The organism is Brucella sp. NBRC 12953 (genome assembly GCF_040369775.1).
GTDB lineage: Bacteria > Pseudomonadota > Alphaproteobacteria > Rhizobiales > Rhizobiaceae > Brucella > Brucella pseudogrignonensis.
Genome location: NZ_BAABSV010000002.1, coordinates 1 through 230,686 on the forward strand (window position 1 = coordinate 1; position 230,686 = coordinate 230,686).

Here is a 230,686-nt window from a genome sequence, read left to right on the forward strand (position 1 = left end):
AACCGCTTCGATTGGTCAGTCTTCGTTCCAGGACGGTTCGGCTCATCGCTTCGGTGATGCATCGCCTTCGAGCTTCCAGAACTAAGCCCAGCTTACCAAACCGCGTTTCAATCTGACTACATCAGATTAACGCATACGAGTTATCTCCCCGGTGGATGGCATTGGTGCCACCCCGGTGCCCCGGAAGCACTGATGCCATCCAAAGGGCGATGAAGAAGGAATAGAAAAATGAAAAAGTTTGCTCTTGCTGCCGTAGCCGTTGCTCTTAGCGCCGGTGCAGCTTTCGCTGAAAACCCACATGTTGGTGAACCTGCCGATCTTTATGCAAATGACCGCACGCCAGTTGCAACACAGCAGGTTGATAATACTGCAACCGCTTCTATCGGTCAGACGACCACATATCAGGACGGCTCTGCTCATCGCTTTGGCGACGCATCGCCTTCAAGCTATCAGAACTAATATCGGCGCTAGCCGGTAGAATACAAAAAGGCGAAGCCCTCAGGCTCCGCCTTTTGTTGTTTCTGGTGGTAAAATCTGATGCGGAAGCCGGATTGGCTTGAGTTGTTTCAAGACAGCGCCTGGAACGCCTCCATCTCCGATTAAGGGTCGAATTGTTACGACGGGCGCCAGAAGCCCATTATCGAGTGAAGGTTTCGCGCCCAAAAGCTTACCCATCAGGCCTAAATCCTGAGGCGATGAAAACCGCGCAGGCGATTGGCTCATTTCCATATGCCGACGCACCGCGTCTTCCCAACCGTCTGCAAGAATAGCACCCGGTTTCAGCAACAAAAGCCAGTCCGTTCGCAGATCATCAAAAGCCGACTGCAAATCCGTTTCGTCGTAAAGTGAGCAACCTGCCCCCTCTGCAACCAACCTTGTCTCGTCAGTGGACGCCCTATCCACAACGACAACACGACGCAATAGCCCTTCCACAACTGCCGGCACCAGTGCTGACAGTGTTTGAGCCAGAAGCCCCTCAGAATTTCGCGTGAAAATCAGAACTGATAACATGCTTTCTTTTATATCAAGACCGCGTGATCGAAAAGCTTTTGGATTATATGTTCTTGATTTGTTCCAATCATTGGATTACGAATAGATTCTGAAACGAGAGAGTCGGTTATGGAAATTATCCAGCAGGCAGACAAGGCAGCATTCGGAACAGGACGGGCGGAACATGCCAACGCGCTTGTCAGTGAAGCAGGCCTGCGCATTGACCACTCGCGACGTCGTGGGCGCGGTGCAGGCATCAATCCTACCGGCCGATTCGAACCAACCACACGACACGAATTTGATGATGGCTGGGAGACACTTGAAGACCTGCCGCCTTTCAAGACGGATGTTCAGGTTGAGAAGCCCCGCACCATCATCACGCGCAATGATTCACCAGATATCAGCTTCGACCGTTCGATTAATCCATATCGCGGTTGCGAGCATGGTTGCATTTACTGTTTTGCGCGGCCAACACATAGCTATATGGGGCTTTCAGCCGGACTTGATTTCGAGGCGCGCCTGTTCGCCAAACCGGATGCACCACGCCTGCTGGAGCGCGAACTGGCAAAACCCGGCTATCAGGCCAAGACCATAGCAATTGGCACCAATACTGATCCCTATCAGCCCATCGAGAAAAAATGGCGCGTAATGCGCGAGATTCTTGAAGTGCTGGAGGCTGCCAATCATCCTGTCGGCATCGTCACCAAGTCAGCTCTGGTCGTGCGGGATATTGATATCCTGTCTCGCATGGCTGAAAAAGGGCTGGCCAAGGTAGCGCTTTCAGTCACCACGCTTGATGCCAATCTTGCGCGCACAATGGAGCCCCGCGCATCAACGCCAACTTTGCGCCTGCAGGCCATTCGCAAGCTCGCCGATGCCGGCATTCCGTCGAATGTGATGATGGGACCGATCATACCCGGCATCAACGATCATGAGATTGAGCGTATTCTGGATGCAGCTTACGCACAGGGCGCACGCGAAGCAGGCTATGTACTGCTCCGTTTACCGCTTGAAGTAGCCCCTTTGTTCAAAGACTGGCTGCTGCGCAATTATCCTGATCGCTATCGCCATGTCATGTCGCTTGTGCGCTCCATGCGTGACGGGAAAGACTACGATGCCGAATGGGGCAAACGTATGCGTGGAACAGGCCCTTATGCTTGGCAGATTGGTCGCCGCTTCGAGATTGCTGCACGCAAGCTCGGCTTCAATTCAAAGCGTATTCCCCTGCGCACGGATCTGTTTGAGCCTGTTGAGAAGGGTGGCAAACAGCTTTCGCTTTTTTAAGCGGCGCTACTTCTGGATATCGGCGTTTCCATCATCAAAGTGAGGTGAGAGAGCCCTGTATCTCATTGGCTTTAAGTGTGCATGAGTTGTCAGTTGTGAGTTTGATCCCCGTCTGGTTTTTTCAGGCGGAAGGCCCCTGCTTTTACGCCACTATCCTCGGCAGGGACCTTGCGGAGAATCAGAAGCAATGCGAGCATTGCCGCCAAATGAAACGCTTGAGTTCTGATTCTCCGCTCCTCTTTGAAATCCCGCTTGCCCCCGACTTCTCCGAAGAGAGAAGGCATATGTCGCGAGGGCTTCGCCATATTGCAGGCATTGATGAAGCTGGCCGCGGCCCACTCGCCGGTCCGGTCGTTGCGGCGACGGTGGTGCTTGATCCGAATGACCTGCCAGAAGGGCTAGATGATTCAAAGCGGTTGAAAGCCGCCAAGCGCGATGCGCTTTACGAAATCATCCTCGCCAAAGCACTGACCGTTTCTGTTGCAAGCCTTAGTGCGCGAAGCATAGACGCCAGTGACATTCGCAAAGCAGCGCTGGAAGCCATGCGTCGTTCATTGATGGGGCTGACACTCAGCCCGGATCATGCCTTGATTGACGGACGCGATGTACCGCCCGGTTTGCCCTGCGCCGGTTCTGCATTGGTGAAAGGCGATCAACGTTCTATCTCAATTGCGGCCGCATCCATCGTTGCGAAAGTTACGCGTGACCGAATGATGATCCGTGCCGGTCTAGCCCATCCACCATACGGTCTCGAGGTACACGCTGGTTACGGTACGGCCAAGCATCGAGCGGCTATTGAGACAGATGGGCCGGTGCCCGGCATCCACCGCTATACCTTCGCGCCGATCAAAGGGCGCTATAGCGTCTAAATCATAGATCAATGAAAGACTTAAACCGTCGCCAGTTTGGCTGCAAAGCCAAAAAGCAGAGCCGCAAAGCCCCAACGCTGAATAGATTGTATGACCGGATATCGCTTGAACAGGTTGCCGAGTGACGATCCTGCGAAGGCATAGATCGTATCGAACGACAGCCCGACGATGGTCATTATCCCACCCAGAAATGCAAACTGCATCATGATACTGCCTCTGTCTGGATGCACGAACTGCGGCAATAGAACAGAGCAGAAAAGCAAAGCTTTCGGGTTCAGCAGATTGGTGAGTAAACCCTTACGGGCGGACGCCAAATAAGAGCGTCGTTCGATGCCGTTGGTTGCTGTATCAAGGGACGCCAATGGGTGACGCAAGATGCCGATCGCAATCCAGACCAGATAACAGGCACTCACGATCCGCACGAATTGAAACGCGATTGGAAATGCGTGCAGGAGAGCGGCCAACCCAAATGCAGCGAGCAAGACGTGGCAAGCACGGGCCGTTGCAAGCCCTGCGGCAGCAGCTAGTGCATGGCCTCTGCCCTGCGCAGCTCCCGTCTGTAGAAGCAGAATCATGTCCGGCCCAGGAAGAAGAAATGCAGCCACCAGTGCGCTTGCAAATAACCACGTCTCGCTCATCAATATCGCCTCGAACAGCTAAAATCCACGCAGCTGCCATCGGGTTGGCTCATTGCATATGATGAATGAGCTACAGCTGATAGAGCTTTCCGAAGCTAACTCGTAAGTGCAGTCCGTGTCCTTGCGTTTTATGGTGCGGAGTGGATCGAAGTTGATATAATCTGCCAATATGACTTTTCAAAATGGTGGCTTATGCCAAAATTAAAACTAGACGCAACGGACCGTAAGATACTCGCTGCACTGCAAGACGATGCGCGTCTCTCAAACGTTCAGCTTGCCGATAAAATAGGGCTGTCCCCTTCCCCATGTTTGCGACGAGTCAAACTCCTCGAAAAAGCTGGCGTCATTCAAGGCTACCACGCGGCACTCGACCGCAATGCCGTAGGACTGGGACTGACTGTCTTTGTTGGCATCCGTGTAGAGCGCCATCATGAGGAAACAGCAACAGCATTCCGTACGTCAGTGCAGAACCTGCCTGAAGTCTTTTCCTGCCATCTTGTATCGGGAGAATCCGACTTCCTGTTGCAAGTCGTCGTGGCTGACCTCGCAGCCTATGAACGCTTTCTAACCGGCACTTTATTGCGCCTTCCAGGCGTTATAGATATCCGTAGCAATTTCGCGATCCAGACGGTCAAAGCGCAAGGGGAACTGGCGCTCAGCCAAATCGCTGAACCGGACGCGGATTAAGAACTGCTTCCTTGAAACAGAAGACAGAACAGCAAAAAAACGCCGCCCTTTTGAGGCGGCGTTTCTTAAAACTATCAGATTGCCGAACTTAGTTCAGGTTGGTCTTAACCTGACCGAGTGCATCCTTGAACAAGGTGCCTGCAACCTTTGCGTCGACCTTGTCGGCAACGATCTTGCCAGCAGCGGCTACTGCCAGATCAACAGCAGAAGCGCGGACTGCATTGATTGCATCGGTTTCAGCAGTTGCAATCTTCTGCTCAGCAAGCTTGTTGCGGCGAACAACATATTCTTCGGTCGCACGCTTGGCATCTTCAAGAAGAGCCTTGGCTTCGCGTTCAGCGGCGGCAACGATGTCGCCAGCTTCTTTTTCCGCTTCCTTGCGCTTGCGGTGATATTCAGCAAGAAGCTGTTGTGCTTCTTCGCGCAGGGTGCGGGCTTCTTCCAGTTCCTTCTTGATATTCTCGGCACGTTCATCAAGCGAACGACCGATCATACCTGGAACCTTCATGTAAACAATCAGAGCAATGAAGAGAAGAAGAGCAATAAATGCCCAAAATGTTGAATCCATTTTCGTCTCCTCAGGCGTTTGCGGTTTTGACTGCTGCTGTTACGTCAGCCTTGTCGGCCTTGGTACCCAGGAGCTGTTCAACAATCGCAGACGTGGTTTCTTCAGCGATCGTACCGACATCGCTCATGGCCTTGGCCTTGATTGCGGCGATACGTTCTTCAGCTTCTGCCAGCTTGCTTTCAAGAGCAGCTTCCGCAGTCGCACGTTCTGCGTCTGCTTCGCCTTTGCCTTTTTCGCGAGCAGCTTCGGCAATCGAAGCAGCCTTGGTGCGGGCAGCGGCTAGTTCCTGCTCATAGGCAGCAATAGCGTTGTCTGCATCCTGCTTGAGGCGTGCAGCCTGCTCGAGATCCTGCGCGATACGGTCACGACGGTTTTCAATCACGCCACCGATGCGCGGGAGAACCACACGCGACAGGAACAGATAGAAAAGGCCGAAAGTGATCGCCAGCCACAGAAGCTGCGATGCATAATGGGTGGAATCGAACGGCGGGAATACGCCGCTGCCGTGTCCGGCATCGTGCGCGACCCCGGTTTCGGTGTGCACAGCATCGGCTGCGCCGTGCTCGCCAGCAGCTGGTGCCGGTTGCGATTCGGTGGCGGTTTGGGCAAACGCCGTGGACACGAACATCCAGATTTCCCCTTTAATCCAGCATATTCTTTTCCAGAGAATAACTCTGGAAGTTCTGGAATATGCTCACTCAGACTTCATATGAAAAGGCCAGCCGCGCTGCATTTCAAGATACAGATCGCGGCAGGCCAGTTTCTTGCGACTGTTGATTAAACAGCGAAGAGGAGCAGAAGCGCGATGAGCAGCGAGAAGATGCCCAGAGCTTCCGTCACAGCGAAACCAAACACGAGACGGCCGAACTGGCTGTCAGCAGCGGATGGGTTACGCAGAGCGCCCGAGAGATAGCTACCGAAAATGTTGCCGAGGCCGAGAGCCGTACCGGCCATACCGAAACAGGCGAGACCGGCGCCGATGTACTTTGCTGCTTCCGCTTCCATGTTAAAGCTCCTTCTGGATTGCAAATTAGTGCGGATTTCTGTTCTGGCGGAAACCCGCCGGCGAGAACCTTAGTGACCCGGATGTACTGCGTCGTTGATGTACATGCAGGTAAGAACGGTGAAGACGTAGGCCTGGAGGAATGCAACCAGGAACTCAAGCGCGGTGATCGCGACCGTCATGATGAGAGGCAGGATAGCGCCGCCAACACCCAGTGCACCAAGCGAGCTCAGCGAGACAACGAAGCCTGCGAAAACCTTGAGCGTGATGTGGCCTGCCAGCATGTTCGCGAAAAGACGAACCGAGAGGCTGATTGGGCGCGAGAGGAACGAAATGATTTCAATGGCAACAACCAGCGGCACGATGATGCCCGGAACGCCGCTTGGTACGAACAGCTTGAGGAAGCCGAGACCATGCTTATAGAAACCGTAGATGATGACTGTACCGATAACCAGCAGAGAAAGAGCGAAGGTTACGATGATCTGGCTTGTGACCGTGTAGAAATAAGGGAACAGGCCGATGAAGTTTGCGACGAGCACGAACATGAACAGCGAGAAAACAAAGGGGAAGAACTTCATGCCCTTTGAGCCAGCTGAATCTCTCAAGCTGGATGCCACAAATTCATACGCCATTTCCGAAACCGACTGAAGGCGGCTTGGAACCAGACCACGGCTCGACGATGTGAAGTAGAGGAAGCCTGATGCGAGCACCACAGTTGCGACCATGAAAGCCGAAACATTGGTAAACGACAGGTCCAAACCACCGACGTCGATAGGAATCAACCGGGAAACCTGGAACTGATGGATCGGATCGTTGGCCAACTTAACCTCGTCTGTCGTTCCTGCCCTAAGGCGTTTCAGTCTCGGGCGAACCGCCCGCTTTGTCTCAAATGTCTATACGCGAACATTTTCGTGATGTCCGCGAAGACTTATTCCTTATCGCTCTTTTCCACGCTAGACTTAATGTTGCCTTGATCGGCGACATAACCTGCGGAACGGAGCACGTTGAGGGTGCCTGCACCGAAGCCTAGAAGGAGAAATACGATTAACCCCCATGGCGACGTGCCCGCGTAGCGATCAAGAGCCCAACCAATTACCGCACCAACCACGATACCAGCGATAAATTCACTGGAGAGTTTCATGGCCTGCGCGACGGAACTGGACGTTTCCGACCGCTCATCCTCGGAAGCTGGTGCCTTGAGCACACCTTTTTTGGCCAATTCGACCTCAAGGCGATTCAAACGCTGATCCAGCCCCCCAGAAACAGTTTTGCCGTCCACATTCTTGCTTTGACCGGGTGTTTTTCCCGGCTCAGTGCCGCTCGTCATTGGCAGCTCCTTTTTGCAAGAAATGCGGGCGCTACAAGCCCATTTCCAAGTTGCGCGCAACATATTGACACACCGCCCGCTAGTCAAGGCAGTCAAGCAGTTGCTTCAGAAGGTTTTTTCTCTTGGAAATACAATAATTTAGCTATTGGTGCGACTCATTTTCCGATCAAAGTCGGAGAACAGGCAGCAATTCGGCCTCAAAATTGGAATCGAATTGGGCGAAAGTCAGCACATAGATTCATCATTGTGCACGCGTTTCAAGCGACCCTTCAGACAAATAAATGTGTCCGAAAGTGATCGCACCCATGCTGTCGGTTATCAGCTCCAACCGCCGCCATAGGTGCGATAGAACACATGAAGGCCAATCTTGGTCATCTTCTTCATGGTCGGCGCCCAGAATGGGCTGACATAGGTTGCATGATAATGGGTGGATGAACCAACTTCCGGCAACCAGATCTGGCCTGCCGTCACAGTCTTTGCCACCTGCTGTGCAAGACGCCATTGCGGAATTTCCGTGACGCGATGCTTCTGACCGTCACAGGCGAAGGAAAACTGACAGGCATTGAGCCAGTTCCGGTTTTGATAGACAACGCCGCAGATCGTGCCGGGATAAGCAGGATTACGCACACGATTGAGCACTACCTGAGCAACAGCCACCTGCCCTTTGACGTTTTCCCCGCGTGCTTCGTAGTAAACCGCTTCGGCGAGGCACTTCTGCTCTTTGGTTCCAAATGATTCTGCTGGCAGAGGCGTTGCAGCCCATGCATGATCCTGATCGCTGATTGGCGGCACGAAGCGGCCTGCATCGGCTTCCGGTGTCAGAATGCTCTCGAAGGGAGAGGTTTTGCCATAGTCAGGCTTAGAAGGCGCATAGCCCAACGCGAGAACGTCGGGCTGATCATTGTTGATTAGCTTTGCCAGTTGCACCGGCATGTCCGGTTTGGGCTTGGGCGGTTTGACCGCATGAAACGCCATTGCGATTTCGACCTCCTTGCCCTCAACACTGGACTTGGAGAAAGCCATACGCGCATCAATCTTCTCACGAGGGGCAGTAATCATGCTGATCTTCTCAAACATGCTACCTGCATTGAAAGTCCGCGCTGGAGCTTTCGGCTTCACAGAGACAAGACGACCGGTCTTATCGGAACGGTTGATGCGGTTTTCATCGGGATTGGGATCGTCAACACCCAGCTTGGCAGTCTTCTTGCCACCCGAAAGCGCTACGCGACCAATACCCGGAACTTCGATACCGCTGCTGGCGATGCTGCCAGTGACGGTCGTGGCATCGACAAACGGCATTTCTGCCTGATGGAGCGATCCGACGGGAGCTTTGGCAACAAACGCGGTCCAGCGATGACCGGCTACATCAGCCGTCGGAACAAGGCTGGCCATATCCTGAAAGGCGATTGCGTTGGAATTGAAGAGATAGGTAATTGCCGCCAGAACCAGCGGCACGAGACGATGCGGCTTATGCAGAACCTGACGCGGTTTTGCGCGTACGGCGTAATAGCGACCATCCTCCGGGCAATAGCCCGTGACCGGATAGTGCCATACCGGCTCGGCTACGGCCTTCGACCGGCCAAACAGCGCTCGTATGGAACCAAAACGCACCGCAAACTCCACTCGCAACGATTACTTAACTATAGCGAATAATGGAGTATTAACCTTGATGGATCGTTAACGCGTCTTTGTTTACCCTTTGAAAAGATTGATTAATTTTGAATTAACAGCATTGAATGGCTGTTTGTTTTCATTTGCTTTTTTAGCCTTCTCAATAGCAAATATGTGCAGGGTGAAACGCCTGCGCTTTAACTCGGATGCAGAAGGAATTTTGAATAATGGGCAAAAAGCGATCGAAAGTTCTTATATTGGCGCTGGCAGCCCTCACCTTTGCGGCTCCAATAGTGAATGCTCAGACGCCAGACCGTACAATCATTCTCGCTGATACGGTGAAGTTAACGCGTTGGGCTGACATTCATCAGGTGCCTGACCCGGCACACAATGACCCTTACTATCATCTGGAAGTGTTCGAGCATAAGAAAGGGGCTAAGCCCTGGGTGTTCAAACGGCTCGCTCACCATATGGTCATTACGCCCGACGCACTCGATAAGAGTCGCACTCAGAAGCAAGCCAAAACCTATGCCTATAAGGACGTGGAGTTTTGGATCACGTACAAGCATTGGCGCGACAATCCAGAAAGTCGCGCCCAGACACCTGTTTGTGAGACAACAATCATTGACTGCCTGCGAAACTAACCTGAGTTATTCATAGGCTGAATCGAAGAAGGCCTTCTCAAGCTCTACGGCGCGCTGAAAAAAGCTACGGCATTCTGCTTCCGTCTGAGGCCCAACTCGATCAAGCTCTGATCTCAGAAAAGCAACAAAATCTGAAAAATAAGGGTTGTCGTGTAAAACAATCCACTCAGAGAAAACAAAACTTTCGGGTAGGTTCTTGGGAGCCTTTTGCGCCCAATCGAGATAAAGCCATTCTGCAACCGTCAGAACGGAGAGACAGGCGGCATACGAACCCGAAGTCGCAGCTTCCAGCATTAATGCTTTAAAGGCTGCGGTTGGTTCCGCGTCTGGTGCATCATAACGTTCAACATGGCTTACATCGAGCGCAGCAAAAGCGCGTTCAAAATAAGAATTTTCGTCATTACTGATCATGCCGATGAAGCGCCCAAGTGTCAGCTTGGCATCCATATTATCGCAATTGACGAGTACGCCACCCAGAAGCGACAGGAAGCAATCGATAAAGCGATGATCCTGAACGAGATAGCGCTTCATAACTTCCTGCGGAACAGAGCCATCAAACACTTCCTGCACCAAACGGTGTTGAACGGCCTCGGACCAGAATGGCTCAGCGCTTTTGCGCAAATTTTCGGAAAATCGTTCCGATGTTTGTTCAGCGATTATCGACATAAGTGGGCCTTGGCTCCGCATTCTTGAGGACTTCAAGTAAGCTTAGCCGCCCATCCCGATCATCACAATGCGAAGCGGCGAGACTTGTGCTTTTAAAAGACATCTGGAAAAACGGTCTTGAACAGGCCACAGAGCAGAAATAAGCGGGCAATATGATCAAGAAAATCCTCTTCGCTGTCGTTGTCATCGCTGTTGCTTTTTTTGGCTATACAAAGGTAATGGCGCGCATTGGTTCTGGCGAACCACCGCAGCCTGCTCCCGCCGAACAACAAGCCGATGCCATAGAGGTCAATAAAGGCGAACGCCGGATGACCCTGCTTCGGGATGGCACCGTGATTGGCACATATCGCATTGCGCTTGGTGGGAATGGCGATGGCGGACACAAGGCGCGCGAAGGTGATCAGAAGACGCCGGAAGGCAGCTACGTCATCGACTGGCGCAATCCGCGCTCAATGGCACATCTGAGCTTGCATGTTTCCTATCCGAATGCAGCAGATCAGAACGCCGCCGATGCGGCCGGTTATTCGCCCGGCGGCAATATCATGATCCATGGCTTGCCCAATGGTTGGGGCTTGCTGGCACCGGTGCATCACCTTTGGGACTGGACGGATGGCTGCATCGGCGTGACCAATGCTGAAATGCGCGAAATCTGGTCGAAGGTGCCAAATGGCACCCCCATTACCATCATTCCCTAAGCGGCTTTAACAGCCCAACGTTCAATATCCGCACTCTGGCCAATAAGAGCGAGACCATTGGCTATCGAATCAAACTGGTTCGAGCTTGTCACCATCGCGTCGGGGAAACGCTTCTCAAACGCGGCACGGATCGCGGGCACAAAGGAAGTTCCACCCGTCAGGAACACGCGGTCGATACCGTCAAACGTCAGGCCTGCATTCTCCACAGCCTGTTCGACCGACTGCTCGATATTCGCCACATCATCGGCGATCCAATTATCGAAGTCGTTGCGGGTAATGTCTGAGCGGATCTCGAAATCGTCCGCCTTGAAGTGAAGCTCGGAAATTCTTTCCGATGACAAACGGACTTTGAGATTTGAGACCGCGCGATAGATCTCATAACCATAATCATTTTCGATCAGGTGAATGAAATGTTCGAGCGGCTCCGGATCGACAGCATTCTTGGCAAGATCGGTCAGCGCGCGAATGGTTGCGGGCGAATTCATCAGGAACAACGTGTTCCAGCGAGCGAAATTTGCATAATAATGCTTGGGCACCGGCAAGCGCTTGCCGAAGGATTTATATTCACCGTTCTTGCCAAGCAGCGGCGATACCGCATTGTCGATGATGCGATAATCGAACGTATCGCCCGCAATGCCGAGACCCGTCTGGCTCAGTGGCGTGAAACTCAGCCCATCCGCGCCCACTTCGAACCGCACAATGGAGAAGTCGCTCGTGCCACCACCAAAGTCAGCAACGAGAACAGTCGATTCGGCTTTCAGTTCCTGTGCGTAGAAATATGCAGCTGCCACCGGCTCATAGACATAATGAATATCTGTAAAGCCAAAAGCGCGGAACGCTTTTTCATAACGCTGCATGGCCAGCTCTTCGTCCGGCGTTGCCCCCGCAAAGATGACGGGGCGTCCAATGACAACACGATTGCCCTTCGGAGGCAGGCGATCCCCGAGGCGGGCAGCAACTGATTCCAGAAACGTCTCAAGAATATCTTCAAACTTGAAGCGCTTGCCGAAGACCGGTGTGTCGGTGAAAGATTTTTGAGCCGCAAACGTCTTGAAAGACTGCAGCATACGGGTCGAATGCGGCGCATTCACAAATGCATCCATCGCCCACGGTCCGCTTTCCGACGTGCGTTCGCCGGTTTCCCGATCCTGCCAGAAACACAGGATCGAGCGATAACCGGTGATATCGACGCCATCTTTCGGCACACTCAGCACTGCAGTCGAACCATCGGACGATGCAAGCGACAAAACAGTGTTTGTCGTGCCGAAGTCGATGCCCAGTGTGACGCCGTCAAACTGGCTCTGGTTCACTGTCGTCATGATCTGCCTCTGATGGTGGGGATTTTCAGGAGGCGGCGGATTAGCAGACCAAGGATGCAGACTCAACCCTTGATGCAAAGATCAGGCTGCGTCCACTTCGACAGTCACATGAGACAATCCATGGATATGACCAAGGCGTTCCTTATAAACAGACGGCAACTTGGGGCTATGCGAGGCAATCGCAACAATCGCCGCATGATGTCCCGGACCGATCTGCCAGATATGCAGATCGGTGATGTGATCCCCCGAGCGCTCAAGGTGGTTCGTGATTTCGTTCTTGAGGCGCGCCGCTTCTGGAACAGCATCAAGCAGAACCTGACCGGAATCACGGATCAGCCCCCACGACCAGCGCGCAATCACCAGCGCCCCAACAACACCCATCAATGGATCGGCCCAGAGCCAGCCATAGCTTTTGCCAACCAGAAGTGCGGCAATCGCAAGCACAGAGGTCAGCGCGTCAGCTAAAACGTGCAGATAGGCCGCCCGGAGATTGTTATCCCGCACCTTCTCATGCGTATGACCTGTTTCATCATTATGGTCATGGTCATGGTCATGTTCGTGATGATGGCTGTGCCCATGGTGGTGGCCGTGATCGTCTTTCAGCAGCCATGCACTGACGAGATTGACGACTAGTCCCACCACGGCAACTGCAATTGCCTGATTAAAGCTGATCTCAATCGGGTTTGTCAGGCGAAGGAAGCTCTCCCACCCAATCAACAAGGCAATCAGGGCCAGCACTACGGCGCTAGCAAAACCAGCGAGATCGCCCAGCTTTCCGGTACCGAAACTGAAACGCGGATCATGCGCGTGACGTCGTGAATAGGAATAGGCGAGCGCGGTAATCAGCATGGCGCCTGCATGGGTGGACATATGCCAGCCGTCAGCCACGAGAGCCATGGAACCATAAATCGAGCCCGCAATGATTTCGACGACCATCATGGTCGCAGTCAGAGCAATAACAAGCCAGACCTTGCGTTCGTTTCGATGATGGTCTTCGCCGAGAAAGACGTGTTCATGCGACGCCGATGAATTATGAACTGAATAATGTGCGTGGTGATGGTTCCCAGCCATGGGACGCTCCTTACTATTTCATATAGGCGCGGATGACCTCGATCATCTCGTCACCACCCTTTCGACGTTCACCAGCGTCGTCGATTTCGACAACATGTTCACGCAGATGATCCTCCATCACCTCCGCTGTTAGTCCGGTCAGCGCTCCGCGCGCTGATGCAAGCTGCCGCAACACTTCGGCACAGGCTGCTTCCGAAGCCAGTGCGCGCTCAACGCCTTCGAGCTGCCCCTTGATGCGGCGAACGCGGGCAATGAGCTTTTCCTTCTGGTGGATGGTGTGCGACATGAGAACCTGCTGCTGAAATATAGTATAGGGGACTATACTACAGATTCTATCATTGAGGAAGCCTACCTGCTGTAACACTTGTGGGAGGGGACTTTTGAAAGCTCGCATCGCGCTTCCATTCGCACTATCTATCCGCACATACAGCGGTTCCAGTTAGAAATGAATCGTTGGAACCACTGTAACTATTTGTTTTTACGCATTATCCGACGCAAAACCGCTTCGCACTTTTGCTGGAAATGCTATAATTCGCCGTAAAACGCATCGCATATAAAATGACTGGAGAGCCTATGTCCCGCTTTGAAGGAACCACCGCTGTTGTAACAGGTGCTGCCCGCGGCCTTGGCGCAGCGCTCGCCTTCTCACTGGCCGAAGCCGGATGCAATGTCGTGCTTTGCGGACGCAGTCTGAAAGCTCTCGAAGAGACTGCCGATAAGATTACAAAACATACCGGACGCAGAGTTGATACCGTGCAGGTTGATCTCGCCGATATGGCGAGCGTTACGGCTGCCATCGACGCCATTAAAGCGAGCCATCCTACAATCGACATTCTCGTAAACAACGGCGCGATGTGGCTTGAAGACAGACAGGAAGACTATTCAGAGGCAGAAGTTGCAGGCGTCATCAATGCCGCTGTCACAGGAACATTCCTGTTCACACAAGGGCTTCTGCCTGCACTCAATAATTCAAACAGCCCGGATATCATAACAATCGGCTCGATCAGTGGTTTGCCCAACGCGCCGTTACAGACTGTTTCGGTGCCTTTCTATGCCGCAAAGCGCGCGCAGGCCGCACTCGCGGATGGCCTACGGCAAAAGCTTGCGGGAACACCTGTCCGTTCCATCGTCGTTCATCCACCATATCTCGAAGACGCTTCGCCACTGGATAATAGTTGGGAAGCTTCGGCCAATCGGCAGAAAGGTCAAGCGGCCACCAGTCGCGATATCGTCGAATCCGTGCTCTTTGCCCTCACCCGCCCACGTCATGTAACATTATCGATCACTGTCGATGCTGATGAAGGTGGCGTGTTTGGTTAAGACCCATCATACGGCGCGCGATGCTTTTCAGCTTCGGCGCGATCAGACAACGGGGCTTGAAGCTTTGGGTGCACGGTTTCATAGCCATGCCTATGACATGCATTTCCATGATGAATGGCTGGTGGGCGTGACGCATTATGGTGTGCAGGATTTTTTCTGTCGCGGACAGCGACGTCAAAGTACCACTGGCAAGATTATGCTCATTGAGCCGGGCGAATTGCATGATGGGCAGGCTATTCAGGACGATGGCTTTGCCTATTCCATGCTTTATCTGCCGCAATCGCTGATTAGACAGGAAATGGGTGGCAACGATGCTGCAATCGGGTTTCGCAGCACATTAACCGACGACCCTCAACTGGCGCAGGCAGTGGTGCGAACCACAAGTCTGATTATTGAAGCCGCACCACGACTGTCGGTTGAGGAAAGCCGCGACCAAATCATTGCACTTCTTTGCAGGCACCTCGGACGAGCAGAGCCTAAGCCTGACATCATCGCATCCGATATTTCTGCTCGCGCGATGGACTATCTCCGCGCACATTTTGAAGAAGATATCGGACTTGAGCAATTGGTCGAAGTCGTCGGCGCTACCGATCGATTCTCCCTTTCGCGCAGTTTTCGACGCCGCTACGGAACCTCGCTGCACGCCTATCTGGTGCAATTGCGGCTCGCTGCTGCACGTCGGTTATTGCGTGAGCAGGAAACGCCTGCACAGGCCGCCATGCTGAGTGGCTTTGCCGATCAAAGCCATATGGGCCGATGGTTTCGACGCGCTTATGGGCTAACGCCGGCACAATATCGTCGTGGGCGCACAAACGTTCCAGATTTGCCGCGTTAGCTACGCTACCTGCTCCATTTTGAGCGCGCATCTTTTCCGAAAACAATTTCACACTTTTCGGGATGCGTCTTTTAAAGGGAGCATCCCATGATTTTCGATACAAAAATTGCCATTCTGGTGCAAAGCGATCTGCAAATGTGGCAGAAACTCAATGTCACGGCTTTTCTGGCCTCTGGTATTGCCGGTGCAGTTCCAAATGGCATCGGCGAGCCTTATGTGGATGCGCTCGGGCGGGAACATGCCCGTCTGTTCAGTCAGCCGGTGGTCGTTTTCTCGGCATCACTCGAAATTCTTCAACGCGCATGGCAGCAATCCCTGCAACGGGATTTAACGCGTGCAGCCTATGTCCGTGCGATGTTTGCAACCGGCCACGATGCTGCCAATCGCGAAGTCTTCCGTGCCGAAAATGCCGATACACCGGATCTGGTAGGTCTCGCTCTTCATGGCCCCAAGAAAGACATCGACAAAGCGATCAAGGGCGCACAGTTGCATCCCTGATAGAGTAGATTATTGAGGCCGCAGGAAACGTGTGATCATCGTGGTCAACAGCTTGCGGCTCTCCTCAAAGCTCACATCCGGCACCATCAATGGCAGCATGGGTGCTGCATCCAGCACCGCAATTAGCATCGCACTCGTATGCCCTACATCCAGCGATGGATCGACTTCACCGCGAGCCTGCCCTGCTTTCAAGGTATCAGTCAGCATTCTGCGAATGCTGGCCGTATTGTTGCGCAGAATTTCCCTGATACGCTCGCTTCGGCCCGCCTCAGACAACAGCTCGAACAGAATGCGGCAATGATCGACCTCACCCCAACCGCTCATGCCCCAGAGTTCTGACAGCAACACGGTGGCAGTGTCTTGCCCTTCCGGGTGGCTTGCAAAATCTCCATGCAACTTACGCAGATATTCATCTGCCATTTGCTCCACGATTTCCTCCTTACTGGAGAAGTAGTGGTAGAGATGGCCGGGGCTGATTTCTGCCTCCTTGCAGATTTTTGCAATGGACGCACCCTGCAACCCTTCGCGCAGAAAACAGCGATGTGCAGCTTCCAGAATTTCCAGCCGCTTTTCTTCGTGCTTTTCAGGATTGACGGTGCGAACCATTCATATCTCCATAAATAGATCAATCATTCTAATTACGCTTGACACCAGGTCGAACATAAATAGAGTGACGACTCTAATATATCATTCTGCCTCGGCAGATGCACCTAAAACAGCAGTACAGACGAAATGTCACGCCCGAAAATACCAGTTCGGGCGACGGGTTTTGTCGCGCCCAATCTGAGAATTCGCAACATGACTATCCGCTCCGTCTTCACCACTGGCCTTGCTTTTTTGCTGGCTGCATTTTTTGTGTTCGGCGCTTATGGCAATTTTTTGCTTTCACCCCAGAACGCGGCCTCCTATGCCCGCTGGGGCTATCCGGACTGGTTTCACTATATAACCGCTACTCTGGAACTGGCGGCCGCAGCATTGTTGATCAACCCAGCCACACGAAAACTGGGTGCTGCAATAGGCAGTTTTGTCATGGCAGCAGCCAGTCTCACGACGCTTTTTCATGCCGAATACGACCAGGCGATTGCACCTCTGATCGTGCTCACCGTGTCATTGCTGACGCTCGTTCTGTCTCAGGGCGTACACCCAGAAAACTAACTCAAGCTCTACACTATGGAGAACTAAAATGACTGGACTCTCACATGAGGCCGGGAGCCTCGACGCGTCTTCAGCCAACTGGGCTGATCTGTTTTCAGGTCGGCATCTGGCCGTTGTTTCCGTCATGGCGGGTGGCATTCTGCTCTATGCAATGAATCTTTATTTCACGGCAGCGCTGATGCCTTCCATTGTTATGGATATTGGTGGGCAAAATTATTATGCGTGGGTCACAACTGCCTTCGTCATTGCAGCCATTGTTGCATCGCTTTTCGTAAGTCGTGTACTTGACTGGAAGGGTGCCGCATCTGCCTATGTTATCGCCTTCACGATCTTTGCTCTCGGAGCGATTGGTGCTGCGATCAGCCCTACAATGGAATTGCTGATTGCGGCCCGCGTTGTTCAGGGGCTGGGCGGTGGTCTGCTCGCTGGTCTCGGCTATGCTGTGATCCGGTCTGCCCTTCCTGAAAAGCTCTGGGCGCGTGCGACAGGTGTTGTTTCCGCAATGTGGGGGCTTGGCACGCTGTTCGGCCCGTCATTGGGTGGCTTGTTTGCAGAATTTGGTTTGTGGCGATGGGCCTATGCCGCACTGGCAGCGGCCGCACTTCTGCTGGCCATCATTGCCCGTGGCTCCTTCAAACAGTCAAAGGCCAGCGGCTATCGCGCGCCCGTGCCATTTGCTTCACTTATCCCTCTGTTGCTGGCAATTATCGCAATTAGCATCAGCTCTATTCTGCCAATCGGCTTACCAACATTGATTGCTGTCGGCATCGGCATTCTTTTGCTTATCGTCTTCGTATCGATTGAACGCGGTGCCACAAACACCATCCTCCCGCGCATAACCTATCTGCCGGGCAATTCGTTGAAATGGACTTACCTGACCGTCGCAGCATTGAGCGCTGGCGTCATGCTCGAAAACTTTATCCCCTTGTTCAGCCAGCAACTCGCCGGTCTCAGCCCTCTATTGGCAGGGCTATTGGGTGCCGTTCTGTCACTCGCCTGGGTGATCGCACAGCTTTTTGCCGTATCGATCAATTCAGAAGTGACCCGCCGCCGTGCCATTCGTCTCGGACCTTTGCTGTTGGCAGTTGGCCTTATCACCTACAGCCTGCTCCTCATCGATCATGCATCCACGGCGACAGTGCTGCTATGGACGATAGCGCTCGGCGTGGCCGGTCTCGGAATTGGCATCTCCTGGCCACTGCTCGGCGTTGCAGCCATGAGCAGTACCAACGACCCCGCCGAAGGCGGCAAGGCAGCAGCGGCGATTACCACCACGCAGCTCATCGCCTTCTCGATCACATCGGCAATTGCCGGAACTTTAATGAGTGCAGGCGATGGGACACCGCTTAATGCCGCAACCAATGTTTCACTTGGCATTGCGATTCTATGCATGCTTGGCATCGCATCAGCAGGGCTTGCTACACGTAAGCGCAGCTAAAATAAAAGCCCGGTTTTGCGACCGGGCTTTTGCTTATCTCTTCTTCTTTGCGCGACCGGCAAACGGATTTTCCGATGTTGTCAGTGACAAGCGGATCGGCACGCCGGGCATTTCGAATGTCTCACGCAAGCCGTTCACCAGATAGCGCACATAGGATTGTGGCATTGCATCCGGGCGCGAGCAATTCACAACGAAGCCCGGCGGGCGGGTCTTCACCTGCGTCATATACTTGACCTTCAGGCGACGACCAGAAACAGCCGGAGGTGGCTGATGCGCAATAACGCCCGCAAGCCAGCGATTGAGGCGACCTGTCGAAATACGACGGTTCCAGATTTCGTGGGTAGCGACAAGGTTTTCCATAAGCTTGTCGAGGCCCTGACCGCGTTCACCGGAAATCGGCACAGCGCGAATACCACGCACCTGCGGCAGCAGACGCGCAGTCTTTTCGTAAAGATCAGCCAGAACCATCTGGCGGTCTTCGATCAAATCCCACTTGTTAAACGCGATGATAGGCGCGCGGCCTTCGCGGATAATAAGATCGGCGATCTGCAGATCCTGCTTTTCAAACGGGATCGTCGCATCGAGAACGATGATAACCACTTCGGCAAAGCGAATAGCGCGCAGGCCATCGGCAACGGAAAGCTTTTCAAGCTTTTCCTGAACACGCGATTTGCGGCGCAAACCAGCCGTGTCGTAAAGCTTGATCTTACGGCCACGCCATTCCCAATCAACCGAAATGGAATCGCGCGTGATGCCAGCTTCCGGACCGGTCAGAAGACGGTCTTCGCCGAGCATCGTGTTGATCATCGTGGACTTGCCCGCATTCGGACGTCCGACAATGGCAATGCGCAGAGGCTTGGTAGCGTCGTAAGCCGGAATTTCTTCTTCATCCGGGTCTTCAATATCGTCGCCGATCAGCTCGCCAACAGCCTTTGGTGTAAAGACTTCGTCAGCAGCTTCCTCTTCCTTCTCATCGGCAAAGACGCGTTCTTCACCCAGAAGTTCGACGATAGCATCGCGAAGGTCAGGCATACCCTGACCATGTTCAGCAGAAATCGGGCACGGCTCACCAAGACCAAGCTGGAAAGCATCATAAAGACCCGACTGCGCGCCGCGAGCTTCCGACTTGTTGGCAACCAGAACGACCGGACGGCCTGAACGACGTACAACTTCAGCGAAAATCGCATCGGTTGGTGTAATGCCAGCTTTAGCATCGATCACAAACAGGATCGCGTCGGCTTCCTGAATGGCCGCTTCGGTCTGCGCGCGCATACGCGCTTCCAGACTGTCGTTTGCAGCTTCTTCAAGGCCAGCCGTATCGATCACCTGAAACTTCAGATCGTAAAGCTTTGCATCATGGATGCGCCGGTCGCGCGTAACGCCCGGCAAGTCATCGACCAGCGCCAGCTTGCGGCCGACGAGGCGATTAAACAGTGTGGACTTGCCGACATTGGGACGCCCGACGATGGCGAGAGTGAAACCCATAGGTTCGTATTACTCCGAAGATAAACGCGGATTAGCCCTGTTGAGCTTCTGGCACAGTAACGCCAGCGCCGCGCATGAGATCAAGCATTGTATTGGCGCGCTGGCGGATATTTGCCGGCGCCAGATTGTCATTGGCAATCTGCTGATAAAGCTTGGCAGCATCGTCGAAACGCTCTGCCTTCCAAGCAGCAAGGCCCAGCGCTTCACGCGCGCCGGAACGCATTGGATTGCCATCTGCCGAAAGCGTTTCAACGCGCTTTGCGACATCATCATAAGAACCAGAATCAACGAGCAGATAGGCTGCGCGCAAGCGAGCGACATCGCGCATCGGTGACGGCACTGCATTATCTGCAGCGACCGCGTCAAATGCGGCAACCGCTGCAGCCGCGTCACCCTTTGCAGCCTGAACAGAGGCCGCACGCATACGTGCCAGAACCGGATAAGAACCGTAACCGGTCTTTTCCAGATCATCGAGCGCTGCAATGGCTTCATCGTTCTTCCCGGAAGCGGCGAGATCAAGTGCTGCCAGGAACTTGTCACCGGAAGCAGAAGCTTTGCTATCGGTCCAGTGCTGATAACCAACCCAGGCAGCGGTGCCGATAACAACCGCAACCGCACCGCCGATCAGCAGTGGGCCGAAGTTTTTCCAAACCTGTTTTGCCCGTTCCGAACGGAGTTCCTCGTTTACCTCGCGAATGAAACTGTCGTCTGCCATGGACCTGCCGTTTTTATTGGAGTGCAGCACTTGTGGAGCCGCGCTCGAAAATTCGTTGATCTTAATTTGTATGTTCTGGCGCTTTTAGTCGGAATTCGCGCCATATGTAAGACCTGTGATAGAAACAATATGCATTTCTGTCTGAGCTTCGCCATATTTTGTGACTAACAGGCAACTTTTCCAGTCAGATTGCGTTCATTCCCCCATGCGCCTCATCACTCCCGCCGTGCTTATTGCTTCCGCACTTGCTGCAAGCCCCACAATCGCCCAGACAACGAAGCCGCAATATGTGCTGATTTCGTTTGATGGCGCGCATGATAACAAGCTCTGGACACGCTCGCGGGAACTGGCGAAAAACAACAACGCGCATTTCACCTATTTTCTCTCCTGCGTCTTCCTGATGACCAAGAAAGACCGGCGCGACTATCAGCCCCCACATAAACGTGCTGGTGCATCCAATGTCGGCTTTGCACTCAGTCACGATGAGGTTGTGGCTCGTCTTGGCAATATCTGGCAGGCGCATCTTGAGGGCAACGAAATCGCAAGTCACGGCTGCGGACACTTTGACGGCACCGACTGGTCAACCGCTGACTGGGACAAGGAAATCAAGGAATTCCGTCGCATTACTGCCGATGCTTACAAGAATAACGGCATTGAAGGCGAGCCCGAGGGCTGGCAGGAGCTAGCCCGCAATGGCATAAACGGCTTCCGCGCACCCTATCTTGCCGCATCCAAGCCAGTTCAGGATGCATTGAAAGCCAATGGTTTTCGCTATCAGGCATCGTCCATCACCCGCGGACCAGAGTTGCCGCAGATAACCGGACAGTTCGCGTCTTTTGGCTTGCCGCTGATCCCGGAGGGACCATCGCAGCGGCTTATTGTTGGCATGGATTACAATCTCTACGTCCGCCATTCCAAGGGCAAGGAAGCACCCGCCCAATCAGCCGAATTTGAAGACCGCGCCTATAAGGCTTTCCGCACGGCATTCGACAAGCAATATGATGGTGAACGCATTCCTCTACAGCTCGGCTTTCATTTCGTACTGATGAATGATGGCGCCTACTGGCGGGCCATGGAACGTCTCGTTTCTGAGGTCTGCAACAAGCCGGATGTAAAATGCACGACCTATAATGACTATCTCAACAGCATCGATATGCCTAACAACCACGCTGTTCAAAACAGATCATAGAACGACTTTTTGCTGTCGACCTCATGCCGACAGCCCCAGATTTTCCTGATCCAGAACAGGTAGCGGACCGCCATCGATAGCAGCTTCAAAGCTGCGCAGACGCTTATAGATCGATAGAAGCTCAATAATCGTCGTCCATGAATTGACGAGATACTGGAAAGAGCCGCGCACCTGATCAAATACATTGGAAATCTGGCTCATCAAACCGAGCGTCAGCTTACCTGCAACAATTGACGGTATTAACAGCAGAAGCGGAAAAATATTGTCCGCCTGCAGATAGAAAATACGCGCCACGTTGAAATAGACATAGTGGAAATAAAGCCGGAAATAGTTGTGGCGAACGTTTGTGAAAAGCTCGCGCATTGTAACAGGCTCAGCGCGATCGGCATGATCTTCGCCATAAACCAGTTCCTTACGATAGGCTGCTTCTACCCGCTGATTGTTGAACTCCAGCCCGGGTAACTTGATACCAACAAGCGCGAGAAAGCCGGTTCCAAAGATTGCCCAAACGATTGCGGCCCAGACCAGCGCATGAGGAATTACGCCAACTATTGGAAGTTCGCTGACCTTTTCGGAGAAAGTGAACAGCACCGGCAAGAAGGCAATCAGCGTCATGATCGACTTTACAAGGCTGACGCCGAGCTGTTCCAGCGTGGAAGAAAAGCGCATCGTATCTTCCTGCACACGCTGCGCAGCACCTTCGATGTGGCGCAGCTTCTGCCAGTGAAGCATGTAATAATCATTCATAGCGGTTCGCCAGCGGAAGATATAATGGCTGACAAAGAACAAGCTGACCACGCCGACTGTTATGGCAAGAAAAGCGATCCCGGCGAAATCCACTGCACCCCAATAGAAATCCGCAGCGGAAACGGCGCCAGGTGTGCTCAATCCTTTCTGCACCATATCGTAGAAAGGTCCATACCAGGCATTGATCGCGACACTGACCTGAACGCCGAAATAGGTCGTAAACAGGATCAATGCTGAACCAAGGACAGACCAGCGCTGCCAGCGATGCGGTGAGAATGCGCTCCAGAAAGCGTAGAACGCAAACACAGCAACTGCGAAATAAATGTAGAACCACAAAAATGGTGCGGACCAGAAGACACTCGCGCCGATGATTGGCGCCGCATCTGTTGCTGCAGGCGGCAGGCCTATGAATCGTCCAAGATTGCTTCCCCCATCATACCAGCCAATCACAGCCAGAAGTGTCCAGAGAAGTGCCGACGAAAAAAACAGTTTGGGGCGCGGAAAAAACGATACGAACATCGGGGGAAATCCAAAAATGCAATTCTGCATTTATGAAATGCCTGTCCCCCATTCTTTACCAGTTAAATTTTTGTAAGGTTTCCGGTTACTTGGCAGCCTTGCCCGCAGCAAGCCCTATGACAGCCGTGACAATCAATGCAAAAGCGGCGATCAGACTTGGCAGGGTAAACGAGCCGGAATGTTGCGCCATGAAGCCTGCAACCAGTGGCCCTGCAATCTGGCCTAAACTGAAGCAGACTGTCATGCGCCCCAGCGCGCGCTTTGGCGAATGCGGTGCAAGAACGCGCGCAGCCTGAAGACCGAAGGCGGTCAGCGCCATAAACGTCAAACCCAGCAATGCACCACCAATCAGCGGGCCAAAAGGTGCAGGCAACACCACACTTGCGGCAACGCCAATCGCTTCCAATACGGCAGTGAGTGCAAAGGCGGAGAACAACCCGAACTTTCTGATGGCAGGCGACAAAAGCCAGATTGACGGCGCCGCACATAACCCGGTTATGACCCAGACCGCCGCTTCCATCAGCGGCCCGCCGTCATTGGAACGTACGATGGCAATGATGAATGTCGCCGTAATCACATAGCCAAAGCCGAAAATGCCATAGGCCAGTGCAATTGCGTTGAAAGCGAAGCTGTTTGGCAATGCGGGCTCACGCTTCCCATTCGTGCCGCCAACCGGCCCTTCCTTCACGAGATAGGCCACAAAAACGGCCATGATCACGCTCAAAACAGCAGCGCCAATCCAGTCTGCTTTCCAGCCGAGACCTGACAGTCGAATGACCGCCACCAGGACCGCAGACAGTGCAATGCCTGCCCCAACACCGCCGAAGTGCAATGCACCGAGCCCTGCCCGCTCTGCAGCCGTAATATGGCTCAGCACGATTGCAGTTGCGAGGATCATGGTGACAGCACTGATAAAACCTGCCGCAAAGCGAATGATTGAGAACAGCCATACACCATCGACCACCGCCATGAGCGCGCAAAGCACGGCACTGATAATCAGCCCCACAAGCACGCTCAAGCGTTCAATCCCCGCAGACCAGCCATAGCCACCAACAACTGCCCCAAGCAGATAGCCAACATAGTTGGCCGATGCGATGAACCCCGCATCAGCGGCATTAAAGCCCACATCCGACATCATGCCGGGTAGGATTGGCGTATAAATGAAGCGACCAATACCCATCGCCGTAATCATGGCGAGGAAACCGCCAAAGGCATAACGGAGTGCAATCTGGTGCGGATAGGTCTGGGGGAGTGTCTTATTCATGGCGGGGAAAATACGCTTCGCGCGAACGCATACAATTGAATTTTTCTGATGGGATCAATCACTCGAATTCAGTTCAACTTTCCGGCATTTGAACCCGCTTCAATCTGGTTGGATTATGGCTAAATGCGGAAGTCATACCGTTGGCACATCTGCATTTGGCTTTGGCATCCGTACAGGCACACTGTCAGGCTGGGCCGAATGCAGAAAATGTAACAGCGTTTCATTCACGGACTGCAGGCGGAAAGCCGTATCACGCCAGCTGAAATCAATATCCTGCGGCACCGGAGGCAAGCGTTCCGGCGTCTCGCCTTCATCCAGATTGCAATTATGGATGACCGATTGCAATGACTGTGCAATCCATTCCGGCGGCGAGGCTTCCTTTTTACGCAGAGCATTGCCGAGTGCTTCACCAAACAACAGTGCCGATGCATAAAGCCGGATGCCACGACGATCATAGCGGCCTGCCATTTCACTGACTTCGCGCGCGACGAGCCTTCCACGCAACGACCAGCGCGCATTGGATCGCGCGAGCGCTATGCCATCACCCAGCGCATTGACCGCGCGTTGTGCTTGCGTGAACTGGTTGATGGCGCTTTGTGCGTGAACAACATCCTGTTTTTCAAGTGCAATCGCGGACTGTTTCAGGCCTTTCAGGATATTGTCGACCAGACCACGCACAGCCCTGTCGATGAGCCTTACCGGATCGGGTGTCGCCAGTATCTGACTGAAAAGGAGCCCGACACCCGCACCCACGAGAACATCGATGAGGCGCGTCATACCGGCAACCTGCGGCCCCATAGCCAGAACCAGAATTGCGGAAACGCCCGACTGAATGGCGATTGCCGGAGCCAGACCAAAGGTTGTTGCAAGCACCATGGCAATGCAGGTGACAACGCTCATATGCAGGACCGGGATTGTTTCCGGAAGTAGCAGGGAAAGCTCGCCAACCACAACGCCGGTTGTCACGCCGGTAATGACGCCAATCGCTTGTTTTCCGTGATTGGGGAGATTGGGCGCAAGGCAGATAACGGCCGTAACCATTGCGAAAACGGGGCGCGGCTGACCAAGCATCCACTGACAGATAAGCCAAGCCACCGCGCCACCAATAGAGGCAATCAGCGCATCGCGCCAACTGACCGACCATTGCTGAAGAACCTTGTCTATCCGCTTATGCATGGATTGAGTGCCCTGCTAACTGTCAGTTTGAACCAGTCAATCTATGGCAACGACAGCAATGCTCAAGCTTGGAAAAACGTCTGGTATTGATCGGGCTTGAAGCCGACGGTCAACTTTCCATCTTTTTCGAGAACGGGACGTTTGACCATGGAAGGCTGCGCCAGCATCAGAGCCCGGGCCTTTTCAGCGTCAACATTCTGACGCTCTTCTTCAGGCAGTTTGCGGAAGGTTGTGCCCGCACGATTGAGCAGCTTTTCCCACTCTATGTCCTTGAGAAAGCGGTCGATTGTTGCAGCGTCCAAGCCTTCCTTCTTGTAATCGTGAAAGGCATAATCAATGCCATGATCGTCAAGCCAGCTGCGTGCCTTCTTCATGGTGTCACAGGCTTTGATACCGTATATGGTCACGCTCATTTCCGACTCCTTTGATCTTGTGCTGCGATCAGAAGCCATCAACTGAAACGTTGCAACCCCTTATCGTGCATCGTGAAATATAATGCCCAGCGTATGACGCTTGCCGGAGCGCAAACGACTGACGCCGTGCCGCATTTTCGCCTTATAATCGCCACGCGTACCACAAATTGGCCTGTCGTTTACCGCAAAAATCACAGCATCTCCCCGCCTTAAAGGCACAACTTCGGCCCTACTTTGCATACGCGGACGCTGTTCTGTGAGCACAAATTCACCGCCCGTAAAATCCTCGCCCGGCTGCGACAACAGCACGGCCACCTGAAGCGGAAAAGCCAGATCGCCGTAAAGATCCTGATGCAGGCAATTATAATCACCCTCGACATATTGCAGGATCAGTGGCGTCGGGCGCGTTTGCCCGGCAGCGTGACACATTGCGAGATACTCATCATGGTTCGATGGATATTCCATCCCGCTTCTCAGACGTTCGCTCCAGCGATTGGCTATCGGACTTAACCGTCCATACAATTCATTGCGGGATGCCCCGATGACTTCAGGCAGCGGGTTGGCGAAATACTTGTACTCACCACGCCCAAAACCATGTCTTGCCATTGAAATCGTCGAGCGAAAGGCGTCAGACGCGTCATAAAGACTGACGATCTCACTGCATTGATCTTTGGAAAAGAGCTGGTCCAATGTTGCGGTGCCGAACTGATCCAGCTCATCTGCAATTTTCTGCCAGTCGTAAGAGGCCAGTTTCTCCTTCATGACTGGCGCTCTCTTTCGATCAGATCCCGCTTGCGTTCAACGCCCCAGCGATAACCGGACAAGCCACCATCATTGCGCACAACGCGATGGCAGGGAACTGCAACAGCAATCTTGTTGGCACCACATGCTTGCGCCACAGCTCTGGTGGATTTTGGCAAACCAATCCTCTCGGCGAGTTCGCTATAGCTTACAGTTTTGCCAAGCGGGATTTCGCGCAAGGCTTGCCAGACACGCTGCTGGAAAGCGGTGCCTCTCAAATCAAGCGGCAGATCGAATCCGATGCCTGGGTTTTCAACAAAGCCGATCACCTGAGCAATGTGATCCTCGAAGTCGCGATCAGCACCGACGAGCTGCGCTTTCGGAAACCGCTTTTCCAGATCGATAATCAGCTCCTGCGGATCATCGCCCATCAGAATGGCGCAGACCCCCTTGCCGCTCTCCGCTACCAGAACGGCGCCAAGTGTGGATTGTCCGATGGCAAAGCGGATGGTTTCGTTTTCACCGCCAGATTTAAAAGCCTTTGGCTTCATGCCGAGTATCTTATCTGAGGCTTCATAGAAGCGGCTGGAAGAATTGTAACCCGCTTCGTAGATTGCATCCGTCACGCGGCTATCACTGGATTTAAGGGCGGCGCGCATTTTCTCTGCACGATGCGCATCAGCATAGGCTTTAGGCGTGAGACCTGTGAAGCTTTTGAAAATGCGATGGAAATGCGCGGGACTTGCCCCTGCGGCTCGCGCAATGTCTTCCAGTGCAGGAACTTCATCGGCATTCTCGATGAAGCGGCAAGCGGCGGAAACCATATCGGCATAGCGCGCACTGTTTTGCGCATCAAGCGTTACATCGACATGCGGCTTGCACCGCATACAAGGGCGAAAGCCAGCCCGCTCTGCATCTTCGGCAACCATAAAGAACTGAACATTTTCGCGTTTACCACGCCGCGATGGACATGATGGACGGCAATAAACGCCCGTCGTGCGTACAGCGTAAACGAATTCGCCATCTGATGCCTTGTCGCGCGCCAGCACTTTTAGCCAGCGGCTTTCATCAGTGTCATTGTTGCTTGTCAGCGTGCGTGTCATCAGGTTCATGTCCGTTATCCTTCTTACTATGAAGGAAAGCTAACGCTTAACAAGACTGACAACACTCCGCTGCTTGCTTTCAAATTTTGCGACCGCTTTAAGCCTTCCGCGCTTCCTTGATCGCGTCGATCAGGCTCCGCTCGTTCATCACGCCTCCGTAAAGCCGGGTGCCGATAACGAAGGACGGCGTACCGCCAAAATTGAACGCTTCGCCCTGCTCCATGTTGCGCGCAAGAATGCCGTCGATCCGCGCAGCATCCACCTTGTAATCGGCCTCAAGCTTCTTCGGATCAAGGCCACCCTTCTTCAAGGCCGCATCGGTCTGGTCTTTGGTCAGACGACCGGGCGTCAGCATCATGGCTTCCATAGCCTTGACATAATTTCCCGACTTTTCTGCCGCCAGCACCAGACGCGCCGGATAGGCCGAATTGTCACCAAAAATGATCCAGTCTTTGAGCACCAGACGCACATTGCCGTCTTTCTCGACAACGCTCATCAGCTCAGCATGGCCCTTTTTGCAGTAAGGGCACTGATAGTCGAAATATTCAACAATGGTGACGTTGCCGTTAGGATTACCAAGGACCGGGATTTCCTTGTCATAAAGGACATCGGCCACTGTCGGCACACGCTGGGCGAAGCTCTCGCCGCCAGAAATGGCAATCGTTGCGGCACCGGCTACAGTTGTAGCGAGCATCTGGCGGCGGTTCATCATCAGCTTTCTCCTTGTGCAGATTGAGTCTTGCTCAGGACCACAACGCGGCTTCCACTGGATACGCGTTTATGAAGATCGAGAATGTCCTGATTGAAAAGACGGATACAGCCCGACGAAGCAGCCTTGCCGATTGACCAGGGTTCGTTGGTGCCATGGATGCGATAAAGCGTGTCCTTGCCATCGCGATAAAGATAGAGCGCACGCGCGCCGAGCGGATTGCGAATGCCGCCTTCCAGACCATTGGCGTATTTCGCATAATGATCAGGATTGCGCTTGATCATATTCTGCGTTGGTGTCCAGCGTGGCCATTGCGCCTTGTAAGCAACCTGCGCCTCGCCGCTGAAGGTCAGGCCAGCACGACCCACGCCAACGGAATAGCGCATGGCCTTGCCACCGGGCTGCACCAGATAAAGATAGCGCGTATAGGGATCGACAATGATTGTGCCGACCGGGTGGCTGGTCTGATAATTTACCTGCTTGCGAAGATTGCGTTCGGCAATTTTACTGAGATCGAGTGCTGCAATGTGATTGCCGCCGTCGGTGACAGCACCGTACATCACTTCATATTCGCTCTTTGCCGTCTGAACTTCCGGCTCCGGTAGAGGCTCAACGACAGGTGCAACAGCCACTGGCTCAGGTGCGACGACCGCTGGTTCGGGCATGTTAACAACGACAGGCCTGTCGGATGTCGTAGTACAGGCCGCAACTGCCAAAGGCATAAGGCCAATCAATATCAGCCGCGCCAGAGACGGCGCTGCCTTTGCAATTTGATTATATGTCGTCAATTTCCCCAACCCCAATGTCCCCGAGCCATGATCAATCCTAAAAGCCTTGCTTCTGGCCGGCGTTAATGAGTCCGACCGAACGTTCAATTGTTGCCGACGAAACGTCGCCAACCAAGCGTGTACCTTCAGGTTCCTTGCTGGCATTGTTAAAGAAAACCATGGTCGGCGGGCCTGCAACTTTGAGCTTTGCCATGAGATCGGCATTGCCCGCATTCAGGTCCGAGACATCGGCCTTGATAAGCTGATATCCGCCCAGCGCTTTCTTCACGCCTGCATCCGGCAGGACGCGCCGCTCCACAGTGGAACAGCTGACGCACCAATCTGCCGTGAAATAGACCAGCGTCGGCTGATCGCCGCGCGCCGCATCCAGCTTTTCCTGAAGGGCAGAAACCGATTCGACCGGCGCGAATCGCAGCTCGGCCAAATTATGGTTAACGTCACGGTTAACCAATGCCGCCAGCGGTTGCAATGGATCACGACCACCCGAAGCAACGCCGAGCATCAGAATAACGCCATAAACGAAGGCGGCAGTACCAATCGTGCGCGCAACCACGCTGCGATCCGGGATTTTGAGGAAAGCGAAGCTCGCCACACCAAACAGCAGCAAAGCCCATAAAACCATATCCACGCCCGATGGCAGCAAGGGTGCAGCCATGAAAATCGCGGTTGCGAGAAAACCAAAGCCGAATACCTGCTTGACCGCCTCCATCCACGCGCCTGCACGCGGCAAGGTGCCAGCACCGAGCGTCGCAAAAGCAATCAACGGCAGACCTTTACCGATGCCAAGCGCGAAGAGCGCGCTGGCTCCGAGTGCTACGTTGGCTGTCTGTGCGATATAGAGCAGCGCACCAGCAAGAGGTGCAGTCACACATGGCCCGACAATCAGCACCGAGGAAAAGCCGAGGATTGCAGCAGAGCGCTTGGAACCGGTGCGTTGGCCGGTTTTAGCCGAGATTGCACTGACCCATGAGGATGGGAGCTGTAGCTGGAACAGGCCGAACATCGACAGAGCAAGCAATGTGAAGATGCCAGCCAGTGCAAGCGCCATCCATTTGGATTGCAGCACCATTTGCAAATTCTGGGCTGACCAGCCAGCAATTGCACCGACGACAGCAAACCCGAGTGCGAGGCTGAACACATAAGTACTGGAAAGCACGAAGCCGCGTTTCGCCGTCAGTTTTTCGCCTTCCCGCGCCAGCGTTCCTGCGACAATCGGATAGATTGGAAACACGCAAGGTGTGAAGGCCAGCAGCACACCGAAAGCAAGGAAAGCTGCAATCACCAGTGCCGAACCGCCCTGATCGAGAAGATTTTCGATCATGCCTTTTTCGGGGGCGAGCGCGAAAGCTTTGCTCTCAGCCGCAGGAGCTGATGCGGCGGTGAACACGGAGCCGTTCGTAAACGCTTTGCCCATCTGAGAGCTGACGGCGAGCGTTATCGGATCAATTGTGCGGGTTTCAGGACGATAGCAGATACCGTCTTCCTGACACCCCTGATAGGTCAGCTGAATGGGTTCGCTACCCGCCGGAACACTGGCACTTGCTCGCGTGTAATAAACTTCTAGCCGTCCGAAATTCGGATCATCCTTGGCGATACCCGGTTGCGTATCAACGGTGAGCGCTGCGCCTTTCGCATCTTTGGCTTCGATATGATCGCGATAGAGATAATAGCCGTCGGAAATCTGCCAGTTAAGCAGGAGCTGGTTGTCGCCATCCTTCACAACACTTAGACGAAAAGCATCATCGACCGGCAGCGGGTTTGCAGCCAGCGCAGGTGAAAGAGCAAACATAAGAAAAGCAGCAAGTATCGCGAAAAAGCGCATTCGGGTTATTCCGGGTAATTTGATTCGTGCAAAATAGTTTAGGTTGTAAAAAGCAAATGCTGTCGTCACCTTAAGGCAGCCTTAAGCTGGCAAAGCGAGAAGCCGCTTACAGATGAAACAAGGCGGAAACAGGAAGACACATGCGCATTCTGGTGGTTGAAGACGATACAATCCTGCTCGACGGGCTTTCCGTGGGGCTGGGATTAGCCGGATTCACCGTGGATGCCGTTGCAAACTGTGGAGATGCCGAGGCCGCCCTTGCTGCCCAGAATTACAACGCGGTTGTGCTTGATCTCATGCTGCCGGATGGCTCCGGTCTCGACATTCTGAAATCCATGCGACAAGCCCGCGATGATACGCCAGTTCTGTTGCTGACCGCGCGCGATCAGGTACCGGAACGTATCGCAGGACTTGATGCCGGGGCTGACGATTATGTTGGCAAGCCGTTTGATCTCCATGAGCTCGCAGCGCGTGTGCGTGCCATTGCTCGGCGCGGCACAGGGCGCGCAAGTAGCACGCTTGAATGGCAGGGCGTGGAGCTTGATCCGGCTGAAATGTCGGTGCAGTTCAAGGGCGAGCCGCTCCGCCTGACCCGCCGTGAGTTTTCGATATTGCGTAGCTTAATGGAACGTCCAACGGCGACAATCTCCAAGTCATCGCTTGAAGAAGCGCTTTATGGCTGGCAGGAAGAAGTCGAAAGCAACGCGGTCGAGGTGCATATCCATCATCTGCGATCCAAGCTTGGTTCAGGCTTCATCGAGACAGTGCGCGGTGTCGGCTACCGGCTTGCGAGGGAGCAGGCATGAACTCCATTCGCAGTCGCCTGACTGGTATATTGATCGGCATCACCTGTCTTGTCTGGTTGTTCGCCGTTATCTGGATTCATGTGAGTACCCAATCGCGACTTGAAAAAGTGCTGGATGCGCGCCTCATGGAAGCGGCTCGTATGGTCAATTCGCTTTTGATCGAGCGGCGCGTTGAGGTTAATCCCGATGGCGACGGCGGACAGCTTTCACTCAAGCCGATGGATGATTTTCCCCATTATGATCGCCAGCTTTTCTGCCAGATCTGGGCAATCGACGGCAGACTTGTTGGACGGTCCGAAAGCGCACCGGGTGAACGCCTGACCGATGTGGCCAATGGCTTTTCAGATACAGTTGTTGCTGGGGACCGCTGGCGGGTGTTTGCGGTTGAAAATACAAAGCTCGGGCTGCGTGTGATGGTGGGCGACAGCCTATCAGTGCGAGAGCGGCTTGTGCAAAACGTGGTGACGGGTGTGGTGCTGCCTGCCCTGCTCCTGCTTCCAATTCTTGCTATCCTGATCTGGCTTTGCGTCCGTCGCGGGCTTGATCCGTTGAGCAGTCTCGCCGGCACTTTATCCAAACGCGACGCGCGAGATTTGCGCCCGCTTTCAGAAGAGAAGTTGCCGTCCGAAATCAGCCCGGTGGTCTCGGCTTTGAATGATCTGTTCCATCGTGTGGAAGAAGCCCGCGAACGCGAGCGCAATTTTGCAATCTTTGCAGCGCACGAATTGAAGACGCCGCTTGCGGGCCTCAAGACACAGGCACAGATCGCCGAGGGTGCCAAAGACGACGCCATGCGCCTCAATGCAGTACGCCAAATTGCATCGGGTGTTGATCGCACTAGCCGTCTCGTCAATCAGCTGCTGGACCTTGCAGCCCTTGAGACTGGTGATGAAATGGAGCCACCATCGCCGGAGCCAGCCTGTCAGCTGCTTGTTTCGATCTCGACCGACATGCGTATGCTTGCCGCACATCGGGGCGTGAAGATCGAGCTGCCCGGCAATCTGCCGCTTGTGACGATGCAATATCCGCATCTCTTCACGCTTGCCATGCGCAACCTGATCGAGAATGCCGTCAATCATTCGCCTCAAGGCGGGTCTGTGCGATGCAGTCTCGAAAAGGCCGATGATCAGGTCATCTTCACTGTCGAGGATGATGGCCCCGGCATTCCGCCGGAAGACATGGCTTATGTGACCGAGCGCTTTTATCGCGGTGCCAATAGAAGCGAAAATGGCAGCGGCCTGGGTCTGGCCATCGTGAAGATGGCGGCAACGCGTATGGGCGGTGAAGTGCAGCTTCATAATCGTTCTGAAGGTGGATTGCGCGCCCTCCTCATCATCCCAGCTCAGGCTGCGACATAAATTCCTGCCTGTGTAGGTTGACGGGGCAGGCTTTCGGCGTATTATGCAACTGCAAATCACTTGCAATTAAGGTCAGAATATTCATTCAGATTTCAGACATAGCTTTTGATTAAAGAAGCCGAGACTGTTCATGCTGTTTAATCCTCGATCTGGGCCTAAAGCCGCGCAGCTCTTGCCAGAAACCGTCCCTCGTTCTGACAAGGAATGGGCCAAGCAGCAGACAACAGCAGTCAAAGCGATTTTAAGACGGGCCGGGTTACGCCCGACCCGTCAGCGTATTGCGTTAGGATGTATGCTTTTCACTGAGAAACACCGGCACGTGACCCCGGATATGCTGAATGAAGAAGCATTACTGCTAGGCGAAAAGCTATCCGTTGCAACGGTTTACAACACGCTCAATCAATTTTCCGATGCGGGCCTTATCCGCAAGATAAGCTTGCATGGCGAACGTACCTATTTCGATACGGATACTGGCGACCACGCACATTTCTACATCCACGACGAAGACCAGATCATCGACATTGCAACAGACGATATCGGCATTGGCCCGCTGCCCGCTCCGCCTGCTGGCTACAAGATCAGCAAAGTGGACGTTCTGATCCATCTGGTGCCGGAAACTGACATCGCCTGATTTCCCGGAAAACTCCCAATTCGTCTCAGGTCCGATTAGAGCTCTTTGATTTAGATCAATGACACCCTCTCGTAGAGAGCCGATAGAAAGGCATCGCTATAGCTGTCGTTACTCAGACAGCTTCTGACTTGCGCTGCGAGGGGATTAAATGAACTACGCCGCTGGAACAGTCCTGTCTGGTCTGGGAGCACTTTTTGCTGTGCTTCTGGCCGGATTTTCTCATGATGAGTTGTTCAGAACCCATATGTGGATTCTGTTCGCTACACTCGCCATCTTCACCATCTTGCTGATGCGCAATGCCGATTACGGCCTTGCGCCAAAGAAGGTCGATCAGTCCACTTACATGGACGGACCGATCCGCTACGGCGTGATCGCAACGGTCTTCTGGGGTGTGGTTGGCTTTCTGGTCGGTGTGGTTATCGCAGCCCAGCTTGCCTTCCCCGATCTCAACTTTGAACCCTATCTGAACTTCGGTCGTCTGCGCCCGCTGCACACTTCAGCGGTTGTTTTTGCATTCGGCGGCAATATCCTGATCGCTTCGTCGTTCTATGTCGTGCAGCGCACCTGTCGCGCGCGCCTGATCGGTGGCGATCTGGCCTGGTTCGTGTTCTGGGGATATCAGCTTTTCATCGTGATGGCTGCAACCGGCTATCTGCTTGGGATTACCCAAAGCCGCGAATATGCTGAACCGGAATGGTATGTCGATATCTGGCTCACCATCGTCTGGGTCGCCTATCTCATCGTCTTCCTCGGCACGGTATTGAAGCGCAAAGAGCCGCATATCTATGTGGCAAACTGGTTCTACCTGTCCTTCATCATCACAATCGCCATGTTGCACATCATCAACAATCTGGCGATCCCGGTATCGTTCCTCGGCGTGAAGAGCTATTCGGCTTTCGCAGGCGTGCAGGATGCCGTGACCCAGTGGTGGTATGGACATAATGCGGTTGCGTTCTTCCTGACCGTGCCATTCCTTGCGATGATGTATTACTTCGTGCCCAAGCAGGCAGAGCGTCCGGTTTATTCCTACCGCCTGTCGATCGTGCACTTCTGGTCGATCATCTTCCTCTACATCTGGGCTGGCCCACACCATCTTCATTATACCGCTGTTCCCGATTGGGCACAGACGCTCGGCATGGTGTTCTCGATCATGCTCTGGATGCCTTCGTGGGGTGGCATGATCAACGGTCTGATGACGCTTTCTGGCGCATGGGACAAGGTTCGTACCGATCCAATCATCCGTCTGATGGTTGCAGCTATTGCCTTCTACGGCATGGCGACCTTTGAAGGTCCGATGCTGTCGATCAAGGCAGTCAACTCGCTCTCCCACTACACTGACTGGACCATTGGTCACGTTCATGCGGGTGCGCTGGGCTGGAACGGCATGATTACCTTTGCGGCCGTTTACTACCTCACACCGAAGCTGTGGGACCGTGAACGCCTCTACTCGATCCGCATGGTCAACTGGCACTTCTGGCTCGCAACACTTGGCATCGTGCTCTACGCCGCCGCCATGTGGGTTGCAGGTATCCAGCAGGGTCTGATGTGGCGCGAATACGACGACCAGGGTTTCCTCGTCTATTCCTTCGCCGAAACCGTGCTCGCCATGTTCCCTTACTACGTGATCCGTACTGCAGGCGGTCTGCTTTACCTCGCCGGTGGACTGGTCATGGCATGGAACGTCTACCAGACCATTCGCGGCAACCTGCGCAAAGAAGCCCCTATGGGCGGTGCCCGGCCTGCTGCTGGCGCCACAATGCAGCCAGCCGAATAAGGAGTGTGATTTATGTCTATCCTCAAAAAACACTCCAAGCTGGAGAGAAATGCAACGCTGCTGCTGATTGCTTCGCTTGCCGTGGTAACGGTCGGTGGCATCATTGAAATCGCACCGCTGTTCTATCTCGAAAATACCATCGAGAAAGTGGAAGGCATGCGTCCCTATTCACCGTTGGAACTCGCGGGCCGCGACATCTATGTGCGTGAAGGCTGCTACCTCTGCCACAGCCAGATGATCCGTCCGTTCCGCGATGAAGTGGAGCGCTACGGCCATTACTCTCTGGCGGCAGAATCCATGTACGACCATTCGTTCCAGTGGGGCTCAAAACGCACAGGGCCTGACCTTGCGCGCGTTGGCGGTCGTTATTCCAATGAATGGCATGTACAGCACCTCATCCGCCCGCGTGACGTGGTGCCGGAATCGGTCATGCCAAGCTATGCCTTCCTGAAGGACCGTCCGCTTGATGCCAACAATATTGCAGCCAATCTGAAGGCCAATGTGGCGGTCGGCGTTCCTTACACGCAGGAGATGGTCGACAACGCACTCGCTGACCTTCAGGCACAGGCCGATCCAAACGCCGATACGTCCGGCATCGAGGGTCGTTATCCCAAGGCACGCCTTGGCGATTTTGACGGCAATCCGCAGGTCATTTCGGAGATGGACGCGCTGATCGCCTATCTGCAGATGCTCGGCACCCTCGTTGACTTCTCGACCTACGATCAGTCCCCCAAAGCAAGATAAAGCGGAGATTTAGCGATGGATTACAATACCCTACGCACTTTCGCCGATAGCTGGGGCCTGCTTGCCATGGCTCTCTTCTTTGTCTTTGTCATTCTTTTTGCCTTCCGTCCGGGAAGCAAAAAGAAGGCTGATGAAGCGAAAGAAATTCCATTCAAGGACGAGAAAAATGACTGACAAACAGATTGATGAAGTCAGTGGCGTTGAGACCACCGGCCATGAATGGGACGGCATCAGGGAACTCGACAATCCAATGCCGCGCTGGTGGCTGTGGACCTTCTATGCAACGATTGTCTGGGCTCTTGCCTATGTGATCGCCTATCCGGCATGGCCGCTGATTTCCAACTCAACGGCTGGTTTGATCGGTTGGTCGAGCCGCGGCGATTTCTGGAAAGAAAATGCAGAGATTGCTGCCGGTCGTCAGGGTATCATCGACCAGATCAAGGCCAAGGATGTGCATGAGATTCTGGCTGATGAAAATCTGCGCCAATATGCGATTGCAGGCGGCGCTGCAGCGTTCCGCGTCAATTGCGTACAGTGCCATGGCTCTGGTGCGCAGGGAGCACCCGGCTATCCGAACCTGAACGATGACGATTGGCTGTGGGGCGGCTCGGTTGACGACATTCTGACGACCATTCGTCATGGTGTTCGCTCGCCTGACGACAGTGAAACCCGTGTTTCCGAGATGCCTGCTTTTGCTGATGTTCTCGAACCACAGCAGGTGCGTGAAGTGGCAGCCTATGTGGTCAGCCTTTCCGGTACACCCCATGATCCCGCTATGATTCCAGAAGGCCAGAAGGTCTTCAGCGAAAACTGTGCGGTCTGTCATGGCGGCGATGCCAAGGGTATGCGCGAGTTCGGCGCACCAAACCTCACCGACGCGATCTGGTTCTATGGTTCTGGTGAAGACGCCATTGCCCGCCAGGTCTCTCATCCAAAGCATGGCGTAATGCCTGCCTGGGAAGCGCGCCTTGGTGATGCGACGGTTAAACAGCTCGCAATCTTCGTCCACTCGCTTGGTGGTGGCGAATAACACACAAGCACACCCCGAAAAGTCGGAACCGGTTTTCGGGATGTGCGTGAATAAAAGTAACTGGCCCCGCTTAGACGGAAAAGCAGGGCCAGCCGAACTGGAAATGCATCAGAACGGACGGCGAATAACCACCCCGCTCTCAATCATTGCAAGCGTGATATGACCGGCAAGCCAGCTTCTGTCTGTCCGGCACCATGCTTCAGGAGCAAGGCAAATGTCAGATGATGTCGAACGGATAGACGTTCAGGCAGTCAATTCCCCCAAGATCCGCCAGTCGCTTTATGCGGCGCGGGTGAAGATATTTCCGAAGCGCGTCCAGGGTCAGTTCCGGCGCTTCAAGTGGCTCGTCATGCTCATCACATTGGGGATCTACTATCTGACGCCTTGGTTGCGCTGGGATCGCGGGCCTTATGCGCCGGATCAGGCGGTCTTGATAGATCTTGCCAACCGCCGTTTCTATTTCTTCTTCATCGAAATCTGGCCACAGGAATTCTACTACGTGGCGGGCCTGCTTATCATGGCGGGCCTTGGCCTGTTTCTTGTAACCTCTGTCGCGGGTCGCGCATGGTGCGGCTATACCTGCCCACAGACCGTCTGGGTTGATCTTTATCTTGTTGTCGAGCGCGCCATCGAAGGCGACCGCAATGCACGCATGAAGCTCGACAAGGCTCCATGGAGCTTCGACAAGGTCTGGAAGCGCGTGACCAAACACGCGGTCTGGCTGCTGATCGGCGTTCTGACGGGTGGTGCGTGGATCTTCTATTTTGCCGATGCGCCAACGCTGCTGATGGATTTTGTGACGGGCCATGCCGCGCCCGTCGCCTATATGACCGTCGCGATCCTGACCGCTACAACTTATATTTTCGGCGGTCTGATGCGCGAGCAGGTCTGCACCTATATGTGCCCCTGGCCACGTATTCAGGCAGCAATGCTCGATGAGAATTCGCTCACCGTCACCTATAATGACTGGCGCGGCGAACCGCGTTCACGCCATTCCAAGAAGGCAATTGCCGCGGGCGAAACCGTTGGCGATTGCGTGGATTGCAACGCCTGCGTTGCGGCCTGCCCTATGGGTATCGATATTCGCGACGGGCAACAGCTTGAATGCATCACCTGTGCGCTTTGCATTGATGCCTGCGACAGTGTGATGGACAAGGTTGGCAAGGAACGCGGCCTCATCTCCTATGCGACGCTTGCCGATTACAATTTCAATATGGCGCTTGCCACCAATGATGGCACTGCAACCATTGACCCTGCCCGCGTCTACAAAGCACCGAATACGTTCTCGGATAAGGTCCAGAAGCTTTCCTGGAAGAAAGTGCTGCGCCCGCGCAGTATCTTCTATTTCATTGTCTGGGCGCTGATCGGCCTGACGCTGGTGATTTCGCTTTCCATGCGTCAGCGGATCGGCATCAATGTGCTGCACGACCGGACGCCACAATATGTGTTGTTGTCCGATGGTTCGATCCGCAACGGTTACACGGTCAAGCTGCTTAACATGATCCCGGTTCCGCGTACTTTCCGGCTTTCGATCGAAGGTTTGCCGGGGGCGGAAATTACGGTTCAGGACGAGACACCCGATGCCGATGGCAATTACGATATTCCGGTCGAACCGGATCGCCTGAAAACTCTGCGCGTTTTCGTGACCATGCCGCATAGCGCAATCACCGAGAACCGCAAGGACTACGAAATCGAAGTGCGTGATGCGGACGGCGCAGAACACGCGCGCTACAAAGCAACCTTCATGGCTCCGGAGGGCAGATAATGTCAGTGAAAACGAAGACTTCAGGCGCATTCACCGGTTGGCACATGCTGGGTATCATGGTTGCATTCTTCGGCGTCATTATCGCCGTCAACATCACGATGGCTTACAAGGCCGTCAGCAGCTGGAGCGGGCTTGTCGTCAAGAACACCTATGTCGCAAGTCAGGAGTTCAACGATAAAGCCGAAACCGGCAAAGAACAGGCGGCGCTTCAATGGCAGTCACAGCCGACCTTCGCGGAAGGTGTATTTACATGGCGCCTGACCGACCGTGAAGGCAAGGCCATTACTTTGACCGGCGGCACCGTCGATTTCAAACGCCCGGTCGGCGATGTGCATGACACCAAAGTCTCGCTCACTGTTGCGGAAGAAGGTGTTCTGACAGCACCGCTTGAGCTTGGTGAAGGCGCGTGGATCATGGAAGTCAATGCCGACGCCAGTAAAGATTACGGCCTCGACGACCCTTATCGCCACATCATCCGTGTTCTGGTGAAGGACGGGAGGATCTTATGAGTTGCTGCGTTGAAAATGCACAGATAGCCACCGTCATTCAGGCCGTTTCGCCGGATGAAATGCAGGTTGCAAGTCGTGCGCTCGGCGATGGTTTGCGCCAGCTCGATCTCTCGGTTCCCGGTGTTCACTGCGGCCTTTGCATCAAGACAATCGAAGATGCGCTCGGCAAAATCAGCGGTGTTGCCTATGTCCGCGTCAACCTGACAGCGCGTCGCGTCACCATTCGCTGGAAGGATGGTGAAACTCCGCCTGATGTTGTCGATCCGCTGCGCCGTCTCGGTTATGAAGCGCATATTTTCGATATGGTGCAGGACAAAGATCCGACCTTCACGCGGCTGTTGATCGCGCTTGGTGTTGCAGCCTTTGCATCGAGCAATGTGATGCTGTTGTCGGTTGCGGTCTGGTCGGGTGCGGATGCTGCCACCCGCGATATGTTTCATTGGATTTCCGGTCTGATCGCCCTGCCGACCCTGATTTATTCGGGCCGGATTTTCTATGTTTCCGCCTGGAATGCGCTGCGCACCCGTCGCGTGAACATGGATGTGCCGATTGCGCTCGCCATTTCGCTTGCCTTCGGCATGAGCGTTTATGAGACGATGAACCATGGCCAGCACGCCTATTTCGACGCTTCTGTCTCGCTGTTGTTCTTCCTGCTGATTGGCCGCACGCTCGATTATCTGATGCGCGCACGCGCACGCTCCGCCGTGCGTGGTTTGGCACAATTAAGCCCGCGTGGTGCCGTGGTGATCGGCGACAATGACGAGCGCAACTATCTGCCGGTCAATGAAATCCGTCCCGGAATGCGGATCATCCTTGCCGCAGGCGAACGTGTGCCTGTGGACGCAAAAGTCGAAGACGGTCGTTCAGAGCTTGATTGCGCGATTGCATCAGGCGAAAGCGATGCGGTTCCAGTCGGTCCCGGCTCGGATATTCGTGCAGGAACCATGAACCTCTCCGCCCCGCTCGTCATTCGCGCAACCGCTGAAGCCAAGGATTCGTTTCTTGCTGAAATGGTGCGTCTGATGGACGTTGCCGAAGGCGGTCGCGCTTTTTATCGCCGTCTGGCTGACCGGGCCTCGGAACTTTATGTGCCGATGGTGCATACGATTGCCTTTGCAGCCTTTGTCGGTTGGATGATCTATACCGGCGGCGACTGGTATCGCTCGATATATATTGCGATCTGCACGCTCATCATCACCTGCCCCTGTGCACTGGCGCTTGCGGTGCCAATCGTTCAGGTGGTGGCAGCCCGTCGCCTGTTTGAAAACGGCATTATGATCAAGGACGGCTCTGCCATGGAGCGTATGGCCGAGATCGATACGGCTGTATTCGACAAGACCGGTACGCTGACACTTGGTCAGCCCCGCCTGATCGATCTTGATGCAATCAACCCGAACAATCTCGAGATCGCGTCTGAGCTTTCTCTTTATTCGCGCCATCCGCTTTCGCGAGCGCTTGCACTGTTTTCAGGCGCAAAGCCAATGACTGCCTTCACCCGAATTGAGGAAATTCCGGGTGCTGGCATTGAAGCCGAGCTGAACGGCACGATCTATCGACTTGGCAAGCGCGAATGGGCGGACAGCGATGCCAATGCTGCTGCCTCCGATGGTCCTGAAACTTGCCTATCAATCGATGGCAAGCTGGTTCAAACTTTCCGCTTTGAAGATCAGCCGCGCGAGGATGCAGCGAGCGCCATCGGCGCGCTGAAACGCAATGGTTTGAAGCTGGAAATCATTTCCGGCGACAAACAGCCCGCAGTGCAAAAGCTTGCCGGTTATCTTGGTGTCGATACTTATCGCGGTGAAGTGCTGCCTGCGGACAAGTCACAGCTTGTGCAGGAACTGACCAGCAATGGTCGTAAAGTACTGATGGTCGGCGACGGGTTGAATGACGCTCCTGCCCTTGTTGCGGCCCATGTTTCCATGGCGCCGGCAACCGCTGCCGATATTGGCCGTAACGCTGCCGACTTCGTATTCCTGCGCGAAAGCCTCGCTGCCGTGCCGCTGGCTTTTGCCGTGTCAAAAGAAGCAGGCCGGTTAATAAGCCAGAACTTCGCACTTTCCATCGGCTATAATATCATTGCTGTGCCGATTGCGATTTTTGGTTATGTGACACCATTGGTGGCTGCACTTTCGATGTCGCTGTCCTCTATTGTGGTTGTCAGCAACGCCATGCGGCTAAGGGCAGGAAAACAAAAACAGCAGGCGCAAACCACTGTCGCACCTGCTGTTGTTCTCAAGGAAGCGCACAAATGAGCGGACTGCTTTTCCTTATTCCTATTGCGCTTGGCCTGGGTGTTCTGGGCCTTGCAGGCTTTCTATGGTCATTGAAAAACGGCCAGTATGACGACCTCGACGGCGCCGCCAACCGCATTTTGATCGATGATGACCGCTTTCCCGCAAAGAAGGATGATTCGTTATAACAGAATCCCGATTACGGATTCTGAGTCGTTATAACTTAACGCCCCCTCCCCCTTTTGCTTGAGCGCTAGCCCGTTATCAGAATAGCGCGGAGATCATTGACATTGGTGCCGGTTGGCCCCGGCACGAACAGATCACCGATAGCGTCAAATGCGCTCCATGCATCATTGGCGTTGAGCCGTGCAGCGCCATCTTCGCCAGCCTTTTGCAGCCGCGAAACCGTTGTCCCATCCGCAAAGGCACCTGCATTGTCTTCCGAACCATCGATGCCATCCGTATCCGCAGCCAGTGCGTGAATATTCCCATAGCCATCAATATCAAGCGCGAAAGCCAGCAGAAACTCGCTGTTGCGACCACCCTTGCCGCCTTTGGCGCGGATGGTTACGGTGGTCTCACCACCGGAAAGCAGCACAATCGGTTTTTTGAACGGGCGATCACGATCCGCCACTTCGCGCGCGATTGCTGCATGAACATGTGCCACTTCGCGTGCTTCACCTTCCATTGAATCGGACAGGATCACCGCCTCGACCCCATGACGCTCAGCTTCCTTTACGGCTGCTTCCAGCGAAACAGCTGCGGATGCAATCACCCGCACTTCGTTATCGCCAAAGATTTTATCATCAGGCTTCGGTGCATGAGCCTTCTCGCTTTTGATATGCGCGAGCACCGCATCGGGAAGTTCAAGCTTGTAACGTTCGATGATTTTGAGCGCGTCATCGCGAGATGTTGCATCAGGCACCGTCGGGCCTGAAGCGACAAAAGCAGGATTGTCGCCGGGAATATCGGAAACCACCAGCGAGAAGACTTTTGCCGGATGTGCGTGCGCTGCCAGCCTCCCGCCTTTAATGGTCGACAGGTGTTTTCGCACCGCATTCATGGCCGAGATTGGCGCACCAGAGGCGAGCAACGCTTTGTTGACCGCAATTTCGTCGGCAAGCGTCAGACCTTCAGGCGGCGATGGCAGCAAAGCAGAACCACCACCAGAAATAAGCGCCACAACAAGATCATCTTCGGTGAGGTTGGACACAGCATCGAACAGCCGTTTTGAGGCCGCAAGCCCGGCATCATCAGGCACCGGGTGCGATGCCTCAATGATCTCGATGGTCTTGCAAGGCGCGCCATAGCCGTAGCGCGTGACGACGATGCCTTCGATTGGTGCGTCCTCGCCCTCATGCCGCTCTGCCCATGCGCGTTCGAAAGCGGCTGCCATCTGTGCCGACCCTTTGCCTGCACCAATCACAATCGTCCGGCCTTTGGGCTTGGCAGGCAGATTGGCGCGGATCACCAGTTCAGGATCAGCCGCCGCAACCGCTGCATCGAACAGACTGGTCAGAAACTTCTTCGGATCGGTGATAGCAGTCATGAGATTCCCGACATTGATTATTGTTTTTAGAGCGCATCCCGAAAAGTGTGAAACGGTTTTCGGACAAGATGCGCGTAAGAAAGCGATAATCAGCACTATTTCGTGCTGCGCATATAAAAGCAATGGAGCCGGCCATCTCCCTCCAGATAACCAGCTCCACCCTCTCCCCTCCAGAGAAATCAAACTTGGGGACTAGGCAACATCATGGTTCGCCATGCGCTCCAGCGCGCGCACCAGTCCCGAATGATCGAGACCATCATCGCCGTGTGCTGCACAGGAATTGAACAATTCCTGAGCGGTTGCGGTGTTAGGAAGCGAAACGCCGAGAGCCTTTGCGCCCTGCAATGCAAGGTTCAAATCCTTCTGGTGCAGCGAAATTCGGAAACCCGGATCGAATGTGCGCTTGATCATGCGTTCGCCATGCACCTCCAGAATGCGCGATGACGCGAACCCTCCCATCAGTGCTTCGCGCACCTTGGCTGGATCAGCCCCCGCTTTGGACGCGAAGACCAGCGCTTCGGCTACGGCTTCAATATTAAGCGCGACAATAATCTGATTGGCGACCTTGGTTGTCTGGCCGTCGCCGCAATCACCAACAAGCGTGATGTTTTTGCCCATGAGTTTCAGCAGTGGCAGCGCCTTGTCAAAAGCATCCTGCGCACCGCCTGCCATGATGGAAAGGCTGGCATTTTTCGCACCAACCTCGCCGCCAGACACAGGCGCATCGATATATTCGGCACCGGTTGCGCGGACTTTCTTTGCAAACTCCTTGGTTTCAATCGGCGAAATCGAACTCATATCGATCAGCGTCTTGCCTTTGCCCAAACCTTCGGCAACACCATTTTCACTGAACAGAACGTCCGCTACCTGCGGCGTATCTGGCAGCATGAGAATGATTGTCTCGCATTCGGCTGCGACTGCCTTTGGCGTTTCAAGAACGCCCAGCCCTGCATCGAGCAAATCCTTGTGCGGCGGTTGCGTGTGCTTTGAAGTAAAGAGCTGATGGCCTGCATTTTGCAAATGCTGCGCCATTGGCTTGCCCATGATGCCAAGCCCGATAAAACCAATATTTGTCATAACCGTTCCCCCTATGCGGTAAGCCGTTCGGCTTCATCCTGTTTGAACCAGCCAAGTCCTTCCTCGGTGGTGGTCTTTGGCTTATATTCGCAACCGATCCAGCCCTTGTAGCCAGCATTTTTCAACGCTTCGAACACATATGGATAGTTGATTTCGCCGGTGCCCGGTTCGTTGCGGCCCGGATTATCGGCTAGTTGAACGTGGGCAATCAGCGGCTTGTAGCGTTCATAAGTGGCAATCAGTTCGCCGCGCGTGCGCTGCTGGTGATAAAGATCATATTGAATGAACAGATTGTTGCTGCCCACCTCATCGATGATCGACACTGCCTGTTCGACCGTATTGAGATAAAAGCCCGGAATATCATAGTGATTGATCGGTTCGATCAGCAGGCGAATGCCGTGCTTGCCAAGTTCCTTTGCAGCAAGCCTGAGATTGCTGACGAAGGTTGCGCGTAACACATCCGGGTCAACGCCTTGAGGGGCAATGCCTGCAAGGCAATTGACCTGCGAACAGTTAAGCGCTGTCGCATAGTCAATCGCGTCGGCGACGCCGCGGCGGAATTCATCGATACGATCCGGCAGAACCGCGATACCGCGCTCGCCCCCACCCCAGTTGCCCGCAGGCAGATTGTGCAACACCTGTGCCAGATTGTGCTTGGCGAGTGCGGCTTTCAGCTCATGGCGATTGAAGTCATAGGGGAAGAGATATTCCACCCCTGTGAAACCGGCTTTGGCGGCCAGAGCGAAGCGATCCATAAACGGCACTTCGTTGAAAAGCATGGTGAGATTGGCTGCAAATCTTGGCATTTCCGCCTCCTCTATTTTTCTACGCAATTGCAAACGGAAAACCGCTTCACAGTTTTCCTGCAATTGCTCATTTTTAATCCAGCAGCATGGCAATCGCCGTTGGCGCATCTTCGCCACGCTCGGCCAGTTCTTCGAACTCGACCACCTGATCGATATCGGCGCCCATGGAAATATTGGTGACACGCTCAAGGATGAACTCGAGAACGACCGGCACCTGATGCTCTTCCATCAGCGCCTTTGCCTGTTCGAACCCTTCCGCGAACTGGTTCGGGCTTCGAACGCGGATCGCCTTACAGCCGAGGCCTTCGGCAACCGCTACATGATCGACGCCGTAACCCTTTTCCGCATCACCCGATGCATTGATGTTATCGAAGGCAAGACTGACCTCGAAATCCATATTAAAGCCGCGCTGCGCCTGACGGATCAGGCCGAGATAGGAATTGTTCACGACGACATGAATGTAAGGCAGCTTGTGCTGTGCGCCGACCGCCAGTTCCTCAATCATAAACTGGAAATCATAATCGCCAGACAGGGCAACAATCGGACGATCAGGGTCGGCCGCGCGAACCCCGAGTGCTGCCGGCAATGTCCAGCCCAATGGGCCTGCCTGCCCGCAATTGATCCAGTTGCGTGGACGATAAACATGCAGGAACTGCGCACCGGCAATCTGGCTCAGACCAATGGTCGTGACATAACAAGTGTCGCGGCCAAATGCCTTGTTCATTTCCTCATAAACGCGTTGGGGCTTCAATGGTGTCTGATCGAAATGCGTCTTGCGCAACATGGTTTTCTTGCGCTCACCACATTCCTGCGCCCAGCCTGACCAGTCACGCAGTTTGCCTGCAGACTTCCATTCGGTGGCGACATCCAGCAACAGTTTCAGGGCTTTGCCAGCATCCGAAACAATCCCGAAATCCGGTGCGAAAACGCGGCCGATCTGGGTTGGTTCGATGTCGACATGGATAAATTTGCGATCCTTTTTATAGGTATCGACATTGCCGGTATGACGGTTTGCCCAGCGGTTTCCGATGCCGATCACCATGTCGGAGGCCAGTAGCGTTGCATTGCCATAACGATGCGAGGTTTGAAGGCCACACATGCCCGCCATCAGGCGGTGGTCATCAGGGATGACGCCCCAGCCCATCAGGGTCGGGATAACCGGAATGCCGGTGATCTCAGCAAATTCAACCAGAAGATCGGAAGCATCGGCGTTGATGATGCCGCCGCCTGCAACGATTAACGGATGTTCCGCGTCGTTCAACATCGCGATGGCCTTTTCGGCCTGTGCGCGGGTGGCCGAGGGCTTATATGCTTCCATCGGCTGATAGGTATCGATGTCAAACTCGATTTCGGCGAGCTGGACATCGATCGGCAGATCGATCAACACCGGGCCGGGGCGACCCGACTTCATGATATGAAAGGCCTTCTGGAAAACAAAAGGCACCAGTGCTGGCTCCATGACCGTGACCGCCCATTTGGTAACGGGGGCCGCAATCTTGGCAATATCGACTGCCTGAAAGTCCTCTTTGTCGAGACGCGCGCGGGGGGCTTGGCCTGTAACGCAGAGGATTGGAATTGAATCGGCAGAGGCCGAATAAAGGCCGGTAATCATGTCTGTACCAGCCGGGCCGGACGTTCCGATGCACAGGCCAATATTGCCATGCTTTGCGCGGGTGTAGCCTTCCGCCATGTGCGAAGCACCTTCAACGTGTCGCGCAAGAATGTGACGGATGGAACCCCGTGCCTTCATGGCCGAATAAAATGGGTTGATCGCAGCGCCCGGCACACCGAATGCGCAATTGATCCCTTCTTTTTCCAGCACAAGTACGGCTGCATCGACTGCACGCATTCTGGCCATGTTAATCTCCTCCAGCGGAAAGCTAATCCATAATTAAAAGCTATATCCAAAAAATGGAAATGCATACCATTAGATGGAAATAAAGATTTTCAACGGAATGGAGATAATCGCCGCGCACTTCCCGAGATTACGATCATGGGGTAGTGATGAAAGAACAGGGAATCGGAGGCGGCACATGGAACAGGCAAAAGCAAAGCGTGGCCGCAAGGCAGCGGAGAATGCCGCGCCCTCGTCCGTTCAGGTTTTAGATCGCAGTCTCAAGCTTCTGGCGCTCATTGCCGAGAATGACGGCTCGACATTAACCGACCTCGCCGATGCCAGTGGCATGGCTCCTTCTACCGTTCATCGGCTTCTCTCATCGCTCGCCAATCACGGCATGGTTTCGCATGATGTAGAAACCGGCGACTGGACCATTGGCGTCAAGGCTTTCGAGATTGGCAACGCTTTTCGCCGCTTCCGCAAGCTCGGCACGCTGGCGCGGCCCTATCTTAAATCATTGATGGAAACGAGCGGCGAAACCGCAAATATCGGCATTGAGGACGGCGGTGACGTCGTGTTCATTTCACAGATTGAAAGCCACGCGCCGATGCGCGCCTTCTTCCGTCCGGGTCGTCGCGGTCCAATCCACGCCTCGGGCATCGGCAAGGCAGTACTGTCCACATGGTCGGACACGGAAATCGCGCGCACGCTCTCTGGCAGAACGCTTGAACATTTCACGCAGCGCACACTCGACACCTTACCGGCATTGCTGAAAGACATTCAGGCAACCCGCACGCGCGGCTGGTCGATTGACGACGAAGAACATACGCTCGGCATGTGCTGCATAGCGGCGCCCATTTTCAACGAATATGGCGAAGCGATTGCTGGCATTTCTGTCTCCGGACCTGCGGTGCGCCTGCCCCGACAAAAGCTTGACGAACTCGGTCCACTGATCCGCTCGACAGCCGATGAGCTGACCCGCACCATGGGTGGCAAGCGACCGGAAGAGTTGTAAAAGCAGAAGAACCCGCAGCAGATTTCTCCGCTGCGGGCCCTCCCTCTCCCTCCTCCAGAGATTCTTTAAGAAAGCTCAGCCTTCAACGGCTTACCCGCCACATAGGTTTCGACAATTGCGCGATCATCGCCAACCGTTTGCAACAGGAATAACTCCTGCTCAAGCGTAGCCCCTGCGGCCATGCGCAGGCGCATCGGCGATGTCGCGGCAGAATCCAGCACCACAATATCGGCTTCCGTGCCCTCGTCGAGCGTGCCGATCTTGTCTTCCATCGACAGCGCGCGGGCGTTGCCGAGTGTCATCATGTAGAATGACTGGAAAGGGTTGAGGCGGCTTCCACGCAATTGCAGCACCTTGTAGCCCTCATCCATCGTGCGCAGCATCGAAAAACTGGTGCCGCCGCCAACATCAGTAGCAACTGACATACGCACGCCCGATGCTTTCAGGCGGTCGCGATCGAAAAGCCCGGAACCCAGAAACAGGTTCGACGTCGGGCAGAAAACGGCAATCGAGCCGGTCTCTGCCATCACCTTCACTTCGCGTTCTTCAAGATGGATGGAATGGCCCAACAAGGTCTTGCTGCCCAGCAAACCATAATGCTCATAAATGCCGAGATAATCGGGCGCATCCGGGTAAAGCGATTTTGTGAACTCAATCTCTTCGTGGTTTTCCGAAAGATGTGTCTGGATGAAGCATTCAGGATGCTCGCGTGCCAGAACCTGGCTGGCTTCCAGCTGCTCAGGCGTTGACGTGATCGCAAAACGCGGCGTGATCACATAATCAAGTCGATCTTTGCCATGCCAGCGGGCGATCAGCTGCTTGCTGTCATCATATCCCGATTGAGCCGTATCACAGAGTGCTGGCGGCGCATTGCGATCCATCATCACCTTACCGCCAAGCATACGCATATTGCGATGCTGCGACGCGCGGAAATAGGCATCGACGCTCTGCGGGTGTACCGAGCAATAAGCGACGGCGGTGGTGGTGCCATGGCGGATCAATTCGTCCAAAAAGCGCTCAGCGATAAATTCTGCGTGCTGCTCATCGGCGAATTTCTGCTCTGCGACGAATGTATAGGTGTTGAGCCACTCGAGAAGATTGGCCGCATAGGACGCGACAACCTGCGTCTGCGGATAATGGATGTGAGTATCGATGAAACCCGGCAGAATAAGATGCGGGCGATGGTCTGCCACTTTCACATCGTGGCCCACTTCAGCGCTGACATCGGCATAGTCGCCCAGGCGCGCAATGCGGCCATTTTCGACAAGCACGGCACCGTCTTCGATATATCGATAGGATTGAGCATCATCCAGACTCTGCGGTTCTTCACGAAAAGTCAGCACGCGGCCACGGATGAGAAGTTTGGTCATTGTTATTTTGCTCCAGAAGTCGCGGATTCATACCAGGAAGCCAGCAGCTTGCGCTCCTCATTGCTTACCCCGGTGACATTGGCAGGCGGCATGGCATGGGAACGACCAGCCTGCAAATAGATTTCGCGCGCATGGGCCGCGATATCTTTATCTGTTTCAAGAACCACACCTTTTGGCGGCACGATGATGCCTTCCCAACCTGGCTCTTTGGCGTGGCACATCGCACAACGTCCCAGAACAGTATCCCGCACTTTTTCAAAGTGCGGGTCTGAGATGAAAGTCTGCTGTAGCGATGAAACCTTTTGTTCTTCCGGCTCTCCGGTCAGAATTTTCGGCACGGTCGACAGCCACATGATGATGATGAACAGGATAACCGTCACCAGCCATGTCCAAGTCGGGCTACCCTTGCGAGCGTGCTGGGTGTTGAACCAGTGGCGGATCGTGACACCCATCAGGAACACCAGCGATGCGATGATCCAGTTGAATTCGGTTCCGAAGGCCAGCGGATAGTGGTTCGACAGCATCAAGAACAGAACCGGCAGCGTCAGATAGTTGTTATGCGTTGAGCGCTGCTTGGCGATCTTGCCGTATTTCGGATCTGGCTTGCGACCGGCAATCAGATCGGCCACCACGATTTTCTGGTTCGGAATGATGACCATGAACACGTTGGCAGACATGATTGTCGCGGTAAAAGCTCCCAGATGCAGGAAAGCTGCACGACCCGTAAACAGATGCGTATAGCCCCAGGCCATCACCACCAGAATGCAGTAGAGAATGACCATCAGAAGCGTATCGCTCTTGCCGAGCATCAGCTTGCAGATGGTGTTATAGGCGATCCAGCCAAACGCCAGCGAAGCGATCGAAATGGCGATTGCCGTCGGTGCCGATACATCGAGCACATTCGGATCGACCAGATAGAGATCGGCGCCCGCATAATAGACGATGCAGAGCAAAGTGAAGCCCGACAGCCATGTGGCGTAGGATTCCCATTTGAACCATGTCAGATGCTCTGGCATCTCGGCGGGGGCAACCAGATATTTCTGGATATGATAGAAGCCACCACCATGGACCTGCCATTCTTCGCCATAAGCGCCGACGGGCAAGCCCGGACGCTGACGAAGTCCTAAGTCCAGCGCGATGAAATAGAAAGACGAGCCGATCCACGCAATCGCGGTGATGACGTGTAGCCACCGCACTGCGAAGCCCAGCCAGTCCCAGGCCACGGCAAGATCATACATCCGGTACTCCCATTCTCAGAGCGCGTCGCGTCCAGAAGGACGCATAAAGGACACTCTGTCTTGTTTTGTTGCCGCATCATGTTTTCCAAAAATCCATTATTGATTTTTGGCCCAATGCGGCGGCCCCATTGTTCGTTACTTTATTATGTGCCAAAGCTTTGCACCAATGGGAACGTCACAACACGACCATCACTTTCAAAAAAATCTAGACAATCGTGGAGGGGACGCATGTCTTATCTTGATAATCTGCGCGTTTTTGTGCGCGTTGTCGAATTGGGGAATTTATCAGCAGCAGGCCGTGACCAGCGTGCTTCGCCAGCTGTTGCAAGTAATCGAATCAAGGAGTTGGAGAAGCATCTTGGTGTGCGTCTCTTCAACAGAACGACACGCAAACTGACGCCAACCGAGCATGGCCGCATATTTTATGATGGTGCTTTAAAGATCCTCGAAGCAGTGGATGAAGCCGAAGCAGCCGTCGCCGAACTTGCCAAGAATCCCAAAGGTTCGATTCGCATTACAGCACCTCTGGGACTGGGTCGGAGGCTTATCGCATCGGGAATTCCGGAGTTTCACGACAAATATCCGGACATCGAAGTGCGCCTGCGACTATCTGACCATGAGATCGATATCATGAGCGAAAGCGTTGATGTTGCTTTCAAATTAGGCGTTCTGGAAAATTCCAACTTGCGGATGCGCGGTATTCTTAACTGCGAACGTGTGATCTGTGCTGCACCTGAATATCTGGAAAAGCATGGCACGCCACAGTCGCCGGAAGAGCTTTTGGGCGACAAATATGATTGCCTTCTGCTGCGGTTTCCCGGCTCCAAAGAGTTTTACTGGTCGCTGCAAACGCCGGAAGGTCTGCGTAAGTTCGAAGTCACTGGTCCTTATGACTCCGATGATGGCGACGTATTGACGCAATGGGCGCTTGGTGGACGCGGAATCATCAACAAACCGCTGTTTGAGGTGAAGGAATATATCCGCGATGGGAGGCTTGTGCCAATTCTTGAGAGCACGCCGCCAGCGTCGATTCAGCTTGCTGCGATCTATCCGCACAAGCGGTTTCAGGACCCGAAGGTCCGTCTGATCATCGATTTCATGACGGAACGCTGCCAGCGCTTGATCCGCGAAGCACTGGCTTAAAGCGCCGTGCGCCCTTTTGGGCGCACAAAGGTCGCTCTACTCTTTGCTTTTATCGCATTATCCAACACACAACCGCTTCGCACTTTTGCTGGAAATACTGTAAATAACGCCCGCCTGATCAATTGAATTAGGCGGGCTGTAAAACTTTACTGGAAACGAGCACAGCGGTTAAAACTTCTGCCGCAGCCAATGCGGCAATGACTTCCGGGCGCTTGTCTTTCACGACTGAGCCGCCAACCGGACAGACGAGATTTTCAAATAAATCATCGCTACCGATTTCACGTTTCAACCAGTTTTTGAAAGTGGCTTTTTTGGACTTCGAGCCGATCATGCCAACATAGAGAGCATCGTCGCGCTGCAACGCCTCTGCCACGATCAAGAAATCAAGCGCATGGTCATGGGTCAGCACGATGAAGGCGCTGCCGGGCGGTGCCGAGCGCACCACCTGTTCGGGCATAGCAGCAAGACAGGTTTCGACGCCGGGAGCATCCACTGCCATAAGCTCCGCTTCACGCGTATCCACCAGAATAACCCGTACAGGTGTCAGCGATAGCGAATAGGCCAAAGCGTCGCCCACATGGCCAGCACCAAAAACATAGATATGCGGGCGGGTGGCGATTTCGGCATCAACTTTGGCAACAAGGTCCTCAGCCAGTCCTCGGTTAACCCGCCGGAAGCTTAGGCCCACGCGGCCACCGCAGCATTGGCCAATTTCGGGGCCAAGAGGCACATCCATCGGGGAATCTCTACCGCCAGCCAGGATTTTGCGGGCGTGGTCAATCGCCATATATTCGAGCTGGCCACCGCCGATAGTGCGGAAAATCATATCACGGGCGACAAGCATCCAAGCACCTGCATCACGCGGTGCAGAACCTTTCACATCAGTGACTTCGATCAGAACACTGTCGGGCCGTTTATTGAGAAACGCCCTTATGTCGTCCCGCCTGCCCAGCATCGCATCAGCCTTTCTGACTTCGTAACCGCTCGATAGCCATCAGCACGCGCTCGGGCGTTGCTGGCGCATCAAGGCGCGGACTGATTTTGTGATCGGCAACACTGGCAACCGCGTCCGACAGCGCATAAAGCACCGACATGCCATGCGGCAGCGGCGGTTCACCCACGGCCTTGGAGCGGTGGATCGTTGGCTCGTAAGCTTCAGACCAGTCGGTCAGCGCCACATTGAAAATCTTCGGACGATCTGATGCCAGCGGGATCTTGTAGGTTGACGGTGCATGTGTACGCAGTCGGCCTTTGTCGTCCCAGACAAGCTCTTCCGTAGTCAGCCAGCCCATGCCCTGCACGAAGCCGCCTTCAATCTGGCCAAGATCGATGACGCGGTTGAGCGACCGCCCGGTATCATGAAGAATATCAGTGCGTTCCACCACATATTCGCCGGTCAGCATATCGACGGAAACTTCCGAGCAGGCGGCACCATAGGCGTAATAGTAAAAAGCGTGGCCTTTACCTTTGGCGCGATCCCAGTGGATTTTTGGTGTCTTGTAATGACCCGATGCTGAAAGTTGCACGCGCCCGATATAGGCCTGCTTCACCAGATCGTTGAAGCTGATCTCCTGATTGCCCACCCGAATACGGTTCGGCAGAAACACGACTTGATCTTCCGGCACCTGATATTGCTGGGCTGCAAAATGAATAAGGCGCTTCTTGATCTGACGCGCCGCATCCTGTGCGGCCATACCGTTCAAGTCAGCACCGGACGAGGCCGCCGTGGGCGCTGTGTTTGGCACTTTCGCGGTCGTTGTTGCGGTAATCTTCACCCGATCAAGATCGATCTGAAACTCTTCGGCCACAACCTGCGCCACTTTCAGATGAAGCCCCTGCCCCATCTCCGTGCCGCCATGGTTCATATGCACCGAGCCGTCATTATAGACATGCACCAGCGCGCCAGCCTGATTGGATTCCGTCTTGGTGAAAGAGATGCCGAATTTCACTGGCGTCAGTGACATGCCGCGTTTGACATAGCGGCTTTTGGCGTTGAATTCGCGGATTGCCTCGCGGCGCTTCGCGTAATCAGCACTTTCCTCAAGCTCGGAAACGATACGCTGAATGATGCAATCTTCCACCTTCTGGTGATAAGGCGTCACATTGCGCGTGCCACCTTCGGTGCCCATGGCATCATAGAAATTGAGCTTGCGAATTTCGAGCGGGTCTTTGCCGACAGCAAAAGCCACTTCCTCGATCACGCGCTCGGCCCCCACCATGCCTTGCGGACCGCCGAAACCACGGAATGCAGTGTTGGACACGGTATTGGTATAAAGCGGTGCCGACTGCGCATGAACGGCGGGGAAGAAATAGGCATTGTCGCAATGAAACAGAGCGCGGTCACCCACTGGACCGGACAGGTCGGCAGAGAAACCCGCATTCAGTGCGAACATATAATCGACACCGAGGATATTGCCCTCATCGTCGAAACCGACTTCATAATCGATCATGAAATCATGCCGCTTGCCGGTGGAGGTCATATCCTCATCACGATCAAGACGAACTTTAACGGCGCGCTTGTGCTTCTTGGCTGCGATAGCAGCAATGGCTGCCCATTGATTGGCCTGTGTTTCCTTGCCACCAAAGCCGCCGCCCATACGGCGCACTTCAACCGTCACCGAATGGCTCGGCACACCCAGCGCATGGGCGACCAGATGCTGCGTTTCACTTGGGCCCTGCGTTGAACAATAGATGGTCACATCGTCATCTTCGCCGGGGATTGCGAGCGAGGCCTGTCCTTCAAGGTAGAAGTGATCCTGCCCACCGACTTTCATACGCGCTTTGACCTTGCGCGGTGCGTCATCAATGGCTTTGCGAGCATCGCCACGATTGAGCGTCAGCGGCGTGAAAACCAGCTTATCCTTGTAACCATCGAGACCAGAAATCGAGAACAAGCCCGGCATTTCTTCATATTCGACCTTGGCAAGACGGGCTGCGCGGCGCGCCTGATCGCGCGTGCGGGCAACAACCGCAAAAATCGGTTGACCGTGGAACTGAACATTATCAACCGCGAAGATCGGGTCGTCATGCATCCCCGATGGCGAGACATCGTTTTCGCCCGGTACATCCTTATAGGTCAGCACGTCGACCACACCGGGAGCAGCGCGCACGGCAGACAGGTCCGTAGCAATGATCTTGGCATGGGCGACCGTCGAGAAGCCGACGCCGATATGCAGCGTGCCTTCAGGTTCCGGAATATCGTCGATATAGACCGCTTCGCCTGTGACATGCTTGTGGGCTGAATCATGGCGCTGATCGGTCGCAACACCGCCCTTAATTCGGGCTGCTTTGATTGCGTTTGCAGGATGCTTGTTCATGTCACCCTCCTTATGCAGCTTCAACGTTTGGCTTACGCAAAGGTTCGCTTTCGCCTTGCGTTTCAGCATAGAAGCGGCGGAGCAAATTCTTCGCAACCAGCAAACGATAATCGGCTGTCGCGCGCATATCGCTTAGAGGCTGATAGTCGAGACCATAGGCTTCGAGTGCGGCTTCAACGTTTTCCTCATTCCATAGTTTACCCGTCAGCGCTGCTTCCACATTGGATGCCCGCTTGGGCGTTGCGGCCATACCGCCATAGGCGATACGGATGGATGCGACTTTGCCTTGCATATCAAGCGTCAGATGGAAGGCACCGAGCGTTGCCGTGATATCCTCTTCAAACCGTTTGGAAATCTTGTGAATGGCAAACTGACTGCCTTCAAGCGGCACCGGCACATGCACGGCTTCCACAAACTCGCCGTGCTGACGATCCTGCTTGCCATAGGCGATGAAGAACTCTTGCAGAGGAATGGTGCGGCGCTCTGTTCCCTTGCGGAGCGTGAGCTTTGCATCAAGCGCGATCAATGGCGGTGGCGTGTCGCCAATCGGCGAACCATTGGCGATGTTGCCGCCGATGGTGCCCATATTGCGTACCTGTTCTCCACCAATGCGGTTGATGAGGCTTCCCAGCGCTGGAATACGCTTTGCCAAAAACGAAAAGGCTTCCGTATAGGTGACGCCTGCACCAATGGTGATGACGCCATCTTCTTCGCTCATTGTGCGCAGTTCATTGAGATGCCCAATAAAGATCACCGGCGAAATATCGCGCATCATCTTGGTAACCCAAAGGCCGACATCGGTTGAACCGGCAACGATTGTCGCCTTGGCTTCGGCTGCATAAACAGTGGCAAAATCATCGAGACTGGCAGGCACGACCAGACGATCTTTACCACTACCCAATTCAACCCGTGCGCCATCACGCAATTCCGTCAACTGGCTGATGACATGCGCACGCTCAACAGCAAGCGGATCGTCCATCAAAGTGCCGTAGTCAGAAATCACACGCGCTGCACGCATGATCGCTTCGTAGCCGGTGCAGCGGCAAAGATTGCCTTGCAACGCCTTTTCAATCTGAGCATCCGCAGGCTTTGGATTGCGCATCCACAGACCATAAAGCGACATAACGAAGCCCGGCGTGCAGAAGCCGCATTGCGAGCCGTGAAAATCGATCATCGCCTTTTGTACCGGATGCAGGCCACCGTCGGAACCGCGCAGATGCTCGATGGTGACGACATGACAACTGTCCAGCGATCCCACGAAGCGGATGCAGGCATTCACGCTTTCATAGACGAGTTCGTCACCAACAATCTTGCCGACCAGCACCGTGCAAGCACCACAATCGCCCTCGCCGCAGCCTTCCTTGCTGCCGCGCAGTTTGCAGGAAAGACGCAGATAATCGAGCAAGGTTTCTGTCGGCGAAACGCGGTCGAGCTCAACTGTCTCGCCGTTCAGCAGAAAGCGGATATTATGTCTGACTGCTTGACCCATATCGCTCAGCTCCCGCGATAGGTTGAATAAGAAAATGGCGAAACCAGAAGCGGCACATGATAATGCGCCTTTTCGTCGGAAATACCAAAGCGTAGCGGCACCACATCCAGAAACGGGATCGCATCATCACTTTTGCCGAAATATTCGCCGACATGGAAAAGCAACTCATATGAACCAGAATGTAGCGCATCACCTGCAAGCAGCGGTGCATCACAGCGACCATCTGCATTGGTGCGGATTTCGCGCAGAATCTCTGCCTGCTGATTCTCGATGCGGCGTAATTCGATGCGCAGATTTGCGGCTGGTTTACCACTGACCGTATCAAGGACATGCGTCGTTAACCGGCCCTGACCGCTTGCTTGGCTTCCCATTTGTACTCCTGCCGCCTGCACGATTCTTCCGACATCACCGTTAGAACCATTGCAAGCACTTGTTTTTATGTGGTTTATTTCGCGCGACATTCAAGCCATTGCGAACCACACTTGTTCCCGATTGTGAGTATTTACCTAAGTCCTGTCTTGGGAAAGATGATAATCGTTGGATGTCTTTCAAAATTTTGAGGGGGAATGGTCCGCGTAAATCTTTATTATCATAGGCAAAACAGACAAAAACCGAGGGAATTCCATATGAGTTATCCGCGCAATCTGGTTGGCTATGGCCGCAACACTCCGGACCCACAATGGCCGGGTGGAGCCAATATAGCGGTGCAGTTCGTCGTCAACTACGAAGAAGGCGGCGAAAGCTGCATCCTCGATGGCGATCCGGCGTCCGAATGCCTGCTTTCGGAAATCGTCGGCGCGCAGGCATGGAACGGCCAGCGCAACCTCAATATGGAGTCCATTTACGAATATGGCGCCCGCTCGGGCTTCTGGCGTTTGTGGCGCGCGTTTACGCGACGCAACATGCCGGTGACCGTCTATGGCGTGACCCTTGCCATGGAGCGCAATCCCGAAGCCGTAAGCGCCATGAAGGAAGCGGATTGGGAAATCGCCAGCCACGGCCTGCGCTGGTGGGAATATAAGGATATACCCGAAGAGGTAGAACGCGAACATATTCGCGAAGCGGTACGTCTGCACACGGAGATTACCGGCTCGCGCCCACTCGGCATCTATCAGGGCAAGCCTTCGGATAACACGCTGAAGCTGGTGATGGAGGAAGGCGGTTTCCTCTATTCAGCTGATTCCTATGCCGATGAACTGCCTTATTGGGTTAAGGGGCCAAAGGGTCCGCATCTGATCGTGCCTTATACGCTCGACACCAATGACATGCGCTTTGCCACGCCACAGGGCTTTAACTCCGGCGATCAGTTCTACACCTACCTCAAAGACACATTCGACGTGCTTTATCGCGAGGGTGCAGAAGGCGCGCCAAAGATGATGTCGATTGGCCTGCATTGCCGTCTGGTCGGGCGACCAGGTCGTGTGGCAGCACTTGAACGCTTCCTTGATTACGTACAGAGCCATGACAAGGTGTGGGTTGCCAAGCGCGTGGATATTGCGCGTCACTGGCACGAACATCACAAGCCGAAACAAATCGATGTTGTGCCATCCAAGGCCAGCAAGGCGGATTTTGTTGCACGCTATGGCGGGATTTTCGAGCACTCGCCATGGATTGCCGAACGCGCCTACGACACCGGCCTGACGGAACTGGCCGATTCTGCATCCGGTCTTCATACGGTTCTGGTCCGGGCATTCCGCGCTGCATCAGACGATGAAAAGCTCGGTGTGTTGCGTGCCCATCCCGATCTTGCAGGAAAGCTTGCGGCGGCCAAACGCCTTACACCAGAATCCACATCTGAGCAGGCATCTGCCGGTCTTGATGCTCTGACGGATGATGAACGCAAGACATTCACCGAACTCAACGACGCCTATACCAATAAGTTCGGCTTCCCGTTCATCATCGCGGTCAAGGGCCGCAACCGCCATGAGATTCTCGATGCTTTCAAACGGCGCGTCGAAAACAGCAAACAAGCGGAGCTTGAAACAGCGTCCGAACAGGTCGAGCGCATCGCGCTGCTGCGGCTCAAAGATATTCTTCCCGAAACACTGTATTGATCAGAGGCAACAATGAGCCGTAATTATTACGCACCGACCGGTGGCCTGCCGCCACAGACGCAAATTCTGACTGATCGCGCGATGTTCACCGAAGCCTATGCGGTTATTCCAAAAGGCACATTCAGCGATATCGTCACAAGCTTCCTGCCCTTCTGGGACAAGACACGGCTATGGATCATCGCCCGCCCACTATCGGGTTTTGCCGAGACTTTCTCGCAGTATATTATGGAAGTGCAGCCCGGCGGCGGCAGTGACCGCACAGAGCTTGATGACGGCGCACAGGGTGTGTTGTTCGTTGTCGAAGGCGAAATCACCGTCACGCTTTCAGGCAAAGACCATGTGCTGACCGAAGGCGGCTATGCCTATCTGCCGCCAAAGAGCGGCTGGACGCTTCGCAACAATTCAAGCGCCGTCGCGCGCTTCCATTGGGTGCGCAAGGCTTATGAAAAGGTCGAGGGCCTTGACGTGCCGGAGCCGCTTTTCCTCAACGAGAAGACCATTGCACCAACGCCGATGCCTGACACCAATGGCGCATGGGCGACAACACGCTTTGTCGATCCGAATGATCTTCGCCACGACATGCATGTGACAGTCGTGACATTCGAGCCGGGCGGCGTCATTCCCTTCGCCGAAACCCATGTCATGGAACACGGGCTTTATGTGCTGGAAGGCAAAGCCGTCTATCGCCTCAATCAAGATTGGGTGGAAGTAGAAGCGGGCGATTTCATGTGGCTGCGCGCCTTCTGCCCGCAGGCTTGCTATGCTGGCGGGCCAGGCAAATTCCGCTATCTGCTTTACAAGGACGTCAATCGTCATATGAAGCTGTCGCGATAACAGCGCAAATAAAAGCGGCGGGCCTAACATTATAGTTAAGCCCGCCGCAGCCATTTTCCGACTGGAGATCAGAATTTAAAACAGCGCAGTCCCTCTACGCTATCCAATGGCATCTCGTGATGTAGTTGATCGAATATTAAATTCAAAATTACATGTATTTTTTCATAGATATATGAAAACGGATAAGTATTAATGTATTAATTCAAAAATAAGTATGGCCGCCACAATATGTGGCGGCCATACTTTGTATTAGAACGAGCGCTGGAAGCGAACCATACCCTGCCAAGCATCCTTGCCTTTCAGGTAAGACTTGTCATCCTGCCACTTGGTGTAGGAAACTTCTGGTGTAACAGTAAAGCCAGGAACCAGCTCGTAGGCAACATTTGCGGTTGCTGCAAATGTGCTGCTTCCATCATATGCAGCCTGCGCATTGAGGGTTGCCTGTTCGGTTGCCTTGAAGGATGCACCGCCCCAAACGGCCCAATCACCACCCCAAGTACCGTAGAAGCTGCTGATCGCACGAACCTGTCCGAGAACATTGCCCGAACCATCTGTTACGTTCATGTACTGGTCCTTGTTGGACTTATATCCGCCCATAGCCCAGATCGAGAACTGATCGGTGATGTTTAAATCAGCGCGAACCTTGCCAGCCCATTCTTCATTGCGGGCGTCATAAGCTGCGACTGCAGCAATCTTACCCCAACCCTGCTCATACTTCAGGCCGCCAACGACATGAGGCGTATAATCCTTGATGGCGCCGTTATAACCATACTTGCCATCGGTATCGACGTTGTTGCCCTGTTCAAGCGACAGAATTGCCGAGAAGCCGTTACCAGCATTGAATGTGTAGCTGATCAAACCTGTGCGATAGCCACCTGCAAGGATGACGTCGTCGTTGATGACATTGCCGAGATAGCCCGGAAAGGTGACGAATGCAGATTCGTCGAGACCTACGCGGAGACCTCCAAGCTCGATATAGCCGTAACGCAGTTCACCGGACGTACCGGGCGTGCCATTACCCCAATCATATCGCGTTTCAGCATAGGTCTTGAGAGTGCCGAGCTCGGTTTCAGAAGCAGTCGAAAGGCGCAGCGTGAAGCGAGCTTTATTATCCCAGGTCTTACGCTCGTAGTCGTTGCCACCAATCGCAGCACCGTCACGATCTGTAAATCCGCGACCGTAAACATCATCACCGCCGGTCAGATCATAGCGGACATAACCAGATACGCGCAGGCAAGTCTCAGTTCCCGGGATGTAGAAGTAGCCTGCTCCATAAGCATCGCATACGCGTACATATTCTACGTGTTCTGGCTCGGGAGCCACAACGGCATCAGCTGCATTCGCAGCAGCAGTTCCCACCGCGATAGTTGCCACTGACCCGAGAAGAAGTCCCTTAATAGTCATTTTGAAAATGCCTCCAGCAAATCTAAGTTAATTAATGCAAATGACTGATAGAATAGAAAACTCAACAATCTCAATTGCAACTTTTACAATTTCAAAATTATCGAATATTGTGTGTTAATTTAAACACTATTTAGAATTACATTGAAATATAGCAATTTTTATCAAAAATAGTACACCCTATATGTTGCTACATACGACTCGGTGCCTATAAATTAATGGCATTGATTTTAAAATATTGAGATCCACCAATTACATTGATGCTCACACCGTATTCATAAAAAACCATCACTCCCGATGAATTAAGTATTCACCAGTATATATTAATTAATGTTTTTAGATAATTCATATTTCATAATTTACTTATATTTATTATTCTGCAAATATATTTCTATTGTAAAAGAATTAACGTCATGTACACTGGCATCGGAAAGGTTTGATTTCGAGTTAAAACCTTTTAAAAAATGCCCATTAACAGAGAATCTATTTATGAAAATCTATCGCCAAATCGGTCTCACAATAGGCTTTGCCGTAATCTCGAGCCTTCCCGCTATTGCTGCACCTCTCCCTGGTGGGGCCAGCACTTTGCAGGAAACCTATGAGGATTGGACAGTTTCCTGCCAGTCTGCAAAAGACAACACAGTTTGCGCCGTCCGCCAGGATCAAAGCAGTACGCAGACCGGTCAGCGCGTCCTGACGGTCGAGTTGCGCAATGTGAACGGCGGCAAAGTCGAAGGTGTCATTCTGATGCCATTTGGCCTTGATCTCGCAAAAGGTTCCACTCTCAAGATCGACGAAGTTGATGGCCCGCATTTGACTTTTTCAACGTGCTTGCCGCAGGGCTGTCTGGCGCCAGTTAGTTTTGATGCCAAGCAGGTCGCCTCGCTCAAGGCTGGCACAAATTTGAACGTCAGCGCGACTGCACTCAGCCCAAGCCAGGCTGTCGCTTTCAAAATTTCATTGAAAGGCTATGGTGCAGCGCTCGACCGTATTATTGCACTTACGAAATAATAGGGGGCATTTGATTTTAGCGGATACATAACGATATCCGCAGCATCAAAGATCACGCCGTACGGCTTCCACCGTACGGCTTTTTTTGCACCCTTGATGCGCACTAGAGCACCGTGCGTCCTTTTGGGCGCGCGGTGCTCTAACACTTTATATTTACAGCATAATTTTACCTTAAACTGATTCAAGTTTAAGGAATAATATAATAGCCTAAGGTTCAGTCCTTAAACCGCACCTATGCGCTTGAGCGATCGACGCCAGCGCATGGTCATCAGCACCGAAACAATAGCAAGCCCTGCTGCCAGACCAAGCCAGACACCCGCACCGCCAAGCTTGAACTGGAATGCCAGCAGCGCGCCCAACGGTAGGCCCACACCCCAATATCCGACCAGCGCCAGATACATCGGAACACGCGTGTCACGCAGACCACGCAACATGCCCGCTGCAACCGCCTGCGCGCCATCGACAATCTGAAACAGTGCAGCAAGCGCCAGGAACGTGACCGCGAGTTCGATAACGGCGAAGTTTTCCGGGTCCTTAAGGTTGAGAAATACGCCGATAAACAGGCGCGGGATGAGAATCATCAGCAGGCCCATGATCGCCATAAAGCCGACGCCAAGCGCATAGGCGCTCCAACCTGCATAGGCCACGGCCTGCGGATCACCACGACCATAAGCACGACCAACACGCACGGTTGCTACCTGACCAAATCCAAGTGGCACCATGAAGCTGAGCGATGCCACCTGAATGGCAACCGCATGGGCTGCCATGGCTGTCGGCCCGATATAGCCCATCATGACGACGGCTGCATAAAAGATCGAGGTTTCAAATACGAAGGTCAGCGCCATTGGGAAACCGATGCGCCATAGCTCAATCAGGCGTGGCCAGTCCGGACGCCAGAAGCGACCGAACAGGCGATAGCGACGAAAACGGTGATGGCGCACGGTGATAATGGCCATGCCAAGGAACATCATGATGCTCGACAGCGTGGTGGCGATACCCGCACCATGCAGTTCCATACGCGGGAAGCCAAAATGACCGAAAATAAGCGTCCAGCCAGCGAGCGCGTTAAAACCGATCGCTCCAGCGGCAACCAGGAGCGTCCACATCGGCTTTTCCATCGCCGCAAAGAACGAGCGCAGCACGATGTAGAAGAGATATGGCAGCAGCGCCCATTGCAGCGTGTGCATGAAATCCGTTGAGCGTGCCGCAATATCCGGCTGCTGACCTAGGAAGAGGAAAATCTCCTCGCAATGCCAGAGCACAATCCAGATTGGGACAGAGATGATGATCGCTGACCACATGCCCTGACGCACGGTACGGCGAACATCGCGCACCGAATGCCGATTCTTGCCGAGCGCGATGGCAATCATCGGCATGACAGCCGAGACAAGGCCCATCGAGAAGATCATCAGTGTATGATAAAAACTGGTCGCAAGCAGCGCCGAGGCAAGCGTATCCTTGCCCAGTCGCCCGATGAAAATCACATCAGTTGCCGTCAATGCCGCTTGCGAAAGATTGGTTAGAATCAGCGGCCAGCCCAGTTTAAGGGCTGTCGACATTTCCCGGGTCCAGCGCTGCAGGCTGTTCAATTGTGGCTCGCGAAAGCCCGCATCAACTGTATTGGTCACAAGTTACTCCCCGAACTGTCCCGGGCCGTCAATCCGCCAGACAATCCATAGCCAGAACACGCGCCATGACGTCAGAGACCATGTCAATCTGAGGAATTTAGCATCGTGATACGAATATCGATCGCCCCATGCCGGCTAAGAGCGTCCATCGCTAAAAGCGACTTCGCCCCAACTTTTCGGATAATTCAACTTCTATTGGGAACGTTGTGTATGTTCCAGAAATTGATCCGGAGCCAAGCGGGCTGCACATCGATTTGCACAAAATTAGAGCACAATGGATATCAGACTTGCACAAAGAAGCAACACATCTTGAGAAGTAAATTCTCAACTGCTGACATGCGTGGAAATCGGTTTCCCACATGTCGCAAAACGGCATTTTTCCATCCGTATTTCAGTTGACCGCGACGCCGCGTGATTTACCAATAGTGGCGATGCGAATTTGCGAGGAAAGCCATGCGTAGTACCAAAGTCATCCACATCATTGGTTGTCATGCAGAAGGTGAAGTCGGTGATGTTATTGTCGGTGGCGTGGCTCCTCCTCCTGGCGATACTGTGTGGGAGCAGTCGCGCTTCATTGCCAGCGACGAGACATTGCGCAACTTTGTGTTGAACGAGCCGCGCGGCGGCGTGTTTCGCCATATCAATCTGCTGGTCCCACCCAAAGATCCGCGCGCGCAGATGGGGTTCATCATCATGGAGCCCGCGGATACCCCGCCAATGTCTGGTTCCAACTCGATCTGCGTCTCCACTGTTCTGCTCGATAGCGGCATCATCCCGATGCAAGAACCGATAACCCGCGTGGTGCTGGAAGCGCCCGGCGGGATCATTGAAGTGGAAGCGGAATGTCGCAACGGCAAGGCCGAGCGCATCAGTGTCCGCAACGTGCCGTCCTTTGCAGATCGTCTGGATGCTGCGCTTGAAGTCGAAGGGCTTGGCACCCTCACCGTCGATACGGCCTATGGCGGCGACAGTTTTGTCATTGTCGATGCGACGCATATCGGCATGAAGATTGAGCCGGGTCAGGCGCGTGAACTGGCCGAGATCGGCGTGAAGATCACCAAAGCCGCCAATGAACAACTTGGTTTCCGCCATCCTGAGAAAGACTGGAACCACATTTCATTCTGCCAGATCACTGAACCAGTGACACGCGATGGCGACGTACTCACCGGCGTCAACACCGTGGCGATCCGCCCGGCCAAGCTCGACCGTTCGCCAACTGGCACTGGCTGTTCAGCGCGCATGGCCGTATTGTACGCCAAGGGCCAGATGAAAGTCGGTGAAAGATTTATCGGCAAATCTGTACTTGGAACGGAATTTCATTGTCGACTTGATAAGGCTGTAGACCTTGCTGGCAAACCCGCCATCAGCCCGATCATTTCCGGTCGCGCATGGGTAACGGGGACTTCGCAACTTATGCTTGATCCGAGTGATCCTTTTCCTGGCGGTTATCGACTTTCCGATACCTGGCCCCGAGACGACTGATATTTACGCGCTGACAAGACGAAAACCTCAATCACCTTGCACCACTTGTCCGACAAACAAAAAACCCCGCTAAAGCGGGGTTTTCTTTTTTCATTGTATTCAGGCTTACGCGAAATCGAGAGCGCGGTCACCGTCTTCGTCTTTGATGCGGGACGGCAGGCCGATCTGGTTCAGGATGTGGAGGAAAGGCTTTGGATTAAGCTCTTCCACATTAACCATCTTCTTCACATCCCATTCGCCCGAAGCGATCAGGATTGCTGCTGCGACCGGCGGAACGCCAGCGGTGTAGGAAATGCCTTGGCTACCCACTTCGTTATAGGCTTCCTTATGGTCGGCAACGTTATAGATGAAGACTTCCTTCTCTTTGCCATCCTTGGTGCCCTTGACGAAATCGCCAATGCAGGTCTTGCCGGTGTAATCCGGTGCAAGCGACGATGGATCAGGCAGAACGGCCTTGACCACCTTGAGTGGCACGACTTCCAGACCTTCAGCGGTCTTGACCGGCTGTTCGGACAGAAGGCCGAGATTGTTCAACACCGTGAAGACGTTGATATAGTGATCGCCAAAGCCCATCCAGAAACGCACATCGGCGTTCGGGTAGTTCTTGGACAGCGAGTGCACTTCATCATGGCCAGTCATATAGGCCTTGCTTGGGCCGACGACAGGCAGATCGAATGTCTGGCCAACTTCGAACATCTTGTTCGACTGCCACTGACCGCCTTGCCATGAATAGACTGTGCCGGTGAATTCGCGGAAGTTGATTTCAGGGTCGAAGTTGGTCGAGAACCAGCGGCCATGCGAACCGGCATTGATGTCAACGATGTCGATGGATTTGACTTCATCGAGATAATCGTCAGCAGCCAGACGTGCATAGGCATTGACCACGCCTGGATCAAAGCCGATGCCGAGAATTGCGGTGATGCCTTTCTCTTCGCATTCCTGCAAATTCTTCCATTCGTAGTTGCCATACCACGGTGGGGTCTCGCAGATCTTCTTCGGATCTTCATGGATCGCGGTATCCATGTAAGCCACGCCCGTATCGATACAGGCGCGAAGGACCGACATATTGAGGAAGGCCGAGCCAACATTGATGACGATCTGAACGCCTGTCTTCTGGATCAGAGCCTTGGTGGCCTCAATATCCAGCGCGTCCAAAGCATGCGCTTCCAGTTTCACCTCAGTCTTGAGGCTCTTCTTTTCATGCACGCTATCGATAATCTTGCGGCATTTCTCAACCGTGCGGGACGCAATATGGATACCGCCCAATATGTCAGAGTTTTGAGCACATTTATGTGCAACAACCTGTGCCACGCCCCCGGCGCCGATAATGAGAACGTTCTTCTTCATTTTCTGTCGATGCTTCCTCTTCCAGCGGTTACCCGCCATCTGTTAACCGTCCCGATTGCCTTCTCACCCGGAACACATGAGTTTTTTGCAGCCTGAGGACCACAAAAGGATCTTTAAGAAAGCGACCCTTCAAAATCCGCATAATCAAATTCGCGGACAAGTTTGACCGTGCCATCAAGTTCGCGCACGGCAATGGCTGGCATTTTCACGCCATTAAACCAGTTCTTTTTGACCATGGTATAACCGGCCGCATCTTCAAATGAGAGGCGGTCGCCAATGGCAATCGGCTTATCGAAAGTGAACTCGCCGAAAATATCGCCAGCAAGGCAGGACTTGCCGCAAATCATGTAGCTGTGCTCGCCATTGTTTGGCGCCATTTTCGCTTTTTCGCGATAGATGAGCAGATCGAGCATATGCGCTTCTATCGAGCTATCTACGATTGCGAGGTTCTTGCCGTTATAAAGCGTATCGAGAACCGTCACTTCCAGCGTCGTGGTCTTGGTGATCGAGGCTTCGCCCGGCTCCAGATAAACCTGTACGCCGAACTTTTCCGAGAACGCCTTCAGGCGTGCGCAGAATTCATCGACCGGATAATCGTCGCCGGTGAAGTGGATACCGCCGCCAAGGCTAACCCATTCAACGCGATCGAGAAGCGAGCCAAACTTTTCTTCGATGTCGGTCAGCATCTTGTCGAAAAGACCGAAATCGGAGTTTTCGCAATTGTTATGAATCATGAAGCCGGTGACGCGGTCCATGACCTTTTCGACCTTTGTCACATCCCATTCGCCAAGGCGGCTGAACGGACGCGCCGGATCGGCGAGGTCAAAGCTTGAAGACGAAATGCCCGGATTAAGACGCAGACCGCGCTTGATATGCGCCGCCTTGTCGGCAAAGCGTTCGAGCTGGCCAATCGAATTGAAGATGATCTTGTCAGCATGGCTGATGACTTCGTCGATCTCATGATCGGCATAGGCCACGCTATAGGCATGGGTTTCGCCGCCAAATCGCTCATGGCCAAGACGCACTTCATTGAGCGAGGACGACGTCGTACCATCCATATATTCGCTCATCAGATCAAACACCGACCATGTAGCAAAGCACTTGAGCGCCAGCAGGGCTTTCGCGCCGGACTTCTCGCGCACATAGGCAACTTTTTCCATGTTGCGCTTCAACTTGGTCTTGTCGATCAGATAATAAGGCGTCTGGATCATGGTCGTTCCGGGTCGTCAGTTAGGGGAGATGGCCTGTCCAGCTGGCTGGCGGGCACGTTATTTGCTCTGGCGCGCATCTTATCCGAAAACCGTTTCACACTTTTCGGGATGCACTATAAAAGCCGCTTTGGAGAGGCTTATAGGAACCTTGTGACAGAAACACAAATCCGCCACAGACGTTTTGAGAAAAATTTCTCCAACGCAGCGGCGGATTTTGAATTCTGTGCTTCATATAGGGCTTTTCATCTTAAATTGAACCCCTTTTGATTTTTATTGGCGTTGTTTTACTTCGCGCCCCATTCCGAAGTTTGAAAAAGCATTTTATAAGGTCGCCAACGCGTGCGGACAGCGGGCATTAACCCGCCTCTGAAATGCGGGATAGGACCAGGGAAAGAAATGCAGACCGAAAATCCAGCCGCCACTGTAACAGCAGGGGCTACCGCAGGCTGGGGAGAATTGTTCGCGGGCAAGAATGCGATCCGTTCGCTAACGCTCGTCGGTGGCGTAGCGCTTCACGCCATCAATGTTTTCATTGCCACAACCATATTGCCAACCGTGGTCGCCGATATTGGCGGCATGGATTATTATGCCTGGAACACTGCGCTGTTCGTTACAGCGTCTATTCTTGGCTCAGCGCTTGTCCCGAAACTTCTGTCTCAGGCAGGCCCACGCAATGCCTACCTGGTTGCAGCGGTGATTTTTGCGGCAGGAACCTTGGCCTGCGGCCTTGCGCCTTCTATGCCAGCCATGCTTGCAGGCCGTGTCGTGCAGGGCCTTGGCGGCGGCATGATGCTGGCGCTCTCCTATGCCATGATCCGAATCGTCTTTGACGAACCGCTCTGGCCACGCGCCATTGCGCTGGTTTCCGGCATGTGGGGTGTGGCAACACTGGTTGGCCCGGCAATTGGTGGCATCTTTGCAGAACTCGGTGTCTGGCGTGCCGCCTTCTGGTCGCTTGTGCCGGTGATTGGCATTTTTGCCCTTATGGCAACACTCATCCTGCCAAAACGCGCAGGCGATGGTGAAAACAAAGATCGGCTTGCATGGCCCCAGCTGATCTTGTTGACGACGGCTGTTCTGATCATTTCAGCCGCAAGCATTTCACCAAGTGCCGTCTGGAATATTGCAGGCGTAGTCGTCGCAATTGCCGTGCTTATGCTGCTTGTTATGGTCGAGCATAAGTCGACAAAGCGGATTCTGCCTAAAGGCACATTCAGCCTGAGCCGCCTTGGCGCGCTTTACCTCACAATGGGTTTTCTCGGGGGATCAGTCACGAGTTCGGAAGTCTTCGTGCCGCTGTTTTTCCAGGTTCTGCACAATCAGTCGCCACTGGTTGCCGGTTATCTTGCAGCACTCATGGGCGGCAGCTGGACACTTGGCTCTATCGGCTCATCCGGCGTAACGGGCAAAAGCGTTAACCGGGTTATCCTTGCAGCGCCCATCATGGGAATTGCAGGCATGGTAACACTTGCAATTCTGGTTCCGCCGGGCAGCGAGGGACATTGGACCAGCCTGCTGCCAATCTGCCTTGCCATGGCAATCATAGGCTTTGGCGTCGGCATGACATGGCCGCACCTGCTCACCCGCGTTTTCAAACGTGCGGAAGCAGCGGACCAGAATCTGGCTTCGGCATCCCTGACTACGGTACAGCTTTTCACCACAGCTATGGGTGCAGCGCTTGCAGGGATGATTGCCAATCTGGCGGGGCTCAGTAACCCCGGTGGCTTTGCAGGTATATCGAATGCCGCCCTCTGGCTGTTTATCGGTTTTGCAGCCATGTCGAGCATTGCGCTCTTTGCAGCGATAGCACTGGTTCGCAGTTCAAAATAGAGCGGGTCGCTATTAATTGAGCCCTTTATGCTCGCTCTATCTTCTCCTTTTCACGCATGTCGTTATCGGAAAACAGGTTCCCACTTTTCCGAGACATGCGCTGAAACCGAAAATGCCGCTTCCGGAGCATACCATGCTTCGGAAGTATTCACGATTGGAACACCATTCCTTGAGACTGCGTTTGGATTCGATTTAATTGCGCGACGCATTCAACCTGATTAACTCTTGATGTCGGGACATAGAAGCATTATTCCGATTTCCGTAATCGTCGGCCGGGCATGGTGCAGCATACCGGCAAATCACGACCTCCGCGGAAGCCACCATGAAGGCAGCCAGACGCGATCCCCTTGATTGCGATGAAAGACGTTTGCTTCATTTGAAGCGAATACCGTGAAAAGCGAAACAGAGACAGTTCCGACAATGAGCAGCAATTTTTATCAGGAAACCGTTCTTGACGTTCACCACTGGACCGACAGGCTGTTTTCCTTCCGCACCACGCGCGATCAAGGTCTCCGCTTCCAGAGCGGCCAGTTCATCATGATCGGCCTTGAAGTGAACGGCAAACCACTGCTGCGCGCCTATTCGATTGCTTCCAGCGTCTACGATGAACAGCTCGAGTTTTTCTCCATTAAAGTTCAGGACGGTCCGCTCACTTCGCGGCTTCAGCACCTTAAAGAAGGCGACAAGCTGATCGTTGGCAAAAAGCCGGTTGGCACGCTGCTTTATGACAATCTCATTCCGGGCGACAATCTGTGGCTGCTTTCAACAGGCACCGGCCTAGCGCCTTTCCTGTCGATCATCCGCGATCTGGAAGCCTATGAGCGCTACAAGAAGATCATCCTTGTGCACGGCGTGCGCGAAGTGAACGAACTGGCCTATGCCGATCTGATCACCAAAGAACTGCCAGAAGACGAATTCCTCGGCGAAATGGTGCGTGAAAAGCTGATCTATTACCCGACCGTGACGCGCGAAGAATTCCGCAACAAGGGTCGCCTCACTGATCTCATCACCTCCGGCAAGATTTTTGAAGATCTCGGCCTTCCGAAATTCTCCGAGCAAGACGACCGCATGATGCTTTGTGGCAGCCCGGAAATGCTGGCGGATATGCGCATCATTCTTGAAGGCCTCGGCCTTGAAGAAGGAAGCCAGAGCGAAGCCGGTCATTTCGTGATCGAAAAGGCTTTCGTCGAAAAGTAAGCGCTGATCTATATGACGAACAAAGGGAGGCTCATGCCTCCCTTTGTTGCTTTTGCACCTTGCCTGTTTTGGGATCGCTTTGAAATGCTGTTGAGACTGTTCGCTCTGATCACCGTTATTCTTTGCTTCGCACCCATGGCGAGTGCCGAGACATTCACCGGCAGCGGCATCAAGAAGCTGGTGGTGATCGACCCAGTCGATAACAAACCGGTGGACGCAGTTGTATTTTACCCCAGCACCGATGAAGCAATAGTCACGAAGATGGGTCCTTACAACGTCGCGGCTTCGCCGAAATCGCCAATGGCAGAAGGACAGTTTCCGCTCATCCTGCTGTCGCATGGCACCATGGGCAGCATGTGGGGACATCACGATCTCGGTGCATCACTTGCGCGCAATGGCTATATCGTTATCAGCCTAACCCATGCTGGCGACAACTTTGCTGACCCAAGCCGATTGGGTGCCGTAAGCTCGACCTATGGCCGCCCGATGCAGATTTCAGCAGCATTGACGGCAGCTTTAGACGAAGCTGCACTCGCCCCCCATATCGACAAGGACCGCATCGGTTTCGCCGGCTTTTCTGCAGGTGGCACAACCGGCCTCATCCTAGCAGGTGCCTGCCGGACCTGTCACGATTTGAAGCTTACTGCGCAAAACGACCAGATGATCATAGCGTCTGCGAGGCAGAGGGTAAGATCAGAACTGACCGCCCTGACCTCGCCCCACAAGCCGACCCGCGCATCAGCGCTTATGTCCTGATGGCACCACTGAGCGTTATCTTCGGGGCCGAGACTCTCAAGTCAGTCACAGCACCGACACTCATCTATGTGGGTGATCAGGATGGAGAATTATCGCCGCAAGAAAATGCCATGGCGCTTGCGCCTCAACTGCCAAAGGCACAGTTGCAAGTCATTGAAAAGGCCGGGCACTTCACCTTCCTCGCGCCATGCTCGGAAGAACTTTCAAAGCTCGTTGCCGGGTTCTGCATTGATAATCCCGGCATCGTGAGAACTGCACTTCACCAGCGCATGAATGCTGAAATCGCAGTATTCTTTGGCGAAAAGCTGGATAAGCGGGATTAAGCCCCCGCCTTGGCTTTCGCCGTGATGGGCGCTATGATCACACCCATGATAAACTGTTCGAGTACCCCCTGCACCGCGCTCCCGTGATTTGAGCACTCAATCACCAGGAGCATGAACGCAAGCAAACCTCTGGTTTCTTGCGGGGTTTTCGTTTGCATATTTGCAGGCGGATAAATGCCGAGCCTTTCGTTTCACGCGCATCCTATTCCGAAAACCGGTTCCCATTTTTCGGGATGCGCTTGAGACCGGCACTCATGCAGTGAGTATTCTCATGAAAAATTACTTTGAAAGCCCATTCAAGGGCATCACTCTCGACAAACAGGTCACAAATCCAAACATCATTATCGGGCGCTATAGCTATTATTCCGGCTATTACCATGGCCATAGCTTCGACGACTGCGCCCGCTTTCTCCTGCCCGATGAAGGTGCCGACAAGTTGATCATTGGCAGCTTCTGCTCGATCGGATCAGGTGCAGCCTTCATCATGGCGGGCAATCAGGGCCATCGACACGACTGGATCAGCACCTTCCCGTTCTTCTTCATGTCAGAAGTGGACATATTCGCAGGCAGCGCGAATGGTTATGCTCCATCGGGCGATACGGTCATCGGCAATGATGTCTGGATTGGCTCTGAAGCGATCATCATGCCGGGTGTAAAAATCGGCCATGGCGCAATTATTGGCACGCGCGCACTGGTGACGCGTGACGTTGAACCCTATGCGATTGTTGGCGGCAACCCTGCCCGCACCATCCGCTCGCGTTTCGATGAGAACAGCGTCAATATGCTCTTGGAAATGCAATGGTGGGACTGGACTGACGATCAGCTAAAAGGCGCGATGCAGACGCTGACAAATGGCGATGTGGAAGCGCTTTATCGCTATTGGCAGAGTAACGTTTGCGACCAGTGATCTAAAGCACGGGAGGCCTGCCTGCGAGTTGCGGGCAGGACCTTCATTCGGATTGAGTGGTGGCGCCCTCTCTGCCAGCTGGTCGCATCAGCTTCTTTTAAGAAACATGATTGCTTTATTCATATTTTCATGCAAATTATAAATGACTGACTATCAGTCAGTGAAATTGGCGACCTGAGAGACCGGCTAATGTGTGCGTGCAGGTCTTTCAGGTTGTCAGCCCCAATAACCACGAGACATGAGTGCTTGCGGCCGGGTTCAGCTGCCTCCAGACGTGCAACGCAAATTTCTGGATGCTGTTTAAACCGACGCTCGAAGTCCGCAGCAAAAGCGAGATCCTATGTTTCACGATACCGAACAGTGGCCCTATATCGTCACGCTCGCCAAAGGCCCATCAACCATTGAAGAGCTGCGCGCATTCTTCGATAGCTGGAACGCATGGCTGGATGAAGGAAAGCCCTTCATTGCGATCCGGCGGTTTCTCGACACGGATGCACTTCAGCATCCAGACGGTGCAGCGCGTGAAATCAAGCAATGGTTTCAACAGAACGCCGAACGCATCCGCCATCAGGTCATGGGCATGATTAGCATTGTGCCTGAATCCGTGTATGAGGAAGCAAGCCGCATGGATGCGGAAAAGTTGTTCCGCGTGCCAGCTGGTACATTCTCAAATATCGATGCCGCCCTGCACTGGCTTGATGAGCGGGTTGTTCGACCCAACCAACTTGCTTTTGACAAAGCTGCAATCCGCGCAAAACTGGAAGCAGCCTGAAAACCGGAGTAAAGGATTTGCCAGCAGCCAAGACCAAGCCCCGCACCAAACCGGCGGAAATCCGCCGCAGCGAGCTTATGTCGGCTGCTGAAACGATCTTTCTTGAAAAAGGTTTCGCGGCTACCAGCGTCGATGAGATTGTACGCAAGGCTGATGTCGCCAAGGGCACATTCTACCTGCATTTTCGCAGCAAGGACGATATCCTTGTGGCATTACGCGAGCGCTTCATTGCCTTCTATTGCGAGCGGCTTGATAACGCAATGAATAGTGTTCCAGCCAATGACTGGAACACTCGTCTCACAGTCTGGGCCAGCACAGGCATTGCGAGCTATCTCGATAATTATCGACTGCATGATCTGGTTTTTCATGACTTTCACCCGCCTATGCGCCATGTGATGCAGGAAAACCCAGCAATCATACGGCTTGATCAGCTGCTGAGCGAAGGTATGACAGCGGGTGCTTGGTCAATTGAAAACACACGCTTGCTGGCAACGCTGCTGTTTCATGCGCTGCATGGCGCTGTTGATGATTTTATCATCCGCTCAAACATCACAGAGCGCGATGAAATGGTTCGCGGCGTTCAGGATCTATTTTTGAAAGCAGTCAGACCGTAAGCTTAGTTACTTCTTTACGCCAAAAACATGCTCCGCCCCAGGAAATGATCGGGCACGCACTTCGTCCGCATAGGCTTTGGCAGCATCCGACACTTGCGGTGCAAGCTCCGTGAAGCGTTTGACGAAACGCGGCGTAAAGTCCTGAAACAGCCCGAGCATGTCATCTGAAACAAGAATCTGACCGTCACAGGCAGGCGATGCACCGATGCCAATCGTCGGAATTGACAGGGTCTGCGTGATTTCGCGCGCCAATGGCTCAACCGTGCCTTCAATGACCAGCGCGAACGCACCAGCTTCTGCAATGGCCCGCGCATCACGGCGGATGCGGTTGGCCTCTTCATCATCACGACCAAGTGAGCGGAAACCGCCAACCGTATTCACCTGCTGCGGCATCAGCCCGACATGACCGAAGACCGGAATGCCACGCTTGACGAGGAATTCAACCGTCTCAGCCATTTCCTCGCTGCCTTCAAGCTTCACACCGTCACAGCCGGTTTCCTGCATGATGCGGGCCGCGTTGCGGAAGGCTTGTTCCTTCGATTCCTGATAGGTGCCAAATGGCAGGTCGACCGTTACACAGGCATGTTCAACACCGCGTATCACTGCCTGTCCATGCGCGATCATCATATCGAGCGTAACGGCAAGTGTCGAATCCATGCCGTAAAGCACCATGCCAACGGAATCGCCCACCAGAAGAAGATCGCAATGCGGATCGAGCAGCCGGGCAATTGGCGTCGTATAGGCCGTAAGGCTGACAATCGGGCGCTCACCCTTCATTGCTTGAACTGCCTTCGGTGAAAGGCGCTTCTTTTTAACGGTGACGCTCATATCAGGCTGCCTTTTCCTGTGCGGCAAGTGCAATCACGCGATTATCGAGCAGCTTTGTGTTTCCAAAACGTACAAATAGAGCGACGAGAAGCGGCCTCCCCTGAACAGTCTCAAGGCGCTCTAGCGTCTGCGGATCGCGAAGCGCCAACACTTCCACCGCCGCCAATGGTTCTGACGCAATAAATGCTCGAATAGCTACTTCCAATGCTTCAGGATCATCTACGCCCGAACGGTAAAGTCGCTCGGCTTCATCCAGCGCTTTTGGCACGATGATTGCCGCGGCGCGCTGCTCAGCTGTCAGATAAACATTGCGCGACGAACAGGCGAGCCCATCGTCCTCACGCACCGTCTCAACACCAACGACCCGTACCGGGATAGCCATATCGTCCACCATGCGGCGGATGATAACGAGCTGCTGAAAATCCTTCTCCCCGAAGTAAGCGGCGTCAGACCCAACGATGTTGAAAAGCTTGCTTACAACGGTCGCGACACCCGCAAAATGGCCGGGACGCGCCTCGCCTTCCATCTGGTTACCAAGTGCTGGCACATCAACCAAAGTCTGCATCGGGCGCGGATACATATCCGATACGGCGGGCGCGAAGAGGAAATCGACATCCGCATTGCGGAGTAGATTTGCATCGCGTTCCAGATCACGCGGATATTTGTCGAGGTCTTCATTGGCACCAAATTGCAGCGGATTGACGAAGATCGAAACGACGGTGACGTCATTGTCCTCGCGCGAGCGGCGAACAAGTTCGAGATGCCCTTTGTGCAGATAGCCCATCGTTGGCACGAGGCCGATAGATTTACCGCTCTTGCGGGCTGCGCCAAGCGCAAACCGCAAGTCTTCAATCGTATGGATGATCTGCATGAGGGTCTCCCTGCCAACAACCAGATTTTGTCGCAGTCCTACAGCGCGCCCTCAAATATGACAACAGCGCATTTGCTAGTGAATATATGAAAGAGCCCGCGCTTAGTTACCAACTGCACCGCTGACCGTACCGCCCACTGTTCTGCCAAACCTGTCAATCTGCTCATTATAGGTTCGGCGGGTGTTGGGATCGAAGACGGCAATCGGTGCACTGACAACCAGCGACGCAGCACTGCCTACACCTTGCGCCGTACCAAGGGCCACAGCACCGAGACGCTCACCCAGTCCGATGTCGGAATCGGTGATCGTCTGGCCAGTGACGAGACGCTGGCCTATCAACTGCACGACCTCTGGGCTTGCGGCGAACTTGCCGTGATTGAGACTGTCTCCGGCTTTAAGCTGTGTGAGATCGATGACGGTTATCCCCGCCGTCTCAAGCTGAGACCGATATGGCTCTACCGAAGGGTCGATTTGTCCGAGACGGTCAACATTACCCGAGATGAAGCGGGAAGCGCGCAGGGCTCGATCGTCGCGCGACGTGAAAAGCGTGAAGCGCGGATGGTCCTTGCCCATCGCGCGGTACTGTTTGCTGAACACATCCACGTCGAGATCAGGGGACGCGAGAATGACATCGCTAATCTTCGGATTAACACGCTTGTCGCGGATCGCCATCTGGCGCAGAGCTTCAACCGTCAACCAACTGCCCATGGAATGAGCCATGACGGTGATATCTTTTACACGCGGATCTTCGGCGATTTTACGCAAAGTCGTTTCAAGTGCATCGCGCGAATAATTCGTGCTTTCCTTATCGTAATTATAGTCAAACACGCTACCGCGCGATGGCCATGTGAAGATGACCGGCGCAACCTCGGCGCCTGAATCATGAACGATCTGCGCGAAACGATAGACCGAATCCTCATAGGTGTTGTTGAACCCATGGACAAACACCATCACACGTCGAGATTTCGGCAGGCTGTGCTGAAGCCACTGACGCGCACCAGTTTCGGTATTGATCGCTTTGACCTCAACTGTGGCAAAATCCTTGAGCGGATTGGCGGGCAGCTTCTTTGGCCATTGAACTTCGCCGACCTTGCGGTTCTTTTCAGGCGGGATGGAGACCATGATCTCCGTCAGGCTGATATCCTGATCGCGTTCGCCGGAAAATAGCGTTCCTGGATTGCCGGAAGGCGCGCGCGTAGTTGCCACCAGAAGATCGACCTTTGATGCGCCGGGAACACTTGCAGCAATAGGAACGAGAACACCATCCGGACGGCTTGCACAGCCGGTGATCAGCGTCAGGCAGACAAGCAATGCCGGGGCAGTACGACGAATGATGCTCCGCAAAACCCAACTCTCCTGACAAGATACAAACCGAAGAGCGCTCTCACCATCACGGAGCGCGCGGTTAATATATTCTTTACCTGAGAGGATATGCCAAGCCCTAAATGTGGGGGCTGTGGAAAGATCGTCTCGATGCGGCATCTTGGTTACACACTGTTTCCGCAACAGCCACTTTTCTGCAGATCCCAAGCGCCCGATATTTAAGCCAACAGCGCGGGCAAGTTCGCCTTTGCGCAGGAGGACATACAATGACTTCAGAACTTAAGCCGCAACTCACAGGGTTGCATCATCTGACAGCCATTACCGCTGATGCACCGGGCAATCGTCGCTTCTATACCGACACACTCGGGCTTCGGCTTGTCAAGAAAACCGTCAATCAGGATGACACCAGCGCATATCATTTGTTCTATGCCGATGGGCTGGCATCTCCGGGGACTGACATTACCTTTTTCGATTGGCCCGTCCATCGTGAACGGCGCGGCACACACAGTGTTTCGCGGACAGGATTGCGCGTGAATGGGGTTGCAAGCCTCGATTGGTGGCGCAATCACCTCAAAGGAAAGGGTATCGAAACTGGCGACATATTCGAGATTGCCGGTCGCGCAGTTCTCGATTTTGAGGACCCGGAAGGCCAGCGGCTGCGCTTGACCGATGATGGCGGCATAGGCGCATCGCATAGCTGGGAGAAAAGCCCGGTTCCTGCTGAGCGGCAGATACGTGGCCTTGGCCCGATCACGCTAAGCGTTCCGGATCTGGCACCGACAAAAATCGTGCTGGAAAAGGTGATGAACATGCGTGAAGCCGGCGACTATGCATCGCCTGATGGCGAAGGCCATGTCCATGTCTTTGAAATGGGTAACGGTGGTGCGGGTGCTGAGTTGCACATCGCTGTGCAGCCTAATCTGGAACCTGCTGCCCAGGGAGCAGGTGCAGTGCATCATGTTGCTTTCCGTACTCCGGATCAGGAAACCATGCAGGAATGGGTGGATCGTCTGAGAACGTTTCGTATTCCATCAAGCGGTGAGGTCGAGCGCTATTATTTCCGCTCGCTCTACTTCCGCGAACCCAATGGCGTTCTGTTTGAAATCGCAACCGATGGTCCTGGCTTCGCAGTTGACGAACCACTTGAAACCCTCGGCGACAGCTTATCACTGCCGCCATTCCTTGAAGGAAAACGACAGGCGATTGAAAAGGGCTTGAAGCCTCTTGATTAAACAACAAAAGGGCCGCCGGAGATCTTCGGCGGCCCTTTTTCTTATCTCTTACAAACGGTCAGAGCTTTTGCTGCAGCCATTCACCGGTCAGCCGGACATCTTCATCCGACAGCCCGTGACCACCTTCTGCGGAAAGAACGTCTACTGCAGCCTCATCCGCCCGCAAGGCCGCTTCCAGTTTGCCGGATGCATCTCCAAATGGATCACCTATCCCGTTGAGTAACAGGACAGAAGCGTCCGAAAGGTCCGCAATTGGCTGCTCTTCCAAAACATCCGTTGCGCGCAGCAATACAGCCTTACGCACGACATGCGGATGCAGCCGCATGAAAGCCGCAAGTAAATTCGCCCCGTTGGAATTGCCTATGAAGGCAGTTCGTTCAGGGTCGATGCCGTAAGCAGCAACCGCCCCCTCGACAAAAGCTTCAAAAGCCTCCGCCTCAAACCGGATGTCGTTCTGGTCGAACCGTTTCAGGTCGAACCGGCGAAACCAGCGCTGAATGCCCTCTTCCGTGCTGCGTCCGCGAACACCAAGTAGCGTTGCACGAGGCGCGGCAAGACGAGCAAGCGGCATGAGATCGTTTTCATTGCCACCCGTCCCATGCAAAAGAATGAGCGTCGTGCCATCCGGGTTTTCCGGCTGATGAATACGATGCACAAACGGCAATTCGCGATAGATCACCCGCTCCTCGCCCGGCAGACCAAATTGAGGCATACGAGCACGGATCGCGTCAGCCTGCTGCTCGTTGCCCGGCGGCACAAAAAGAGCTTGGCCGAGTGTCTCCACCGTTTCGTCAACAGTGAACCCGGGCGCGTCTGTGGCAAACTCAAACAGAGTTCCGCCCGGCTCGCGGACATAGAGAGATGTGAAGTATTTGCGATCATGCACATTCACTTCGCTGGAGTTAAGCTTTGAAAGCTCCTTCTCCAGTGTCGTCACATCGTCAGTTGTTGCGGCACGGAAAGCCACATGATCGGCAATACCCGTTCCCGGAATACCCGGCCAAAAACCACTTGCGTCGCGGACGTCAATTGCATCACCTGAATCGGAAACGAGACGATCAATCGTGCCTTCTTTCGTCTGAGAATGAAAACCGAAGTAACGCTCGATGAAGCTGACAGTTTGCTCAGGCTGCTCGGACAAGATCGTGGCCGAACGGATGCGGCGCACGGCATGTTCTGCCGGAACGTCACCAGACACCCATGCGTCATTGGCTGCAAGATCGCTACCGACCAGCTTGACGATCACGCCATCTGGGTCGCGCAGGCGCAGCACTGGCTCGCCAAACTCTTGCACCGGACCTTCGGACTGCACATGATAGCGCAATGCCCGCTCCAGCCAGAAGCCGACGGAAGCGCGATCAATGGCGAGTGCAATTTCGCTAACCTGACCATGACCGACACGGCCTTTCGCACCATCTTCCCAGACGAGGAAAGTGATCAGCGAGCCGGGCGTGCCCGAGCGATCACCATAGAAGAGGTGCAACTGCTCGGCATCTTCAAAGCCGCCAGTCTGCTTGACGATACGCAGGCCCAAAAAGCCTGCATAGAAATCGACATTGGCCTGAACCTTGCGCGTAATGAGCGTGAGGTGATGGATGCCGCTGGTCATGATTGCGATCTCCCGCTTTTGTGGCGGCAAGTCTCTCAGACAGAGGCACTCACCGCAAATGTGAACTTGCCCGAGAGATAGTTTACATCGGCTCAAATGCCCATGGGGCTATGCGGCGACGCACTGTTAACAGATCAGAATGTGTTTTTGGGAGATTAGAAAAAGAAAAAGGCCGCGCGGGAGGAGGATGCGCGGCCTGATCTTGAATACGGCTGGGAGGAGGAGTGCCGTATTCGTCATCGGGTTCTGGGAGGAGGAGTGAACCCGATGAGCAATGTTTACCTTGAGCCTCTTTATTCAACAACGACCAATAACGCATAACAGTTATGCAAATACGCCGATGCTTAAGTTTGTTGCAGAAATGTGAATATAAGAGTTCTGCTCATTAAATAAGCATTTGTAGAAAAATATGCTGCTAAAACAATGATTCAAAGAAGATGGGCAATGAAAGGCGCAGCCAGAACATTGACCAGTCCGACAAGCACCATCACGAGGCCAGCGATCGAACCTTCTTCTCTGCCAATCTGGTGCGCCTTGGCGACGCCTGCACCATGCGCGCCCATGCCGAACAGCGCGCCGCGTGCGAGCGTCGAGCGCAATGGCAGCCAGTTGAGCATGAGTTCGCCCAGAGCTGCACCAAAAACGCCGGTGATGACCACAAAGATTGCCGTCAGGTCAGGCGTGCCGCCAATATCGCCGGACACCGTCATGGCAAAAGGCGTACTCATCGAGCGCGGCATCAGACTGAGGCTGATCGCATCATTGAGGCCAAGAAGGTGCGCCAGCCCCCATGCGGAGAGCATCGCCGACGAACTGCCCATCACCACACCGACCAGCAAAACAGGCCAGTACCGACGAATGGTTGCGCGTTGCTGATAGATCGGAATGGCAAAGGCTACGGTCGCAGGGCCAAGCAAAGCCACAAGCCAATGTGTTGCGCCAAAGTAGCTGCGATAATTTTCATTCATGCCAATGAGAAGCGCCATCAGCAGCAATGGTGTAACGGCAAGCGGTGTCAGCCACCACATTGGAAAGCGGCGGTAGACGCGCTTTGCTGCCAGGTAAAGGAGGATTGTGGCCGCTGACCAAAACAGCATCGCCACATAGGGATTACTTAGCGGCATAGCGCACACTCAGGCGATAGCACATATCAACAGTAAGTGCTGTCACTGTCATCACAGTCAGCGTGCCAACCAAAATAACAGCCATGATCTTCACCCCGAGCATTCCGAGCAGCTCCTGATGCTCAAGAACGGCGAGAACCGCAGGAACGAAGAACAAAAGCATTTCTGCCAGAAACCATTCCGCGCCACGCTTCATGCTGAACAGGCTGATGCGGCCGCTTAAGAGCAGCGCCAGAACCAGCGCCATGCCGACAATACCACCGGGTAGCGGCAGACCAACCAGACGGACAAAACCCTCACCCGCCAGCCAGAAGCCGAACAGGGTCGCAATCTGCATCAGACGGCTGTTGTGCAGCGTATAGCGAAAGCGGATCATCAGGTTATGGGCGGTCATGGTCATGTTCCAATGCGGGTGTTTGTGAATTCAATATAGGGGCTGCGTCGTCATTCCAGAAATGAATTGATTTCATTGCAGCTATTCCATAATAGAATAGCTTATGAACTTACGTGGCTTTCAGGCTTTCGTGGAAGTGGTGCGACAGGGCGGCTTTTCGGCCGCGGCCCGCACCATCAATGCCACCCAATCCACCGTCAGCAAGACGGTGCGGCAGCTCGAAGAAGAACTCGGGCTCATCTTGCTTGACAGGGAAGCCACCCCGCCCCGCCTGACAAGTGCAGGCGAAATCGTCTACCGCCGCGCATTGGCGATGCTGACCGAAAAAGATGATATGCTGACCGAGCTCGGCGAGTTGCGCGGACTTAAGCGCGGGCTCTTGCGACTTGGCTTGCCACCCATCGGCTCCAGCGTTTTGTTTGCTCCGGTCTTTGCAGCCTTTACCAAGCTCTACCCCGATATCGACATTCAGCTTGTCGAACACGGCAGCAAGCGGCTGGAAGAGCTTTTGCTGGCTGGCGATGTGGAACTTGCCGCCTCGCTTCTGCCCGTCGAAGAGAGCTTCGAATGGCAGGAGGTCCGCTGCGAACCGGTCGTAGCCCTGCTTCCCGTCAATCACAGCTTCATCGACGATGGCGGCATTCCCTTGTCGGACATTGCGAGCCTGCCCTTCATTCTTTTCGAAAGCGGCTTCGCGCTCAATCATATCATTCTGGATGCGTGCCATCAGCGTGGGTTGTTTCCGCATGTCGCCGTGCGCTCCAGCCAGATCGACTTTATTGTCGAGTTGGTGGCCGCGGGCATGGGTATTGGATTTCTGCCGCAAATGATCGCCGAACAGCGCAAGAATCCCGGCGTTCGCATCCATCGGATCAGAGACGCGGAAGTGAATTGGGACTTGGCTTTGATCTGGCGCAAAGGCGCGTTTCTTTCCCATGCCGCAAGAGCATGGCTTGCGCTTTGCAAAGGCGAAAACAACAGCGGCAAAGCTTGAAAGCAACAAGCCAACGCCTATCTCGATAGAAGACACCGACGTTCAGGACGCGTTCGCGCGCCCATCACCCATAGGGTTGCACGCCTATTTCTTACGCGCATCTTGTCCGAATACAGCTTCGCACTTTTCGGGATGCGCTAAACAGGAGGCCATCATGGAAGGTCAGGTTATATTCTACAAAGACGATCGCATCATTTACCGGCATCACGTCGAAGTGCATGACGACGATTATTCAAAGGGCGTAAATGATGCCCTTATCGCCTTTCAGCGCAACTATGCCGGTTTTGATCTCGCAGGCGATGACATTCACATCCGCTTTAAAAAGCCGGGTGAAGTTTGAAGATGCCTGATAGACGCTTCGCCTGAGTAATCAGGCGAAAGCTGCTTCACGGGCTACGCGATGGATGTCATCACGCGTCAGACCGAGATCATAAAGCTCGCGGTCAGTGCAACCGCTCAACTCGCGCAGATTTTCGCGATACTGCATCCAACGGGAAAACTGGGTACGGAGGTGGTTCATTGTGGTATCCCCTTATATTCAGCACCCTCTAAGTACTGAGCTTTTTACCTTCCTCCCAATATGAAGCTTCCGTCTTTTTAATCGTTTTGAGAAGTGCATAAACTGCATGGCTGCAATGACGTCAGCGCTGACACAATGAGCGACCCGCAGTAACGCAGTTCGTTACTGCCCGCGATAAAAGTGATCGGCAAAACACCTCTCCATAGAGTTAGGAGGGCGTTCGAAACTTGTAATCTTCAGATTTTAACTAAATCTGTTTATCTGGCTTAACAGAATAAGATTCCCCAACGTATGAACAAAACGATATTTATTGTCGGGAACGGTCCTCTCGACCGTGATCTGTCTTCTGAAATTGACGCAGCCGATCTTGTCCTTCGTTTCAATGAACCGCGCGTCTCTCTCGGAATGAGCGGCACAAAAACCGACATGTTGATGCTTGCAACATCGAGCAAGCAGATGGAACAATGGATCAAAGATCCGACTTTCATAAATTCTGAGATTGTTCGAAATACCCCAGAAGTTCTGTTTGCATTTCATCCGAGCATCATCAAGCGGTTCCACCACCACCCCAATTTTCTCTCACGCCTAAAAGGCCGCCGCGCTGACTGGACCAATCAGGCAATTGACTATTTCGGTCGTGCTGGAAAGAAGATCCGCATTATGCCTTCGCAGGATTATTTCGCTGTTTGTGAAGAGCTTGGCATTGGCGCTGACCGCATGAAGACAGTCTTTCCCAGCACTGGCTTCTTCGGTATCTGGCTTGTTCTGCGTAAATACTCTTTACCCGATTGGGACGTCAAAATCTGTGGCTTCAGCTGGGAAGGCTGGAAGCGGCACGACTGGGCAGCCGAGCGCAAGTGGATCGAAGAAAAGATCGCTGCGGGAGATCTTCATAAAGTAGGCTAGTAAGTGTGACTTGCGAAAATTAAGCGCATAGCAGATATAGAACGCCGCTTCGGCTGAATTTACTTTTTGCGCGCTCAGGTTTTACATGAACATCAAGGCCTTTATCATCCACTTGGCGCGCGCGACCGATCGCGGACCGCAAGTCGACAAACTCATTCGTGAACTGCCTGTCAAAACGGAAGTCATTGACGCTGTTGACAGCCGCGCGCTCGCAGACACGGAAATCAAACGCGTTTACCGCCGCAAACTTCATGCGCCGCGTTATCCCTTTGAATTGAGCAAGAATGAAATCGCGTGCTTTCTGTCGCATCGCAAAGCTTGGCAGGCCATTGTTGATCAGAAACTCGATGCCGGTTTTATCATCGAAGACGACATCGAACTGACAGACGTTTTTAACGCCGCCTTCCATGCCGTCACCAATCATTTTGAGCCAGGTAGCTTCGTACGCTTCACTTTCCGCGATGATCGCGAACATGGTCGCGAAGTGTTTCGCAACGACCAGATACGCATCATTATTCCCAATCCAATCGGGCTTGGTATGGTGGCGCAGCTTGTGAGTTTCGACACGGCTCAGAAATTACTTGCAGCGACAGAACAGTTCGACCGACCTGTCGACACCACCGTACAAATGCGCTGGGTGACGGGCCTGCAGCCGCTTGCAGTTATTCCAGGCGGGGTCAAGGAAATCTCCGCACAGCTTGGCGGGACGACCATCCAGCACAAGAAGTCCTTCTCAGATAAGCTTGCGCGTGAGATCCTGCGCCCAATCTACCGGATGCGTGTGCGTCGCTTTTCTGCAAGAACGAAGTGAAACAAATGGCTGTTCCGATTCTTCTCTATCATCAGATCGCCCCTCTTCCGCATAAGAAGATCCCTTTTCGCGGGCTTTGGGTGCATCCGGACAAGTTTCGAAACCAGATGGCCTGGCTGAAGAGGCTCGGCTATCAAGGCCTCTCACTGCGCGATGCCATGCCTTATATTAAAGGCGAGAAGACCGGCAAAGTCGCAGTCATCACCTTCGATGACGGGTTTCTCAATAATTATGAGAATGCGCTGCCGGTTCTTGCCGATTTTGGCTTCACGGCAACCAATTACTTTGTCGCCAATCAGGTTGGTGGCAGTAATGTCTGGGATCAGGCCATGGGTGTGCCTTTGACGCCCTGCATGTCGGTCGCGCAGATGCGTGAATGGGCAGCACTCGGCCACGAAGTCGGCGCGCATACAATCGATCACGTCAATCTTGAACAGATACCGGAAGACGAAGCCCGCCAGCAGATCGCCCTATCTAAGACCATGCTCGAGGACATGCTTGGATCAGAAGTGACTAACTTCGCTTATCCCTATGGCGGGAATCATGCCGTGCATCGCGAGATGTGCCGCGAAGCCGGATATGAAACTGCAACAACGACTGTCCGTGCCCGCGCACGAGCATCCGACGATCCATTCGGTATGCCGCGGGTCTATGTACGCCGCCGAGATTTGGCACCAAAATTCATCTACCGCCTGATGACCAGATAGTTCGCCTTTTTTGTTCAGATACTGAAAACCGGCTATTTGTTTGATTTTGATCAATGCAGCTTCACGAAAGCGTGGCAAATTGCCCGTCATTGCGGCATGGACGCAATCGAGCAAAAGCGGTACTAGAGCAGTAACAAGGAGCGTATAATGGACTATCGCCGGTTTTTTGAAGAAGCGATCGACCAGTTGCACGCCGAGAAGCGTTACCGCGTGTTTGCTGATCTTGAACGCATTGTGGGCCGCTTCCCCCGAGCTACCTGGCGTAACAATGGCACCGCCCGTGAGATCACCGTTTGGTGCTCGAACGACTATCTTGGCATGGGGCACCATCCTGATGTCATTAAGGCAATGTGCGATACAGCCAACAATACAGGCTCCGGCGCAGGTGGAACCCGCAATATTTCGGGTAACAACCATCCGCTCGTAGAGCTGGAAGCAGAACTTGCCGATCTGCATGGCAAGGAAGCCGGTCTCGTCTTCACATCAGGTTTCGTTTCCAACGAAGCATCGATCTCGACAATTGCACGGCTGCTTCCAAATTGCCTGATCCTTTCTGACGAATTGAACCACGCTTCAATGATCGAAGGCGTGCGTCGCTCCGGTGCAGAAAAGAAGATTTTCCGCCATAACGACGTCGAGCACCTCGAACAGCTTCTGAAAGCTGCGGACCATTCCCACGCCAAGCTGATCGTGTTTGAATCCGTTTATTCGATGGATGGCGACATTGCGCCTATCGAAAAGATTGCAGACCTCGCCGACAAATATAACGCCATGACCTATATCGATGAGGTCCATGCAGTTGGCATGTATGGCTCCCGTGGTGGTGGAATCACCGAACGTGACGGCCTTGCCGATCGCATCGACATTATCGAAGGCACGCTTGCCAAGGCATTTGGTGCGCTGGGTGGCTATATCACCGGTTCTCGCGCAATCATCGATGCCGTGCGCTCTTATGCGCCGGGCTTCATCTTCACAACGTCGCTTCCGCCAGCGGTTGCTGCTTCCGCGACCGCTGCGATCCGTCACTTGAAGGTTTCGCAGGTCGAACGCGATGGCCAGCAGCGTCAGGCGCAGCGCGCCAAGGACGTTCTGTCGGCCGCCGGGTTCCCCGTCATGTCTTCGGAAACACACATCGTACCAATTCTGGTTGGCGATCCGGAACTTTGCAAGAAAGCCAGCGACCGTCTTCTCGACGTGCATGGCATCTATATTCAGCCAATCAACTATCCGACTGTGCCACGCGGCACCGAACGCCTGCGCATCACTCCGTCACCATTGCATGACGACCTGCTGATTGATGGTCTCAAGGATGCATTGTTGGAAGTCTGGAACACGCTCGGCATTCCATTTGCGGAACCGGACGCACCGAAAGCTGCGAATTCAGACCGCATCATTCCGCTGATGGTTTCCAAAGCGGGCGGCTGATAAGTTCAGCAATAAAGCATCAAAAAAGGCCGGTTTTCACCGGCCTTTTTGCTATTCATCATCGACTGTGTAGACCCGAAGGCGATGCCCATCCGGATCGGCAGCAACGAAACTGCGTCCAAAATCAAGGTCGGTCGGCAGCATGAGGATGAAAGCCCCCTTCGCCTTCCAATCAACATACATTGAATCGACCATTCCCGGTTCATTCACGCGGAAGCCAAGATCCACCGCCCCGCCTGCGGCGGTTGGTGCCGGTTCAACGCCAGTTTTTTTCCAGAGGCCCAGGCCAAGACCAGAAGGCAAAATGAACATACCAAATGTCGGGCTGGCTGCTACCGGCTCCTGCCCGAGCAGCTTTGTATAAAAGCGAATGCTTGCGTCTGTGTCGGTGACGAAAAGCAGGATACTGTTCTTGTCGATCATCAAAATGTCCTCTGTAAAATTGTGACATCCTCGATCTACAGCAACACACTGCCAGTTTTTGGCAGCATCATAATTCGCGTGGTTTAATTCCTTGTGTCTCACGCCACTCACGCAACAGAATCTGACGGCGTTTCGGATAACGCTGTTCCACAACGTCAACCGCAGCAATTCTGTCCGTGCGAAAGTGCCGGAAGCCTTCACGCAATTCGCACCACGCAACGAGCACGCGCGCATCATCAAAAAATGAAAGTGCAAACGGCCAGATTACGCGCTTTGTCACTTGGCCATTGCCGTCCTGATAATCGAGCAGTACTTTGCGTTCAGCCCTGATCGCTTCGCGAAGAATTGCAGTATCGATGCCATCGGTCGGCAGCTTTGCACTCGGACCGACAAGGAGCGTTGAGGTATCAAGCGTTGCCCGCAATTCATCGGGCAAGACAGCGCTTATGCGTGCAAGTGCGCCTTTTGCAGCACCCTGAAGCTTGTGGTCGGTTCGCTCCGCCACCCACCGCGCACCCAGTACCAGCGCATCGATCTCTTCGGGACGAAACATCAATGGAGGCAACAGAAAGCCGGGTTTGAGTACATAACCAATACCCGGTTCGCCCTCAATCACTGCCCCTTGTGCCTGCAAACTTGCAATATCGCGATACAGCGTGCGGATACTGACACCGGTTTCCGCGGCAAGCGTTTTGCCACTAACCGGCCGACGGTGACGGCGCAATGCCTGCAAGAGTTCAAAAAGACGTTCTGATCGGGACATAATCTGAGATGTATCGCATTACCCTGCTGCCAGATAGTGGCAGTAGGGTCGATTTGCGCGATAATGCCCTATCCGGAGCTAACCGCTTATCTCTGATTGATCCACTGCACCAGCCTCGCTGCCGATTCATCAACCTGTTGCGGATCGCGACAGAAGCAAAGACGGAAGAAGCCCTCACCGCCCAGACCAAATGCGCTGCCCGGTGCAAGACCGACATTTGCATTATCGACCATATCGATTGCAGCCTGAACCGAATTCGTCACACCTTCGACGCCGAAGAACAGATAGAAAGCACCCTGTGGCGGCGCCAAACGCACCCTGCCAGTTTCCTGCAATGTCGCGCAGAGACGGTCCCGCGTTGAACGCGCACGCTCCACCTGCATGGCGATGAAGTCATCGCCATGGTCGAGCGCCGCAACCGCACCGCGCTGCATGAACTGCGCCACACCGGAATTGGAATACTGAATCATGTTCTCAACAACAGGGCCGATGGACGGATGTACCGTCATCCAACCCACGCGCCAGCCTGTCATCGCCCAGTTCTTTGAGAAGGAATTGACGAAGATGATACGGTCATCCGGCTCCATGATATCCATGAAGGATGGCGCACGCCCACCGCCATAATAGAAATGGGTGTAAATCTCATCGGCAATGATCCAGATGCCCTTCTCACGGGCCAGATTGAGGATGAAGCGCAGCGTCTCAATATCGGCAGTCCAGCCAGTCGGATTGGACGGCGTATTGATGAACATGGCGCGGGTGTGTGGTGTAATCGCAGCAGCAATCTTCTCAGGATCGAGAACCCAGCCATTGGCGCCGAATTCGAGCTCGACCGGCACAGGAACTGCCCCTGCAAGCCCTGCCGCACCCACAAAGTTAGGCCAGGCAGGTGAAAGATAGATTGCTTCTTCACCCGCACCAGTGGTTGCCTTCAGCGCCATTTCAATGGCGTGCATTCCTGAACCGGTGACATAGAAGTTTTCAGGATTGAAGGATTGCGGGAAATGACGCGCGTGATAACGGGCAAGCGCTTCACGGAGTTCAGGAATGCCAGCCTGCCACGTATAGAAGGTTTCACCATCTGCGATACCCTTCTGGGCCGCCTCACGGATGAAATCAGGAGTGGGCAGATCGCCCTCTCCAACCCACAGCGGAATTAGTCCCGGCTTACCCCGGCCATGATTGGCAACGGCAACAATGCCGCTTTCGGGTGACTGGGCTGCTTCAGGTCGAAGTTTGGCGATAAGCGTCATTTGTTCCCACATAAAATCCGGTTGTGCTTGCACCTGATTAGCAAGGAGCACACATGAAATCATGTGGTATTTTGTGATGATCCGATCAGCCTTATTGATGGATCAAACGAGAAACGGAGCCCGAAGGCTCCGCTCTTGTTAAAATATTCTGAAAGCAATCAGGCTTTGCTCTGCTTTGCCAGAAGATCGCGGATTTCGGCCAGCAGAACTTCATCGCGTGGCAGCTCTGCTGCAGCTTCCGGCTTGGCTTCTTCCTTCTTCTTGAGGCGGTTCATCGCCTTGACCACGATGAAGAGAACCCAGGCAACGATCAGGAAGTTGATGAGCAGGGTAACGAAGTTACCATAAGCAATGGTCGCGCCAGCTTCACGAGCAGCAGCGAGCGTGGACTTTGGATCGCCAGCAAGCTGGATGAACATGTTGGAGAAGTCGATACCACCGGTGATCAAGCCAATGACCGGCATGATGATGTCATTGACGATGGAGTTAACGAGACCACCAAATGCCCCGCCGATGATAACACCGATGGCCAGATCGACCATGTTGCCCTTGAGAGCAAATTCTCTGAATTCTTTCAACATTAGCCAGTATCCCTCTCAAACACGAGCTTAACCGGGGCCGTCTTTGCTGCGGGTAAGCTTCGCCAGATAAATCACTACGATGAACTCCTGCGATCAGCCACGATCACAATTGTTCGCTCGCTAGATTGTAGGCGAAAATATTCAAAGAAAAGATGAACTTTCAAAAAGCACCAATTAGAGGCGTCTTTTTTTAAACTAGCTAAAGAAAGAGGCGCAGAAAATGCGCCCCTTATTTTTGATCTTATGCTGCAAAGCGTTTTGTTGCTTCAATCAATTCGTGGGTGATGCCCGGTTCAGTAACGGAATGCCCACTGTCTTCAACGATCTTCAGATCGGCTTCGGGCCACATCTTCTTGAGTTGCCATGCATTAATGAATGGCGTGCAGATATCATACCGTCCATGAACGATGACGCCCGGAATCTGTCGGATACGCTCAACATTCCGAAGAAGCTGGTCATCGCTTTCGAGGAAGCCACGGTTCTGGAAATAGTGACATTCGATCCGGGCGAAAGCGACCGCGTAGAGGTCTTCGCCGAAGGCTTCGACACGCGCTGGATCAGGCTGGATCGACAACACCGATCCTTCCCAACGCGCCCACAGACGAGCCGCAGCAAGCTGCACCTGCGGATCTCGATCCGTCAGACGCTTGTAGTAAGCTGCGATCATATCACCGCGTTCATCTTCCGGAATATGCTCCTGATAGGCCTCAAAGTGATCCGGGAAGATGATGCTTGCACCATTGGAGTACATCCAATCGACTTCAAACCGGCGCACCATGAAAATGCCGCGCAGAATGATTTCCGAGACATGCTCAGGATGAGTTTCGGCATAGGCCAGACCCAGTGTCGAGCCCCAGGAGCCGCCGAATACCTGCCATTTATCTAGACCGAGATGAGCGCGGATATGCTCCATATCGGCCACGAGATCCCAGGTGGTATTCTCACGCAGTTCAGCATGAGGCGTGGAGCGTCCGCAACCGCGCTGATCGAAAAGGATGATACGATATTTCTCGGGATCGTGCAGACGACGCATGGCAGGCGTGATGCCGCCGCCGGGACCGCCATGAATCATGATAACGGGTTTGCCATCAGGATTGCCGCATTGCTCGACATGGATGCGGTGCAGAGGCGAAACCTGCAGCATCTCTTCCTTGAAGGGCTGGATTTCAGGATAAAGCGTATTGCGCGTCATAAAGTGCCTTTTCGTTCCCGTTAGAGCCGTCCCCATCTTTGCCGGGTTGCTCTCGTTCATATGTGAAATTAGCACATAATGCGGCCAGAAGGCGGCAATGCGACATATGTTCAAGCCAAATACCGCTATTTTTGGTTGCCCGGATTGAAAATCGGCATAAAACAAAAGAGTTGCATGTAATAATGCATCGCTCGGGGAGGACATAGAAAATGGCGTGCGAGGCTTATGCAGTTTATCATCGCTGACGACCATCCGCTTTTCAGAGGCGCGTTGCGGCAGGTTCTGTCCAGTTTGCCTGAAGAGGCTGAAATCATCGAAGTCGGCGATTTCGATGCCGCGAAGAAACTGGTCGTAGAACGCGACGATATTGATCTGCTGCTGCTGGATCTTACGATGCCCGGAGGCACGGGCCTTTCCGGTCTGGTCACGCTTAAAGCGCTTCAGCCTGCTCTGCCGATCATCATTGTTTCAGCAACCGACGATGCCGCAACAATCCGCCACGCAGTCGAACTCGGGGCATCGGGTTTCATATCCAAATCGGCCAGTATGGAAGCCATTGGTGAAGCCGTACATGCGGTTCTTGCCGGCGACATCTGGACACCATCGGACATCGATCTTGATCAGGCACATGATCCGGAAATCGAAGCGCTGATCAACAAGATCAGAACGCTTACACCGCAGCAAACGCGTGTTCTCACCATGCTCGCCGAGGGATTGCTCAACAAGCAGATCGCCTATGAGCTGAATGTTTCGGAAGCCACCGTCAAGGCGCATGTCTCCGCTGTTTTGCAGAAGCTTGGCGTTGACAGCCGCACACAGGCGGTCATTCTGCTGTCGCGCATCGGTAATGATGCGTTGAGCTCAGAGCCACTCTGATAATTCATTCCGCTGCTGATTGGCGCTGATGCAATGCGCTTGATAAAAGCGAGCGCAGGGCTGCGGGACGCAGCGGCTTGTTTAACACCGTCACGTTCTCGTCGTCGGCTCGTTTGCGAACTTCCTTGGAACGATCAGCCGTCAGCAGAATAGCCGGAATCTCATGCCCGAAACTCTCGCGCGTGAAACCGATCATATCCAGCCCGTTCTCATTATCGAGATGATAGTCAGCCACGATAATATCCGGCGCCACTTCACGCTCCACACAGAACACTTTCAGCCCAGCACCCCCGCGCAGCGTTGTCACATTGCAGCCCCAGCCATTGAGCAGGGTTTCCATTCCGGCCAGAATATTAGCGTCGTTGTCGATGCAGAGCACGTCAAGCCCTGTCAGACTGGAGGCACGTTTCACGCCCTTGCGGCTGGCGATTTCCTCAACCGGCACCGCTTCATCGCTGATCGGAAGACAGAGCGTGAAAACGCTACCCTTGCCCGGGTCCGATGAAACCGTCAGCGGTAGTTCGAGCATCCGTGCGATACGATCGACGATCGAAAGACCAAGCCCCAGTCCTTCTGCCTCGCGCATTCCTTCATCGAGGCGCGTGAATTCGCGGAAAACGAGTTTAAGCTTCGGCTTCGGGATACCGATACCTGTATCAAGCACCTGCAATTCCACAACATTGCCGCGACGACGGACGCCTAAGAGAATGCCGCCTTTACGGCTGTATTTGATAGCATTGGAAACGAGGTTCTGGATAAGACGACGCAGCATGTTGCGATCAGTCTTGACCACGATACTCGATGGAACCACGCGCAGTTTCAGCCCTTTTTTGCGTGCCATCGGCGTGAAATCAGTGGCGATCTGGCTCAAAAGCCGGTCGAGCCGGAAGGCCGAAACTTCAGGCTTCAGCGCACCCGTATCAAGTCGCGATATATCGAGGACCATTCCGAGAATGGCTTCCACTGATTCAAGTGAAGAATCGATGTTTCGGGCGAGCTGGCTTGTTTCTGCACGACCGAGTTTTTCGGCCAGTGCGGTGCTGTAAAGCCGTGCTGCATTGAGCGGTTGCAAAATGTCGTGACCAGCCGCAGCAAGAAAGCGCGTCTTACCCAGATTGGCTTCTTCGGCGACGCTCTGCGCTTTGGCAAGTTTCTGGTTCACATGGGTTAGTTCTGCCGTACGGTCAGCAACGCGCTGCTCCAGCACTTCCGCGGCCCGCTGACGGCTGATATCCGCCTCGACCTCATCAGTAATATCGGTATAGGTCGCCACGAGACCGCCATCTGGCATCGGATTGGAATTGATTTCCAACACCTTACCCGTCGATTTCAGCGTCAGACGCCACGGTTTGCGCAATGTCGCCAGCGAACGAATGGCGGCGTTCTGTGCATTGGCTGCGAGATCGCCGCTACGCGCCAGATGCTCCACAATCTCGGATACCGGTATGCCCACCTGCATCACTTCATCAGGCAGATCGAACAGCCTGCGAAACTGACGGTTCCAGCAGGTTAGCCGCAAGTCCTTATCGAGAACCGTGATACCCTGGTCCATCTGGTCGAGAGCGATCTGCAAAAGATCGCGGTTTTGTTGCAGGGCAACGGAAGCATCATCCAGCAACTGCCGCGCATCGCGTGCTGATGCGTCATTGCGCTTGAGCAGCAAGGACAGAACCAGACGTGCCGACGAAGAGCCGACGGCCGTGCCAAGCAATTGTTCTGCGTAGCGGATGAGCGGCGTGTCAACTGTCATGCCCGGATCAAGCCTGCGCTGCTCACGCCCTTCAAAACGCAGGAAAGCGCGCTCTACACGTTCGGCACCGAGATAACGGGCCATGGTTGCTTTGAGTTCGGCAACGGTAACGGTTGTGCGGAAACGCTTGAGCGTGGGGGTGCCGATAAAATAGCGTGGCAGGAAAATACTGGCCTGAATACGTTCAAGCGGCGTCGAGGCACGCGACAGCGAGCCAAGAAGATAGAACAACGTATTAGCGGCTAGGCTCCAGACCACGCCATTGGTGAGCGGTAGCATGTCAGTGCCAAACAGCGCTTCTGGGCGTAGAGCCGTGAACCCCAGAAATCCATCCCGCAAAATGGCAGCATTTTCAGGCGCAACCGTCGGCAACAACAGAGTGTAGGCCCAGATCAGAAAGCCCGCCGAAAGGCCCAGCATCGCTCCGCGTCCATTGGCATTGCGCCAGAACAGGCCGCCAATAAAAGACGGCACGAATTGCGCAATGGCCGCAAAGGATATGAGGCCAATGGATGCGAGATGAATATTGTTCGACGCCATGCGGTAATAGGCGAAGGCCAGTGCCAGAATACCGATAATCGTCAGCCGCCGGGTATTGAGAATGATCATCGTCAGATCACGCTGCTCTGTCGGATGGCGCACGGCCAATCTGCGGATGATCAGCGGCAGAACAAGGTGGTTGGAGATCATGATCGAGAGCGCCACGCAGGCAACAATCACCATTGCGGTCGCAGCCGAAAGCCCACCTAAAAACGCAATCAATGCCAGCCAGTGTGCGCCGGCTGAAAGTGGTAAAGCCAGTACATAAAGATCGCCGCTCACCGTATTTCCAAGCGTCATGACGCCAATCAGCGCAATCGGGAAAACGAAGATATTAATCAGGATCAAATAGAGCGGAAACAGCCACGACGCCGTGCGCAGTTCTTTTTCGCTGCGGCTTTCCACAACCGTCACATGAAACTGGCGCGGCAGCATAATGATGGCCGCAGCACTCAACATCGTATGCACAATCCATGTGCCGATGGATGTTTCGTAGTGAAATGCATCAAGCGCTGCGGGCGATTGCGAGATCTTTTCTATCAGTTCGCCAGGCGACCCAAACACGAAGAAAGTGCAGGCCAATCCCACAGCAAGGAAGGCGGAGAGTTTGATCAGTGATTCGAGCGCAACCGCCAGAATAAGCCCATTCTGGTGCTCGGTCGCATCCGTGTGGCGTGTACCGAACAGGATCGCAAAGACCGCCAGAACCGCTGCCACGGGCAGCGAAATATCGCCAAACACAAAGGACGAAGGATCAAAGGCTGAGCCGTAATGCTCCATCACCAGACCGACACTGCCGGAAACAGCTTTGAGCTGTAGCGCGATATAAGGAATGGACCCTACCGCTGCGATACAGGTTGCCAGCGACGCCACACCAAAGCTCTTGCCATAGCGCGCTGCCAGAAAATCGGCGATGGAAGTGATATGTTCGGCCTTAGCAAGCCGCACAATATGACGCAGCAGACGATTGCCAAGCGTGAAGACCAGAATAGGCCCGATATAAATGCCTAAGAACTCAAGCCCGCGCTGGGCTGATAAACCGACCGAGCCGAAGAAGGTCCACGACGTGCAGTAAACGGCAAGACTGAGTGCGTAAATATAGGGACGCGGGGCACTGCTCCAGCGCGCAGCACGTCTGTCGCCGATGCTTGCCACAGCAAACAGCATCAACAGATACAGAAATGCGACGCCTATAATTCCCCAGCCCTGCATTGCCGGACTTTCCTCCCCTGCCACCCCCCTTTATTGGTAAAGTAGACTAGGGAAGGCAAGCATTTTCAGGCAAAACACGCAAGCAATACTAAATAACGACAGGCCTACTGTTGTGCACCATTCGCTGGCTTCTCAGGCTCACTGTCAAAACTCTTTGCGACATCCATGAAGCGGCGCATGAAGCGTTCCATATAACCAAGCGACTGTTCGAACTCTGCATCGGACGGCAGCTTTGACGGCATAGCAGATGCAGCACCCGACTGAACTGCTGCAAGCTTATCCTCAAGCCTTTTCACGCGGTCCTGCAGATCGGAAATGTCGTTCTCATAAGCCTCGCGGTCTTCGGTTGCCATCTTGCAGACAAGCTGTCCCTGATGCTCATTGCAGACTGAAAGCGCACCCGTTCGCGTATCGAGCCGCACATAGCCGGTTTCCGTGCCTTCAAGGCGATAGCGGCCATTTTCCTGCGCATAAGCACTGCTGGCAATAAAGCCGGTCCCAAGAAGTGAAACCGTGGCGAGTGTGCGAAACAACGGCATGTTTTTGCCAGACATGGTTCTGTCTCCCTAATAGCCTGTTTAAACGCATCCCGTCCGAAAGCCGCTTCACACTTTTCGGGATGCACTCTATTTCTTCGCGCATTTTATCCAAAAACTGCTTTGCACTTTTCGGGATGCGCTTGAGCCTACCCCCATCATATGGGAGCTATGCGCGAAAAACGAACAAGTCATGCTTTGATTTTCTGATAAATTCGGGCTAGAGAGCCGCCATGACCAAAACGACCATCTACAAGATCGCCCCGCGCGATCTCTGGGCGCAGGCAGAAGAGGCTGGCAATTTTACCGGGGCACCCGTTGATATTGCCGATGGCTATATCCATTTCTCCACCAGTGAACAGGTGCGCGAAACAGCCGCCAAACATTTTGCCGGGCAAACGGATCTGCTGCTGGTAAGCGTAGATACAGCCGCCTTGGGCGATGCGCTGAAATTTGAAACCTCGCGCGGCGGGGCGCTGTTTCCGCATCTTTATGCAATGCTGCCACTATCGGCAGTGGTTAAGGTCGAGCCATTGCTGCTCGACAAAGATGGTCTCCACATCTTCCCGGAGCTTGAGGACAAATGAGCGGGCTTTTTGAACTTTTTGGGCGACGTGCATTGTTTACGTTCGACGCCGAGCAAGCGCATGGTCTGTCCATCGCAGGGCTGAAAACTGGCATTGTCACCTGCAGCCGTCCACATGACCCGGCACTTTCGGTTAAGATTGCAGGTCTACAGTTTCCAAATCCCGTGGGCATGGCAGCCGGTTATGACAAGAATGCCGAAGTCCCTGATGCACTCTTGAAGATCGGCTTTGGATTTACCGAAGTCGGCACCATCACGCCACGTCCGCAGAGTGGTAATCCGCGCCCGCGTATTTTCCGTCTGGTGGATGATCGTGCTGTGATCAATCGTCTTGGCTTCAACAATGAAGGCCACGATGCAGCGTTCAAGCGCCTTTCGCAGCGCGCTGGAAAGAGCGGTATTGTCGGCGTCAATATCGGTGCCAACAAGGATGCTGAAGACCGTATCGGCGATTATGTAGCCGGTATTCGCAAGTTCTATCAGCTGGCGCGGTATTTCACCGTGAACATCTCTTCGCCCAACACGCCGGGCCTGCGCAATTTGCAATCCCGCGATGCGCTGCGCGAGCTGCTCTCGCGTGTGCTTGCTGCCCGCGATGAAGAAGGCCAGATGTGTACGCTGAAGCGTCCGGTTTTCCTCAAGATCGCGCCTGATCTTGCAGACGAAGAGCTTGATGATATTGCGGCAGAAGCGCTTGAGCAGAAGCTCGACGGTATTATCGTTTCCAACACAACACTATCGCGCAATGGTCTGAACAGCACAGAGAACCGCGAAGAAACAGGTGGCCTTTCGGGCGCACCGCTATTTGAGCGTTCGACGATCATTCTGGCACGTATGCGCGAGCGCGTCGGCGCTGACATGCCGCTGATCGGTGTCGGTGGTATTGATAGTGCTGAAACCGCCCTTGCGAAAATCAAGGCGGGTGCTGATCTCATCCAGCTTTACACCGGCATGATCTATCGTGGTCCCGGTCTCGCATCCGAAATCGTGCGCGGACTTTCAGACGCCGTCAAAACAGAAGGCGTGGCAAGCATTTCTGATCTGCGCGACCGCGACACGAAGGAGTGGGCCGCGCGCCGTCTGCCTGACTAAACTTCTCCTGAACATGACCCCGAAAACTGGTTCCCACTTTTCGGGGTCATGCTTTAAAAAACTCTGTTCTGTATCTGCGCGGCAGCAACGCCAGAAGCGTGATGCCGCGGATCGATAGGAACAGATTGATTGCCAGCCAAAGCCCGTGATTTCCCATCACGGGCTTTACTGCATAAAGCACAGCCAAAAAGAATATCAGCGAGAAGAACATCATGTTGCGCATATCGCGCGACCATGTTGCGCCGATGTAAACGCCGTCCATATGGAATGCGAGCAGGCCGGTGAGCCCGGTTAATGCCGCCCATGGCAGATATTTGATCGCCTCATCGCGCACATCGGAAGCCTTCGACAGAAGGTCGATAATCGCATCACCAAAAACCAGCAAAGTGAATGCAATCAAACTGGCCATGACCAGCCCCCAAACGAAGGTGAGTTTCGCACCGCGAACAAATGCCGGGCTATAGCGCGCCCCGACCGAGCGGCCTACGATCTGCTCGACCGCTGCGGCCATACCATCGAGAAAGAAACCGCAGACGAGGAAGAAATTCATCAAAACCGCGTTTGCCGCCAGCGTCACCGGACCGAGCTCTGAGCCCGCGCGGGTGAAGAATGCAAAGGCTGTTAAAAGCAGAATGGAGCGGATCATGATGTCGCGGTTAAGCGCGACCATCCGCACAAGACCTTCTTTCTGAAAGATGCGCGCCCAATCAGGCCTGCGTCCTGTCGTGCGATTGAAGTGGCGCGCAACAAGCGTGAGGCCAACGATTGCCGCAACAGTTTCGCCCGTCACCGTGGCCCATGCAACACCCGCCACACCCCAGCCAAGTTCCAGCCCGAGCACAATGCAGAGAATAATATTGATACCGTTAATTAGCACCTGAAGGCTGAGCCCCAGAATACCCTGCCCCCGTCCGAGCAGCAGACCCAGTACGGAATAATTAATAAGCGCCACCGGTGCCGAAAGCATCCGGATTGACACATAAGTCACCATCGCTTCCTGAGTGGCAGGTGTCGGGTGAATGAAATCAGACGCAACAGTCAGCACGAGCGGCAGGCTCAGGATCATCAGCAAGCCAGCAGCAATCGCTATAATGATAGCCCGCCAGAATATGGCCTGTTCTTCCGCCTTGTCGCCTGCTCCCACCGCCTGTGCGACGAGCCCGGTTGTGCCGGAGCGCAGAAAGCTGAACATGGTCAGCAGAAAATCGAAAACCAGTGCGCCGATAGCGAGGCCACCGATCAATTCGGCCTGCCCCATTTGACCGACGACACCCATATCCACCAACCCCAGCAAGGGCGTGGTAACGGCGGCGAGTGTCATCGGCACGGCGATCATCATCACCATGCGATGGGTCACTTCAAATGGTCTGGAAACAATGCTCTGATCGTGCAGCATCTGATCCCTGGCTTTCCTCGAATATCGGTCGCAATATCGGTAAGCTCTATTCTGGAATCATTCAAAACGACAGTGAATTCGGCCACCGAATTGTCGCAGCCCTGGCAGCCTTATGTCAGGAGCGCGTTCAACAATATTCAGAGGCCGAGCATCATCGCCCAGTAGAGGCGACGCGGATTGTTTTCAGGCGTCGCCCATGCAAGGCCATAATGCTCGAAGGTCGGATCAAGCATATTCTTGCGATGCCCTGGTGATTTCATCCAGGCATCGAAAACGGCCTGCGTATTGGGCTGACCAGACGCGACATTTTCTGCAGCTGGACCGCGAATACCAGCCTGTTTGAGCCGCGAAACAAACCCATTGCCCCAGCCGACCGAGTGGCCGATCTTGCCATGGCTCGCCATACGACGTGCCTGATAAAGCGCTGCCTGCTCAAGCTTGCCGTTGGTTGCCATAAGCGGCAGACCGTTGGACTTGCGGATCTGATTGAAGAGCTCTGTCGGGTCAACGTCTGCCGCAGCGTCTGCAAAACCCGCGGGCAAAGCCGCAAAAGCCAGAGCGCCACCGGCGAGGATCAGAAACCCACGCCGGGTAAGGTTAAAAGTGTCGTTGTCTTGCATTTCCCGCTTCCGAAAGGCTTTTTACTACGCATTATCCTACGCAAAACCGCTTCGCACTTTCGCAGGAAATGCTCTGATTATTTCCGGTAGCTCAGGATACGGAGCAAAATAAAGGCAGGAATGACGACGGCTGCACCGAGGATGAGATAATCGGCAAAACCTGCAATGGCAGAGAAGCCCATGTTCCAAAGACGCAGAACGAAATCACGGATGCCATAGAGGATATCGTAAGGCGTCCAATGGAACGCGCTCATCACCACGCCAACCACCAGCGAGATCAGCACAAGCTTGATCAGCACGCGTGCAGGCGTATCGCCAAGAAAACGGTTTACACCATCAGACATGCAAATCTCCAGTATTTGGTCGCCTGCCAACCTGGCAGTTTCGCCGCGGAAAATAGGTCGTCGGCGCAGGATTCGCAAGTAAGCTCATAAATTCAGCGTTCTTTGCGATAATCGCGTGGCGGCTTCTGCTTCTGGCGCACAAACGAGCGGTTCATGCTACGCGTATCCGTAAAGCCGCTGGCGACTGCCACTTCCAGCAACGATAGCCCGGTTTCAGACAGCAGCTCCCGCGCCTTTTTAACGCGCAATTCTTCACGCACCTCAAAAGCCGTGCGCCCCACCGCCATGCGAAAACCGCGCTCCATCTGACGCACCGATATGCCCAGCTTGCGCGCAACATCGATCATCGGAACTGGCTCTTCCAGCGTTTCCTCAAAAATGCGGATCGCCTTACGGATCATCGGTGAACGCACACCATTAAAACTCAACGCCGGCTGTTCCGAGCGCACGAGCTCATAGGGGATCATAAGGATCGACGCGCTTTTACGTGCCAACTCCTCGGAGATTTCATTCTGGATGATCGAAAGTGAAAGCGATGCCGCGCCCAGGCCACCCGCACAGGTATAGTGCCGTCCGCTGCGATGAAAAAGGCTTGTCGTATCAGCGGTATGGCCATCGAAAAGATCGAGAAAATCATCACGATGGAACCAGCTGACACAACAGTTTCGGTCATCAAGCAAGCCGCCCTCAGCCAGCAGAAAGGCTGCTGTGCAAAGGCCCACAACGGTCTTGCCACGCTTATTGGCACGTTTGATAAGGTCAATCAAAGCCTGTTGACGCGGGCGGTACTGCGCAAGCAAACCGCCGACAACTGCCACATAATCGCACTCATCCAGCTCACCGATGGGTGCTGTCGGTTCAATCACCATACCGGAACTGGATGTGACCGGATCGCCCGACAATGTGCAGATTTTCCAGGCACACCGGATCTGGCGGCTTTTATCACGATCATCGGCTGCAAGGCGAAATGGGTCGAGAAACAGGCTGAGGGCCGTCAGCGTAAAACCGGGCAACGCAACGATGCCCACGGACAGACGGCGCGATGGCACATCCGTTATGATTTCCCGAACCTCATCCTTCCCATTTCTCACCTAAGCAGTCCTCCACCACATCCCACTTTATACGAACGGGATCAGGAAGAACGCAATCACCTGAAATGCTTGGAGAGCTTAAGTTGCTGCGCCTGATAGTTCGATCCCAGATCGAGGCCATAGAGCGCTTTCGGGCGATTCAACATATGCTCATAAACAAGACGGCCGACAATCTGGCCATGTTCGAGAATGAACGGGACTTCATGACTGCGCACTTCCAGAACCGCACGGCTTCCCGTTCCACCAGCAGCGGTGTGACCGAAGCCCGGATCAAAGAAGCCTGCATAATGCACACGGAATTCACCGACCAGCGGGTCGAAAGGCGTCATTTCCGCTGCGAAAAGCGGCGGCACATGCACCGCTTCGCGCGAAACGAGGATATAGAATTCATCCGGGTCGAGCACCAGTTCACGCGACCCACGATCATAGATCGGCTCCCAGAAGTCGAGAACGTCATTGGCAGCTCGCTTATCGACATCGACAACAGCTGTGTGATGCTTTCCGCGATAGCCGATCAGCTTGTCTTTATCACCCGACAGATCAACTGACAGCGCGATGCCGCCGCCAGAGATATTTGGCTGTTCTGCAGCCACCAACGTTTCGTTCTGATGCAATGTTGCAAGTTCTGCTTCAGTGAGCTGGGCACGTCCCTGACGGAAACGGATTTGCGACAGGCGCGAGCCAGTGCGTGCAACAATCGGGAAAGTACGTGGGCTGACTTCGAGATAAAGCGGGCCATTATAGCCAGCAGGCACCTTGTCGAACTCCTGCGCACCATCGGCGATAACGCGGGTGAAAATATCAAGGCGGCCCGTCGAGCTTTTCGGGTTAGCGGAAGCAGACAATTCCGGCGAAAGCGACAAGCTTTCAAGCAATGGCACGATATAGACGCAGCCGGTTTCAAGCACCGCGCCTGCGGTCAAATCGATCTCGTGAAGCTTGAGACGTTCCAGCTTGTCGATAACCGGCGTTCCCGGACCGGGCATGAAGGATGCGCGCACACGATAGGCTTTCACACCCAATCGCAGGTCAAGACTTGCAGGCTGAATCTGATCGGCATCCAATGGACGCGCAGATTTGAGCAAACCGCTTTCAAACAGCGCGGCAATATCCGCATCTGCCAGAATTCCTGCTTCCCTCTGTGTCATACCACTGAACTCCGTGAATTACTTAAAATTGGTCTAAGACCATTGACCGCTCTAAGCACCGATGCCAACCCTCAAAGCCCTTGGTTTCGGGGTTTTCCGCAGGAATCAGAGGCCAAGCACCTTTCACCGGCAGCTCTTTTCCTGAAAACTGACCTTCCAAGCATTGACGACCCTGCCCAAGAGGCATAAGGAAAAAGTGTTCCGTGGTGATTTGGCCGGCCGGCTTGCAGCCACGTTAAAGAATTCGCTAAAATAAGGCCGCGGTTCGTTACCGGCCTTTTGCGTGTTCGCGAGGCCGGTTTTTTATTGGGCGCCGAGGCATTTCCAGGCCCCGGCCGACCAGCTTTCGACAGGTTGGAAAAAAATGACGAATAAGACTACCCGTAAGTTACGCCCGGCAACTCAGCTCGTTCATGCAGGATCGCTGCGTTCGGGCTTTGCAGAGTTGTCCGAAGCCCTCTATCTGACGCAGGGCTTTCTTTACCCGACGGCAGAAGCCGCTGAAGCGCGATTCACAGGCGAAGACCCGGGGTTCATCTATTCGCGTTATGCCAACCCAACCACAGACATGTTTGAAAAGCGCATGTGTGCGCTTGAAGGTGCCGAAGATGCGCGCGCCTTCACCTCCGGTATGGCGGCGGTCGCCGCCTCCATTCTCTGTCAGGTACAGGCTGGAGAACACGTCATCTGCGCACGCGCCGTCTTTGGGTCGTCGCGTTACATTATTGAAACGCTGCTGCCGCGCTATGGCGTTGAGTTTTCGATCATCGACGGCTCAAAGATTGAAAACTGGAAAGCAGCTGTTCGTCCGAACACCAAAGTGATGTTGCTCGAAAGCCCGTCGAACCCGACGCTCGAAGTGATCGACATTGCTGCTGTCGCAGACATTGCCAACGAAATCGGCGCAAAGCTGATCGTCGACAACGTGTTTGCAACGCCGCTTTACCAGAAGCCACTGGAACTCGGCGCGCATATCGTCGTCTATTCGACCACCAAGCATATTGATGGTCAGGGCCGTTGTCTTGGCGGGATCATTCTTTCCGATCAGGAGTGGACTGAAGAAGTTCTCCAGCCTTACTTCCGTCATACCGGTCCGGGTATGAGCCCATTTAATGCATGGATCATGCTCAAAGGCCTCGAAACGCTCGGTGTTCGCGTGCGTCAGCAGACACAGTCGGCTGCAGCCGTTGCCGATGCGCTTGCCGGTCAGGCAGGTGTGAAACAGGTCATTTATCCCGGCCGCGCTGACCACCCACAAGCCGATATCATCGCCAAGCAGATGACTGGCGGCTCGACGCTGATTGCGCTGGAACTCGAAGGCGGCAAGGAAGCTGCGTTCAAGTTTGAAAATGCGCTGCAGGTCTTCAGCATTTCCAACAATCTGGGCGATGCAAAGAGCATCATCACTCATCCCGCCACAACTACGCATCAGAGCCTCACGGACGAAGCCCGCGCGGAACTCGGTATTTCTGACGGTATGTTGCGTATCTCCGTCGGTCTCGAAGATCAGGATGATCTGGTTGAGGATGTGCTGGAAGCGCTAGCTGCCACTCGATAACAAAAATCGACTAATTTTGCAGCTTTCGACCGCAAAACGATGCATAAACGACGCAATTGCCGGAACATTTCGGCAATTGCGCTGCATTTGTCGGCATCAACTCGTTGACCTCCCGCGCAACTTTAGCGATAGGTGAGACAAGTAGACTTGATGCGATTCAAAGGCGGGTGCGTATGTACAAAGCGGTAACGCGGGGTATCGAAGTAACGGCTGAACCGTTTTATCTCGAAGACCAGTCCGAGCCAGAAGACAACCGCTATGTCTGGGGCTACCGGATCACAATCGCCAACAATTCATCTCAGACTGTACAGTTGCGCTCGCGTTACTGGCAGATCACAGACGGCAATGGCCATATTGAAGAAGTACAGGGCGCAGGCGTTATCGGCGAACAGCCGACGCTTAATCCCGGCGACTCTTATCAATACTCTTCAGGCTGCCCCTTGAGCACGACATCCGGTGTCATGGTTGGGCGATATCAAATGCAGGCTTCCGACGGGAATGCCTTTGAAGTCGATATTCCGGCTTTCTCGCTGGATATTCCAGAAGCCCGCCGCACGCTGAATTAAAAAAGGCGCTTCTCTTGAAGCGCCTTTTTCATTCGTCACATATCCCGAAAACCGCGTCGCGCTTTTTCGGGATGCGCTTATTTATTTCGCAAACTGTGCAGGATCAAACTCATAGGTTTTGGAGCAGAATTCGCACGTAACCGAAATCTTGCCATCCTCGACGCTATCGTGAATTTCTTCAGCCGAGAAGTTTGAAAAGACACCTTCGATCTTTTCGCGCGAACAGGCGCAATCATCGACAACCCGGATCGCCTCATAGATGCGAACGCCACGCTCATGGAACAGACGATAAAGCAGACGTTCCGAGCCAACCTGCGGGTCGGTCAGTTCCGAGCTTTCAATCGTGCCAACCAGCGAGCGCGCTTCATCCCAGCCGTCGTCTTCAAGGTCGAGAACAACTGTGTTTTCGTCGCCATCGCCACCCGGAAGGTCCGGCATGCGTGACCGAATTTCGGATTCCGGCAGGAACTGGATCATCAAGCCACCGGCGCGCCAACGTTCGACCAGTTTGCCGTCGCTGCCGCGCTCAACGAGCTTTGCAACGCTTAGCTTCATATCGGTTGCAATCTGCTCCGACTGGCGGAAGTAGGTGCGTGCGATCTCTTCCAGCGTCGATCCATCAAGAGCCACAATGCCCTGATAGCGCTGCGTGTGGGAACCCTGGTCAACCGTAAAAGCAAGCGTGCCACGGCCAAGCAGTTCTTCCGGACGTGTCTTGCCTGCGCTCACCGCTTCCGCGACGCGCTCGGCATCAAAACGCGCGTAAGCACGCACCGAACGCGGTGTACGGAAATCCACGACCAGCATATCGACAGGTCCGTCGGACTGGGTCTGGAAGATGAACTTGCCTTCGAATTTCAGAGACGTGCCAAGCAGAACCGTGAGCACAGTCGCTTCTGCCAGCAGGCGTGCAACTGTTTCCGGATAGTTATGACGCTTGAGAATAGCGTCAATGCTTGCACCCAACTGAACGGCGCGACCGCGCACGTCGAGCCCTTCCACCTGGAAGGGCACAACGGCGTCATCGCCCGCGAAGTCGAAGTTATTCAGGTCGATCTGAACGACTTCTTCTTCGTTATGCTCAATGCTGGTCTTGTCAGCCAAATTATGCTCCTTGCAGGCACCATGCCAGAATGGCCTTCTGGGCGTGGAGCCTGTTTTCAGCTTCATCGAATACGACCGATTGCGGGCCGTCGATCACTTCGTCGGTCACTTCCTCGCCGCGATGTGCGGGCAGGCAGTGCATGAAAAGCGCCTTCGGGTCAGCTTTAGCCATCAGATGCGCATTCACCTGATAGGGCATGAAAACATTATGGCCGCGAGCGTGATCTTCCTGCCCCATCGAAACCCAGGTGTCTGTGACGATGCAATCTGCACCGTTCACTGCCTTGTCCGGGTCTACTGTGGACAGGATTTTCGCGCCGTTTGCCTTTGCCCAATCGATATATTGCTGCTTCGGCTCGCTGCCTTCCGGCGTTGCGATATTGACGTTGAAATCAAAACGCGCCGCAGCTTCCACAAGCGAATGCAGGACGTTGTTACCGTCCCCCATCCAGGCAAAGGTCTTGCCTTTGATCGAGCCGCGATGTTCCTCATATGTAAGAACGTCAGCCATGATCTGACAAGGGTGTGTGTCGTCGGTCAGTGCATTAATCACTGGAACAGTCGCGTATTCAGCCAATTCCAGCATACGATCATGCGATGTCGTGCGGATCATGATCGCGTCAACATAGCGCGAAAGCACCTTGGCGGTGTCCGCAATCGTTTCGCTGCGACCGAGCTGCATCTCCGACCCCGTGAGCATGATCGTCTCACCGCCGAGCTGACGCATACCGACGTCAAACGATACGCGGGTACGGGTGGACGGTTTCTCGAAAATCATCGCCAGAACCTTGCCAGCGAAAGGCTTTTCGATCTCGCCAGCCTTCAGACGTGCTTTGCGGGCCTTGGCGTCTTCCATGATGACACGCAGTTCCGATGATGGAACCGTCGATAAATCGATGAAGTGCTTGATACCGTTGTTCGCCATGATTTTATGCCGTCTTGCTGATCGGATTTGCGACGGAAAGCCGTTCAACGGCCGCTTCAATGCGTGCCAGTGCTTCACGGGCCTCTTCAGGCGTCGTCACCAGCGGAGGCAGGATACGAACGACATTGTCGCCAGCGCCAACGCTGAGCAGATGCTCATCACGCAGAGCCTGAATAAGGTTCACGTTAGGAACCACGCACTTGATGCCCATCAACAGGCCGCGACCGCGTACTTCCGAAATGACGTTCGGAAAACGATCGATGATCGAGGCAAGGCCCTGCTTCATGGTCAGCGCGGTTTCCTGCACGTTTTCAAGGAATCCATCAGCCAGCACGACATCAAGCACGGCATTGCCGACAGCCATAGCAAGCGGATTGCCGCCGTAGGTCGTGCCGTGAACGCCTGCCACCATTCCCTTGGCAGCTTCTGCTGTTGCAAGGCAAGCGCCCATTGGGAAGCCACCGCCGATACCCTTTGCAACTGCCATGATGTCTGGCGTGATACCCGACCACTCATGGGCGAAAAGCTTGCCGGTACGGCCAACGCCGGTCTGTACTTCATCGAGGATCAGAAGAAGACCCTTGTCGTCGCAGATCTTGCGCAGAAGACGCATGAATTCTTCAGGGAAGCCGCGGAGACCGCCCTCGCCCTGCACAGGCTCAAGCAGAATTGCTGCAGTTTCTTCGGTGATTGCGGCACGCAGCGCTGCTTCATCGCCGAATGGAACCTGATCGAAGCCCTCGACCTTCGGGCCGAAACCTTCGAGATACTTAGCCTGACCGCCAGCAGCGATCGTTGCCAGTGTACGGCCGTGGAACGCGCCTTCAAAGGTGATGACGCGGAAGCGCTCAGGATTGCCGTTTACATAATGATAGCGGCGTGCGGTCTTAATCGCGCATTCCAGCGCTTCAGCACCGGAATTGGTGAAGAATACTTTGTCTGCAAAAGTCGCATCTACGAGACGCTTGCCAAGCTTTTCCTGACCAGGAACTTCATAGAGGTTCGACAGGTGCCAGAGCTTGTCAGCCTGCTCTTTAAGCGTATTAACCAGATGCGGATGGGAGTGGCCCAGCGAGTTAACCGCGATGCCAGCTGCGAAATCGAGATAACGGTCGCCGCCTTCGGTAATAAGCCAGATGCCCTCACCTCGCTCGAAGCGCAGAGCCGCACGATTGTAAGTGTCGTAGAGCGGTTGCACAGTCGTAACGTCGGTCATTGCAGTCAGGCCTCCATTAGCCTTTTAAATGCAGCGCCTCCGGCTAGGGCCGGTCAGGCAGCGTTTCCCATTGTGTTGATGTCCCGCACATGAACGCAATCGTTCACTGGCGGGTTCGGGGATCACATGTCTTTGCATGGTCCTCCCGGCGGAAATAAAAAACCGCCCTCAGGGCGGCAATATTTAATCCCGCGCGTATATTGGCGCTCGCAAAAAAAATGTCAATCAAAGCCCACCCGGATAATCATGCATCTTTATGCATGAGTTCATGCGGGAAGCTCACATTATAAAGAGCGGGATTAAGATGGCACCTATGCAGTTGCAGGGGTGGCATTTTGCCGATCGGGTCGATATATAGACGCCAGATGTCTTCCCCGACGGGAAATCCCTCTGAAATGCACCCGCGAAATACGCGTAGCTGACTCAGAAAAACCGTCTTTAGCACCCAAGTTGGGGAAAACCATAAAAATGGAATCCGCCTGGCAAGGCTATCCCTTGTCATGGAGTCGTTCGGTATTGTAGTTTCTATTTAAAGTAAAAAACTACATTTCGTACGGCGGACCTAGTCACCCGGATAGATATAGTGTTTGTGCCTGGAGCAATCCGGGGACGCTGGTGGATTCCGGATAACGAAAACTGATTGGAGCCCAGGGCGATGAACTGGACAGATGAGCGCGTCGAACTGCTAAAGAAATTATGGAACGAAGGCTTGAGTGCAAGCCAGATCGCAGCGCAGCTTGGCGGCGTCAGCCGCAATGCAGTGATCGGCAAAGTGCACCGCCTGAAGCTTTCGGGTCGTGGCAAGACCACGACCGCAGCCCCACGCAGTAAAAAAGTAAATACCGTTGCAGCGACCCCGCGTCCTGCAGCAACCACCCATAGCAATGGTGCAAGCCGCCCACAGGCGACCACAACCATTCGCACAGCAACTGTCACGCAGACCGTCGGCGCAACCGCGCTTCAGATGGAGTACGTTGCAGATGCCGTAACAGAACGCGTCGTACGCCCAGCGTCAGACGTTGTTGTTCCAATCTCCCGTAAGCTGACGCTTCTGCAGCTCAGCGAGCGCACCTGCAAGTGGCCGATTGGCGATCCGCTCAATGAAGATTTCCACTTCTGCGGCAGTGAATCCGGTGAATCCAGCCCATATTGCAGCTATCATTCGAAGCTGGCTTTCCAGCCGACGGCGGAACGTCGTCGCGCGCGCTAATCTCCTTTACCAGCGTCCAATAAATTTAAACCCCGGCAGCGTTTCCGCTCCGGGGTTTTTTCTTTGCTCTCTCCTCAAGGCAGCTCCCAACTGTCCGTTACAGCGGTTCCAGTTAAGAAAGAATCGTTGGAATCGCTGTAACTATTTGTTTTTACGCATTATCCTACGCAAAACCGCTTCGCACTTTTGCTGGAAATGCTATAAGAAGCATGGATGATCTGCCTACGCCCGCTTGGGCAGACGGACCATAAAGGTAGAACCTTCGCCAAGCTGCGAGCGCACAACAAGGCGGGCGCGATGGCGAGCGAGGATGTGCTTGACGATAGCAAGTCCCAGACCTGTTCCCTTTTGAGCGCGGCTTGTTTCGACATCGATGCGGTAAAAGCGTTCGGTCAGCCGCGGGAGATGCTCGGCAGCAATGCCCGGACCAAAATCCTGCACCGAAGCTACGACTTCCGAGGCATTTTCGCTGCTCTCTTCTTCCAGGCTTAGAATAATACGTTTGCCGCCCTGCCCATACTTACAGGCATTTTCAACGAGGTTCTGGAAAACCTGGATAAGTTCATCTCTGGTGCCAGTCACGTTGACCTGATGATCCGGGAAGTGCCGCTCAATGACGACATCAAGACCCGCGGCGAGAGGTGTCAGCGTGTCGGCTACGTGGTTGAGCACAGCGGTCATATCCACACATTCGCTCACCGCCAAATGCGCGCGCATTTCCAAACGTGAGAGAGAAAGCAGATCGTCAATCAAACGCGACATGCGCTCGGCCTGTTTCTGCATGATACCCAGAAACCGCTCGCGTGCGCCTGCATCATTGCGTGCCGGGCCTTGCAGCGTCTCGATGAACCCAAGCAATGAGGCAAGCGGCGTACGCAACTCGTGACTGGCATTAGCGATAAAGTCCGAACGCATACGGTCGATGCGACGTGTTTCACTTTGATCGCGGAACAGAAGAACGAAAAGTTCCGGTTTGCCCGATGCATCCCTTAGAGCCTTCACCATCGCCTTATACCAGCGGTCAATCGGCACACGCTCGAAATAATCTATGCTGCGCGGCTCACCGTCAGCAATCACGCCTTGAATAAGTGCGTGCATTTCCGGAGCACGAAACCGCAGATAAAGACCTGTATCTTTTTCAAGCGACTGGAAGGCACTGAGCGCTGCAGCATTTGCGAACAGCACAGTTCCACGCTGATCGAATACAATCATCGGATCGGTCAGAAGATCGGCAAGCCGCTCACCGGAAACACCAGCCATTTCATTGACGGGATGTTCATCCTGCAGCTTTTCCTCAACAGGGTCATCGCGCGTGGCGCTTGCGACCCAGATGGCGCCAACGACGACCAGAACCATCAAAAGGATGCGAAACCACAAGGGCAACTCCAGCACCATGATGCAAACCACCAACACCAGGCTGGCAATAAGCACACCCTTGACCCTGAGAAGCGGAGCAAAGAGGGTTTCCTCTGGCTCGGAACCGGGAGAAGGTTGGTTGCTGCTTTCATTCATTCTCAAATCTCTCAATTCAGACAGCGCGCAAGCCATTTACCTTACGCATGTAATTGTCCCGAAAGCGGGTCAACGATCCTTTACGCGGCTTATAAACAGCCCATATCATGCATTAAAGCGTATCGCATTTTATCATTTCCAAATGATGCGCTTTAAGTCCTTGTTCTTGCGCATGTCGTTATCGGATCGTAGCGGGATTAGAAATCAGCCCAGTAAACTGATTTCCCCGCGAAGACGGTTTCCCAATTTCTGCGGCATGCACTAGTTTCGGCGGGCACTGCGTAAACGTGCCTTTATATAAACCAAAGGAGCTTGCCGTGGGTGACAGTTCAAAGACAGCTAACAAAAAGAAAGCGGAAAAAGACAATTCAAAATCCGGCGACAAGCCTCTGAAGATCAAAATCGAAGGCGACACCCACAAGTTCGACATCAACGATCCCAAGCTTCCGGACTGGATTGATGACCAGGCTCTGCAATCTGGCGGATATCCTTATCCTGATAAAATGAAATCGAAGGATTATGAGGAAACGCTGGAGCGGCTTCAAATCGAGCTCGTCAAAATGCAATACTGGCTGCAAAGTACCGGTGGACGGGTAATCAGCGTCTTTGAAGGGCGGGATGCTGCTGGAAAAGGTGGAACAATCTTCACCATCCGGCAGTTCATGAACCCCAGAACTGCGCGCAATGTCGCCTTGCCAAAGCCCACTGAAACCGAGCGCGGTCAATGGTATTTTCAGCGCTACGTACAGCTCTTCCCCACGTCGGGTGAATTCGTCACCTTCGACCGTTCCTGGTATAACCGTGCAGGTGTTGAGCGCGTCATGCAGTTCTGTACGCCCGAGCAACTTGAAACGTTTCTGACGGAAACGCCTGATTTCGAGCGGATGATCGTCACCGAAGGTATCCACCTGTTCAAGTTCTGGCTGGATATCGGACAGGAAATGCAGCTCAAGCGTTTCCATGAGCGCCGCCACAGCCCACTGAAAAGCTGGAAATTCTCACCGATGGATGTTGCGGGCATTTCACGCTGGGATGACTATTCCAAAGCGCTGCATGTCATGCTCGAGCGCACAGATAGCGGTTACGCGCCATGGACGATTATTCGATCCAACGATAAGAGACGCGCCAGATTGGCTGCAATCCGGCGCATTCTCCTGAGTTTGCCTTATGAAGGGCGTGATCGCGAAGCCATCGGCCCCGAAGATCAATCCATTATCGGACGAGGCGCTGAGTTTCTTGCTTCCAAAACACCGGCGGCATCCGATTCCGGCAAATAGAACGTGCTTGGCTGGTGTGGTGTTTTCTCCCAGAGATGCGGCTTCCACACCAGCTGCCACAGAGCTCGCCATGCCGAAACTGAGATCAAGACCCAATAGGCTGGGATGGCGAGAATATAGGCATAACCGCCTAATTCCGTCGGCTCCATAGTCTTCGATCCAAGCACATAGAAACTCAGGTAGGCCAGCATGATATTGATCATATCAATGCGCAACAGCCACTGGTTTTGGGAATCGAGAGGGCCAAACAGCATAAACCCTGCAAGAACCAGCACGGTCACCAGCATGAATGGATGCAGAAGCGCCGAACCGATAATACCCAAGGTGTAAATCTGGTTGACGACGAAGCGCCACCAGCCAAGCTCGCGCCAGGTGGCATATGGATTACGTCCATGAACGAGCCATGTCTGCATCCAGCCTTTGATCCAGCGCGTGCGCTGCTTATGCCAGACCGAATAGTCAACCGGCGCGTCTTCGACGGTGCCCCGCGTGATAACATCGATACCGTAACCAAAGCGAGCGAGCCGCATTCCAAGATCGGCATCCTCGGTGACATTATAGGCGTCCCACCCACCAACCTGGTCAAGGCAGGAACGGCGGAAGTGATTGGATGTGCCGCCCAGTGGGATAACCAATCCTTGGGAAGCAAGCCATGGCAACAACCCACGGAACAGTGTGGCATACTCAAATGCAAACATACGCGTGAGCAGGTTTTGCCGGAAGTTTCCGATAATCAAAGGCGCCTGAACGCAAGCAAGCTGATCGCCACCCCGCTGAAACGCCTGCCATGCCTCAAGCAGCTGATCTGGATGAGGACGATCCTCTGCATCAAAGACGGCGATGATTTCGCCGCGTGCAAATTGAAGCGCATAGTTCAACGCCTTCGGCTTGGTGCGCGGACCGCCTGTTGGAACGAGAACCAGCTCATAATTTGATGGAAGAGACCTCGCCCTGATTTCCCCGATGGTATCAAAATCGTCTCTCTCGCAGACAAGTTTGATATCGAGTTTGCTGCGCGGCCAGTTAAGCCTCTCCAGCGAAGCAATTAGTTGCCCCACAACTGCTTGTTCACGATAGAGCGGTACCAGAACAGAGTAGACCGGCAAGTCGCGTCGATTAAACGGCACGATTTCTGGAAAACGCAGACGACGGCTTGAAACCGCTGCGAAGAGGCGGATGAGTACACAGCCGAAAAAAAACAATGTCAGACAGACGTGCAGGAATAGAATAGTTTTTGACGGCCAATTCACGAAACTCGCAATAAACGCATAAAGCCCCATCGCAATGATGAAAGCCTGTGGCGTTTCAAGGACCCGGGCTGCTGAAAACAGCTGCGGCGTCATTCCATGCGCCCGCGCGATCAAATCCTTCTGATGGCGCTGGCGAAGAATCTTCTTGATGACCGACGGTGTGGAAACTCTAATCCGCTCCCGCAGTTCTGGTGTTTGCTGAATATGGTCGCGCAGTTTTGCAATACGACTTTCAGTAGGGGCGAGATAAAGATAGGAGGTGCCGTCCTTTCCGAGCACCATCAACAGTCCCGGCTCCGTAAAAATCGCCGATGTCTCTTCACCCGTAACAAAGACGCGTGACGAGAGGACCTCCTCTGTGAATGTCAATTCGAGATAGTCAGCTATTGCTTCAAACAACAACGTCTCTGAAACACCCCGCTGATGCGAAATTTCGACGCAAAAGCTTGTCCCGTTGATGATGGATGCTTCATAGGCTTTCGTCAGGCAATCACGCGACACACCGCGTCGCTCCAATCTGGCAGATATGGCCGTGCATATCCCCAGATCGGAAGCAATCGATCCGTTACTCATAGTACCCCCGCACTACTAATGGACTATTTTTATTTTTCACTAATATTTATTATAATGCTCCATGAGGATTATTTATTTAACTAAATTATGTATTTAGAAAACAACCCCACTATATAGATATTTATTTCATTCTATTTTAAATTGAAACAGAATTATTTAACTCTGACTATATTCAGGATCTTTACGGTCAAATTAATGCCAACCCATTCAAATTCATTGCATAGTTTTCCACATAGGCTCTATTAACGTGAAATTATCAGATATTGCTTACACAAGGCTCCAATGAAACGGCACCTTTTGAGCATAGCGGTTGCAGCTTGCTGGCTTGCCAGCGGCATCTCCGTCAGCGCCCAGCCCGCGCCCAAGGCACCTGACTTCTTCAACCAGAAGGAAAGGCTGGCCTTGCCATCCCTTCAGGGACTTAATCGACTGCGCTTCGTGACGACGCTCGATTTCCCGCCCTTCAATGCACTTAACGAAGCCGGACAACTTTCAGGCTACAATATTGACCTTGCGAAAGCGCTCTGCAGTCAAATGGGATTGAGCGACATATGCCAGATCGAGGCTGTTCCCTGGAATGAACTTGAAGCCAAGCTGGAAAGTGGTGAAGCGGAAGCAATCATCGCAGGCTTGAGTGTCAATGCGCAAAGCCGGCAGAAATTCGTTTTCACCCGCGCCTATATGCGCTTTCCCGCACGCTTCATAACCAAAAAAGCAAATAGCTTTTCCGAACCTGCGGCGATTTCAACACGCGGCAAAGACATTGGCGTTGTAGCAGGCTCTGCGCATGAACAGCTTTTAAAAGCATATTTTCCACAAGCCGTTGCCAAATCATTTCCCGACCGCGCTGCTCTCTTAGCTTCACTGCAAAAAGGTGAGATCACCGCTGCTTTTGATGACGGCATGTCGCTGTCATTCTGGCTTGAAAGTGATCAGGCTCATGATTGCTGCGTCTTCACAGACGGGCCATATCTGGCACCGCAATATCTTGGCTCAGGTCTGACAATTGCTGTCGCTCAAAAGAATGCTGCTCTGGCAATCGCTTTTAACAGTGCGTTGCAGTCATTACAGCAGCAGGGCAAACTCACAGAGCTCTATCTGCGCTACTTCCCAACCAGCTTCTATTGATTAAGACCTGCAACAGCTGCGCATGAATCGCGTGGCAGAATCATCTGTGCTACGGATTACGCCCGTTCATGCCACTCTTTGACCGACGCATGCCGCAGAATTTCGTGCCATTTTGTCGCACCAACGGGAACGCAGCACCGCGAATTTTCAGTGATTATTGAAATTTCCGACCATTCGATACTTACAGTACATAAGTAAAATTATTTGAAATCAAAATATTGAATTAGATTTTCAGGAAACTAAAGCGCTAAATCGCGTCTTATTATGTAATTTCGTGTCGCCTTATATCACATTTTCCCAATAAATCCATATGTTTATTTGTTCTTGAAGAATTCTTCTTTTAATCGATAATCAAAATCGAGGAGAAGGAGGAATTATACATGTACCAAGGCATCAGCACTCATTGGCACAAGTCTCCTGCACAGACCCAGCGGTCGCCGAATGAAGCAACCTATGTGTTCTTTGGGATTTTTCTGGCGTGCCTGACTGTTCCTGCAGCAATTATCCTTTGGGCGATTGCTCAAAGCATAATGACGCATTTCTAAGAAAGTCAGGTGATCCCGAGATAGATTGTCGGTCACGAGCCTGTAGATGGCGATGGATTTTGACGAAGCGTAGCGAACAGGTGCGGATAGCGCTTGGTAGACTTCGCACATAAGCTTCCAAATAATGATGGGCCATAGGATGCGCTTGAGTCATCAGATGCTCCGTTGGCGCCTTACGGCATTCAACAAAAAGCCCCGCTTGAGAGCGGGGCTTTTTCTTATTCTCTAACCCCGGCACATCCGTAGGAATATGCCGGCGCTGATCACTTTTAGTGCGTCGCACCGCTCTCGTCGCCATGTGCTGCCTGCTGCTGCACAGGCGCTGGCGCTCCAGCTACATCATCAGGACGCTTTTTAGGCGGCTTGCGTGCGATCAGGCTATAGAACATCGGAATGAAGAAGGTCGCGATGAAGGTCGCAGCCAACATACCACCGATAACGCCGGTACCGATCGAGTGACGGCTTGCCGAACCTGCACCAGAGCTGATTGCCAGCGGGACCACACCAAGGATGAACGCCAGCGACGTCATCACAATCGGACGGAAGCGCAGGCGAGCAGCCTCAGCAGCAGCTTCGATGGCTGACTTACCCTCTTCGCGTTGCAACACTGCAAATTCCACGATCAGAATCGCGTTCTTTGCCGCGAGACCTATGAGCGTCACCAGACCGATCTGGAAGTAGACGTCGTTGGTCAGACCACGCAGATCAGTTGCCAGCAACGCACCGAAGATCGCGAAAGGCACAGCGGTAATGACTGCCAGTGGCAGGCTCCAGCGTTCATACTGGGCGGCAAGGATCAAGAACACCATAAGCAAGCCGAAGATCATAGCCTGACTACCGCTGCCGCTTGTCGTGACTTCCTGATAGGCAGAGCCAGTCCATGCAATCTGATAGCCCTGCGGGAGCACTTCAGCAGCCACTTCCTGCATCGCCTTGATCGAGTCACCCGACGTGTAACCCGGTGCCGGATTACCCGTGACCTTAGCCGCATTAAACGCGTTGAAACGTTCAAGCTGATCAGGGCCAACAACGCGCTTGACCGTTACCAGTGCGCTCAGCGGGATCATGCTGCCAGAATCGGCGCGCACAAACACATGCTTCAAATCGCTCGGGTCGCGGCGGAACTCGGCTTCCGACTGCAGATTGACCTGATAGTTGCGGCCATAAAGCGTAAAGTCGTTGACGTAAACGCTACCGAAGGTCGCCTGCATGGCGGTGAAGACCGAATTGATCGGCACGCCCATCGCCTTGGCTTTTTCACGGTCAAGCTGGATATCATACTGCGGCACGTTCGGATCAAACGTTGTGCGCACACCCGTCAGTTCCGGGCGCTTGGCCGCGGCATCTGTCAGAAGCTTGGTCGCATTAGTCAGCGATTCAACACCGCCACCCGTACGATCCTGCACGTAAAGTTCGAAACCGCCGGTCGTGCTGAGACCCATGATCGGAGGTGGGTTGAATGCCAGAACCAGACCATCCTGAATGCCCGCATTCATACCCATGATTGCACCGGGCAGATTGCGCGCGTCGAGATCCGGCGTCGTGCGTTCTTTCCAGTCCTTGAGCATGATGAACATCGTACCGGCGCTGGTCTTAAGACCACCCGAGAGCAGGTCGAAGCCGGAGACTTCAAACACGCTTTCTACCGCGGGATGCTTACGAATATTTTCGCTGGCCTCATGAAGAACCGCACTTGTGCGCTCCAGCGATGCCGCTGGCGGCAGGATGGCCACACTGAACAGGAAGCCCTGATCTTCGTCTGGCAGAAGCGATCCCGGTACTTTCTCAAAGAGATAATATGTACCGCCCAACAGACCTGCAAAAATCAGCAAGCCAATAGCAGCGCGTTTCAGGAAGAAGCGCACGCCGTTGGTATAACCGCGCGTCAAACTGTCGAAGAAGCGGTTGAAGATACGAAATGGCAGCATCGGCTCATGATGGCCGGGCTTCAGGATCAGCGCGCAGAGTGCGGGCGTCAGCGTCAAAGCCACGATACCGGAGATCGTCACCGAAATCGCAATCGTAACAGCGAACTGCTTATACATTTCGCCGACCAGACCGCCCATGAAAGCGACCGGAATGAACACGGCGCAGAGCACCAGAACAATCGCAATTACCGGCCCTGTCACTTCGCTCATTGCCTTGATGGCAGCTTCGCGCGGCGGCAGTTTCTCGGTCGTCATAATACGTTCGACGTTTTCCAACACCACGATGGCGTCGTCCACGACGATACCGATCGCCAGAACCAGACCGAACAATGTCAGCAGGTTGATGGAGAAGCCAAGCACATACATGCCCGCGAATGTACCGATGATCGAGATTGGAACCGCGATGACTGGAATAAGCGTTGCACGCCAGTTCTGAAGGAAGATGAAGACCACCAGAACAACGAGGATGATAGCCTCGATGAAAGTATGGATCACTTCCTCGACAGAGACCTTAATGAACTTGGTCGTATCGAATGGAACCGAATAGTCGATGCCTTCAGGGAAGCTTGCCTTCAGCTCCGCCATGCGGTTCTGAATAAGCTCCATCGTGTTGAGCGCGTTGGCGCCCGGTTGCAGATAAATCGCAATCGGAACAGCCGGAGTGCCGTTGAGGGCGCTATCTACCAGATAGCTTTCTGTACCCAGTTCCACACGGGCAACGTCCTTAAGACGCAGCGTTGCAGCATTCTTGTCGGAACGAAGAATGATGTTTTCGAACGCTGATGCGTCCGGCAAACGGCCTTGCGTTGTTGCCGTGTAAGTAAACGGCCCTGCCTGCGGATCAGGCTGATCGCCAAAGCGACCTGCCGCAAACTGTGCGTTCTGTTCCTGAATTGCCGTCTGAACATCGGTTGGTGTCAGATTATACTGTGCAAGCTTGTCCGGACGCAGCCAGACGCGCATCGAATAATCGATGTTGCCGAGAAGCTGAACATCGCCCACACCAGTAAGGCGCTTGAGGTCGTCGATGACGTTCAAAAGCGCGTAGTTACCAACATAGGTACGGTCATAGCGATCCGTGGTGGAGAACATCGCCACCATGCCGAGAATGGTGCTGGAGCGCTTATCGACGGTCACGCCGAGACGCTGCACTTCCTGCGGCAGAGACGACGTTGCACGCTGAACACGGTTGTTGACGTTGATCGTTGCCTGATCCGGATCGGTGCCCAGAGCAAAGGTCACGGTCAGCTGCATGGTGCCGCTGCCAAGGCTCGAGGACTGCATATAAAGCATGTTCTCGACGCCATTGATCTGCTGCTCAAGCGGTGCCGCAACGGTTTGCGTGACCGTTTCAGCACTTGCGCCCGGATAGGTCGCGCTGACGACAACCTGGGGCGGCGTCAGCTCGGGATATTGCGCGACAGGCAGGATCCGCATCGCAATGAGGCCTGCCAGCACAATGATGATGGAGATGACCGCCGCGAAAACCGGACGGTCGACGAAGAATCTATTCATTGCTTGTCTGCCGCCTGTTCTTTTCCGGCCTCTGCTCCAGCTTCGCCTGCAGCCTTTTCAGCTGAAGCTTCAACCGGCTGAACCGTTTTGCCCGGGGCCGCCTTGATCACACCTTCGGTGATGATACGGTCGCCAGCCTGAACGCCTTTGCTGACAAGCCATGCGTCCGTCAGTTCGCGGGAAACCGTAACTGGCCGAACTTCCGCAACGTTTTCCTTGTTCACAACATAGACGAACTGGCCTTGCGGGCTTTGCATCAGGGCTGCTTTTGGAACCAGAATTGCGCTGTCGATGGTTACGCCAAGGATCGATGCGCGAACAAACTGACCTGGGATCAAGCGCTGATCAGGATTGTCAACGACAGCACGGGCACCAAGTGTTCCGGTTTCCGTATCGAGCGATGAGGATGTGAAGTCGATGGTGCCTTCATGGTCATAGGCATCGCCGTCACCAAACAGAATCCGAATGCGCAGACGATCCGCATCCTGTCCCGTCGCTCCGCGTGCTTCACGCAGCTTGCGGATTTCCGCAGCTTCCGAGTCCGTGAAGGAGAAGTTGACGTAAACTGGATTGATCTGGGTGATCGATGTCAGCAGGCTCGACGAAGCATCCGTACCGATCAGACTGCCTTCGGAAACCTGTTCGAGACTGGTGATGCCGCTGATAGGCGCCGTAACCTTGGTATAGCTCAGGTTCAGTTCTGCCGTGCGCAACTGCGCCTTGGCAGCCGCAACTGCAGCCTTGTTAAGGTCTCGCGTCGCCAGGGCAGTATCACGGACGGCTGTGCTCTGCACCTTCTGCTGAACGAGCTGCTCGGCCCGTTCCGCATCGCGGATCGACTGCTGATAGGTAGCCTCAGCCTGCGCAACCTGCGCCTGTGCGCGAGCAGCTTCAGCCTCATATGGTGCCGGATCGATCTCGAAAAGCACGTCGCCAGCTTTGACTTCCGTGCCTTCAATAAAGTTGCGATGCAAAAGAATGCCGCCAACGCGAGCACGCACCTGAACATCACGATATGCGCTCACGCGAGCGGCATATTCATAAGGGACTGAAACGTTCTGCGCCTTGAGTTCTGTAACAGTGACCGGCGGAGGTGGTGGCGTAGCCCCTCCTGGTGCCTGCGCATAGGCAGACTGTCCTGCAATAATGAAAAATGCGGCTCCTGCCGCAAAAAGCCGAATAGAACGGTTCATGGTCATAATGGGAGTTGCCCTTGATGTCGCACGGTGCGGCCGAATAAACATACACGAATGTTTGTAAATACGAATTACCGTGTTATAGTCAATCACCTAATGTTACATATCACGAATGATTTATCCCAATTGTGAAGTAAAATCCCGAGACGGCTTTGGGGTTTTTATTCACCTTGGAATATCGAAAGAACCCGAATGCGCAGGACCAAAGCCGAGGCCGCGGAAACCCGTGATGCTATTCTGACGGCCGCCGAGCATGTCTTTCTGGAACGCGGTTTAACGCAATCTACTCTGATGGAGATTGCGGGTCATGCTGGTGTGACACGCGGTGCGATCTACTTCCATTTTCACGACAAGCTCGACATTTTTCAAGCGCTAATCAACCGAACTCGCTTCCCACATGAAGAGATTATGCTACAGGCGGCCGCCTGTGACCATCCCAATCCTCTTTATGTTCTTGAACAGTCGATCCTGACAGCACTTGAACTGTTCATCACCAATGAGCGGCAGCAGAATCTATTCACGATCATCCACCAACGTTGTGAATATGTCGGCGAGATCGCTCCGCTCGTTGAGCATCTAAAAGAAGCACGCGCGAATGTGCTTTCGCTTTTTACGGGATTGCTCGAAGTTGCAGAACGACGCGGAGAGCTTTCCAGCGAATGGACTTCCCTTTCAGCCGCGCAAATCCTGCTCGCCGTATTGGGTGGCCTGCTGAATGAATGGCTCAGAAGTGAACGCGGGTTCGATCTGGTCAGCGATGGTGGAAAAACCATCAAAACCATGATGAAATCCATGCGCCGCGAACCGGTTCCTGTCGCGTAAAGCTGCACTTTGTATCTCCAATAGACATTCCCTCACCGCATCGTGAACCCCTCTCCGCAATTATTGGGAGAGACGTTCTCTCAAATTTTAATTTACGCTTACGTCAATGTAACTCTTGCGATTACGACGAAAGTCGACCACATTAATTTTTGAGGAGCATGCCTTTCCTTTATTGAGGATCTGGCATCATTGGGAGAAGGGTGGCGGGCTTGCTGCTCAAACAACGGACGGAGCAATCCGGGGAGAAGGCATGGTAAAAAAGGCAACAGAAACCAAAACCACGTCGAGCCCAGCAGTGGGCACTGCAGCTGAAACAGCACCTGCACTGGATAAGATTTGGCTGAAATCCTATCCGAAAAGCGTTCCGCATGAGATTGATCTGAGCAAAGCCACTTCAATTGGCGACATGATCTCCAATGCGTGCCGTCAGTTTGCAGACAGGCCAGCATTCACCTGCATGGGCAAGGATCTATCCTATAAGGATCTGGACGAAAACTCGCGCGGGCTTGCTGCCTGGCTTCAGTCGCGTGGATTGGTCAAGGGCGACCGCGTGGCCGTCATGATGCCAAATATTCTGCAGTATCCGATTACTATTTCGGCAATTCTTCGTGCCGGTCTGGTCGTCGTCAACGTCAACCCGCTTTATACACCGCGCGAGCTTCAGCATCAGCTAAACGACTCTGGCGCAAAAGCATTGGTTGTGCTCGAAAATTTCGCAGCGACGGTTCAGAAATCACTGGCTTCCATCCATGTACCGAACATTATTGTTGCCACGATGGGTGATATGCATGGCTTTAAAGGCCACATCATCAATCTGGTGGTGCGCAAGGTAAAGAAGCTGGTGCCAGCATGGAATATTCCGGGCCATGTGCGCTTCAAGGATGCGCTGGCGCAGGGGCGCGGCAAATCCTTCAACCCAGTTCCGGTCGGCAATTCCGACCTCGCCTTCCTGCAATATACCGGCGGCACCACAGGCATTTCCAAAGGCGCAATGCTCAGCCACACCAATATTCTCGCCAATGTTGAGCAGATGCAGCTCTGGATGGATGTAGCCTTCCAGAACAAGGGCAAACCGAAGGAACTCAACTTCGTTTGCGCATTGCCGCTCTATCATATCTTCGCGCTGACCGTGAACGCGATGATCGGCATGAAGCTTGGCGCGCGCAATATCCTCATTCCCAACCCGCGCGACATTCCTGCATTCGTCAAAGAACTGCAGAAATATCCGTTCCATATTTTTCCGGGCCTCAACACCCTGTTTAATGCCCTGATGAACAATGATGAATTCAAAGCGTTGAATTTCAAACCGCTTATTCTCACACTGGGTGGCGGTATGGCGGTGCAACGCCCTGTGGCTGAACGCTGGCAGCAAATGACCGGTTGTCACATAACGGAAGGCTATGGCCTTTCCGAAACCTCGCCTGTTGCGTCAGCCAATGCACTTGATGCGACCGAGTTTAGCGGGACCATTGGTCTTCCGATGCCATCGACCGATATTGTCATTCGTGATGATGACGGCAAGGATCAGCCGCTTGGTGAAGTGGGCGAGATTTGCGTGCGTGGCCCTCAGGTCATGCTCGGCTACTGGAACCGCCCCGATGAAACTTCCCGCGCTATCATGCCAGACGGTTTCTTCCGTACCGGCGACATGGGCTTCATGGACGAAAACGGTTTCACCAAGATCGTTGACCGCAAGAAGGACATGATCCTCGTTTCCGGCTTCAACGTCTATCCGAATGAAATCGAGGAAGTGGCTGCGGAACATCCCGGCATCGTGGAATCGGCAGCCGTTGGCATTCCAAACGAACATTCAGGTGAAGTCGTGAAACTCTACGTGGTGCGCCGCGATCCGAACCTGACGGAAGAAGACGTGAAATCCTTCTGCGCCCAGCGCCTCACCAACTATAAGCGTCCGCGCGAAGTCGAATTCCGTGACGCACTGCCGAAAACCAATGTCGGCAAAATCCTGCGTCGTGAACTGAGAGACTAAACAGTCTCAATCATTAAGGATGACAAACTGCGGCTCTGCTGAGCCGCAGACGGTAGAGCATTGTGTCAAAGGGAATGGGCCGATGATTGAAGAAGTCACCTTTGAAGCCAGCGACGGCTTCCCACTTTGTGGGCAGCTGTTCCATGGCGAAGGCAGAAAGCCCCTTGTGCTGATTTCATCGGCAACCGCCGTGCCGCAAGGCTTTTATTCCTCCTTTGCCAAGCACCTCGTCGCCAACGGTGCGCGTGCGGTTCTAACTTACGATTATCGTGGCGTCGCCGCTTCCCGCCGTGCCCGCAAGGCAGTGCCCGAAATCCGTTTCAAGGATTGGGCCGTTGAGGATTTTCCTGCCGCACTTCGCTATTTGCAGGCAGTTGCGCCAGGACATGAGATGGTTGGCATCGGTCAATCGTTTGGCGGACAGGCATTGGGCATTTCTGATTGTTCCAGCGGTTTCTCACGTTATGGCATGGTGGCAACCATGTCGGGTGCAGTGCATCTTCTGGACGATAAATGGGTCTGGCCACGCATGAATATCGTTGGCGTGCCTGTCTCCTACCTCACACCTAATATGCCACGCTGGATGAATGGCGAGCCAATCCCCGGATCGGTATTCCGCGATTGGGCGCGGTGGTGCCGGATGAAGAACTATTTCTTTGACGATCCGCAGCTTGGCGCAGCTGAGCTTTTGGCCAAGGTCAAAACGCCTGTTCTTGCAGTCGGACTGGAAGATGATCCGTGGGGTACGCGGCGCGCCGTCAGCCACTTTTTAAGCTATCATACCAGCGCGCCAATTGAGCAGCGCTGGTATTCACCAGCCGACACTGGCGGCCAGCCAATCGGTCATCTCGGCTTTTTCCGCTCGCGATTTTCTCAAAGTCTTTGGCCGGAAATGACAGAATGGCTGCTGGATGGCGTTTTACCATCCAGCCAGAATCATTTGAACAAAGCTGGCAAGTCAGCGATGGAATCAAGCACCACATCGGCATGAGGCTCAAGCGCTTCGCGTGGGCTGTTGCCGGACAGAACGCCAACGCCGAGACCAGCTTTTGCAGCATGTGCCGTTTCAAGATCGTGCAGATTGTCGCCCACCATGGCGATTGCGCCCGGTTCAAGGCCCACTTTTTTCGCAAAATAGAGCAATGGGTCTGCAAATGGCTTTGGGCGCTCTGCCGTGTCATAGCCGATCACGACATCAAACAAATGGTCGATCCCCAGCGCCCTGGCTGTGGCATGGGCGCCCGCTTCTGAATCGTTAGTCGCAATGCCAAGGATAAAACCCATCTCGCGAAGGGTTTCCAAGGTTTCCTTCAAGCCTTCAATTGCAACCGCAGAACGCGCACCTTCAGCAACCGTATAACTATCAAACTCAGCGATCTTGGCTTTGAAACCAGCCTCGTCAATATCCGGGTGCCAGAGCTGAACGATATCTTCGACCGTACCGGCAGCAATCACCGAATTGGCGCGAAAACGCGATGCTTCCCAGTCATAACCGCCCGCATCGAGCAGCGATTTTGCACGATGCTCATCACCATTGGCGGTGCGCTGTGCGAGGTTCCACGACACGGTAAACCATGTGCGGTCAAAATCGATCAATGTGCCATCCTTATCGAACAGGATGGCACGGATTGATTTCAACTTTTCGGAGAAAAGGGATGCACTCATGCCTCTAACGCGCCGGAACGCTTCTTGACTGCCGAAGGCTTTGAGCCAAGCAGTTTCAGCAGATCGTCACCACGGCGGACATAACGCAATGTGCGGCGGGTGAGGATACGGCCTGCCTGCGGCGCGGTCAGCGTAATGTCGCCTTCCGGTTCACCCGGCTTTGTGACGACCGTTACTAGCTTTGCGCCCGCTTCCACCACATCACCCGGAACCACATGATAGAGCACCATGCCACCTTCAGGCGCGCGCAGCATCTCTACATTTTCAAGCGGTGTGATGAGACCCTTATAGTCGAGATCGAGCTTTACGCTTTCGTCGACAATCACACCACGATGGACGAGGAACTTGTAAAGGCCTTCGGCATCACCCTTGCCCATATCGGCATAGACATCGCTTAAGCCCCGGAATTCAACCGTAGTGACGGCGCGGCGCTTCATGTTGCGCTTGTCGGCATGCAGTTGCAGAACAGGATGCGCGCAGGCTTCCTCAAAAGCTGCGTCCGCTGTCGTGTCCCATGCGAGGATCGCAGTCGATCCGAGCGCCACGGCCAGATCCTTCATGTCTTCCACAAATTCCTTGGCGATATAGACGTAGTTTTCGCTTTCATCATCGCAATGAAGATCGAGCACAATGTCATTTTCGAGAGCAAGCTTCAGAAGCGTGCTTTTCAACCGTTGTGCAAGTGCTACCGGTGCATCCGGGCCGGGCAATTCAGACGTGTCGAAATCCGGCAGCAGCGGGAAAGCGCGATTGAAATTAACCGCCGAGAAAAACTCGAAGCGGCCCAGATGCTGATGTGCCTGCCACTGGTTCGAGCCAATCGGATTTGCTTGTGGGATAACCGTGACATTGCCGAGAATGCGGCCTTCTTCAGATGCTTTTTTCAGCATCGGCACGAGAAAATGCAGAGCAGCCTGTCCCGGCAATTCACCGCCATGCAGCGAAGATTGCAAATAGGCGGTCGGCGCATCGCTGTCTTTGCCTGCAAAGCGCAGCACACGCAGTTCAATGGCGTTACCCGGTACATCGCCGGCAAACTCGATAATCTCGGTCTTCATTTCAGTTCCCATTTTCATTCAGCACTTCATACCTAGACGGAAAAAAAGCCGGGTGTGAAACCCGGCTTTATCCTTATCCACCTGTTTGTAATATCAGGCTTTGCGGCGTGCATGCAAATGGGCAACGAGACCCACTGTCGAACCGTCTTTGCCTTCAGCAGATTCTGCACCCGAAACGACCGGAAGAAGCTCGGTTGCGAGTTCCTTGCCAAGCTCCACGCCCCACTGGTCAAACGCATTGATGCCGAAAATCTGCGCTTCCACGAACACGCGATGTTCGTAAAGAGCGATCAGGCGACCGAATGCAAACGGATCCAGCTTGTCGTGAACAAGTGTGAGTGACGGACGGTTACCGGAGAACACGCGATGCGGTGCAATGCGTTCGACTTCCGCCTCAGGCAGCTTCTTAGACTGGAGCTGCGCGCGGGCTTCATCGAGCGTACGGCCCTTCATCAAGGCTTCCGACTGCGCAAGGCAGTTGGCGAGCAACATTTCGTGCTGATGATCGAGATGCTTTTCATGGCCCTTTGCCGCAACGATGAATTCGAGCGGAATGGTGTCGGTGCCCTGATGCAGCAGCTGGAAGAAAGCGTGCTGGCCATTCGTACCAGGCTCACCCCAGACAACCGGACCCGTTGGGCCGGAAACCGGCTTGCCGTCAACCGTCACGCTCTTGCCGTTCGATTCCATGTCGAGCTGCTGGAGATAGGCTGGAACACGCGCCAAACGCTGATCATAAGGGATGACTGCGCGGCTCGAATAATCGCAGATAGCGCGGTGCCAATAGCCGATAAGGCCGAGCCAGATTGGCAGGTTCTTTTCCAGCGGTGCATCACGGAAATGCACGTCCATCGAATGTGCGCCAGCAAGGAACTTGCGGAAATTATCTGCACCGATAGCGATCATCACTGGCAGACCAATCGCCGACCAGACCGAATAACGACCGCCGACCCAATCCCAGAAACCAAAGACGCGCTCTTCGCCGATACCGAATGCGGCAACCTTATCAAGCGCGGTCGAGACGGCAGCAAAATGTGCGCCAACGGCATCTTCGCCCAGCGCATCTGCAATCCATTTGCGTGCAGTCTGCGCGTTGGTCATGGTCTCGATGGTGGTGAAGGTCTTCGACGCGACGATGATCAGCGTCGTTGCCGGATCAAGCACATTGAGCGTGTCGGCAATATGCGCGCCATCGATGTTCGACACATAATGTGCGCGTGGGCCATCATGGTAAGGCGAAAGCGCAATCGTCGCCATGACCGGGCCGAGATCGGAACCGCCGATCCCGATATTGACGATATCGGTGATCTTCTTGCCTGTCGCACCCTTGATGGAGCCGGAGCGGATGCCATCGGAGAAGGCAGCCATACGGTCGAGCACTTCCTTCACATCCGGAAGGACGTTGTGGCCATCGACCAGCACTTCTTTCGACGTGGTGTCGCGAAGGGCCACATGCAGAACAGCGCGATCTTCGGTGTTGTTGATGTGCTCACCTGCAAACATTGCAGCACGACGGCCTTCAACATCGGCCGCCTCAGCAAGTTCAGTCAAAAGTGCAACCGTCTCATCATTGACGCGGGCCTTCGACCAGTCAAACAGCAGATCGTCAAGCGACAGCGAATAGCGCTCAAAACGGCCCGGATCGGCTTTGAATGCGGCACGCATGTCTTTTGGTGCAGATTCCGCCCAATGTTTCTTCAGCTTTGCGACCGTTGTTTCAAGCTTCGCCGTGTCTCTTGCCATGATGGTACTCCCAGTCAATCAAATCGATTTAATTGCGGATAATTAAGCAGTTTATTCGAGAAATGCATCCGTTAAATTACAGAAATTTTCCTTTTGATGTGGTTCCATATATGCATATGCATCAATTTAGGTTGATCAGGAGTTTAGTCAAAGCATGGACCTCGTCGGAGAAGAGAGAATTAGCGCACCCCGGCAGGCCGTCTGGGACGCACTCAACGACATCGATACGCTGAAAAACTGCATTCCCGGCTGCGAAGATCTGGAACGTCTGTCTGAAACAGAAATTCGAGCCGCGCTGAAAGTCAGCCTCGGCGTGATCAAAGTGCGTTTCCACGGAATGCTTGAACTCTCCAACATGAACCCGCCTGCCTCCTATACGATCTCCGGGCGCGGTGAAGGCTCGATTGCGGGCTTTGCGCATGGCGACACCGACGTAACTCTGACTGAAGATGGTAATGACACGATCCTGAGCTACGTGATCCGTGGCGATGCCGGTGGCAAGATCGCGCAACTTGGGTCGAAACTTCTCGGTTCGGTCGCACGCAAGATTGCAGACCGCTTCTTTGCCAATATCGGTGCTGCGGCGGCACAAAAAGCGGCACAAAATGCCGCTGCAAAAACGGCATAATTTCATTCCAAGATGGTATGAGAATAGATGGGAAAGCGTTTTTGCTTTTCGTCCTTATGAGATAGTCGATAATCCAGCAGCATGATGAAGGCCTATCGGCATGAAACCCAGAGACACCGCGACCTATATTTTCCTAGCCATAGCATGGGGGCTATCGTTCCTCGTGGTGCTGCGCGTGGTCGAGGCCTTCGGCTGGGTTGGTGCGGTTGCCTTCCGCTCCTTCATTGCCGCAGGGACTCTGTTTGCAATCGCCAAACTTTCCGGGCGTAAGCTTGATTTTCAGGCTGGCTGGAAACCCTTTGCCGTTGTTGGTGCAACCACCGTTGCGGGCCAGTTGATCGGCCTTTCCTATGGCACGCCACTGATCGGAACAGCGATGGCCGCGATCTGCGTTGCATCCATTCCGCTTTTCTCGATGGTCATCAGCCAGCTCTGGGGGCTTGAGCGCATTACTTCACGCGGCCTGATCGGCCTGCTGCTTGGTGTCACCGGCATCGTGCTTCTGGTCGGCTTCCCGGCTGTTGCGATTACGCCTGAATTTATCATGGGCTGTGTTGCTGTGCTTTTCTCCTGCTTCTCGGCAGCTTTCGGCAGCAATTATGCAAGCCGTCGCCTTTCAACCGCAGGCTCTTGGGAAACCACCATTGGCGCATTCGTCTTTGGCGGCATCCTGACTTTGCCACTGATCGTCGCCATCCCAGTGCCAACCGTGCCAGGGCTGGTTGATTTTGCATTTCTGCTGATTTCGGCCTGCGTGATGAGCGCCCTCACCTATGTGCTTTATTTCAGACTGGTCGGAAACGTCGGACCAACAAAAGCCATCAGCGTCGAATTTGCAGTCACGGTGATTGCGGTTCTGGTCGGAGCGGTTTTCCTGAAAGAACAGCTCTCCATCATCCAGTTTGTCGGAGCGGCCGTCATCATTGCTGGCTGTGCGCTGGTGCTAAGCTCACGCCCTGCCCTTCCTAAAGAAGCCGAAGCTTTCCCGGGCGCTGAGACAGACGAAACCTCTGACAACAATATTATCAAGTCAGAGACAATCTGATTTTATACTCCCATCAAGTTACAAAGGCCCGTGCTTTCAAAGCCGGGCCTTTTCTACATTTGTAGTGCCTAAAAGTCATAAATTGACCAGATGATAAAAAATTTGACCTTCCGTAAAAATCTGTCATCCTGTCATTAACGGGCATCACGCGACGATAAAGATCGCAGCCCGGAACAGAGTTCAAGGTGCGCAAAGGGAACCCGCGCCTTAACAAGCAAAAATGGGAGATGCGATCGATGAGATCAGCAGAGAATTCGCCTATTGATGCAATTGATAATCCGGGACACGCGAACGGGCCTGATATCCATGGCTCACGGCTGGAAAAGGCCGACTATGCGCATGTTTTCGATGATCTGCATCCGCCGCTCAACAAGCACGAAGCCCTCGTTGAATCCGACCGCTGCTATTATTGCTATGATGCGCCTTGCATGAATGCATGTCCGACCAGCATCGACATTCCGCGTTTCATTCGCCAGATCAATACCGGCAATGCTATCGGTGCGGCAAAGACCATTCTTTCAGAAAACATTCTGGGCGGCATGTGCGCCCGCGTCTGCCCGACCGAAACGCTCTGCGAAGAAGTGTGTGTTCGCGAAACTTCGGAAGGTAAGCCGGTCAAGATTGGCGAATTGCAGCGTTATGCCACCGATGTTCTGATGGAAACCGGCAATCACCCATTCAAGCGCGCACCTGATACCGGTAAGCACATCGCCATTGTTGGCGCGGGTCCAGCGGGTCTTTCTGCGGCGCACCGCCTTGCGATGCTTGGATCTAGGGTGACGGTTTTTGAAGCGCGCCCCAAAGGCGGCGGTCTCAATGAATATGGTATTGCCGCCTATAAGACGGTCAATAATTTTGCCCAGCGCGAACTGGAATTCGTGCTGAAAATCGGCGCGATCAATATCGAGTATAACCAGACACTCGGTCAGGACATCACCATTGAAGCGCTGAAGGCGGGCTATGATGCGGTGTTCCTCGGCATGGGTATGCCCGGCGTGAATGATCTGGGACTTGTTGGCGAAGATGCGCCCAATGTGATCGATGCCGTTGATTACATCGCCAATCTGCGTCAGGCGAAAGACCTCTCATCCCTGCCTGTGGGCCGCAATGTTGTGGTTATCGGTGGCGGCATGACCGCAGTGGACGTTGCCATCCAGACCAAGAAGCTCGGCGCTGAAAACGTGACAATCGTTTATCGTCGCGGTCAGGAAAGCATGAATGCCAGCGCCTATGAACAGGAATTGGCGCAGATCCACGGCGTGGTGATCCGTCACTGGTTGCAGCCACATGCACTTGAGCGGAGCGAAGACGGCACCGTCAATGCCGTAGTGTTTGAATATACCAATGCCGATAGCGGCAAGCTTTCCGGCACCGGCGAATATCTCATTCTTGAAGCCGATCAGGTCTTCAAGGCTATCGGTCAGAAGTTTGAACCAGAGCCAATTGCAGGTTCAGGCATCGGACTCTCCAAAGGACGCATCAGCGTCGATGATGAACGTCGCACATCCGTTGAGGGCATTTGGGCGGGGGGCGACTGCGTTGCAGGTGGACAGGATCTGACCGTTGCATCGGTGGAAGACGGCAAGGTTGCCGCTGAATCCATCCATGCGACGCTGACGAAACGTCCCGAAGCGATTGAAGGCTTTGCCGATGCGGTGCTGTCGGGCGGCGCGCTTCATGCGCCAACTCCGTCTGCCCATCGTGACCGCAGCGTGCCTTTGGGCCAGGAACAGGGCTGAGGAGAGTAAACATGGCTGATCTTTCAACGAACTTCCTCGGCATCAAGTCGCCAAACCCGTTCTGGCTGGCTTCGGCTCCGCCGACTGACAAAGCTTACAATGTCGAGCGTGCTTTCAAGGCTGGCTGGGGTGGCGTGGTCTGGAAAACGTTGGGTTCCGAAGGCCCACCGGTGGTCAATGTTAACGGTCCGCGCTACGGCGCTATCCATGGCGCTGACCGGCGATTGCTTGGTCTTAACAATATCGAGCTGATCACCGACCGACCGCTTGAAGTGAACTTGCGCGAAATGAAAGAAGTGAAGATGCGCTGGCCCGACCGCGCATTGATCGCTTCGATCATGGTGCCGTGCGAAGAAGAAGCATGGAAAGCCATTCTGCCACTGGTGGAAGAAACCGGCGCTGACGGCATCGAACTGAACTTTGGTTGCCCGCACGGCATGAGCGAACGCGGCATGGGTGCGGCCGTCGGTCAGGTGCCGGAATATGTCGGCATGGTCGTGAAATGGTGCAAGCAATATAGTCGTATGCCGGTGATCACCAAGCTGACACCAAACATCACCGATATCCGCAAACCTGCACGCGGCGCAAAGGCCAATGGCACCGACGCCGTATCGCTGATCAACACAATCAATTCCATTGTGTCGGTCGACTTGGACAGCATGTCGCCGGTTCCGTCGATTGATGGGCGCGGCAGTCATGGCGGTTATTGCGGACCAGCGGTCAAGCCGATTGCGCTGAACATGGTGGCGGAAATTGCACGCGATCCTGAAACCTATGGCCTGCCGATTTCAGGCATTGGCGGCATTACCACATGGCGCGATGCTGCTGAATTTATCGCGCTCGGCTGCGGCACCGTTCAGGTCTGTACTGCTGCAATGACCTATGGCTTCAAGGTCGTTGAAGAAATGATTGATGGTCTTTCCGACTGGATGGACAGCAAAGGCTATCAGACGCTTGATGATTTCCGCGGCATGGCCGTGGAGCATGTCAGTGACTGGCAGTATCTCAACCTCAATTATGTCACCAAGGCACGTATTGATCAGGATTCCTGCATCAAGTGCGGTCGTTGCCATATTGCCTGCGAAGACACCTCACATCAGGCAATCACCAATCTGGTGAATGGTGCGCGGCACTTTGAGGTGATCGATGAGGAATGCGTTGGCTGCAATCTTTGCGTCAATGTCTGCCCGGTCGAGGATTGCATCACCATGGAGCAGATCGGCGATTTCGATCCGCGCACCAAGGCACCGATCCCGGCACAATATGCCAACTGGACGACCCATCCGAATAACCCGATGGCTGTAAAAGAAGCTGCAGAATAGAGCGCATCCCGAAAAGTGGGAACCGCCTACGCGGGGAAATTAGTCCACTGGACTAATTTCTGTTCCCGCTCCGATCAGATAAGATGCGCGTAAAACAAATATCAAAAACGCCGGGGAAAACCCCGGCGTTTTTCATTGCTGACAGATGATTTAGCGACTGACGCGCATGCCTTTTTCCGGCTCGAACACATGGCTGGTTGCCGGATCAACCGCAATGGTCAGCACATCACCCGGACGCACTGTCAGGCGCTCGCGGAACAGGCAGGTGACTGGCTGATCGCCGAGCTTGCCCATGACCATGATTTCCGAACCGGTCGGCTCAACGATCTCGACTGTGACCGGTACGCCGTTATCGGCAATCTTCATATGCTCGGGGCGCATACCATAAACAGCCTTGCCCGAAAGACTTGCATAATCGCCTTCAGGAAGCGGCATACGGAAGCCGCCATCTGCCACAAACGAACCTTCCTCGATCTTGCCATTGACGAAGTTCATCGATGGCGAGCCGATAAAGCCCGCAACAAACATATTGGCCGGACGATCATAGAGATCGAGCGGCGCACCGATCTGCTCCACCAGACCATCGCGCATGACGACGATCTTGTCTGCCATGGTCATGGCTTCGATCTGATCGTGGGTCACATAAATCGTGGTGGTCTTCAGACGCTGATGCAGCCCCTTGATCTCGCCGCGCATCTGCACGCGCAGCTTGGCATCGAGATTGGACAGCGGTTCGTCAAACAGAAACACCTGTGGATCACGCACAATCGCACGGCCCATAGCCACACGCTGACGCTGACCGCCGGAAAGCTGGCGTGGAAAGCGATCCAGCAGCTTGTTGAGGCCGAGAATTTCGGCTGCACGATTAACGCGGCTGTCGCGTTCTTCTTTCGGCGCGTTTTTCAGCATGAGCGCGAAGCCCATATTGTCGGCAACCGTCATATGCGGATAGAGCGCATAATTCTGGAATACCATGGCGATATCGCGTTCCTTGGCGCGCAGGTCATTGACCACACGCGGACCAATGGCGATTTCACCATCGCTGATTTCCTCAAGTCCTGCGATCATGCGCAGGAGCGTGGATTTTCCGCAGCCCGAAGGGCCGACGAGTACGACAAATTCGCCGTCTTCAATATTGACTGACACGCCATGCAGAACGCCGACATTGCCATATTTCTTGATTGCATTTCGGATGGATACAGATGCCATCTTAAACCTCAACTCTTATTTGACGGCGCCTGCTGTCAGACCTGCAACGATCTGGCGCTGTGCGAATACGGTTAGCAACAGGACCGGCAATGTGACCACAAGGGCTGCAGATGCAAGCGGACCCCAGCTGACCTGTTCAAAGGACAGCATGTTGTAAACTGCGACCGGCAGGGTGCGTGTCTCGCGGCTTGCAAGCACGATGCCGAAAACGAAATTGTTCCACGAGAAGATCACCGCAAGGATGAGCGACACCACAACGCCGGGCTTAGCAATCGGGAGTGCCACCTTCATGAACACCTGCCACGAGGAAGCACCATCGATAATGGCTGCTTCTTCAAGCTCCATCGGTGTTGTCTCGAAATAGCCGATCATGATCCAAATCACGATTGGAACGGTGACGACCAGATGGATGATGATCTGTGGCCAGAGCGTGCCGAGAAGGCCGAGCGTCTGGAACAACAGGAATAGCGGGATCAGGTAAGACAGGCCCGGTGTCATACGCGCAATCATGATGACGATTGCCGACTTGTTGGCACGCAGTCGCGCAATGCCGTAGCCTGCCGGAACGCCGACAATCAATGCCAGCAAGGTCGCGGTTCCTGTGACCAGAAGACTGTTCCAGAAATAGAGCAGGAAGTCATTGGTCTCGAAAATCCCGGTATAGTTTGACCATGCTATGCGGTCAGGGATCAGGATAGGCGGATAAGCACCGTTGTCGATTTCATACTTCAACGAAAGCGACAGCATCCAGACGAAGAAGAAGATTGCAGGCGACACGATGACGAACACCACGAGTGCCGTGCCAAGCTTTGAAAGAATAGACTTGCTTGCCATGACCTGTCCTCAGCTGTTCCACTTGGTCCGCTGGCGCAGCGCCAGAAGGATCATCGACATGGCGATAATGACAATAAAGAACACCACAGCAATCGCCGAGCCGTAACCAATGTCATAGTAAGAAAACGCCACATTATAGAGATAGATATTGATGGTTTCCGATGCCGTTCCTGGACCGCCTTGCGTCATTGCAAAGATGATGTCGAAGCTTTTCAGCGCATCAATCGAGCGGATGATAACGGCAACCATGATAAATGGCAGGATCATCGGAAGCGTGATGTAACGGAATTTCTGCCAGCCATTGGCGCCATCAATTTCCGCGCTTTCAAACGGATCGCGCGGCATGGATGCAAGGCCACCCAGCACGATCAGCATGACCAGCGGCGTCCACTGCCAGGTTTCAACAGCAACCAACGACGGGATAACCGTGCTCTGATTGAAGATCCATTCCTGCGGCGGAATGCCGATCAGCGACAGGAGATAGTTCAGCACACCCAGCTGTGGGTGATACATCATCGTCCAAACCAGCGCGACCGCAACCGGTGTTGCCATCATCGGCATGACGAAGATGCCGCGCAGCAGCCCACGCATGGGCAATTTGCTGTCAAACACCAGCGCTGCAATCGTACCCAATATCATCGGGGCCACGACGGACAGAACCGTGTAAACAACCGTGTGCCACATGGATTCCCAGAAGCGCATATCGGTCGCAAGACGCAGATAATTGTCAAAACCGACAAAGCTCTGCTCGCCGCCAAGCTGCCACTGGTTGGTACTCATCCAGAGTGTAAACACCCATGGGAAGACGATCACCGCCCCGACAGTGATCAAGGCAGGAAGAACAAACGGCCAGTAGCTCGGCCGCAGACGGTTTGTGGCCGCCTTGGTGGAGGAAGCTGCTTTTGCAGCAGCTCCCGTTTTTGCTCCTATCGGGGCGGCAGATGTCATTTTCCTTCGCTCCGTGCGAGGACCGGACGGAATTCTTCCGTCGCGCGTTTCATTTCAGCTTCTGCGTCTGCACCATTGAGAAGATTGGTGAGGCCAACACCGATAATGTCGCGGAATTCCGTGACAGGCACGATGACCGGCAAGCAGAGCTGGCTGATTGGTGCAGATTTCGAGAGGGCTTCAACCCAGCCTTCCGGCATGGTGACACCTTTACGCACATCTGCATCGTCGATGATCGACTTGCGGAACGGAACGCCCGATCCCGACTGCAACAGGCGAGCACCCATTTCCTTGGAAATGGCCCACTGGCAGTAAAGATATGCGGCTTCCTTGTTCTTGGAGGCTTCGGTCACGCCGATGCCATCACCTGTCGTTGGCGCTGCCTGTGCATTCGGGCCTGCTGGCATGACGCCATAGCCAACCTTGCCGACAACACGCGACTTGTTCGGATCTTCAAGCGGCGGTGCGAAACCAATACCGTCGAGCCACATGCCAACGCGACCCTGCAGGAAGTTCGACTGGCATTCAGCCCAGTTGAAGCCTGCAACACCGGGAGGTGCCGATTTGGTCATCAGACGCTGATAAAGCTTGGCTGCTTCAATACCTTCGGCCGAATCCGTCTGCAGGTTGCCGTCCGCATCAACCGACTGCTTGCCATAGCCGAGCAGAAGGCTGGTATAGACCGGTGCATTGGCATTCTTCATGCCGCGCGCGACGAAGCCGTAAGTATTGGTCGATGGATCGGTAAGTGCTTCTGCGGCTGCAACCAGCTCTTCGAAGGTCTTCGGGAATTCGATGCCCTTTGCGGCAAAGAGTTCCTTGTTCCAGTAGATGATCCAGTAATCGACCGAGAATGGCAGTGCGCCGAAGCGGCCATTGGCATCCTTAGCGAAAGTTAGGCCGGCGCTTGCGAAATCATCTTCGGTGAGCGACGCATCAGTCAGCGTCGGGTCTTTCAGGAACGGATTGAGATCGGCAAGCCAGCCGCCCTTTTCAAACTGGCGCTTCTGAACGTGATAGCTGATATGGATAACGTCGAAGCTCGGACGACCCGAAGTCAGCTCGATCACGGCCTTCTGGCGCTGCTGCTGTTCTGGCATCTGTTCGGAATTAACCTTGATACCAGTCAGCTCTTCGAATTCCTTTTGATATTTCTGAAGGATTTCACCGCGCGGACTTTTGATGAGATTAACTTCGAGCGTTGTGCCCGCATATTTCTTCCAGTCAACGGTCGACTGGGCGCCTGACTGCGCGAAAGATGGGCTGATGCCTGTTACACCTGAGGCGGCGATGGCCGCTGTGCCTGCCAAAAACTGGCGACGTGTTGGACGTAATAGATTCATTACATGCTCCTCCCCTTAGGCCTTCCTGGCCCATTGATTCCTTCAACCCGGCAACTCCTCTTGCCCGGTCTCGGTTGTTAAATCTGCAAAGCCAGCTTCCGTGCATTATTGATGTGAACGGCGATGGCATCCATAGCGGTCTGCGGGTCTCGGGTCTCGATTGCACTCAGTACGGAAAGATGTTCCTGCATGACCGGGATAACGCGTCCGGTGATGCGGAAGCGCTCCTGATTGATCAGACGCATCTTGATCGTATTGGTCTGATAGGCACGCCAGATAATTTCATTATCGAGTGAGCCGACAATCGTATCATGCATGCTCCAGTCGATATTCTGCGCCTGCTCTTCAAGCTCCGGTGTTTCACCTTCGCTCATCGCGCGGTTGAGCGTATCTTCATGGGCAGCACGCAGCGAGCGCAGCAATTCATCGGAAGCCGACTGGCAGAAAATCGCGATCGACTCCTTTTCGATGAAAAGGCGAAACTGAAACGCTTCACGGATCAGATTAAGATCGATATGCGCGATCTGGAGCCCGCGCTGCGGCACGGTCTTGATTAGGCCTTCCGCTTCAAGACGCGGGATCAGCTCGCGGATCGCACCCAGCGGCAAGCCCGTCATGGTGACGAGCTGGCGCTGCGAAACGAACTGGCCCGGATGAAAATCACGCGCCAGCAAATGCTGGGTGAAGCTCTGATAAGCCTTATCCCGCAATTTTACCGGTTCGTTGTGATCGTCCACCAAAGCCATTCCCTTTTTTGTTATCGAGGCTTATGCCGCTATTAAGCCGCTTTTGCCAGATGCAAACGGTCGAATACACTACCAATTGCATCGAAATCCGCGTCATTGAGTGAAATCAGCGGTGCGCGCACGCGACGCCATTCCTTGTCACCCGTATGACGCGCAACCATGGCCTTGACCGCAGGCGTTACCGGATAGTTCAGCAGCTGCTGCACGGCACCGACGAGTTCAGCATCATCCTGACCGTCATTGACCATGCGCAAAAGACGATCCGGGAACAGATTGGCCATGCCTGAAATCGCACCCTGTCCACCAAGCCGTACACCGGCAGCAAGATCACGTTCATCGCCGATAAGGATCGCAATATCTTTGTGGGCTGCAAGCAGCTTTTCCGTATAGGCCCAGGTGCCGGAAGAATCCTTCACGCCGGTGATGATGCCGCCAAAAGCTGCACGAAGACGGCTGATGAGATCGACCGACAACTCAACCGCCGTCACCGATGGAATATTGTAGAGAATGATGCTGCGCGCATCTTCGCCCAAACCTTTGAAGACAGACGAGAACCAGTTGAACAGACCTTCGTCGGATAGGTTTTTGAAATAGGAAGGGGGAGCCAGAAGGATAGCCTTGCAACCGCGACGCAGCGCATCGGCCGACTGAAGGACAGCATCGGCAACCGAATTTTCCATGACGCCGACAACAATGTTCGAAGCAGGGAAGCCGCCTGCGATAAATGCATCGAGAAGAGCAGCGCGTTCAGCATCGGCAATCGACGAACCTTCGCCAGTGGTGCCAAACAAGGTGACGCTTGAGCAGCCATTATCGAGGCGCGCGCGAGCATGTTTCAGCGCCCGGCTGACATCGATTTTGCCATCAGCATCGAATGGCGTGGTAAGCGCTGCAGAGAGCCCGAAGCGCTCCTGCCCAGAATGATTATGTGCCAAAACTGGCTCCTCCCAAGTTTGAACTTTAAGTTTGCACATACTAACATGTTAGTAAAGAGTCAATTCGTGTTCAGTGTGCATTCGGATGATTTTGGGAGAGCGTGGGAGAACTCGGAGTTCGGTAAGTTTGGCTCGGCCCAGAACGCCGGCATGCGCTGCCCTCACCCTTTCAGGCAGCACTTCACACCGGCTCAGGATGAGGAAGGTCTACGATTGAAACCCAGCTTATCGGGCTGGAACAATACCGGTTTCGATGAAGGAAACAACTTCATCCTGGCTTGGAGAACCGGCACGTCCACCAAAGCGCGCGCATTTGATGGCGGCAGCGGCATTGGCAAAGCGGATGATGTCAGTCATCTCCTTGCCCTCAACAAGACCATGTGCAAAAGCACCGTGGAAAACGTCGCCCGCAGCAAGCGTATCCACCGCATCGACTTTGAAACCCGCCACATGGGAAACAGGCTTGCCAGCACCTTCCGCCCAATAGCAGCCATCTGCGCCAGCCGTGACAGATGTGAAAACATCATAGCGATTGCTGAGAATACGGACACATTCACGCAAGTCCGCCGTACCCGTGACGCTGATTGCGGCAGGCTCCGATGCAACAATATGAGTTGCAAGCGGCAGCAGCGTTTCCAGCAATTCGACGGGTGCTGTATCGGCATCCAGAATGGCCGGAATACCTGCATCGCGCGCAGCACGAAGTGCTGTTTCAGCAGCCCATGGCCAGCGCACATCGGTCATAACAGCCGCATAGGTTCCCGCTGCAATCGGCGGCACCGGATCAGCCGGACTTGCAAGCCTGCGATCATAAAACGGCACGATGATGCGTTCGCCATTCGCATCGACGAGGATCGAAGAAAATGCCGTGCGTGCGCCTTCCAGCCGCCGGATATAAGCGCAATCGATGCCTTCGGCTGAAAGCTCTGCGACGGCGCGGTCGCCCACTGAATCAATCCCCGCAGAAGCCCAGAGCGCCACGTTGCCGCCAAGCCGGGCGATCGCAGCGGCTGCACTTGAAGCCATGCCAGCTGCGATCTCGACGGCTTCACGCGGTAGATATTTGCCTGCCGCGAGTGGGAGTTCATCAAGGCGGAGAATGGTGTCCATGGTGAGGGCACCAACGCAGAGAATTTTGGAAGTCATGATTAGGAAATGAGACCTTCCGAGCGAAGCGTCGTCCAGAATTCGTGCGGAATCGACTGCTCGAACCAGACGACATTCTGCCTGATCTGTTCTGGCGAACGCACACCGATCAGAATGGAGCTGACGGCCTCATGCATCATCGGGAACTGCATAGCGGCAGCGGCGAGCGGCACATGATACGCATCGCAAATATCATGCAAGCGATTGGTGCGAGCAATGATTTCAGCAGGCGCGTCGGCATAATCGAACTTCTGTTCGCCGCCGCGTGGCGCGGCCAGAATGCCGGAGTTGAACACACCAGCAATCACCAGCGCCATGCCACGCTTTTGCGCCAGCGGCAGGAATTCTTTTTCCGACACCTGATCGAGCAGCGAATAACGCCCGGCCAACAGCGAGCAATCAAGATCAGCCTCTTCAAGCGCATCGCGAATGACCTGCCATTCGTTCACACCAAGACCGAACCCCTTGATATTGCCTGCCCCGCGCAATTCGGTCAGCGCACGGAAACCACCGCCCTTGGTCAGCGCGTTCCAGTGAAACTCGTGTCTGTCGGCATGGGTCACGCGGCCAATGTCGTGAACATAGAGAAGATCAATTTCCGGAAAGCCCAGACGCTGCTGACTGTCATCGAAGCTGCGCATCACACCGTCATAGCTGTAATCAAAAACCTCACGGAAATTGAGGCCATTATGCCAGCCCGAATCGAGTGGATTCTTTGGCGGCGCTGGCGGCAAAGTGCGACCAGCGCGCTCATTGGTCATCAGGCGTCCGACCTTGGTGGAGACAACCGAACGTTCGCTTTTTTCGCGCAGCATATCGCCAAGCAAATGTTCGCAACGGCCATAGCCATACATTGGAGCACTATCGAAATAGCGAATACCGCTGTCCCAACCGGCTTCCAGCAACGCGTCTGCGTCAGCACGCGAAACAGGCGCATAAAGCCCGCCCAAAGGTGCTGTTCCCAGACCAAGCGCGGTTACCGTCAGACCAGTACGGCCAAGCGTCCGCTTCTCGGATGCCTTCAGATGCATGGGTATCTCCTCAATCACAGCACGCAACGTGCCGTACTCCATTTTCAGCGCGCCTAATCCAAAAACTGCTTCGCACTTTTTGGGACGCGCTGCCTCTTCCCGCGATTGATAGGAGCAAGTTTGCCGAAGCGCAATCGGAAAAGCATACACATGCAAACAGCATATTCATGCACAAATAGATCATTTACCTGGACATCAAAGCAGAACAAGGCAGCGATTCTGCATTTAATATCAATAGGATAATTCACCAACCCCGACCACTATCCCGTAAAGGCCTTAATCATCACCCGCTTGACAATGCCGATTTCCCGTCGATATTAGTATGATGTCAGACCAATTTTAGAACCAATAAGGGGATGCGGCCTGACGTCATTCGAACTGCCGCATAACTGAAAAATGAAAACTCAGAGCAATGCGGCAAATTCCGATGCACGAAGCCAGTGGGAGATGGCGGAATGAAAGATCGCAGGCTGCTGCAGATTGCACCACTACCGCCGATGGATCGCGCCCGGCAGGTAACGGATGCGCTCGCAACCTATATCCAGACCGCTCAGCTTCAGGCCGGAGATCGCCTTCCCGCCGAACGTGAATTGATGACCGCGCTGGCCGTGGGGCGCTCCACCATTCGCGAAGCAATCCGACACTTTCAGGCGCTGGGTGTGATCGAAGCCCGCAAAGGCAGCGGCACCTATCTGCTAAAGCCCGTTTCGGCAGCAACCATTCATATGCCGCTTTCATTCGATCCTGCGCAATTGCGTGATGCTTTGCTGCAATCGCTTGAAGTACGCCGTGGCATCGAAGCCGAAGCCAGCATGGTCGCCGCCCGCAAACGCACGGCTGAAGACCTCGTCATCATCGAACGCAATCTCAATGAGATGGAGCGTGTTCATATCGCGGACGGCACGTCTGGCCCGGAAGATCTGGCGTTTCACCTGGCCATTTACGACGCGACCCATAATCCGCTTTTCAGACAATTGCTCGAACAGATGCGCGAAGCCTTCTTGCACTTCTGGGATCATCCGTTCGAGCGGATCGACTTCGCGCGGCGAACCTTTCCGTTTCACCGCACGCTCTTTAACGCCATCGTGGCTCAGGACCCTGAAGCCGCTCGGCAGGAAACACTCAAGATCCTCGACATTGTCGAGGAAGACATCAAGGAAATGTCCAAATGACCGACGGGATGGATCCGCTGGATTTCGCAGCGCTTACGGTTGCCCATGATGAAGGCAATGCATACGACGCCGTGGTTCCGCCCATCGTGCAGACTTCGCTTTTCACCTTCCCAAGCTATGACGACATGGTAGCCTCCTATCGCGGCGAAAAGGTTCGCCCGATCTACACGCGCGGCCTGAACCCGACCGTGCGGGCATTTGAAGAAATGCTGGCGAAACTTGAAGGCGGCGAAGACGCGCTGGGGTTTGCCAGCGGCATGGCTGCGATCTCCTCAAGTGTTCTGGCATTTGTTAAGCCGGGTGATCGCATTGTTGCCGTGCGCCATGTCTATCCAGATGCGTTCCGCCTGTTCGGCACCATTATGAAGCGAATGCAGGTGCAGGTAGACTACGTCGATGGCCGCGACGAGGAAGCGGTCGCAAAAGCCCTGCCCGGTGCAAAGCTCTTCTATATGGAAAGCCCGACGAGCTGGGTCATGGAAGCCCATGATGTCGGTGCCTTGGCAACGATTGCCAAGCAGCATGGCGTGTTGAGCATCATCGATAACAGCTGGGCCAGCCCGATCTTCCAGCGCCCGCTGTCGCTTGGCGTTGATCTTGTCGTGCATTCGGCATCGAAATATCTTGGCGGCCATAGCGATGTCGTGGCCGGTGTCGTGACCGGCTCGAAAGAGCTGATCAATGCAATCCGCGCAGAAACATATCCATATCTTGGCGGCAAGCTTTCGCCATTTGATGCGTGGCTTCTGGTGCGTGGTATGCGCACCTTGCCGACGCGCATGAAGGCGCATGAGGCTTCGGCACTGGAAATTGCAAAGCGTCTTCAGGCGCTGGATGTGGTTGAGACCGTCTGCCACCCGGCACTTGCCAATCGTCTGCCTGCGGGCCTCAAGGGTACGTCCGGTCTGTTCTCGGTCATCTTCCGGGAAGGCGTGAACATTCGCGAATTCTGCAATCACCTCGATCTGTTCAAGCTCGGCGTGAGCTGGGGCGGACATGAAAGCCTGATCGTGCCAGGCGAAGTCGTGCTGCAGCAGAAAGCACAGCCAAATTCAGCACATACGTTCGGCATCGACCCGCGCTCCGTGCGCCTGCATGTCGGACTGGAAGGAACGGAAGCGCTGTGGCGGGATATTGAAGGAGCGCTCACAGCATCGACCGAATAACGAAAATCTAGTGAGGAGCAATAAGGGGAACTGCAATGAAAAAACTAATAGCAGCCGCATTCGCAACCATGCTTTTGAGCGGTACGGCACTTGCCGATACCACTCTGAAGCTTGTTGAAGTCATTACCAGCCCGGAGCGTACTAAGACGCTTGAATCCATCGTTGCCAAGTTTGAGGCAGCCAATCCGGGCACCAAGGTCGAGATCATCTCGCTGCCATGGGGCGAATCCTTCCAGAAATTCGCAACCATGGTTTCGGCTGGTGAAATTCCTGACGTCATGGAAATGCCAGACACCTGGGTTTCGCTCTATGCCAATAACGGGATGCTGGAAAGCCTCGAGCCATATCTTGAAAAGTGGGAAACCACACCAGACCTGACCGAGCGCGCGCTTGAACTTGGCCGCAGCGTCAAGAACACAGCCTATACGCTGCCTTACGGCTTCTATCTGAACGCCATGTTCTACAACAAGAAGCTGCTGTCTGAGGCTGGTGTATCCGAGCCACCGAAGACGATGGACGAATTTGTCGAAGCCTCCAAGAAGATTGCCGCTCTTCCCGGCAAGTCCGGGTTCTGTATGCGTGGTGGCCCCGGCGGCCTCAATGGCTGGGTGATTTTTGCTGCATCCATGGCCGGTGACAATAAGTTCTTCAACGAAGACGGCACCTCTACCATGAACAGCGAAGGCTGGAAAAAGGGCATCACCTGGATGGTCGATCTCTACAAGAACGGCCTTGCACCGAAGGACAGCGTCAACTGGGGCTTCAACGAAACCGTCGCCGGTTTCTATAGCGGCACCTGCGCCTTCCTCAACCAAGACCCGGATGCGCTGATCGCCATTGCCGAACGCATGAAGCCGGAAGATTTCGGCGTTGCCATCATGCCAAAGGGCCCGGCTGGCAAGACCTTCCCGACCATCGGCTTTGCCGGCTGGTCGATGATGAGCGGCAGCCAGAACAAGGACCTCTCCTGGAAGCTGATCTCGATGCTTGAAGGCCCGGAAGGCAACATCGAATGGAACAAGCGCACCGGCGCCTTGCCGGTTCTCAAATCCGCTCAGAACGATCCGTTCTATAGCGGCGAGCAGTTCAAGGGCTGGTTCGATGAACTGGCTGACAAGAACGTCGTTCCAACCGTCATGCCGACCTATCTGGAAGAATTTGCATTCTTCAAGGATTCGCTCGTCATCAAGACCTCGCAGGAAGCGCTTCTCGGCGACATCACGCCAGATCAGCTGGCCGACCAATGGGCAGAATATCTGACCAAGGCACAGCAGAAGCACCTTTCAAAGCAATAGCAACATGAACAGCTTGCAGGCGTGGAACAGCCACGCCTGCAAAGCGAATGATGCAGCCCCGCGAAGGGAAAAATGATGAACGACACCGCTTCCATAAAGGCCCCGGTGCGCAACGACGTGCCAAAGCAGGATCGCCGCAGTTTTCTGCAGCGACTTGCGCACGCCTCCGAACCTTATCTCTACAGTGCCCCCGCACTGATCCTCATCGGCGCCGTCATGCTGGTTCCGCTGATCCTCGGCGTCTCCTATGCCTTTCGCGACATTCAGTTGCTCAACCCGTTTTCGGGTGGCTATGTGGGGCTTGATCATTTCCGCGAACTTGCGACCGATCAGGCTTTCTATCGTTCCTTAAAAAATACACTCTGGTGGACCGGTTGCTCGGTGCTGCTGCAATTCGTGTTCGGGCTTATTCTCGCCCTGTTGCTCGACAAGCCATTCGCCGGACGTGGGCTGGCACAGGCGTTGATCTTCCTGCCATGGGCTGTGCCGACTTTCCTCACAGGTCTTAACTTTGCATGGCTTTTTAATCCGGTTATCGGCCCGCTGCCGCATTGGCTACATGCAATCGGTATTCTGAGCGCACCAGACAACATCCTGTCCGACCCTAATCTGGCCATGTGGGGCATCATTACCGCCGGTGTGTGGTGGGGTATTCCGTTCTTTGCCATCACCATGCTGGCCGCCTTGCAGGCTATCCCGCGCGACCTTTATGAAGCAGCAGCGATCGATGGTGCTGGCCCCTTCCAGCGTTTTCTCTCAATCACTCTTCCATACCTTGCGCCAACCATGGCTATCACCATTTTGCTGCGCACCGTCTGGATTGCCAACAGTGCCGATCTGATTGTCGTGATGACCGGCGGCGGTCCTGCCGACCGGACCCAGATCGTCGCCAGCTATATTTTCACGCAGGCCTTCAAACGGCTTGATTTCGGTTATGCCTCGGCGATTGCGATGGTCTTGCTTGTGCTGCTGATGGTCTATTCGATGCTCATCGTGCTGTTGCGCCAGACGCTTCTGAACAAGGATTGAGGCCATGACCAACCGTAAAATCCTCCTTGTTGGCGCGCATCGCATTGCCATTCTGCTATTCGTTCTGTTTGCACTGTTTCCGATTTTCTGGCTGGTGAAGGTTTCCGTCACACCCAATGATCTGCTTTACAGCGAAGGCGTGCGGCTATGGCCATCGCGTATGACGTTCGATCACTTCAGCCATGTGTTGAATAACAGCTCATTTCCGCTGTTTTTCCGCAACAGCCTGATCGTGTCCGGCTCAACTGCCATTATTGTTACGTTGCTGGCATCGCTCTCCGGCTATGCGCTGTCACGTTTCAACTTCCGCGCCAAATACTGGATTGTGGCGCTGATGCTACTGACGCAGATGTTTCCGCTCGTGATGCTGATCGCGCCAATCTACAAGATCATGGCACCGCTCGGTCTCACCAATAGCCTGATCGGCCTCATCATCGTCTATTCGGCATTCAATGTGCCTTTTGCCACCTTCCTGATGCAATCGTTCTTCGACGGCATTCCGAAGGATCTCGAAGAAGCCGCCAAGATCGACGGCGCAACGCAGTTCATGGCTTTCCGCCAGATCATTCTGCCGCTGACTCTGCCCGGTATTGCAGCAACGCTAGGCTTTGTTTTCACCGCAGCGTGGAGCGAGCTTCTGTTCGCGCTGATGCTGATTTCCGGCAATGATTCAGCCACGTTCCCGGTCGGGCTTTTGAGCTTCGTCTCAAAATTCTCGGTCGATTTCGGACAGATGATGGCAGCGGGCGTGCTCGCGCTGATCCCGGCCTGTCTCTTCTTCTTCCTCATTCAACGATATCTCGTGCAGGGCCTCACGGCTGGCGCGGTCAAAGGCTGAAAGGATTTTTCCCTATGGCTTCCATCGATATTCAGTCAGTCCGCAAAAGCTATGGCGAACATGCTGTTCTGCACGGCGTTGATCTTGAGATCAAAGATGGCGAATTCATTGTGCTGGTCGGCCCGTCAGGCTGTGGCAAATCCACCTTGTTGCGCATGATTGCTGGCCTTGAAGACATCACTGCCGGCCAGGTGCAGATCAGTGGCAAGCGCGTCAATGAACTGGCACCCAAAGACCGCGATATTGCGATGGTGTTTCAGTCCTATGCGCTCTACCCGCATATGAGTGTCGCCGACAATATGAGCTACAGTATGCGGCTGCGCAAAACGCCGAAAGAAAAGATTGCAAGCGCCATCAAATCGACCGCCGCCAAGCTCGGCCTTGATCCTTTGCTGGACCGCCGTCCGAAGGCGCTTTCCGGCGGCCAGCGTCAGCGTGTTGCCATGGGCCGCGCAATTGTGCGTCAGCCCAAGGCCTTCCTCTTTGACGAGCCGCTTTCCAACCTCGACGCCCGCCTGCGTGAGCAGATGCGTGCTGAAATCAAGAAGCTGCATGGTGAGCTGAAAGCCACATCCATCTATGTGACACATGACCAGATCGAAGCCATGACTCTGGCCGACCGTATCGTCGCCATGCATGGTGGTGTGGTGCAGCAGGTCGGCTCTCCACTGGAGCTTTATGACCGCCCGGCCAATCTCTTCGTGGCAGGTTTCATCGGTTCACCCGCCATGAATTTTCTCGATGTTACCTATCTTGAAAAGGATGGTGGTCCGCGTCTGAAACTCAAGGACGGCACGCTCATCGCACTGCCGCAGCCGGTAAAACTCAAGGACGGCGCGAACGCCACGCTAGGCATTCGTCCCGAGCATGTGCATATCGAGAATTCAGCAAGCCTGACGGCTGATGTCGATCTGGTCGAGCCGACCGGTTTCGGCATTATCCTGCATCTCAGCCTGCACGGATTGCCGTTCAAGATTTTCACGCTGGATCGCGATGCGCTTCATGCGCAGGGTTCTGTTCAGGTGAGCTTCCCGGCACAGCATCTCCATCTGTTCGATGGCGAAGGAAATCGCGTCGAGAGCGCTTAAACTGCATCCGAAAACCGCGCCTGAATGCTCTGCGAAAGCAGGGCAACGGGGCGGCTTTGATCACCAGCCTTGAGCCAGATCAGTTCTTCAATCTCACTGGAAGCGGCAGGCACCTGTCCTTCTTTCAGGGTGAGATGAAACAGCTCGGCTTCAACTGTGGAATCAAGTTCATTGGCTGCAGGCGCTGACATTTTCGCAGCATAGCTTAACTGGCTTTCGTCAATGCGAATGCCAAGCTCTTCTTCGATCTCGCGGATTAGGGCTATTTCAGGCGCTTCGCCTGCATCAATCTTGCCACCGGGCTGGAAAAAAATCTCGCTGCCGCGCTTGCGCACGAGGAGGAAACGGCCCGCTTCATCACGGACAATGGCTGCTGCAATAAGAATCGTTTTCATGATGACGAAACATCGTCGCGAACGCGCACACCGTCAAGAATGATTGCCGCAATGGAGCGCGCCGTCTGCTCATAAAAATCCGGTTCTTCCGTGCGTTTGCCAAGTATGGCTGCGACCTGAACGGAGAAGTCGGAATAATGCTGCGTCACCGCCCAGATCGTGAAAATCAGGTGATAGGGATCAATCGGCGCAATGCGCTTCTCCTCAATCCAGCGATGAATAACCCGCGCTTTTTCATCGACCAGATCTTTCAGATGGCCTTTCAGAAACTCGGTAATTGCCGGTGCGCCATGCAGAATTTCATTGGCAAACAGCCGCGATGCTTCTGGCCGTTTGGCCGAAAGCTCAAGCTTCTGCGCGATATAGTTTCGCAGCTCTTCAAGCGGATCGCCTTGCGGGTTGATGCTCTCAAACGGGCCAAGCCATTCTGTGAGTGTCTCTTCAAGAACCGTCACATAGATATTCTGCTTGCGCGGAAAATAATAAAGCAGGTTTGGCTTCGACATCCCTGCCTTTTCGGCGATCTGATCGACTGTCGAACCGCGAAAGCCATAGGCGGAAAAGACATCAAGCGCTGCATCCAGAATAAGCCTGCGGTTGATCGCCTGAATGCGCGTCGCACCTTCCGCCTTCTCGTTTGCACCTGCTTCGGCGGGAGCTGTCGCATCTGTGACCATTTAACACCTTCTGACGAAGCAAAATTTCTTAAAACCGCTTGACCGTTGTCGAACGCTCTTCTAGCCTGCATTTTGACCAACTAGTCAAGTTTTTGCAAATACTGCAAGAAGATTGAGGCCAAAGAGCCGGGTCGCGGGAACAACATAACATGCGAAGCGCTGGCAGCAATGCCACAGCTTATGCATGCTTGAAATGTGGAGGCAGAGCATATGGCGCTCAGCAGCAATCCCAGTTTCAGCAATCTCAAGGTCGATGGTGATCGGCTATGGGACAGCTTGATGGATATGGCCAAAATTGGCCCTGGTATTCGTGGCGGCAATAACCGCCAGACGCTGACCGATGAAGACAGCGAAGGCCGCCAGCTTTTCCAGTCGTGGTGTGAAAAAGCCGGATTGTCGATGACCGTCGACACGATGGGCAATATGTTCTTCCTTCGCCCCGGCGAAGATGCGGATGCTGATCCGGTCTATATGGGCAGCCATCTCGACACGCAGCCGACAGGCGGCAAATATGACGGCGTGCTCGGTGTGCTTGGCGGACTTGAAGTCATGCGCACATTGAACGACACCAATATCAAGACAAAGCGCCCTATCGTCGTGGTCAATTGGACCAATGAAGAAGGCACGCGTTTTGCGCCTGCAATGCTCGCTTCCGGCGTTTTCGCCGGTGTGCATGAGCAGGATTGGGCCTATGAACGCACGGACGCCAAAGGCAAGAAATTCATCGATGAGCTGGAGCGTATTGGCTGGAAAGGCGACGTGCCGGTCGGCAAGCGCAAAATCCATTCAATGTTCGAACTCCACATCGAACAAGGCCCGATTCTTGAGATTGAGAACAAGGACATTGGCGTTGTCACCCATGGTCAGGGACTGTGGTGGTTGCAGGTAACATTAACCGGCAAGGAAGCGCATACTGGCTCGACGCCTATGAAGATGCGCAAGAATGCAAGCGTAGGGCTGGGCAAGATGCTGCAGCTCGTCAACGAGATCGCCATGTCGCATCAGCCTGATGCTGTTGGCGGCGTGGGCCATATTGAAGTCTCGCCAAACTCACGCAATGTGCTTCCAGGCCAAATCGTATTCACCGTCGATTTCCGTTCGCCGGATCAAAAAACCCTCGATGCAATGAAAGTGCGATTTGAAACTGAAGCGCCAAAAATCGCTGAAGAACTTGGCATCGGGATTGAAATCGAAGTGGCCGGACATTTCGATCCCGTCACTTTCGACGAGGGCTGCGTCACGGCTATTCGCAATGCAGCCGAACGGCTTGGTTACAGCCATCGCAACATCGTTTCAGGCGCCGGTCACGACGCCTGCTGGATCAATCGTGTAGCGCCTACCGCCATGGTCATGTGTCCATGCGTGGATGGTCTCAGCCACAACGAAGACGAAGATATTTCCAAAGAATGGGCATCGGCTGGCGCTGATGTGCTTCTTCATGCCGTATTGGAGACTGCTGAAATTGTAAGTTAGTTTTCAGCCCATCCAATACTGCTTAATGTTCGAAACAAAACCAAAAAGGGGAACGCGAACATGGTTAGTTCTGGGGCAAGTAAGGTTATCAAAGGCGGCACCGTCATTACGGCAGACCGCACCTTTAAAGCCGACGTTCTCATCGAAGGCGAGAAGATTGTTGCCGTGGGCGATAATCTGACCGGCGATGAAACCATTGATGCTTCTGGCTGTTACATCATGCCCGGCGGCATCGATCCGCATACGCATTTGCAGATGCCCTTCATGGGCACCTATTCATCCGACGATTTCGACACCGGCACCGCCGCAGCGCTTGCAGGCGGCACGACGATGGTTGTGGATTTCGTGCTGCCCGGACCGGAAGGCAATCTGCTCGACGCGTTGCAGGAATGGTTCCAGAAGGCAGGTAAGGCCCGCACCGACTATTCTTTCCATATGGCAATCACCGGCTGGAGCGAACGCGCTTTCAATGAAATGCCGGAAGTGGTGAAACGCGGCATCAACACCTTCAAGCACTTCATGGCCTATAAGGGCGCGTTGATGGTCAATGATGACGAGATGTTCGCATCGTTCCAGCGCTGCGCTGAGCTTGGCGCCATGCCGCTCGTTCATGCGGAAAACGGTGATATCGTTGCGCAATTGCAGGCAAAGCTGCTGGCCGCTGGCAATGACGGACCGGAGGCGCACGCCTATTCACGCCCGCCGGAAGTGGAAGGCGAAGCCACCAACCGAGCCATCATGATTGCCGATCAGGCCGGTGTGCCGCTTTATGTGGTGCACACATCCTGCGAGCAGGCGCATGAAGCAATCCGCCGCGCACGCCAGAAAGGGATGCGCGTTTATGGTGAGCCACTGATCCAGCATTTGACGCTCGATGAAAGTGAATATCACAATCGCGATTGGGATTATGCTGCGCGCCGCGTGATGTCGCCGCCATTCCGCGACAAGGTCAATCAGGATAGTCTCTGGGCAGGTTTAGCTGCAGGCAGTCTGCAATGTGTTGCAACCGATCATTGCGCCTTCACGTCCGAACAAAAGCGCCATGGCATCGGCAACTTCACCAAGATTCCGAATGGTACGGGCGGGCTTGAAGAACGGTTGCCCGTGCTCTGGACGCGTGGCGTTCGCACTGGTCGTCTCACGCCCAATGAGTTCGTGGCTGTCACCTCAACCAATATTGCGAAGATCCTCAACATCTATCCGCGAAAGGGTGCGATCCTACCGGGTGCTGATGCCGATATCATCATCTGGGACCCGGAGGCGACCAAGAAGGTTTCCGCCAAGACGCAGCATTCTTCCATTGATTACAATGTCTTTGAAGGTTTTGAGCTGAAAGGCCTGCCGGTCAAGACATTCTCGCGCGGTCGTCTTGCCTTCGACAAGGGGCATGTGACGGCGCAGCCGGGTGATGGACGTTTTGTTGAACGTGAGCCTAACGGTGCGGTCAACCGGGCCCTGTCGCAGTGGAAAGAAATCGTCGCACCACGCAAAGTGGAACGCAGCGCCGAACATATGCCGATAGGGGTCTGAACCATGGCTCTGGCTCAATTTCGGGAAATGCGCATGAATTCAGAAAACAGCGTTGCCCCGGAAAGGGGCCTGAAGACTGCTGAGACAGTCATCGACATTAAAGACCTGTCGCTGGTGTTTGAAACCAATGACGGTCCGGTTCATGCCCTGTCCGACATCAATCTCGCCATTCAACGTGGCGAGTTTGTTTCTTTCATTGGTCCGTCTGGTTGCGGCAAAACCACCTTGATGCGTGTGGTGGCTGATCTTGAACAGCCCACATCCGGCTCTGTAACCGTTAACGGCAAGACGCCTGAACAGGCGCGGCTTGATCGCTCTTACGGCTATGTCTTTCAGGCGGCGGCACTGTTTCCGTGGCGCACCATTGAAGACAATATCAGCCTGCCGCTGGAAGTGATGGGATATAGCGCGGCCGATCGCAAAGCGCGGATCGAAAAGAACCTTGCACTGGTGAACCTTTCGGGCTTCGGCAAGAAGTTTCCATGGCAGCTTTCCGGTGGAATGCAGCAGCGGGCATCGATTGCCCGTGCGCTGTCATTCGATCCAGATATGCTGCTGATGGACGAGCCGTTCGGCGCACTGGACGAGATCGTTCGCGATCACCTCAACGAACAGCTTCTCAAGCTCTGGGCCGCAACGCAGAAGACTGTCATCTTTGTAACCCACTCGATCCCGGAAGCCGTTTTTCTTTCGACCAAAATTGTCGTCATGAGCCCACGCCCGGGCCGCATTCATGAAATCATCGACTGCGATCTGGGGCCGGATCGAACACTGGATATTCGTGAATCGGAAGCGTTTCTCAAAATCGCCCATCGTGTGCGCGAAGGCCTGCGGCTGGGGCATATCCATGATTAAATCGGGGGGCATGATTAAATCATGGGGCACGACTAAACAGCGCGGGCAACAATCGGGTGAAGGGGGGCCGCAATGACAGCCTTTTTTCGCGACAAATTTATTCCGGTGACGACGGTTCTGCTGGCGATCATCGGGCTTTGGTATCTGCTTGCAGTTTTTCTCAACGCACCGTTTGAGCGCGATCAGGCAGAGCGGGCCGGAACCGAGATTTCTTTCTCGACAATTGCGGCCAATACGATGCATCAGGATCGCCCTGTCCTGCCTGCGCCGCATCAAGTCGCGGAAGAAATCTGGAAAACCGTCTTTGACGTGAAACCAAGCTCCAAGCGCAGCCTTGTCTATCATGGCTGGGTGACGCTCTCATCGACATTGCTCGGTTTTGTGCTGGGATCGGCGCTTGGTGTGTTGCTCGCGGTCGGTATTGTGCATTCGCGCACCCTCGACAAAAGCCTGATGCCGTGGATCATCACCTCGCAGACAATCCCCATCCTCGCTATCGCACCGATGATTATCGTGGTGCTGAATGCGATTGGTATTTCGGGCCTTCTGCCAAAGGCCATCATATCGACCTATCTCTCCTTCTTCCCCGTTGCGGTGGGCATGGTCAAAGGCCTGCGTTCACCAGATGTGATGCATCTTGATCTGATGCGGACTTACAATGCATCGCGCAATCAGTTGTTCTGGAAACTACGCTGGCCTGCGGCTATGCCGTTCCTGTTCACATCGATGCAGATTGCAGTCGCTATCAGTCTGGTGGGGGCTATCGTCGGCGAGTTGCCAACCGGAGCGGTCGCAGGTCTTGGCGCGCGTTTGCTGGCGGGTTCTTATTACGGGCAGACGGTTCAGATATGGGCCGCCCTCATCGCAGCAGCCATCATGGCGGGGCTGCTTGTGGCACTTGTCGGGTTGATCGCACGTATCGTCAACCGACGTATGGGTGCGCGACCAGAAAGGGCAGCTGCATGATGATGAACGTCATAATCATTATCGCGCTGATTGCCGTTTCCTGGGCAATTGTGGGCTGGGTGGCAAGCCTTAAGGCGCGCAACCCACACGCCCAAAAGCTGCTGGACATTGCCGTCCCTGCCCTCTTCGGCATAGCGATGCTTCTCCTTTGGGAAGTTACCGTTCGATTGTTTGCCGTGCCGCAGGTGCTCTTGCCAGCCCCGTCAGTCATATGGGCGCGGATTACGAGTTCGGTTCCGATCCTGTGGGCCGACTTCCAGCAGACCTTCATGAAGGCCGTCATCATCGGCTATATCGCGGGCTGCGGACTGGGTTTCATTACGGCGATCATCGCTGATCGCATACCGTTCCTGCGCAAAGGCCTGCTGCCGCTTGGCAATCTTGCTGCTGCCCTTCCGATTGTCGGCGTGGCTCCCATCATGGTGATGTGGTTTGGCTTCGACTGGCAGTCAAAGGCAGCGGTCGTCATCATCATGACCTTCTTCCCAATGCTCGTGAACACAGTTGCAGGGCTTGCCGCAAGTGGCTCGATGGAACGCGATCTGATGCAGACCTATGGTTCTAACTACTGGCAGACGCTCATCAAGCTGCGCCTGCCAGCGGCCATGCCTTTCATCTTCAATGCGCTCAAGATCAACTCCACATTGGCGCTGATCGGCGCGATTGTGGCCGAGTTTTTCGGCACACCGATTGTCGGCATGGGTTTTCGCATTTCAGCAGAAATCGGGCGCATGAATGTGGACATGGTCTGGGCCGAAATCTTTGTTGCCGCTCTTGCGGGGTCGCTCTCTTATGGGCTGATCGCGCTGATCGAGCGCAGAATGACATTCTGGCACCCTTCTTACAGGAGAGGATAAGCTTGAATATTCGGCATCTGCAAAAATAAGGCAGAGCCCTAACCAGAGGAGAACTGAGATGAAAAAGGCAATTTCTCTATGCCTTGGAACAGCCGGACTGGCACTGGCGCTCATGAGCAGCTCGGCAATGGCAGCTGACAAGCTGACCTTGCAGCTCAAATGGGTGACACAGGGGCAGTTTGCGGGCTACTACGTTGCCAAGGATAAAGGCTTTTATGAAGCCGAAAATCTCGACGTTGAAATCAAGCCGGGTGGCCCGGATGTGGCTCCACCTCAGGTGATCGCCGGTGGTGGTGCTGACGTAGTGGTGGACTGGATGCCGTCTGCGCTCGCCACCCGCGAAAAGGGCGTTCCGCTCGTCAACATCGCGCAGCCATTCAAGAAATCCGGCATGATGCTGACCTGCCGCAAAGACACCAACATCACCAAGCCGGAAGACTTCAAGGGCCGCACGCTTGGCGTTTGGTTTGGCGGCAATGAATATCCCTTCTTGTCGTGGATGAGCCATCTGAAAATCCCGACCGAAGGCGGCAAGGACGGCGTGACCGTGCTCAAGCAGGGCTTTAACGTGGATCCGCTGATCCAGAAGCAGGCCGATTGCATTTCCACCATGACCTATAATGAATATTGGCAGGTGATTGATGCCGGTATTCCGGCGGATCAGCTCGTCGTGTTCCCCTATGAAGAACAAGGCGTCGCCACGCTTGAAGACGGGCTCTACGTGCTCGATAAGAGCCTTGAAGACCCTGCAATGGTCGACAAGCTTGCCCGCTTTGTCCGCGCTTCGATGAAGGGCTGGCAATATGCGTCAGAACATCCTGATGAAGCCGCCGAGATCATTCTCGAAAACGACTCTTCCGGTGCTCAGACACAGGAAGTTCAGGAGCGCATGGTCAAGGAAATCGCCAAGCTGATTGACGGTTCTGACGGCACGCTTGATGTAGCTGCTGCCGACCGCACCGTCGAAACTTTGCTTGGGGGCGGCTCTGATCCTGTCATTACCAAGAAGCCGGAAGGTGCATGGTCCGCAAAGGTAACGGACGCGATGAAAAAGTAATCAAGGCAATTAGAGCGCCGGGCGTCCTATTGGACGCCCAAAGGTCGCTCTGTCTCTTTAAAACCAGAGCATAATTTTACCTTAAACTGATCCAAGTTTAAGGAATTATGCTCTGAAAAACCCGGTCTCACGACCGGGCTTTTAACGAGTATTTCTGTCCAGAAATACTCTAGTCCTTTTCCGCACATCACGTTCCGAAAACCGGTACCCACTTTTCGGGATGTGCTTTATTTCAGCTTCTCTTCCAAAGCGACAGCCCTGACCAGCTCGCGTTCAAGCCTTGCTTCTTCTTCAACCTTTGGCTTGGTGAAGCGTCCGAGCAGAAGATAGGCAACCGGCGTCACGAAAAGCGTGGCAATCGTTGCAAGGCCAAGACCGCCAACGATAACCCAGCCGAGTGCGACACGCGCTTCTGCGCCCGCACCGCTTGCCAGCACCAGCGGCACACCACCCAGAACCGAACAGATCATCGTCATACAGACCGGGCGCAGTCGGATATTGGCTGCTTCCTCGATGGCCTGACGAACATTCATGCCCTTATCGCGCAACTGATCGGCAAATTCGACGATCAGAATACCGTTCTTGGCCATGATGCCGACCAGTAGCACAAGCCCGATCTGGCTATAGACGTTAAGGCTTGTGCCGGTGAGGATCATCGCAAACACAGCACAGCCGAGGCCCAAAGGCACCGTCGCCATAACGATCAATGCACTGATGAAGCTTTCAAACTGAGCTGCAAGCACCAGCATGATAATGATGATTGCAAAGCCGAAGACGAGTGCAATACCCGTTGAGGTTTCGCTCAATGTCGAGGCTTCTGCTAATGGAATGATATGCGCGCCGGGCGGCAGAAGTGGTGCAGCAATTTGCAACGCTGCAGCATAGGCATCGCCCAAGGCAAAGTCGCTGCGAAGGTCGGTCGTGATTGCAACCGAGCGCAGGCGCTCTTCACGGTTCAACTGCGGCGGAACAGCCTTTTCAACGACGGTTGCAATCGAAGACATCGGCACATAGCGACCGTCAGTCGTCTTGAGGAAGACGTTTTCAAGATCGGTCGGATCGTTGATCGGGTTGGTGGTCGAAACAAGCTTCACGTCGAAGCTTCTGTCGCCCACGTAAACCGAGCCGATCTTACGACCATCAAGAACAGACTGAACTGCATTGGCAAGACCGGTAATATCGATGCCGAGATCGGACGCGCGTTCGCGATTGATTTCGACGGAAAGCTGCGGTTGCGTTGGCTCGACTGACAGGCGCGGCTGCACAAAGCGCGGATCTTTTTCGAGCGCTGCAACAATCGCATCCGTCGCTGGACGAAGCTTGGCGTAATCACTGCCAAGAACGGCAAACTGCAAGCCGTTACCTGCACCGCGAATGCCAAGGCTATTTGGCTGAGCAGTAAAAATGCGGACCGCTGTAATCCCGCTTACGCGCGCGGTGATGTCGGCCATGATTTCCTGCTGCGTACGGCTGCGTTCTTTCCAAGGTGCAAGTGTCAGCACGACAAAGCCGTTGTTTGAAGAACCACCAGAACCGGCAATTGCGTAAGTCGTCTGGATCTCACCGCTATCGCGCAAAGGCTGGATAGCGGTTTCGATTCTGTCGAGCTGCGACTGAAGATATTCTACGCTGATGCCTTGCGGGCCGTTGATGCGAAGAAGCGCTACAGCACGATCTTCGGTCGGCGTCAGTTCCTGTCTGAGCATACCGAAACCGACATAGGATGCGCCAGCAAAGAGCACGGCCACCAGCACCACGATATATGGAGCCGAAAGACAGGCATGGAGGCTCCGGCGATAAAAATTCGCCAAGCCGCTGCCAATGCGGCGCAGGAACTTCGGGCCGTGACCGCCGCCTTCAGTAGTCTCCGCACCTTCCTTGAGGAAGCGCGATGCAAGCATCGGACAGAGCGTCAGTGCCACAATCGATGACAACAGAATTGCAATCGCCAGCACGAAACCAAATTCTCGGAACAGACCACCCGCCTGCCCCGGCAGGAAAGAAATCGGCACGAAAACGGCAACCAGCGTCAATGTCGTCGCGATAACCGCAAAGAACACTTCCTGTGTGCCAAGCACAGCTGCTGCACGCGGCCCCATGCCCTGATTGCGTCGTCGGACAATATTTTCGAGCACGACAATCGCGTCATCCACCACAAGGCCTGTGGCGAGCACCAGCGCGAGCAGCGTGAGAATATTGACCGAGAAACCCGTCAGATAAATCGCGGCAATCGTACCGATAAGGGCGACCGGCATGGCCAGAGCGGGGATAAGCGTTGCGCGGATATCCCACAGAAACATGAAAATAATCACGACCACGATAATGACCGAAGCAATCAGCGCGATTTCGACCTCATGGATAGCGCCATTGATGAAGCTGGCATCGTCACTGGTGACGGTCACGTCCACACCCGGTGGCAAGGTGTTCTTCAAATTTGCAACAGCGGCGCGAACGCCTTCGGAAATATCGAGCGTATTCGACTGTGCCTGACGCACGATACCCAGGCCGATTGCTGTCTTCCCGTTGGAACGAACAGCGGAGCTTTCCACATCCGGACCAAGCGTTACTGTTGCCACATCGCGGATTTGCGTGCGGCCTTTGATATAGACGTTTTCAAAATCCTCAGGCCGTTCAAGATTGGCCGTCGCACGAACCACAATCGACTGATCGGAACTGCGCAGCGAGCCTGCAGGGGCATCAAGCCCCATGGAAGACAGTGCGCTGGATAGATCCGCAATGGTCAGGCCGTAGCTTGCAAGGCGCGCCTGATTGATATCAATGCGGAAAATCTTGTCGCGATCACCATTGATCTGCACATCGGCCACGCCAGGAACAGCTGAAAGGACATCCTGGATCTGGTCTTCCACCAGCACCGTCATATCGTCGACGGCCATCGTGTCGGAGGTGACAGCGAGGCGCATTACCGGATCGGCATTGGAGTCGGCTTTGATGATGCGCGACGGGTCGGCTTCTTCCGGCACGTCGTTGGCAACACGCGAAATCGCGTCGCGCATGTCGGCGGCAGCGACATTGAGATCAACACCGTCGTTGAACTCGACTGTGACACGGCTGCGCTCGAAAGACGAAGAAGAAGAAATCGTTTTAACGCCCGATACGCGGGCGACCGCGTTTTCGAGAACCTGCGTGAGCTGTCGGTCGATCGTTTCCGCCGAAGCACCACTAAAATCGGTGCTGATGGTAACTACAGGACGATCCACATCGGGCAATTCACGAATATCGACGCCAGTGAAGGCCGCCATACCCGCGACAATGATCAGAACGTTGATGACGAAGGCAAAGACCGGACGGCGGATGAAAAGCGCCGTCGATCCGCCATTGTTTCCGGATTTCGAATTAGGATTGCTCACGCTTTATCCTCACCCTGCAACGCGGCTTTTGGCGGCGGGATCAATGCGGGCTGTCCCCTGCTCGTCCTGCAGACGCACCGGCGCATCATCGCGTACGGTTTGCACGCCCTGCGTAACGATCATGTCGCCCTCCTTAACGGCGCCATCGATCAGGATATTGGTCGAGTTACGCTGCACGATGCGCGCGGATACTTTCTTTGCAACACCTTCTTCAACGCGCCAGACATAAGAGCCATCTGCTCCCCACTGAATGGCCAGCGGATCAACAGAAGGATAACTGTTGCCCGGGAAAAGAACTGTGACCGAGAATGACATGCCCGCACGCAAGCGGTCCTGCTCATTGTTGATTTCGGCGCGCACATGCAGCGTTCGGCTTGCCTCATCAAGCATGTTGTCGACGGCGTTGATTTCGCCCTTATCCGTTACGCCCGGAAAAGCGGTAGATTCTGCAGTAAGCGGCTGGCCGACCTTGATTTGCGGAGCAAAACGTTCAGGCACCCAGATGTCGATCAGCACTTTGGAGCGGTCATCAATTCGGGCAATGGATGTCTGTGCAGTGACATAGTTGCCGGCGTTTACCGGGAGAATACCGACAATACCGGTAATTGGCGCGCGCACGGTACGGCGGCTCAACGCAAGCTGCGCATCATCAAGAGCGAGCTTGGCATTGGACAGGGCCAGATCGGCTTCAACTTCCTGCACGACGGTTGCGGTATTTGTGGAGCGCAGCCGTGCAATACGCTGACGGGTGGTTTCAGCATCTTTCAGTGCGATCTGCGCTTTATTGACTGCAATCGTTTCGGTCTCATTGTCGAGGATCGCAATCGGATCGCCCGCCTTGATGGCATCGCCTGCCTTAACGAGCAGCTCATTCATATAGCCGCTCGAATAAGGTGTGACAGAAACCGTGCTGAGAGCGCGGGCTGAACCGATGGCCGTCAGACGATTGTTGATTGTCTCTTCGCCTGCTGGCTCAACCACGACCAGCGGAGCTGCACGACCGGAAGATCCACCCGATTGCGCACCATGCTTCTGCTGCCCAGAGGCTTCACCCGAAGCCGTCTGTGTCGAAGAGTCTTTGTTTTTATATATGTACCAGCCGCCACCGGCGACAATAATGATAAGCAGGCACAGAACAATCTGCTTCCAAGACTTCATTCAACTCTCCGGCAAGGCATTGTCGCTTAGGCAACGCGCCTCTCATTCAAATCATTCATATTCAGGTTGGGCGCAGGATATGCAGCAAACAGTATCAAAATAATGATCGCCCCAATAGGTTGCATCGGAATTGCAACAATCGAAGCATCACGGATTTTCCCATTTGCGAGTTTGCACAGACCGATTCAGCACGTCGAGTTAAATTTCGGTAATGCTTGCGGCCAACTTCTTTCAATCAATTTAGACAAAGGCCGTTGGAATTAACTTGCGCCTCCATATATAGAAGACGACATTTATATGTATCGCATTTTGTGAGCTTACTGAGATTGGGCACGGCCGCATTGCAGCCAGACAGCCTGTCAATTTGGATTTAACGTATGGCGGCTGTTGAAAAGACCATGGATACGGCTGGTGTCGTCGCGGATGCGGCCACACGTTCACCAACTATGGCTTCACCACAGGATGACAAGACCTCACCGATCCATTTTACGCGTCTGCGCTGGCGTAACCGGCTTTCGAGCAAGCTTCTCATTCTCACCGCACTCGCCGTTCTCATTGCAGAAGTGCTGATCTTTGTTCCATCCATCGCGAATATGCGCGTACGCTGGATGAGTTCGCGCCTTGATACGGTGGATGCTGTCAGCGAAGTGCTGATTGCCAGCGGCAACATCAATATTCCGCGCGAAGTGCAGGATAAGGTGCTGCTTGCGACCGGCACCAAGGCAATTGCTTTGCGTGAAGCGGGCGCATCGCATCTTCTGGCAATGAGTGAAATGCCCGGCAATATCGATCAGGTGGTCGATCTCAATAATATAAGTGAAGCTGCAGCAATCTGGGACGCGTTTGGAACGCTCTTTAACGGTGGTAATCGCACTTTGCGCATTTATGGCTCAAACCCGCCATCCGCCAATCCGGGACGTATCATCGAAATCGTCACTTCCGATGCGCCGCTTCGCCATGCCATGCTGAGCTACGCAACCAATGTTGCAATCATCTCGCTTCTTATCTCGGTCATTGCCGCAAGCCTCATCTATCTCATCATCCATGAGATGCTGCTGCGTCCCGTCCGTCTGATGCATCGCAATATGATCGATTTTGCATCCGCGCCTGACAATCCGACGCGAATCCTTGTGCCCGAAAACCGCAAGGATGAGTTCGGCATTGCACAAAGGCAGATCGCGCATATTCAAAGTGATCTGCAGCGCACCCTGAAAGAGCAGAAACATCTGGCCGATCTCGGTCTCGCTGTTTCCAAGATCAATCATGACATGCGCAATATTCTGGCCTCCGCACAGCTCATGTCGGACCGTCTTGCTGATACCAGAGACCCGATGGTGCAGCGCTTTGCGCCGAAGCTCATTCACACGCTAAGCCGCGCCATCAACTATTCAGAGAGCGTGATGGCTTATGGCCGCTCGCAGGAAGCACCGCCCGCGCCGCGCCGCGTACAGCTCGCCACTGTCATTCTCGATGTGCAGGAAACACTTAATCTCAACAAGGAGAGCGGCATCGAGTTCGAAAACCTCATTCCGGGTGATTTCGAACTGAATGTCGATTCCGAGCAGCTCTTCCGTGTGCTTCATAATCTGTGCCGGAATTCGGTGCAGGCAATGGAGCGCGACCAGCGTAGCGATGTGTCCACCGTAAAGCGCCTCACCCTTTCTGCAGGCAGAATCGGAACCACGACAATCATCGGCGTGGAAGATACCGGCCCCGGCCTGCCGCAAAAGGCGCGCGACAATCTCTTTACCGCCTTCAAGGGCTCAACACGCAGCGACGGTACGGGGCTTGGCCTGGCAATCGCGCAGGAACTGGTTCGTGCGCATGGTGGCACGATCGAATTGCGCGAAGATCGTCCGATCGGTGCACATTTCGAGATTCGCCTTCCCGACCTTCCAAACTGGAATGACAGACGAAGCAGCCGATCTGAGAGCGAAGTCGCCTGATTTTTTACAGCGCAGCCAAAAAAATATGCGTGAAATCAGAATGTTGCAGCATGTGATTCCTGCCTGCGACTGCCTTCATACGAGTGCAGCGCGGGCTTTTCCCGCTATGAGTTAGTTTTCCACGCTCTAATACACAGAGGAAAAGCCCGGAAATCCGGGCTTTGACAAGAAAACTTCACAGAACTTCATTTTTTTCTCAGAAGACGCTTGCATTTAGCAATCTGTCCGATTATCAACCGCCCATCGCCGCAGCAGACGCGGCACAGGCAAGCACCCGTAGCTCAGCTGGATAGAGCACCAGACTACGAATCTGGGGGTCAGAGGTTCGAATCCTTTCGGGTGCGCCATTCTTCTTCAAAGAAAATAAGATAGAAATTGTAACAGTTAGCTAATAGGCTTTCTGTTTAATTTCAATGATTTGCGGCTTTGGTCCGCTTATCCCAAAACATCCCGACATTTGAGATGCCGCAGTTCTTTGCGCGAGAAAGTTCGTGTGTAACGCGCTCGAATGCGTTTGCAGCAATGCGCGAATGAACGCATCAGACGTCAAGTTTCAGTTCGATTTTTGTGTGTGGGGAGACGCGTTTTTGTTCCCACTTTGGGAAGAAGACTGGTGCTGCGAGAGAGGATTGAACTCTCGACCTCTCCATTACCAATGGAGTGCTCTACCACTGAGCTACCGCAGCATTCTCTTGAACGCGGCGGACTTCTGACACATCATTACGCAAATCGCAAGCAACCAATCGCAATTATTTTCACATAATGTGGAAATCCCCTGTCAACCGCCACAGAAGGCGCTTTTCCCGCGCATTTTGCCGTAGTAAACACCCCTCATGAGCGAAGATAACACCCACGACGAGAAGAAAAATCAGGCGGACAGGCGCAAAAAGCGGCTTGCGGAGGAGCTTCGGGCGAATCTGATGCGTCGCAAAGCGCAAACCCGTTCGCGTCGTTCCGGCGATGCCGATGAACGCAACACCGGTATTACCGCTGGCAAAGACGACACCGATTAACGTGCGATTCAATTTTCCGGATTAGCATATCAGGCGGAACGAAAACGCAGCCGGCAAAGCCTTCCTTGAAGATAGGGAGCAGCTGCGGTAAAAGCGCAATTCAATCTTGCTGGCGTTGCCGCACGACTATGATTCGTGACCGACGTAATTCCGCCGTAAGAACAGTCATTTCATACAGCAGCACCGCGGACCTCAGAGTCGCGGCACTTGCAAATATCGATTGCCGGGCAATAGCTTCGGCCCAAAAGGTGAAACAGCATGGATCGCATCAAAATCGTCGGCGGCAACAAGCTCAATGGCGTCATTCCTATCTCTGGCGCGAAAAATGCAGCGCTGCCTCTGATGATCGCCTCCCTCCTCACCGACGATACGCTGACGCTTGAAAACGTGCCGCACCTCGCCGATGTCGAGCAGCTGATCCGCATTCTTTCCAATCATGGTGTCGATTATTCGGTAAACGGCCGCCGTGAACATCAGAACGGCGCCTACTCGCGGACCATCCATTTCACAGCCCGCAATATTGTCGATACCGTTGCTCCTTATGAGCTGGTTTCCAAGATGCGCGCGAGCTTCTGGGTCATCGGGCCACTTCTGGCGCGTATGGGCGAAGCAACCGTTTCTCTGCCAGGCGGTTGCGCCATCGGCACGCGTCCGGTTGACCTCCTTCTTGAGTGCCTTCAGGCGCTCGGTGCTCAGATCGACATCGAAAATGGTTATGCCAAGGCGCGCGCGCCACAGGGCGGCCTTATCGGCGCACGCTATCGCTTCCCGAAGGTTTCGGTCGGCGCAACCCACGTCATGCTGATGGCAGCCGTGCTTGCCAAGGGCGAAACGATTATTGAAAATCCTGCGCGCGAACCGGAAGTGGTCAATCTGGCCGACTGCCTCAACGCAATGGGTGCAAAAATCACCGGTGCAGGCACCGAAACGATCCATGTTCAGGGCGTGACCAGCCTTTCTGGCGCACGCGTTCGCGTCATTCCTGATCGTATCGAAACCGGCACCTATGCCATGGTTGTTGCGATGACTGGCGGCGATGTGCTGCTCGAAGGTGCAGAAGCAAGCCAGTTGACCGCAGCACTCGACACGCTGCGTCAGGCTGGTGCCGAAATCACCGAAACCAATAGCGGTCTGCGTGTTGTTCGTAATGGACACGGCATTCACCCGGTTGATGTGACCACCGATCCATTCCCTGGCTTCCCGACCGATCTTCAGGCTCAGTTCATGGGGCTGATGACAAAAGCAAAGGGCACCTCGCGCATTACTGAAACGATTTTCGAAAACCGTTTCATGCATGTTCAGGAACTGGCACGTCTTGGTGCGAAGATTTCGCTTTCCGGCCAGACGGCAACTGTTGAAGGCGTGGAACGCCTCAAGGGCGCACAGGTCATGGCTACCGATCTGCGTGCATCTGTTTCGCTTGTTATCGCGGGCCTTGCTGCAGAAGGCGAAACCATCGTCAACCGCGTCTATCACCTTGATCGTGGCTTTGAGCGTCTGGAAGAAAAGCTCTCGCGCTGCGGCGCGAATGTTGAGCGTATCAGCGGTTAAAGCATTTCCAGCAAAAGTGCGAAGCGGTTTTGCATAAGGATAATGCGTAAAAACAAAAAATTGAGCGGTTCCAACGATTCAATATTAACTGGAACCGCTCTGAAGAGCTGAAAGCCGGAATTGCCAAAAGCATTCCGGCTTTTCTTTCATTTCGGGCTTATTAATCAACAGACTGAAAAGCCTGTCGATTTTTTTGTGCTGGCATGTAAAGTGGCACTGACAACATCTGAAAATAGCAGGGAACAACGTAAGATATGGAAATGTTGAAGCTTGTGGCGCTGGATGAAGAAGATTTGCAGGTCCTGTCCGCCCATCTTCAGGATGCGGTTCTGAAAGTATCAGACCTGCAATATCTGGCTGCGGATAAGCGCTTCGTTCTCACTGCCAATCGCTTTGCGTGGGAAGAGTCGAAGCCCAAACTGTTCCGCAAACCGCAATATCAGCGTCGCCGCACCACTTTGCATTTCAATCGCGTAACCGCAGTCAAAGGCAGCGGCATCGACCGGCAGAAGACGGAAGAAGTTCTTTCGCTGCTCGCCATTCGCTTTGTTCCCGGCGAAGCACCTGCCGGAACATTGGAACTGACTTTCTCGGCAAATGCGGCTATCCGTCTGGATGTAGAATGCATTGAAGCGCAGCTAACGGACCTGGGGCCTGCATGGGAAACAAATTCCCTGCCGCGACATGACGCCTGATTGCTGCTCGAAACCGCTTCACATACCTGACGGGCACCGCCCAGACTGAAAATTAAAGGAATACCAGCGTGGTTACGACGCTCAGACAAGCCGATGCCGATTTTGAAAAGAACTTTGCAGCTCTCCTTGCGGGCAAGCGCGAAGTTTCTGAAGATGTGGATCGTGCTGCCCGCGAAATCGTCGATCGTGTGCGCCGTGAAGGCGATTCCGCACTCATTGAATATTCCCTGCGTTTCGACCGTATTGATCTGAATAAGACCGGCATCCGTGTGACGGAAGCTGAAATTGATGCGGCTTTCGATGAGGCGCCAGCTTCGACCATTGAAGCGCTGAAGCTCGCTCATGAGCGCATTGAAAAACATCATGCGCGGCAGTTGCCGAAAGATGACCGCTACACCGATGCACTCGGCGTTGAACTCGGTTCACGCTGGACGGCGATCGAAGCGGTCGGCCTTTATGTGCCGGGCGGCACCGCAAGCTACCCAAGCTCAGTGCTGATGAATGCTGTGCCTGCAAAGGTTGCCGGTTGCGAGCGCATCGTGATGGTTGTTCCCTCGCCCGATGGCAAGCTGAACCCGCTGGTTCTGGTTGCTGCGCGTCTTGCCGGTGTTTCAGAAATCTATCGTGTTGGCGGCGCGCAGGCTGTCGCAGCTCTGGCCTATGGTACGGAAACGATTGCGCCGGTTGCGAAAATCGTTGGCCCGGGCAATGCATATGTTGCAGCCGCCAAGCGCATTGTTTTCGGTACGGTCGGCATCGACATGATCGCCGGACCTTCGGAAGTGCTGGTGATTGCCGACAAGGACAACAATCCAGACTGGCTGGCCGCAGACATTCTTGCGCAGGCTGAACATGACACGGCCGCGCAATCTATCCTGATGACCAATGACGAGCCTTTCGCAAAGGCTGTCGAAGAAGCTGTCGAACGCCAGCTCAAAACCTTGCCGCGCGCTGAAACAGCAGCCGCAAGCTGGCGCGATTTTGGCGCGGTCATTCTGGTTGATGATTTTGAAGCGGCCATTCCGCTGGCAAACCGTATTGCTGCCGAGCATCTGGAAATCGCGACCGCCGATCCGGAAGCGCTTTTGCCAAAAATCCGCAATGCTGGCTCGGTGTTTATCGGAGCCTATACGCCGGAAGTGATCGGCGATTATGTCGGCGGCTGCAACCACGTTCTGCCAACAGCACGTTCAGCGCGATTCTCGTCCGGCCTCTCGGTTCTGGATTACATGAAGCGCACGTCGCTTCTGAAGCTCGGCCCCGACCAGCTGCGCGCGCTTGGGCCAGCAGCCATTGAAATCGCCCGCGCAGAAGGCCTTGATGCCCACGCGCAATCCGTCGCCATCCGGCTCAATCTATGAGGGATCATGACCGCCGGCGTTCCTAATGCCCGATTGATCGACATCGAGCTGGATGAATCCATCGGCCGCTCGACGCCTGATGTCGAGCATGAACGCGCGGTCGCTATTTTTGATCTGATTGAAGAAAACGCTTTCCACCCGGTCGGAGACGATATGGGTGGCCCATACAAACTGAAACTCTCCTTGATGGAATCGCGCCTGATTTTTTCCATCATGCGGGAAAGTGGCGATGTGGTTGCGACTCACATTCTATCGCTAACGCCACTTCGCCGTGTAGTGCGTGATTATTTCATGGTTTGCGAAAGTTATTATGAAGCGATCCGTTCAGCGACTCCCAGCAAGATCGAAGCTATAGATATGGGACGGCGTGGCTTGCACAATGAAGGATCACAAGTTCTGCAAACACGACTGAACGGCAAGATCGAAGTCGATTTTACAACCGCTCGGCGGCTTTTCACGCTCGTCTGCGTGTTGCACTGGCGGGGCTGATCCTTAATGCGTGTTGAGGACGTGATCGCCACACCGGAAGAAACAGAGGTCCAGAAACGGCCAACTTCCGTACTTTTTGTCTGCGGCAAGAACGCGATCCGCTCACCAATTGCCGAGCTTCTTGCAAGAAAGCTGTTGCCACCCAATATGTATATAGCCTCTGCGGGCGTGCAACGCGGCGAGCGCGACCCCTTTGTCGATGCGGTTCTGAATGAAGAAGGGCTGTCGCTCGACAATCGGCAACCGCGCGGACTGGAAGAGCTGGCGGACGGTTATTTCGACCTTATCATTACATTGACCCCGCTTGCGCATCATACTGTGCTTGAACGAATGCGCGGTTTTTCGGTCGATGTAGAATATTGGCCGACACCGGACCCGACCCTTGTTACCGGCAGTCGCGAGCAGATCATGAACGCTTATCGTGATGTGCGAGACCGCTTAAAGCGCCAAATCACGGCTAGATTGGCGCCGAATTAACATCACCCAATTCGGTTGTTCACAAATGCCGCCTAATCATATAGGTTCCGGCCAAATTTAAAGCTGCGGCCCGGTTTCGGGCCATTTTATCAAAGAAAGAAACAGGTATCGTATGCCGAAAGAAGAAGTCCTAGAATTTCCAGGCGTTGTTACGGAACTGCTGCCAAATGCAATGTTCCGCGTGAAGCTCGAAAACGACCATGAAATCATCGCCCACACTGCCGGTCGTATGCGCAAGAACCGCATCCGTGTTCTCGCTGGCGACAAGGTTCTGGTCGAAATGACCCCTTACGACCTGACCAAGGGCCGTATTACCTACCGCTTCAAGTAAGCCTCAACTCGCTTCTCAGGAAAACTGGTGTCTATGATCGCGCAACATAAGCTGGTTCTTGCCTCCGGCTCTCCCCGCAGGATCGAGCTTCTGGGGCAAGCTGGCATTGAGCCGGATCATATTCAGCCGGCTGATATCGACGAAACGCCTGAGCGCGCGGAACATCCGCGTTCGCTGGCGCGTCGTCTTGCGCGTGAGAAGGCAAAGGCCGCCCAGGAACAACTCAAGAGCGACGAGAATTATTCCGGTGCTTTTGTTCTGGCGGCTGACACGGTTGTTGCCGTGGGACGACGGGTTCTGCCCAAGGCAGAAATCACCGACGAAGCGCGGGAATGCCTGCGTCTTCTGTCGGGGCGTACGCATAAGGTTTTCACCGGCGTTTGCCTTGTTCTGCCCAATGGCAATCTGCGCCAGACGCTCGTTGAAACGCGTTTGCGTTTCGAGCGCCTGTCACGCAAACAGATTGACGCCTATCTCGCTTCCGGTGAGTGGCGCGGCAAGGCTGGCGGCTATGCCATCCAAGGGCTTGCGGGCAGTTTCGTGGTCAAGCTGGTTGGCTCCTATACCAATGTGGTGGGCCTGCCATTGCAGGAAACTGTAAGCCTGCTGGCCGATGGTGACTATCCGGTCTATGCTAATTGGGAAAGCGGCAAGGTCTGAAAATCCCATGAGTGACAAGAAAGACATATCCACCGCACCGGATGCACGGGTAACGCCATTGCGTCCTACTCGTCCCTGCCCTGAATGCGGAAAGCCGTCGGTGCGCGATACTTATCCGTTCTGTTCACCGCGTTGCAAAAGTATCGACCTCAATCGTTGGCTTTCGGGAAGCTATGTCATCCCGGGAAAAACCATCGAAGAAGAGGAAGAGAACGACAACTGAGCCTTATTGGCTCAGATTTCCACAGTGAAATCGGTGCTTTAGCAAGTTTATAAGAAATCTTATAAAAAGTGCGATAGGGTGCTGGACAGCGCGAAATTTAATGCTATAACGCACCCACTTCCGGCGGACACCAACACCGCCACACGGTGAGAAATCACCTGCAGGATGCCCGGATAGCTCAGTTGGTAGAGCAGCGGATTGAAAATCCGCGTGTCGGCGGTTCAAATCCGTCTCCGGGCACCACTCTTCTCCAAATGATGTTCCACAACATATTTTTTGCTCTTATAGCCTTGGCATTTGATGTCTCGCGTTCAGAGGACTTATGAAATTCTCCCCGGCTGATCAGAACGCGCTTTTCAGTATTATGTGCTGGCGGCGGGACGTGAGGCATTTCCTGACAGATCCCATACCAGACAAACTGCTCACAAGGCTGCACGAGGCGATGGATTATGCGCCATCTGTCGGCAACTCGCGGCCATGGCGAATCTTCCAGGTTGAAAGCACTGAGAAGCGTGAAGCCGTCTATAGTCTGTTTGAGGCATCAAACCGGCAGGCCGCACGCATCTATGATGAAGCTCGTGCCAACAAATATCAGCAACTCAAACTCGAAGCCATTCGCACCGCCCCTGTGCAACTGGCCGTCTTCACCGAGACCGACCCTGTGGAGGGCCATGGGCTTGGTCGGCAGACCATGGCATCAACGCTTGAACAAAGCACTGCAATGGCTGTGCAGAACCTCAATCTCGCTGCCCGCTCTCTCGGTCTTGGCGTGGGAATGGTTTCGATTCTTGAACCGGACGCCATGAAGAGACTGTTTCAGGTACCGGAACACTGGTGCTTCAGTTTCTATCTCTGTATCGGCTGGCCATGTTTCGAGAGCGATACGCCACTTCTGCATGAAAACGGCTGGCAACAAAATACGACCCTTCGTTGGGATAAAATCTAGAGCGCAACCAGTCGTTGGTTAGGAGTGTCCACATGGCGCTTTTGGGCGTATTTGATAGTTGATTGATACATTCCAATTTGCTTAATGATGCCCCATGCTTCTACACGACAAACATCGGCTCGCTGTTCTCACTTCCTACAACACGATCGAGATGGGGCAAGATCGCACATTGGATGCGCTCTGCAATCTCGTCCTGTCGACGTTTGGTGTGCCGATGGCAGCGGTTTCTCTGGTCGATGAACGCGTAACGCATCATATTGGTATGGCTGGCTGCACTTTTGGCGATGTGCCCAATGAGAACACCTTCTGCTCGCGAACCATCGAAAGCCAAGTGCCCTTTCTGGTGGAAGACGCGACATCCGATGATCGCTTTGCCGCCAATCCCTTTGTGAAAGATGCGCCGGGTATCCGCTTTTATCTTGGCGCACCTCTGATTGCTCCAGACGGCTCGACGCTGGGTGCGATCTGTGCGCTCGATACAAAATCGCGGCCATGTACCTCTGAAGAAATACTGAAACTCACCAACCTTGCGAGCACCGCCGTCGAAATCCTGAGTATGCGCCGCATCATGCGTGATGCCCGCAAGCTGGCGCTTGTCGACGGTTTGACCGGCATTGCCAATCGCACAGGCATCGAGCTGGAAATCGAGAAGGCCATTTTAGCGCTCCGTAATCATGGGCTGACATTCTCGCTGCTCTATTTCGACGTTGATCGTTTCAAACAGATCAATGACGAGCGCGGTCACTCTGCAGGCGACGAATTGCTGCGGCTGATCGGAGAAGTGCTTGCCGGGCGCAATCGGCCGGATGAGGTCAGCGCGCGTCCTGGCGGCGATGAGTTCATTGTGCTGCGATTGGGCGGCACCAAGGCCAGTGACCTTGCAGAAGCACAGCAAATCAAGGCTTTGCTTGATGATGCCGTTGCGCGTGTAGGCTTCAATGTCAGTTTCTCGATGGGCCTTGTGAGCTTCACTGTTGCGCCTGCCGATGTGACCGCAGCGCTTTATGCGGCAGATGCTCTGCTCTATGACGCCAAGCGCCGTGGCAAGAATCTGATTTCCGCAGGCGAACAGAAATAAGCTTTTCCAACGCACCGATCAGTTTCACTTTTCAGTGAGATTGCGGCGTGCCGCCTTGCTGCGATTGATCTGCAGCGCTTCTTCTGCGACCACTGCACCCTGCAGATAATTGGGAATGTTATCTTTCGGGTTTCAGCGCATTGCGCTTATCATCACATGACTTATTCAACATCTTAGCGAGGATTTTCCATGCTCTGGACCTTGTTCGGCATTCTTTCGGGTGCCTGTATCGCCATTCAGGCTCCCATCAACGCCGCACTGGCTCGCGGGCTTGGATCGCCAGTCACCGCCGCTGCAATATCGTTTCTGTCGGGTGCGGTCATTCTTGGTATGATCGCAGCCGTAACGGCGCGTGTCACCGGCGCAATTCCAGCATTCAATGTGCCAGCGGGCTGGTTGTTTGTGGCTGGCGGCGCGCTCGGCTGCATCTATGTCACGACATCAGTTTTGCTGACACCACGCATCGGGGCTGCCGCCGTGATGGGCCTTGCTGTAGCTGGACAATTGATGGCCGGACTGGCCGCAGACCGCATTGGTTTCATGGGCGTTGCTGTGCGCGAGATCACTGCGGGACGCATCGCAGGCGCGGTCCTGCTTCTCACCGGCGCGCTGATGATCCGCTTTCTCTGAGGCATTTCCAAAAAGCGTAAAGCAAATTTGCTTCGGACGAAGCGTCAAACAAAAGCCGCGCTGGACATGCTTCCAGCGCGGCTTTTTTATCAACCCTTGAAGGTATATTCCGCAATCGACTGTGGCTTCATTTCAATCGAGAAGCCCGGCAGCGATGGCGGCATGTAAGCCGCATCCTTGATGATGCATGGTTCGATGAAATGCTCGTGCAGATGATCGACATATTCGATCACACGACCGTCCATGGTGCCGGAAACGGCAACAAAATCGATCATCGAAAGATGCTGCACATATTCACACAAGCCAACGCCGCCTGCATGTGGCCAGACCGGCTTGCCGAACTTGGCAGCCATCAGCAGCACGGCCAGAACTTCGTTCAGGCCGCCCATGCGGCAGCTGTCGATCTGGACGATATCGATAGCGCCTTCTGCGATGAACTGCTTGAACATGATGCGGTTCTGGCACATTTCGCCAGTTGCGACCTTCACGTCGCCAATGGCTTCGCGAATCTTGCGATGGCCTGCCACATCGTCCGGGCTGGTCGGCTCTTCAATGAAGAACGGCTTCGAGAAGGCCAGCTTGTTGACCCATTCGATGGCCTGATCGACTTCCCAGACCTGATTGGCGTCGATCATCAGATAACGATCCGGACCGATCACTTCGCGCGCGATGGTGAGACGACGAATATCGTCTTCAAGATCACGACCAACCTTCATCTTGATATGATTGAAGCCTTCGTCAATCGCTTCCTGACAAAGACGACGCAGCTTGTCGTCGCCATAGCCGAGCCAGCCCGCCGAGGTCGTGTAGCAAGGATAGCCGGTGGCTTCCAGCGAAGCTATACGCTCAGCCTTGCCGCTTTCCGCCTTACGCAGAATTTCGACGGCTTCATCGCGGGTCAGAGCATCGGTGAGATAGCGATAATCGACGATATCGGCAATTTCTTCCGGCGACATATCGGCCACGAGCCGCCATACCGGCTTGCCCGCCTGCTTTGCAGCGAGGTCCCAGAAGGCGTTGACGACGGCACCGGTGGCGAGATGCATCGCGCCCTTGTCCGGGCCGATCCAACGCAACTGGCTATCTCCGGTCAGGTAACGCCAGAACTTGCCGGGGGCCGCGAGGAAATCATCCATCGAGGAGCCGACAACCAGATGACGCATGGCGAGAATGGCCTGACAGCAAATGTCATTGCCGCGACCAATGGTGAAGGTGAGGCCATGGCCCTTCAGCGCTTCGTCATCCGTATCGAGGATAACATAAGCTGCCGAATAGTCCGGGTCCGGATTCATCGCGTCGGAACCGTCCAGACTTTGCGAAGTCGGGAAGCGCAGATCGAAGACGCGCAGATCAGTAATTTTCGTCATGTTTGATTCCGTGATCTGAGCATGATCCCCAAAAATGGAGATCGGTTTTAGAGATCATGCTCAAGAAAATTAAACGTCCGCGCGCACGTTCTGCTTCTGCGAACCGAGGCCTTCAATGCCGAGTTCGACAACATCGCCAGCCTTGAGGTAGCGCGGTGGTTTCATGCCCATGCCAACGCCCGGAGGCGTACCGGTGGAAATGATATCGCCCGGCTGCAGTGACATGAACTGAGAGAGATAGGAAACCAGATGACGCACGCCATAGACCATGGTCTTGGTCGAGCCGTCCTGCATGGTTTCGCCGTTGACAGTGAGCCACATTTTGAGATCCTGCGGATCAGCAACTTCGTCCTTTGTCACCAGCCATGGGCCGGTCGGGCCGAATGTGTCGCAAGACTTGCCCTTGGTCCACTGGCCGGCGCGTTCGATCTGGAAAGCGCGCTCCGAAACGTCATGCAGCGTGCAGTAGCCAGCAACATAATCAAGCGCATCATCTTCCGAGACATATTTCGCGGTCTTGCCGATGACGATGCCGAGTTCGACTTCCCAGTCGGTCTTTTCCGAACCGCGGGGGATCAGCAGATCATCATTCGGGCCGACGATGGCCGAGGTTGCCTTCATGAAGATGACCGGCTCTGGTGGTACAGCCATGCCGGATTCTGCTGCGTGATCGGCATAGTTGAGACCGATGCAGATGAACTTGCCGGTGCCTGCAACGCATGGGCCAAGGCGCGGGTTGCCTTCGACCTTTGGCAGCGCATTGACGTCCAGCGAACCGAGCTTGGCGAGTGCTTCAGGGCTTAGAACGGCACCCGACAAATCGCTGACATGGGCAGAGAGATCACGGATATTGCCGTCGGCATCGAGAAGGCCCGGCTTTTCCTGACCGGTTTCGCCATAGCGAAGAAATTTCATGAGTTTACTCCTTGTGGGGATTTGCAGCGGCGAACTTAAATTGTCCAACCACCGTCGATATTGTAGGCCTGACCGGTCGTGTAAGTGGCGCCTGCGAGATAGACCGCGAGGTCGGCAATTTCTTCCGGCTGACCGATACGGCCAATTGGCTGACGCGCGATGAAAGCTGCACGCTGCTCTTCATAATCGCCCTGCGCACGCAGACGGTCTTGCAGCGACGGGCTTTCAACCGTACCGGGGCAGATGGCGTTGCAGCGGATGCCCTTGGCAACATAGTCGGCAGCAACAGCCTTGGTCAGACCGATGACAGCCGCCTTAGTGACACCATAAGCAAAGCGGTTTGGCACGCCTTTAACGCTTGAAGCAACGGATGCCATGTTGACGATGGCACCGTCCTTGCGCTCCAACATGCCCGGCAGCACGGCCTGAATCGTGCGGATCATCGCCTTGACGTTGAGATTGACGGCGAAATCGAGGTCTTCGTCCTTCATTTCCAAAATCGAACCGCCATGGACGACGCCTGCGCAGTTGAACAGAATATCGATCTGGCCAATCTCGGCCACGAGCGCCTTGACTTCGGCTTCGTCAAGCACATTGAGCTTGCGGGTGATGATACCCGAAACGCCTTCGAGTTCCTTGAGCGCCGCTTCGTTGATGTCGGTCGCATAGACCTTGGCACCTGCTTCCGCGAAAGCCAGCGCACTTGCGCGGCCAATGCCCTGAGCAGCCGCTGTGATCAGCGCTGTTTTTCCATCAAATCGTATCGTCATAGTTATGCCTTCCGTTCAACAAGCAGGATGTGATCGCAAGCCAGCACCACTTCGTCCCGCTGATTAAGCACTTCGCACCGCTCGGTAACGCGGCCCATATTTGCCCGCTTCGGGTCGTCTTCCTTTGCGCTGATCGTTACGCGCGTGCGGATCGTATCGCCGATATGCACCGGACGCACGAACCGAAGGCGGTCATAGCCATAGGAAAACGCAACAGGGTTAATCAGCGTCGCAGTCAGGCCGACGCCGATTGCAAAGATCATCGTGCCATGTGCAATGCGCTGACCACCAGGCAGAGTTTTTGCAAATTCCGCATCCATGTGGTGCGGAAAGAAATCACCCGTATGACCGGCGTGAACCACGAAATCCGTTTCGGTGATCGTGCGGCCATAGGTTATGCGCTGAGCCTCAAGTTCATAATCTTCAAAATAGATTACCTGTTCAGACATGATCAAAACTCCGGTTTTGCAGCAAGCGGCGTGGCAGGCGCAGCGCTTGACTGATAGGCCGCTTCAACCAGCGCCATGGTGTGCCATGCATCTTCAACCGAGCCGATCAGTTCTGCATCTTCACCAGTGGCGAAGCGCTGCAACTGCGCCATGCGGTTTAAGAATGCGTCCGGGAACCATGCACCTTCAAGTGCTACCTGAACCCAGTCGTCCCCGCCCTTTGGCTTGATCCAAAGCTCGTCCGGTTCGCCGCGCGGATAGTCGAGATTGACGCCGAGTTTCACATAGGCTGCCCCCTCAGTCCCGCAAATGCGGAACTCGCAGGCCTGAAATTTGCGGCCAAAATCATGGTCGTGATTGATCGACAGTGCACAGCGCACGCGGTTGCCATAGTCGAGAATTGCAGCCGTGCGGGTCTGTGCAACTTCATGGTTTGGATGCCCAAGCGTCTTGGCGTGAACGCCTTGCGGATTGCCGAGCAGACCGCGCACGAAATCCAGATAATGGATCGAGTGCATGGCGATCTCAATACGTGGCAGACCTTTCAGGAACGGCCACAGACCCCAAGGGGTTGCAAGCGCCAGCCATGCGTCAAAATCCACCACTTCGCCAAGCAAGCCCTGATCCACAGCATCGTAAAGTGCCAACATCATCGGCGCGAAACGCAGCTGGAAATTCACCGCAGCCTTGAGATTGCGTGCGCGGCAGACTTGCAAGATTTCCGTAGCAGCTGCAAGATCGCTGCCCATCGGCTTCTGGATGAGACACGCAGAACCTTCCGGCAATTGCTGGAGGATCGAAGCATGGGCTGAGGGCGGCGTTGCCATATCGAAGATCGCGCCCTCAACAGCCAACGCCTCTTCAATGCTGGCAAAAGTCTTCACATTCCATTTGCCGGCGAGTTCTTTGGCCTTATCAAAATTAGGATCGAAAATGCCCGCAACCGGAAAACCGCCCTTTTGATAAGCGGGCAGATGCGCGTCGCCGACAATGCTGCCCGCACCGAAAATCGCGATTGGTTTCGGTGTGGTCGGCTTCGCCCACCACTGGCGCAGGCTTTTCGGATCAAAGACCTCAGTCATGATGGAAAACCTCCTCCATCATCGCCCACCACTCACCCTCTTTACGGGTTTCAAGCGGCTTCTGGCATGGCATACAGACTGACCACCATTCCTGATTTTTCGGATTATCGGCCATCTTCTTCATATCGGCTTCAAAGTCGGTGCCAACATAGTCCCATGTGCCAAACAGCAGGTTTTCCGGCTCTTTGAGAAAGATCGTGTAATTGGTGATGTTGCACTCGGAAATGAGCGCCAGAATTTCCGGCCACACGCGCGCGTGCAGCTTCTTGTATTCTGCAATTTTCTCAGGCTTCAGCCCGATCACCATGCCCATTCGTTGCGCCATTACGACCTCACGATCTCGCGGGTGAATTCGGAAACCGACCGCGCACGCACGGCATCCCAATCCCACGAAATACCAATGCCCGGCTCGGAAGGTGCAATGGCGTGGCCATCACGAATTTCCATGCCCTTGGTGGTCAGGTCATCAAGCTGCGGAATATATTCGACATAGCGCCCGTTCTGCACGGCACAGGTGAGGCTGACATGCAGTTCCATCAGGAAGTGCGGGCAAACCGGAATGTCGAAAGCTTCTGCTGCGTGTGCCACTTTCAGCCAAGGCGTGATACCGCCGATACGCGCCACATCCACCTGCACGATAGAGCAAGCGCCCTTCTGCATATATTCGCGGAAATGGCGGATCGAATAGATCGATTCACCCACTGCAATCGGTGTCGGTGTGGAACGGGTCAGGCGGATATGGCCGTCAAGATCATCCGCCGGAAGCGGTTCTTCGATCCACGCCAGATCAAGTTCTTTCAGGCGCTCGGCACGGCGGATCGCTTCATCCACCGTAAAGCCCTGATTGCAGTCGGTCATGATCTCAAAGCCATCGCCCACGGCTGCGCGAACAGCCGAAAGGCGCGCGTAGTCTTCCGAACCATGCGGTTTACCGATCTTAACCTTGGAGCCAGAGAACCCCTTCGCTTTGGCAGCTAGTGCATCCTCGACCAGTGCTTCTTTTTCGATGTGCAGCCAGCCGCCTTCGGTCGTGTACAGCGGACAACGATCCTTGGCACCACCTGCAAGCTTCCATAGCGGCAAGTTCTGCTTCTTCGCACGCAAATCCCAAAGAGCTGTATCGATTGCAGCAAGCGCCAAAGCGGTAATCGCGCCGATGGTTGTGGCGTGGGTCGCAAATTCAAGCTTACGCCAGATCGCTTCGATGCAATCTGCATCCTCATTCAGGATAAGCGGCACCAGATGGTCGTTCAACAGGCGCATGACGGACGAGCCACCAGTGCCAATGGTGTAGCTGTAGCCCGTACCCACCGCACCATCACTGTCAGTGATGGTAACGATTGGCGTTTCCTGACTGACAAAACTCTGGATCGCGTCGGTGCGCTTGACCTTCGGCGGAAGGTCGACCATGCGCAGTTCAACTTTTTCAATGCGTGCCATATCTATACCGCCAAGCTCTTGCCGCTTGCCGCATCAAACAGATGCGCCTGCGACAGATCAAAATGCATGGAGATCGGTTCACCGGAATTGAGAGGACGCGGGTTGAGCATACGCGCCACCCATTCCTTGCCGGCGAACTCGACAAAAACCAGTGTTTCGTTGCCAAGCGGCTCTGTGATTGAAACGCGCAGATCCTGCTCATGCGATGTACCGGCATCACCCGACGACAGGCCGTGGCCGGTCGGGAAAAGATCATCTGGACGCAGACCGAACGTTACCTTGGCACCATCCGAAACCTTGGCCTTAAATTGTGCAGGCACTGGCAGACGGTCGCCGCTGGCGAAGACCAGTTCCGAACCCTGCACGGTTGCCTCCGCCATATTCATTGGCGGCGAGCCGATAAAGCCCGCAACAAACTGCGTTGCCGGACGCTTGAACACTTCATCCGGCGTTCCGACCTGTTCAATATGGCCATCGCGCATGATGACGATGCGGTCAGCCAGCGTCATGGCCTCGACCTGATCATGCGTCACATAAACGACAGTGGACTGCACCTTGGCATGAAGCTTCTTGATCTCCGTACGCATCTGCGTACGCAGTTTCGCATCGAGGTTCGACAGCGGTTCGTCGAACAGAAACACCTCCGGATTACGCACTATGGCACGGCCCATGGCAACGCGCTGGCGCTGACCGCCCGAAAGCTGTGCCGGACGGCGTTCCATCAGCGCTTCAAGGCCAAGAATAGCGGAGGCTTCGTTGACGCGACGGTCAATTTCCGCCTGTGGCTGTTTGGCTATTTTGAGCGAGAAACCCATGTTTTCGCGCACCGACATATGCGGATAAAGTGCATAGGACTGGAACACCATGGAGATATTGCGATCACGCGGCGGCAGATCGTTGACCACCTTGCCGCCGATTTCCAGCGCACCATCGGAGATGCTTTCAAGACCTGCGATCATGCGCAGCGTTGTGGACTTGCCGCAGCCGGATGGGCCTACAAGCGCTACAAATTCCTTGTCGGCGATTTCGAGATTGATGCCATGCACCACTTCGATTGTGCCGTAGCGCTTGACGAGATTTTTAATGGAAAGCTGAGCCATTGTAATATCAACCTTTAACCGCGCCGAACGTCAGACCAGCAACAAGATGCTTCTGAACGATGAATGTGAGGGTCAGCGCCGGAATAATCATCACGACCGCCAGCGCGCACATGCCACGCCAGTCGATGGTGAATTCAGCGGTGTAATCGAGAAGACCGACAGGAAGGGTCTTGGAATTGACCGAGCGGGTCAGCTGGGAAGCCAACGCATATTCGTTCCATGAAGTGAGGAAGGCGAAGATGCCTGCGGTGGCAATGCCGGGACCAGCAAGCGGAAACTCCACCTGCCAGAAAGCCTGCCAGCGTGTGCAGCCGTCAATCTGGGCTGCTTCAGCCAGATCCTTCGGCACCTGACGGAAGAAGCCGTCGATCAGCCAGATCGTAAATGGCACATTGAGCGCCACATAAGTGACAATCAGACCGAAATGCGTGTCGATAATGCCAATGCGCGAATAGAGCATGAAGAGCGGCAGCGACAAGGCAATGCCCGGCACCGAGCGCGTTAGCATAAGACCGAGGAATGTCGTTGACTTGCCCCAGAAGCGGAAGCGCGCAAAGGCATAGCCACCTGAAACACCGACAATCAGCGCGATGATGGTGGATGTGACCGAGATAATCAGCGAGTTGCGGAAATAATCCCAGACCGGAATGCCGCCGCCGCCTGCACCAGAGAACATCGCATAATAAGCATCAAGCGTGATTTCCTGCGGAATCCAGACCGGCGGCTTTGCCATGATTTCGACCGGCGGACGCAGCGAGGACAGCACGATCCACAGACCGGGCAGGCAGATGATCGTCATCGCGAGAAACAGACCGATGAGGTACGCGACTTTTTTGACGCGGCGCAGCAAGCGATGCTGGTCATTAGAGAGGGTTTTGGAAGCCATGATTACCACTCCGCTCCGATTTGCGCGCGTGCGGCTGCAAGCTTGCGGAAGAACATTACGGTGAAGAGGATCGAGAGCAGGATTGCGACATAGGCCATGGCATTGGCCAAGCCCATCTGCGCATCCGAATAGGCGGTGCGCCCGACCAGCGTCCAGATCAGCTCGGTTCGCCGTGCCGGACCACCATCGGTCATGATCTTCACGATGTCATAGGCACGCGCCACATCGAGCGAACGAATGGTCATCGCGATGAAAGCAAATGGCATCAGATAAGGCCAGATGACATAGCGGAATGTCTGCCATGGCGTGCAACCATCAACGCGCGCGGCCTCAACCGGATCCTGCGGCATGGACAGAAGACCGCCCAGAATGAGGATCGCAAATACCGAGGTCGACATCCAGACTTCTGCCATCAGAATGGCAAACAGCGCCAGATTGCCATCGATCAGCCATGGAATAGCGGTGTCGATGATACCCAGCGATTGCAGCGCATTGTTCACAAGACCGATATTGTCGTTGAACATGAATTTAAACTGGAAGCCAACCAAAACCGGCGAAAACATCATCGGGAACATCATCAGCGTGCGCAAAACGCGCTGCCCGTGGGTGGCCTTATTGATGAGCAGCGCCAGACCAAGTCCGAGCAGCATTTCCAGATTGAGCGCGATGGTGAGGAAGATCACCGTGCGAATGAATGCAGCCCAGAACACCCAATCACCCATGATGCGCTGATAATTGCGCAGACCGATGAAGTTGAACAGGCTGTCAGGACGCGTCAGCCGGAATGGCGTGAAGCTTGAATAAAGCGAAAGCGCGAGGGGAAACAGGACCACCGCTGCTAGGATGATGAAGGCCGGAAGCAAAAGCAAAACCGGCGGGGAAATTCGTTTAAACATTGTTCTTCCGAAGCGATTAAGCCAGCATCAAAGCGCGCGCATCTTGTCCAAAAACCGCTACACACTTTTTGGGATGCGCTTGGAATGGCCCGCCCCTGTTCAGAGCGGGCCATGAAGTCTCAGGTTTAAATCAGACGAATTGCTTAGAGTTCGCCAGCATCCTCAAGGATCTGCGTTGCCTTCTTGGCTGCATCATCAAGCGCCTGCTGCGAGGTCTTGTCACCAAGGATCGCTGCCTGAAGTTCAGGATAGACAGCGTTGGAAATTTCGATCCATGACGGGGTCTGCGGAACCGGGAAAGCGGTCTTTGCCGTTTCCTGGAACACCGAGAGCACTTCCTTCTTGTACGGATCGGAAGCAGCCTGTTCGATGACATAATCCCAGACAGCGGTGCGGGTTGGCAGCGTGCCCGCAGCCGATTCCTGCTTCTGCGAATCCTCGTTGGTTAGGAACCAAACGAGCGAAGCAGCAGCTTCTTTCGTGCCGCAGGATTCAGTGACCGAGAAGCCGTGATGACCCGACCAGCCGGTGCGCTTGCCGGAAGAACCTGTCGGCGGAGGAACGATACCGACATTGCCTGCGACTTTCGACGACTTTGGATCGTTGAAATAGGTTGCCCAGCCCGGCCAATCCAGATTGAGTGCAATGGTGCCGGATGCAAAGCCAGCGCCCAGCTCATCCCAGAGATAGTTGGTGGTGCCTGCAGGAACGGCCTTGGCCTTGTAAAGATTGACGAACCAGTCGAGCGCACGGACACCGGCTTCAGAATTGAAAGCTGGCTTGCCGTCTTTGAGATATTCGCCGCCTTCAGCGACCAGCATTTCATAGAAGCGGCCGTTGATGGCTTCTTCCTTGCCCGCAAACTGCGTGCCGTAGAAATTCGGCGGATCGGCAAAGAACACAGCCTGATCGGAAACTTCTTTCCATGTCTTAGGCGGTGCCAGATCGTAGCCGTATTTTTCCTTGAACGCGGTCTTCTTGGCGTCGTCTTCGTAAAGGCTCTTCTGATAGTAGAGCGCTGAAACGTCGAACTGCGCGCGTGGCAGCATGACCAGCTTATCGTTAAGCGTAGAAGCCTTGATCACCGATGGCACGAAGCCTTCGATTTCTTCTTTTGGAAGCAAACCATTCAGATCGGCATAGAGATCAGGATATTGCGGCGCAAAAGACGAGTGGTTGGAGCCAACGCACCAGTTGATCGAGCCCGAAGCGATGTCCGACTTGATTTCCTTGTCCAGCTCGAAGTGGTTCTTCTTGGACAGGATGTTGACCTTGGCACCGGTCGCCTTTTCCCATTCAGCAATGCGCGAATACAGCGCTTCATACTGCTGACCGCCAATGAGCTTGGCATTGATGGTGACGCCTTCAAATTTACCCGGAAGTTCCGCAGCCCCCGCGGAAACCATTCCTGCAGCCAGCAGAACAGAACCTGCCAGTACAGATGTCGTGAAATTCCTCATGCTTCTCCTCCTACTAGAACACCGCGCGCCCTTTTTTGGACGCCCGATACGGCGCTCTAACCTCCTTGAGCCCGATCATCGTGTTTCCCGAAATTCCAATCTGACTTCAGGCCGACGCTTTTACGGACAACTCCCCAGTCCGCACCCGATTGTGCTTCCTATATTTATATGCAAACATACTATTCACAATCGGTCAAGGCGATTTCGATGGCTTCACTACTTTCATCGCTTGCGATGTTCGTATATGAAGTATGCTATTCACGAAGGGGACCAGTTTGGAAACAGATGATCGTTATCGCGCGCCTGCGCTGGACAAGGGGCTGGACATTCTCGAACTGCTGGCCAGTGTCGATGGTGGACTAAGCCAGGCCGAGATTGCCAAGCACCTCGACCGCAGCCCCAACGAGTTTTACCGGATGCTAGATCGTCTGGTGAAGCGCGGGTATGTGACCAAGCTGGAAGGTGACCGTTATTCGCTGACACTCAAGCTGTTCGGCCTTGCGCATCTTCATGCGCCGGTGCGCAGACTTGCTTCCTTTGCCACGCCTTTCATGCGCGAACTTGCTGATCGCTCGAAGCAGGCCAATCAGCTTGCTGTGTTTGATCGTGGTTCTGTCGTGGTGATTGCACAGCAGGAAGCCCCGGATTACTGGGGGATTTCGATCCGCGTCGGTTCGCATATCAGCCTTTTCGACACGGGTTCCGGCCATGTGCTTCTCGCCTTCCGCACGCCGGAAGAACGCAAGATGATGATTGCCGAATATGTCAAAGACGGCGAGAGCGGCAATCTCGATGAAAGCTTCTATGAGCGACTCGATCAGATTCGCGAACGCGGCTACGAAATGATGCCAAGTGCGCAGGTGGCTGGCGTCTACAACCTCTCTGCACCGATTCTCGGTCCTGACGGCTCCTGTATCGCAGCCCTCACCTGTCCTTATGTCACGCTCGTTAATTCAACGTTCGCACCTGACATCACACAGACCATCAGCCTGCTGCAAAAGACCGTCAAAGACCTCTCAAAGCTGGTCGGTTCCGATATCGGAACAACAGATTAATCCAGAGCGATAATTCTTATTTGAAAACTCTCTTCTTTTTTGAAAGTATGACATCGGAGGAGAGTTTTCATGATTATCGATACCCATCTGCATCTGATAGACAAAAGCGCGCTCAACTATCCATGGCTGGGAGACGTACCAGCTTTGAACCGCGATTTTCTGTTTGAGACCTATCGGAAGCAGGCTGAACGTTGCGGCATTAAAGCAGCATTACACATGGAAGTGGACGTTTCTGCCCCTGAAATTGTGGCAGAGACCGCTCACATTATGGCAATCTCGCGTCAAAATAATGGCTATATCAAGGGCGCAATAGCATCATGCCGCCCGGAAGAATCGGGATTTGCCGAATATCTGGAACAGAGCCGCAGCAATCCTTTCATCAAAGGCTTTCGCCGTGTGCTGCATGTCGTACCCGATAATGTCTCTGAGGGCGCTCTGTTTCGGGAGAATATCAAGCGGCTGGAAGGCACTGGCCTGACCTTTGATCTCTGCACACTCCCGCACCAGATCGACAAGGTTCTGGCGCTGGCAGATCTCGCCCCGGACGTGCAATTCGTGCTCGATCACTGCGGCGTTCCGGACATCAAATCAGGTGCGCTGGAAGTCTGGCAAAAGGGGATTGCCGAGATTGCGCAACGCGACAATGTGGTCGCCAAAATCTCTGGCGTGGTGGCCTATGCCGATGCTGAAAGCTGGACCGTCGACACGCTGCGCCCCTATGTAGAGCATGTGATTCAGTCATTCGGCTGGGAGCGGATTGTATGGGGAAGCGATTGGCCTGTCTGCACCTTAGCGAGTAACGTCGATGCCGGGCTTTCCACATGGGTGGCGACAACCCATACGCTGCTTAAAGGATGCAGCGAAGACGAAAAGGCACTGCTTCTTGCCGACAATGCGCAGCGCATCTGGAAAATTTAAACTTAAAGGCTGGCGAGTTTCTCGCCAGCCAATTTGTTGAATTAAAAGCTTTCGCGGAAAAGCCAGTTGAGATCGGCGACGACGACCTCCGCCTTCTCATTGTTCAGCAAGCCCTTATTGATACGCTCGGAAGCCGCTTCCTGAAACGGCATATAGCCATCGTGACGCGGACGCACCCATGCCCCTTCCAACGTTGCGCGCGTGTCGCGATAGAAGCCCGATGTTGCGTTGTTTACACCATCGTCTTCCCATGCTTCCGCATGTCCCGGCTGACCGTTGGACGCCGCGTAAAGCCCTTTCTGCACCTCACCGCTTGCAATCCAATAGGCGAAGTCGATTGCCGCTTCCGGATGCTTGCTGAAGGCTGAAACCGCAATACCCGTGCCACCCAGAGCCGATCCTGCAACGCCTGCTGGACCCGATGGAATATCGGCAAAACGGATCAGGCGATCGCGGAAGCCCGGCATGGCATAGTTCACATAGCCGTAAATCAGCGGTGAACAGGCGATTTCGGATTCTGGCTCTGCCATTTCCTCAAACACCGCAATCGGGTCCATGCCGAAACATTCAGGCTTAACCAGCGAAGCAACCTCGCGCAGTTGCTCAAAAGCTTTCGCGCCATCCTCAACAGCGATCAGCTCGCCTTCAACCGCGCAAGGCGTTCCGGCATTGGCAACGAGTGTATAAAAGCACATCAGCGAATGCGGCGAGCGGAGTGGCAGCAGGACTTTCCCGGCGCGCGCCAAACGCAGCACCTCGCCCCATGAGGTGGCTGGCTTGTCCATCAGGTCCGGACGCCATGCCTGAACCTGTGTTGCTGCATCCAGCGGAAACGCCCATTGCCGCCCCTGCCAGTTATAGCTTGGGAAGGATTCGCCCACAGAGCCAGCGGCAAGCTCTTTCAGTTCCGTTTCGCGGCCCGGCACATCAAGCGGCAGCAGACAACCTTCCTTGGTGATCTGGCCCACATGTGGATGGTCGATTACGATCATATCGAAATTGCGTGCCAGTTCCTCAACCGGAAAGGTCTCGAAATCCTGTAGCGACCTCTTTTCCCACTCGATTTCGACGCCCTTGTCAGCAAGCCATTGTTCGGCGCCTGCGACCATCGGATCATAGCCGCGCGGGTGGCTCCAGGTCATGCCTTTAAGCTTGATCGTGCTCATAGACCGAACTCCTCGCGGATTGCTTTGCTGTTTTCGCCAATGCGCGGCGCGGCGCGTGCCACCTTCGGGCGCTGTCCGTTGATGCGCAGTGGGGAACGTGTGGTGGTGATGGAAACATCATCTTCACGCGTCACCGTCTGGAGCATGTCGAGGGTTGAGAAACCTTCGCTTGCGAGCAGTTCTTCCCAGTTGAGAACGCGGGCGCACCAAATATCAGCCGGTTCCAGAATGGCGAGCCATTCATCGACGGTTTTCTCAGCAATGCGGGCAGCAATCAGCCGCTTAATCTCATCGCGTTTTGCGAAAGCAACTTTCGGATCGGCAATGAAAGGCGCAAGCGTATCTGTTTCAAGCAGTGGTGCCAGTTTCGCAATCGGCATCATGGCGATTGCGAGATAACCGTCCGCTGCCGGATAGACACCGTAAGGTGCTGCGAGATAGGCGTGGGCACTGCGGAAATCGGAACGCTTTGGCAGGCGACGGCCATCGTTAAGGTGGGTGGTCAGCACTTCAAACTGGAAATCAACCAGCGCTTCGAGAAGGCTGGTTTCGACATGAGAGCCTTTATTGGTGATGCCGCGGCGAACCAGCGCTGCGAGAATTCCCTGTGCGGCTGCAGCCCCTGCCAGCATATCGGCAACCGCCAGACCGAATGGAACCGGTCCCTGCCCTTCATCACCATTGAGCCACATGAGGCCCGAGCGTGCCTGCGCCAGCAGATCCTGTCCGGGACGACCGACCCATGGCCCCTCTTCGCCATAGCCGCTGATCGATGCATAGACGAGACGCGGATTGATTTCTTTGGCTGCCTCGTAATCAAGACCAAGTCGCTTGATGACACCGGGGCGGAAATTCTGGATCAGCACATCGGCCTGTGTGAGCAGCTTCTTCAATGCAGCCAGATCGTCGGGATTTTTGAGATCGATCGCAAGACTGTCCTTGCCACGATTGATCGCATGAAAAATCGTGGAATCGCCCCCGATTTCCGTGTCGCTCAGATAAAGTCTGCGCGAAAGATCGCCACCATCAGGCCGTTCAATCTTGATGACGCGCGCGCCCAGATCCATCAGACGCAACGAGCAATAAGGCCCCGACAGAAACTGGCTCATATCGACAACGACAAGCCCGCTCAGCGGCAGTTCGCTTTCCGACATCGGGAAATTCCCTCCTCATGAATTTCTTATGTAAATATAGTCTTCACATATGGATTTATAGAAGGCAAGGCTGAAATTGGGGTATTAGAGCGCATTTCGATCTGATTGGATCAGATCGGCGCTCTAATCTCTTATTTTGACGCGCATCTTTTTCCGATCGAAGCGGGATAAGAAATCAGTCCAGTGGACTGATTTCCCCGCGAAGCCGTTTCACACTTTTCGGGATGCGCTCTAATGCAAAAACGCCGCCCGGTGGGGCGGCGTTTTTAAGGAAATAAGAGATCAATCAGAGTGTCAATTCGACTTCATTGCTGGCCAGCTCCAGCAAGGTCCAGACGTGATCAGCGAATGAGTTCCACACTTCGATCCGGTAATGATCGGCATCCCACTTCAACAGAATGATCTGGGCATGATCGAAGATCGTGCGAGCAGCACCCGGAAAGCTCATCTTTGAGAGCTCAAGCGGGGAAGCGGCATTCAACAGCCATTCGGCTTGGGGGCCGGAAATGTCGATGCCGGTTTCGCGGTGACTGACTTCCGTCAGGCTGTGCGGCTCACTCTCGTAGAGCTTGGCAAAGGCCTGTGTAATGGCGTCCGCCTTGCTTTCATCTGCCCAGATATACCATTCATCCGGTCCGATACAGGCAACCGCAATATCGCCACTGCGCGTAAGGCCACCGATCTTAGCCGGGAGTTTTGCGCCCAGTGCCTTTTCAGCCAAGGCCAGTTTTTCTGGAGCAATGCGCAGGACAAAGCGGGCAGCGTCATCGGCTGCATGGATTTCCAGACGACCGGGAATGACGACCTTGCGGTTCGAATAAGGTTTTGTCTCAACAAGCATGGTTCAATCCTTATCCGTTCAACTTCTTGCCTTCGGGGTCATAGAAGACCATGCCCGAAACAACCGCTTCATGCACGCTACCATCAGGCATCGGCATATAAAGCGTTTCGCCCATGCGATCCTTGCCGCCAGAGACCACGGCCATCGCGATAGACCGGCCAAGCGCCTCGCTCCAATAGGACGAAGTGACATGACCAAGCATGGTCATAGGCAGCGTCTGTTTTGGATCAACGACAATCTGCGCGCCTTCTTCCAGCACCAGCTTCGGGTCATTGGTCAACAGACCCACAAGATGCTTACGATCTGATTTGAGCATATCCGGACGGGCCAGCGAACGCTTGCCAACGAAATCCGGCTTCTGCTTGCCCACGGCCCAGCCAAGGCTTGCATCATCCGGCGTTACCGTGCCGTCCGTATCCTGACCGACAATGATATAGCCTTTCTCCGCGCGCAGAACGTGCATGGTTTCGGTGCCGTAAGGCGTGATGTCATATTGCTGACCGGCCTCATAAAGCGCCTTCCAGAGCGACAGACCGTAACGGGCGGGCACGTTGATTTCATAGCCCAGCTCGCCGGTGAAGCTCATGCGGAAGAGACGCGCTGGAACGCCCAGGAATTTGCATTCCGCAACCGACATATGCGGGAAGGCTTCATCGGAAATATCCAGACCTTCAACCATTGGCGTAATGAGCTTGCGCGCATTCGGGCCATTGATTGCCACCACGGCCCACTGTTCAGTGGTCGAGGTCAGCCGCACTTTAAGGTCCGGCCACTCGGTCTGCAGATAGTCTTCCATCATATTGAGAACACGCGCGGCACCGCCGGTTGTGGTCGTCACATGGAAGCGATCCTGTGTCAGACGTCCAACAACACCGTCATCGCGGATGAAACCATCTTCGCCAAGCAGCAGACCATAACGGCAGCGCCCGACACCAAGCTTCGTCCATGGGTTGGTGTACATGCGGTTCATGAATTCCGCGGCATCCGGGCCGACCACTTCGATCTTGCCAAGTGTGGAGGCATCGAACATGCCAAGCGACTGGCGGGTTGCCTTGCATTCACGCGCCACGGCCTGATGCATGTCTTCGCCAGTTTTCGGGAAATACCATGCGCGACGCCACAGCGAGACTGGCTCGAAAGCTGCGCCATGCTGTTCGGCCCAGCTATCAATTGGCGTCTTGCGCGTAACATCAAACAGTTTGCCGCGATTATAGCCGCAAAATGCGCCAAAGGTCGTCGGCGTATAAGGTGGCCGGAAAGTGGTGAGACCAACCTGCGGCGTTGGACGCTTCAACGCATCGGCTGCTACAGCCAGACCGTTGATGTTCGAGGTTTTGCCCTGATCGGTCGCCATGCCGTTGGTGGTATAACGTTTAACGTGCTCGATAGAGTGGAATCCCTCGCGCACGGCCAGACGAATATCCTTGGCGGTCACATCGTTCTGGAAATCGATGAAAGCCTTAGCCTTGCCCGGATCACGATCCGTTGGCAATTCGCGAACACTCACACCATCACAGACGAAATCACCGGCAACCGCATATTCAGATGCCTTGACCTTATGCCCGGCATCCGAGGCCGCAGCTGCACCCGCTTCCGCACCCTCACGCAATGCGGCCTGTAGGTCGAAATTGCCATTGCCCGCACCCGCACAGCGGCTTTCCTCTGTACGTTCGCCCGGCAGATAGATCTGACGTGCTTCATCCCAGACGAGCGAGCCTTTTGTGTGCGAGAACAGATGCACGCTCGGATTCCACCCGCCAGACATCAGCAGCACATCACAGACAATCGTACGCGCAGCACCGACCGAGCCGTTAGAAACCGGATTAGCGCGAACCGACGACACGCGATGGCGCCCGCCTGTATCTGTTACAGTCCAGCCGGTCAGTGTTTCAATGCCGAGCATTTTTGCACGATTGATAAGGCTGTCGGCAACGCTTGAACGCACATCGATGATGGCCGGAATTTTTACGCCTGCGACCGCTAGATCGAAAGCCGCGAGCCATGCGCTGTCATGCGAAGTGACGACGACAGCCTGATTACCGACCTTAACGCCATAGCGATTGAGATAGGTACGCGCAGCGGAAGCCAGCATCACGCCCGGACGGTCATTGCCAGCAAAGACGAGCGGCTTTTCGATAGCGCCCTGCGCCAGCACCACCTGTTTTGCGCGCACACGCCACATGCGTTCACGCGGTGCATTGGTGGCAGGCTTGGCCTGATGATCGGTCAGGCGTTCACACAGGCCGACCATGTTCTGATGGTAATAGCCAATGGCCGTTGTGCGCGGCAAAAGCGTGACATTTGGATTGGCTTTGAGTGCAGCGATGGTCTCATTCAGCCAATCCCAGCTTGCGCGGCCATTGATGACCGGCTCTGGTTCGGAGAGAAGCGAGCCGCCAAATTCGGCCTGCTCGTCAACGAGAATAACCTTTGCGCCACTCTTTGCTGCCTCAAAAGCAGCCGCCAGACCGGCAGGTCCACCGCCAGCGATCAGCACATCACAGAAAGCATAGCGGCTGGCATAGGTGTCCGGGTCCGGTTCGGATGGCGATTTGCCAAGACCGGCAGCGCTACGGATGAAAGGCTCATAGACCTTGTTCCAGAAACTTTTCGGCCACATGAAGGTCTTGTAGTAAAAGCCTGCCGAGAAGAACATGTAGAGCGCATCATTGATCGCGCCGACATCGTGCTTCAATGATGGCCAGTGGTTCTGGGTTTCGGCTTTGAGGCCGTCATAGAGTTCCAGCACCGTGGCGCGAGTGTTCGGCTCATAGCGACCCGGTCCCCTTGAGACGCCCATCAGCGCATTCGGTTCTTCGGAACCAGCAGAGAGAATGCCGCGCGGACGGTGATATTTAAACGAACGACCGGCCAGATGTTCGCCATTGGCAAGCAAAGCGGAAGCCAACGTGTCACCTTCAAAACCGGAATAGGTCTTGCCGTTGAAGCTGAACCGCACGGACTTGGCCTTGTTAACACGGCCGTTGTTATGAATGCGCATATCGGTCATTATTTCGTCTCCGCAGCCGGAGTTTCTGCCAAAGCAGGACGGGATTCACCAGCCTTGTAGGTAGTGACAAACTTGTCGCTCACCGTGTCGCGCACCGCATTGAAGAAGCGACCGCAGCCGTTGATATGCCGCCAGCGTTCATAATGGGTGCCGCGTGGATTGGAACGCGTGAACAGGAAATCGCGCCATTCATCATCGGAAAGCGTCGATGGGTCGGCTGGGCGCGCAATATGCGCTTCGCCCGCATAGGCAAATTCCAGTTCCGGGCGTTCCATCTCGCAATAAGGGCAACGGATAAGAAGCATTTTGTGTTTCCCCTATCTGCTTAGTGAGCTACGGCGGCCGCAGCCGCTTCATCGATCAGGCGACCGGTGGTGAAGCGTTCAAGCGTAAATGGCGCATTGATCCAGTGTGGCTCGTCGCGGGCAATTGTATGCGCAAAGACATGCGCCGAACCCGGTGTCGCCTTGAAGCCACCCGTGCCCCAGCCGCAATTCACAAACAGGCCCGGAACCGGCGTCTTGCCAATGATCGGCGAACGATCCGGCGTCACGTCAACGATACCGCCCCATTTGCGCAGCATCCGCATACGGGTGAAGATCGGGAAGACTTCGCAGATCGCCGCAAGCGTATGCTCAATCAGCGGCAGGCCGCCGCGCTGGCTGTAGGACACATATTGGTCGGTACCGGAACCGATCACCAACTCGCCCTTGTCAGACTGGCTGATATAGGCATGAACCGTGTTGGACATGACCACGCAAGGGAAGATCGGCTTAACCGGCTCGGACACAAGCGCCTGCAACGGAAAGCTTTCAAGCGGCATGCGTACGCCTGCCGTATCCATGACAATAGATGTGCTGCCAGCAGCAGACACCGCCACTTTCTTCGCCTTGATGAAACCGCGTGGCGTATCAACGCCGGTCACACGACCCGATGCATCGCGACGAATGGCCGTAACCGGGCAATTCTGGATGATATCAACGCCGCGCTCCGTCGCACCGCGTGCATAGCCCCATGCAACCGCATCGTGACGGGCAACGCCGCCGCGCCGCTGCAAGGTGGCACCCACAACCGGATAACGCGCATTGGCCGAAATATCGAGCGGTGGGCAATATTCCTTCGCCTGCTCCTTGGTCAGCCATTCATTGTCGATGCCATTGAGACGATTGGCATGGATATGACGCTTGAAGCTCTGCACATCATGCACCGTATGCGCCAGCATCATCACCCCGCGCTGCGAGAACATGACATTGTAGTTGAGGTCCTGGCTCAAGCCTTCCCACAGCTTCATCGCATGTTCGTATAGATGCGCGCTCTCATCATAGAGATAGTTGGAACGGATAATGGTGGTGTTGCGCCCGGTATTGCCGCCGCCAAGCCAGCCTTTTTCGATGACCGCAACATTGGTGATGCCATGTTCCTTGGCCAGATAATAGGCGGCACCCAGACCATGCCCGCCAGCGCCGACAATGATCACATCATATTCGGCCTTGGGTTCGGCATTCGGCCATTGCGGCTTCCAGTTCTTGTTACCGGAAAGCGCGTTGCCAACGATAGAAGCTAACGAAAAGCGGGACATATACAAACCACCAGTCTTACGGTTCACGCTCCCATGTGGCGCATGAAAAACCTCTGTAGATATTTGTATTGGGTCGCAGACGATATCGACAGCAGGCTTGCGTCAAAAGACGTCATAAATACGACATCGGCACCATTTCGCGACATGATGCTTCATGGATGATTAGGCGTTGCAATTCGATCGGCAGCAAGCCAGTAGTAGCCGGGCATTTGATTGTTTCGACCAACGCTACGACTGGATTGCCAATGACCGACACACTGCCGCTTAAGCCGCTCGACCTGCCTGAAAGCGAATTCGCGAGTCTCGTGCCGAATGCCAGATTGCGGCAACAGTTCCAGTTCATTCTTGAAGTCGAAAAGCTGAAGCAGGTCATTCGTCGGACACCGCTGCTGGATGCGTCGCGCCGCGAAAACGATGCCGAACACACCTGGGAGCTGGTGCTGATGGCAATGGTCTTGCAGGAACATGCGAATGAGAATGTCGATCTGCTGCGTGTGCTCAAGATGCTGATCATCCATGACATCGTTGAGATCGATGCAGGCGATACCTTCATCTATGACGACGCGGGTGCACTCGATCAGGAAGAGCGTGAAATGCAGGCAACCACCCGGATATTCGGCATTCTGCCCGAAGATCAGGCGCTGGAATTCCGCGCCCTTTGGGATGAGTTCGAGGCACGCAAAACAGCAGAAGCGCAGTTTGCCCGCGCGATGGATCGGCTGCAGCCACTCCTGCACAACTTCTTCACAAGTGGCGGCACCTGGCATACGCCGGGCGTAACTGCGCCTGTGGTGCTTGACCGGAAGTCACCGATTTCCCACGCATCAGACACGCTTTGGGAAGCTGCACAGCGGATTATCGCGGAAGGTGTTGAGCGCGGATTTTTAAAGCAGAGCTGACCAGCGCCTGATTGGTCAAGCTTGGGTTTGGCAGATTTCTGGTTGTCCGAGACGACAACCAGATGGAACCGCCAAGTCCTTAATATTAGTAACTAATAATATTAGAAAGCTTCCAAATAGTTTTTATCATAATAGGACAATATTGTTGTCCTTTTCTCTTTTCTTTTATTGCGTGAAGCGCTACTCAAGCGTTCATAAACGCCTCTTTAAAGAGGGATAAAAGCAAGAAAGGTGATTTGATGACTAAGGAGAATCTACTCGAAAGCGCACTCGTTCGTCTGGACGAGGCTGCAAGCCACATCAATATCGATCCGGATGTTATCGAGAAGCTGAAATACGCCCGTGAAACGATGAAAGTGCGCTTGATGATCCGTATGGATGACGGTTCGCGCAAATCCTTTCTTGCATGGCGCTGCCGTTATGACGACACCCGCGGACCAACCAAGGGCGGCATTCGCTACCATCCCGAATCAACGGCTGAAGAAGTCGAAACACTCGCTTTCTGGATGACCTTCAAGTGCGCCGTCATGAACCTGCCTTACGGCGGCGGCAAGGGTGCAATCCAGGTCGACCCTCGCAAGCTTTCCAAGGCAGAACTTGAGCGCCTTTCGCGTGCCTATATTCAGGCTTTCTCCGGCATTATCGGCCCGGACCGCGATATTCCGGCACCGGACGTCTATACCAACTCCATGATTATGGGCTGGATGGCAGACGAATATTCGCAGATCGTCGGCCAGTCTTCGCCTGCGGTTATCACCGGTAAGCCACTGGCACTTGGCGGTTCGCTGGGCCGTAATGATGCGACCGCACGCGGCGGCTTCTATCTCGTTCGCCATCTGGCGCATGATCTTGGCCTTGCTTCGCAGCTTCGCGTCACCGTTCAGGGCTTCGGCAATGCCGGTCAGTTCTTTGCAAAACTGATGGCCAGCGACGGCCATAAGATCGTTGCCGTTTCGGATTCGTCGGGTGCTGTTTATTGCGCAAACGGTCTTGATCTTGACCTGTTGTTGAAAGCCAAGGATCAGGGCAAGTCGGTTGTTTCCACCGCTGGCAGCAACGGTCATGAAGCGATCAGCGCTGATGAACTGCTTGCAGTTGATTGCGATGTGCTTGCGCCAAGCGCCATGGAAAACATGATCCATGTCGACAACGCCGCTTCCATCAAGAGCAAGTTGATTGTTGAGCTGGCAAACGGTCCTGTGACGCCCGAAGCCGACAAAATTCTCGAGCAAAAGGGCGTTATCGTTCTACCGGATATTCTGGCCAATGCCGGCGGCGTGACGGTTTCCTACTTTGAATGGGTTCAGAATCGCCAGGGCTATTACTGGACGCTTGAAGAAATCCATGAGCGCCTGAAGACCATCATGGAACGTGAAGGCCGCGCCATCTGGAACCATGCCAAGCAACACAAGGTAACTGTTCGCTCGGCAGCCTATGTTCATGCGCTGGAACGCCTTGCACAGGCTATCGAGGCGCACGGCACGCAGAATTATTTCTCTGCCTGATTATATATTTCGAGACGGTCCCTCCTGTCAGCTATCTGACAGGAGGGAATTTCTAACCATCAAAATTTTTCAGCCTGATAATCGTATAATACTTGCCCAAAAGGCTCTTTGAATAGCGCCTCACCGTTCCTATATCCTGTAAAATCAGGAAACAGCGAGGAATGGGATGAATATCGGGCAAGCCGCCAAAGCATCGGGCATATCGGCGAAAATGATCCGCCATTATGAAACCATCGGGCTTATCGAGGCTGCCGACAGAACCAGCTCGGGTTATCGCGTCTATACGCAAAATGATGTCGAAACGCTGCGTTTCATCCGATCAAGTCGTGATCTTGGATTTCAGGTCGAACAGATCAAGGAACTGCTTGCCCTCTGGCGCGACCGCAATCGTGCATCTTCCGATGTGAAGAAAGTCGCATTGCAGCATGTCGAAGACCTCGAAGCCAAGATGAAGCAGTTGCAGAACATGGCTGATACGCTGCGTCACCTCGCCCATAATTGCCATGGCGACAACCGGCCCGATTGCCCGATCATCCATGAGCTTGCCAGCCACAGCGCACCGAAGGCCGTTCGCCCAGCCCCGCGCAAAGGCGAATTGTTGCACGGAAAAATCTGACGGGCGCCTTTGAGAGATAAGAGCATAAAAGCAAAACGCCGGGAATTTCCCGGCGTTTCTGTTTGATGTGCGCTGTCGATTACTTTTATACCAAGGCGGCTCAAGATGCTGACGCATCACGCCTTGAAAAAGTTCAATTGCCACTCGGGCTTAACCAAAACTCCATGAGTCATACTCATGGAGTTTTGGTATTACGCGCATCTCGGTCCGAAAGACGCGCTTTATTTCGGCAGCGTATAGGCAATCACATAGTCGCCCGGCTTGGTGCCGACCGAACCATGACCGCCCGCGACCATCAGCACGAATTGCTGATCACCGACGGTGTAGGTCATTGGTGTGGACTGACCGCCTGCAGGCAGACGCGCTTCCCACAGAACCTCACCATTGGTGAGATTATAAGCACGGAGATAATCATCCACCGCAGCACCCAGGAAGGCTACGCCACCAGCGGTGATCATCGGACCACCAATGCCCGGTACGCCCACCTTGAATGGCAGCGGAACCGGTGCCATGTCACGGATCGTACCGTTGCGGTGCTTATAGACCGTCTTGCCTGTGCGCAGATCGACACCCGCGACATAGCCCCATGGCGGCGACTGACACGGAATGCCCAGCGGGCTCAGGAATGGCCCCATGAACACGCCGTAAGGCGCGCCATCATTGCGGTTCAGGCCCTGTTCGCTGCCCTTCTCGTCCTGACCGCGCGGCGGAATATCCGCACGCGGCACAAGGCGCGAGGTGAAAGCGAGATAGGTCGGCATACCAAACATCACCTGACGCTCAGGGTCGACCGCCACGCTGCCCCAGTTGAAGACACCAAAATTGCCCGGATAGACAATCGTGCCTTTGAGAGAAGGCGGCGTGTAACGTCCCTCATAGAAATGCTTGTGGAACGCAATGCGGCAAGCGAGCTGATCGAACAATGTCACGCCCCACATATCGCTTTCCTTGAGCGGTGGCGGGCTGAATGTCAGATCAGAGATCGGTTGCGTTGGTGATGTGTGATCTTCCGGGATTGCGCCGGTCGGTGCTGCCATCTCACTGATCGGGATAATCGGCTCGCCAGTGCGGCGGTCGAGTACATAGAGATCGCCCTGCTTGGTCGGACCAACCAGCGCGGGAACGCCGTTGATGTCAAGCAGGACCGGCTGTGCTGGCACGTCCATGTCCCACAGATCGTGGTGGACGGTCTGGCGAACCCACTTCACCTGCCCGGTGTTCACATCCAGCGCCACGATGGACGACGAATATTTTTCGACATTTTCGCTGCGGCCCATGCCGAGTTGATCCGGCACCTGATTGCCAAGTGGAATGAAGATCAGACCAAGCTTTTCATCAACACTTGATACCGACCAGCTGTTCGGAGAATTGGTCGTATAGTGCTGGCCTTCCGGCAGAGGTGTGGTGACATCGGGATTTCCCGAATCCCAGTTCCACAGCAGCTCTCCGGTACGGATATCGAAGGCGCGAATGACGCCCGACTGTTCTTCAGTCGAGTAATTATCATTGACGGCACCGCCGACAATGATCTTGTCACCCACGACCGCCGGTGGCGAGGTTGAGTAGTAGTAACCTGCCGGATTATATTTCATGCCGTGGCTGAGATCGAGCGTACCGCCATTGGCGAAATCGGTGCAGATCTCGCCGCTTTGCGTATCCAGCGCGATCAGACGAGCGTCAGACGTCGGCAGATAAACGCGTTCTGAACATTTCGCACCAGCAGTTGCAGTCGAATCCTTCCAGTAGCTGACGCCACGGCAGGTCTGGTGCTGGCGATCGGTGTTGAAGCCGACCTTCGGATCGAACCTCCACTTTTCCTTGCCGGTCGCAGCATCAAGGGCGATAGCCCAGTTATGCGGCGTGCAAAGGAAGAGCGAGTCGCCGATTTTGAGTGGCGTCACCTGATAGGTGGTTTCACCCACATCTTCCGGCTGCTTCACATCACCGGTCTGGTATTGCCAGGCGACCTGAAGTTTGGAGACATTTTCAGGCGTTATCTGTGCAAGCGGCGAGTAGCGCTGTCCGTAAGGTGTGCGCCCATATTGGTGCCATTCACCATCAGGCACATTGCCACCGAGATCAGGCGTTGCGGCAACCTTTTCCGTTGGTAGGTTGCCATTGATGCTGGTTGGGTCCTGCGTCATCGAATAGCCGGCAACAACAAGTGCTGCGAGCGTCGCTATCGTGAGTGGCAAGCCACCGCCGTTCAGCGGCTTTCTGACCCATGGCGTGAGCAGCCAAAGGCCAAGCAGAACAATGATGCCGCCGGTTGAGCCAAGCCGCCACCAATCGAAGCCAACTTCATAAACCGCCCAGCCGAGCGCTCCAAGGATGACCAGCGCGTAAATCCAGAGCGCCAGAGAGCTTCGTTTGAGAAGAAAGAAGCCGGTCAGCAGAAAGCCTACAGCAATCGCTATGAAGGCCCAGCTGCCACCCAATGTGGCGAGGTAGATACCGGCTGCGCCGAGCGCAAGACCAATCAGTAAAAACAGAATAGACGTCAGAGAAACAAGCAAGACATTACCCCCTTCAAGTAGTGACTGCAGTCCCGCCGTGCATGACTGTTACTTGAAACAAAGATGCACGGATTAAACCGAATTCGATGCATTTCTGATTTGGGTAGGCCTCATATTGGTAGAAGTGTCGCAGCAAATTGATTGCTGCGCAACACGGCTTGCCTGCTCATCCACATAGGCGGCAAAATAAAAAATCCAGTGGCAAATGTTTAAAAGCAATATCGCCTGTCGGCAGCGAGAAGACTGCCGACAGGATAACCCTATAATCAGGCCATTGGGCTTTTGAAACTGCGCAGGCGCAAGGCATTGCTCAGTACGAAAATGCTAGAAAGCGCCATCGCACCTGCTGCCAGCACCGGCGAAAGAAGCGTGCCGGTAAACGGATAAAGAATACCAGCGGCAACCGGAATCAACGCCACGTTATAGGCAAAAGCCCAGAACAGGTTTTCGCTGATGTTGCGGATTGTGGCCTTTGAGATTGCAATCGCATTGACCACGCCACGCAGATCACCTGACATCAGCACAACATCAGCGCTTTCAATCGCAATATCGGTGCCTGTGCCAATCGCAATACCCACATCGGCGTAAGCCAGAGCTGGTGCATCATTGATACCGTCACCCACAAAGGCAATGCGCTTGCCCCCAGCCGAAAGGCGCTTCAAAGCTTCGACCTTGCCGTCCGGCAGCACTTCCGCAACCACTTCATCAATGCCAAGGCGCTTGGCAATCGCCTGAGCAGTGCGGCGGTTGTCGCCGGTAATCATCGCGACTTTGAGACCCTGCTCATGCATGGCAGCAATGGCGGCAGGCGTGGTTTCCTTCATCGGGTCGGCAACCGTGATAATGGCAGCGAGCTTGCCGTCGATTGCTGCATAAAGCGGGGTCTGGCCTTCATCGCCAAGACGGCTCGCATCATCCGCAAACACCGCTACATCCAGACCGAGCTTTGCCATATAGCGATCAGCACCAATGGCAACTTCACGACCCGAAACGCTGGCCTTAAGCCCGAAACCGGGAACGGACTCAAAGGCCGAAACATCGGCAAGCTTCAGTCCCTTTTCCTTTGCAGCCGTCACAATCGCATCAGCAATTGGATGTTCGGAACGTGCTTCCACCGCTGCAACCAGCGCCAGGGCTTCATCCTTATCGATGCCATCGACAACAGCGAAATGCGCCAAAGCCGGCTTACCTTGTGTCAGCGTGCCGGTTTTGTCGACCGCAATCACCGATGCATCACGCAGCGTTTGCAGCGCGTCACCACGACGGAACAGAACGCCAAATTCTGCAGCGCGACCCGTGCCCACCATGATCGAGGTCGGCGTTGCAAGCCCCATGGCACATGGGCAGGCGATAATGACAACCGCAATAGCATTGACCAGCGCGTAGCCCATCATGGCTGTGCCGCCGATAACCAGCCATGCAATGAAAGTAAGGACCGCAGCAGCCATAACTGCAGGCACGAACCAGCCAGTGACCTTATCAACCTTGGCCTGAATGGGCAGCTTGTCAGCCTGCGCGTCCTCAACCATCCGCACGATCTGCGAGATGACCATATCGCGGCCAACCTTGGTTGCACGGAATGTGAAGGCGCCGGTTTTGTTGATCGTGCCGCCGACGACTTCCGCGCCCTCTTCTTTGGCAACGGGTACGGGTTCGCCGGTAATCATCGATTCATCCACAAAGGACGAGCCTTCGATCACCTCGCCATCGACGGGGACTTTCTCGCCCGGACGCACCTGAACGACATCGCCGACCCGCACATCTTCAAGTGGCACATCGATCGCGTCGCCATTGCGGAGCACGCGGGCCGACTTGGCCTGCAAGCCAACGAGACGGCTGATCGCAGCCGAGGTTCGGCCCTTGGCACGAGCTTCCAGATAACGGCCAATCAGGATCAGCGTGACAATGACAGCAGCGGCCTCGAAATAGACGTTGACTGTTCCTGCCGGCAGAATATCCGGCCAGAAGGTTGCAACGACAGAAAAGCCCCATGCGGCGGCTGTTCCGACAACCACCAGCGAGTTCATGTCGGGTGCGGCACGCAGAAGGGCCGGAATGCCTTTCTTGAAAAAGCGCATACCCGGGCCGAAGAGGACAAGTGTTGTCAGCACAAACTGGAAATACCAGCTGTTCTGCATTCCAATCGTGTCCATGACGAACATGTGCACCGCTGGAACGATATGCGATCCCATTTCAAGAATGAAAACCGGCAGGGTCAGAACCGCAGCAAGGATGACGTTCTTTTTCAGCTCAAGCGCTTCCGCATCGCGCTTGTCAGATTGCGTTTCCTGCTTGGCATCGCTGCGTGCCTCTTCAAGAGAACGCGCTTCATAGCCCGCGGTTTCAACCGCCTTGACAAGATCACCAAGCGGCACCTGGCCAGCCAATTCGACATGAGCGCGTTCGGTCGCGAGATTAACGCTGGCGCGGGTTACGCCTGGCACGGCATTCAATGCCTTTTCAACCTTGCTCACACAGGAGGCGCAGCTCATGCCTTCAATGGCGAGATCGGCACTTCCTGATGGCACATCATAGCCTGCCTTGCGGATCGCGTCGATGACTGCTGGCATGTCGGGTGCGGCCTTGAAGGTCACATCGGCGCGCTCGGTTGCAAGATTGACAGACACCTTGTCAACGCCCGGTACTTTCGCGACAGCCTTCTCAACAGATGACACGCAAGAGGCACAGCTCATGCCCTCGACGGGAATGGCGAAACTTGTGTTTTCGGATTTGACTGGCTTGTTCATGGCAATCCCTTCTTCTGCGCATCGTGCTTTCCGAAGATCGTTGCCGATTTTTGAGCCGATGCTGCAGCCCCTTTTTAAAGGGCTAGATACTGAGTTGCATCATAAGTAACCCTTCCCACCGTTGGAAGGTCAAGCCTTATTCATAAATGATTTTCAGATGGCCATTTCGTTCTGCGGCTGCATTACAGCGAGGATTGATCCGCAGCGGGTCTGGATGAATTCGGGCACCTCAGCTGCAGGCATCGGACGCCCCATCAGGAAGCCCTGCACCTCGCCGAAATTCTGCTTGCGCAGGCATTCAAGCTGCTGCGTGGTTTCCACGCCTTCAGCAGTCGTTACAATCCGAAAACCAGCGCCCAGCGTGGCGACCGCCTGAATGATCGCGAGATCACGGGTATCGACTTCGATGCCCGATACAAAACTGCGGTCAACCTTGATCTTGTCGAACGGGAACGAGCGCAGATAGCTGAGCGATGAATAGCCAGTGCCAAAATCATCCATGGCGATCCGCACACCCAGGCGACGCAACTCAAACAGCAGTTCGATATTGTGTTTGCTGTTTTGCAGGAAAACGGATTCCGTGATTTCAAGTTCGAGACGTTCTGGAGATAAAGCCGCCTCATCAAGCGCTTCCGTGACGGAATCGAGCAGCGTCGTCTGATTGAACTGCACCGGAGAAAGATTGACCGAAACTTTGATCTCATCCGGCCAGGAAGCTGCCTGACAACAAGCCTGTCTCAGCACCCAATCGCCGATGGGGCCGATAAGCCCGGCTTCTTCTGCAATCGGAATGAACTCAACCGGCGAGACCATGCCCAGCGATGGATGACGCCAGCGCAGCAGGGCTTCAAACCCGGATATACGACCTGATTCCAGATTGAAGATCGGTTGGTAATGCAGCTCGAACTGCTTCGCGGCCAAGGCCACCCGCAGATCAGTTGTCATCGCATGGCGTTTCTCAACAGCCAGTCGCAGCGAATGTTGGTAGAAGCGGAACGTTCGCCGACCATCCGCCTTGGCGGCATAAAGCGCCAAATCAGCATTGCGCATCAGCACGTCGGTATCTTCACCATGCAGAGGCGCCTGAGCGATACCAAGACTGCAAGACACGAATTCCGTCGTATCACCGAGATCAAACGGATCCTGAAAAGCTGAAAGAAGGCGGTCCGCAAACATGGCAATCTGCGAAATCGCATCGCTGCGATAGATGATGGCGAATTCATCGCCACCAAGTCGCGCGAGAAACTGATCGCAAGTCGTGATGTTCTTAAGACGCGTCGCCACCTGATTGAGCAGCAGATCACCTATCTGGTGGCCCCTGCTGTCATTAATGGTCTTGAAGTGGTCGATGTCGAGATAGAACAGCGCAAACGCCGGAGCGCTGTCGCCCTTTTTCAGAATATTTTCAATATATTGCGAAAAATAGGCACGGTTCGGCAGGTCCGTCAGACTGTCGTGCATGGCGATATGCGTCATGCGCTGTTCAGTCTCGCGTCGCTCAGTAATATCTTCGACAAGCCCGATCAGGTAACGCGATTTATCGCCTTCAACAGGTGGAATGGGACGTTTGATGATCCGCATCCGGCGCGGTGTGCCGTCAGCACAACGAATATCCCGCTCAATCGTCAACACATCGCCGCGGCGCATTGCCAGCCGATCCTGCTGCGTCAGAAGCTTTGCTTCCTCGCTTGGGAAAATTTCGGCGTCGATCGAGCCAACTACATGGTCGATATTGTGACCGCTGATCGTGGACGCTGCCTGATTGTAGAGAACATATCGGCCTTCGTCCTGCATATCCTTGACGAAAACACCAAGCGGCATGTTGTTGACCAGTCCATCAAGCAGAGACTGCACATGACTTGCCTGCCGGGTCGCCTCTGCCAGTTCGGTCATGTCTTGAACGATTGCCAGAATGACCTGCTTGCCGTCGAAGACGACCTGGCGTCCGTAAGTGAGAACCTCGATGGTTTCGCCGTTGGCTTTGAGATGCTGCCAGCGTTCGGGACGCTCAAGATCGCTTCTGTCGCGCACGGCTGCAAACATCCGCTCCCGCTCGGTCTGCGGACGGATATCAAGCACTGTCATGCCGGGGATTTCGTCTGCAGAATAGCCGTAAAGCGCATGGGCCGCTTCATTCATGACAATGAATGCTAGCGTTTCAGGATCATAGACCCACATGGGTGTCGGATGAGTTGTAAAAAGAATACGGAAATCCTCGTCGGATGTGCGCACCATCGCATCACCCGAGTGAGCCTCACCGGCTTCCCGCTTCCTCATCATTGGTCCCTCATCAGACAAATCCTGACTGGATGTTTTCCGCTCTCATGCGAGAGTTAACCCGGAGAATCAGATCAAACTGTCTGTAGCAGGACGATGCAATCCGGTGGATAGCTTACAGTATATAATTTTAACAAATTATATACAAATTATCAAAATCCCTAATTTAGCGCCTGCAATTTGTCGTTTTACAGTCTCTTGACCGGCCTGCTGTTCCGGCCTATGCTTAAGACACAAAATTCGTTGGGGTGCCTTCGAAGCAAGATCAGGAAAAGCGCTAAACGGTTTTCCATCCGACCTTGCGACACAAAAGGCTGAGAGACGCTGACCGCGTTAACCCATTGAACCTGATCCGGGTAATACCTGCGTAGGGAACGGAGTTTGGCGCGTCGCGAACAAGGAGGATTTCATCTTCCGTGGGGCAAAGCCCCAAAACCCGTTCATGACGTCTCAATTTTCCGTTCGGAATGAGAGACGACATGATGGACTTAAGACAAAGCCTCTCCCGAACAAAAGCAAGCAGCAGCAATGGTGCATCCGTGCCTATTTGCGTGACTATTGCTGGCTCCGACAGCGGCGGCGGTGCTGGCATTCAGGCTGATCTAAAGAGCTTTTCAGCACTGAACGTCTATGGTGCAAGCGTCATTACAGCGATCACCGCACAGAACACATTAGCGGTCACAGCAGTCCACGATGTTCCGTCTGAAATCGTTGCGGCACAGATTGATGCAGTCTTCAGCGATCTCAATGTGGCTTCGGTCAAGATCGGCATGGTGTCGGTGCCGGAAACCATTCAGACAATCGCCAAAGGCCTTGGGCATTTCTCTGGGCCGGTGGTTCTTGATCCGGTGATGGTGGCGAAATCCGGCGACAGGCTTTTGAGCGAAACCGCAATCTCGACATTGCGCGAAAAACTGATCCCGCTTTCATGCCTTCTGACACCAAACCGACCGGAAGCAGCTTGCCTGCTCGATTGTGCCATCGCGCGAAATAATGATGAGGCGGAAGAACAGGGGCGCGCTTTGCTCAAGCTTGGTGCAAAGGCTGTGCTGATGAAAGGCGGGCACGCTGAGGGCGACATCTGCACCGACCTTCTCATCCGTGCAAATCTGCCGACGATCCAGCTGGAAGCGCCGCGTATCTACACGCAGAACACCCATGGCACCGGATGCACGCTTTCATCAGCAATTGCAGCGGGACTTGGCAAGGGGCTTTCGATGGAAAAGGCCCTTCGTGAAGCGCACAGCTATCTGCAAGCGGCCATCCGGTCCGCTAACACGTTGCAGGTCGGAAGCGGGCACGGCCCCGTGCATCATTTCCACGCCTTGTGGGAGATTGCATAATGCGCGTCACCATCATCGGCGCGGGTGTTGCAGGTCTTGCCTGTGCCGCAGAATTTAGTGACCAAGGCCACGCCGTCACTGTGGTTGCCAAAAGCACCGCAATCGGCTCCGACAGTTGCTCTTGGTTTGCAGGCGGAATGCTGGCCCCGTGGTGCGAAGGCGAGAGTGCGGAAGAGCCCGTCGTCAGGCTGGGGCAAGAAGCGATTAGCTGGTGGGAACGGCATGTTTCGACAGTCCACCGCAAGGGCACGCTCGTCATTTCCCACACACGCGATACGACTGAACTGCGCCGCTTCGCCCGTCGCACGGCAGCCTTCGACACAATTGATTCCGAACAGATTGATGCACTGGAGCCGGACCTTGCAGGCCGTTTCCGGCATGGGCTTTTCTTTGCTGAGGAAGGCCACCTCAATCCGCGCAATACACTGATCGAACTTGCCGAAAACCTGCAAAAGAAAGGCGTCGTCTTTCATCTCGGGCAAGATGCGAAAGATGTAAAAATCGACACCGATATCACCGTCGATGCGCGTGGTCTGGCAGCGCGCGATCAATTGCAGGAGCTGCGCGGCGTAAAGGGCGAAATGCTGGTGGTTCGCTCCCGCGACATCAATCTTTCACGCCCTGTGCGCCTGCTGCATCCGCGCATTCCGCTCTACATCGTGCCGCGCGGTGACGGCATTCATATGATCGGGGCAACCATGATCGAAAGCGATGAGAGAGGCGGCATCAGCGTTCGCTCGACGCTGGAAATGTTAAGCGCCGCCTATGCGCTGCATCCGGCATTTGGCGAAGCGGAAATTCTGGAAACCGGCGTCGATGCCCGCCCCGCCTTCCCCGACAACCTGCCGCGTGTGCGCAAGCGTGGCCAGACAATCTATGTCAACGGGCTTTACCGGCACGGCTTTCTGCTCTCGCCTGCTGTTGCACGCATGGCGGTTGCGGCAGCAACCAAGACCGAACAACAACCTGAACTTCTGGAGAACCTGGCATGACCATCGTTTTAAATGGCGAGGTCTTTGAGACCAAAAGCGCCAATCTTTTCGCTCTGCTTGCAGAAATCGAACTTGATGAAGCGGTGGTCGCAACCGCGCTCAATGGCGAATTCATTGCAGGCGATGAACGCGAGGAAACGCTGATCGGCGAAGGCGATCGCATCGAAGTGCTCGCGCCGATGCAGGGAGGCTAAGATGCTGGAATTTTACGGAAAAACATTTGAAAGCCGCCTGCTATTGGGAACGGCGCAATATCCGTCCCCCTCTATTCTTGCTGACAGCGTCCGCTCGTCAAAGTCGGAAATCGTGACGGTTTCGCTGCGGCGCGAGAGCGGAAATATGCGTGCCGGTCAGGACTTCTGGACACTGATCAAGGATCTGGGTGTTTCGGTTTTGCCCAATACTGCCGGGTGCCATACCGCACGCGAAGCAATCACCACGGCAAAAATGGCCCGTGACGTTTTCGGCACAAACTGGATCAAGCTTGAAGTCATCGGCGATCACGACACGTTGCAGCCCGATCCTTTCGGACTGGTGGAAGCAGCACGAATTCTCTGCGATGAGGGTTTTGAGGTCTTTCCCTATATGAATGACGATCTTGTGGTTGCGGAGAAACTGATTGAGGCAGGCTGCAAGGTGTTGATGCCATGGGGCGCGCCGATTGGTTCAGGTCGCGGCCTCAACAATCCTTATGCGCTTAAAACCATGCGTGCGCATTTCCCCGATATTCCACTGGTCGTGGATGCCGGTATTGGCGTGCCATCGCACGCTGCAACCGCCATGGAACTTGGCTTTGATGCCGTGCTAATCAACACCGCCGTTGCCAAAGCAGGTGATCCAGCCGCTATCGCCCGCGCTTTTGCACTCGCTGTTGAAGCTGGGCGCATCGCCTATGAAGCCGATCCGATTGAAGCCCGCGACATGGCTGCCCCCTCCACTCCATTACTCGGAAAGGCATTTTTGTAATGGCCCTTGATCCGTTCTACCCGATCTTTGACAGCGCCAGCTGGTGTGAGCGCATGGTGCCGCTTGGCATCAAACTCGTGCAGCTGCGCATCAAGGATAAGAACGACGCTGAACTGCGCGCAGAAATTCGTGCAGCTCGCGAAATTTGCGCGCGATATGATTGCCAGCTCATCGTCAATGACTACTGGAAACTGGCGATTGAGGAAGGCTGCGACTTCATACATCTCGGTCAGGAAGACCTTGATGAAGCCGATCTCGATGCAATCCGTGAGAGCGGTGTGAAGCTCGGTGTATCCAGCCATGACGAGGCTGAACTTGATCGCGCATTAGCGCTAAAGCCAGCCTATATCGCGCTCGGCCCTGTCTATCCGACCATTCTCAAAAAGATGAAATGGCATGAACAGGGACTGGACCGCGTCAGCCAATGGAAAGCCACCCTTGGTGATATTCCGCTCGTTGGCATTGGCGGCATGAATGTGGAGCGCGCGCCGGGCGTCTTTAAAGCCGGAGCTGACATTGTATCCGTCGTCACCGACATCACTCTCAATCCTGATCCGGAAGCCCGCGTTCGGCAGTGGATCGAAGTTACACGCCCCTATCTAAAGTAGACCTAATATTCGCTTTAACGCGCATCTTGTCCGAAAACCGCTTCACACTTTTCGGGATGCGCTCTAACCGGAGGAAACATTGAAAAAACTGATTTTTGCTGCGCTTTTCAGCGCCACGGCTTCGTTCGCCCTGATGTCAGCTCAGGCTGCTCACGCGAACGATAAATTCAAACTCATACTCGACTGGTATGTGAACCCGGATCATGGGCCGATCATCGTGGCCGACAAGCTCGGTTACTTCAAGGACGCGGGTCTTGATGTGGAAATCATCGCGCCCGCAGACGCCTCTGTGCCGCCCAAAATGGTTGCGGCTGGACAGGCTGATCTGGCAATTTCCTATCAGCAGCAGGTGCATCTCGATGTTCATGCCGATATTCCGCTGATCCGTGTCGGCACTCTGGTCGATTCTCCGCTCAACTGCCTGATGGTGCGTGACGATGGCTCGGTCAATTCGATTGCCGATCTCAAAGGCAAGAAGATCGGCTTCTCGGTCGCTGGTGTTGAAGAAACGGTACTTGGCACCATTCTCAAAAACCACGACATAAAGCTTTCAGATGTCGAACTTATCAATGTGAACTTCTCGCTCGCACCATCGCTGATGTCGAAACAGGTTGATGCGGTGATGGGTGCCTATCGCAATGTCGAGCTCAACCAGATGGCGGTTGAAGGGGTTGCGGGCAAATGCTTCTTCGTCGAGGAGGAGGGCGTGCCGGTCTATGACGAGCTGGTGTATGTCGCCAACTCAAACAAGCTGGATGCGAACGAAAAAGAACGGATTTCGCGCTTTCTGGCAGCCACCGAAAAAGCCGCGCAATATATCGTCAATCATCCAGAGCAAAGCTACGACCTGTTCGCGTCTTACAGTTCTGAACTCAAAGACGAGCTGAATCAGCGCGCCTGGAAAGACACGGTTGCCCGTTTCTCGCGCTCACCCGCAAGCCTCGATTATGGACGCTGGAGCCGTTACGAAACCTATCTCAAGGATAACGGTCTCGTGCCTTCGATCCTGCCTGTCGAGAAATTTGCAATCGACGTCAACGCGGGAGGTGACAAGTCATGAGTAACACGCTTTATTCATCTGAACTGTTCACCCGCCTGCGTGCCGCAACGCTGGATGACTGGAAGCCCTATATCGATCATGAATTTGTCCGCGGACTGGGCAATGGCACGCTGCCGAAATCGGCATTCCTGCATTATCTCAGGCAGGACTACGTTTATCTGCATCACTATGCCCGCGCCTTTGCGCTGGGTGTCGTGAAGGCAGGCAGCTTGCAGGAAACGCGGCTCTGCGCCGAAATCATGCATGGGCTGGCGGTCACAGAACTGCCGCTGCATGTCGGAATCTGCGCACGCGAAGGCATAACCGAAGACGATCTTTACAACACAAAAGAAGAGCCGGAAAACCTCGCCTATACGCGCTACGTACTCGATTGCGGGCAGGCAGGCGATTTCCTCGACCTGCTGACCGCGCTTGTTCCCTGCGCGCATGGCTATGGCGAAATCGGGGTCAATCTGGCAGCCACCGCACATACCGGCACACCCTATCAAGAGTGGATCGACACCTATGCAGGCGCTGATTATCAGGAGATGTGCCACACGGTTGGAAAGCTTTTTGATCAGGCTGCAAAAGACCGCATCGGCACGGATTTCGAGAGTAGCCCGCGCTGGCCAAAGCTCTGCCAGATTTTTGCAACCGCAAGCAGGCTCGAAGCGAACTTCTGGAGCATGGGTATTTCGGGGGGTCTTAAGGGAGCATGACGCGCATCGCTCCTCGCTCGCGCAAAAAACGCATCGCCGACGGGTTTCTGTCGGCGTTTGCTGTGCTGGCACTTTGGCAGGCTGTGGTGAGCATCTGGCAGATGCCGCGCTTCATCCTGCCCGGCCCGCTCGACGTCGTGCAATCACTCATCACCAATGCACAGTTGATCGCCGATAATGCAGTCGTGACATTTGGCGAGGTGCTGGGCGGGCTGTTTCTCGGCTCTGCCATTGGCGTTCTCACAGCCATAGGGCTGATGATGTCGCCGCTCGCACAACGGCTTGTCATGCCGGTGATGGTGTTCAGTCAGGCGCTTCCGATATTTGCACTCGCTCCGATCTTAACACTCTCGCTCGGCTATGGACCGGCATCGAAAATTGCCGTTACCATTCTGATGATCTTCTTTCCGGTCGTCTCCACCTTTCTGGATGGAATGCAACGGACGGATCAGACGCTGATTAATGCCGCCGAAAACCTTGGCGCCAAGCCCATGCAAATTCTGTTTCGTGTACGCATTCCCGCAGCTTTCCCGTCGCTTGCTTCGGGGTTAAGTCTTGCTGCCGTCTATGCACCAATTGGGGCTGTAGTGGGCGAATGGGTCGGAGCATCAAAAGGTCTTGGTTATCTGATGCTGCTCGCCAATGGTCGCGCCAAGGTCGATCTGATGTTCGCAAGCCTGTTCGTGCTGGCCGCCTTCACCATGCTTTTACATGCAACCATCTCGCATTTTTCGCGCAAGCTCGCCGCATGGCCGCGAAAGCTGTAAGGCAGCATTTTTGCCACACTCAATAGATTGAAATTAAGTTTCTGCATTTTGCCACTTGGCAAATAGATTTGCTCATTTATTGTGCAGCCATCTGAAACACTGGCAAGAGGTATGAGATGCGTGTCTATCCATTTCCGTCGGTGCCCGGTGTTAACGCGGGGGCATCCAAGCTTTAGGTCTTTGGCCCGTGTTGCAGGCTAAGGCCTGATCGCCCTCCCTAAAAGGGCATATTCCTAACAACTTCCAAATTTGCCGCAGCTCTCAGCAGCTGTTTGTTTTGTCTTCGTTTTCAAACATCGTTCGACGCAAAACCGCTTCGTGCTTTTAATGAAAATGATTTTAAAGGAACCAGAATCCGTCTTCGCGCGGCCTGGTATTATTCATATGACTCGGTTTCGTATCAATTTCCGGGGACCTGCTTTCCGCAATGTCCTCGGCTACACCTTCAGCCACTGGCGAAGTCAGCCTCTGCGGCTGACGCTGATTATTATCAGCATGCTGCTTGCAACGGCCGCAGACGTCCTCACACCACTCTATTCAGGGCGGCTGGTCGATGCGCTTTCGATCGGTCAGGATGGCGCATGGGATGCTGCCATTCACGCGCTGATTATCCTGCTTGCGCTGGGCGCACTGGCGCTGATTACGCGTCAGCTGACGTTCTATGTCATCACCGACTTCACGCTGAAGATCATGAGTGACATGGCAGCCAGTTCGTTTCGCAAGCTACAGCGGTTTTCGACCGACTGGCATGCAAATGCTTTTGCCGGATCGACCGTGCGTAAGGTTTCGCGCGGCATGTGGGCGCTTGACCTGCTCAATGACACGCTGCTGATTGCGTTATTGCCGTCTATCCTCATGCTTTTCGGCTCAGTAGCACTTCTCGCATGGTACTGGCCGATGATGGGCCTGCTGGTTGCAATCGGCTCGGTGCTTTTCATCGTCTGCACGATTGTGATTTCGCTGGGCTTTGTTGCGCCTGCTGCAACGCTTGCCAACAGCTGGGACACACGTATGGGCGGCGCTTTGGCCGATGCCATTTCGTGCAACGCTGTTGTCAAGGCTTTCGGTGCGGAAGGTCGGGAAGATGGGCGTCTTGCCAAGGTCGTCACCAAGTGGCGCTCGCGGACACGCCGCACATGGCTGATCGGCACGCTGAACGGCTTCATTCAGGGTGTAAACCTGCTGGTGATGCGCGGCGTGGTCATTGCTTTTGCGCTCTATCTCTGGAGCCAGGGCAAGGCAACGGCAGGTGATATCACCTTCGTTCTGACGGCCTTCTTCATGTTGCAGGGCTATCTGCGTGATGTGGGTATGCATATCCGCAACCTGCAGCGTTCGGTCAACGATATGGAGGAGCTGGTTCAGATCGAGGCCGAGCCTTACGGCATTGCCGACAGGCAAGGTGCGAACGCGATCAAGATCGGAAATGGCGAGATCACGTTTGAGAACGTCACCTTCCATTATGGCAGTCACGACACGGCTCTCTATCGCGACTTCTCGGTCAGGATTGAAGCCGGTGAACGGGTTGGTCTGGTCGGTCATTCGGGTTCGGGCAAGACGACTTTCATCAAGCTCATCCAGCGTCTCTACGATGTGAGTGGTGGCGCCATCAAGATTGATGGACAGAACATTGCCGAAGTCACACAGGCTTCACTCAGATCGCAGATTGCTATCGTGCAGCAGGAACCAATCCTGTTTCACCGGACGCTGGCCGAAAACATCGCCTATGCTCGCCCCGGCGCGACACAGGCAGAGATCGAGCATGCAGCCATGCTTGCCAGTGCGCATGACTTCATCATGCGTCTGCCAAAAGGTTATGCAACGCTCGTTGGTGAACGCGGTGTGAAGCTTTCGGGTGGTGAACGTCAGCGTGTGGCGATTGCCCGCGCATTTCTGGCAGATGCGCCAATCCTAATTCTGGACGAGGCAACATCGAGCCTTGATTCAGAATCGGAAGTGCTGATTCAGCAGGCGATGGAACGGCTGATGATCGGTCGTACAACGCTTGTCATCGCACACCGGCTTTCGACAGTTCGCGCGCTTGACCGCTTGCTGGTCTTCGACAAGGGCAAAATCCTTGAAGAAGGTGATCACGATGCGCTCATCCGCAAACCGGGCGGCATCTATCGCCGCATGTTCGAACGTCAGGCGTTGGAACTGACCAAGGGACTGGAAGACGTTCTTCCATCGTAAGAAATGAAGCGGGGCCGGAAATACCGGCCCCGTTTTACAGCGGTTCCAGTTAGAAATGAATCGTTGGAACCACTGTAACTATTTGTTTTTACGCATTATCCGACGCAAAACCGCTTCGCACTTTTGCTGGAAATGCTATAAACTCATGTTTTTACCCATGTCTTTAACTCAAAACAGGGTTCCCGCTTTTGGGAGACATGCTTTACTCCGCCACCTTGCCCGAAGATTGGCGGATAATCAGCTTATATTCGATATGGCGCGACGGCGATGTGTTGTTGGTATCAATCTGGTGGAGCAGCATATCCACGGCATCACGCGTCATTTCGCGGATTGGCTGACGCACCGTCGTAATCTGTGGCGACACCATGCTGGCAATCGCACTGTCATCGAAGCCAACAACCGTTAGTTCGGCCGGCACATCAATCTTGTAATCATAGGCAATCTGCAGAACAGCAGCCGCCATGTCGTCATTCGAAGCAAAAATGGCAGTCGGCCTGTTTTGTAGCGATAGCAGTTTTCTGCCTGCAGCCAGACCGCTTGAAAAGCTGAAGCCGCCTTCAAATTCATAATCGGGATTGTGATCAATCCCCGCTTCATCAAGCATACGGCGATAGCCTGCCAGACGCTGCTGCGCCGAGCGGTGGGTCAGATCGCCAATCACAATCGCAATCCGGCGATGCCCCATATCGAGCAGATACTTCATCAGATCGAGCGTGGCCGCCTCATCGTCGATGGCAACGCTGTCAGTCGGATGCACATTGAAATCACCCGCCACACGCGCAAAAGGCATGGCTGAGGCAATCAGCTCCTGCAAAATCTCGGGATCATCCGACATGGGCGGTGTTACGATAATGCCATCAAGGCCTGAAGCATGGGCCGTTTCGATCAGCGATCCGCGAATATCCGCACGGTTCTCGACTGGAAATATCAGCAGTCGATAACGCGTGCCTCGCAGACGATCCAGCGCCCCGACTTGCAATTCCGTGACATAGCTGTGGCTTGGATTTTCAAAGAATAATCCGATGAGATGCGAGCGGCGCTCGACCAGATTGCGCGCCGCGGCATTAGGGCGATAGCGTAATTCAGCACCCGCCTCTTTCACCCGCTCACGGATCGTATCGCGGACATTCGGCTCGTCATTGTAAACGCGTGAAACTGTCTTGATCGACACGCCTGCCAGGCGCGCCACATCATGGATCGTCGCTCTCTTATTGGATGCGGCCATGGCCGTTATGCACTCTCTCCCCAGTGATATGCATAATTTACTAGCTGCTTTGCTCTAAAGCGCAAAGCTCTAAAGCGCGATGCGCTTTAGCTATTGTTCTTACGCTTGTCTTTATCCCCAAAACCAGCATCCACTTTTGGGAAACATGCTTCAAATGGAACATATCTTGGAACGGGTGAGAAAGCGCTTCTCGCGGCCATTATCGAGCGAAAACATACCGCCGCGCCCCGGCACGACATCAATGATGAGTTCCGTGTGTTTCCAGGCCTCATACTGAGAACCGCTGATATAGAACGGTGCACCGCCGATTTCACCCAGCTTCACATCCGCATCCGAAAGCAGCAGATCTCCCTGCGGATAGCACATCGGCGATGAGCCATCACAGCAGCCGCCAGACTGGTGAAACATGATCGGGCCGTACTCGTCCTGCAATTCTGCGATCAGCTCCAGCGCTGCATCGGTAGCAGTAACCTGCTCTTGTTGAGCGACTTGCGGCATGGTTCCTCCTCCCATCGCAACAGCCGCCGCATCACTACGGCGGCTCTAATAATAGTATGGACCGATTACTGCGTCAGGTCCATCACGACACGGCCTTCGATCTGGCCTGCGCGCATTTCGTCAAAGATGGCATTGATATTGTCGATCTTGTCGGTGCGGATCGTTGCTTTAACTTTGCCGTCCGCTGCAAAATCAAGAGACTCCTGCAGATCAAGACGCGTTCCAACAATGGAACCGCGTACGGTCACGCCGTTCAGCACCATGTTGAAGATCGACAGTGGAAACTCGCCAGCTGGAAGACCGTTCAGCGCGATCGTCCCGCCGCGTGCTGCCATGCCGATCGCCTGTTCAAAGGCCTTCGGCGACACAGCCGTCACCAGCACGCCCTGCGCGCCACCGTCAGTTTCCTTCTTGATATAGGCTGCCGGATCATTATGCGTCTTGGCATTGACCGTGACTGTCGCACCAAGCTTGCGTGCGAGATCGAGTTTCTTGTCGTCAATATCGACGGCAGCAACATTCAGCCCCATGGCCTTGGCATATTGCACAGCCATATGACCGAGGCCGCCAATGCCGGAAATCACCACCCAGTCACCCGGTTTGGTGTCCGTCACCTTAAGCCCCTTATAGACCGTCACGCCTGCGCAAAGGACGGGCGCAATTTCATTGAACTCGATGTTCTTTGGCAGGTGGCCAACGAAATTCGGATCGGCCACTACAAAATCGGCAAAACCGCCGTTCACCGAATAGCCGGTGTTCTGCTGCTCTTCGCAAAGCGTTTCCCAACCACCAAGGCAATGCACGCAATGACCGCAAGCCGTGTAGAGCCAAGGAATGCCAACGCGGTCGCCTTCTTTCACATGCTTGACGCCGCGACCGACTGCCGAAACGAAACCGACGCCTTCGTGACCTGGGATAAATGGAGGATTGGGTTTTACCGGCCAGTCGCCTTCGGCGGCGTGGAGATCGGTGTGACATACGCCAGAAGCCTGAATTGCTACCTGAATCTGGCCATCGCCGGGCACTGGGATCGGCACTTCGTCGATGGTCAGTGGTTTGCCGAATTCGCGAACCACGGCAGCCTTCATTGTTTTAGCCATTACGAAAACATCCTTCTGTTTTACGCGCATCTTACCCAAAAACCGCTTCGCACTTTTTGGGATGCGGCACTTTTCCTGCGCGCATCTTACCCAAAAAACCGCTTCGCACTTTTTGGGATGCGCTGTAATGGGCCGGATTGGCAGGCGCGAAGTCCTGCCGACCCGACCCTTTCCTGGGAGGAAACAGCGGGGGAAACGACCTCTGATCGGAAGTGCGATGGAGGTCGTACTGTATCGATGAAACTGCAAGGAAAGCGGCAGTCCGAGGCTCGAAAGCCACGGACCACCCTGTTTTTTAGAAGAAGCCGAGCTTCTTCGGGCTGTAGCTCACCAGCATGTTCTTGGTCTGCTGGTAATGGTCGAGCATCTTGAGGTGGTTTTCACGACCGATACCCGACTGCTTATAGCCACCGAACGCCGCATGGGCCGGATAGGCGTGGTAGCAATTGGTCCAGACACGACCGGCCTGAATGGCGCGACCGAAGCGATAGGCGCGTGTGCCGTCACGCGTCCACACACCGGCACCCAGGCCATAAAGCGTGTCATTGGCAATCGAGAGCGCTTCGGCATCGTCCTTAAACGTTGTAACCGAAACAACAGGACCGAAGATTTCCTCTTGGAAAATCCGCATCTTGTTGGTGCCCTTGAACACAGTCGGCTTGACGTAATAGCCGCCTGCCAGATCACCGGCCAGCTCATTGCGCCCACCGCCCGTCAGCACTTCCGCGCCTTCCTGCTTGCCGATATCGATATAGCTCAGAATTTTTTCGAGCTGCTCGCTGGATGCCTGCGCACCGATCATGGTTGCCGGATCAAGCGGATCGCCCTGAACGATAGCCTCAACGCGCTTCAATGCGCGTTCCATGAACTTGTCGTAGATCTTTTCATGGACCAGTGCACGGCTCGGGCAGGTACAGACTTCGCCCTGATTAAGCGCAAACATGACGAAGCCTTCGATAGCCTTGTCGAAGAAATCGTCATCTTCGGCCGTCACATCGGAGAAGAAGATATTTGGCGACTTGCCGCCCAGTTCCAGTGTGACTGGAATAAGGTTCTGGCTGGCATATTGCATGATGAGACGACCCGTCGTCGTTTCACCGGTAAAGGCGATCTTGGCAATGCGCGGGCTCGACGCCAGCGGCTTGCCTGCTTCAAGACCAAAGCCATTGACCACGTTAATGACGCCTGCTGGCAAAAGATCGCCAATCACTTCCATCAGAACAAGAATGGAAGCAGGTGTCTGTTCTGCAGGCTTCAGCACCACGCAGTTACCAGCGGCAAGTGCTGGTGCCAGCTTCCACACAGCCATCAGCAGCGGGAAGTTCCAAGGAATGATCTGGCCGACAACGCCGAGCGGCTCGTGGAAGTGATAGGCGACCGTGTCGTGATCGATTTCGGAAATGCCACCTTCCTGCGCGCGGATTGCGCCCGCAAAGTAGCGGAAATGATCGATTGCCAGCGGCAGGTCGGCATGAGTTGTTTCGCGGATCGGCTTGCCGTTATCCCATGTTTCAGCAGCAGCAAGCTTTGGCAGGTTTTCTTCAATGCGGTCTGCGATCTTGTTGAGGATCACAGCGCGTTCTGCCGGGCTGGTTTTGCCCCATGCTTCTTTCGCTGCATGGGCTGCATCAAGTGCTGCATCGACATCGGCCGCATCGGAACGCGCGACTTCGCAAAGCACCTGACCATTGACCGGCGATGTGTTGTCGAAATAGCGGCCAGACTTGGGTTCAACCCATTTGCCGCCAATGAAATTGCCATAACGTTTGGCAAACTCCGGCTTTACGGAGCGATGAAATTCAACTTTGTTCATGACATTCCTCCCAAAGACAACGCCGCTCCTACGGCGTTTCAAACATAATTTGGCGCGGCTCTTGGGAGGAGTCATCCAGCGCTTTATAGTATGCAGTATCAATGTGTCTCAATAATGAGACAGTTTGCAAAACCGAATTCAGATTTTATCGCACCACCCAGTTTAAGCCCGCTTGCAGCGCGTGTCTTTTCCCAAAAATTAGCCCCTAATTCGGGAGATCTACTTAATTTGGCCGGATGATCTTGAGGCGGTTGAGCTTGCGGTGGAGCGTGGCCCGGCTGATGCCCAGCAGCTTGGCAGCGGACGAAACATTGCCGTCCACGCGCGCAATAGCGCGCAGAATAACGCCTCGCTCGGACTCCGCCATATCCTCGCGCGGATCAGCGTTCCAGCCGAGAAGATCAGCCGCAGGCAAGGCTGTCAGAAGTGCTTCATCAGTCAGATCGAGCGAAAGGCGTGCAGCACGCGTGGCACCAATCACAAGGTCGTCCTTGTCGACAGCAATCAGCGCTCCGCCGGTACGGTCGGCACTTGGTGCCAATACGATACGCGCATCAGGAAATGCCTGCCGGAAATTCTCAGCCTCAATGCGGCGTGCGGCATCAATCACCGCGACCGAAATCAGCTGTACAAAGGCCTCGGTCAGATCGCTGCGGCAAGACGATACATCGAGTGCCGCCATCAAGCGGCCCTGATGGTCATGAATGGGCGCGACCGTGCAGGAAAGCCCAATATTGCGTGTATGAAAATGCTGGTCGCGATGGATGGTCAGCGCACGTTGTTCGGCAATGCAGGTGCCGATGCCATTGGTGCCTTCAACCGCTTCACTCCAGACGGCACCGGTCCAAAGACCCCAATCATAAAATGTATCGTCATCACCCGCAGCACCGCGACGCTCGACTGGTACGCCTTCACTGTCGGCCAAAAGCACGCAACAACCAACACCCCCAACCGCCATATAGAGGCGATCCATGCTGGCTTGTGCAATGCTAATCACCCGTTCCATACGCTGGCGTGCGGTTCGCAGTTCATGATCAGAGAGCGTTTGAACGGAGCCTGTTTCTGCTGGGTCGAGCCCATAAAGACGCGCAGAACGGCGCCATGAAGCAACCAGCGCCGAGCGGGCGGCTCCTCCCGTCTCAATCTCGGAATGGATACGATCTGCGTGTATCCGGTCTTGCGGCGCACCCATGTTTTCCTCCCAGAAAGGCTGGAAACGGCCCACTGGAAAGATAATGACTTTTTATCGGACCGGTTGCAAGCGAGCCGTTACGCGACTTTGGCAGGTTGGACGAAAGTCTCAAGCGAAGAGACTTCAATCGCATTCATGCGCAGGCCAAGCTTGGTTCGGCGCCAGAGAATATCTTCTGCCGTATGTGCCCATTCATGCTCCATGAGATAGCGTACTTCCGCCTCATAAAGATCAGCACCCAAATGTCGTCCAAGCTCTTCCAAAGATTTGGATTTACCCAGCAAAATACGTGCGCGTGTTCCATAGAGCTTAAACAGGCGACGGGCATGGAGGTGTGGCAAGAACGGATAATCAGCTTTCAGCTTTTCCAGTTCCCGGTCAAAAGCCGTTGCCTCAAAATCACCACCTGGCAGAGACGCGGCATGGGTCCAAGGAGCACCTTTCTTGCCAAGATGATGCTCGATCTTCTCAAGCATATGCTCGGCCAGCCTGCGCGCGGTGGTCAGCTTACCACCAAACACATTGATGAGTGGTGCAGCTCCCTGCGGCGCATCTTCTTTGAGCACATAATCGCGGGTTGCTTCCTGCGCCTTGCTTGCACCGTCATCATAGAGCGGACGCACGCCGGAATAGGTCCAGACAATATCTTCAATCCGCACCGGCTCGCGGAAATATTCGCTTGCCGCAGCGCAGAGATAATCGGTTTCCTTGTCGCTGATCGCAACCTTGGCGGGATCACCTTTATAATCCTGGTCGGTGGTGCCAATCAGCGTAAAATCATCTTCGTAAGGAATAGCGAAGATGATGCGCCCGTCATTGTTCTGGAAGAAATAGGAGCGCGGATCGGAGAACTTTTTGCGCACCAAGATATGGCTGCCTTGCACCAGACGCACATTATGCAGCTGACGATCGCCTTCGACACCCTCCAGCACCTTATCAGCCCATGGGCCGGCTGCATTGACCAGGAGACGCGAGCGAAACTCTTCGCGCAGACCTGTATCGATGTTTTCGAGCGTTACCGTCCATGCTTCATGGTCACGGCGAGCAGAAACAACCTTGGTGCGGGTGCGGATCATCGCGCCACGATCAGCAGCATCTCGTGCCGTCAGCGCAGTAAAGCGCGCATCGTCCACCCAGCAATCCGAATATTCGAAAGCCTTTGTGAAAAGTGGCTTGAGCGGTGCGCTCGAAGGATCGGTGCGCATATCGAGCGTACGCGTGGCTGGCAGCTTCTTGCGGCCACCGAGATGGTCATAAAGGAACAGGCCAAGGCGCAGTAACCAGGCAGGGCGCACGCCACCCTTGTGAAAGGGAAGCACAAAGCGCATCGGATGAATCAGATGCGGGGCATTAGCCCAAAGTACCTCGCGTTCCATCAGCGCTTCGCGCACCAGGCGAAATTCGTAATGCTCCAGATAGCGCAATCCGCCATGTATAAGCTTAGTGGCACGCGACGAGGTGCCGCTTGCCAGATCGTTCATCTCGGCAAGACCGACCGAAAAGCCACGGCCAACCGCGTCTCTTGCAATGCCGCATCCATTGATGCCGCCACCGATTACGAAAATATCAAAAATTTTATGCTGCGCCATGGCTAAACCTGAAGACCTCTCCAACCACCAAAGCGAATATAAGTCATTTCATACGAAAGTGAAACGAAAATGAAACGAAACTATGATTCTTTCTTTTCGTTCGGTTCGTCCTCAGCCGTCTCAATCAGTTCGACCTCGTTTTCGCGGCATAATTCACGCAATTGCTGCGATGGGCACCGGTCGGTAATAAAGGTATGAACCTGCGAGATATGGCCAAGGCGGACAGGAGCGGTCCGTTCAAGTTTGGTTGAGTCGGTCACGAGAATGACGTGGCGCGCATTGGCGATGATCGCCTGTGCCACCTTCACTTCTCGGAAATCGAAATCGAGCAGCGCACCATCCTCATCCATCGCCGATGCACCGATGATTGCGTAATCGACCTTGAACTGCCGGATGAAATCGACGGCAGCTTCACCCACGATACCGCCATCAGATGCGCGTACCACACCGCCAGCGATGACGACCTCGATCTCCGGATAGACACGCAAGGTATTGGCGACATTGATGTTGTTGGTGATGACCATCAGGTTGTTATGGTCGATCAACGCATGACTGACGGCCTCAGTTGTCGTGCCTATATTGATGAACAGCGATGCACCGTCAGGGATCATTTCAGCCGCAGCCCGACCGATCAGTTCCTTTTCATGCGCAGCAATACGACGGCGCGCCTCATATTCCATGTTCTCGACACCGGACGGATAGAGCGCCCCGCCATGAATACGGCGCAACAGACGCGCCTTGCAAAGATCGTTGAGATCCTTGCGCACAGTCTGCGGCGTTACATCGAACGCGCTCGCAAGATCATCGACGAGAACCTGCCCCTGTCGGCGGGCGATATCCAGAATTGCGTTGTGACGAGGGGTAAGCTGCATTTTGTTCCCGGCAATGGAATTATTCTAACAACAATTTCGTAATTTCGCTGTTTTGCAAGAGAAAGCAACCGCTTGATGACAAAACAGCCAGAAGCACTGATCCAATGTAGCAATTTTCATCATAGTTTCCGGATTGCGCGCTGCACCATCTCACATTTAACACCCGAGAGTCTTCAACTTGAGCAAGACGCCATAAACTTTGGTTTAGAAGCAAAACTAAGGAAATGGTTTCAAAGATCGAAATATACAAACGATAACAATATAGATTATCAACAACAAAAACCTTACACATTGTACGTAAAACGTAATGCAATATTTATATTTCAAGAATCTTATTTTTCAATAATATAGAAATAATCCTTTTTGCACGCAAAATGGCAATAACAAAATAAATGATAATGGCGCCCTTATCATAATCAAAGCATGTGAAATGAAATAAAAGTCGAAGGGGTTGGCTATGTCTAAACTGGGTATCCTTTGCTTATCTGGCGCATTTATCCTCTTCGGAGGGAGTGCGTTCGCTCAAACTGTGAATGTGGACAACAATACAAACTCGTCATCGCAGGCCGGTGCTACCGCCATCGCCGTTGGAGGCGGCTCCGACTCGCCAAGTAAGATTAAAACGACGGTACCTGCCTTTGCGCCGGGACTTGTTGCAGCGGGTGTACATTCCTGCGCAGGCTCAACAAGTGCCGGCGTCGGCGCAACAGGCTGGGGCCTGGGCTTTGGCACAACATATGAAATGCGTGAATGCAACCGGCGGGCCTATGCGGCAGCACTTCTCGGAATGGGGCAAAATGCTGCCGCACTGGACCTGATCTGCCTCAACAAGGAAGTCAGAGCATCCCTGAATGCGACGGGCGTTTACTGTCCATCACAGGGCGCCGCAGCCCGTTCGGCATCGGTACAACGACAAACACGGCAGGCACCGCTTTTGGCGTCTGTTTCCAACGAAGAGCCCGCGGCAATCCCCGCAAGCTCAACCGGAACGACGGCATCACCACCAATTGCCAGCCGCAAGCGTACCTACTCAGCAAAGGCACTTGGCTTGAGTTCCGATCAACTGCGCGCCAAAGGATGCGTTCTGCGTACAACAGAAGGCAATAGCCGGGCCTGGCATTGTCCGGGACCGATTATGTAGATCTGGAGCGACTTAAAGCATCGGTTTGAAGCTTTTTTGAACCGATGCTCATTCACGAACCAAAGATTGCTCCACGCGAACACACATCGCCGATACAGCCTTTTACTCATATGCAATCACCCGTCACCGAATGGGTAGCGGGGTATATCGTCGGGATATGCCTGGCAGAAGGGGTTTGACCCGATTTTGTCAGAACAGGAGGAGTTCATCGTGAAGAAAATCATCATCGCATCTATTGCACTTCTCGCGGCTGGCGCCTTGCCAGCTGCAGCACAAACGGTCAACTGGAATGGTAGTTTTGGGGGCGCCAGTGGCGCAGGTTCTGCCGTAACTGGCGGCTTCGCGTTTGGTGCAGGTTCGACTGCGGCAGGACAGGCTGCAACAACAGGCTGGGCGGAAGGAAAAGGCACAGTCGTCGGGCTTGGCGGCAAGATGGGCCATTACGGCGCAAGCGCCGGTATTGGTTCGGGCTATTTCACTTCCGGCTCCGGCGGTCAGACTGCGGCCATGGCGCAGTCGGGAACCGGGTTTTTCGGTGGCAGCTCAGCGGGCACCGCCTTTGGCACCACCTCTGGTGGGTCGTCCGGCAGCATTAGCCTTCGCCCCTGAATGGAGTTGGATCACATATCTGTTGAGCGAAAACCATCGTTCCAAAGGCTCGACAGACTATTCAACCAACTCAAATGACAGCAGCGGAAGACCGTTACGCCGCGTCCTTCCGCTCAGAAAAGAATGAGAGTCCCCTCAAAGGATACCCGCTCTCATTCTGTAGGGGCAGGTGAAAATCTGCCCCTACCCTTTCTTTTGAATATGCCGCCGGCTGTGCATTTTATGCGCCTTGAAAACTATGAAGCGCCGGCTGATCATGTCAGTCCGACGCTTCATAGATCCCCAAAATCACATATATGCATGCTGATTACGTTATTCTCCGCTGAACTTATTGCCGTACATCTTGTGAAGCTTACAGGCGACTTCGGTGCGATTTGCTGCACCTATCTTTCTCATAATATTATGGACATGGGCTTTGACTGTGCCTTCGCTCATGCCAAGTTCAAAAGCGATGATCTTGTTCGACTTCCCCACCCGGATCGCATGAACCACTTCGATCTCGCGCATGGTCAACAGTTCACCCAGTACATCGTCGCTCATGTCCTCCGAAGGAGGTTTCATCAGCATGGACGCTGGCACATACATCCCACCTGCAAGTGCCAAATGAATGGCTTCAACGCAGATCTTGATATCGACTGATGTTGGAATATAGCCACGCGCACCGATCTCCATCGCGCGCAAAACCTGCGACCACTCCTCCCGCTCTGCCAGCAATACCAACGGGATCGGAGCCCAGGCCTTGATTGCCGCTTCCACTTCATCCGAGAAGAAGGGATCTGCCAAACGTTTGGAACCGATATGCATGAGCACAACAATAGCGCCATTCAGCGGCATGTTTCTATCGACTGACGCGAAGCTTACAACGGGCAGTTTAAGCCCATTCATCATGAGCCCGTTAAAGATACACTCTCGCTCCAGATTGCTTTTACAGACAAGCATAAGATGAGGCTCATCCTGCAAAGGCAATCCGGCTGCATATTCTCCGCCCTGCATCCGTTCATTTGCCACAATGGCAGATCCATCGCTCACACCGCTAGGTGATGCCCATGAGTACCGTTCTCTCATTTCCAACATTGCTTAGTATCCCCTGTTACTCAGGTTTGTATTCAACACAAAACACTAGTCATGCCAAAAACTGCGCTAGTTTATTAGGAATTTTATTGCTAATCCCGATGAACACTGGTCTAAATATTGCTATCATCAAATAAACGTGTCATTAACTTATGTTAGCACTTTATAAAAAAATGTACTCGCCATAAGAACGACTTCGGGAACAGAAGGTTATAGAGTCTATAACTTTCGTTGGGCATAGGCAGCGAATGCATAGTGGTAATCAGAACACCACCGCCCTGATGATCGACGGCCTGGTTAGTTTATTGGAATCCCCTCCAATTCTGGCCAAATTAAACGCGCAGGAAAAACAGTCCCTACAATCTCTCGTTCTTTCCGAGAGTAGCTATCCCGCCGATGCAGTGATTATTGAGCAGGGAGCCAGCATCAGGAGTATCCATCTGGTTCGTTCGGGATGGGGCTGTGTTTATCGAGACCTGTCGAGCGGGGAACGTCAAATTATAGACTTTCCCATGCGGTGCGATTTCGTGGGACTGAGAACCGGCGACGGTTACAGCTACAACACGATCAAATCGATTACCCCGATGTCGCTTTATGAAATACCACTGTCATCTCTCGAAGAAACAATCTGGCAAATCCCGCGCCTGAGCATGATTTTCATTGAGCTGCTTTCACGACAACGCTCCATGCTCATTGAACATCTGACAAATATTGGCTGCCGAAGTGCTTTTGTCCGTACTGCACATCTTTTGCTGGAGCTGTCTGACCGCGTTAAATCATGCGGAATGGGTGATGCAGACTCGTTTTATTGCCCACTGACCCAGTATCAGCTTGCAGACGCACTGGGCCTGACGCCAATTCACCTTAATCGGATGATGCGTGAGCTTCGAGAGGAAGGTCTGGTGATGTTTCGATCTTACAAGGTCGAAATTCTCGACAGGCAACGGCTGGTCGAAATTGCAGAATATGACGGCCAATTCATGCGAATGTCCGTCTTCGACAAATCCATTTAAGCAATTATTCTAAGAGAGAAAATGGTCGGAGCGAGAGGATTCGAACCTCCGACCCCCTGATCCCAAATCAGGTGCGCTACCAGGCTGCGCTACGCTCCGTGACCATCAAAACCGAGACTCTGTGGTCCGGCTGTGAGCGGCTTATAGCGCCGCTGTTTTCAAGCCGCAAGGGGATCAAGCGGCTTTTTTTAAGCTATTTTGTAAGATCGTGTGTTTAGCTGGCTTATCTATGCGAAAGCGTCCCTATTTCACGCAAAAACAGGCGCTTCCCCAGCACCGAACGCAACGAAATCCAGGTTGGCAAAGCCTTTCACAGTTCCGTCAGAACGTGCGCCATAGATCATTGGCTTGCCGTCGAAAGTCGTCGTCATGCCACCGGCTGCACGCAGAACTGCGTCACCTGCTGCCGTATCCCACTCCATTGTCGGGCCAAAGCGTGGGTAGAGATCCGCCTCCCCACGTGCGATCATGCAAAATTTGAGCGATGAACCTACAGACACGCATTTGCCACTATGATTGAGTTTCAGGAACTCCTCGGTTTCAGATGTCAGATGGGACCGACTGCACACCACAACCTTTTCAGGTGGTGCAATGCGAGCGGCAATCGGGCGCCTGCTTATAATCTGATGGTCGGCAGATGTTGCTACTTCCTGTGCACCCTCACGGCTCCCCACATAAAGCAGGTTGCGCACAGGCGCATAGACAAGGCCCAGCACCGGCACTCCATCCTCAATAAGTGCGATATTCACCGTGAAATCGCCATTACGCAGCAGAAACTCGCGCGTACCATCAAGCGGATCGATCAGAAAGAATTTCCGGCCCAGATGTGCAGGCAGACGGCCTGCGGCCGCTTCTTCCTCGGCCACCACCGGAATGCTTGGTGCAACCGATGCAAGAGCAGTTAGGATTACAGCTTCTGCCGCCTGATCCGCTTCCGTTACCGGCGACTGATCCTTCTTGGAATGGACCGCACAACCATCCGTGTAATGTTTGATAATGACGCGACCAGCCTCAAGGGCTGCATCCTCGAGAAGGCTCAGCAAAGCTTTGCCGTTCGGATCGGCTTTAGGGAAGGCTGCTGTTGTCATTTCTCAAATCGACCAGGAATCACTGCCATAGCTGCCGATAATACCGCGCTCGGCCAGATACTTTTCCACTTCCGCGACGAGTTCGTCAATGTCGCGACCTGCGGTGTTGAGATGCAGCTCCGGCGAAAGCGGTGCTTCGTAAGGTGAGTCTATGCCGGTGAACGCCTTGATCTCACCACGTAGAGCCTGCGCATAAAGCCCCTTTGGATCACGCGCCATGCATTCCTCAATCGGCGTATCGACGAAGATTTCGATGAATTCACCCTCCGGCAAACGCGACCGCACGCGATCGCGTTCGGAACGGAACGGCGAAATGAACGAAACCAGTGTAATCAGCCCTGCATCGGCCATAAGACCAGCTACCTCGCCAACGCGACGGATATTCTCGGCACGATCTTCATCAGAGAAACCAAGATCGCTGTTAAGGCCATGACGGACATTATCGCCATCCAGCAGATAGGTGTGCTTGCCAAGCGCATGAAGCCTCTGTTCAAGCTGGTTGGCGATGGTGGATTTCCCCGAAGCGGACAGGCCCGTGAACCAAAGCACAGCCGGTTTCTGGAATTTCTGCGAAGCCCGCGCCTGCTTGTCGAGATCGAAAGCCTGCAAATGCACATTGGTTGCCTGACGCAGTGCCTGATCGATCATGCCAGCACCCACCGTTGCATTGGTGAGACGATCAATCAGCACGAAAGCACCCGTCACGCGATTGTCCGAATAGGGATCGAAAACGATCTGGTCCGCTGTCTGAAGATGGCAGAGACCAACTTCATTGAGGTCGAGCCGTGTCGCTTCTTCCCGCGCAAAAGTATTGACGTCAGTGCGATATTTAATCTCGCTGATCGTCACCGGCGTCTGGTCGGTTTCGGTGCGCAGCAGATAGGAGCGCCCCGGCTGCAAGGCATCTTCACCAAACCATACAATATTGGCGCTGAACCGATCCGCCACTTCCGGGCGCGCCTCTGCACCCACCAGCATGTTGCCACGAGAAACTTCGATCTCGTCTTCGAGAACCAGCGTCACCGCCTGCCCGTCGGTTGCGCGGGCCAAGTCACCATCATAGGTAGCGATGCGCTTAACCTTCGATTGCTTGCCCGACTTTGCAACCACGACTGTATCGCCTTCAGCAATCGATCCTGAGGCAACCGTGCCTGCAAAACCACGGAAATCGAGGTTTGGCCGGTTCACATATTGCACCGGGAAGCGAAACGGCTTGCCGATACTATCCGCTTCAAGACGCACTGTTTCCAAATGTTCCAGCAGATAGGGGCCTTCATACCAGACGATGCGCGATGAGGGGCTACTGACATTATCGCCGAAGCGTGCCGACAGCGGGATTGCCTGAATGCTGGCAAAGCCCAAATCTTTGGCGAAGCTCATATAATCAGCAACAATACGATCAAAAGCATCTTTTGAGAAATCAACCAGATCGATCTTGTTGACGGCCACGACAATGTGCCGAATGCCCAACAGCGAAGCGATGAAGCTATGGCGGCGGGTCTGTGTCAGCACGCCCTGCCGCGCATCGATCAGCACCACCGCAAGATCGGCCGTCGAAGCACCTGTCGCCATGTTGCGCGTATATTGCGCATGGCCCGGCGTGTCGGCCACGATGAACTTGCGGCGTGGGGTTGAGAAAAAGCGATAGGCTACATCGATAGTAATGCCCTGTTCGCGTTCGGCTTCCAGACCATCGACCAGCAGCGCAAAGTCGAAATCGTCATCCGTGGTGCCGAATTTACGGCTGTCGTTCTTCAGCGTCGCCAGCTGGTCCTCAAAGATCAGCTTTGTGTCATAGAGAAGTCGCCCGATCAGCGTGGACTTACCATCATCGACCGAACCGCAGGTGAGAAAGCGGAGCAGCGTCTTGCGTTCCTGATCGGCGAGAAAATCGCTGACGGCTGCACTTGTTACAGAGGGTTTCAATACGGCGTTCATCAGAAATAGCCCTCACGCTTCTTCTTTTCCATTGAGCCCGCTTCATCGCGATCAATGGCACGGCCCTGCCGCTCGGAGGTGCGGGCGATCAGCATTTCTTCGACAATATCGGAGAGATTTGTGGCGCTTGACTCAATGGCACCCGTCAGCGGGTAGCAGCCCAGTGTGCGGAAGCGCACCAGTCGTTCCTCCACCTTTTCACCGGGACCTAACGTCATGCGGTCATCATCGAGTTTGATCAACATGCCGTCGCGCTCCACCACCGGGCGGGGAGCGGCAAAATAAAGCGGCACAATCGGGATATTTTCCTGCAGGATATACTGCCAGATATCGAGTTCGGTCCAGTTGGAAAGCGGGAACACGCGGATCGATTCACCGGCTGCAACGCGGGTATTATAGACCTTCCACATTTCCGGACGCTGGTTCTTCGGGTCCCAGCCGTGCTGAGCATTGCGGAATGAAAAAATGCGCTCCTTGGCGCGAGATTTTTCCTCGTCGCGACGCGCACCGCCAAAGGCGGCATCAAACTTGTATTTATCAAGCGCCTGCCGCAAACCCACTGTCTTCATGACATGGGTATGGACGTTTGAGCCATGCGTGAATGGGCCAACACCATCACGCACACCGTCTTCATTGATATGAACCAGCAGCTCAAAGCCCTTTTCGTGGGCCTGCGCATCGCGAAACTCGATCATCTCGCGGAATTTCCAGGTCGTATCGACATGCAGGAACGGAAATGGCGGAGGAGCCGGGTAAAATGCCTTCATCGCCAGATGCAGCATGACAGAGGAATCTTTACCCACCGAATACAGCATAACCGGGTTGGAGAAGGTCGCGGCAACTTCACGGAAAATATGAATTGCTTCTGCTTCCAGACGCTGAAGATGCGTCAGGTTTTTGGTCAGGGATGCATGATGCACGTCGATATCTCCGGGAGGCCAGCTCAACTGGCTAAATCGCTGGTTTGCTATGACGCGCATTGTCATGAAAGGCAGGGCAAAAGGAAAAGTATGCTATCGCGTATTGCGAAACGCTTGAGCGAAAACTTGCCTGTTTTAAGCCAGATGGAGGAAGAAACTTGCGCCAAATCGAAAAGCCCGATTTTCGCCCAAGTTACGGAAAATACTACTAAAATTGTAGTATTAAGATAAATTTGCAGGGGTAAAACTTTTGTCTAACAAGGGCTGGAGCATCCTTCGAACCATACCGTCGAAGAAATGATCAGCGCTACAGAAGGCCAAAAGTACGCGCCTTGGCGACGGCCTGCACCTTGTTGACCGCAACGAGTTTGGTGAGGACGTTGCTGATATGGAAATTCACAGTCCGGGTCGAGATATTGAGAATTGTGCCAATGATCTCGGCAGTCTTACCTTCGCTGGTCCAGCGCAGGATTTCGCGTTCACGCGCTGTGAGATTGACCTCTGCCACACAATTGATGCTCGGAACATCAAGATGCTCGTACATAGCAAGATGCAGAAGGTTGGTTACAATCTGCATCTGCCGACGCAGCATCGAAACTTCGCCATCTGACAAAGCTGGTTTATCGCGAAGGAATGTGAGTACGCCAAAGACGCCCTGCGCGGCCCAGCACGGCTGAGAAATACCTGCCCTCAAGCCAAAGCCTTGTGCGTCCGCCCATATTTGCGGAGCATCGGCAAACTGTCGTGCCGACCAAACGAGCGGATCTATGCTGTTCATCCCGCGCTTGAGAATTGGGTCGATTTCGGCATATTTTTTTGCGGCATAATGCTCCCGCCAGCCTTCCGGCAATGTTTCAAAACGCAGCCACCGCGCGACACTGTTCAATGAGGGCACACACATAACGTAGGAAACATACTGAAACCCGATTGCTTCCGCATAAGAACAAACGTGTTCAAATGAATTATCTGCGTTGTCGGATATTTGTATTCTTTCGTATAAATCTTCCCATTTCATTGCATAAATCCCAACATTGTTCCTATGAAGCAATATTTACTCTGAAAAACGCAGCAATCAGGCACACTCCGGCATCAGTACATTGCCAGAAAAACAAATATAAACTTTGAAGGATTCTATGGCGCCGGAATCCGGGAATTCAAATCATCGACCACCAAACCGTGAGCCACCTGTATTACATAACACATGATTCCAGGGGCATCCACCGATAATGATTTCAGGATAATCCGGCCTTTTTACAAAACACATACTTATTCATAATGAATATAATTTTAGTAAATTAAGTATAAAAGCCCCGCAATGCGGGGCTTTTATATGAGCGTAATTTAGCAACTATTTATGCAGCAGCTTCAACCGGCTCCGGTGCCTGACCGGGAATGTAGTTGAGGATCGGCCCAAGCCAGCGCTCGACCTCCTCAACGCTCATGCCCTTGCGGTTCGCGTAATCTTCGACCTGATCACGTTCTACCTTGGCAACGCCGAAATAATAGCTTTCCGGATGGCCGATATAGAGGCCCGACACGGACGAACCCGGCCACATGGAATAGCTTTCCGTCAGTTCGACGCCGGTTTGCGCTGTGGCATCCAGCAGCTCGAACAAGGTCTTCTTTTCGGTGTGGTCAGGCTGCGCCGGATAACCCGGTGCCGGACGGATACCCGCATAACGCTCGTGGATCAGATCATCATTCGACAGATCTTCACCCGGCGCATAGCCCCAGAACTCGTTGCGAACGCGCTGATGCATCAGTTCGGCGAAGGCTTCTGCGAAGCGGTCAGCCAGTGCCTTCACGAGAATGGACGAGTAATCGTCATTGGCCCGCTCGAAACGTTCGGCAATTGCCACTTCCTCGATACCCGCCGTGACGACGAAGCCACCGACATAGTCCTGCTTGCCGCTATCGGCTGGCGCAACAAAATCGGACATAGCGACATTCGGACGACCATCACGTTTTGACAATTGCTGACGCAGCGTGAAGAAGGTTGCGAGTTCTTCCTTGCGGCTTTCATCGGTAAAGAGACGAATATCGTCGCCCACCGTATTGGCAGGCCAGAAACCGATTATGCCACGCGGTGCAAACCACTTCTCGTCAATGATCTTTGCGAGCATAGCCTGCGCATCCGCCCAGAGCTGACGCGCTGCCTCACCCTGCTTCTCATCTTCGAGAATAGCCGGGTAACGGCCCTTCATCTCCCATGTCTGGAAGAATGGCGTCCAGTCGATATAGCGCGCAATCTCTGCGAGATCGTAGTTCTCGAATGTTTTGGTGCCAAGGAATGTCGGCTTTGGCGGTGTGTAGGCGTCCCAGTCGAGCTTGTGGGCGTTTTCTCGCGCACGAGCCAGTGGCAGACGCTTCTTTTCTGCCTCATTGCGGGCGTGAGCTGCCGCAACCTTGGCATATTCCTCACGGATGCCCTCGACATAAGCGCCCTTGTTTTCAGGCGACAACAGATTGGAAACAACACCCACCGCACGGCTGGCATCGATCACGTAGACCGCCTGTCCCTGCTCATAACGCGGATGGATTTTCACCGCAGTATGCACACGGCTGGTCGTAGCGCCACCGATCAGCAGCGGCACGTTGAAGCCTTCGCGCTCCATTTCAGCCGCCACATGCACCATCTCGTCCAGCGATGGTGTGATAAGTCCTGAAAGACCAATCACATCGACATTTTCAGCGCGAGCCGTATCGAGAATTTTCTGTGTTGGCACCATCACGCCAAGATCGATGATCTCGTAATTGTTACAGGCGAGAACCACGCCGACAATGTTCTTGCCGATGTCGTGCACGTCGCCCTTCACAGTGGCCATCAGTACCTTACCGGCACTCTGGCGACCTTCACCGCCATTCAGGCGCTTTTCTTCTTCCATGTAAGGCAGAAGCACAGCAACAGCCTGCTTCATCACGCGGGCAGACTTGACCACCTGCGGCAAGAACATTTTGCCTGAACCGAACAGATCGCCCACCACATTCATACCAGCCATCAGCGGGCCTTCGATGACATGCAGCGGACGCGCAGCCGCCTGACGTGCTTCTTCGGTATCTGCTTCAATATATTCAGTAATGCCGTTGACCAGCGCATGGGAAAGCCGCTTTTCAACCGGCCATTCGCGCCAGCTCAGATCCTGCGCCTTGGCTTCCTTGGTACCGCTGTCACGGAAGCGCTCGGCAATTTCGAGCAGCCGTTCGGTCGCGTCATCACGACGGTTCAGCACCACATCTTCGCAGGCTTCACGCAGTTCTGGATCAATCGTGTCATAGACCGCGAGCTGCCCGGCATTGACGATACCCATATCCATGCCAACCTGAATGGCATGATAAAGGAAGACAGCGTGCATCGCTTCGCGCACCGGCTCATTACCGCGGAACGAGAAGGACAGGTTTGATACCCCGCCCGAAATATGGACGTGCGGCAGCGTATCGGTGATCTTGCGCGTGGCTTCGATGAAATCGACACCGTAATTATTATGCTCGTCAATGCCGGTCGCGACCGCAAAGACGTTGGGATCGAAGATGATGTCTTCCGGCGGGAAGCCAACCTGCTCGGTCAGGATTTTGTAAGCGCGGGTACAGATTTCGACCTTGCGCTCTTCCGTGTCGGCCTGTCCCGTTTCGTCAAATGCCATGATGACAACTGCAGCACCATAGGCACGCACCAGACGCGCATGATGCAGGAAGGCTTCTTCGCCTTCTTTCAGCGAAATCGAGTTGACGATCGGCTTGCCCTGAACGCATTTCAGGCCAGCTTCGATCACGTCCCACTTGGAGCTGTCGATCATTACCGGAACGCGCGCGATATCCGGCTCTGCCGCGATCAGGTTGAGATATTCAACCATGATCTTCTGGCTGTCGATCAGACCTTCATCCATGTTGATGTCGATGATCTGTGCGCCGTTTTCCACCTGATCACGCGCCACATCAAGCGCTGTCGAATAATCGCCAGCCTTAATGAGCTTACGGAAACGGGCGGAGCCGGTAACGTTCGTCCGCTCGCCGACATTGACGAAAGGAATATCCTTGGTCAGCGTGAATGGCTCGAGGCCCGACAGACGCATCAGCGGCGGCACCTTGACCGGCTTGCGCGGTGGATGCTTGGCGACAGCAGCGGCTATTGCACGGATATGCTCCGGCGTCGAACCACAGCAACCGCCCACCACATTGACGAGGCCTTCGCGTGCAAAGTCCTCGATTTGGGCTGCCATAGCTTCCGGGCTTTCGTCATACTGGCCGAACTCGTTTGGCAGGCCAGCATTCGGATAGGCGCAGACAAATGTATCGGCAATGCCAGCGATTTCCGCGAGATGTTCGCGCATTGCATTGGCACCGAGCGCGCAATTGAGCCCGATGGTGAAAGGCTTGGCATGGCGCAGCGAATACCAGAACGCCGTTGGCGTCTGACCGGAAAGCGTGCGGCCCGAAAGATCGGTGATCGTGCCGGAAATCATCACCGGCAGATGCACGCCCTTCTCAATGAACACTTCTTCAGCCGCAAAGACAGCTGCCTTGGCGTTCAGCGTATCGAAGATCGTCTCAATGAGAATAATGTCGGAGCCACCATCGATCAGCCCACGGATCTGATCGGCATAGGCAATACGCAGATCGTCAAAAGTGACGGCACGATAACCGGGATTGTTGACATCCGGCGACAGCGAAGCGGTACGGTTTGTTGGCCCCAACGCACCTGCAACAAAGCGGCGGCGACCATCCTTCTGCTGCGCACGGATTGCTGCGCGACGGGCTAGGCGCGCGCCATCACGGTTCAGCTCATAGACGGCATCTTCCATGCCGTAATCGGCCTGCG

The 230,686-nt window shown here is 54.3% G+C and carries 212 protein-coding genes, 4 tRNA genes and 2 riboswitches (1 of these 218 cut by a window edge); of the genes, 102 read left to right on the plus strand and 114 right to left on the minus strand.

From position 1 onward, the window contains the following. Positions 1-228 precede the first annotated feature (228 nt). A complete protein-coding gene (locus tag ABWV94_RS03920; protein ID WP_064320232.1) occupies positions 229-459 on the plus strand; it encodes a hypothetical protein in 231 nt (76 codons plus the stop codon). 39 nt (positions 460-498) lie between these two features. Here ABWV94_RS03920 and ABWV94_RS03925 read toward each other — a convergent pair whose 3' ends face one another. After that, positions 499-1,011, minus strand: coding sequence for a glycosyltransferase family protein (locus ABWV94_RS03925; protein WP_113495951.1), 513 nt, complete (start codon positions 1,009-1,011; stop codon positions 499-501). Positions 1,012-1,119: 108 nt separating this feature from the next. On the opposite strand from ABWV94_RS03925, the gene ABWV94_RS03930 reads away from it, so the two are divergent. Both ABWV94_RS03930 and rnhB read left to right on the plus strand, forming a co-directional pair. Continuing rightward, on the plus strand, positions 1,120-2,274 hold the full coding sequence (locus tag ABWV94_RS03930; RefSeq protein ID WP_113487573.1) for a PA0069 family radical SAM protein: 1,155 nt from the start codon (positions 1,120-1,122) through the stop codon (positions 2,272-2,274). 206 nt (positions 2,275-2,480) lie between these two features. Continuing rightward, complete coding sequence (gene rnhB / locus ABWV94_RS03935; RefSeq protein ID WP_105518210.1) at positions 2,481-3,143, plus strand: ribonuclease HII; 663 nt, start codon at positions 2,481-2,483, stop codon at positions 3,141-3,143. Between the two features lie 20 nt (positions 3,144-3,163). Here rnhB and ABWV94_RS03940 read toward each other — a convergent pair whose 3' ends face one another. After that, positions 3,164-3,781: a LysE family translocator gene (locus ABWV94_RS03940; RefSeq protein WP_112808039.1), complete on the minus strand. Its 618-nt coding sequence runs from the start codon at positions 3,779-3,781 to the stop codon at positions 3,164-3,166. 192 nt (positions 3,782-3,973) lie between these two features. Between ABWV94_RS03940 and ABWV94_RS03945 the strand changes: the two genes are divergently transcribed. Further along, positions 3,974-4,468: an Lrp/AsnC family transcriptional regulator gene (locus ABWV94_RS03945; RefSeq protein WP_064320228.1), complete on the plus strand. Its 495-nt coding sequence runs from the start codon at positions 3,974-3,976 to the stop codon at positions 4,466-4,468. Between the two features lie 88 nt (positions 4,469-4,556). Here the strand turns inward: ABWV94_RS03945 and ABWV94_RS03950 are convergent, their stop codons facing one another. The 6 genes from ABWV94_RS03950 to ABWV94_RS03975 form a co-directional block, all read right to left on the minus strand. Beyond that, positions 4,557-5,036, minus strand: a complete 480-nt coding sequence (locus ABWV94_RS03950; RefSeq protein WP_113495953.1) for a F0F1 ATP synthase subunit B — start codon at positions 5,034-5,036, stop codon at positions 4,557-4,559. Positions 5,037-5,046: 10 nt separating this feature from the next. Beyond that, a complete protein-coding gene (locus tag ABWV94_RS03955) occupies positions 5,047-5,664 on the minus strand; it encodes a F0F1 ATP synthase subunit B (protein WP_007873665.1) in 618 nt (205 codons plus the stop codon). Between the two features lie 149 nt (positions 5,665-5,813). Beyond that, positions 5,814-6,041, minus strand: coding sequence for a F0F1 ATP synthase subunit C (locus tag ABWV94_RS03960; protein ID WP_007632966.1), 228 nt, complete (start codon positions 6,039-6,041; stop codon positions 5,814-5,816). Between the two features lie 69 nt (positions 6,042-6,110). After that, positions 6,111-6,860: a F0F1 ATP synthase subunit A gene (locus tag ABWV94_RS03965; protein ID WP_007873664.1), complete on the minus strand. Its 750-nt coding sequence runs from the start codon at positions 6,858-6,860 to the stop codon at positions 6,111-6,113. A 107-nt stretch (positions 6,861-6,967) separates the two neighbouring features. Continuing rightward, the gene (locus ABWV94_RS03970) at positions 6,968-7,366 is read right to left on the minus strand and encodes an AtpZ/AtpI family protein (protein ID WP_105518206.1); all 399 of its coding nucleotides are present in this window, start codon (positions 7,364-7,366) and stop codon (positions 6,968-6,970) included. A gap of 318 nt (positions 7,367-7,684) precedes the next feature. Continuing rightward, positions 7,685-8,977, minus strand: a complete 1,293-nt coding sequence (locus tag ABWV94_RS03975) for a cell wall hydrolase (protein ID WP_079211542.1) — start codon at positions 8,975-8,977, stop codon at positions 7,685-7,687. Between the two features lie 227 nt (positions 8,978-9,204). On the opposite strand from ABWV94_RS03975, the gene ABWV94_RS03980 reads away from it, so the two are divergent. Then, positions 9,205-9,621 (plus strand): DUF5086 family protein, encoded by a 417-nt coding sequence (locus ABWV94_RS03980; RefSeq protein ID WP_105518205.1) that lies wholly within the window; start codon positions 9,205-9,207, stop codon positions 9,619-9,621. Positions 9,622-9,627: 6 nt separating this feature from the next. Here ABWV94_RS03980 and ABWV94_RS03985 read toward each other — a convergent pair whose 3' ends face one another. Further along, positions 9,628-10,287, minus strand: a complete 660-nt coding sequence (locus ABWV94_RS03985) for a TenA family protein (RefSeq protein ID WP_113495954.1) — start codon at positions 10,285-10,287, stop codon at positions 9,628-9,630. Between the two features lie 152 nt (positions 10,288-10,439). Between ABWV94_RS03985 and ABWV94_RS03990 the strand changes: the two genes are divergently transcribed. Then, positions 10,440-10,982, plus strand: a complete 543-nt coding sequence (locus tag ABWV94_RS03990) for a L,D-transpeptidase family protein (RefSeq protein ID WP_113495955.1) — start codon at positions 10,440-10,442, stop codon at positions 10,980-10,982. On the opposite strand, the gene ABWV94_RS03995 is transcribed toward ABWV94_RS03990, so the two are convergent. From ABWV94_RS03995 to ABWV94_RS04005, 3 genes are all read right to left on the minus strand, one after another. Continuing rightward, positions 10,979-12,301, minus strand: a complete 1,323-nt coding sequence (locus ABWV94_RS03995; protein WP_113495956.1) for an Hsp70 family protein — start codon at positions 12,299-12,301, stop codon at positions 10,979-10,981. The genes ABWV94_RS03990 and ABWV94_RS03995 overlap by 4 nt on opposite strands. 81 nt (positions 12,302-12,382) lie before the next feature. After that, positions 12,383-13,372: a CDF family Co(II)/Ni(II) efflux transporter DmeF gene (gene dmeF, locus ABWV94_RS04000; RefSeq protein WP_113495957.1), complete on the minus strand. Its 990-nt coding sequence runs from the start codon at positions 13,370-13,372 to the stop codon at positions 12,383-12,385. A gap of 13 nt (positions 13,373-13,385) precedes the next feature. Beyond that, positions 13,386-13,658, minus strand: coding sequence for a metal/formaldehyde-sensitive transcriptional repressor (locus ABWV94_RS04005; protein WP_007873656.1), 273 nt, complete (start codon positions 13,656-13,658; stop codon positions 13,386-13,388). Positions 13,659-13,945: 287 nt separating this feature from the next. On the opposite strand from ABWV94_RS04005, the gene ABWV94_RS04010 reads away from it, so the two are divergent. From ABWV94_RS04010 to ABWV94_RS04020, 3 genes are all read left to right on the plus strand, one after another. Next, positions 13,946-14,692: an SDR family oxidoreductase gene (locus ABWV94_RS04010; protein WP_113495958.1), complete on the plus strand. Its 747-nt coding sequence runs from the start codon at positions 13,946-13,948 to the stop codon at positions 14,690-14,692. Further along, a complete protein-coding gene (locus tag ABWV94_RS04015) occupies positions 14,676-15,527 on the plus strand; it encodes an AraC family transcriptional regulator (RefSeq protein WP_353412931.1) in 852 nt (283 codons plus the stop codon). Before ABWV94_RS04010 ends, ABWV94_RS04015 begins: the two co-directional genes overlap by 17 nt. An 87-nt stretch (positions 15,528-15,614) precedes the next feature. Further along, entirely contained in the window at positions 15,615-16,025 is a 411-nt protein-coding gene (locus ABWV94_RS04020; RefSeq protein WP_079211537.1) for a DUF2000 domain-containing protein, read from the plus strand. 9 nt (positions 16,026-16,034) lie between these two features. On the opposite strand, the gene ABWV94_RS04025 is transcribed toward ABWV94_RS04020, so the two are convergent. Continuing rightward, on the minus strand, positions 16,035-16,631 hold the full coding sequence (locus tag ABWV94_RS04025) for a TetR/AcrR family transcriptional regulator (RefSeq protein ID WP_113495960.1): 597 nt from the start codon (positions 16,629-16,631) through the stop codon (positions 16,035-16,037). Between the two features lie 192 nt (positions 16,632-16,823). On the opposite strand from ABWV94_RS04025, the gene ABWV94_RS04030 reads away from it, so the two are divergent. Both ABWV94_RS04030 and ABWV94_RS04035 read left to right on the plus strand, forming a co-directional pair. Further along, positions 16,824-17,180 (plus strand): DoxX family protein, encoded by a 357-nt coding sequence (locus tag ABWV94_RS04030; RefSeq protein ID WP_105518197.1) that lies wholly within the window; start codon positions 16,824-16,826, stop codon positions 17,178-17,180. A gap of 28 nt (positions 17,181-17,208) precedes the next feature. Next, on the plus strand, positions 17,209-18,618 hold the full coding sequence (locus ABWV94_RS04035) for an MFS transporter (RefSeq protein WP_215776044.1): 1,410 nt from the start codon (positions 17,209-17,211) through the stop codon (positions 18,616-18,618). Between the two features lie 33 nt (positions 18,619-18,651). Here ABWV94_RS04035 and der read toward each other — a convergent pair whose 3' ends face one another. Beyond that, positions 18,652-20,103 carry a ribosome biogenesis GTPase Der gene (gene der / locus ABWV94_RS04040; RefSeq protein WP_113495961.1) on the minus strand — a complete coding sequence of 484 codons (1,452 nt, stop codon included), beginning with the start codon at positions 20,101-20,103 and terminating at the stop codon, positions 18,652-18,654. Positions 20,104-20,134: 31 nt separating this feature from the next. After that, positions 20,135-20,818 (minus strand): tetratricopeptide repeat protein, encoded by a 684-nt coding sequence (locus tag ABWV94_RS04045; RefSeq protein ID WP_094543528.1) that lies wholly within the window; start codon positions 20,816-20,818, stop codon positions 20,135-20,137. A 205-nt stretch (positions 20,819-21,023) separates the two neighbouring features. Between ABWV94_RS04045 and ABWV94_RS04050 the strand changes: the two genes are divergently transcribed. After that, positions 21,024-22,007 carry a polysaccharide deacetylase family protein gene (locus ABWV94_RS04050; RefSeq protein ID WP_112813772.1) on the plus strand — a complete coding sequence of 328 codons (984 nt, stop codon included), beginning with the start codon at positions 21,024-21,026 and terminating at the stop codon, positions 22,005-22,007. A 21-nt stretch (positions 22,008-22,028) separates the two neighbouring features. On the opposite strand, the gene sbmA is transcribed toward ABWV94_RS04050, so the two are convergent. From sbmA to dsbD, 9 genes are all read right to left on the minus strand, one after another. Next, positions 22,029-23,273, minus strand: a complete 1,245-nt coding sequence (gene sbmA / locus ABWV94_RS04055) for a peptide antibiotic transporter SbmA (protein WP_064320213.1) — start codon at positions 23,271-23,273, stop codon at positions 22,029-22,031. 85 nt (positions 23,274-23,358) lie between these two features. Next, positions 23,359-24,537, minus strand: coding sequence for a YbfB/YjiJ family MFS transporter (locus ABWV94_RS04060; RefSeq protein ID WP_353412676.1), 1,179 nt, complete (start codon positions 24,535-24,537; stop codon positions 23,359-23,361). A 132-nt stretch (positions 24,538-24,669) separates the two neighbouring features. Then, a complete protein-coding gene (locus ABWV94_RS04065; protein ID WP_113495962.1) occupies positions 24,670-25,713 on the minus strand; it encodes an FUSC family protein in 1,044 nt (347 codons plus the stop codon). 62 nt (positions 25,714-25,775) lie between these two features. Further along, on the minus strand, positions 25,776-26,126 hold the full coding sequence (locus tag ABWV94_RS04070; protein WP_007873622.1) for an ArsC family reductase: 351 nt from the start codon (positions 26,124-26,126) through the stop codon (positions 25,776-25,778). A 60-nt stretch (positions 26,127-26,186) separates the two neighbouring features. Further along, entirely contained in the window at positions 26,187-26,888 is a 702-nt protein-coding gene (locus tag ABWV94_RS04075; protein ID WP_113495963.1) for a 2OG-Fe(II) oxygenase, read from the minus strand. Continuing rightward, the gene (ada, locus tag ABWV94_RS04080; RefSeq protein ID WP_105518192.1) at positions 26,885-27,979 is read right to left on the minus strand and encodes a bifunctional DNA-binding transcriptional regulator/O6-methylguanine-DNA methyltransferase Ada; all 1,095 of its coding nucleotides are present in this window, start codon (positions 27,977-27,979) and stop codon (positions 26,885-26,887) included. Before ada ends, ABWV94_RS04075 begins: the two co-directional genes overlap by 4 nt. An 88-nt stretch (positions 27,980-28,067) precedes the next feature. After that, positions 28,068-28,682, minus strand: coding sequence for a DsbA family protein (locus ABWV94_RS04085; RefSeq protein ID WP_113495964.1), 615 nt, complete (start codon positions 28,680-28,682; stop codon positions 28,068-28,070). Beyond that, on the minus strand, positions 28,682-29,467 hold the full coding sequence (locus ABWV94_RS04090) for a L,D-transpeptidase (protein ID WP_079211528.1): 786 nt from the start codon (positions 29,465-29,467) through the stop codon (positions 28,682-28,684). Before ABWV94_RS04090 ends, ABWV94_RS04085 begins: the two co-directional genes overlap by 1 nt. A gap of 37 nt (positions 29,468-29,504) precedes the next feature. Further along, positions 29,505-31,289, minus strand: coding sequence for a protein-disulfide reductase DsbD (gene dsbD, locus ABWV94_RS04095; protein ID WP_113495965.1), 1,785 nt, complete (start codon positions 31,287-31,289; stop codon positions 29,505-29,507). 140 nt (positions 31,290-31,429) lie between these two features. Here dsbD and ABWV94_RS04100 point away from each other — a divergent pair, with 140 nt between their 5' ends. From ABWV94_RS04100 to ccoS, 11 genes are all read left to right on the plus strand, one after another. Then, positions 31,430-32,095, plus strand: a complete 666-nt coding sequence (locus ABWV94_RS04100; RefSeq protein WP_113495966.1) for a response regulator — start codon at positions 31,430-31,432, stop codon at positions 32,093-32,095. Then, positions 32,092-33,453, plus strand: a complete 1,362-nt coding sequence (locus ABWV94_RS04105; RefSeq protein WP_112808073.1) for an ATP-binding protein — start codon at positions 32,092-32,094, stop codon at positions 33,451-33,453. Before ABWV94_RS04100 ends, ABWV94_RS04105 begins: the two co-directional genes overlap by 4 nt. Positions 33,454-33,583: 130 nt before the next feature. Continuing rightward, the gene (gene irrA, locus ABWV94_RS04110; protein ID WP_313027166.1) at positions 33,584-34,084 is read left to right on the plus strand and encodes an iron response transcriptional regulator IrrA; all 501 of its coding nucleotides are present in this window, start codon (positions 33,584-33,586) and stop codon (positions 34,082-34,084) included. Between the two features lie 148 nt (positions 34,085-34,232). Further along, a complete protein-coding gene (gene ccoN, locus ABWV94_RS04115; protein ID WP_113495967.1) occupies positions 34,233-35,858 on the plus strand; it encodes a cytochrome-c oxidase, cbb3-type subunit I in 1,626 nt (541 codons plus the stop codon). A gap of 12 nt (positions 35,859-35,870) precedes the next feature. Next, on the plus strand, positions 35,871-36,602 hold the full coding sequence (ccoO, locus tag ABWV94_RS04120) for a cytochrome-c oxidase, cbb3-type subunit II (RefSeq protein ID WP_113495968.1): 732 nt from the start codon (positions 35,871-35,873) through the stop codon (positions 36,600-36,602). Between the two features lie 15 nt (positions 36,603-36,617). After that, positions 36,618-36,776 carry a CcoQ/FixQ family Cbb3-type cytochrome c oxidase assembly chaperone gene (locus tag ABWV94_RS04125; protein WP_007873604.1) on the plus strand — a complete coding sequence of 53 codons (159 nt, stop codon included), beginning with the start codon at positions 36,618-36,620 and terminating at the stop codon, positions 36,774-36,776. After that, complete coding sequence (ccoP, locus tag ABWV94_RS04130; protein WP_007873603.1) at positions 36,769-37,632, plus strand: cytochrome-c oxidase, cbb3-type subunit III; 864 nt, start codon at positions 36,769-36,771, stop codon at positions 37,630-37,632. Before ABWV94_RS04125 ends, ccoP begins: the two co-directional genes overlap by 8 nt. Before the next feature lie 214 nt (positions 37,633-37,846). Beyond that, complete coding sequence (gene ccoG, locus ABWV94_RS04135; RefSeq protein ID WP_064320202.1) at positions 37,847-39,397, plus strand: cytochrome c oxidase accessory protein CcoG; 1,551 nt, start codon at positions 37,847-37,849, stop codon at positions 39,395-39,397. Next, positions 39,397-39,906, plus strand: coding sequence for a FixH family protein (locus ABWV94_RS04140; RefSeq protein ID WP_079211524.1), 510 nt, complete (start codon positions 39,397-39,399; stop codon positions 39,904-39,906). The genes ccoG and ABWV94_RS04140 overlap by 1 nt, the downstream gene beginning before the upstream one ends. Continuing rightward, positions 39,903-42,161, plus strand: a complete 2,259-nt coding sequence (locus tag ABWV94_RS04145) for a cation-translocating P-type ATPase (RefSeq protein ID WP_353412683.1) — start codon at positions 39,903-39,905, stop codon at positions 42,159-42,161. Before ABWV94_RS04140 ends, ABWV94_RS04145 begins: the two co-directional genes overlap by 4 nt. Continuing rightward, entirely contained in the window at positions 42,158-42,328 is a 171-nt protein-coding gene (ccoS, locus tag ABWV94_RS04150; protein ID WP_112808079.1) for a cbb3-type cytochrome oxidase assembly protein CcoS, read from the plus strand. Before ABWV94_RS04145 ends, ccoS begins: the two co-directional genes overlap by 4 nt. 65 nt (positions 42,329-42,393) lie before the next feature. Here the strand turns inward: ccoS and ABWV94_RS04155 are convergent, their stop codons facing one another. From ABWV94_RS04155 to gcl, 4 genes are all read right to left on the minus strand, one after another. Next, positions 42,394-43,689, minus strand: coding sequence for a glycerate kinase type-2 family protein (locus tag ABWV94_RS04155; protein ID WP_113495970.1), 1,296 nt, complete (start codon positions 43,687-43,689; stop codon positions 42,394-42,396). A gap of 192 nt (positions 43,690-43,881) precedes the next feature. Next, positions 43,882-44,766 (minus strand): 2-hydroxy-3-oxopropionate reductase, encoded by an 885-nt coding sequence (locus ABWV94_RS04160; RefSeq protein WP_113495971.1) that lies wholly within the window; start codon positions 44,764-44,766, stop codon positions 43,882-43,884. Between the two features lie 11 nt (positions 44,767-44,777). Further along, on the minus strand, positions 44,778-45,572 hold the full coding sequence (gene hyi / locus ABWV94_RS04165; RefSeq protein WP_079211521.1) for a hydroxypyruvate isomerase: 795 nt from the start codon (positions 45,570-45,572) through the stop codon (positions 44,778-44,780). Between the two features lie 73 nt (positions 45,573-45,645). Beyond that, positions 45,646-47,430: a glyoxylate carboligase gene (gene gcl / locus ABWV94_RS04170; RefSeq protein ID WP_200635467.1), complete on the minus strand. Its 1,785-nt coding sequence runs from the start codon at positions 47,428-47,430 to the stop codon at positions 45,646-45,648. Between the two features lie 175 nt (positions 47,431-47,605). On the opposite strand from gcl, the gene ABWV94_RS04175 reads away from it, so the two are divergent. Beyond that, a complete protein-coding gene (locus ABWV94_RS04175; RefSeq protein WP_112808085.1) occupies positions 47,606-48,424 on the plus strand; it encodes an IclR family transcriptional regulator in 819 nt (272 codons plus the stop codon). Between the two features lie 65 nt (positions 48,425-48,489). Here the strand turns inward: ABWV94_RS04175 and guaD are convergent, their stop codons facing one another. Beyond that, on the minus strand, positions 48,490-49,794 hold the full coding sequence (guaD, locus tag ABWV94_RS04180) for a guanine deaminase (RefSeq protein ID WP_105518183.1): 1,305 nt from the start codon (positions 49,792-49,794) through the stop codon (positions 48,490-48,492). A gap of 2 nt (positions 49,795-49,796) precedes the next feature. Continuing rightward, positions 49,797-51,032 carry a urate hydroxylase PuuD gene (locus ABWV94_RS04185; protein ID WP_007873587.1) on the minus strand — a complete coding sequence of 412 codons (1,236 nt, stop codon included), beginning with the start codon at positions 51,030-51,032 and terminating at the stop codon, positions 49,797-49,799. A 228-nt stretch (positions 51,033-51,260) separates the two neighbouring features. On the opposite strand from ABWV94_RS04185, the gene ABWV94_RS04190 reads away from it, so the two are divergent. Further along, positions 51,261-52,175, plus strand: coding sequence for a LysR family transcriptional regulator (locus tag ABWV94_RS04190; RefSeq protein WP_007873581.1), 915 nt, complete (start codon positions 51,261-51,263; stop codon positions 52,173-52,175). A gap of 127 nt (positions 52,176-52,302) precedes the next feature. Here the strand turns inward: ABWV94_RS04190 and xdhC are convergent, their stop codons facing one another. The 4 genes from xdhC to uraH are packed head-to-tail and all read right to left on the minus strand — an operon-like array spanning position 52,303 to position 57,352. Further along, positions 52,303-53,130 carry a xanthine dehydrogenase accessory protein XdhC gene (gene xdhC, locus ABWV94_RS04195; protein WP_007873571.1) on the minus strand — a complete coding sequence of 276 codons (828 nt, stop codon included), beginning with the start codon at positions 53,128-53,130 and terminating at the stop codon, positions 52,303-52,305. A gap of 4 nt (positions 53,131-53,134) precedes the next feature. Next, a complete protein-coding gene (gene xdhB / locus ABWV94_RS04200; protein WP_113495973.1) occupies positions 53,135-55,492 on the minus strand; it encodes a xanthine dehydrogenase molybdopterin binding subunit in 2,358 nt (785 codons plus the stop codon). 10 nt (positions 55,493-55,502) lie between these two features. After that, positions 55,503-56,981, minus strand: coding sequence for a xanthine dehydrogenase small subunit (gene xdhA / locus ABWV94_RS04205; RefSeq protein WP_113495974.1), 1,479 nt, complete (start codon positions 56,979-56,981; stop codon positions 55,503-55,505). Between the two features lie 5 nt (positions 56,982-56,986). Further along, on the minus strand, positions 56,987-57,352 hold the full coding sequence (uraH, locus tag ABWV94_RS04210; RefSeq protein WP_113495975.1) for a hydroxyisourate hydrolase: 366 nt from the start codon (positions 57,350-57,352) through the stop codon (positions 56,987-56,989). 255 nt (positions 57,353-57,607) lie between these two features. On the opposite strand from uraH, the gene puuE reads away from it, so the two are divergent. Together puuE and ABWV94_RS04220 are read left to right on the plus strand one after the other, a co-directional pair. Then, a complete protein-coding gene (gene puuE, locus ABWV94_RS04215) occupies positions 57,608-59,035 on the plus strand; it encodes an allantoinase PuuE (protein WP_112808095.1) in 1,428 nt (475 codons plus the stop codon). A 12-nt stretch (positions 59,036-59,047) separates the two neighbouring features. Beyond that, positions 59,048-59,869: a bifunctional allantoicase/(S)-ureidoglycine aminohydrolase gene (locus tag ABWV94_RS04220; RefSeq protein WP_064320190.1), complete on the plus strand. Its 822-nt coding sequence runs from the start codon at positions 59,048-59,050 to the stop codon at positions 59,867-59,869. Between the two features lie 249 nt (positions 59,870-60,118). Here ABWV94_RS04220 and ABWV94_RS04225 read toward each other — a convergent pair whose 3' ends face one another. Continuing rightward, positions 60,119-61,273 carry a porin gene (locus ABWV94_RS04225; protein WP_113495976.1) on the minus strand — a complete coding sequence of 385 codons (1,155 nt, stop codon included), beginning with the start codon at positions 61,271-61,273 and terminating at the stop codon, positions 60,119-60,121. Positions 61,274-61,759: 486 nt separating this feature from the next. Between ABWV94_RS04225 and ABWV94_RS04230 the strand changes: the two genes are divergently transcribed. Then, positions 61,760-62,281, plus strand: coding sequence for an invasion associated locus B family protein (locus ABWV94_RS04230; protein WP_007873551.1), 522 nt, complete (start codon positions 61,760-61,762; stop codon positions 62,279-62,281). Between the two features lie 221 nt (positions 62,282-62,502). On the opposite strand, the gene ABWV94_RS04235 is transcribed toward ABWV94_RS04230, so the two are convergent. Further along, complete coding sequence (locus ABWV94_RS04235; RefSeq protein WP_113495977.1) at positions 62,503-63,909, minus strand: MATE family efflux transporter; 1,407 nt, start codon at positions 63,907-63,909, stop codon at positions 62,503-62,505. Positions 63,910-64,362: 453 nt separating this feature from the next. Here ABWV94_RS04235 and ABWV94_RS04240 point away from each other — a divergent pair, with 453 nt between their 5' ends. Further along, positions 64,363-65,391 (plus strand): trans-3-hydroxy-L-proline dehydratase, encoded by a 1,029-nt coding sequence (locus tag ABWV94_RS04240; protein ID WP_113495978.1) that lies wholly within the window; start codon positions 64,363-64,365, stop codon positions 65,389-65,391. A 105-nt stretch (positions 65,392-65,496) separates the two neighbouring features. On the opposite strand, the gene ABWV94_RS04245 is transcribed toward ABWV94_RS04240, so the two are convergent. Together ABWV94_RS04245 and nspC are read right to left on the minus strand one after the other, a co-directional pair. After that, positions 65,497-66,738, minus strand: coding sequence for a saccharopine dehydrogenase family protein (locus tag ABWV94_RS04245; RefSeq protein ID WP_113495979.1), 1,242 nt, complete (start codon positions 66,736-66,738; stop codon positions 65,497-65,499). A gap of 113 nt (positions 66,739-66,851) precedes the next feature. Beyond that, on the minus strand, positions 66,852-67,949 hold the full coding sequence (gene nspC, locus ABWV94_RS04250) for a carboxynorspermidine decarboxylase (protein WP_079211508.1): 1,098 nt from the start codon (positions 67,947-67,949) through the stop codon (positions 66,852-66,854). A 396-nt stretch (positions 67,950-68,345) separates the two neighbouring features. Between nspC and ABWV94_RS04255 the strand changes: the two genes are divergently transcribed. The 7 genes from ABWV94_RS04255 to ABWV94_RS04285 all read left to right on the plus strand — a co-directional run bounded on the left by ABWV94_RS04255 (position 68,346) and on the right by ABWV94_RS04285 (position 74,348). Further along, positions 68,346-69,779 carry an MFS transporter gene (locus ABWV94_RS04255; RefSeq protein WP_113158913.1) on the plus strand — a complete coding sequence of 478 codons (1,434 nt, stop codon included), beginning with the start codon at positions 68,346-68,348 and terminating at the stop codon, positions 69,777-69,779. Positions 69,780-70,199: 420 nt separating this feature from the next. Next, entirely contained in the window at positions 70,200-70,976 is a 777-nt protein-coding gene (locus tag ABWV94_RS04260; protein WP_113495980.1) for a ferredoxin--NADP reductase, read from the plus strand. Between the two features lie 33 nt (positions 70,977-71,009). Then, positions 71,010-71,732, plus strand: coding sequence for an alpha/beta hydrolase family protein (locus tag ABWV94_RS04265; RefSeq protein WP_353412692.1), 723 nt, complete (start codon positions 71,010-71,012; stop codon positions 71,730-71,732). After that, a complete protein-coding gene (locus ABWV94_RS04270) occupies positions 71,732-72,055 on the plus strand; it encodes an alpha/beta hydrolase (RefSeq protein WP_353412694.1) in 324 nt (107 codons plus the stop codon). Before ABWV94_RS04265 ends, ABWV94_RS04270 begins: the two co-directional genes overlap by 1 nt. Before the next feature lie 271 nt (positions 72,056-72,326). Next, positions 72,327-72,962 carry a type B chloramphenicol O-acetyltransferase gene (gene catB, locus ABWV94_RS04275; RefSeq protein ID WP_113495981.1) on the plus strand — a complete coding sequence of 212 codons (636 nt, stop codon included), beginning with the start codon at positions 72,327-72,329 and terminating at the stop codon, positions 72,960-72,962. Positions 72,963-73,302: 340 nt separating this feature from the next. Continuing rightward, positions 73,303-73,734: a hypothetical protein gene (locus ABWV94_RS04280; protein ID WP_112808113.1), complete on the plus strand. Its 432-nt coding sequence runs from the start codon at positions 73,303-73,305 to the stop codon at positions 73,732-73,734. Positions 73,735-73,751: 17 nt separating this feature from the next. Continuing rightward, positions 73,752-74,348 carry a TetR/AcrR family transcriptional regulator gene (locus ABWV94_RS04285; protein WP_113495982.1) on the plus strand — a complete coding sequence of 199 codons (597 nt, stop codon included), beginning with the start codon at positions 73,752-73,754 and terminating at the stop codon, positions 74,346-74,348. Positions 74,349-74,354: 6 nt separating this feature from the next. Here the strand turns inward: ABWV94_RS04285 and panB are convergent, their stop codons facing one another. The 3 genes from panB to ABWV94_RS04300 all read right to left on the minus strand — a co-directional run bounded on the left by panB (position 74,355) and on the right by ABWV94_RS04300 (position 77,391). Further along, positions 74,355-75,176 (minus strand): 3-methyl-2-oxobutanoate hydroxymethyltransferase, encoded by an 822-nt coding sequence (panB, locus tag ABWV94_RS04290; RefSeq protein ID WP_353412697.1) that lies wholly within the window; start codon positions 75,174-75,176, stop codon positions 74,355-74,357. A gap of 1 nt (position 75,177) precedes the next feature. Next, positions 75,178-76,047 (minus strand): pantoate--beta-alanine ligase, encoded by an 870-nt coding sequence (gene panC, locus ABWV94_RS04295; protein ID WP_113495984.1) that lies wholly within the window; start codon positions 76,045-76,047, stop codon positions 75,178-75,180. 102 nt (positions 76,048-76,149) lie between these two features. Then, a complete protein-coding gene (locus ABWV94_RS04300) occupies positions 76,150-77,391 on the minus strand; it encodes an alpha/beta hydrolase (protein ID WP_007873537.1) in 1,242 nt (413 codons plus the stop codon). A 245-nt stretch (positions 77,392-77,636) separates the two neighbouring features. Here ABWV94_RS04300 and ABWV94_RS04305 point away from each other — a divergent pair, with 245 nt between their 5' ends. Continuing rightward, complete coding sequence (locus ABWV94_RS04305; protein ID WP_112808121.1) at positions 77,637-78,602, plus strand: ring-cleaving dioxygenase; 966 nt, start codon at positions 77,637-77,639, stop codon at positions 78,600-78,602. A 58-nt stretch (positions 78,603-78,660) separates the two neighbouring features. Here ABWV94_RS04305 and ABWV94_RS04310 read toward each other — a convergent pair whose 3' ends face one another. The 3 genes from ABWV94_RS04310 to ABWV94_RS04320 form a co-directional block, all read right to left on the minus strand. Then, positions 78,661-80,211, minus strand: coding sequence for a VOC family protein (locus ABWV94_RS04310; protein ID WP_113495985.1), 1,551 nt, complete (start codon positions 80,209-80,211; stop codon positions 78,661-78,663). Between the two features lie 428 nt (positions 80,212-80,639). Next, on the minus strand, positions 80,640-81,335 hold the full coding sequence (locus tag ABWV94_RS04315; RefSeq protein ID WP_007873533.1) for an LrgB family protein: 696 nt from the start codon (positions 81,333-81,335) through the stop codon (positions 80,640-80,642). Further along, a complete protein-coding gene (locus ABWV94_RS04320; RefSeq protein ID WP_113495986.1) occupies positions 81,322-81,729 on the minus strand; it encodes a CidA/LrgA family protein in 408 nt (135 codons plus the stop codon). Before ABWV94_RS04320 ends, ABWV94_RS04315 begins: the two co-directional genes overlap by 14 nt. Positions 81,730-81,832: 103 nt before the next feature. On the opposite strand from ABWV94_RS04320, the gene ABWV94_RS04325 reads away from it, so the two are divergent. Then, on the plus strand, positions 81,833-82,723 hold the full coding sequence (locus tag ABWV94_RS04325) for a LysR substrate-binding domain-containing protein (RefSeq protein ID WP_113495987.1): 891 nt from the start codon (positions 81,833-81,835) through the stop codon (positions 82,721-82,723). A gap of 154 nt (positions 82,724-82,877) precedes the next feature. Continuing rightward, a complete protein-coding gene (locus ABWV94_RS04330; protein WP_007873529.1) occupies positions 82,878-83,063 on the plus strand; it encodes a hypothetical protein in 186 nt (61 codons plus the stop codon). Between the two features lie 30 nt (positions 83,064-83,093). Here ABWV94_RS04330 and ABWV94_RS04335 read toward each other — a convergent pair whose 3' ends face one another. After that, positions 83,094-83,243 (minus strand): DUF1127 domain-containing protein, encoded by a 150-nt coding sequence (locus tag ABWV94_RS04335; RefSeq protein ID WP_007873528.1) that lies wholly within the window; start codon positions 83,241-83,243, stop codon positions 83,094-83,096. Between the two features lie 291 nt (positions 83,244-83,534). Between ABWV94_RS04335 and ABWV94_RS04340 the strand changes: the two genes are divergently transcribed. From ABWV94_RS04340 to hemA, 4 genes are all read left to right on the plus strand, one after another. Further along, positions 83,535-84,149, plus strand: a complete 615-nt coding sequence (locus ABWV94_RS04340; protein WP_079211497.1) for a glycosyltransferase family 29 protein — start codon at positions 83,535-83,537, stop codon at positions 84,147-84,149. Positions 84,150-84,234: 85 nt separating this feature from the next. After that, on the plus strand, positions 84,235-84,960 hold the full coding sequence (locus ABWV94_RS04345; RefSeq protein WP_113495988.1) for a glycosyltransferase family 25 protein: 726 nt from the start codon (positions 84,235-84,237) through the stop codon (positions 84,958-84,960). Between the two features lie 5 nt (positions 84,961-84,965). Further along, positions 84,966-85,667 carry a polysaccharide deacetylase family protein gene (locus ABWV94_RS04350; protein WP_007873525.1) on the plus strand — a complete coding sequence of 234 codons (702 nt, stop codon included), beginning with the start codon at positions 84,966-84,968 and terminating at the stop codon, positions 85,665-85,667. Between the two features lie 147 nt (positions 85,668-85,814). Then, positions 85,815-87,092 (plus strand): 5-aminolevulinate synthase, encoded by a 1,278-nt coding sequence (gene hemA / locus ABWV94_RS04355; protein WP_353412702.1) that lies wholly within the window; start codon positions 85,815-85,817, stop codon positions 87,090-87,092. A gap of 51 nt (positions 87,093-87,143) precedes the next feature. Here hemA and ABWV94_RS04360 read toward each other — a convergent pair whose 3' ends face one another. The 5 genes from ABWV94_RS04360 to pip form a co-directional block, all read right to left on the minus strand. Further along, entirely contained in the window at positions 87,144-87,515 is a 372-nt protein-coding gene (locus tag ABWV94_RS04360; RefSeq protein ID WP_113158901.1) for a VOC family protein, read from the minus strand. Between the two features lie 67 nt (positions 87,516-87,582). Beyond that, a complete protein-coding gene (locus ABWV94_RS04365) occupies positions 87,583-88,278 on the minus strand; it encodes a helix-turn-helix transcriptional regulator (RefSeq protein ID WP_113158900.1) in 696 nt (231 codons plus the stop codon). 86 nt (positions 88,279-88,364) lie between these two features. Next, on the minus strand, positions 88,365-89,531 hold the full coding sequence (locus tag ABWV94_RS04370; RefSeq protein WP_113495990.1) for a pyridoxal phosphate-dependent aminotransferase: 1,167 nt from the start codon (positions 89,529-89,531) through the stop codon (positions 88,365-88,367). Between the two features lie 158 nt (positions 89,532-89,689). Beyond that, the gene (gene mscL, locus ABWV94_RS04375; protein ID WP_007873519.1) at positions 89,690-90,112 is read right to left on the minus strand and encodes a large conductance mechanosensitive channel protein MscL; all 423 of its coding nucleotides are present in this window, start codon (positions 90,110-90,112) and stop codon (positions 89,690-89,692) included. A gap of 241 nt (positions 90,113-90,353) precedes the next feature. Next, entirely contained in the window at positions 90,354-91,304 is a 951-nt protein-coding gene (gene pip, locus ABWV94_RS04380) for a prolyl aminopeptidase (protein ID WP_007873518.1), read from the minus strand. Between the two features lie 225 nt (positions 91,305-91,529). On the opposite strand from pip, the gene ABWV94_RS04385 reads away from it, so the two are divergent. After that, positions 91,530-92,180 (plus strand): response regulator transcription factor, encoded by a 651-nt coding sequence (locus ABWV94_RS04385; protein ID WP_079211491.1) that lies wholly within the window; start codon positions 91,530-91,532, stop codon positions 92,178-92,180. A 4-nt stretch (positions 92,181-92,184) separates the two neighbouring features. Here ABWV94_RS04385 and ABWV94_RS04390 read toward each other — a convergent pair whose 3' ends face one another. Together ABWV94_RS04390 and ABWV94_RS04395 are read right to left on the minus strand one after the other, a co-directional pair. Then, positions 92,185-95,682, minus strand: a complete 3,498-nt coding sequence (locus ABWV94_RS04390; protein ID WP_113495991.1) for a PAS domain-containing hybrid sensor histidine kinase/response regulator — start codon at positions 95,680-95,682, stop codon at positions 92,185-92,187. 104 nt (positions 95,683-95,786) lie between these two features. Further along, on the minus strand, positions 95,787-96,236 hold the full coding sequence (locus ABWV94_RS04395; RefSeq protein ID WP_064320164.1) for a hypothetical protein: 450 nt from the start codon (positions 96,234-96,236) through the stop codon (positions 95,787-95,789). 215 nt (positions 96,237-96,451) lie between these two features. On the opposite strand from ABWV94_RS04395, the gene ABWV94_RS04400 reads away from it, so the two are divergent. Then, on the plus strand, positions 96,452-96,805 hold the full coding sequence (locus ABWV94_RS04400) for a DUF952 domain-containing protein (RefSeq protein ID WP_007873513.1): 354 nt from the start codon (positions 96,452-96,454) through the stop codon (positions 96,803-96,805). Beyond that, positions 96,802-97,896, plus strand: coding sequence for a quinone-dependent dihydroorotate dehydrogenase (locus tag ABWV94_RS04405; protein ID WP_113495992.1), 1,095 nt, complete (start codon positions 96,802-96,804; stop codon positions 97,894-97,896). The genes ABWV94_RS04400 and ABWV94_RS04405 overlap by 4 nt, the downstream gene beginning before the upstream one ends. Before the next feature lie 46 nt (positions 97,897-97,942). Here the strand turns inward: ABWV94_RS04405 and ABWV94_RS04410 are convergent, their stop codons facing one another. The 5 genes from ABWV94_RS04410 to ABWV94_RS04430 all read right to left on the minus strand — a co-directional run bounded on the left by ABWV94_RS04410 (position 97,943) and on the right by ABWV94_RS04430 (position 102,495). Further along, on the minus strand, positions 97,943-99,292 hold the full coding sequence (locus ABWV94_RS04410; protein WP_113495993.1) for an MATE family efflux transporter: 1,350 nt from the start codon (positions 99,290-99,292) through the stop codon (positions 97,943-97,945). Positions 99,293-99,429: 137 nt separating this feature from the next. After that, the gene (locus ABWV94_RS04415; protein WP_105518155.1) at positions 99,430-99,912 is read right to left on the minus strand and encodes a CAP domain-containing protein; all 483 of its coding nucleotides are present in this window, start codon (positions 99,910-99,912) and stop codon (positions 99,430-99,432) included. A 77-nt stretch (positions 99,913-99,989) separates the two neighbouring features. Further along, positions 99,990-100,256, minus strand: a complete 267-nt coding sequence (locus tag ABWV94_RS04420; RefSeq protein ID WP_007873508.1) for a DUF6460 domain-containing protein — start codon at positions 100,254-100,256, stop codon at positions 99,990-99,992. Between the two features lie 92 nt (positions 100,257-100,348). Further along, entirely contained in the window at positions 100,349-101,347 is a 999-nt protein-coding gene (locus ABWV94_RS04425; RefSeq protein ID WP_113495994.1) for a GlxA family transcriptional regulator, read from the minus strand. Positions 101,348-101,403: 56 nt separating this feature from the next. Then, a complete protein-coding gene (locus tag ABWV94_RS04430; RefSeq protein ID WP_353412707.1) occupies positions 101,404-102,495 on the minus strand; it encodes a 2'-deoxycytidine 5'-triphosphate deaminase in 1,092 nt (363 codons plus the stop codon). A 193-nt stretch (positions 102,496-102,688) separates the two neighbouring features. Beyond that, a riboswitch (SAM riboswitch) is annotated at positions 102,689-102,769 on the plus strand. Between the two features lie 90 nt (positions 102,770-102,859). Here ABWV94_RS04430 and ABWV94_RS04435 point away from each other — a divergent pair. Both ABWV94_RS04435 and apaG read left to right on the plus strand, forming a co-directional pair. Next, a complete protein-coding gene (locus ABWV94_RS04435; protein WP_113495995.1) occupies positions 102,860-104,053 on the plus strand; it encodes an O-succinylhomoserine sulfhydrylase in 1,194 nt (397 codons plus the stop codon). Positions 104,054-104,226: 173 nt separating this feature from the next. Beyond that, positions 104,227-104,619: a Co2+/Mg2+ efflux facilitator ApaG/CorD gene (apaG, locus tag ABWV94_RS04440; protein WP_064320158.1), complete on the plus strand. Its 393-nt coding sequence runs from the start codon at positions 104,227-104,229 to the stop codon at positions 104,617-104,619. An 81-nt stretch (positions 104,620-104,700) separates the two neighbouring features. Here apaG and ABWV94_RS04445 read toward each other — a convergent pair whose 3' ends face one another. The 3 genes from ABWV94_RS04445 to ABWV94_RS04455 are packed head-to-tail and all read right to left on the minus strand — an operon-like array spanning position 104,701 to position 107,864. Then, entirely contained in the window at positions 104,701-105,723 is a 1,023-nt protein-coding gene (locus tag ABWV94_RS04445; RefSeq protein WP_113495996.1) for an Hsp33 family molecular chaperone, read from the minus strand. Between the two features lies 1 nt (position 105,724). Next, positions 105,725-106,648, minus strand: a complete 924-nt coding sequence (gene argF, locus ABWV94_RS04450; RefSeq protein WP_007873502.1) for an ornithine carbamoyltransferase — start codon at positions 106,646-106,648, stop codon at positions 105,725-105,727. A 4-nt stretch (positions 106,649-106,652) separates the two neighbouring features. Beyond that, positions 106,653-107,864 (minus strand): aspartate aminotransferase family protein, encoded by a 1,212-nt coding sequence (locus ABWV94_RS04455; protein ID WP_064320155.1) that lies wholly within the window; start codon positions 107,862-107,864, stop codon positions 106,653-106,655. A 655-nt stretch (positions 107,865-108,519) separates the two neighbouring features. Between ABWV94_RS04455 and ABWV94_RS04460 the strand changes: the two genes are divergently transcribed. Further along, positions 108,520-109,074, plus strand: coding sequence for a GcrA family cell cycle regulator (locus ABWV94_RS04460; RefSeq protein ID WP_007873500.1), 555 nt, complete (start codon positions 108,520-108,522; stop codon positions 109,072-109,074). A gap of 222 nt (positions 109,075-109,296) precedes the next feature. On the opposite strand, the gene ABWV94_RS04465 is transcribed toward ABWV94_RS04460, so the two are convergent. Further along, positions 109,297-110,586 (minus strand): ATP-binding protein, encoded by a 1,290-nt coding sequence (locus tag ABWV94_RS04465; RefSeq protein ID WP_113158893.1) that lies wholly within the window; start codon positions 110,584-110,586, stop codon positions 109,297-109,299. A 317-nt stretch (positions 110,587-110,903) separates the two neighbouring features. On the opposite strand from ABWV94_RS04465, the gene ppk2 reads away from it, so the two are divergent. Further along, entirely contained in the window at positions 110,904-111,863 is a 960-nt protein-coding gene (ppk2, locus tag ABWV94_RS04470; protein WP_353412711.1) for a polyphosphate kinase 2, read from the plus strand. Here ppk2 and ABWV94_RS04475 read toward each other — a convergent pair. Beyond that, on the minus strand, positions 111,791-113,686 hold the full coding sequence (locus tag ABWV94_RS04475; RefSeq protein WP_113495998.1) for a glycosyltransferase family 2 protein: 1,896 nt from the start codon (positions 113,684-113,686) through the stop codon (positions 111,791-111,793). The genes ppk2 and ABWV94_RS04475 overlap by 73 nt on opposite strands. A gap of 282 nt (positions 113,687-113,968) precedes the next feature. Between ABWV94_RS04475 and ABWV94_RS04480 the strand changes: the two genes are divergently transcribed. Further along, positions 113,969-114,814: a transporter substrate-binding domain-containing protein gene (locus tag ABWV94_RS04480; protein WP_105518149.1), complete on the plus strand. Its 846-nt coding sequence runs from the start codon at positions 113,969-113,971 to the stop codon at positions 114,812-114,814. An 814-nt stretch (positions 114,815-115,628) separates the two neighbouring features. Here the strand turns inward: ABWV94_RS04480 and ABWV94_RS04485 are convergent. Next, complete coding sequence (locus tag ABWV94_RS04485; RefSeq protein ID WP_113495999.1) at positions 115,629-118,802, minus strand: efflux RND transporter permease subunit; 3,174 nt, start codon at positions 118,800-118,802, stop codon at positions 115,629-115,631. Next, a complete protein-coding gene (locus ABWV94_RS04490) occupies positions 118,799-120,001 on the minus strand; it encodes an efflux RND transporter periplasmic adaptor subunit (RefSeq protein ID WP_113496000.1) in 1,203 nt (400 codons plus the stop codon). The genes ABWV94_RS04485 and ABWV94_RS04490 overlap by 4 nt, the downstream gene beginning before the upstream one ends. 189 nt (positions 120,002-120,190) lie before the next feature. On the opposite strand from ABWV94_RS04490, the gene ABWV94_RS04495 reads away from it, so the two are divergent. The 3 genes from ABWV94_RS04495 (at position 120,191) to ABWV94_RS04505 (ending at position 123,801) form a co-directional block, all read left to right on the plus strand. Continuing rightward, positions 120,191-120,820, plus strand: coding sequence for a TetR family transcriptional regulator (locus ABWV94_RS04495; protein ID WP_064320149.1), 630 nt, complete (start codon positions 120,191-120,193; stop codon positions 120,818-120,820). A 250-nt stretch (positions 120,821-121,070) separates the two neighbouring features. Continuing rightward, complete coding sequence (locus ABWV94_RS04500) at positions 121,071-122,810, plus strand: long-chain fatty acid--CoA ligase (protein WP_247645068.1); 1,740 nt, start codon at positions 121,071-121,073, stop codon at positions 122,808-122,810. 82 nt (positions 122,811-122,892) lie between these two features. Further along, positions 122,893-123,801 carry an alpha/beta hydrolase family protein gene (locus ABWV94_RS04505; protein WP_353412715.1) on the plus strand — a complete coding sequence of 303 codons (909 nt, stop codon included), beginning with the start codon at positions 122,893-122,895 and terminating at the stop codon, positions 123,799-123,801. Here the strand turns inward: ABWV94_RS04505 and ABWV94_RS04510 are convergent. The 3 genes from ABWV94_RS04510 to pgi form a co-directional block, all read right to left on the minus strand. Then, on the minus strand, positions 123,747-124,475 hold the full coding sequence (locus ABWV94_RS04510) for an HAD family hydrolase (RefSeq protein WP_113496001.1): 729 nt from the start codon (positions 124,473-124,475) through the stop codon (positions 123,747-123,749). The genes ABWV94_RS04505 and ABWV94_RS04510 overlap by 55 nt on opposite strands. Further along, on the minus strand, positions 124,472-125,533 hold the full coding sequence (locus ABWV94_RS04515; RefSeq protein WP_113496204.1) for a M14 family metallopeptidase: 1,062 nt from the start codon (positions 125,531-125,533) through the stop codon (positions 124,472-124,474). The genes ABWV94_RS04510 and ABWV94_RS04515 overlap by 4 nt, the downstream gene beginning before the upstream one ends. A 93-nt stretch (positions 125,534-125,626) precedes the next feature. Beyond that, the gene (gene pgi, locus ABWV94_RS04520; RefSeq protein ID WP_353412718.1) at positions 125,627-127,276 is read right to left on the minus strand and encodes a glucose-6-phosphate isomerase; all 1,650 of its coding nucleotides are present in this window, start codon (positions 127,274-127,276) and stop codon (positions 125,627-125,629) included. 154 nt (positions 127,277-127,430) lie between these two features. On the opposite strand from pgi, the gene ABWV94_RS04525 reads away from it, so the two are divergent. The 4 genes from ABWV94_RS04525 (at position 127,431) to preA (ending at position 132,010) form a co-directional block, all read left to right on the plus strand. Continuing rightward, positions 127,431-127,904, plus strand: a complete 474-nt coding sequence (locus ABWV94_RS04525) for an SRPBCC family protein (protein WP_007873480.1) — start codon at positions 127,431-127,433, stop codon at positions 127,902-127,904. Between the two features lie 100 nt (positions 127,905-128,004). Continuing rightward, positions 128,005-128,949: a DMT family transporter gene (locus ABWV94_RS04530; protein WP_113496003.1), complete on the plus strand. Its 945-nt coding sequence runs from the start codon at positions 128,005-128,007 to the stop codon at positions 128,947-128,949. Between the two features lie 227 nt (positions 128,950-129,176). Further along, on the plus strand, positions 129,177-130,688 hold the full coding sequence (locus tag ABWV94_RS04535; protein ID WP_181152468.1) for an NAD(P)-dependent oxidoreductase: 1,512 nt from the start codon (positions 129,177-129,179) through the stop codon (positions 130,686-130,688). Between the two features lie 11 nt (positions 130,689-130,699). Then, positions 130,700-132,010 carry an NAD-dependent dihydropyrimidine dehydrogenase subunit PreA gene (gene preA, locus ABWV94_RS04540; protein WP_113496005.1) on the plus strand — a complete coding sequence of 437 codons (1,311 nt, stop codon included), beginning with the start codon at positions 130,700-130,702 and terminating at the stop codon, positions 132,008-132,010. Between the two features lie 150 nt (positions 132,011-132,160). Here preA and ABWV94_RS04545 read toward each other — a convergent pair whose 3' ends face one another. From ABWV94_RS04545 to ABWV94_RS04580, 8 genes are all read right to left on the minus strand, one after another. Further along, positions 132,161-133,219, minus strand: coding sequence for an ABC transporter ATP-binding protein (locus tag ABWV94_RS04545; RefSeq protein WP_007873473.1), 1,059 nt, complete (start codon positions 133,217-133,219; stop codon positions 132,161-132,163). A 15-nt stretch (positions 133,220-133,234) separates the two neighbouring features. Next, a complete protein-coding gene (locus ABWV94_RS04550; protein ID WP_113496006.1) occupies positions 133,235-134,053 on the minus strand; it encodes a carbohydrate ABC transporter permease in 819 nt (272 codons plus the stop codon). A gap of 9 nt (positions 134,054-134,062) precedes the next feature. Further along, entirely contained in the window at positions 134,063-135,001 is a 939-nt protein-coding gene (locus ABWV94_RS04555) for a carbohydrate ABC transporter permease (protein ID WP_064320142.1), read from the minus strand. Continuing rightward, positions 134,998-136,344 (minus strand): ABC transporter substrate-binding protein, encoded by a 1,347-nt coding sequence (locus tag ABWV94_RS04560; protein ID WP_113496007.1) that lies wholly within the window; start codon positions 136,342-136,344, stop codon positions 134,998-135,000. The genes ABWV94_RS04555 and ABWV94_RS04560 overlap by 4 nt, the downstream gene beginning before the upstream one ends. A gap of 77 nt (positions 136,345-136,421) precedes the next feature. Further along, positions 136,422-137,081 carry a GntR family transcriptional regulator gene (locus tag ABWV94_RS04565; protein WP_007873467.1) on the minus strand — a complete coding sequence of 220 codons (660 nt, stop codon included), beginning with the start codon at positions 137,079-137,081 and terminating at the stop codon, positions 136,422-136,424. A gap of 41 nt (positions 137,082-137,122) precedes the next feature. Next, the gene (locus ABWV94_RS04570; protein WP_007873465.1) at positions 137,123-138,025 is read right to left on the minus strand and encodes a dihydrodipicolinate synthase family protein; all 903 of its coding nucleotides are present in this window, start codon (positions 138,023-138,025) and stop codon (positions 137,123-137,125) included. A 225-nt stretch (positions 138,026-138,250) separates the two neighbouring features. Beyond that, the gene (locus tag ABWV94_RS04575) at positions 138,251-139,171 is read right to left on the minus strand and encodes a PfkB family carbohydrate kinase (protein ID WP_113496008.1); all 921 of its coding nucleotides are present in this window, start codon (positions 139,169-139,171) and stop codon (positions 138,251-138,253) included. A 2-nt stretch (positions 139,172-139,173) separates the two neighbouring features. Next, the gene (locus tag ABWV94_RS04580; RefSeq protein WP_113496009.1) at positions 139,174-140,202 is read right to left on the minus strand and encodes an aldo/keto reductase; all 1,029 of its coding nucleotides are present in this window, start codon (positions 140,200-140,202) and stop codon (positions 139,174-139,176) included. 455 nt (positions 140,203-140,657) lie between these two features. Between ABWV94_RS04580 and ABWV94_RS04585 the strand changes: the two genes are divergently transcribed. The 6 genes from ABWV94_RS04585 to ABWV94_RS04610 all read left to right on the plus strand — a co-directional run bounded on the left by ABWV94_RS04585 (position 140,658) and on the right by ABWV94_RS04610 (position 146,790). Further along, positions 140,658-141,374, plus strand: a complete 717-nt coding sequence (locus ABWV94_RS04585) for a FadR/GntR family transcriptional regulator (protein ID WP_113496010.1) — start codon at positions 140,658-140,660, stop codon at positions 141,372-141,374. Beyond that, positions 141,371-142,540: a PLP-dependent transferase gene (locus ABWV94_RS04590; RefSeq protein WP_007873461.1), complete on the plus strand. Its 1,170-nt coding sequence runs from the start codon at positions 141,371-141,373 to the stop codon at positions 142,538-142,540. The genes ABWV94_RS04585 and ABWV94_RS04590 overlap by 4 nt, the downstream gene beginning before the upstream one ends. Before the next feature lie 35 nt (positions 142,541-142,575). Beyond that, positions 142,576-143,835, plus strand: coding sequence for an ABC transporter substrate-binding protein (locus ABWV94_RS04595; RefSeq protein ID WP_007873459.1), 1,260 nt, complete (start codon positions 142,576-142,578; stop codon positions 143,833-143,835). A gap of 75 nt (positions 143,836-143,910) precedes the next feature. Continuing rightward, on the plus strand, positions 143,911-144,864 hold the full coding sequence (locus ABWV94_RS04600; protein ID WP_113496011.1) for a carbohydrate ABC transporter permease: 954 nt from the start codon (positions 143,911-143,913) through the stop codon (positions 144,862-144,864). 4 nt (positions 144,865-144,868) lie between these two features. Then, positions 144,869-145,702 carry a carbohydrate ABC transporter permease gene (locus ABWV94_RS04605; protein ID WP_007873457.1) on the plus strand — a complete coding sequence of 278 codons (834 nt, stop codon included), beginning with the start codon at positions 144,869-144,871 and terminating at the stop codon, positions 145,700-145,702. 14 nt (positions 145,703-145,716) lie between these two features. Then, positions 145,717-146,790: an ABC transporter ATP-binding protein gene (locus ABWV94_RS04610; protein ID WP_113496012.1), complete on the plus strand. Its 1,074-nt coding sequence runs from the start codon at positions 145,717-145,719 to the stop codon at positions 146,788-146,790. On the opposite strand, the gene ABWV94_RS04615 is transcribed toward ABWV94_RS04610, so the two are convergent. Next, positions 146,787-147,185, minus strand: coding sequence for an NUDIX hydrolase (locus ABWV94_RS04615; RefSeq protein ID WP_007873455.1), 399 nt, complete (start codon positions 147,183-147,185; stop codon positions 146,787-146,789). The genes ABWV94_RS04610 and ABWV94_RS04615 overlap by 4 nt on opposite strands. Then, entirely contained in the window at positions 147,182-147,862 is a 681-nt protein-coding gene (locus ABWV94_RS04620) for a TetR family transcriptional regulator C-terminal domain-containing protein (RefSeq protein ID WP_007873454.1), read from the minus strand. Before ABWV94_RS04620 ends, ABWV94_RS04615 begins: the two co-directional genes overlap by 4 nt. Before the next feature lie 210 nt (positions 147,863-148,072). Here ABWV94_RS04620 and ABWV94_RS04625 point away from each other — a divergent pair, with 210 nt between their 5' ends. The 6 genes from ABWV94_RS04625 (at position 148,073) to ABWV94_RS04650 (ending at position 154,600) form a co-directional block, all read left to right on the plus strand. Then, positions 148,073-149,335: a Zn-dependent hydrolase gene (locus ABWV94_RS04625; protein WP_113496013.1), complete on the plus strand. Its 1,263-nt coding sequence runs from the start codon at positions 148,073-148,075 to the stop codon at positions 149,333-149,335. A 60-nt stretch (positions 149,336-149,395) separates the two neighbouring features. Then, positions 149,396-150,865, plus strand: a complete 1,470-nt coding sequence (gene hydA / locus ABWV94_RS04630) for a dihydropyrimidinase (RefSeq protein ID WP_064320131.1) — start codon at positions 149,396-149,398, stop codon at positions 150,863-150,865. A gap of 33 nt (positions 150,866-150,898) precedes the next feature. Next, positions 150,899-151,720: an ABC transporter ATP-binding protein gene (locus ABWV94_RS04635; RefSeq protein ID WP_079211466.1), complete on the plus strand. Its 822-nt coding sequence runs from the start codon at positions 150,899-150,901 to the stop codon at positions 151,718-151,720. A gap of 72 nt (positions 151,721-151,792) precedes the next feature. Next, positions 151,793-152,686, plus strand: coding sequence for an ABC transporter permease (locus ABWV94_RS04640; RefSeq protein WP_113487462.1), 894 nt, complete (start codon positions 151,793-151,795; stop codon positions 152,684-152,686). Further along, positions 152,683-153,543: an ABC transporter permease gene (locus ABWV94_RS04645; RefSeq protein WP_113487461.1), complete on the plus strand. Its 861-nt coding sequence runs from the start codon at positions 152,683-152,685 to the stop codon at positions 153,541-153,543. The genes ABWV94_RS04640 and ABWV94_RS04645 overlap by 4 nt, the downstream gene beginning before the upstream one ends. A 58-nt stretch (positions 153,544-153,601) precedes the next feature. Further along, positions 153,602-154,600, plus strand: a complete 999-nt coding sequence (locus ABWV94_RS04650) for an ABC transporter substrate-binding protein (RefSeq protein WP_007873445.1) — start codon at positions 153,602-153,604, stop codon at positions 154,598-154,600. A 227-nt stretch (positions 154,601-154,827) separates the two neighbouring features. On the opposite strand, the gene ABWV94_RS04655 is transcribed toward ABWV94_RS04650, so the two are convergent. Together ABWV94_RS04655 and ABWV94_RS04660 are read right to left on the minus strand one after the other, a co-directional pair. Continuing rightward, positions 154,828-157,968, minus strand: a complete 3,141-nt coding sequence (locus ABWV94_RS04655) for an efflux RND transporter permease subunit (RefSeq protein ID WP_007873444.1) — start codon at positions 157,966-157,968, stop codon at positions 154,828-154,830. Between the two features lie 9 nt (positions 157,969-157,977). Next, the gene (locus ABWV94_RS04660; RefSeq protein WP_007873443.1) at positions 157,978-159,126 is read right to left on the minus strand and encodes an efflux RND transporter periplasmic adaptor subunit; all 1,149 of its coding nucleotides are present in this window, start codon (positions 159,124-159,126) and stop codon (positions 157,978-157,980) included. 377 nt (positions 159,127-159,503) lie between these two features. Here ABWV94_RS04660 and ABWV94_RS04665 point away from each other — a divergent pair, with 377 nt between their 5' ends. Next, the gene (locus tag ABWV94_RS04665; RefSeq protein WP_113487457.1) at positions 159,504-161,072 is read left to right on the plus strand and encodes a sensor histidine kinase; all 1,569 of its coding nucleotides are present in this window, start codon (positions 159,504-159,506) and stop codon (positions 161,070-161,072) included. A gap of 270 nt (positions 161,073-161,342) precedes the next feature. Then, positions 161,343-161,419 (plus strand) — tRNA-Arg (locus ABWV94_RS04670). A gap of 264 nt (positions 161,420-161,683) precedes the next feature. Here ABWV94_RS04670 and ABWV94_RS04675 read toward each other — a convergent pair. Continuing rightward, positions 161,684-161,758: transfer RNA gene (locus ABWV94_RS04675), tRNA-Thr, on the minus strand. Positions 161,759-161,905: 147 nt separating this feature from the next. Between ABWV94_RS04675 and ABWV94_RS04680 the strand changes: the two genes are divergently transcribed. From ABWV94_RS04680 to ABWV94_RS04740, 13 genes are all read left to right on the plus strand, one after another. Next, positions 161,906-162,085, plus strand: coding sequence for a hypothetical protein (locus ABWV94_RS04680; protein ID WP_007873438.1), 180 nt, complete (start codon positions 161,906-161,908; stop codon positions 162,083-162,085). A gap of 258 nt (positions 162,086-162,343) precedes the next feature. Beyond that, positions 162,344-163,636, plus strand: a complete 1,293-nt coding sequence (gene murA, locus ABWV94_RS04685) for a UDP-N-acetylglucosamine 1-carboxyvinyltransferase (RefSeq protein WP_007873436.1) — start codon at positions 162,344-162,346, stop codon at positions 163,634-163,636. Between the two features lie 254 nt (positions 163,637-163,890). Further along, positions 163,891-164,331, plus strand: a complete 441-nt coding sequence (locus ABWV94_RS04690) for a DUF2948 family protein (RefSeq protein WP_064320125.1) — start codon at positions 163,891-163,893, stop codon at positions 164,329-164,331. Positions 164,332-164,399: 68 nt separating this feature from the next. After that, entirely contained in the window at positions 164,400-165,692 is a 1,293-nt protein-coding gene (hisD, locus tag ABWV94_RS04695; RefSeq protein WP_113496014.1) for a histidinol dehydrogenase, read from the plus strand. A 6-nt stretch (positions 165,693-165,698) separates the two neighbouring features. Further along, positions 165,699-166,181 (plus strand): UPF0262 family protein, encoded by a 483-nt coding sequence (locus ABWV94_RS04700; protein ID WP_064320123.1) that lies wholly within the window; start codon positions 165,699-165,701, stop codon positions 166,179-166,181. A 6-nt stretch (positions 166,182-166,187) separates the two neighbouring features. Next, positions 166,188-166,658 (plus strand): arsenate-mycothiol transferase ArsC, encoded by a 471-nt coding sequence (locus ABWV94_RS04705; RefSeq protein ID WP_064320122.1) that lies wholly within the window; start codon positions 166,188-166,190, stop codon positions 166,656-166,658. Positions 166,659-166,770: 112 nt separating this feature from the next. Continuing rightward, positions 166,771-166,989, plus strand: coding sequence for a translation initiation factor IF-1 (gene infA / locus ABWV94_RS04710; protein ID WP_007873428.1), 219 nt, complete (start codon positions 166,771-166,773; stop codon positions 166,987-166,989). A 33-nt stretch (positions 166,990-167,022) separates the two neighbouring features. After that, on the plus strand, positions 167,023-167,649 hold the full coding sequence (locus tag ABWV94_RS04715) for a Maf-like protein (protein WP_064320121.1): 627 nt from the start codon (positions 167,023-167,025) through the stop codon (positions 167,647-167,649). Between the two features lie 7 nt (positions 167,650-167,656). Then, positions 167,657-167,872, plus strand: a complete 216-nt coding sequence (yacG, locus tag ABWV94_RS04720; RefSeq protein WP_064320120.1) for a DNA gyrase inhibitor YacG — start codon at positions 167,657-167,659, stop codon at positions 167,870-167,872. A 167-nt stretch (positions 167,873-168,039) separates the two neighbouring features. Then, positions 168,040-168,115, plus strand: a tRNA-Phe gene (locus ABWV94_RS04725). Positions 168,116-168,194: 79 nt separating this feature from the next. Beyond that, a complete protein-coding gene (gene bluB / locus ABWV94_RS04730) occupies positions 168,195-168,818 on the plus strand; it encodes a 5,6-dimethylbenzimidazole synthase (protein ID WP_113496015.1) in 624 nt (207 codons plus the stop codon). Positions 168,819-168,912: 94 nt separating this feature from the next. Further along, entirely contained in the window at positions 168,913-169,896 is a 984-nt protein-coding gene (locus ABWV94_RS04735; protein ID WP_353412729.1) for a sensor domain-containing diguanylate cyclase, read from the plus strand. Between the two features lie 189 nt (positions 169,897-170,085). After that, positions 170,086-170,526 (plus strand): DMT family transporter, encoded by a 441-nt coding sequence (locus ABWV94_RS04740; protein WP_007873422.1) that lies wholly within the window; start codon positions 170,086-170,088, stop codon positions 170,524-170,526. 89 nt (positions 170,527-170,615) lie between these two features. Here the strand turns inward: ABWV94_RS04740 and ABWV94_RS04745 are convergent, their stop codons facing one another. From ABWV94_RS04745 to ABWV94_RS04795, 11 genes are all read right to left on the minus strand, one after another. Then, positions 170,616-171,893: an L-fuconate dehydratase gene (locus tag ABWV94_RS04745; RefSeq protein ID WP_113496016.1), complete on the minus strand. Its 1,278-nt coding sequence runs from the start codon at positions 171,891-171,893 to the stop codon at positions 170,616-170,618. Positions 171,894-171,962: 69 nt separating this feature from the next. Beyond that, a complete protein-coding gene (locus tag ABWV94_RS04750) occupies positions 171,963-172,808 on the minus strand; it encodes a fumarylacetoacetate hydrolase family protein (RefSeq protein WP_007873415.1) in 846 nt (281 codons plus the stop codon). 35 nt (positions 172,809-172,843) lie between these two features. Continuing rightward, on the minus strand, positions 172,844-173,578 hold the full coding sequence (locus ABWV94_RS04755) for an SDR family oxidoreductase (protein ID WP_113496017.1): 735 nt from the start codon (positions 173,576-173,578) through the stop codon (positions 172,844-172,846). 2 nt (positions 173,579-173,580) lie between these two features. After that, positions 173,581-174,027, minus strand: coding sequence for a MaoC/PaaZ C-terminal domain-containing protein (locus ABWV94_RS04760; protein ID WP_079211455.1), 447 nt, complete (start codon positions 174,025-174,027; stop codon positions 173,581-173,583). A gap of 2 nt (positions 174,028-174,029) precedes the next feature. Continuing rightward, positions 174,030-175,109 carry a Gfo/Idh/MocA family protein gene (locus ABWV94_RS04765; protein WP_113496018.1) on the minus strand — a complete coding sequence of 360 codons (1,080 nt, stop codon included), beginning with the start codon at positions 175,107-175,109 and terminating at the stop codon, positions 174,030-174,032. Then, positions 175,102-175,434 carry an L-rhamnose mutarotase gene (locus tag ABWV94_RS04770; protein WP_112804662.1) on the minus strand — a complete coding sequence of 111 codons (333 nt, stop codon included), beginning with the start codon at positions 175,432-175,434 and terminating at the stop codon, positions 175,102-175,104. Before ABWV94_RS04770 ends, ABWV94_RS04765 begins: the two co-directional genes overlap by 8 nt. Beyond that, complete coding sequence (locus tag ABWV94_RS04775; RefSeq protein WP_113496019.1) at positions 175,434-176,549, minus strand: mandelate racemase/muconate lactonizing enzyme family protein; 1,116 nt, start codon at positions 176,547-176,549, stop codon at positions 175,434-175,436. The genes ABWV94_RS04770 and ABWV94_RS04775 overlap by 1 nt, the downstream gene beginning before the upstream one ends. A gap of 2 nt (positions 176,550-176,551) precedes the next feature. Further along, a complete protein-coding gene (locus ABWV94_RS04780) occupies positions 176,552-177,649 on the minus strand; it encodes an ABC transporter ATP-binding protein (RefSeq protein ID WP_113496020.1) in 1,098 nt (365 codons plus the stop codon). Between the two features lie 7 nt (positions 177,650-177,656). Beyond that, positions 177,657-178,535, minus strand: a complete 879-nt coding sequence (locus tag ABWV94_RS04785) for a carbohydrate ABC transporter permease (RefSeq protein WP_007873406.1) — start codon at positions 178,533-178,535, stop codon at positions 177,657-177,659. A gap of 2 nt (positions 178,536-178,537) precedes the next feature. Beyond that, on the minus strand, positions 178,538-179,431 hold the full coding sequence (locus ABWV94_RS04790; RefSeq protein ID WP_353412733.1) for a carbohydrate ABC transporter permease: 894 nt from the start codon (positions 179,429-179,431) through the stop codon (positions 178,538-178,540). Positions 179,432-179,574: 143 nt separating this feature from the next. Next, positions 179,575-180,891: an ABC transporter substrate-binding protein gene (locus tag ABWV94_RS04795; RefSeq protein WP_007873401.1), complete on the minus strand. Its 1,317-nt coding sequence runs from the start codon at positions 180,889-180,891 to the stop codon at positions 179,575-179,577. Between the two features lie 251 nt (positions 180,892-181,142). Here ABWV94_RS04795 and ABWV94_RS04800 point away from each other — a divergent pair, with 251 nt between their 5' ends. Further along, positions 181,143-181,946 (plus strand): IclR family transcriptional regulator, encoded by an 804-nt coding sequence (locus tag ABWV94_RS04800; RefSeq protein WP_064320110.1) that lies wholly within the window; start codon positions 181,143-181,145, stop codon positions 181,944-181,946. Between the two features lie 69 nt (positions 181,947-182,015). Next, positions 182,016-182,864 carry an amidohydrolase family protein gene (locus ABWV94_RS04805; protein WP_113496021.1) on the plus strand — a complete coding sequence of 283 codons (849 nt, stop codon included), beginning with the start codon at positions 182,016-182,018 and terminating at the stop codon, positions 182,862-182,864. A 41-nt stretch (positions 182,865-182,905) separates the two neighbouring features. Here ABWV94_RS04805 and ABWV94_RS04810 read toward each other — a convergent pair whose 3' ends face one another. From ABWV94_RS04810 to ABWV94_RS04835, 6 genes are all read right to left on the minus strand, one after another. Then, positions 182,906-184,030: an extracellular solute-binding protein gene (locus tag ABWV94_RS04810; protein ID WP_113496022.1), complete on the minus strand. Its 1,125-nt coding sequence runs from the start codon at positions 184,028-184,030 to the stop codon at positions 182,906-182,908. Continuing rightward, on the minus strand, positions 184,027-185,184 hold the full coding sequence (locus ABWV94_RS04815; protein ID WP_113496023.1) for a CaiB/BaiF CoA transferase family protein: 1,158 nt from the start codon (positions 185,182-185,184) through the stop codon (positions 184,027-184,029). The genes ABWV94_RS04810 and ABWV94_RS04815 overlap by 4 nt, the downstream gene beginning before the upstream one ends. A 286-nt stretch (positions 185,185-185,470) precedes the next feature. Then, positions 185,471-186,025, minus strand: coding sequence for a sarcosine oxidase subunit gamma (locus ABWV94_RS04820; protein ID WP_113496024.1), 555 nt, complete (start codon positions 186,023-186,025; stop codon positions 185,471-185,473). 10 nt (positions 186,026-186,035) lie between these two features. Next, on the minus strand, positions 186,036-189,035 hold the full coding sequence (locus tag ABWV94_RS04825; RefSeq protein ID WP_353412735.1) for a sarcosine oxidase subunit alpha: 3,000 nt from the start codon (positions 189,033-189,035) through the stop codon (positions 186,036-186,038). Continuing rightward, positions 189,035-189,340 carry a sarcosine oxidase subunit delta gene (locus ABWV94_RS04830; protein WP_105519127.1) on the minus strand — a complete coding sequence of 102 codons (306 nt, stop codon included), beginning with the start codon at positions 189,338-189,340 and terminating at the stop codon, positions 189,035-189,037. Before ABWV94_RS04830 ends, ABWV94_RS04825 begins: the two co-directional genes overlap by 1 nt. A 20-nt stretch (positions 189,341-189,360) precedes the next feature. Next, positions 189,361-190,614 carry a sarcosine oxidase subunit beta family protein gene (locus ABWV94_RS04835; protein WP_064320104.1) on the minus strand — a complete coding sequence of 418 codons (1,254 nt, stop codon included), beginning with the start codon at positions 190,612-190,614 and terminating at the stop codon, positions 189,361-189,363. A 245-nt stretch (positions 190,615-190,859) separates the two neighbouring features. Here ABWV94_RS04835 and ABWV94_RS04840 point away from each other — a divergent pair, with 245 nt between their 5' ends. From ABWV94_RS04840 to cueR, 3 genes are all read left to right on the plus strand, one after another. Then, positions 190,860-191,513, plus strand: a complete 654-nt coding sequence (locus ABWV94_RS04840) for an HD domain-containing protein (protein WP_113496026.1) — start codon at positions 190,860-190,862, stop codon at positions 191,511-191,513. 239 nt (positions 191,514-191,752) lie between these two features. Next, positions 191,753-193,018, plus strand: coding sequence for a Glu/Leu/Phe/Val family dehydrogenase (locus ABWV94_RS04845; RefSeq protein WP_007873387.1), 1,266 nt, complete (start codon positions 191,753-191,755; stop codon positions 193,016-193,018). A gap of 166 nt (positions 193,019-193,184) precedes the next feature. Further along, positions 193,185-193,634, plus strand: a complete 450-nt coding sequence (cueR, locus tag ABWV94_RS04850; RefSeq protein WP_007873386.1) for a Cu(I)-responsive transcriptional regulator — start codon at positions 193,185-193,187, stop codon at positions 193,632-193,634. Positions 193,635-193,855: 221 nt separating this feature from the next. Here the strand turns inward: cueR and ABWV94_RS04855 are convergent, their stop codons facing one another. The 3 genes from ABWV94_RS04855 to ABWV94_RS04865 form a co-directional block, all read right to left on the minus strand. Beyond that, a complete protein-coding gene (locus ABWV94_RS04855; protein ID WP_113496027.1) occupies positions 193,856-196,150 on the minus strand; it encodes a glucose/quinate/shikimate family membrane-bound PQQ-dependent dehydrogenase in 2,295 nt (764 codons plus the stop codon). Positions 196,151-196,416: 266 nt separating this feature from the next. Next, the gene (locus ABWV94_RS04860) at positions 196,417-198,897 is read right to left on the minus strand and encodes a heavy metal translocating P-type ATPase (protein ID WP_113496028.1); all 2,481 of its coding nucleotides are present in this window, start codon (positions 198,895-198,897) and stop codon (positions 196,417-196,419) included. Between the two features lie 153 nt (positions 198,898-199,050). Further along, the gene (locus tag ABWV94_RS04865) at positions 199,051-201,174 is read right to left on the minus strand and encodes a putative bifunctional diguanylate cyclase/phosphodiesterase (RefSeq protein WP_409558561.1); all 2,124 of its coding nucleotides are present in this window, start codon (positions 201,172-201,174) and stop codon (positions 199,051-199,053) included. A gap of 234 nt (positions 201,175-201,408) precedes the next feature. Beyond that, positions 201,409-201,565: riboswitch (TPP riboswitch) on the plus strand. Between the two features lie 91 nt (positions 201,566-201,656). Between ABWV94_RS04865 and thiD the strand changes: the two genes are divergently transcribed. From thiD to ABWV94_RS04910, 9 genes are all read left to right on the plus strand, one after another. Beyond that, positions 201,657-202,517 (plus strand): bifunctional hydroxymethylpyrimidine kinase/phosphomethylpyrimidine kinase, encoded by an 861-nt coding sequence (gene thiD, locus ABWV94_RS04870; RefSeq protein WP_113496205.1) that lies wholly within the window; start codon positions 201,657-201,659, stop codon positions 202,515-202,517. After that, complete coding sequence (gene thiO / locus ABWV94_RS04875; protein ID WP_113496029.1) at positions 202,517-203,509, plus strand: glycine oxidase ThiO; 993 nt, start codon at positions 202,517-202,519, stop codon at positions 203,507-203,509. Before thiD ends, thiO begins: the two co-directional genes overlap by 1 nt. Continuing rightward, positions 203,506-203,703 (plus strand): sulfur carrier protein ThiS, encoded by a 198-nt coding sequence (gene thiS, locus ABWV94_RS04880; RefSeq protein ID WP_007873380.1) that lies wholly within the window; start codon positions 203,506-203,508, stop codon positions 203,701-203,703. The genes thiO and thiS overlap by 4 nt, the downstream gene beginning before the upstream one ends. Before the next feature lies 1 nt (position 203,704). Next, on the plus strand, positions 203,705-204,475 hold the full coding sequence (locus ABWV94_RS04885; protein WP_105518105.1) for a thiazole synthase: 771 nt from the start codon (positions 203,705-203,707) through the stop codon (positions 204,473-204,475). Continuing rightward, positions 204,475-205,083, plus strand: a complete 609-nt coding sequence (locus ABWV94_RS04890; RefSeq protein WP_113496030.1) for a thiamine phosphate synthase — start codon at positions 204,475-204,477, stop codon at positions 205,081-205,083. Before ABWV94_RS04885 ends, ABWV94_RS04890 begins: the two co-directional genes overlap by 1 nt. Before the next feature lie 79 nt (positions 205,084-205,162). Continuing rightward, complete coding sequence (locus ABWV94_RS04895; protein ID WP_113158861.1) at positions 205,163-206,143, plus strand: ABC transporter substrate-binding protein; 981 nt, start codon at positions 205,163-205,165, stop codon at positions 206,141-206,143. Then, positions 206,140-206,841, plus strand: coding sequence for a thiaminase II (tenA, locus tag ABWV94_RS04900; RefSeq protein WP_113158860.1), 702 nt, complete (start codon positions 206,140-206,142; stop codon positions 206,839-206,841). Before ABWV94_RS04895 ends, tenA begins: the two co-directional genes overlap by 4 nt. After that, a complete protein-coding gene (locus ABWV94_RS04905; RefSeq protein ID WP_353412741.1) occupies positions 206,838-207,608 on the plus strand; it encodes an ABC transporter permease in 771 nt (256 codons plus the stop codon). The genes tenA and ABWV94_RS04905 overlap by 4 nt, the downstream gene beginning before the upstream one ends. Before the next feature lie 384 nt (positions 207,609-207,992). Continuing rightward, on the plus strand, positions 207,993-209,801 hold the full coding sequence (locus tag ABWV94_RS04910; RefSeq protein WP_194779141.1) for an ABC transporter ATP-binding protein: 1,809 nt from the start codon (positions 207,993-207,995) through the stop codon (positions 209,799-209,801). Between the two features lie 202 nt (positions 209,802-210,003). On the opposite strand, the gene ABWV94_RS04915 is transcribed toward ABWV94_RS04910, so the two are convergent. The 7 genes from ABWV94_RS04915 to ABWV94_RS04945 all read right to left on the minus strand — a co-directional run bounded on the left by ABWV94_RS04915 (position 210,004) and on the right by ABWV94_RS04945 (position 218,090). Further along, positions 210,004-211,026, minus strand: coding sequence for a LacI family DNA-binding transcriptional regulator (locus ABWV94_RS04915; RefSeq protein WP_007873368.1), 1,023 nt, complete (start codon positions 211,024-211,026; stop codon positions 210,004-210,006). A gap of 150 nt (positions 211,027-211,176) precedes the next feature. Further along, the gene (locus tag ABWV94_RS04920) at positions 211,177-211,524 is read right to left on the minus strand and encodes a DUF779 domain-containing protein (RefSeq protein ID WP_007873367.1); all 348 of its coding nucleotides are present in this window, start codon (positions 211,522-211,524) and stop codon (positions 211,177-211,179) included. A 65-nt stretch (positions 211,525-211,589) separates the two neighbouring features. After that, entirely contained in the window at positions 211,590-212,624 is a 1,035-nt protein-coding gene (gene adhP / locus ABWV94_RS04925) for an alcohol dehydrogenase AdhP (protein ID WP_007873366.1), read from the minus strand. A 295-nt stretch (positions 212,625-212,919) separates the two neighbouring features. Then, a complete protein-coding gene (adh, locus tag ABWV94_RS04930; RefSeq protein ID WP_064320092.1) occupies positions 212,920-214,437 on the minus strand; it encodes an aldehyde dehydrogenase in 1,518 nt (505 codons plus the stop codon). Positions 214,438-214,660: 223 nt separating this feature from the next. Beyond that, positions 214,661-215,629 carry a GAF domain-containing protein gene (locus ABWV94_RS04935; RefSeq protein ID WP_064320091.1) on the minus strand — a complete coding sequence of 323 codons (969 nt, stop codon included), beginning with the start codon at positions 215,627-215,629 and terminating at the stop codon, positions 214,661-214,663. Between the two features lie 77 nt (positions 215,630-215,706). Beyond that, positions 215,707-217,218 (minus strand): glycerol-3-phosphate dehydrogenase, encoded by a 1,512-nt coding sequence (gene glpD, locus ABWV94_RS04940; RefSeq protein ID WP_113496035.1) that lies wholly within the window; start codon positions 217,216-217,218, stop codon positions 215,707-215,709. An 80-nt stretch (positions 217,219-217,298) separates the two neighbouring features. After that, complete coding sequence (locus ABWV94_RS04945) at positions 217,299-218,090, minus strand: DeoR/GlpR family DNA-binding transcription regulator (protein ID WP_007873360.1); 792 nt, start codon at positions 218,088-218,090, stop codon at positions 217,299-217,301. A gap of 457 nt (positions 218,091-218,547) precedes the next feature. Here ABWV94_RS04945 and ABWV94_RS04950 point away from each other — a divergent pair, with 457 nt between their 5' ends. After that, entirely contained in the window at positions 218,548-219,231 is a 684-nt protein-coding gene (locus ABWV94_RS04950) for a hypothetical protein (protein ID WP_143853325.1), read from the plus strand. A gap of 210 nt (positions 219,232-219,441) precedes the next feature. Further along, positions 219,442-219,840 carry a hypothetical protein gene (locus tag ABWV94_RS04955; protein ID WP_007873357.1) on the plus strand — a complete coding sequence of 133 codons (399 nt, stop codon included), beginning with the start codon at positions 219,442-219,444 and terminating at the stop codon, positions 219,838-219,840. Between the two features lie 312 nt (positions 219,841-220,152). Here ABWV94_RS04955 and ABWV94_RS04960 read toward each other — a convergent pair whose 3' ends face one another. Then, positions 220,153-220,914, minus strand: a complete 762-nt coding sequence (locus ABWV94_RS04960) for a helix-turn-helix transcriptional regulator (protein ID WP_079211432.1) — start codon at positions 220,912-220,914, stop codon at positions 220,153-220,155. Positions 220,915-221,159: 245 nt separating this feature from the next. Between ABWV94_RS04960 and ABWV94_RS04965 the strand changes: the two genes are divergently transcribed. Further along, entirely contained in the window at positions 221,160-221,924 is a 765-nt protein-coding gene (locus ABWV94_RS04965; RefSeq protein ID WP_064320089.1) for a Crp/Fnr family transcriptional regulator, read from the plus strand. Positions 221,925-221,946: 22 nt separating this feature from the next. On the opposite strand, the gene ABWV94_RS04970 is transcribed toward ABWV94_RS04965, so the two are convergent. From ABWV94_RS04970 to metH, 6 genes are all read right to left on the minus strand, one after another. Then, positions 221,947-222,023, minus strand: a tRNA-Pro gene (locus ABWV94_RS04970). 149 nt (positions 222,024-222,172) lie between these two features. Next, on the minus strand, positions 222,173-223,012 hold the full coding sequence (cysQ, locus tag ABWV94_RS04975; RefSeq protein WP_113496036.1) for a 3'(2'),5'-bisphosphate nucleotidase CysQ: 840 nt from the start codon (positions 223,010-223,012) through the stop codon (positions 222,173-222,175). A 3-nt stretch (positions 223,013-223,015) separates the two neighbouring features. After that, positions 223,016-224,950: a sulfate adenylyltransferase subunit CysN gene (cysN, locus tag ABWV94_RS04980; RefSeq protein WP_353412746.1), complete on the minus strand. Its 1,935-nt coding sequence runs from the start codon at positions 224,948-224,950 to the stop codon at positions 223,016-223,018. Further along, positions 224,950-225,870: a sulfate adenylyltransferase subunit CysD gene (gene cysD / locus ABWV94_RS04985; RefSeq protein WP_113496038.1), complete on the minus strand. Its 921-nt coding sequence runs from the start codon at positions 225,868-225,870 to the stop codon at positions 224,950-224,952. Before cysD ends, cysN begins: the two co-directional genes overlap by 1 nt. 307 nt (positions 225,871-226,177) lie before the next feature. After that, entirely contained in the window at positions 226,178-226,885 is a 708-nt protein-coding gene (locus tag ABWV94_RS04990; protein WP_105518092.1) for a LuxR family transcriptional regulator, read from the minus strand. A gap of 337 nt (positions 226,886-227,222) precedes the next feature. Then, on the minus strand, positions 227,223-230,686 hold the 3' portion of the coding sequence (gene metH, locus ABWV94_RS04995; RefSeq protein WP_312470201.1) for a methionine synthase. Its footprint extends 319 nt past the window's final position; only the last 3,464 of its 3,783 coding nucleotides appear in the window; its start codon lies beyond the right edge, outside the window; it ends in the stop codon at positions 227,223-227,225.

Coding starts and splice junctions, on each gene's coding strand:
- ABWV94_RS03920 (WP_064320232.1), top strand. CDS start 229: ATGAAAAAGTTTGCTCTTGCTGCCGTAGCCGTTGCTCTTAGCGCCGGT.
- ABWV94_RS03925 (WP_113495951.1), bottom strand. CDS start 1,011: ATGTTATCAGTTCTGATTTTCACGCGAAATTCTGAGGGGCTTCTGGCT.
- ABWV94_RS03930 (WP_113487573.1), top strand. CDS start 1,120: ATGGAAATTATCCAGCAGGCAGACAAGGCAGCATTCGGAACAGGACGG.
- rnhB (WP_105518210.1), top strand. CDS start 2,481: ATGAAACGCTTGAGTTCTGATTCTCCGCTCCTCTTTGAAATCCCGCTT.
- ABWV94_RS03940 (WP_112808039.1), bottom strand. CDS start 3,781: ATGAGCGAGACGTGGTTATTTGCAAGCGCACTGGTGGCTGCATTTCTT.
- ABWV94_RS03945 (WP_064320228.1), top strand. CDS start 3,974: ATGCCAAAATTAAAACTAGACGCAACGGACCGTAAGATACTCGCTGCA.
- ABWV94_RS03950 (WP_113495953.1), bottom strand. CDS start 5,036: ATGGATTCAACATTTTGGGCATTTATTGCTCTTCTTCTCTTCATTGCT.
- ABWV94_RS03955 (WP_007873665.1), bottom strand. CDS start 5,664: ATGTTCGTGTCCACGGCGTTTGCCCAAACCGCCACCGAATCGCAACCG.
- ABWV94_RS03960 (WP_007632966.1), bottom strand. CDS start 6,041: ATGGAAGCGGAAGCAGCAAAGTACATCGGCGCCGGTCTCGCCTGTTTC.
- ABWV94_RS03970 (WP_105518206.1), bottom strand. CDS start 7,366: ATGACGAGCGGCACTGAGCCGGGAAAAACACCCGGTCAAAGCAAGAAT.
- ABWV94_RS03980 (WP_105518205.1), top strand. CDS start 9,205: ATGGGCAAAAAGCGATCGAAAGTTCTTATATTGGCGCTGGCAGCCCTC.
- ABWV94_RS03985 (WP_113495954.1), bottom strand. CDS start 10,287: ATGTCGATAATCGCTGAACAAACATCGGAACGATTTTCCGAAAATTTG.
- ABWV94_RS03990 (WP_113495955.1), top strand. CDS start 10,440: ATGATCAAGAAAATCCTCTTCGCTGTCGTTGTCATCGCTGTTGCTTTT.
- ABWV94_RS03995 (WP_113495956.1), bottom strand. CDS start 12,301: ATGACGACAGTGAACCAGAGCCAGTTTGACGGCGTCACACTGGGCATC.
- dmeF (WP_113495957.1), bottom strand. CDS start 13,372: ATGGCTGGGAACCATCACCACGCACATTATTCAGTTCATAATTCATCG.
- ABWV94_RS04005 (WP_007873656.1), bottom strand. CDS start 13,658: ATGTCGCACACCATCCACCAGAAGGAAAAGCTCATTGCCCGCGTTCGC.
- ABWV94_RS04010 (WP_113495958.1), top strand. CDS start 13,946: ATGTCCCGCTTTGAAGGAACCACCGCTGTTGTAACAGGTGCTGCCCGC.
- ABWV94_RS04020 (WP_079211537.1), top strand. CDS start 15,615: ATGATTTTCGATACAAAAATTGCCATTCTGGTGCAAAGCGATCTGCAA.
- ABWV94_RS04025 (WP_113495960.1), bottom strand. CDS start 16,631: ATGGTTCGCACCGTCAATCCTGAAAAGCACGAAGAAAAGCGGCTGGAA.
- ABWV94_RS04030 (WP_105518197.1), top strand. CDS start 16,824: ATGACTATCCGCTCCGTCTTCACCACTGGCCTTGCTTTTTTGCTGGCT.
- ABWV94_RS04035 (WP_215776044.1), top strand. CDS start 17,209: ATGACTGGACTCTCACATGAGGCCGGGAGCCTCGACGCGTCTTCAGCC.
- der (WP_113495961.1), bottom strand. CDS start 20,103: ATGGGTTTCACTCTCGCCATCGTCGGGCGTCCCAATGTCGGCAAGTCC.
- ABWV94_RS04045 (WP_094543528.1), bottom strand. CDS start 20,818: ATGGCAGACGACAGTTTCATTCGCGAGGTAAACGAGGAACTCCGTTCG.
- ABWV94_RS04050 (WP_112813772.1), top strand. CDS start 21,024: ATGCGCCTCATCACTCCCGCCGTGCTTATTGCTTCCGCACTTGCTGCA.
- sbmA (WP_064320213.1), bottom strand. CDS start 23,273: ATGTTCGTATCGTTTTTTCCGCGCCCCAAACTGTTTTTTTCGTCGGCA.
- ABWV94_RS04060 (WP_353412676.1), bottom strand. CDS start 24,537: ATGAATAAGACACTCCCCCAGACCTATCCGCACCAGATTGCACTCCGT.
- ABWV94_RS04065 (WP_113495962.1), bottom strand. CDS start 25,713: ATGCATAAGCGGATAGACAAGGTTCTTCAGCAATGGTCGGTCAGTTGG.
- ABWV94_RS04070 (WP_007873622.1), bottom strand. CDS start 26,126: ATGAGCGTGACCATATACGGTATCAAAGCCTGTGACACCATGAAGAAG.
- ABWV94_RS04075 (WP_113495963.1), bottom strand. CDS start 26,888: ATGAAGGAGAAACTGGCCTCTTACGACTGGCAGAAAATTGCAGATGAG.
- ada (WP_105518192.1), bottom strand. CDS start 27,979: ATGAACCTGATGACACGCACGCTGACAAGCAACAATGACACTGATGAA.
- ABWV94_RS04085 (WP_113495964.1), bottom strand. CDS start 28,682: ATGATGAACCGCCGCCAGATGCTCGCTACAACTGTAGCCGGTGCCGCA.
- dsbD (WP_113495965.1), bottom strand. CDS start 31,289: ATGCGCTTTTTCGCGATACTTGCTGCTTTTCTTATGTTTGCTCTTTCA.
- ABWV94_RS04100 (WP_113495966.1), top strand. CDS start 31,430: ATGCGCATTCTGGTGGTTGAAGACGATACAATCCTGCTCGACGGGCTT.
- ABWV94_RS04105 (WP_112808073.1), top strand. CDS start 32,092: ATGAACTCCATTCGCAGTCGCCTGACTGGTATATTGATCGGCATCACC.
- irrA (WP_313027166.1), top strand. CDS start 33,584: ATGCTGTTTAATCCTCGATCTGGGCCTAAAGCCGCGCAGCTCTTGCCA.
- ccoN (WP_113495967.1), top strand. CDS start 34,233: ATGAACTACGCCGCTGGAACAGTCCTGTCTGGTCTGGGAGCACTTTTT.
- ccoO (WP_113495968.1), top strand. CDS start 35,871: ATGTCTATCCTCAAAAAACACTCCAAGCTGGAGAGAAATGCAACGCTG.
- ABWV94_RS04125 (WP_007873604.1), top strand. CDS start 36,618: ATGGATTACAATACCCTACGCACTTTCGCCGATAGCTGGGGCCTGCTT.
- ccoP (WP_007873603.1), top strand. CDS start 36,769: ATGACTGACAAACAGATTGATGAAGTCAGTGGCGTTGAGACCACCGGC.
- ccoG (WP_064320202.1), top strand. CDS start 37,847: ATGTCAGATGATGTCGAACGGATAGACGTTCAGGCAGTCAATTCCCCC.
- ABWV94_RS04140 (WP_079211524.1), top strand. CDS start 39,397: ATGTCAGTGAAAACGAAGACTTCAGGCGCATTCACCGGTTGGCACATG.
- ABWV94_RS04145 (WP_353412683.1), top strand. CDS start 39,903: ATGAGTTGCTGCGTTGAAAATGCACAGATAGCCACCGTCATTCAGGCC.
- ccoS (WP_112808079.1), top strand. CDS start 42,158: ATGAGCGGACTGCTTTTCCTTATTCCTATTGCGCTTGGCCTGGGTGTT.
- ABWV94_RS04155 (WP_113495970.1), bottom strand. CDS start 43,689: ATGACTGCTATCACCGATCCGAAGAAGTTTCTGACCAGTCTGTTCGAT.
- ABWV94_RS04160 (WP_113495971.1), bottom strand. CDS start 44,766: ATGACAAATATTGGTTTTATCGGGCTTGGCATCATGGGCAAGCCAATG.
- hyi (WP_079211521.1), bottom strand. CDS start 45,572: ATGCCAAGATTTGCAGCCAATCTCACCATGCTTTTCAACGAAGTGCCG.
- gcl (WP_200635467.1), bottom strand. CDS start 47,430: ATGGCCAGAATGCGTGCAGTCGATGCAGCCGTACTTGTGCTGGAAAAA.
- ABWV94_RS04175 (WP_112808085.1), top strand. CDS start 47,606: ATGGAACAGGCAAAAGCAAAGCGTGGCCGCAAGGCAGCGGAGAATGCC.
- guaD (WP_105518183.1), bottom strand. CDS start 49,794: ATGACCAAACTTCTCATCCGTGGCCGCGTGCTGACTTTTCGTGAAGAA.
- ABWV94_RS04185 (WP_007873587.1), bottom strand. CDS start 51,032: ATGTATGATCTTGCCGTGGCCTGGGACTGGCTGGGCTTCGCAGTGCGG.
- ABWV94_RS04190 (WP_007873581.1), top strand. CDS start 51,261: ATGTCTTATCTTGATAATCTGCGCGTTTTTGTGCGCGTTGTCGAATTG.
- xdhC (WP_007873571.1), bottom strand. CDS start 53,130: ATGCTGGGCAGGCGGGACGACATAAGGGCGTTTCTCAATAAACGGCCC.
- xdhB (WP_113495973.1), bottom strand. CDS start 55,492: ATGAACAAGCATCCTGCAAACGCAATCAAAGCAGCCCGAATTAAGGGC.
- xdhA (WP_113495974.1), bottom strand. CDS start 56,981: ATGGGTCAAGCAGTCAGACATAATATCCGCTTTCTGCTGAACGGCGAG.
- uraH (WP_113495975.1), bottom strand. CDS start 57,352: ATGGGAAGCCAAGCAAGCGGTCAGGGCCGGTTAACGACGCATGTCCTT.
- puuE (WP_112808095.1), top strand. CDS start 57,608: ATGAGTTATCCGCGCAATCTGGTTGGCTATGGCCGCAACACTCCGGAC.
- ABWV94_RS04220 (WP_064320190.1), top strand. CDS start 59,048: ATGAGCCGTAATTATTACGCACCGACCGGTGGCCTGCCGCCACAGACG.
- ABWV94_RS04225 (WP_113495976.1), bottom strand. CDS start 61,273: ATGACTATTAAGGGACTTCTTCTCGGGTCAGTGGCAACTATCGCGGTG.
- ABWV94_RS04230 (WP_007873551.1), top strand. CDS start 61,760: ATGAAAATCTATCGCCAAATCGGTCTCACAATAGGCTTTGCCGTAATC.
- ABWV94_RS04240 (WP_113495978.1), top strand. CDS start 64,363: ATGCGTAGTACCAAAGTCATCCACATCATTGGTTGTCATGCAGAAGGT.
- ABWV94_RS04245 (WP_113495979.1), bottom strand. CDS start 66,738: ATGAAGAAGAACGTTCTCATTATCGGCGCCGGGGGCGTGGCACAGGTT.
- nspC (WP_079211508.1), bottom strand. CDS start 67,949: ATGATCCAGACGCCTTATTATCTGATCGACAAGACCAAGTTGAAGCGC.
- ABWV94_RS04255 (WP_113158913.1), top strand. CDS start 68,346: ATGCAGACCGAAAATCCAGCCGCCACTGTAACAGCAGGGGCTACCGCA.
- ABWV94_RS04260 (WP_113495980.1), top strand. CDS start 70,200: ATGAGCAGCAATTTTTATCAGGAAACCGTTCTTGACGTTCACCACTGG.
- ABWV94_RS04265 (WP_353412692.1), top strand. CDS start 71,010: ATGCCTCCCTTTGTTGCTTTTGCACCTTGCCTGTTTTGGGATCGCTTT.
- ABWV94_RS04270 (WP_353412694.1), top strand. CDS start 71,732: ATGGCACCACTGAGCGTTATCTTCGGGGCCGAGACTCTCAAGTCAGTC.
- catB (WP_113495981.1), top strand. CDS start 72,327: ATGAAAAATTACTTTGAAAGCCCATTCAAGGGCATCACTCTCGACAAA.
- ABWV94_RS04280 (WP_112808113.1), top strand. CDS start 73,303: ATGTTTCACGATACCGAACAGTGGCCCTATATCGTCACGCTCGCCAAA.
- panB (WP_353412697.1), bottom strand. CDS start 75,176: ATGAGCGTCACCGTTAAAAAGAAGCGCCTTTCACCGAAGGCAGTTCAA.
- panC (WP_113495984.1), bottom strand. CDS start 76,047: ATGCAGATCATCCATACGATTGAAGACTTGCGGTTTGCGCTTGGCGCA.
- ABWV94_RS04305 (WP_112808121.1), top strand. CDS start 77,637: ATGACTTCAGAACTTAAGCCGCAACTCACAGGGTTGCATCATCTGACA.
- ABWV94_RS04310 (WP_113495985.1), bottom strand. CDS start 80,211: ATGACCAGCGGCATCCATCACCTCACGCTCATTACGCGCAAGGTTCAG.
- ABWV94_RS04315 (WP_007873533.1), bottom strand. CDS start 81,335: ATGCCGCTAAGTAATCCCTATGTGGCGATGCTGTTTTGGTCAGCGGCC.
- ABWV94_RS04320 (WP_113495986.1), bottom strand. CDS start 81,729: ATGACCGCCCATAACCTGATGATCCGCTTTCGCTATACGCTGCACAAC.
- ABWV94_RS04325 (WP_113495987.1), top strand. CDS start 81,833: ATGAACTTACGTGGCTTTCAGGCTTTCGTGGAAGTGGTGCGACAGGGC.
- ABWV94_RS04330 (WP_007873529.1), top strand. CDS start 82,878: ATGGAAGGTCAGGTTATATTCTACAAAGACGATCGCATCATTTACCGG.
- ABWV94_RS04335 (WP_007873528.1), bottom strand. CDS start 83,243: ATGAACCACCTCCGTACCCAGTTTTCCCGTTGGATGCAGTATCGCGAA.
- ABWV94_RS04340 (WP_079211497.1), top strand. CDS start 83,535: ATGAACAAAACGATATTTATTGTCGGGAACGGTCCTCTCGACCGTGAT.
- ABWV94_RS04345 (WP_113495988.1), top strand. CDS start 84,235: ATGAACATCAAGGCCTTTATCATCCACTTGGCGCGCGCGACCGATCGC.
- ABWV94_RS04350 (WP_007873525.1), top strand. CDS start 84,966: ATGGCTGTTCCGATTCTTCTCTATCATCAGATCGCCCCTCTTCCGCAT.
- hemA (WP_353412702.1), top strand. CDS start 85,815: ATGGACTATCGCCGGTTTTTTGAAGAAGCGATCGACCAGTTGCACGCC.
- ABWV94_RS04360 (WP_113158901.1), bottom strand. CDS start 87,515: ATGATCGACAAGAACAGTATCCTGCTTTTCGTCACCGACACAGACGCA.
- ABWV94_RS04365 (WP_113158900.1), bottom strand. CDS start 88,278: ATGTCCCGATCAGAACGTCTTTTTGAACTCTTGCAGGCATTGCGCCGT.
- ABWV94_RS04370 (WP_113495990.1), bottom strand. CDS start 89,531: ATGACGCTTATCGCCAAACTTCGACCTGAAGCAGCCCAGTCACCCGAA.
- mscL (WP_007873519.1), bottom strand. CDS start 90,112: ATGTTGAAAGAATTCAGAGAATTTGCTCTCAAGGGCAACATGGTCGAT.
- pip (WP_007873518.1), bottom strand. CDS start 91,304: ATGACGCGCAATACGCTTTATCCTGAAATCCAGCCCTTCAAGGAAGAG.
- ABWV94_RS04385 (WP_079211491.1), top strand. CDS start 91,530: ATGCAGTTTATCATCGCTGACGACCATCCGCTTTTCAGAGGCGCGTTG.
- ABWV94_RS04390 (WP_113495991.1), bottom strand. CDS start 95,682: ATGCAGGGCTGGGGAATTATAGGCGTCGCATTTCTGTATCTGTTGATG.
- ABWV94_RS04395 (WP_064320164.1), bottom strand. CDS start 96,236: ATGTCTGGCAAAAACATGCCGTTGTTTCGCACACTCGCCACGGTTTCA.
- ABWV94_RS04400 (WP_007873513.1), top strand. CDS start 96,452: ATGACCAAAACGACCATCTACAAGATCGCCCCGCGCGATCTCTGGGCG.
- ABWV94_RS04405 (WP_113495992.1), top strand. CDS start 96,802: ATGAGCGGGCTTTTTGAACTTTTTGGGCGACGTGCATTGTTTACGTTC.
- ABWV94_RS04410 (WP_113495993.1), bottom strand. CDS start 99,292: ATGCTGCACGATCAGAGCATTGTTTCCAGACCATTTGAAGTGACCCAT.
- ABWV94_RS04415 (WP_105518155.1), bottom strand. CDS start 99,912: ATGCAAGACAACGACACTTTTAACCTTACCCGGCGTGGGTTTCTGATC.
- ABWV94_RS04420 (WP_007873508.1), bottom strand. CDS start 100,256: ATGTCTGATGGTGTAAACCGTTTTCTTGGCGATACGCCTGCACGCGTG.
- ABWV94_RS04430 (WP_353412707.1), bottom strand. CDS start 102,495: ATGACACAGAGGGAAGCAGGAATTCTGGCAGATGCGGATATTGCCGCG.
- ABWV94_RS04435 (WP_113495995.1), top strand. CDS start 102,860: ATGACGAATAAGACTACCCGTAAGTTACGCCCGGCAACTCAGCTCGTT.
- apaG (WP_064320158.1), top strand. CDS start 104,227: ATGTACAAAGCGGTAACGCGGGGTATCGAAGTAACGGCTGAACCGTTT.
- argF (WP_007873502.1), bottom strand. CDS start 106,648: ATGGCGAACAACGGTATCAAGCACTTCATCGATTTATCGACGGTTCCA.
- ABWV94_RS04455 (WP_064320155.1), bottom strand. CDS start 107,864: ATGACCGACGTTACGACTGTGCAACCGCTCTACGACACTTACAATCGT.
- ABWV94_RS04460 (WP_007873500.1), top strand. CDS start 108,520: ATGAACTGGACAGATGAGCGCGTCGAACTGCTAAAGAAATTATGGAAC.
- ABWV94_RS04465 (WP_113158893.1), bottom strand. CDS start 110,586: ATGAATGAAAGCAGCAACCAACCTTCTCCCGGTTCCGAGCCAGAGGAA.
- ABWV94_RS04475 (WP_113495998.1), bottom strand. CDS start 113,686: ATGAGTAACGGATCGATTGCTTCCGATCTGGGGATATGCACGGCCATA.
- ABWV94_RS04480 (WP_105518149.1), top strand. CDS start 113,969: ATGAAACGGCACCTTTTGAGCATAGCGGTTGCAGCTTGCTGGCTTGCC.
- ABWV94_RS04485 (WP_113495999.1), bottom strand. CDS start 118,802: ATGAATAGATTCTTCGTCGACCGTCCGGTTTTCGCGGCGGTCATCTCC.
- ABWV94_RS04490 (WP_113496000.1), bottom strand. CDS start 120,001: ATGACCATGAACCGTTCTATTCGGCTTTTTGCGGCAGGAGCCGCATTT.
- ABWV94_RS04495 (WP_064320149.1), top strand. CDS start 120,191: ATGCGCAGGACCAAAGCCGAGGCCGCGGAAACCCGTGATGCTATTCTG.
- ABWV94_RS04500 (WP_247645068.1), top strand. CDS start 121,071: ATGGTAAAAAAGGCAACAGAAACCAAAACCACGTCGAGCCCAGCAGTG.
- ABWV94_RS04505 (WP_353412715.1), top strand. CDS start 122,893: ATGATTGAAGAAGTCACCTTTGAAGCCAGCGACGGCTTCCCACTTTGT.
- ABWV94_RS04510 (WP_113496001.1), bottom strand. CDS start 124,475: ATGAGTGCATCCCTTTTCTCCGAAAAGTTGAAATCAATCCGTGCCATC.
- ABWV94_RS04515 (WP_113496204.1), bottom strand. CDS start 125,533: ATGAAGACCGAGATTATCGAGTTTGCCGGCGATGTACCGGGTAACGCC.
- pgi (WP_353412718.1), bottom strand. CDS start 127,276: ATGGCAAGAGACACGGCGAAGCTTGAAACAACGGTCGCAAAGCTGAAG.
- ABWV94_RS04525 (WP_007873480.1), top strand. CDS start 127,431: ATGGACCTCGTCGGAGAAGAGAGAATTAGCGCACCCCGGCAGGCCGTC.
- ABWV94_RS04530 (WP_113496003.1), top strand. CDS start 128,005: ATGAAACCCAGAGACACCGCGACCTATATTTTCCTAGCCATAGCATGG.
- ABWV94_RS04535 (WP_181152468.1), top strand. CDS start 129,177: ATGCGATCGATGAGATCAGCAGAGAATTCGCCTATTGATGCAATTGAT.
- preA (WP_113496005.1), top strand. CDS start 130,700: ATGGCTGATCTTTCAACGAACTTCCTCGGCATCAAGTCGCCAAACCCG.
- ABWV94_RS04545 (WP_007873473.1), bottom strand. CDS start 133,219: ATGGCATCTGTATCCATCCGAAATGCAATCAAGAAATATGGCAATGTC.
- ABWV94_RS04550 (WP_113496006.1), bottom strand. CDS start 134,053: ATGGCAAGCAAGTCTATTCTTTCAAAGCTTGGCACGGCACTCGTGGTG.
- ABWV94_RS04555 (WP_064320142.1), bottom strand. CDS start 135,001: ATGACATCTGCCGCCCCGATAGGAGCAAAAACGGGAGCTGCTGCAAAA.
- ABWV94_RS04560 (WP_113496007.1), bottom strand. CDS start 136,344: ATGAATCTATTACGTCCAACACGTCGCCAGTTTTTGGCAGGCACAGCG.
- ABWV94_RS04575 (WP_113496008.1), bottom strand. CDS start 139,171: ATGACTTCCAAAATTCTCTGCGTTGGTGCCCTCACCATGGACACCATT.
- ABWV94_RS04580 (WP_113496009.1), bottom strand. CDS start 140,202: ATGCATCTGAAGGCATCCGAGAAGCGGACGCTTGGCCGTACTGGTCTG.
- ABWV94_RS04585 (WP_113496010.1), top strand. CDS start 140,658: ATGAAAGATCGCAGGCTGCTGCAGATTGCACCACTACCGCCGATGGAT.
- ABWV94_RS04590 (WP_007873461.1), top strand. CDS start 141,371: ATGACCGACGGGATGGATCCGCTGGATTTCGCAGCGCTTACGGTTGCC.
- ABWV94_RS04595 (WP_007873459.1), top strand. CDS start 142,576: ATGAAAAAACTAATAGCAGCCGCATTCGCAACCATGCTTTTGAGCGGT.
- ABWV94_RS04600 (WP_113496011.1), top strand. CDS start 143,911: ATGAACGACACCGCTTCCATAAAGGCCCCGGTGCGCAACGACGTGCCA.
- ABWV94_RS04605 (WP_007873457.1), top strand. CDS start 144,869: ATGACCAACCGTAAAATCCTCCTTGTTGGCGCGCATCGCATTGCCATT.
- ABWV94_RS04610 (WP_113496012.1), top strand. CDS start 145,717: ATGGCTTCCATCGATATTCAGTCAGTCCGCAAAAGCTATGGCGAACAT.
- ABWV94_RS04615 (WP_007873455.1), bottom strand. CDS start 147,185: ATGAAAACGATTCTTATTGCAGCAGCCATTGTCCGTGATGAAGCGGGC.
- ABWV94_RS04620 (WP_007873454.1), bottom strand. CDS start 147,862: ATGGTCACAGATGCGACAGCTCCCGCCGAAGCAGGTGCAAACGAGAAG.
- ABWV94_RS04625 (WP_113496013.1), top strand. CDS start 148,073: ATGGCGCTCAGCAGCAATCCCAGTTTCAGCAATCTCAAGGTCGATGGT.
- hydA (WP_064320131.1), top strand. CDS start 149,396: ATGGTTAGTTCTGGGGCAAGTAAGGTTATCAAAGGCGGCACCGTCATT.
- ABWV94_RS04635 (WP_079211466.1), top strand. CDS start 150,899: ATGAATTCAGAAAACAGCGTTGCCCCGGAAAGGGGCCTGAAGACTGCT.
- ABWV94_RS04640 (WP_113487462.1), top strand. CDS start 151,793: ATGACAGCCTTTTTTCGCGACAAATTTATTCCGGTGACGACGGTTCTG.
- ABWV94_RS04645 (WP_113487461.1), top strand. CDS start 152,683: ATGATGATGAACGTCATAATCATTATCGCGCTGATTGCCGTTTCCTGG.
- ABWV94_RS04650 (WP_007873445.1), top strand. CDS start 153,602: ATGAAAAAGGCAATTTCTCTATGCCTTGGAACAGCCGGACTGGCACTG.
- ABWV94_RS04660 (WP_007873443.1), bottom strand. CDS start 159,126: ATGAAGTCTTGGAAGCAGATTGTTCTGTGCCTGCTTATCATTATTGTC.
- ABWV94_RS04665 (WP_113487457.1), top strand. CDS start 159,504: ATGGCGGCTGTTGAAAAGACCATGGATACGGCTGGTGTCGTCGCGGAT.
- ABWV94_RS04680 (WP_007873438.1), top strand. CDS start 161,906: ATGAGCGAAGATAACACCCACGACGAGAAGAAAAATCAGGCGGACAGG.
- murA (WP_007873436.1), top strand. CDS start 162,344: ATGGATCGCATCAAAATCGTCGGCGGCAACAAGCTCAATGGCGTCATT.
- ABWV94_RS04690 (WP_064320125.1), top strand. CDS start 163,891: ATGGAAATGTTGAAGCTTGTGGCGCTGGATGAAGAAGATTTGCAGGTC.
- ABWV94_RS04700 (WP_064320123.1), top strand. CDS start 165,699: ATGACCGCCGGCGTTCCTAATGCCCGATTGATCGACATCGAGCTGGAT.
- ABWV94_RS04705 (WP_064320122.1), top strand. CDS start 166,188: ATGCGTGTTGAGGACGTGATCGCCACACCGGAAGAAACAGAGGTCCAG.
- infA (WP_007873428.1), top strand. CDS start 166,771: ATGCCGAAAGAAGAAGTCCTAGAATTTCCAGGCGTTGTTACGGAACTG.
- ABWV94_RS04715 (WP_064320121.1), top strand. CDS start 167,023: ATGATCGCGCAACATAAGCTGGTTCTTGCCTCCGGCTCTCCCCGCAGG.
- yacG (WP_064320120.1), top strand. CDS start 167,657: ATGAGTGACAAGAAAGACATATCCACCGCACCGGATGCACGGGTAACG.
- bluB (WP_113496015.1), top strand. CDS start 168,195: ATGAAATTCTCCCCGGCTGATCAGAACGCGCTTTTCAGTATTATGTGC.
- ABWV94_RS04735 (WP_353412729.1), top strand. CDS start 168,913: ATGCTTCTACACGACAAACATCGGCTCGCTGTTCTCACTTCCTACAAC.
- ABWV94_RS04740 (WP_007873422.1), top strand. CDS start 170,086: ATGCTCTGGACCTTGTTCGGCATTCTTTCGGGTGCCTGTATCGCCATT.
- ABWV94_RS04745 (WP_113496016.1), bottom strand. CDS start 171,893: ATGACGAAAATTACTGATCTGCGCGTCTTCGATCTGCGCTTCCCGACT.
- ABWV94_RS04750 (WP_007873415.1), bottom strand. CDS start 172,808: ATGAAATTTCTTCGCTATGGCGAAACCGGTCAGGAAAAGCCGGGCCTT.
- ABWV94_RS04755 (WP_113496017.1), bottom strand. CDS start 173,578: ATGACGATACGATTTGATGGAAAAACAGCGCTGATCACAGCGGCTGCT.
- ABWV94_RS04760 (WP_079211455.1), bottom strand. CDS start 174,027: ATGTCTGAACAGGTAATCTATTTTGAAGATTATGAACTTGAGGCTCAG.
- ABWV94_RS04765 (WP_113496018.1), bottom strand. CDS start 175,109: ATGACTGAGGTCTTTGATCCGAAAAGCCTGCGCCAGTGGTGGGCGAAG.
- ABWV94_RS04770 (WP_112804662.1), bottom strand. CDS start 175,434: ATGGCGCAACGAATGGGCATGGTGATCGGGCTGAAGCCTGAGAAAATT.
- ABWV94_RS04775 (WP_113496019.1), bottom strand. CDS start 176,549: ATGGCACGCATTGAAAAAGTTGAACTGCGCATGGTCGACCTTCCGCCG.
- ABWV94_RS04780 (WP_113496020.1), bottom strand. CDS start 177,649: ATGGCTCAGCTTTCCATTAAAAATCTCGTCAAGCGCTACGGCACAATC.
- ABWV94_RS04785 (WP_007873406.1), bottom strand. CDS start 178,535: ATGGCTTCCAAAACCCTCTCTAATGACCAGCATCGCTTGCTGCGCCGC.
- ABWV94_RS04790 (WP_353412733.1), bottom strand. CDS start 179,431: ATGTTTAAACGAATTTCCCCGCCGGTTTTGCTTTTGCTTCCGGCCTTC.
- ABWV94_RS04795 (WP_007873401.1), bottom strand. CDS start 180,891: ATGAGGAATTTCACGACATCTGTACTGGCAGGTTCTGTTCTGCTGGCT.
- ABWV94_RS04800 (WP_064320110.1), top strand. CDS start 181,143: ATGCTATTCACGAAGGGGACCAGTTTGGAAACAGATGATCGTTATCGC.
- ABWV94_RS04805 (WP_113496021.1), top strand. CDS start 182,016: ATGATTATCGATACCCATCTGCATCTGATAGACAAAAGCGCGCTCAAC.
- ABWV94_RS04810 (WP_113496022.1), bottom strand. CDS start 184,030: ATGAGCACGATCAAGCTTAAAGGCATGACCTGGAGCCACCCGCGCGGC.
- ABWV94_RS04815 (WP_113496023.1), bottom strand. CDS start 185,184: ATGTCGGAAAGCGAACTGCCGCTGAGCGGGCTTGTCGTTGTCGATATG.
- ABWV94_RS04820 (WP_113496024.1), bottom strand. CDS start 186,025: ATGCTTGTTGAGACAAAACCTTATTCGAACCGCAAGGTCGTCATTCCC.
- ABWV94_RS04825 (WP_353412735.1), bottom strand. CDS start 189,035: ATGACCGATATGCGCATTCATAACAACGGCCGTGTTAACAAGGCCAAG.
- ABWV94_RS04830 (WP_105519127.1), bottom strand. CDS start 189,340: ATGCTTCTTATCCGTTGCCCTTATTGCGAGATGGAACGCCCGGAACTG.
- ABWV94_RS04835 (WP_064320104.1), bottom strand. CDS start 190,614: ATGTCCCGCTTTTCGTTAGCTTCTATCGTTGGCAACGCGCTTTCCGGT.
- ABWV94_RS04840 (WP_113496026.1), top strand. CDS start 190,860: ATGACCGACACACTGCCGCTTAAGCCGCTCGACCTGCCTGAAAGCGAA.
- ABWV94_RS04845 (WP_007873387.1), top strand. CDS start 191,753: ATGACTAAGGAGAATCTACTCGAAAGCGCACTCGTTCGTCTGGACGAG.
- cueR (WP_007873386.1), top strand. CDS start 193,185: ATGAATATCGGGCAAGCCGCCAAAGCATCGGGCATATCGGCGAAAATG.
- ABWV94_RS04860 (WP_113496028.1), bottom strand. CDS start 198,897: ATGAACAAGCCAGTCAAATCCGAAAACACAAGTTTCGCCATTCCCGTC.
- ABWV94_RS04865 (WP_409558561.1), bottom strand. CDS start 201,174: ATGAGGAAGCGGGAAGCCGGTGAGGCTCACTCGGGTGATGCGATGGTG.
- thiD (WP_113496205.1), top strand. CDS start 201,657: ATGGACTTAAGACAAAGCCTCTCCCGAACAAAAGCAAGCAGCAGCAAT.
- thiO (WP_113496029.1), top strand. CDS start 202,517: ATGCGCGTCACCATCATCGGCGCGGGTGTTGCAGGTCTTGCCTGTGCC.
- thiS (WP_007873380.1), top strand. CDS start 203,506: ATGACCATCGTTTTAAATGGCGAGGTCTTTGAGACCAAAAGCGCCAAT.
- ABWV94_RS04885 (WP_105518105.1), top strand. CDS start 203,705: ATGCTGGAATTTTACGGAAAAACATTTGAAAGCCGCCTGCTATTGGGA.
- ABWV94_RS04890 (WP_113496030.1), top strand. CDS start 204,475: ATGGCCCTTGATCCGTTCTACCCGATCTTTGACAGCGCCAGCTGGTGT.
- tenA (WP_113158860.1), top strand. CDS start 206,140: ATGAGTAACACGCTTTATTCATCTGAACTGTTCACCCGCCTGCGTGCC.
- ABWV94_RS04905 (WP_353412741.1), top strand. CDS start 206,838: ATGACGCGCATCGCTCCTCGCTCGCGCAAAAAACGCATCGCCGACGGG.
- ABWV94_RS04910 (WP_194779141.1), top strand. CDS start 207,993: ATGACTCGGTTTCGTATCAATTTCCGGGGACCTGCTTTCCGCAATGTC.
- ABWV94_RS04915 (WP_007873368.1), bottom strand. CDS start 211,026: ATGGCCGCATCCAATAAGAGAGCGACGATCCATGATGTGGCGCGCCTG.
- ABWV94_RS04920 (WP_007873367.1), bottom strand. CDS start 211,524: ATGCCGCAAGTCGCTCAACAAGAGCAGGTTACTGCTACCGATGCAGCG.
- adhP (WP_007873366.1), bottom strand. CDS start 212,624: ATGGCTAAAACAATGAAGGCTGCCGTGGTTCGCGAATTCGGCAAACCA.
- adh (WP_064320092.1), bottom strand. CDS start 214,437: ATGAACAAAGTTGAATTTCATCGCTCCGTAAAGCCGGAGTTTGCCAAA.
- ABWV94_RS04935 (WP_064320091.1), bottom strand. CDS start 215,629: ATGGGTGCGCCGCAAGACCGGATACACGCAGATCGTATCCATTCCGAG.
- glpD (WP_113496035.1), bottom strand. CDS start 217,218: ATGGCGCAGCATAAAATTTTTGATATTTTCGTAATCGGTGGCGGCATC.
- ABWV94_RS04945 (WP_007873360.1), bottom strand. CDS start 218,090: ATGCAGCTTACCCCTCGTCACAACGCAATTCTGGATATCGCCCGCCGA.
- ABWV94_RS04950 (WP_143853325.1), top strand. CDS start 218,548: ATGTCTAAACTGGGTATCCTTTGCTTATCTGGCGCATTTATCCTCTTC.
- ABWV94_RS04960 (WP_079211432.1), bottom strand. CDS start 220,914: ATGTTGGAAATGAGAGAACGGTACTCATGGGCATCACCTAGCGGTGTG.
- ABWV94_RS04965 (WP_064320089.1), top strand. CDS start 221,160: ATGCATAGTGGTAATCAGAACACCACCGCCCTGATGATCGACGGCCTG.
- cysQ (WP_113496036.1), bottom strand. CDS start 223,012: ATGACAACAGCAGCCTTCCCTAAAGCCGATCCGAACGGCAAAGCTTTG.
- cysN (WP_353412746.1), bottom strand. CDS start 224,950: ATGAACGCCGTATTGAAACCCTCTGTAACAAGTGCAGCCGTCAGCGAT.
- ABWV94_RS04990 (WP_105518092.1), bottom strand. CDS start 226,885: ATGAAATGGGAAGATTTATACGAAAGAATACAAATATCCGACAACGCA.